The 202,045-nt window shown below is 70.6% G+C and carries 179 protein-coding genes, 1 tRNA gene and 4 pseudogenes; 110 read left to right on the top strand and 74 right to left on the bottom strand.

What is annotated here, in order from left to right; all coding sequences use genetic code 11:
- On the top strand, window positions 1-850 hold an 850-nt coding region (gene ccsB, locus CXR44_RS14030), incomplete at its 5' end, for a c-type cytochrome biogenesis protein CcsB (protein WP_101786613.1).
- Window positions 851-873: 23 nt separating this feature from the next.
- On the opposite strand, the gene CXR44_RS14025 is transcribed toward ccsB, so the two are convergent.
- On the bottom strand, window positions 874-1,176 hold the full coding sequence (locus CXR44_RS14025; protein WP_101786377.1) for a PLD nuclease N-terminal domain-containing protein: 303 nt from the start codon (window positions 1,174-1,176) through the stop codon (window positions 874-876).
- A gap of 396 nt (window positions 1,177-1,572) precedes the next feature.
- On the opposite strand from CXR44_RS14025, the gene CXR44_RS14020 reads away from it, so the two are divergent.
- Window positions 1,573-2,439 carry a hypothetical protein gene (locus CXR44_RS14020; protein ID WP_245899132.1) on the top strand — a complete coding sequence of 289 codons (867 nt, stop codon included), beginning with the start codon at window positions 1,573-1,575 and terminating at the stop codon, window positions 2,437-2,439.
- A gap of 10 nt (window positions 2,440-2,449) precedes the next feature.
- The gene (locus tag CXR44_RS14015) at window positions 2,450-2,713 is read left to right on the top strand and encodes a hypothetical protein (protein ID WP_101786373.1); all 264 of its coding nucleotides are present in this window, start codon (window positions 2,450-2,452) and stop codon (window positions 2,711-2,713) included.
- A 145-nt stretch (window positions 2,714-2,858) separates the two neighbouring features.
- On the opposite strand, the gene CXR44_RS14010 is transcribed toward CXR44_RS14015, so the two are convergent.
- Window positions 2,859-3,080 (bottom strand): BldC family transcriptional regulator, encoded by a 222-nt coding sequence (locus tag CXR44_RS14010; RefSeq protein ID WP_026214226.1) that lies wholly within the window; start codon window positions 3,078-3,080, stop codon window positions 2,859-2,861.
- Between the two features lie 256 nt (window positions 3,081-3,336).
- On the opposite strand from CXR44_RS14010, the gene CXR44_RS14005 reads away from it, so the two are divergent.
- Window positions 3,337-3,555, top strand: coding sequence for a DUF4229 domain-containing protein (locus tag CXR44_RS14005; protein WP_101786371.1), 219 nt, complete (start codon window positions 3,337-3,339; stop codon window positions 3,553-3,555).
- On the opposite strand, the gene CXR44_RS14000 is transcribed toward CXR44_RS14005, so the two are convergent.
- Window positions 3,552-4,763 (bottom strand): hypothetical protein, encoded by a 1,212-nt coding sequence (locus CXR44_RS14000; RefSeq protein WP_101786369.1) that lies wholly within the window; start codon window positions 4,761-4,763, stop codon window positions 3,552-3,554. The genes CXR44_RS14005 and CXR44_RS14000 overlap by 4 nt on opposite strands.
- Before the next feature lie 77 nt (window positions 4,764-4,840).
- On the opposite strand from CXR44_RS14000, the gene CXR44_RS13995 reads away from it, so the two are divergent.
- The 17 genes from CXR44_RS13995 to CXR44_RS13915 all read left to right on the top strand — a co-directional run bounded on the left by CXR44_RS13995 (window position 4,841) and on the right by CXR44_RS13915 (window position 23,272).
- Window positions 4,841-5,557, top strand: a complete 717-nt coding sequence (locus CXR44_RS13995) for a demethylmenaquinone methyltransferase (RefSeq protein WP_101786367.1) — start codon at window positions 4,841-4,843, stop codon at window positions 5,555-5,557.
- 150 nt (window positions 5,558-5,707) lie between these two features.
- Window positions 5,708-6,964 carry a geranylgeranyl reductase family protein gene (locus CXR44_RS13990; protein ID WP_101786365.1) on the top strand — a complete coding sequence of 419 codons (1,257 nt, stop codon included), beginning with the start codon at window positions 5,708-5,710 and terminating at the stop codon, window positions 6,962-6,964.
- Between the two features lie 73 nt (window positions 6,965-7,037).
- A complete protein-coding gene (locus CXR44_RS13985) occupies window positions 7,038-7,433 on the top strand; it encodes an NADH-quinone oxidoreductase subunit A (protein WP_101786362.1) in 396 nt (131 codons plus the stop codon).
- Window positions 7,434-7,435: 2 nt separating this feature from the next.
- A complete protein-coding gene (locus tag CXR44_RS13980; RefSeq protein ID WP_101786360.1) occupies window positions 7,436-7,987 on the top strand; it encodes a NuoB/complex I 20 kDa subunit family protein in 552 nt (183 codons plus the stop codon).
- The gene (locus CXR44_RS13975) at window positions 7,984-8,664 is read left to right on the top strand and encodes an NADH-quinone oxidoreductase subunit C (protein WP_101786358.1); all 681 of its coding nucleotides are present in this window, start codon (window positions 7,984-7,986) and stop codon (window positions 8,662-8,664) included. The genes CXR44_RS13980 and CXR44_RS13975 overlap by 4 nt, the downstream gene beginning before the upstream one ends.
- Complete coding sequence (locus CXR44_RS13970; RefSeq protein ID WP_101786356.1) at window positions 8,661-9,986, top strand: NADH-quinone oxidoreductase subunit D; 1,326 nt, start codon at window positions 8,661-8,663, stop codon at window positions 9,984-9,986. Before CXR44_RS13975 ends, CXR44_RS13970 begins: the two co-directional genes overlap by 4 nt.
- Window positions 9,983-10,639, top strand: a complete 657-nt coding sequence (gene nuoE / locus CXR44_RS13965; RefSeq protein WP_101786354.1) for an NADH-quinone oxidoreductase subunit NuoE — start codon at window positions 9,983-9,985, stop codon at window positions 10,637-10,639. The genes CXR44_RS13970 and nuoE overlap by 4 nt, the downstream gene beginning before the upstream one ends.
- Window positions 10,636-11,925: an NADH-quinone oxidoreductase subunit NuoF gene (gene nuoF, locus CXR44_RS13960; RefSeq protein ID WP_101786352.1), complete on the top strand. Its 1,290-nt coding sequence runs from the start codon at window positions 10,636-10,638 to the stop codon at window positions 11,923-11,925. Before nuoE ends, nuoF begins: the two co-directional genes overlap by 4 nt.
- On the top strand, window positions 11,922-14,309 hold the full coding sequence (locus CXR44_RS13955; protein ID WP_101786350.1) for an NADH-quinone oxidoreductase subunit G: 2,388 nt from the start codon (window positions 11,922-11,924) through the stop codon (window positions 14,307-14,309). Before nuoF ends, CXR44_RS13955 begins: the two co-directional genes overlap by 4 nt.
- A complete protein-coding gene (gene nuoH, locus CXR44_RS13950) occupies window positions 14,306-15,655 on the top strand; it encodes an NADH-quinone oxidoreductase subunit NuoH (RefSeq protein ID WP_101786348.1) in 1,350 nt (449 codons plus the stop codon). The genes CXR44_RS13955 and nuoH (CXR44_RS13950) overlap by 4 nt, the downstream gene beginning before the upstream one ends.
- Window positions 15,642-16,157: an NADH-quinone oxidoreductase subunit NuoI gene (nuoI, locus tag CXR44_RS13945; RefSeq protein WP_101786346.1), complete on the top strand. Its 516-nt coding sequence runs from the start codon at window positions 15,642-15,644 to the stop codon at window positions 16,155-16,157. Before nuoH (CXR44_RS13950) ends, nuoI begins: the two co-directional genes overlap by 14 nt.
- Window positions 16,150-16,908: an NADH-quinone oxidoreductase subunit J gene (locus CXR44_RS13940; protein WP_101786344.1), complete on the top strand. Its 759-nt coding sequence runs from the start codon at window positions 16,150-16,152 to the stop codon at window positions 16,906-16,908. Before nuoI ends, CXR44_RS13940 begins: the two co-directional genes overlap by 8 nt.
- Window positions 16,905-17,201 carry an NADH-quinone oxidoreductase subunit NuoK gene (nuoK, locus tag CXR44_RS13935; RefSeq protein WP_101786342.1) on the top strand — a complete coding sequence of 99 codons (297 nt, stop codon included), beginning with the start codon at window positions 16,905-16,907 and terminating at the stop codon, window positions 17,199-17,201. The genes CXR44_RS13940 and nuoK (CXR44_RS13935) overlap by 4 nt, the downstream gene beginning before the upstream one ends.
- A 73-nt stretch (window positions 17,202-17,274) precedes the next feature.
- Window positions 17,275-19,125, top strand: a complete 1,851-nt coding sequence (gene nuoL, locus CXR44_RS13930) for an NADH-quinone oxidoreductase subunit L (protein ID WP_180903413.1) — start codon at window positions 17,275-17,277, stop codon at window positions 19,123-19,125.
- A complete protein-coding gene (locus CXR44_RS13925; protein WP_101786335.1) occupies window positions 19,125-20,690 on the top strand; it encodes an NADH-quinone oxidoreductase subunit M in 1,566 nt (521 codons plus the stop codon). The genes nuoL and CXR44_RS13925 overlap by 1 nt, the downstream gene beginning before the upstream one ends.
- Window positions 20,687-22,273, top strand: a complete 1,587-nt coding sequence (nuoN, locus tag CXR44_RS13920) for an NADH-quinone oxidoreductase subunit NuoN (protein WP_101786334.1) — start codon at window positions 20,687-20,689, stop codon at window positions 22,271-22,273. Before CXR44_RS13925 ends, nuoN begins: the two co-directional genes overlap by 4 nt.
- Window positions 22,274-22,282: 9 nt before the next feature.
- Window positions 22,283-23,272, top strand: coding sequence for a polyprenyl synthetase family protein (locus CXR44_RS13915; protein ID WP_101786332.1), 990 nt, complete (start codon window positions 22,283-22,285; stop codon window positions 23,270-23,272).
- Here CXR44_RS13915 and rarD read toward each other — a convergent pair.
- Window positions 23,248-24,186 (bottom strand): EamA family transporter RarD, encoded by a 939-nt coding sequence (gene rarD / locus CXR44_RS13910; protein WP_101786330.1) that lies wholly within the window; start codon window positions 24,184-24,186, stop codon window positions 23,248-23,250. The two genes, CXR44_RS13915 and rarD, sit on opposite strands and share 25 nt — an antisense overlap.
- 121 nt (window positions 24,187-24,307) lie before the next feature.
- On the opposite strand from rarD, the gene msrA reads away from it, so the two are divergent.
- A complete protein-coding gene (gene msrA, locus CXR44_RS13905; protein ID WP_101786328.1) occupies window positions 24,308-24,979 on the top strand; it encodes a peptide-methionine (S)-S-oxide reductase MsrA in 672 nt (223 codons plus the stop codon).
- A 381-nt stretch (window positions 24,980-25,360) separates the two neighbouring features.
- Here msrA and CXR44_RS38890 read toward each other — a convergent pair whose 3' ends face one another.
- Window positions 25,361-25,897: a hypothetical protein gene (locus CXR44_RS38890; RefSeq protein WP_144069959.1), complete on the bottom strand. Its 537-nt coding sequence runs from the start codon at window positions 25,895-25,897 to the stop codon at window positions 25,361-25,363.
- A gap of 172 nt (window positions 25,898-26,069) precedes the next feature.
- On the opposite strand from CXR44_RS38890, the gene CXR44_RS13895 reads away from it, so the two are divergent.
- On the top strand, window positions 26,070-27,497 hold the full coding sequence (locus CXR44_RS13895) for an AAA family ATPase (protein WP_101786324.1): 1,428 nt from the start codon (window positions 26,070-26,072) through the stop codon (window positions 27,495-27,497).
- An 802-nt stretch (window positions 27,498-28,299) separates the two neighbouring features.
- On the opposite strand, the gene CXR44_RS41680 is transcribed toward CXR44_RS13895, so the two are convergent.
- Entirely contained in the window at window positions 28,300-28,431 is a 132-nt protein-coding gene (locus CXR44_RS41680) for a hypothetical protein (protein ID WP_281260272.1), read from the bottom strand.
- 134 nt (window positions 28,432-28,565) lie between these two features.
- Here CXR44_RS41680 and CXR44_RS13885 point away from each other — a divergent pair, with 134 nt between their 5' ends.
- Window positions 28,566-28,751 (top strand): hypothetical protein, encoded by a 186-nt coding sequence (locus CXR44_RS13885; protein WP_101786320.1) that lies wholly within the window; start codon window positions 28,566-28,568, stop codon window positions 28,749-28,751.
- A gap of 347 nt (window positions 28,752-29,098) precedes the next feature.
- On the opposite strand, the gene CXR44_RS13880 is transcribed toward CXR44_RS13885, so the two are convergent.
- Complete coding sequence (locus tag CXR44_RS13880) at window positions 29,099-30,073, bottom strand: ArsR/SmtB family transcription factor (protein WP_101786318.1); 975 nt, start codon at window positions 30,071-30,073, stop codon at window positions 29,099-29,101.
- 185 nt (window positions 30,074-30,258) lie between these two features.
- Between CXR44_RS13880 and CXR44_RS13875 the strand changes: the two genes are divergently transcribed.
- Window positions 30,259-30,831 (top strand): fascin domain-containing protein, encoded by a 573-nt coding sequence (locus tag CXR44_RS13875; protein ID WP_144069958.1) that lies wholly within the window; start codon window positions 30,259-30,261, stop codon window positions 30,829-30,831.
- Between the two features lie 375 nt (window positions 30,832-31,206).
- On the opposite strand, the gene CXR44_RS13870 is transcribed toward CXR44_RS13875, so the two are convergent.
- The gene (locus CXR44_RS13870; protein ID WP_245899130.1) at window positions 31,207-32,673 is read right to left on the bottom strand and encodes an MDR family MFS transporter; all 1,467 of its coding nucleotides are present in this window, start codon (window positions 32,671-32,673) and stop codon (window positions 31,207-31,209) included.
- 301 nt (window positions 32,674-32,974) lie between these two features.
- Window positions 32,975-33,568: a hypothetical protein gene (locus CXR44_RS13865; protein ID WP_144069957.1), complete on the bottom strand. Its 594-nt coding sequence runs from the start codon at window positions 33,566-33,568 to the stop codon at window positions 32,975-32,977.
- A 195-nt stretch (window positions 33,569-33,763) separates the two neighbouring features.
- Here CXR44_RS13865 and CXR44_RS13855 point away from each other — a divergent pair, with 195 nt between their 5' ends.
- The 7 genes from CXR44_RS13855 (at window position 33,764) to CXR44_RS13825 (ending at window position 45,093) form a co-directional block, all read left to right on the top strand.
- Window positions 33,764-34,159 (top strand): hypothetical protein, encoded by a 396-nt coding sequence (locus tag CXR44_RS13855; RefSeq protein WP_101786308.1) that lies wholly within the window; start codon window positions 33,764-33,766, stop codon window positions 34,157-34,159.
- A 53-nt stretch (window positions 34,160-34,212) separates the two neighbouring features.
- Window positions 34,213-34,698, top strand: a complete 486-nt coding sequence (locus CXR44_RS13850) for a SigE family RNA polymerase sigma factor (RefSeq protein WP_101786306.1) — start codon at window positions 34,213-34,215, stop codon at window positions 34,696-34,698.
- A complete protein-coding gene (locus CXR44_RS13845) occupies window positions 34,695-35,870 on the top strand; it encodes a hypothetical protein (RefSeq protein ID WP_101786304.1) in 1,176 nt (391 codons plus the stop codon). Before CXR44_RS13850 ends, CXR44_RS13845 begins: the two co-directional genes overlap by 4 nt.
- A gap of 197 nt (window positions 35,871-36,067) precedes the next feature.
- Window positions 36,068-37,000 (top strand): sulfotransferase domain-containing protein, encoded by a 933-nt coding sequence (locus CXR44_RS13840; RefSeq protein WP_219601788.1) that lies wholly within the window; start codon window positions 36,068-36,070, stop codon window positions 36,998-37,000.
- Between the two features lie 21 nt (window positions 37,001-37,021).
- Entirely contained in the window at window positions 37,022-38,227 is a 1,206-nt protein-coding gene (locus tag CXR44_RS13835) for a peptidogalycan biosysnthesis protein (RefSeq protein ID WP_101786300.1), read from the top strand.
- 48 nt (window positions 38,228-38,275) lie between these two features.
- Entirely contained in the window at window positions 38,276-40,000 is a 1,725-nt protein-coding gene (locus tag CXR44_RS13830) for an AMP-binding protein (RefSeq protein WP_101786298.1), read from the top strand.
- 32 nt (window positions 40,001-40,032) lie between these two features.
- Window positions 40,033-45,093, top strand: coding sequence for a type I polyketide synthase (locus CXR44_RS13825; protein WP_180903393.1), 5,061 nt, complete (start codon window positions 40,033-40,035; stop codon window positions 45,091-45,093).
- Window positions 45,094-45,106: 13 nt separating this feature from the next.
- Here the strand turns inward: CXR44_RS13825 and CXR44_RS13820 are convergent, their stop codons facing one another.
- Window positions 45,107-45,805: a thioesterase II family protein gene (locus CXR44_RS13820; RefSeq protein ID WP_101786294.1), complete on the bottom strand. Its 699-nt coding sequence runs from the start codon at window positions 45,803-45,805 to the stop codon at window positions 45,107-45,109.
- Between the two features lie 182 nt (window positions 45,806-45,987).
- Between CXR44_RS13820 and CXR44_RS13815 the strand changes: the two genes are divergently transcribed.
- Window positions 45,988-46,710 carry a sulfite exporter TauE/SafE family protein gene (locus CXR44_RS13815; protein WP_180903391.1) on the top strand — a complete coding sequence of 241 codons (723 nt, stop codon included), beginning with the start codon at window positions 45,988-45,990 and terminating at the stop codon, window positions 46,708-46,710.
- Window positions 46,711-46,852: 142 nt separating this feature from the next.
- Window positions 46,853-47,383 (top strand): hypothetical protein, encoded by a 531-nt coding sequence (locus CXR44_RS13810; protein WP_101786288.1) that lies wholly within the window; start codon window positions 46,853-46,855, stop codon window positions 47,381-47,383.
- 37 nt (window positions 47,384-47,420) lie between these two features.
- Here the strand turns inward: CXR44_RS13810 and CXR44_RS13805 are convergent, their stop codons facing one another.
- Window positions 47,421-48,611, bottom strand: a complete 1,191-nt coding sequence (locus CXR44_RS13805; protein ID WP_342748543.1) for a DUF418 domain-containing protein — start codon at window positions 48,609-48,611, stop codon at window positions 47,421-47,423.
- A gap of 320 nt (window positions 48,612-48,931) precedes the next feature.
- Here CXR44_RS13805 and CXR44_RS13800 point away from each other — a divergent pair, with 320 nt between their 5' ends.
- Window positions 48,932-49,279 (top strand): hypothetical protein, encoded by a 348-nt coding sequence (locus CXR44_RS13800; RefSeq protein ID WP_101786284.1) that lies wholly within the window; start codon window positions 48,932-48,934, stop codon window positions 49,277-49,279.
- 233 nt (window positions 49,280-49,512) lie between these two features.
- The gene (locus CXR44_RS13795) at window positions 49,513-49,767 is read left to right on the top strand and encodes a hypothetical protein (RefSeq protein WP_144069956.1); all 255 of its coding nucleotides are present in this window, start codon (window positions 49,513-49,515) and stop codon (window positions 49,765-49,767) included.
- Here CXR44_RS13795 and CXR44_RS13790 read toward each other — a convergent pair.
- Genes CXR44_RS13790 through CXR44_RS13770 form a run of 5 tightly spaced genes read right to left on the bottom strand, consistent with a single transcriptional unit; the run spans window position 49,761 to window position 53,535 of the window.
- Window positions 49,761-50,750, bottom strand: coding sequence for an NAD(P)-dependent alcohol dehydrogenase (locus CXR44_RS13790; protein ID WP_101786280.1), 990 nt, complete (start codon window positions 50,748-50,750; stop codon window positions 49,761-49,763). The genes CXR44_RS13795 and CXR44_RS13790 overlap by 7 nt on opposite strands.
- A 56-nt stretch (window positions 50,751-50,806) precedes the next feature.
- Window positions 50,807-51,496, bottom strand: coding sequence for a response regulator (locus tag CXR44_RS13785; protein WP_101786279.1), 690 nt, complete (start codon window positions 51,494-51,496; stop codon window positions 50,807-50,809).
- Complete coding sequence (locus tag CXR44_RS13780) at window positions 51,493-52,641, bottom strand: sensor histidine kinase (RefSeq protein WP_101786277.1); 1,149 nt, start codon at window positions 52,639-52,641, stop codon at window positions 51,493-51,495. The genes CXR44_RS13785 and CXR44_RS13780 overlap by 4 nt, the downstream gene beginning before the upstream one ends.
- 28 nt (window positions 52,642-52,669) lie before the next feature.
- Window positions 52,670-53,167: an SRPBCC family protein gene (locus tag CXR44_RS13775; RefSeq protein WP_101786274.1), complete on the bottom strand. Its 498-nt coding sequence runs from the start codon at window positions 53,165-53,167 to the stop codon at window positions 52,670-52,672.
- The gene (locus CXR44_RS13770) at window positions 53,164-53,535 is read right to left on the bottom strand and encodes a metalloregulator ArsR/SmtB family transcription factor (protein ID WP_101786272.1); all 372 of its coding nucleotides are present in this window, start codon (window positions 53,533-53,535) and stop codon (window positions 53,164-53,166) included. Before CXR44_RS13770 ends, CXR44_RS13775 begins: the two co-directional genes overlap by 4 nt.
- Window positions 53,536-53,620: 85 nt before the next feature.
- Between CXR44_RS13770 and CXR44_RS13765 the strand changes: the two genes are divergently transcribed.
- Complete coding sequence (locus CXR44_RS13765) at window positions 53,621-54,409, top strand: neutral zinc metallopeptidase (protein WP_101786270.1); 789 nt, start codon at window positions 53,621-53,623, stop codon at window positions 54,407-54,409.
- A 36-nt stretch (window positions 54,410-54,445) separates the two neighbouring features.
- On the opposite strand, the gene CXR44_RS13760 is transcribed toward CXR44_RS13765, so the two are convergent.
- A complete protein-coding gene (locus CXR44_RS13760; RefSeq protein ID WP_144069955.1) occupies window positions 54,446-55,675 on the bottom strand; it encodes a hypothetical protein in 1,230 nt (409 codons plus the stop codon).
- A 107-nt stretch (window positions 55,676-55,782) separates the two neighbouring features.
- Here CXR44_RS13760 and CXR44_RS13755 point away from each other — a divergent pair, with 107 nt between their 5' ends.
- From CXR44_RS13755 to CXR44_RS13745, 3 genes are read left to right on the top strand one after another with little or no spacing between them, the layout of a single operon-like run.
- The gene (locus CXR44_RS13755; protein WP_101786266.1) at window positions 55,783-56,502 is read left to right on the top strand and encodes a TetR/AcrR family transcriptional regulator; all 720 of its coding nucleotides are present in this window, start codon (window positions 55,783-55,785) and stop codon (window positions 56,500-56,502) included.
- A 32-nt stretch (window positions 56,503-56,534) separates the two neighbouring features.
- Window positions 56,535-57,317: a DNA-formamidopyrimidine glycosylase family protein gene (locus CXR44_RS13750; RefSeq protein WP_101786264.1), complete on the top strand. Its 783-nt coding sequence runs from the start codon at window positions 56,535-56,537 to the stop codon at window positions 57,315-57,317.
- Between the two features lies 1 nt (window position 57,318).
- Window positions 57,319-58,392: a spore photoproduct lyase family protein gene (locus CXR44_RS13745; protein ID WP_219601787.1), complete on the top strand. Its 1,074-nt coding sequence runs from the start codon at window positions 57,319-57,321 to the stop codon at window positions 58,390-58,392.
- 62 nt (window positions 58,393-58,454) lie between these two features.
- Here the strand turns inward: CXR44_RS13745 and CXR44_RS13740 are convergent, their stop codons facing one another.
- The 3 genes from CXR44_RS13740 to CXR44_RS13730 form a co-directional block, all read right to left on the bottom strand.
- The gene (locus CXR44_RS13740; protein ID WP_144069954.1) at window positions 58,455-60,233 is read right to left on the bottom strand and encodes a PA14 domain-containing protein; all 1,779 of its coding nucleotides are present in this window, start codon (window positions 60,231-60,233) and stop codon (window positions 58,455-58,457) included.
- 254 nt (window positions 60,234-60,487) lie between these two features.
- Window positions 60,488-61,513: an NAD-binding protein gene (locus CXR44_RS13735; RefSeq protein ID WP_101786260.1), complete on the bottom strand. Its 1,026-nt coding sequence runs from the start codon at window positions 61,511-61,513 to the stop codon at window positions 60,488-60,490.
- A gap of 37 nt (window positions 61,514-61,550) precedes the next feature.
- Window positions 61,551-62,114 (bottom strand): ArsR/SmtB family transcription factor, encoded by a 564-nt coding sequence (locus CXR44_RS13730; protein ID WP_101786258.1) that lies wholly within the window; start codon window positions 62,112-62,114, stop codon window positions 61,551-61,553.
- A 79-nt stretch (window positions 62,115-62,193) separates the two neighbouring features.
- Here CXR44_RS13730 and CXR44_RS13725 point away from each other — a divergent pair, with 79 nt between their 5' ends.
- The gene (locus tag CXR44_RS13725) at window positions 62,194-63,630 is read left to right on the top strand and encodes an alpha/beta hydrolase family protein (RefSeq protein ID WP_219601786.1); all 1,437 of its coding nucleotides are present in this window, start codon (window positions 62,194-62,196) and stop codon (window positions 63,628-63,630) included.
- On the opposite strand, the gene CXR44_RS39415 is transcribed toward CXR44_RS13725, so the two are convergent.
- Window positions 63,606-63,767, bottom strand: coding sequence for a hypothetical protein (locus CXR44_RS39415; protein WP_180903389.1), 162 nt, complete (start codon window positions 63,765-63,767; stop codon window positions 63,606-63,608). The genes CXR44_RS13725 and CXR44_RS39415 overlap by 25 nt on opposite strands.
- 157 nt (window positions 63,768-63,924) lie before the next feature.
- Between CXR44_RS39415 and CXR44_RS13720 the strand changes: the two genes are divergently transcribed.
- From CXR44_RS13720 to CXR44_RS13695, 6 genes are read left to right on the top strand one after another with little or no spacing between them, the layout of a single operon-like run.
- On the top strand, window positions 63,925-64,287 hold the full coding sequence (locus CXR44_RS13720; RefSeq protein WP_101786254.1) for an MmcQ/YjbR family DNA-binding protein: 363 nt from the start codon (window positions 63,925-63,927) through the stop codon (window positions 64,285-64,287).
- A gap of 5 nt (window positions 64,288-64,292) precedes the next feature.
- Entirely contained in the window at window positions 64,293-64,886 is a 594-nt protein-coding gene (locus tag CXR44_RS13715) for a GNAT family N-acetyltransferase (RefSeq protein WP_101786252.1), read from the top strand.
- A gap of 15 nt (window positions 64,887-64,901) precedes the next feature.
- Window positions 64,902-65,279 carry a hypothetical protein gene (locus CXR44_RS13710; RefSeq protein ID WP_101786250.1) on the top strand — a complete coding sequence of 126 codons (378 nt, stop codon included), beginning with the start codon at window positions 64,902-64,904 and terminating at the stop codon, window positions 65,277-65,279.
- 18 nt (window positions 65,280-65,297) lie between these two features.
- Window positions 65,298-66,224, top strand: coding sequence for a DMT family transporter (locus CXR44_RS13705; RefSeq protein ID WP_101786248.1), 927 nt, complete (start codon window positions 65,298-65,300; stop codon window positions 66,222-66,224).
- A gap of 10 nt (window positions 66,225-66,234) precedes the next feature.
- The gene (locus tag CXR44_RS13700; protein ID WP_101786611.1) at window positions 66,235-66,858 is read left to right on the top strand and encodes a GntR family transcriptional regulator; all 624 of its coding nucleotides are present in this window, start codon (window positions 66,235-66,237) and stop codon (window positions 66,856-66,858) included.
- Window positions 66,859-66,915: 57 nt separating this feature from the next.
- Window positions 66,916-67,278 carry a hypothetical protein gene (locus CXR44_RS13695; protein WP_101786246.1) on the top strand — a complete coding sequence of 121 codons (363 nt, stop codon included), beginning with the start codon at window positions 66,916-66,918 and terminating at the stop codon, window positions 67,276-67,278.
- Between the two features lie 164 nt (window positions 67,279-67,442).
- On the opposite strand, the gene CXR44_RS13690 is transcribed toward CXR44_RS13695, so the two are convergent.
- Window positions 67,443-68,150, bottom strand: coding sequence for an MBL fold metallo-hydrolase (locus CXR44_RS13690; RefSeq protein ID WP_101786244.1), 708 nt, complete (start codon window positions 68,148-68,150; stop codon window positions 67,443-67,445).
- A gap of 91 nt (window positions 68,151-68,241) precedes the next feature.
- Between CXR44_RS13690 and CXR44_RS13685 the strand changes: the two genes are divergently transcribed.
- Window positions 68,242-68,841, top strand: coding sequence for a TetR/AcrR family transcriptional regulator (locus CXR44_RS13685; protein ID WP_101786242.1), 600 nt, complete (start codon window positions 68,242-68,244; stop codon window positions 68,839-68,841).
- A gap of 91 nt (window positions 68,842-68,932) precedes the next feature.
- Here CXR44_RS13685 and CXR44_RS13680 read toward each other — a convergent pair whose 3' ends face one another.
- From CXR44_RS13680 to CXR44_RS13670, 4 genes are all read right to left on the bottom strand, one after another.
- On the bottom strand, window positions 68,933-69,979 hold the full coding sequence (locus CXR44_RS13680) for a 2-oxoacid:ferredoxin oxidoreductase subunit beta (protein ID WP_101786240.1): 1,047 nt from the start codon (window positions 69,977-69,979) through the stop codon (window positions 68,933-68,935).
- Window positions 69,972-71,816, bottom strand: a complete 1,845-nt coding sequence (locus CXR44_RS13675) for a 2-oxoacid:acceptor oxidoreductase subunit alpha (protein WP_101786238.1) — start codon at window positions 71,814-71,816, stop codon at window positions 69,972-69,974. The genes CXR44_RS13680 and CXR44_RS13675 overlap by 8 nt, the downstream gene beginning before the upstream one ends.
- Window positions 71,817-71,959: 143 nt before the next feature.
- A complete protein-coding gene (locus CXR44_RS42160) occupies window positions 71,960-72,034 on the bottom strand; it encodes a putative leader peptide (RefSeq protein WP_357911006.1) in 75 nt (24 codons plus the stop codon).
- A gap of 38 nt (window positions 72,035-72,072) precedes the next feature.
- Window positions 72,073-73,968, bottom strand: a complete 1,896-nt coding sequence (locus CXR44_RS13670; protein ID WP_144069953.1) for a polysaccharide deacetylase family protein — start codon at window positions 73,966-73,968, stop codon at window positions 72,073-72,075.
- A gap of 85 nt (window positions 73,969-74,053) precedes the next feature.
- On the opposite strand from CXR44_RS13670, the gene CXR44_RS13665 reads away from it, so the two are divergent.
- The 5 genes from CXR44_RS13665 (at window position 74,054) to CXR44_RS13645 (ending at window position 77,762) form a co-directional block, all read left to right on the top strand.
- On the top strand, window positions 74,054-74,425 hold the full coding sequence (locus CXR44_RS13665) for an NADH-quinone oxidoreductase subunit A (protein WP_101786234.1): 372 nt from the start codon (window positions 74,054-74,056) through the stop codon (window positions 74,423-74,425).
- Between the two features lie 78 nt (window positions 74,426-74,503).
- Complete coding sequence (locus CXR44_RS13660; protein ID WP_101786232.1) at window positions 74,504-75,031, top strand: NADH-quinone oxidoreductase subunit B; 528 nt, start codon at window positions 74,504-74,506, stop codon at window positions 75,029-75,031.
- The gene (locus CXR44_RS13655) at window positions 75,028-75,573 is read left to right on the top strand and encodes an NADH-quinone oxidoreductase subunit C (RefSeq protein WP_101786230.1); all 546 of its coding nucleotides are present in this window, start codon (window positions 75,028-75,030) and stop codon (window positions 75,571-75,573) included. The genes CXR44_RS13660 and CXR44_RS13655 overlap by 4 nt, the downstream gene beginning before the upstream one ends.
- Complete coding sequence (gene nuoH, locus CXR44_RS13650) at window positions 75,566-76,507, top strand: NADH-quinone oxidoreductase subunit NuoH (RefSeq protein WP_101786228.1); 942 nt, start codon at window positions 75,566-75,568, stop codon at window positions 76,505-76,507. Before CXR44_RS13655 ends, nuoH (CXR44_RS13650) begins: the two co-directional genes overlap by 8 nt.
- 382 nt (window positions 76,508-76,889) lie before the next feature.
- Window positions 76,890-77,762: a hypothetical protein gene (locus tag CXR44_RS13645; RefSeq protein WP_144069952.1), complete on the top strand. Its 873-nt coding sequence runs from the start codon at window positions 76,890-76,892 to the stop codon at window positions 77,760-77,762.
- A 133-nt stretch (window positions 77,763-77,895) separates the two neighbouring features.
- Here CXR44_RS13645 and CXR44_RS13640 read toward each other — a convergent pair whose 3' ends face one another.
- Window positions 77,896-79,161, bottom strand: a complete 1,266-nt coding sequence (locus CXR44_RS13640; RefSeq protein WP_101786224.1) for a serine/threonine-protein kinase — start codon at window positions 79,159-79,161, stop codon at window positions 77,896-77,898.
- Between the two features lie 208 nt (window positions 79,162-79,369).
- Between CXR44_RS13640 and CXR44_RS40890 the strand changes: the two genes are divergently transcribed.
- The 14 genes and pseudogenes from CXR44_RS40890 to htpX all read left to right on the top strand — a co-directional run bounded on the left by CXR44_RS40890 (window position 79,370) and on the right by htpX (window position 96,405).
- Window positions 79,370-80,773 (top strand): NuoI/complex I 23 kDa subunit family protein, encoded by a 1,404-nt coding sequence (locus tag CXR44_RS40890; RefSeq protein WP_245899129.1) that lies wholly within the window; start codon window positions 79,370-79,372, stop codon window positions 80,771-80,773.
- Window positions 80,770-81,705, top strand: a complete 936-nt coding sequence (locus CXR44_RS40885; RefSeq protein ID WP_245899128.1) for an NADH-quinone oxidoreductase subunit J family protein — start codon at window positions 80,770-80,772, stop codon at window positions 81,703-81,705. Before CXR44_RS40890 ends, CXR44_RS40885 begins: the two co-directional genes overlap by 4 nt.
- Window positions 81,705-81,986: pseudogene (gene nuoK / locus CXR44_RS41675) on the top strand (NADH-quinone oxidoreductase subunit NuoK); the annotation flags it as partial. The gene CXR44_RS40885 and the pseudogene nuoK (CXR44_RS41675), both read left to right, overlap by 1 nt.
- A 170-nt stretch (window positions 81,987-82,156) precedes the next feature.
- A complete protein-coding gene (locus CXR44_RS13620; protein WP_101786222.1) occupies window positions 82,157-84,028 on the top strand; it encodes an NADH-quinone oxidoreductase subunit 5 family protein in 1,872 nt (623 codons plus the stop codon).
- Entirely contained in the window at window positions 84,028-85,845 is a 1,818-nt protein-coding gene (locus tag CXR44_RS13615; RefSeq protein ID WP_245899158.1) for a complex I subunit 4 family protein, read from the top strand. The genes CXR44_RS13620 and CXR44_RS13615 overlap by 1 nt, the downstream gene beginning before the upstream one ends.
- Window positions 85,842-87,578, top strand: a complete 1,737-nt coding sequence (locus CXR44_RS13610; protein ID WP_101786220.1) for an NADH-quinone oxidoreductase subunit N — start codon at window positions 85,842-85,844, stop codon at window positions 87,576-87,578. Before CXR44_RS13615 ends, CXR44_RS13610 begins: the two co-directional genes overlap by 4 nt.
- A gap of 246 nt (window positions 87,579-87,824) precedes the next feature.
- Entirely contained in the window at window positions 87,825-89,183 is a 1,359-nt protein-coding gene (wecB, locus tag CXR44_RS13605; RefSeq protein ID WP_144069951.1) for a non-hydrolyzing UDP-N-acetylglucosamine 2-epimerase, read from the top strand.
- Window positions 89,180-90,982: a polysaccharide deacetylase family protein gene (locus CXR44_RS13600; RefSeq protein WP_144069950.1), complete on the top strand. Its 1,803-nt coding sequence runs from the start codon at window positions 89,180-89,182 to the stop codon at window positions 90,980-90,982. The genes wecB and CXR44_RS13600 overlap by 4 nt, the downstream gene beginning before the upstream one ends.
- Window positions 90,983-91,050: 68 nt before the next feature.
- Window positions 91,051-91,212 (top strand): hypothetical protein, encoded by a 162-nt coding sequence (locus tag CXR44_RS39410; protein ID WP_180903387.1) that lies wholly within the window; start codon window positions 91,051-91,053, stop codon window positions 91,210-91,212.
- Window positions 91,209-92,453, top strand: coding sequence for a glycosyltransferase (locus CXR44_RS13595; RefSeq protein ID WP_101786214.1), 1,245 nt, complete (start codon window positions 91,209-91,211; stop codon window positions 92,451-92,453). The genes CXR44_RS39410 and CXR44_RS13595 overlap by 4 nt, the downstream gene beginning before the upstream one ends.
- Window positions 92,450-93,127 (top strand): calcium-binding protein, encoded by a 678-nt coding sequence (locus CXR44_RS13590; RefSeq protein ID WP_144069949.1) that lies wholly within the window; start codon window positions 92,450-92,452, stop codon window positions 93,125-93,127. Before CXR44_RS13595 ends, CXR44_RS13590 begins: the two co-directional genes overlap by 4 nt.
- Before the next feature lie 112 nt (window positions 93,128-93,239).
- On the top strand, window positions 93,240-93,941 hold the full coding sequence (locus tag CXR44_RS13585) for a response regulator transcription factor (protein WP_219601784.1): 702 nt from the start codon (window positions 93,240-93,242) through the stop codon (window positions 93,939-93,941).
- 5 nt (window positions 93,942-93,946) lie between these two features.
- A complete protein-coding gene (locus CXR44_RS13580; RefSeq protein WP_101786210.1) occupies window positions 93,947-95,446 on the top strand; it encodes a hybrid sensor histidine kinase/response regulator in 1,500 nt (499 codons plus the stop codon).
- A 107-nt stretch (window positions 95,447-95,553) separates the two neighbouring features.
- On the top strand, window positions 95,554-96,405 hold the full coding sequence (htpX, locus tag CXR44_RS13575; RefSeq protein ID WP_101786208.1) for a zinc metalloprotease HtpX: 852 nt from the start codon (window positions 95,554-95,556) through the stop codon (window positions 96,403-96,405).
- Window positions 96,406-96,440: 35 nt separating this feature from the next.
- Here htpX and CXR44_RS13570 read toward each other — a convergent pair whose 3' ends face one another.
- A complete protein-coding gene (locus CXR44_RS13570; protein ID WP_101786206.1) occupies window positions 96,441-97,790 on the bottom strand; it encodes a M14 family zinc carboxypeptidase in 1,350 nt (449 codons plus the stop codon).
- 180 nt (window positions 97,791-97,970) lie between these two features.
- On the opposite strand from CXR44_RS13570, the gene CXR44_RS13565 reads away from it, so the two are divergent.
- Window positions 97,971-99,458 (top strand): hypothetical protein, encoded by a 1,488-nt coding sequence (locus CXR44_RS13565; RefSeq protein ID WP_101786204.1) that lies wholly within the window; start codon window positions 97,971-97,973, stop codon window positions 99,456-99,458.
- 243 nt (window positions 99,459-99,701) lie between these two features.
- Window positions 99,702-100,694, top strand: coding sequence for a hypothetical protein (locus CXR44_RS13555; protein WP_101786201.1), 993 nt, complete (start codon window positions 99,702-99,704; stop codon window positions 100,692-100,694).
- Window positions 100,695-100,928: 234 nt separating this feature from the next.
- Here the strand turns inward: CXR44_RS13555 and CXR44_RS13550 are convergent, their stop codons facing one another.
- The gene (locus tag CXR44_RS13550; protein WP_101786199.1) at window positions 100,929-101,423 is read right to left on the bottom strand and encodes a YajQ family cyclic di-GMP-binding protein; all 495 of its coding nucleotides are present in this window, start codon (window positions 101,421-101,423) and stop codon (window positions 100,929-100,931) included.
- 245 nt (window positions 101,424-101,668) lie between these two features.
- Between CXR44_RS13550 and CXR44_RS13545 the strand changes: the two genes are divergently transcribed.
- A tRNA-Tyr gene (locus CXR44_RS13545) sits at window positions 101,669-101,750 on the top strand.
- 329 nt (window positions 101,751-102,079) lie between these two features.
- Here the strand turns inward: CXR44_RS13545 and CXR44_RS40880 are convergent.
- The 3 genes and pseudogenes from CXR44_RS40880 to CXR44_RS40875 form a co-directional block, all read right to left on the bottom strand.
- Window positions 102,080-102,323, bottom strand: a pseudogene (locus CXR44_RS40880) (transposase); the annotation flags it as partial.
- A 220-nt stretch (window positions 102,324-102,543) separates the two neighbouring features.
- Entirely contained in the window at window positions 102,544-104,193 is a 1,650-nt protein-coding gene (locus CXR44_RS13540; protein WP_101786197.1) for a hypothetical protein, read from the bottom strand.
- Window positions 104,194-104,931: 738 nt separating this feature from the next.
- A pseudogene (locus tag CXR44_RS40875) lies at window positions 104,932-105,179 on the bottom strand (IS701 family transposase); the annotation flags it as partial.
- A 248-nt stretch (window positions 105,180-105,427) separates the two neighbouring features.
- Here CXR44_RS40875 and CXR44_RS13530 point away from each other — a divergent pair.
- A complete protein-coding gene (locus CXR44_RS13530; protein WP_101786192.1) occupies window positions 105,428-105,727 on the top strand; it encodes a hypothetical protein in 300 nt (99 codons plus the stop codon).
- Window positions 105,728-105,765: 38 nt separating this feature from the next.
- Here CXR44_RS13530 and CXR44_RS13525 read toward each other — a convergent pair whose 3' ends face one another.
- Window positions 105,766-106,437 carry a tyrosine-type recombinase/integrase gene (locus tag CXR44_RS13525; RefSeq protein ID WP_101786609.1) on the bottom strand — a complete coding sequence of 224 codons (672 nt, stop codon included), beginning with the start codon at window positions 106,435-106,437 and terminating at the stop codon, window positions 105,766-105,768.
- 456 nt (window positions 106,438-106,893) lie between these two features.
- Between CXR44_RS13525 and CXR44_RS42155 the strand changes: the two genes are divergently transcribed.
- On the top strand, window positions 106,894-107,367 hold the full coding sequence (locus CXR44_RS42155; protein ID WP_425437417.1) for a M48 family metalloprotease: 474 nt from the start codon (window positions 106,894-106,896) through the stop codon (window positions 107,365-107,367).
- The gene (locus tag CXR44_RS42150) at window positions 107,297-107,575 is read left to right on the top strand and encodes a M48 family metalloprotease (RefSeq protein WP_425437414.1); all 279 of its coding nucleotides are present in this window, start codon (window positions 107,297-107,299) and stop codon (window positions 107,573-107,575) included. The genes CXR44_RS42155 and CXR44_RS42150 overlap by 71 nt, the downstream gene beginning before the upstream one ends.
- A 309-nt stretch (window positions 107,576-107,884) precedes the next feature.
- On the opposite strand, the gene CXR44_RS13515 is transcribed toward CXR44_RS42150, so the two are convergent.
- Entirely contained in the window at window positions 107,885-108,994 is a 1,110-nt protein-coding gene (locus tag CXR44_RS13515; protein WP_101786190.1) for a DUF2267 domain-containing protein, read from the bottom strand.
- A gap of 422 nt (window positions 108,995-109,416) precedes the next feature.
- On the opposite strand from CXR44_RS13515, the gene CXR44_RS13510 reads away from it, so the two are divergent.
- From CXR44_RS13510 to CXR44_RS13500, 3 genes are all read left to right on the top strand, one after another.
- The gene (locus tag CXR44_RS13510; RefSeq protein WP_101786188.1) at window positions 109,417-110,310 is read left to right on the top strand and encodes an SRPBCC family protein; all 894 of its coding nucleotides are present in this window, start codon (window positions 109,417-109,419) and stop codon (window positions 110,308-110,310) included.
- Window positions 110,307-111,476: a zinc-dependent alcohol dehydrogenase gene (locus CXR44_RS13505; RefSeq protein WP_101786186.1), complete on the top strand. Its 1,170-nt coding sequence runs from the start codon at window positions 110,307-110,309 to the stop codon at window positions 111,474-111,476. The genes CXR44_RS13510 and CXR44_RS13505 overlap by 4 nt, the downstream gene beginning before the upstream one ends.
- Before the next feature lie 107 nt (window positions 111,477-111,583).
- Window positions 111,584-111,979 (top strand): hypothetical protein, encoded by a 396-nt coding sequence (locus tag CXR44_RS13500; protein ID WP_101786184.1) that lies wholly within the window; start codon window positions 111,584-111,586, stop codon window positions 111,977-111,979.
- A gap of 879 nt (window positions 111,980-112,858) precedes the next feature.
- On the opposite strand, the gene CXR44_RS13490 is transcribed toward CXR44_RS13500, so the two are convergent.
- The 4 genes from CXR44_RS13490 to CXR44_RS40125 form a co-directional block, all read right to left on the bottom strand.
- A complete protein-coding gene (locus CXR44_RS13490; protein ID WP_180903383.1) occupies window positions 112,859-113,410 on the bottom strand; it encodes a CPBP family intramembrane glutamic endopeptidase in 552 nt (183 codons plus the stop codon).
- 210 nt (window positions 113,411-113,620) lie between these two features.
- Entirely contained in the window at window positions 113,621-114,061 is a 441-nt protein-coding gene (locus CXR44_RS13485; protein WP_101786178.1) for a DUF1877 family protein, read from the bottom strand.
- A 24-nt stretch (window positions 114,062-114,085) separates the two neighbouring features.
- Window positions 114,086-114,940 (bottom strand): hypothetical protein, encoded by an 855-nt coding sequence (locus CXR44_RS13480; RefSeq protein WP_101786176.1) that lies wholly within the window; start codon window positions 114,938-114,940, stop codon window positions 114,086-114,088.
- Window positions 114,941-115,067: 127 nt separating this feature from the next.
- Window positions 115,068-116,066 carry an RHS repeat-associated core domain-containing protein gene (locus tag CXR44_RS40125; protein WP_245899156.1) on the bottom strand — a complete coding sequence of 333 codons (999 nt, stop codon included), beginning with the start codon at window positions 116,064-116,066 and terminating at the stop codon, window positions 115,068-115,070.
- A gap of 307 nt (window positions 116,067-116,373) precedes the next feature.
- Between CXR44_RS40125 and CXR44_RS13470 the strand changes: the two genes are divergently transcribed.
- On the top strand, window positions 116,374-117,144 hold the full coding sequence (locus tag CXR44_RS13470; RefSeq protein ID WP_101786174.1) for a transposase family protein: 771 nt from the start codon (window positions 116,374-116,376) through the stop codon (window positions 117,142-117,144).
- Here CXR44_RS13470 and CXR44_RS13465 read toward each other — a convergent pair.
- Together CXR44_RS13465 and CXR44_RS13460 are read right to left on the bottom strand one after the other, a co-directional pair.
- On the bottom strand, window positions 117,123-117,659 hold the full coding sequence (locus tag CXR44_RS13465) for a S1 RNA-binding domain-containing protein (RefSeq protein ID WP_101786173.1): 537 nt from the start codon (window positions 117,657-117,659) through the stop codon (window positions 117,123-117,125). The two genes, CXR44_RS13470 and CXR44_RS13465, sit on opposite strands and share 22 nt — an antisense overlap.
- Window positions 117,660-117,822: 163 nt before the next feature.
- Window positions 117,823-121,821, bottom strand: a complete 3,999-nt coding sequence (locus CXR44_RS13460) for a golvesin C-terminal-like domain-containing protein (RefSeq protein ID WP_101786172.1) — start codon at window positions 121,819-121,821, stop codon at window positions 117,823-117,825.
- Between the two features lie 1,556 nt (window positions 121,822-123,377).
- On the opposite strand from CXR44_RS13460, the gene CXR44_RS13450 reads away from it, so the two are divergent.
- Window positions 123,378-124,910, top strand: coding sequence for an ISL3 family transposase (locus tag CXR44_RS13450; protein ID WP_101786168.1), 1,533 nt, complete (start codon window positions 123,378-123,380; stop codon window positions 124,908-124,910).
- Window positions 124,911-125,038: 128 nt separating this feature from the next.
- On the opposite strand, the gene CXR44_RS13445 is transcribed toward CXR44_RS13450, so the two are convergent.
- Both CXR44_RS13445 and CXR44_RS13440 read right to left on the bottom strand, forming a co-directional pair.
- Entirely contained in the window at window positions 125,039-127,183 is a 2,145-nt protein-coding gene (locus tag CXR44_RS13445) for an alpha-galactosidase (protein WP_180903381.1), read from the bottom strand.
- A gap of 37 nt (window positions 127,184-127,220) precedes the next feature.
- A complete protein-coding gene (locus CXR44_RS13440; RefSeq protein ID WP_144069948.1) occupies window positions 127,221-129,518 on the bottom strand; it encodes a discoidin domain-containing protein in 2,298 nt (765 codons plus the stop codon).
- Window positions 129,519-129,815: 297 nt separating this feature from the next.
- On the opposite strand from CXR44_RS13440, the gene CXR44_RS13435 reads away from it, so the two are divergent.
- The 6 genes from CXR44_RS13435 to CXR44_RS13410 all read left to right on the top strand — a co-directional run bounded on the left by CXR44_RS13435 (window position 129,816) and on the right by CXR44_RS13410 (window position 137,172).
- On the top strand, window positions 129,816-130,967 hold the full coding sequence (locus CXR44_RS13435; RefSeq protein ID WP_101786164.1) for an ROK family transcriptional regulator: 1,152 nt from the start codon (window positions 129,816-129,818) through the stop codon (window positions 130,965-130,967).
- A 171-nt stretch (window positions 130,968-131,138) separates the two neighbouring features.
- Window positions 131,139-132,299, top strand: a complete 1,161-nt coding sequence (locus tag CXR44_RS13430) for an ABC transporter substrate-binding protein (RefSeq protein WP_180903379.1) — start codon at window positions 131,139-131,141, stop codon at window positions 132,297-132,299.
- A 25-nt stretch (window positions 132,300-132,324) separates the two neighbouring features.
- Window positions 132,325-133,260 (top strand): carbohydrate ABC transporter permease, encoded by a 936-nt coding sequence (locus tag CXR44_RS13425; RefSeq protein ID WP_101786160.1) that lies wholly within the window; start codon window positions 132,325-132,327, stop codon window positions 133,258-133,260.
- Complete coding sequence (locus tag CXR44_RS13420; protein ID WP_101786159.1) at window positions 133,257-134,102, top strand: carbohydrate ABC transporter permease; 846 nt, start codon at window positions 133,257-133,259, stop codon at window positions 134,100-134,102. The genes CXR44_RS13425 and CXR44_RS13420 overlap by 4 nt, the downstream gene beginning before the upstream one ends.
- Window positions 134,099-135,418, top strand: a complete 1,320-nt coding sequence (locus CXR44_RS13415; RefSeq protein WP_101786157.1) for an alpha-L-fucosidase — start codon at window positions 134,099-134,101, stop codon at window positions 135,416-135,418. The genes CXR44_RS13420 and CXR44_RS13415 overlap by 4 nt, the downstream gene beginning before the upstream one ends.
- A gap of 1,013 nt (window positions 135,419-136,431) precedes the next feature.
- Window positions 136,432-137,172, top strand: a complete 741-nt coding sequence (locus CXR44_RS13410) for a DUF6193 family natural product biosynthesis protein (RefSeq protein ID WP_144069947.1) — start codon at window positions 136,432-136,434, stop codon at window positions 137,170-137,172.
- 846 nt (window positions 137,173-138,018) lie between these two features.
- On the opposite strand, the gene CXR44_RS40120 is transcribed toward CXR44_RS13410, so the two are convergent.
- Together CXR44_RS40120 and CXR44_RS40115 are read right to left on the bottom strand one after the other, a co-directional pair.
- Window positions 138,019-138,570 carry a YncE family protein gene (locus CXR44_RS40120; RefSeq protein WP_219601783.1) on the bottom strand — a complete coding sequence of 184 codons (552 nt, stop codon included), beginning with the start codon at window positions 138,568-138,570 and terminating at the stop codon, window positions 138,019-138,021.
- Complete coding sequence (locus CXR44_RS40115) at window positions 138,488-139,072, bottom strand: YncE family protein (RefSeq protein ID WP_219601782.1); 585 nt, start codon at window positions 139,070-139,072, stop codon at window positions 138,488-138,490. Before CXR44_RS40115 ends, CXR44_RS40120 begins: the two co-directional genes overlap by 83 nt.
- Window positions 139,073-139,188: 116 nt before the next feature.
- Between CXR44_RS40115 and CXR44_RS13400 the strand changes: the two genes are divergently transcribed.
- Window positions 139,189-140,082, top strand: coding sequence for a LysR family transcriptional regulator (locus CXR44_RS13400; protein WP_101786153.1), 894 nt, complete (start codon window positions 139,189-139,191; stop codon window positions 140,080-140,082).
- A gap of 545 nt (window positions 140,083-140,627) precedes the next feature.
- A complete protein-coding gene (locus tag CXR44_RS13395) occupies window positions 140,628-141,170 on the top strand; it encodes a hypothetical protein (RefSeq protein ID WP_101786151.1) in 543 nt (180 codons plus the stop codon).
- A gap of 17 nt (window positions 141,171-141,187) precedes the next feature.
- Here CXR44_RS13395 and CXR44_RS13390 read toward each other — a convergent pair whose 3' ends face one another.
- On the bottom strand, window positions 141,188-141,712 hold the full coding sequence (locus tag CXR44_RS13390) for a hypothetical protein (RefSeq protein ID WP_144069946.1): 525 nt from the start codon (window positions 141,710-141,712) through the stop codon (window positions 141,188-141,190).
- Window positions 141,713-142,032: 320 nt separating this feature from the next.
- Here CXR44_RS13390 and CXR44_RS13380 point away from each other — a divergent pair, with 320 nt between their 5' ends.
- Window positions 142,033-142,401, top strand: coding sequence for a hypothetical protein (locus CXR44_RS13380; RefSeq protein ID WP_144069945.1), 369 nt, complete (start codon window positions 142,033-142,035; stop codon window positions 142,399-142,401).
- Between the two features lie 105 nt (window positions 142,402-142,506).
- Here the strand turns inward: CXR44_RS13380 and CXR44_RS13375 are convergent.
- The 3 genes and pseudogenes from CXR44_RS13375 to CXR44_RS40865 form a co-directional block, all read right to left on the bottom strand.
- Window positions 142,507-142,987, bottom strand: a pseudogene (locus CXR44_RS13375) (VOC family protein).
- Window positions 142,988-142,994: 7 nt separating this feature from the next.
- Window positions 142,995-144,524: an FAD-dependent monooxygenase gene (locus tag CXR44_RS13370; RefSeq protein WP_101786145.1), complete on the bottom strand. Its 1,530-nt coding sequence runs from the start codon at window positions 144,522-144,524 to the stop codon at window positions 142,995-142,997.
- A 33-nt stretch (window positions 144,525-144,557) separates the two neighbouring features.
- Window positions 144,558-146,030: an SDR family NAD(P)-dependent oxidoreductase gene (locus CXR44_RS40865; RefSeq protein WP_245899127.1), complete on the bottom strand. Its 1,473-nt coding sequence runs from the start codon at window positions 146,028-146,030 to the stop codon at window positions 144,558-144,560.
- Between the two features lie 237 nt (window positions 146,031-146,267).
- Between CXR44_RS40865 and CXR44_RS13355 the strand changes: the two genes are divergently transcribed.
- Window positions 146,268-147,173 carry a LysR family transcriptional regulator gene (locus CXR44_RS13355; protein ID WP_101786142.1) on the top strand — a complete coding sequence of 302 codons (906 nt, stop codon included), beginning with the start codon at window positions 146,268-146,270 and terminating at the stop codon, window positions 147,171-147,173.
- Between the two features lie 215 nt (window positions 147,174-147,388).
- Here the strand turns inward: CXR44_RS13355 and CXR44_RS13350 are convergent, their stop codons facing one another.
- Complete coding sequence (locus tag CXR44_RS13350) at window positions 147,389-148,288, bottom strand: hypothetical protein (RefSeq protein WP_101786140.1); 900 nt, start codon at window positions 148,286-148,288, stop codon at window positions 147,389-147,391.
- Between the two features lie 744 nt (window positions 148,289-149,032).
- Window positions 149,033-149,542 carry an IS5 family transposase gene (locus tag CXR44_RS13340; RefSeq protein WP_101786138.1) on the bottom strand — a complete coding sequence of 170 codons (510 nt, stop codon included), beginning with the start codon at window positions 149,540-149,542 and terminating at the stop codon, window positions 149,033-149,035.
- A gap of 361 nt (window positions 149,543-149,903) precedes the next feature.
- Between CXR44_RS13340 and CXR44_RS13335 the strand changes: the two genes are divergently transcribed.
- Complete coding sequence (locus CXR44_RS13335; RefSeq protein ID WP_101786136.1) at window positions 149,904-150,299, top strand: WD40 repeat domain-containing protein; 396 nt, start codon at window positions 149,904-149,906, stop codon at window positions 150,297-150,299.
- A gap of 285 nt (window positions 150,300-150,584) precedes the next feature.
- On the opposite strand, the gene CXR44_RS13330 is transcribed toward CXR44_RS13335, so the two are convergent.
- On the bottom strand, window positions 150,585-151,184 hold the full coding sequence (locus CXR44_RS13330) for a hypothetical protein (protein WP_101786135.1): 600 nt from the start codon (window positions 151,182-151,184) through the stop codon (window positions 150,585-150,587).
- 311 nt (window positions 151,185-151,495) lie between these two features.
- On the opposite strand from CXR44_RS13330, the gene CXR44_RS13325 reads away from it, so the two are divergent.
- Window positions 151,496-152,362, top strand: a complete 867-nt coding sequence (locus CXR44_RS13325; protein ID WP_101786133.1) for a helix-turn-helix domain-containing protein — start codon at window positions 151,496-151,498, stop codon at window positions 152,360-152,362.
- Window positions 152,363-152,376: 14 nt separating this feature from the next.
- On the opposite strand, the gene CXR44_RS13320 is transcribed toward CXR44_RS13325, so the two are convergent.
- Window positions 152,377-153,468 (bottom strand): hypothetical protein, encoded by a 1,092-nt coding sequence (locus CXR44_RS13320; protein WP_101786131.1) that lies wholly within the window; start codon window positions 153,466-153,468, stop codon window positions 152,377-152,379.
- Between the two features lie 304 nt (window positions 153,469-153,772).
- On the opposite strand from CXR44_RS13320, the gene CXR44_RS13315 reads away from it, so the two are divergent.
- A complete protein-coding gene (locus CXR44_RS13315) occupies window positions 153,773-154,741 on the top strand; it encodes a GntR family transcriptional regulator (protein WP_101786129.1) in 969 nt (322 codons plus the stop codon).
- Between the two features lie 66 nt (window positions 154,742-154,807).
- On the opposite strand, the gene CXR44_RS13310 is transcribed toward CXR44_RS13315, so the two are convergent.
- Window positions 154,808-155,017 carry a hypothetical protein gene (locus CXR44_RS13310; RefSeq protein ID WP_101786127.1) on the bottom strand — a complete coding sequence of 70 codons (210 nt, stop codon included), beginning with the start codon at window positions 155,015-155,017 and terminating at the stop codon, window positions 154,808-154,810.
- 99 nt (window positions 155,018-155,116) lie between these two features.
- Here CXR44_RS13310 and CXR44_RS13305 point away from each other — a divergent pair, with 99 nt between their 5' ends.
- Window positions 155,117-155,836, top strand: a complete 720-nt coding sequence (locus CXR44_RS13305) for a FadR/GntR family transcriptional regulator (RefSeq protein ID WP_101786125.1) — start codon at window positions 155,117-155,119, stop codon at window positions 155,834-155,836.
- Between the two features lie 249 nt (window positions 155,837-156,085).
- Here CXR44_RS13305 and CXR44_RS40110 read toward each other — a convergent pair whose 3' ends face one another.
- The 4 genes from CXR44_RS40110 to CXR44_RS13285 all read right to left on the bottom strand — a co-directional run bounded on the left by CXR44_RS40110 (window position 156,086) and on the right by CXR44_RS13285 (window position 161,087).
- Window positions 156,086-156,361, bottom strand: a complete 276-nt coding sequence (locus CXR44_RS40110) for a beta/alpha barrel domain-containing protein (protein ID WP_219601781.1) — start codon at window positions 156,359-156,361, stop codon at window positions 156,086-156,088.
- Window positions 156,358-158,709: a beta-galactosidase gene (locus CXR44_RS13295; protein ID WP_245899126.1), complete on the bottom strand. Its 2,352-nt coding sequence runs from the start codon at window positions 158,707-158,709 to the stop codon at window positions 156,358-156,360. The genes CXR44_RS40110 and CXR44_RS13295 overlap by 4 nt, the downstream gene beginning before the upstream one ends.
- A gap of 204 nt (window positions 158,710-158,913) precedes the next feature.
- Complete coding sequence (locus CXR44_RS13290; RefSeq protein ID WP_101786121.1) at window positions 158,914-160,059, bottom strand: FAD-dependent oxidoreductase; 1,146 nt, start codon at window positions 160,057-160,059, stop codon at window positions 158,914-158,916.
- Between the two features lie 29 nt (window positions 160,060-160,088).
- A complete protein-coding gene (locus CXR44_RS13285; protein ID WP_101786119.1) occupies window positions 160,089-161,087 on the bottom strand; it encodes an NAD-dependent epimerase/dehydratase family protein in 999 nt (332 codons plus the stop codon).
- A 201-nt stretch (window positions 161,088-161,288) separates the two neighbouring features.
- On the opposite strand from CXR44_RS13285, the gene CXR44_RS13280 reads away from it, so the two are divergent.
- The 4 genes from CXR44_RS13280 (at window position 161,289) to CXR44_RS13265 (ending at window position 164,543) form a co-directional block, all read left to right on the top strand.
- Window positions 161,289-161,762, top strand: coding sequence for a GbsR/MarR family transcriptional regulator (locus tag CXR44_RS13280; protein WP_101786117.1), 474 nt, complete (start codon window positions 161,289-161,291; stop codon window positions 161,760-161,762).
- A 121-nt stretch (window positions 161,763-161,883) separates the two neighbouring features.
- Window positions 161,884-162,327: a CBS domain-containing protein gene (locus CXR44_RS13275; protein WP_180903377.1), complete on the top strand. Its 444-nt coding sequence runs from the start codon at window positions 161,884-161,886 to the stop codon at window positions 162,325-162,327.
- Window positions 162,324-163,613, top strand: a complete 1,290-nt coding sequence (locus CXR44_RS13270; protein ID WP_101786115.1) for an ArsB/NhaD family transporter — start codon at window positions 162,324-162,326, stop codon at window positions 163,611-163,613. Before CXR44_RS13275 ends, CXR44_RS13270 begins: the two co-directional genes overlap by 4 nt.
- 81 nt (window positions 163,614-163,694) lie before the next feature.
- Complete coding sequence (locus tag CXR44_RS13265) at window positions 163,695-164,543, top strand: SDR family NAD(P)-dependent oxidoreductase (protein WP_101786113.1); 849 nt, start codon at window positions 163,695-163,697, stop codon at window positions 164,541-164,543.
- An 18-nt stretch (window positions 164,544-164,561) separates the two neighbouring features.
- Here CXR44_RS13265 and CXR44_RS13260 read toward each other — a convergent pair whose 3' ends face one another.
- The 3 genes from CXR44_RS13260 to CXR44_RS13250 form a co-directional block, all read right to left on the bottom strand.
- Window positions 164,562-165,833 (bottom strand): cation:proton antiporter, encoded by a 1,272-nt coding sequence (locus CXR44_RS13260; RefSeq protein WP_101786111.1) that lies wholly within the window; start codon window positions 165,831-165,833, stop codon window positions 164,562-164,564.
- A gap of 323 nt (window positions 165,834-166,156) precedes the next feature.
- The gene (locus CXR44_RS13255) at window positions 166,157-167,416 is read right to left on the bottom strand and encodes a hypothetical protein (protein ID WP_144069944.1); all 1,260 of its coding nucleotides are present in this window, start codon (window positions 167,414-167,416) and stop codon (window positions 166,157-166,159) included.
- Window positions 167,413-168,507, bottom strand: a complete 1,095-nt coding sequence (locus CXR44_RS13250; RefSeq protein ID WP_101786107.1) for a PqqD family peptide modification chaperone — start codon at window positions 168,505-168,507, stop codon at window positions 167,413-167,415. Before CXR44_RS13250 ends, CXR44_RS13255 begins: the two co-directional genes overlap by 4 nt.
- Before the next feature lie 376 nt (window positions 168,508-168,883).
- On the opposite strand from CXR44_RS13250, the gene CXR44_RS13245 reads away from it, so the two are divergent.
- A complete protein-coding gene (locus CXR44_RS13245) occupies window positions 168,884-169,225 on the top strand; it encodes a hypothetical protein (RefSeq protein WP_144069943.1) in 342 nt (113 codons plus the stop codon).
- Between the two features lie 6 nt (window positions 169,226-169,231).
- Here CXR44_RS13245 and CXR44_RS13240 read toward each other — a convergent pair whose 3' ends face one another.
- On the bottom strand, window positions 169,232-170,005 hold the full coding sequence (locus tag CXR44_RS13240; RefSeq protein ID WP_101786103.1) for a hypothetical protein: 774 nt from the start codon (window positions 170,003-170,005) through the stop codon (window positions 169,232-169,234).
- Window positions 170,006-170,143: 138 nt separating this feature from the next.
- Between CXR44_RS13240 and CXR44_RS13235 the strand changes: the two genes are divergently transcribed.
- Window positions 170,144-173,311: an AfsR/SARP family transcriptional regulator gene (locus tag CXR44_RS13235; RefSeq protein WP_101786101.1), complete on the top strand. Its 3,168-nt coding sequence runs from the start codon at window positions 170,144-170,146 to the stop codon at window positions 173,309-173,311.
- 70 nt (window positions 173,312-173,381) lie between these two features.
- On the opposite strand, the gene CXR44_RS13230 is transcribed toward CXR44_RS13235, so the two are convergent.
- On the bottom strand, window positions 173,382-173,990 hold the full coding sequence (locus tag CXR44_RS13230) for a TetR-like C-terminal domain-containing protein (protein WP_101786099.1): 609 nt from the start codon (window positions 173,988-173,990) through the stop codon (window positions 173,382-173,384).
- 83 nt (window positions 173,991-174,073) lie between these two features.
- On the opposite strand from CXR44_RS13230, the gene CXR44_RS13225 reads away from it, so the two are divergent.
- Entirely contained in the window at window positions 174,074-175,246 is a 1,173-nt protein-coding gene (locus CXR44_RS13225; protein ID WP_101786097.1) for a DUF418 domain-containing protein, read from the top strand.
- Window positions 175,247-175,273: 27 nt separating this feature from the next.
- On the opposite strand, the gene CXR44_RS13220 is transcribed toward CXR44_RS13225, so the two are convergent.
- Both CXR44_RS13220 and CXR44_RS13215 read right to left on the bottom strand, forming a co-directional pair.
- Complete coding sequence (locus CXR44_RS13220) at window positions 175,274-175,870, bottom strand: pyridoxamine 5'-phosphate oxidase family protein (RefSeq protein ID WP_245899125.1); 597 nt, start codon at window positions 175,868-175,870, stop codon at window positions 175,274-175,276.
- Between the two features lie 286 nt (window positions 175,871-176,156).
- Window positions 176,157-176,999, bottom strand: a complete 843-nt coding sequence (locus CXR44_RS13215) for an SDR family NAD(P)-dependent oxidoreductase (RefSeq protein WP_101786095.1) — start codon at window positions 176,997-176,999, stop codon at window positions 176,157-176,159.
- Between the two features lie 238 nt (window positions 177,000-177,237).
- Here CXR44_RS13215 and CXR44_RS13210 point away from each other — a divergent pair, with 238 nt between their 5' ends.
- Window positions 177,238-178,179, top strand: coding sequence for an RNA polymerase sigma-70 factor (locus tag CXR44_RS13210; protein WP_101786093.1), 942 nt, complete (start codon window positions 177,238-177,240; stop codon window positions 178,177-178,179).
- 63 nt (window positions 178,180-178,242) lie between these two features.
- Here CXR44_RS13210 and CXR44_RS13205 read toward each other — a convergent pair whose 3' ends face one another.
- Window positions 178,243-178,671: a hypothetical protein gene (locus CXR44_RS13205; protein WP_101786091.1), complete on the bottom strand. Its 429-nt coding sequence runs from the start codon at window positions 178,669-178,671 to the stop codon at window positions 178,243-178,245.
- Window positions 178,672-178,871: 200 nt separating this feature from the next.
- Here CXR44_RS13205 and CXR44_RS13200 point away from each other — a divergent pair, with 200 nt between their 5' ends.
- Window positions 178,872-179,417 (top strand): DoxX family membrane protein, encoded by a 546-nt coding sequence (locus CXR44_RS13200; protein ID WP_101786089.1) that lies wholly within the window; start codon window positions 178,872-178,874, stop codon window positions 179,415-179,417.
- Window positions 179,418-179,545: 128 nt separating this feature from the next.
- On the opposite strand, the gene CXR44_RS13195 is transcribed toward CXR44_RS13200, so the two are convergent.
- Both CXR44_RS13195 and CXR44_RS13190 read right to left on the bottom strand, forming a co-directional pair.
- Window positions 179,546-182,389, bottom strand: coding sequence for an outer membrane protein assembly factor BamB family protein (locus tag CXR44_RS13195; RefSeq protein ID WP_144069942.1), 2,844 nt, complete (start codon window positions 182,387-182,389; stop codon window positions 179,546-179,548).
- Between the two features lie 2 nt (window positions 182,390-182,391).
- A complete protein-coding gene (locus CXR44_RS13190) occupies window positions 182,392-183,252 on the bottom strand; it encodes a hypothetical protein (RefSeq protein ID WP_101786085.1) in 861 nt (286 codons plus the stop codon).
- Window positions 183,253-183,595: 343 nt separating this feature from the next.
- On the opposite strand from CXR44_RS13190, the gene CXR44_RS13185 reads away from it, so the two are divergent.
- A complete protein-coding gene (locus CXR44_RS13185) occupies window positions 183,596-184,252 on the top strand; it encodes an ArsR/SmtB family transcription factor (protein ID WP_101786604.1) in 657 nt (218 codons plus the stop codon).
- Complete coding sequence (locus CXR44_RS13180) at window positions 184,249-184,599, top strand: sulfurtransferase TusA family protein (RefSeq protein WP_101786083.1); 351 nt, start codon at window positions 184,249-184,251, stop codon at window positions 184,597-184,599. The genes CXR44_RS13185 and CXR44_RS13180 overlap by 4 nt, the downstream gene beginning before the upstream one ends.
- Window positions 184,600-184,682: 83 nt before the next feature.
- Here CXR44_RS13180 and CXR44_RS13175 read toward each other — a convergent pair whose 3' ends face one another.
- From CXR44_RS13175 to CXR44_RS13155, 5 genes are all read right to left on the bottom strand, one after another.
- Window positions 184,683-186,176 carry a bifunctional aminoglycoside phosphotransferase/ATP-binding protein gene (locus tag CXR44_RS13175; protein WP_245899124.1) on the bottom strand — a complete coding sequence of 498 codons (1,494 nt, stop codon included), beginning with the start codon at window positions 186,174-186,176 and terminating at the stop codon, window positions 184,683-184,685.
- A 120-nt stretch (window positions 186,177-186,296) separates the two neighbouring features.
- On the bottom strand, window positions 186,297-186,590 hold the full coding sequence (locus CXR44_RS13170) for a hypothetical protein (RefSeq protein ID WP_101786079.1): 294 nt from the start codon (window positions 186,588-186,590) through the stop codon (window positions 186,297-186,299).
- A gap of 62 nt (window positions 186,591-186,652) precedes the next feature.
- Entirely contained in the window at window positions 186,653-186,856 is a 204-nt protein-coding gene (locus tag CXR44_RS13165) for a DUF1918 domain-containing protein (protein WP_101786077.1), read from the bottom strand.
- Window positions 186,857-187,158: 302 nt separating this feature from the next.
- Window positions 187,159-188,022, bottom strand: coding sequence for a universal stress protein (locus CXR44_RS13160; RefSeq protein WP_101786075.1), 864 nt, complete (start codon window positions 188,020-188,022; stop codon window positions 187,159-187,161).
- A gap of 123 nt (window positions 188,023-188,145) precedes the next feature.
- Window positions 188,146-188,559 carry an Hsp20/alpha crystallin family protein gene (locus CXR44_RS13155; protein ID WP_101786603.1) on the bottom strand — a complete coding sequence of 138 codons (414 nt, stop codon included), beginning with the start codon at window positions 188,557-188,559 and terminating at the stop codon, window positions 188,146-188,148.
- Window positions 188,560-188,823: 264 nt separating this feature from the next.
- Between CXR44_RS13155 and CXR44_RS13150 the strand changes: the two genes are divergently transcribed.
- The 6 genes from CXR44_RS13150 (at window position 188,824) to arfA (ending at window position 198,929) form a co-directional block, all read left to right on the top strand.
- Entirely contained in the window at window positions 188,824-189,285 is a 462-nt protein-coding gene (locus CXR44_RS13150) for an ATP-binding protein (RefSeq protein ID WP_101786073.1), read from the top strand.
- A 44-nt stretch (window positions 189,286-189,329) separates the two neighbouring features.
- Window positions 189,330-190,232 carry a universal stress protein gene (locus tag CXR44_RS13145; RefSeq protein WP_101786072.1) on the top strand — a complete coding sequence of 301 codons (903 nt, stop codon included), beginning with the start codon at window positions 189,330-189,332 and terminating at the stop codon, window positions 190,230-190,232.
- Entirely contained in the window at window positions 190,229-192,778 is a 2,550-nt protein-coding gene (locus CXR44_RS13140) for a cation-translocating P-type ATPase (RefSeq protein WP_101786070.1), read from the top strand. Before CXR44_RS13145 ends, CXR44_RS13140 begins: the two co-directional genes overlap by 4 nt.
- 67 nt (window positions 192,779-192,845) lie before the next feature.
- On the top strand, window positions 192,846-194,627 hold the full coding sequence (locus CXR44_RS13135; RefSeq protein ID WP_245899123.1) for an NAD(P)H-dependent oxidoreductase subunit E: 1,782 nt from the start codon (window positions 192,846-192,848) through the stop codon (window positions 194,625-194,627).
- Window positions 194,624-197,374 (top strand): formate dehydrogenase subunit alpha, encoded by a 2,751-nt coding sequence (fdhF, locus tag CXR44_RS13130; RefSeq protein WP_245899122.1) that lies wholly within the window; start codon window positions 194,624-194,626, stop codon window positions 197,372-197,374. Before CXR44_RS13135 ends, fdhF begins: the two co-directional genes overlap by 4 nt.
- A 64-nt stretch (window positions 197,375-197,438) precedes the next feature.
- The gene (gene arfA / locus CXR44_RS13125) at window positions 197,439-198,929 is read left to right on the top strand and encodes an arabinosylfuranosidase ArfA (RefSeq protein WP_101786068.1); all 1,491 of its coding nucleotides are present in this window, start codon (window positions 197,439-197,441) and stop codon (window positions 198,927-198,929) included.
- Window positions 198,930-198,981: 52 nt separating this feature from the next.
- Here the strand turns inward: arfA and bla are convergent, their stop codons facing one another.
- Window positions 198,982-199,926: a class A beta-lactamase gene (gene bla, locus CXR44_RS13120; protein ID WP_101786066.1), complete on the bottom strand. Its 945-nt coding sequence runs from the start codon at window positions 199,924-199,926 to the stop codon at window positions 198,982-198,984.
- A 150-nt stretch (window positions 199,927-200,076) separates the two neighbouring features.
- The gene (locus tag CXR44_RS13115) at window positions 200,077-201,204 is read right to left on the bottom strand and encodes an MFS transporter (protein WP_180903375.1); all 1,128 of its coding nucleotides are present in this window, start codon (window positions 201,202-201,204) and stop codon (window positions 200,077-200,079) included.
- Window positions 201,205-201,418: 214 nt separating this feature from the next.
- On the opposite strand from CXR44_RS13115, the gene CXR44_RS13110 reads away from it, so the two are divergent.
- The gene (locus CXR44_RS13110; RefSeq protein WP_101786062.1) at window positions 201,419-201,916 is read left to right on the top strand and encodes a hypothetical protein; all 498 of its coding nucleotides are present in this window, start codon (window positions 201,419-201,421) and stop codon (window positions 201,914-201,916) included.
- Window positions 201,917-202,045 lie beyond the last annotated feature (129 nt).

Genomic DNA, 202,045 nt, shown 5'->3' with positions numbered 1-202,045 from the left:
GGCCCGCGCGGGCACGGTCGCCCCCCGGGCCAGGCAGCCCGTCGCCGTGGGCGCCGGTGGCGGCGACGAGCCGCCGGTCCGGGCCGGCGCCGACGTCCCCGCCGACGCCGGGAGCGCGGCGCCGCGGTGGGCGTCCAAGGCGGCTCTGGTGGCGCTGCTGCTGGGCTGGGGGGCGTGGGCGGCCAACCTGACCGCCATCGTCACGCGCGGCCTGGCCGTGGAGCGCTGGCCGTGGGCCAACATGTACGAGTTCGTGGTGGCGATCTGCTTCGCCGCCGCGACGGCGTTCCTCGGCACCCACCTGAGGTACAACGTCCGCTTCCTCGGCCCGTTCGTGATGCTCGCGGCCGCGCTGGGGCTCGGCTTCGCCGTCAAGTTCCTCTACACCGCCGCCGGGCCGGTGGTGCCCGCGCTCAACTCCTACTGGATCGCCATCCACGTCTCGGCGGCCATCCTGGCCAGCGGCCTGTTCGTGCTGGCCGGCGTCACGGGCATCCTCTACCTCGTGCGCGGCGACGGACTGTCGCGCCTGCCGTCGCGGGAGTACCTGGAGCGGGTGGCGCACCGCGCGATCGTGCTCGCCTTCCCGGTGTGGACGTTCGCCGTCATCGCGGGGGCGCTGTGGGCCGACAAGGCGTGGGGCCGCTACTGGGGCTGGGACCCCAAGGAGGTCTGGTCGTTCATCACCTGGGTGGCCTACGCCGCCTACCTGCACGCCCGCGTCACGGCGGGCTGGCGGGGCCGCAAGGCGACGATCGTCCAGCTCATCGCCCTGGCCTGCCTGCTGTTCAACCTGGTCGGCGTCAACATCTTCATCTCGGGGCTCCACAGCTACGCCGACGTCGGCTAGGAGCCCCGCCCGTCACCGAGGGGTCAGTCGTCGCTGCCGCCGCGCATGCGGCGGTCCAGCTCGCGGAGGAACTCGGGGTCGTCATCGGGGCCCTTTGGCGCCGGCGGCCGGGGCCCGCCGGGCTGCCGCCGCGCCCGCGCCGCGGCGGTCAGCGGCCTGCCGCGCGCCAGCCAGAACAGGCCGCCCACCAGGGGTACGAGGGCCACGATGAGCAGCCACAGCGCCTTGGGGGCGTTTCGGACGTCCTCCTCGGGGGTGGTGATCACGTCGAACAGCGAATAGAGCCAGAAGGCCAACAGAGCCAGGCCCAACAGGACACCTGCCATGCCCGAACTGTAAGCCATTCGCGACGTGATCGTGTCACCTACATGCACCATTTCGGGTGACTCGGGGAGGTACGCGTCGTACCGTGGAACCCGATTCAGCGGAGCCCTCGCCGGGCGGTCCCGATCGTCCGGCGGATCGCGCGGGCGCCACGGGCGTGGAGAGGTGCGATGGCCTTTTCGACCGACAAGGGCCGCCATCGGCGGGGTCGATGGTGGCGACGCGGGTCGTACCTCTTCTCCAGGCGCGGTGACGCGCCGCCCGACGCCGACCGCTCCTTCTGGGCCTACGACGGGGCCCTCCGCCCAACAGCCGGCAGAGACGGCCTGAGCGGCTCCGAGACCGGGCGCGGAGGCGACGGCGGCCGCCGCGGGAGCCTGTGGCCCGGGGGTGGCCGCGTGGACCGTGACAGGTCGGTGCGCGACTGGCTGGGCCGCGACCGGTCGCGCCGGCAGCGGCCCGAGCCGGAGCGGCCGGGCGGCGACCGGCACCGCGTCCTTCCCGACCTCGGCGAGGGCGCGCGCTCGCGGGACCGTCGCCGGCCGGACGGCGCCGAACGGCTGCCGGCCGCGGTGGTGGACCGGCCCGCCTACACCTGGCGCGACTTCGAGCTGGACGACACGCCCCTGAGAGCCCGGCCGCACCGCCCCGAGGCGCCCTCGCTGGGTGACGGGCTGCGGCACTGCGGCCGGCTGGAGACGATCCTGCACCGCCAGTGGGACGCCCGCCTGGGCCCGCCGCCGGCCGAGATCGTCCGTGCCGTGGAGAGCCTCGCCCGGCTGCCCGAGCGGCTGAAGGAGCTGCTCGCCGACGGGCTCGAAGGCATCTACGTCGGCCCCGGCGGCGTGCCCGACCTCGACGACATGGGATACCTGCGCGGCGCCCCGCTGCCGTCGGGCCGGGCCACCTGGGACATCTGCGCCGGCGCGTACGGCGACCGCAAGATCGTCGTCGGTGACAGGCCGTCGCCGACACCCGACGTGATGATGCACGAGGTGGGGCACGCCATCGACGACATCGACTCCGGTTACGGCGACTGGGTGTCGGACTCGCCGGAGTTCGTGGCACTGTACGAGCAGGTGCTGCCCCTGCTGGCCTCGTCCTTCCACCGCCAGGGGGGCGGGCTGGGCCGCAAGGAGTTCTTCGCCGACGCCTTCGCCGCCATCGCCTCGCGCCAGCGGCCCGCCCTCGTCGACATGCTGAACGGAGATACGCGGATGGCGCTCGACGTCATGCTGTTCTTCAACCGGCGCTACGGAATCTAGGTGATCGGGCATGTACGTCATCCGGCTCGCTGACGGGACCCTGCGCGTGCCGCGAAGCCTGACCAGCGAGGACGGCCGGCTGATCGGCAACGCCTACGTGGACGTCGAGCCCGGCGACCCCGACTACGACCGCTGGCTGACGGAGTCGCTGACGGAGGAGGAGCTGGCCGAGCGGCGTGACCGCTGGCAGGAGGACGACGAGAAGCTGGAGCGGGAGTTCCTGGCCTTCAGGGCGGAGCAGTCCCAGGGGGAGCAGGAGCCGGAGCGCGGCTAGCGCGGGGCCGGCGGGCCGGGGACGCGGGGGAGGTCTGGACAGGCGCCAGCCACGGTCGGCGGTTGGCGCCCTGGAGTGCCGTACGTGATCCAGATCGGCATCCCGTCGCGGTGACCCTGGCGCGCAGGATCACCATGACGGAACGTCACACGCGCGGGGACTCGCCTGCCGGCCGGTCGGCCGTCAGAACATCCTCGCCACGCAGAAGGGCGTGCACTTCCGACTCGCGGAACCGCCGGTGCCCTCCGGGGGTGCGGATACTGCTGATGCGGCCTGCCGCAGCCCAGCGCGTAACCGTCTTTGGGTCTACTCGGAAGAGGGCGGCAACCTCTCCCGGGGTCAGCAGACGCTCGCTGCTACTCTCCACCAATCTCTCCCCCTCGCATCCCGCTTCCTGCCAGCGGGCGGACAGGTAACCAGTGTGTCGAGCGAAGCCTGATTTATCCGTGGTTTTCGACAAAGATCACGGGTTGTTATCAGCTGACTGCCCGATTGTTATATGATAGAGCCTCTTTGGGGCTCTCATGGGTGTTTCTTTACGAAACTCCCTGACTGTGAACACTAGCAGCGCTCGTGCCGGATGCGAAGAGCGACCGCACTGTCCGCCGAGTAACCTCGACGTTGTGCGTCCCGTTCTCGTTTACACCCTGTTGCGCGTCCTTCTGTTCGTCGTGGCCTTCGGCGTGCTCTACCTGCTCGGCCTGCAAAACCTGTTCGTGCTGACCGTGGTGGCGTTCCTGGTGAGCGGCGTCGTGAGTTATGTGCTGCTGTCGAAGCAACGCGACGCGATGAGCGCACGGCTCAGCGGCAGACTCAACCGCTCGAAGCGGCACGACGACTAGGGCAGGGGGAACATGCCAATCCGGGCATGGTACTCCCGTCCAAGTCTTGTGGTGTCGCTACCGACCAGTAGGCCCCCCGGGTGAGGCAGGAACGCCTTCACCCCGATCCCGCGCTCGCGTCCCGGATTCCACGCGAGCGCCTTGCCCGTGCCGGGATGAATGGCCCCGATCCCCTCGCGCGCCACCGCGCCGGGCCCCGCCGAGTCGCGGCCACGGGGATTGTTCAGCCACCGCAGGTGGCCGCCGACGTAGACCGCCGCCCCCGTCACCGCCACCGCGTAGAGCGAGTCGCCGCCGGTGTGGTTGACCCACGTGGGCCGCACGTCCGCCGCCGTCGCGTGGGTCTCGAACCGCGCCGCGGTGTCGCACAGCCTGGTCGCGGTGCCCGCCCCGCCCGTGGTGACGACGACGAAGTAGCGCCCGTCGGGGGAGAAGTCGAGGCCCCGCACGTACGAGGGGAAGACCCGCCTGCACGCCGGCGCGTACGCCGAGGTCCGCCAGGCGGCGACCGTGGCCGTCGGGCGGCTGACGTCGATCAGCCCGAGCTGCGGCCGTGACCGGCCGCCGAGCGTGGTGAAGCTGCCGTCCACCGCGAGCCTGCCGCCCGCCACCGCGAGCGCGTGCACCTTCACGCGCGGGGTCAGCGGCGCCCCCGGCGTGATCGCGAACCTCGGGTCGGCCGCGCCGGTCGTCGCGTCGAGCCTGGCCAGGGCCGTGCGCGGCCGGGTGAAATCGCCTCCCGCGTACAGGTGGCGGCCCTGCCGGGCCAGCGTGGCGACCATGCCGCCGGCGACGCGCGGGGCGAAACCGGTCACCAGGGAGCCGTCGCGCAGCCGGAGCCGGGCCAGCGACCTGGCGGTCGCGCCGTTGACCGAGGGGAAGTCACCGCCCACGTAGACCGTGCCCGCCTCGCCGGCGGCCAGGCCGTGCACGGGTCCGTCCACCTCCGGCGCGAAGCCGGGCAGGATGCGGCCCGTGACCAGGTCGTAGGCGAACAGGTTGTCGCGGGCCAGCGTCGTCGTGCGCCCGGAGTCGCGCACCTCGCTGAACGACCCCCCGACCACGACGGTGCCGCCGACCAGCGCGATCGCGTTGACGATGCCGTCGAGCACGTGCGGAGTCGTGTCGGCCGGGTCGGCCGACACGACGCGGGAGTGGGCGGTGGGTGAGGCGGCCAGCAGGGCCGCGAGGGTGACTCGGGCAAGCATTCGCCAAGTTCTAGCAGGCTGTCCGTAGCGGTGTGGATACTTTCCGTCAATCGCCGGTATGGTCATAGGCTTGGGTCATGACGCGCGCTCAGTTGGACAAGAAGCCGGGCGAGGTCGCCGCGATGTTCGACCGCACCGCCCGGCGCTACGACCTGGTCAACGACGTGATCTCGATGGGCCAGGTGCGGCTGTGGCGCAAGGCCGTGGCCGCGGCCGTCGACGCGGGGCCCGGCGAGCTGGTGCTCGACCTCGGCGCCGGCACCGGCACCTCCACCGACACGTTCACGACGCTGGGCGCCCGCGCGATCGCCTCCGACTTCTCCCTCGGCATGCTGCGCACGGGCGTGCGCAGGCACGGCGGCAACGCGCTCAGCGGGCCGGGCGTGCCGTTCGTCGCCGGAGACGCGATGCGGCTGCCGTTCGCCGACGAGAGCTTCGACGCCGTGACCATCTCGGTGGCGCTGCGCAACGTGCACGACACCGGGCAGGCGCTGCGCGAGATGCTCCGAGTGACCAAGCCGGGCGGGCGGCTCGTGGTGCTGGAGTTCTCGCACGTGACGCTGCCGGCCTTCGACCTGGTCTACCGCGAATACCTGATGCGGCTGCTGCCCAAGATGGCCAAGGTGTTCGGCTCCAACGACGACTCCTACGAATATCTGGCCGAGTCGATCCGTGACTGGCCCGACCAGGCGGAGCTGGCGGGCCTCATCCGCGAGTCGGGGTGGGAGCGGGTCGCCTGGCGCAACCTGACGATGGGTATCGTGGCCATGCACCGCGCGTTCAAGCCCGCGTGACGGACGGGTTGGGTCAAAGGGTGTGCCCCCGCTGCCACTGTTCGGACGAAAAGCAGTAGACTGCGGGCCGAACAAGTTTGTGAAGGGGTTCACAAAGGAACGAAGGCGACACAACCCGAGGCCTTCAAGCGTGTAGGACAGGACAGTCCCGTGACCGTGCCCACAGCCACACAGGCTGACGCCGACGTCATCGTCGTCGGCGCCGGTCCCGCCGGTTCCGCAACCGCCTTTTACCTCGCCCGGGCCGGGCTCGACGTGCTGCTCATCGAGAAGACCACCTTCCCCCGGGAGAAGGTCTGCGGCGACGGGCTGACCCCCCGCGCGGTCAAGCAGCTCCTCAACATGGGCGTCGACGTCGACGCGCCCGGCTGGGTCAGGAACAAGGGCCTGCGGGTCGTCGGCGGCGGCCTCCGTTTCGAGCTCGACTGGCCGCGACTGGAGCGGTTCCCCGACTTCGGCCTGGTGCGCACCCGCCAGGACTTCGACCAGATCGTCGCCGAGCACGCCGTCCGGGCGGGGGCGCGGCTCATGCAGGGCGTCACCGTCACCGGCCCGGTCCTCGACGACCGCAGCGGTCACGTCGTCGGCGTGACGACCAAGGACGGCGCGACCTACCGCAGCCGCCTGGTGGTCGCCGCCGACGGCAACAGCACCCGGCTCGCCCTCGGCATGGGGCTGCACAAGCGCGAGGACCGCCCGATGGGCGTGGCCGTGCGCACCTACTTCACCAGCCCCCGCCACGACGACGACTACCTGGAGACCTGGCTCGAGCTCTGGGACGGCGACACGCTGCTGCCCGGCTACGGCTGGGTGTTCGGCGTCGGCGACGGCACCGCCAACGTCGGCCTCGGCCTGCTCAACACCAGCTCCCACTTCGGCAACATCGACTACCGCGTCCTGCTGAAGCGCTGGTGCAAGGCCATGCCGGCCGAATGGGGCTTCACCGAGGAGAACATGACGGCCCCGATCCGCGGCGCCGCCCTCCCGATGGCGTTCAACCGCCAGCCCCACTACACGCGCGGGCTCGTGCTCGTCGGCGACTCCGGCGGCTCGATCAACCCGTTCAACGGTGAGGGCATCGCCTACGCCATGGAGACCGGGGAGATCGCGGCCGAGGTCATCACCCGGGCGCTGCGCAAGGACACCACCCCCGCGCACCGCGAACGCACCCTGCGTACCTATCCTCAGGTACTGAAGGACGCCTACGGCGGATACTTCACGCTCGGCAGGTGGTTCGTCGAGGCGATCGGGAAGCCGGGGGTCATGAGCTTCGGCACCCGCCACGGTCTGCCCCACCCGAGGCTGATGCGCTTCGCGCTCAAACTCCTTGGTAATCTCACCGACCGGCGGGGCGATGCGTCAGACAAGATCATCAACGCACTCTCGAAGGTCGCGCCGCCAGCATGAATCCCACACACACCCGGCACATCCATAGATCAGGCTGCGCGTTCGCCCGCGTGGCTCCGGAGGAGGCGTAGCGATGGACCTTTACGTGCCCATCCTGGTGCTCGCCGTTCTCGCGGGGGGCTTCGCGATCTTCTCGGTCGCCATCGCTCCCTTCACCGGCCCCAAGCGCTGGAACCGCGCCAAGCTTGACGCCTACGAATGCGGCATCGAGCCGACGCCCCAGCCCGTCGGTGGCGGACGGTTCCCGCTGAAGTACATGGTCACCGCGATGCTCTTCATCGTGTTCGACATCGAGATCATCTTCCTTTACCCCTGGGCTGTGTCCTTCGCGCCGCTGAAGAACGACGTGGGCTCGGTGCTCTCCTCGGGCCTCGGAGTGTTCGCGCTTGTCGAGATGCTGCTGTTCATCGTCACCGTGCTCGTCGCCTACGCGTACGTGTGGCGCCGCAAGGGTCTGGACTGGGACTGAAAATGGGACTTGAAGAGAAACTCCCCAGCGGCTTCATCCTCAGCACGGTCGAGCAGGCCGCCGGATGGGCCCGCAAGAACTCCGTGTGGCCTGCCACGTTCGGGCTCGCCTGTTGCGCCATCGAGCTGATGGCCACCGGTGGCCCCCACTACGACCTGGCGCGCTTCGGCATGGAGCGCGCTTCGGCGTCTCCCCGGCAGGCCGACCTCATGATCGTCGCGGGCCGCGTGTCGCAGAAGATGGCGCCCGTCCTGCGGCAGATCTACGACCAGATGGCCGAGCCGAAGTGGGTCATCGCGATGGGCGTGTGCGCCTCCAGCGGCGGCATGTTCAACAACTACGCCATCGTGCAGGGCGTCGACCACATCGTGCCCGTCGACATCTACCTGCCCGGCTGCCCGCCGCGGCCGGAGATGCTCATCGACGCGATCGTCAAGCTGCACGACAAGATCCAGAACACGAAGTTCGGCGCGCACCGGGCCAAGCAGATCGACGAGCTCGAACGCCAGAAGCTGCGCGCCCTGCCGCTGATCGACCAGGGGGCTGCCAAGTGACCTCCCCAGACAACCTTCCCGAGGTGCCCGGGGTTCCCGAGGTCCCGGAGTCGCCGGTCGCCCGGCGCGGGATGTTCGGGGCGAGCGACTCCGGCGACACCTCCGGCTACGGCGGGCTCGTCGTCCGGCGGGCGCCGCAGCTGTCCACCCCCCGCCCGTACGGGAGCTACTTCGACGAGGTCGTCGACAGTCTCGGCCTCGACGACGCGATCGAGCGCGTCGTCGTGGACCGCGGTGAGCTGACGCTGCACGTCAAGCGCGAACGCCTCGTCGAGGTCTGCGGCAAGCTGCGCGACGACGCGGCCCTGCGCTTCGAGCTGTCGCTCGGCGTGTCCGGCGTCCACTACCCGCACCTGACGGGCGAGGAGCTGCACGCCGTCTACCACCTGTGCTCCATCACGCACAACCGGCGCATCCGGCTCGAGGTGAGCTGCCCCGACGCCGACCCGCACATCCCGTCCACCGTCGGCGTCTACCCGGGCAACGACTGGCACGAGCGCGAGACGTACGACTTCTTCGGCATCGTCTTCGACGGCCACCCCGCGCTGACCCGGATCATGATGCCGGACGACTGGGACGGCCACCCGCAGCGCAAGGACTACCCGCTCGGCGGCATCCCCGTCGAGTACCGCGGCGCCACCATCCCGTCGCCCGACCAGAGGAGGTCCTACCAGTGAGCACCGGCTACGACGAGGCCACCGAGGGCAAGGTCTACTCGGTCACCGGCGCCGACTGGGACGAGGTCGTCACCGGCGTGCGCGACTCCGAGGAGGAGCGCCTGGTCGTCAACATGGGCCCGCAGCACCCGTCGACCCACGGTGTGCTCCGGCTCGTGCTGACCCTCGACGGTGAGACGGTCACCGAGGCGCGCGGCGTCATCGGCTACCTGCACACCGGTATCGAGAAGAACATGGAATACCGGACGTGGACCCAGGGCACCACGTTCGTCACCCGGATGGACTACCTGTCGCCGATCTTCAACGAGACGGCCTACTGCCTGGGCGTCGAGAGGCTGCTCGGCATCGAGGACCGGGTCCCCGACCGGGCCCAGGCCATCCGCGTGATGATGATGGAGCTCAACCGGATCTCCTCGCACCTGGTCGCGATGGGCACGTTCGGCATGGAGCTGGGCGCCACCACGCCGTTCCTGTTCGGCTACCGCGACCGCGAGCTGATCATGGACCTGTTCGAGTACATCACCGGCCTGCGGATGAACCACGCCTACGTCCGGCCGGGCGGCGTGAGCGTCGACCTGCCCGCCGGCGCGGTCGACAAGGTCGGCGAGTTCCTCAAGGAGATGCCCAAGCGGATCAAGGACATCCGCAAGCTCCTCGACGAGAACCCCGTCTACCTGCGCCGCACCCAGGACGTGGCCTACCTCGACCTGACCGGCTGCATGGCGCTGGGCATCACCGGCCCCATCCTGCGCGCCGCCGGGCTGCCGTGGGACCTGCGCAAGTCGCAGCCCTACTGCGGCTACGAGACCTACGAGTTCGACGTGCCGACCGAGCGCAGCTGCGACGTGTTCGGCCGCTACCTCGTGCGCATGAAGGAGATGGAGGAGTCCCTCAAGATCATCGAGCAGGCTCTGGACCGCCTCGCCGGCCCGCTCAAGGGCGACCCGGTGATGATCGAGGACAAGAAGATCGGCTGGCCCGCGCAGCTCGCGCTCGGCCCCGACGGCTTCGGCAACTCCCCCGACCACATCGCGCACATCATGGGCAGCTCCATGGAGGCCCTCATCCACCACTTCAAGCTGGTGACCGAGGGCTTCAGGGTGCCGGCCGGGCAGGCGTACGCCAGCATCGAGTCGCCCAAGGGCGAGCTCGGCGCGCACGTGGTCAGCGACGGCGGCACCCGCCCCTACCGCGTCCACTTCCGCGAGCCCTCCTTCTGCAACCTGCAGGGCTTCCCCGCCATGGCGGAGGGCGGCCAGGTCGCCGACGTGATCGCCGCGGTGGCATCTATCGACCCCGTCATGGGAGGTGTGGACCGGTGAGCTACGCACCAGAGGTCCGCGAGCGTCTCGAACAGGACGCCAAGGAGATCATCGGCCGCTACCCGAAGGCGCGGTCGGCCCTGCTGCCGCTGCTCCACCTCGTGCAGTCCGAGGACGGCTACGTCTCCGACGACGGCCACGAGTTCTGCGCGGAGATGCTCGGCCTCAGCAAGGCCGAGGTCGTCGGCGTCTCGACCTTCTACACCATGTACAAGCGCAGGCCCGCCGGCGACTACCACGTCGGCGTGTGCATCAACGCGCTGTGCGCGGTCATGGGCGGCGACGAGATCTGGGAGGAGCTGTCGGAGCACGTCGGCGTCGGTCACGAGGAGACCACGTCCGACGGCAAGGTCTCGCTGGAGCGCCTGGAGTGCAACGCGGCCTGCGACTTCGCCCCCGTCATGATGGTCAACTGGGAGTTCTTCGACAACCAGACGCCTGAGTCGGCCAAGCAGCTCGTCGACGACCTGCGCGACGGCAAGGACGTGCGGCCGACCCGCGGTCCCAAGAAGCTGTGCACCTTCAAGGAGGCCTCGCGCGTGCTCGCGGGCCTGCCCGACGACCTGGCGGGCGAGGGCCCGTCGGCCGCCGGCCCCTCGCTGGAGGGCCTCAAGGTCGCCAAGGCCAACGGATGGAAGGCCCCCGAGGCATGAGTACCACCTTGACTCCGGTCCTGACCGCCAACTGGGACCGGCCCGACTCCTTCACCCTCGACGGCTACGGCCCGTACGACGCCGCCAAGAAGGCGCTCGGCATGGACCCCGACGCCGTCATCCAGGCCGTGAAGGACTCGGGCCTGCGCGGCCGCGGCGGCGCGGGATTCCCGACCGGCATGAAGTGGGGCTTCATCCCGCAGGGCGACGGCAAGCCGCACTACCTCGTCGTCAACGCCGACGAGTCGGAGCCGGGCACCTGCAAGGACATCCCGCTGATGATGGCCAACCCGCACTCGCTCATCGAGGGCGTCATCATCACCTCCTACGCCATCCGCGCCAACCACGCCTTCATCTACGTGCGCGGCGAGGTGCTGCACGTCATCCGCAGGCTGCACGCGGCCGTGCGCGAGGCGTACGCCAAGGGCTACCTCGGCACCGACATCCTCGGCTCCGGCTACGACCTGGAGCTCGTCGTGCACAGCGGGGCCGGCGCCTACATCTGCGGCGAGGAGACGGCGCTGCTCGACTCGCTGGAGGGCCACAGAGGTCAACCGCGTCTCAAGCCTCCGTTCCCGGCCGTGGCGGGCCTGTACGCCTCGCCGACTGTTGTGAACAACGTGGAGTCCGTGGCCAGTGTTCCCTCGATCATCGCCAACGGGGCCGACTGGTTCGCCGGGATGGGCACCGAGAAGTCGAAGGGCTTCGGCATCTTCTCGCTGAGCGGCCACGTCACCCGGCCCGGCCAGTACGAGGCGCCGCTCGGCATCACGCTGCGCGAGCTCCTCGACATGGCGGGCGGCATCCGCCAGGGCCACCGGATCAAGTTCTGGACCCCGGGCGGCTCCTCGACGCCGATCTTCACCGACGAGCACCTGGACGTTCCGCTCGACTTCGAGGCGGTCGGCGCCAAGGGCTCCATGCTCGGCACCCGCGCCCTGCAGATCTTCGACGAGACCACCTGCGTGGTCCGCACCGTGCTGCGCTGGACCGAGTTCTACGCACACGAGTCGTGCGGCAAGTGCACCCCCTGCCGTGAGGGCACCTACTGGCTCAAGCAGGTGCTCAAGCGGCTGGAGAAGGGGCAGGGCACCGAGGAGGACCTGGCGACCATCACCGACATCGCCGACAACATCCTGGGCCGCTCCTTCTGCGCCCTCGGCGACGGTGCGACCAGCCCGATCCACTCCTCGGTGAAGTACTTCCGCGACGAGTACCTCAAGCACTTCGAGATCGGCGGCTGCCCGTTCGACGCGAAGAAGTCCACTCTCTGGGGTGACCAGTGACAACGACCGCTGTAGAGACGACCCTGGTGACCTGCACGATCGACGGGTTCCAGGTCAGCGTCCCCAAGGGCACCCTGATCATCAGGGCGGCAGAGCTGCTGGGCATCCAGATCCCGCGCTTCTGCGACCACCCGCTGCTCGACCCGGCGGCCAACTGCCGCCAGTGCCTCGTCGACATCCCCGACGCCGGCAACGGCCGCGGCTTCCCCAAGCCGCAGCCGTCCTGCGCGATCGAGGTCGCCGAGGGCATGGTCGTGCAGACCCAGCTCACCTCCCCGGTCGCCGAGAAGGCGCAGCGCGCGGCGATGGAGTTCCTGCTCCTCAACCACCCGCTCGACTGCCCCGTTTGCGACAAGGGCGGCGAGTGCCCTCTGCAGAACCAGGCCATGAGCAACGGCCAGGGCGAGTCGCGCTTCCAGGAGCAGAAGCGGACCTTCCCCAAGCCGCTGCCGCTGTCCACGCAGGTGCTGCTCGACCGGGAGCGCTGCGTGCAGTGCGCCCGCTGCATCCGCTTCTCCGACCAGATCGCCGGCGACCCGTTCATCGAGTTCTTCGAGCGCGGCGCCAAGGAGCAGGTGGGCGTCGCCGACGGCGAGCCGTTCCAGTCCTACTTCTCCGGCAACACCGTGCAGATCTGCCCGGTCGGCGCGCTGACCGGCGCCGCCTACCGGTTCCGGGCGCGGCCGTTCGACCTGGTCTCCACGCCGAGCGCGTGCGAGCACTGCGCGTCGGGCTGCGCGATGCGCACCGACCACCGGCGCGGCCGGGTCACCCGCCGCCTGGCCGGCAACGACCCGCTCGTCAACGAGGAGTGGAACTGCGACAAGGGCCGCTGGGCGTTCACCTACGCCACGCAGCCCGACCGCCTGCAGCAGCCGCTCGTCCGCAACGAGGAGGGCGTACTCGTCCCGGCCTCCTGGCCGGAGGCGCTCAGCGTCGCCGCCGCGGGCCTCGCCGCCGCCCGCGGCAAGGCCGGCGTGCTGGTCGGCGGCCGGGTGACGGTCGAGGAGGCGTACGGCTACGCCAAGTTCGCCCGTGTCGCCCTCGGCACCAACGACGTCGACTTCCGCGCCCGCCCGCACTCCGCGGAGGAGGCGCAGTTCCTCGCGCACGCGGTGGCCGGCAAGGGCATCGAGATCTCCTACGCCGACCTGGAGAGCGCGCCCGCGGTGCTGCTCGTCGGGTTCGAGCCGGAGGAGGAGTCGCCCATCGTCTTCCTGCGCCTGCGCAAGGCGTGGAAGAAGCACGGCCTGAAGATCAGCGCCATCGCGCCGTTCGCCTCCCCGAGCCTGGCCAGGATGGGCGCCACGCTCATCCGCACCGCGCCCGGCGGCGAGGCCGACGCCATCGGCGACCTGGTCGGCTCCCTCGCCGAGGGCACCGTGGTGCTCGCCGGCGAGCGCCTGGCCACCGTCCCCGGCGCCCTGTCGGCCCTGGTGCGGCTCAGCGCCGCCTCCGGCGCCCGGCTGGCCTGGATCCCGCGGCGGGCCGGCGAGCGCGGCGCCCTGGAGGCCGGCGCGCTGCCCAACCTGCTGCCGATCGGCCGCCCGGTCGCCGACGAGAGCGCCCGCGCCGAGGTGGCCAAGGCGTGGAACGTCGCCTCGCTGCCCGCCACGCCGGGCCGCGACACCGGCGGCATCCTCGCCGCCGCGGCCGCAGGGGAGATCGACGCGCTGGTCGTGGCCGGTGTCGACCCCTACGACCTGGCCGACCCGGCCGCCGCGCTCGCGGCGCTGGAGAACACCCCGTTCATCGTCAGCCTGGAGATCCGCGCCAGCGCCGTCACCGACCGGGCCGACGTGGTCCTGCCGGTCGCCGCGGTGCAGGAGAAGAGCGGCACGTTCGTCAACTGGGAGGGCCGCGGCCGCTCGTTCGAGGCGCCGCTGAAGAAGCCCGGCCTGCAGAGCGAGCTGGCCGTGCTCGGCAGCCTGGCCGACCGGATGGACATCCACCTGGGCCTGCCCGACGCCAAGGCCGCCCGCCGCGAGCTGAGCGCCATCGGCGCCTGGCGCGGCAGCCGCGTCGCCGCTCCCAACGCCGCCACCCGGCCGGAGCCCGCCCCCGCGGCGGGCGAGGCGCTGCTCGCCACCTGGCACCGGCTCCTCGACGACGGCCGGCTGCAGGACGGCGAGCCCTACCTCGCGGGCACCGCCCGCCCCGCCGAGGCCCTGCTCTCGCCGGACACGGCCGCGGAGATCGGCGTCACCGACGGCGACAAGCTCGTCATCGGCGGCCCCGGGCCCAACCCGGTCACGCTGCCGGTCCGGGTCGCGGACCTGCCCGACAGGGTGGTCTGGGTCCCGGCGAACTCCGGCGGCTGCTCGGTCACCCGTGACCTGAGCGTGGTGGCCGGCGACATCGTCACCATCGGGAGCGCCTCATGACCCACGTTCTCGCGGCCGATCCGACCCTCGCCGACTTCGGCAAGGACCCGCTCTGGATCACCATCATCAAGGCCGTGATGCTCTTCGCCTTCCTGATGCTGGGCATCCTGTTCGGCGTCTGGTACGAGCGCAAGCTGATCTCGCGGATGCAGAACCGCTTCGGCCCCAACCGGGCCGGCAAGTTCGGCCTCCTGCAGTCGGTGGCCGACGGGATCAAGATGGGCCTGAAGGAGGACATCTTCCCGCGGACCGTGGACAAGGTGCTCTACCTGCTGGCCCCGGTCATCATGGTCATCCCGGCCTTCCTGGCCTTCTCGATCGTGCCGTTCGGGCCGATGGTCAACCTGTTCGGCGTGCAGACGCCGCTGCAGCTCGTCGACCTGCCGGTGGCGGTGCTCTTCATGCTGGCCATGGGCGCCATCTCGGTCTACGGGGTGGTGCTCGCCGGATGGTCGTCGCGCTCGCCGTACGCGCTGCTGGGCGGACTGCGGTCGGCGGCCCAGGTGGTCTCGTACGAGATCGCGATGGGGCTGTCGTTCGTGGGCGTCTTCCTCTTCGCGGGGACGCTGTCCACGTCCGAGATCGTCAAGGCGCAGGCGGGCGGAGGCGAGTTCCTCGGCGTCTCGATGCCGTCGTGGTTCGCCATCCTGCTGCTGCCGTCGTTCCTCATCTACGTGGTCTGCATGTTCGGCGAGGCGGCCCGCATCCCGTTCGACCTGCCCGAGGGCGAGGGCGAGCTGGTCGGCGGCTTCCAGACCGAGTACTCCTCGTCGCTGAAGTTCGCTCTGATCATGATGGGCGAGTACCTGCACACCTTCACCGCCTCCGGCATCGCCGTGACGCTGTTCCTCGGCGGCTGGCGGGCCCCGTGGCCGATCTCGCTGTGGGACGGCGCCAACCAGGGCTGGTGGCCGGTGCTGTGGTTCTTCATCAAGTTCGCGCTGACCTTCAGCTTCATCATCTGGGTGCGGGCCTCGCTGCCGCGCGTCCGCTACGACCAGCTCATGTCGCTCGGCTGGAAGGTCCTCATCCCGCTCAACCTGGCGTGGATCATGCTGGTCGCCTCCGTCCGGGCCGTCATGTACGTCCGCGACGGCACGTTCACCGACGCCAGCCTGGTTCCGGTGCTGGTGCTCGCGGCGATCGTGGTCATCGGCGCGCTGGCCATCTGGGCCCGCTTCGACACGGTCAACCAGCGCCGCAAGGAGGCCAGGAAGGCCGAGGTCGAGGCGGAGTTCGAGGAGCTGTCCAACGAGCCGGCGGCAGGTGGCTTCCCGGTGCCGCCGCTTGATCTGCCGCACTACCACGGGGTGCAGCACAAGGAGATTCCCAGTGGGACTAACTGATTGGCTGAACCCCGTCAAGGGCTTCGGGGTCACCTTCCACACGATGTTCAAGAAGCCCGTCACGACCAACTACCCGGAGGTCAAGCGCCCGACGGCGCCGCGCTTCCACGGTCGCCACCAGCTCAACCGCTGGCCCGACGGGCTGGAGAAGTGCGTCGGCTGCGAGCTGTGCGCCTGGGCGTGTCCCGCCGACGCGATCTACGTGGAGGGCGCGGACAACACCGAGGAGGAGCGCTTCTCGCCCGGTGAGCGCTACGGCCGCACCTACCAGATCAACTATCTGCGGTGCATCCTGTGCGGCCTGTGCATCGAGGCCTGTCCCACGCGGGCGCTCACCATGACCAACGAGTACGAGTTGGCCGACGGCGACCGCGAGGCGCTCATCTACACCAAGGAGATGCTCCTCGCGCCGCTGACGCAGGGCATGGAGCAGCCTCCGCACCCGATGCGCCTCGGCGACACCGAAGAGGACTACTACCGGCTGGGACGGACCAATGGGTGAGACCATCACGTTCTGGGTGCTCGCCGTGGTGTCCGTCGGTGCGGCGCTCGGCATGGTCTTCAACCGGAAGGCCGTCTACTCCGCCCTGATGCTCGGCTCCGTGATGCTCTGCCTGGCCGTCCTGTACGCCGTGCAGGACGCGCCGTTCCTGGCCGCGGTGCAGATCATCGTCTACACCGGCGCCGTCATGATGCTCTTCCTGTTCACGCTCATGCTGGTCGGCGTCGACTCGTCCGACTCGCTGGTGGAGACGCTGAGAGGCCAGCGCTTCTGGGCCGCGATCGCCGGCATCGGCTTCGCCACCCTCATCGTGCTGGCCATCGGCAACGCCGTCTTCGCCGGGCAGACCGGGCTGGCCGCCGCCACGGCGCAGGGCGGCAACGTCCGTTCGGTGGCGCTGCTGCTGTTCACCAAGTACGTGTTCGCGTTCGAGGTCACCTCGGCGCTGCTCATCACGGCGGCGCTCGCCGCGATGGTGCTGGCGCACCGCGAGCGGCTCACCGAGAAGGCCACGCAGAAGGACCTGTCGCGGGCCCGCTTCCGCGGCGACCGGCCCTCCCCGCTGCCGGGCCCCGGCACGTACGCCCGCAACAACGCCATCGACATGCCGGCACTGCTGCCCGACGGCTCCGTCGCGGAGGACTCGGTCAACCGCTACATCGCGCGCTACGACGTGGAGCACGACCACCTGCCCGAGGACCCCAAGCTGGCCGAGGCCATCCAGCACAAGGCCGAGGAGGAGTCCAAGTGACCGCGCACTACCTGGTCCTGTCGGGCCTGCTGTTCGCCATCGGCGCCCTGGGGGTGCTGATCCGGCGCAACGCGATCGTGGTGTTCATGTGCGTCGAGCTCATGCTCAACGCCTGCAACCTCGCGTTCGTCACCTTCGCCCGGCAGCACGGCAACCTCGAAGGCCAGATCATCGCGTTCTTCGTGATGGTGGTGGCCGCGGCCGAGGTCGTGGTCGGCCTGGCCATCATCGTGACGATCTTCCGAACCCGCAGGTCCGCGTCGGTCGACGACGCCAACCTGCTGAAGTACTAAGAGGTGACTGGTGGAATCTCCTGTTGAGATCGTCCAGCACACCGCCGGCGGAGTGATCGGCGTCTCGTGGCTCATGATCGCTCTCCCGTTGCTGGGGGCGGCGATCCTGCTGATCCTCGGGCGGGTCACCAACCGGTGGGGGCACCTGCTGGGCGTGGCCATGTCCCTCGCCTCGTTCGTCGTGGCGGTGCTGGCTTTCTTCGAGCTGATCGGCCTGCCCGAGGCGCAGCGCCGTCAGGCCGTGCACCTGTGGGAGTTCATTCCCGGCATGGTGGACATGGGGCTGCTGATCGACCCGTTGTCGATCAGCTTCGCCCTGCTGATCACCGGTGTCGGGTCGCTGATCCACATCTACTCGATCGGCTACATGGCGCACGACTCCGACCGGCGCCGCTTCTTCGCCTACCTCAACCTGTTCGTCGCCGCGATGCTCCTGCTGGTGCTGGCCGACAACTACGTCGGGCTGTTCATCGGCTGGGAGGGCGTCGGCCTGGCCTCCTACCTGCTCATCGGGTTCTGGCAGTTCAAGCCGTCGGCCGCGGTCGCCGCGAAGAAGGCGTTCGTCGTCAACCGCGTCGGTGACTTCGGGCTGCTGGTCGGCATGTTCATCATCTGGACGTCGTTCGGCACGTTCGCCTTCGCCGACCTCGGCGCCCAGGTGGGCACCGCCTCCCAGGGCACCGTCACCGCGATCGGCCTGCTGCTGCTCCTCGGCGCGTGCGGCAAGTCGGCCCAGCTCCCGCTGCAGTCCTGGCTGCTCGACGCGATGGAGGGCCCGACCCCGGTCTCGGCCCTCATCCACGCGGCGACCATGGTCACCGCCGGCGTCTACCTGGTGGTCCGTTCCGGCGCGTTCTTCTTCGAGCCGGGCTCGCCGCAGGCGCTGGCCGTCGCGATCGTCGGCGCGGCCACGCTGCTCGCCGGTGCGATCATCGGTTGCGCGAAGGACGACATCAAGAAGGGCCTGGCCGGCTCGACGATGTCGCAGATCGGCTACATGATGCTGGGCGCGGGCCTCGGCCCGGCCGGCTACGCCTTCGCGATCGGTCACCTGATCACGCACGGCTTCTTCAAGGCCGACATGTTCCTCGGCGCCGGCTCGGTCATGCACGGCATGAACGACGAGGTGGACATGCGCAAGTACGGCGGCCTGCGCAAGTACATGCCGCTGACCTTCGCCACGTTCATGGTCGGCTACCTGGCGATCATCGGCTTCCCGCTGCTGTCCGGTTACTTCACCAAGGACGGCATCATCGAGACCGCGGTCCACGAGCAGCCCGTGCTGGGCTGGCTGGCCGTGCTGGGCGCGGGCATCACCGGCTTCTACATGTCGCGGATGGTCTTCATGACCTTCTTCGGCGAGAAGCGGTGGGCGGAGGACGCGCACCCGCACGAGTCGCCGAAGGTCATGACGATCCCGCTGATCGTGCTGTCGATCGGCTCGGTCTTCCTGGGCGGCTACCTCATCCTGAGCAACCGGCTGATGGTGTTCCTCGGCCCGGCGACCGGTCGTCCCTCGGACGCGAACCTGCCGGAGTTCCACTTCGCGAGCACGCCCGGCCTCACCACGCTGGCGCTGGTCGCGGTCGGCGCGGGGTTCGCCTGGATGAGGTACGGCAAGGCCACGGTGCCCGTCGTGGCGCCGCGCGGCTCGTTCCTCACCACGTTCGCCCGGCGTGACCTGTACGGCGACGCGCTCAACGAGTCGCTGTTCATGCGCCCCGGCCAGTGGCTGACCCGCATCGCGGTGTTCTTCGACAACCGCGGCATCGACGGGGTGGTCAACGGCCTGGCCGCGGGCATCGGCGGGACCTCCGGCCGCCTGCGGCGGATCCAGACGGGCTTCGCCAGAACGTACGCGCTGTCCATCCTGATCGGTGCCGCCCTGCTGACCGGCGCCCTGCTCCTCGTTGGGAACATCTGATGTCGTCACTCTGGCTCCCAATACTCATGGCGGTGCCCGTGCTGGGCGCCATCGTGGTGGCGCTGCTGCCCAAGGGCAGCGACAAGGCGGCCAAGCAGCTCACGCTGGCGGTCTCGCTGGTCGTGCTGGTGCTGACGCTGGTCATGGCGTTCCAGTTCCCGTCGGCGAGCGGCGAGCGGTTCAAGTTCGAGGCCGTCTACGACTGGATCCCGAGCTTCGGCGTGCACTTCGGCGTCGGCGTCGACGGCATCGCGCTGGTGCTCATCGCCCTGTCCGCGGTGCTGGTGCCGATCGTGGTGCTGGCCTCGTGGCACGACGCCGACGGCGTCCGCACCGCCGACGGCACGCTCATCACGCCGAAGCGGTCGGTCAAGACGTACTTCTCGCTGCTGCTCGTGCTGGAAGCGATGATGATCGGCGTCTTCGCGGCGACCGACATCTTCCTGTTCTACGTGTTCTTCGAAGCCATGCTGATCCCGATGTACTTCATGATCGGGTCGTACGGCGGCGCGCAGCGGTCCTACGCGGCCGTCAAGTTCCTGCTGTACTCCCTGTTCGGCGGCCTGCTCATGCTGGTCGCGGTCATCGGGCTGTACGTGGTCGCGGGCAAGGGCACGTTCATGTTCCCCGAGCTCGTCGGGGTCATCCAGGACCCGGCCACGCAGAAGTGGCTGTTCGCCGGCTTCTTCATCGCGTTCGCCATCAAGGCGCCGCTGTGGCCGGTGCACACCTGGCTGCCCGACGCCGCCGCGCAGGCCCCGGCAGGCGCCGCGGTGCTGCTCGTCGGCGTGCTCGACAAGGTGGGCACGTTCGGGATGCTGCGCTTCTGCCTGGAGCTGTTCCCGGAGGCCGCCAAGGCGTTCACGATGCCGATCGTGGTGCTCGCGGTCATCAGCATCATCTACGGCGCGATCGTGGCCATCGGCCAGACCGACATGAAGCGCCTGATCGCCTACACGTCGATCTCGCACTTCGGGTTCATCGTGATGGGCGTGTTCGCCATGTCGCAGGTCTCCCAGGCCGGCGCGACGCTGTACATGGTCAACCACGGCTTCGCGACCGGCGCGCTGTTCCTGGCCGCCGGGTTCCTCATCGCCCGGCGCGGCTCGCCGCACATCGCCGACTACGGCGGCGTGCAGAAGGTCGCCCCGCTGCTGGCGGGCTACTTCCTGATCGCCGGTCTCGCCGGCCTGTCGCTGCCGGGGCTGTCGTCGTTCGTCAGCGAGTTCATGGTCATGGTCGGGACGTACTCCAGCCCGGCGTTCGGCTCCGGCGCGCTGACCGTCGCCGCGATCGTGTCGGCGGTGGCCGTGATCCTGGCCGCCGTCTACATCCTGTGGATGGTGCAGCGGGCGCTGAACGGGCCGACGGCCGAGCCGGTCAAGGCCTTCAAGGACCTGAACGTGCGCGAGGTGGCCGTGCTCGCGCCGCTGGTCGCCCTGATCATCGGCTTCGGGTTCTTCCCCAAGCCGCTGCTCGACGTGATCAACCCCGCGGTGACCCAGACGCTGGTCAACGTGAAAGTGGACAACCCGGCTATCGCTGAGAAGGGGGCCGGCCAGTGAACGGTGTCATAGAGGCGCCGACGATCGAGTACGGTGCGCTGGCGCCGCTGCTGCTGGTGTTCGGCGCGGCCGTGCTCGGCGTGCTGGTGGAGGCGTTCGCCCCGCGCTACCTGCGCAGGGCGATCCACATGCCGCTCACGCTGCTGTCGCTGCTGGGCGCGTTCGCGCTGGTGATCGTCACGGTGGTCAAGGGCGACCTGGCCGAGACGGCCGCGGCCATGGGCGCGGTCGCGATCGACGGGCCCGCCCTGTTCATCTGGGGCGTCGTGCTCATCCTGTCGGCCGTGTGCGTGCTGATGATCAATGACGAGGGCCACTTCGTCGCCTCGGCCGCCGCCGTCCCCGGCAGCTCCGAGGAGGAGGAGGCCGAGGCGGCGGGCAGCGAGCACACCGAGATCTACCCGCTGGTCCTGTTCGCGGTGGGCGGCATGATGCTGTTCCCCGCCTCCAACGACCTGCTGACGATGTTCGTCGCGCTCGAGGTCATGTCGCTGCCGCTGTACCTGCTGTGCGGCCTGGCCCGGCGTCGCCGCCTGCTGTCGCAGGAGGCGTCGATGAAGTACTTCCTGCTCGGCGCGTTCTCCTCGGCGTTCTTCCTGTACGGCGCGGCGATGATCTACGGCTTCGCCGGCACCGTCTCCCTGACGGGCATCAGCAAGGCGCTGGGGACCAGCGGCCTGCTGGACCCGCTGCTGATGATCGGTCTGGCGCTGCTCGGCGTCGGCCTGCTGTTCAAGATCGGCGCGGCGCCGTTCCAGGCGTGGAAGCCGGACGTCTACCAGGGCGCTCCGACGCCCATCACCGCGCTCATGGCCTCCGGCACGCTGGTCGCGGCCGTGGGCGCCGTGCTGCGGGTGTTCTGGGTGGGCCTCGGGAACCTCGACTGGAACTGGCGTCCGGTCATGTGGGCCGTCGCGGCCCTCACCATGATCATCGGCTCGGTGCTGGCCATCACGCAGACCGACATCAAGCGGATGCTCGCCTACTCGTCCATCGCGCACGCGGGCTTCCTGCTCATCGGCGTCATGGCCACGTACGACAAGGCCGGGCAGAACTCCGGCTCGCTGTCGGCCATCCTGTTCTACCTGCTGGTCTACAGCCTGACGACCGTGGGCGCGTTCGCGGTGGTGACGCTGGTGCGCGACCCCGGAGGCGAGGCCTGGCACCTGTCCCGCTGGGCCGGGCTGGGCAAGCGGTCGCCGGTTCTGGCCGGGGTCTTCGCGTTCTTCCTGCTCGCCTTCGCCGGCATCCCGCTGACGAGCGGCTTCTTCGGCAAGTACGCCGTCTTCACGGCGGCGCTGGGCAGCGGCATGGAGTCCGGCGACTCGCTGGGCGGCTGGATGACCGGGCTGGTCGTGCTGGGCGTCGTCGCCTCGGCCGTCGCCGCGTTCTTCTACGTCCGCGTCATCGTGCTGATGTTCTTCAGCGAGCCCGCTGCCGACGGGCCGACGATCGCCGTGCCGAGTATGGGCACCGTGGCCGTCATCACCGTCGCCCTGCTGGTTACGGTAGGGGTGGGGTTGTTCCCGCAGCCCGTACTCGACCTGGCCAACCAGGCCGCCTCCGGCCTGTTCATCCGATAGGGGACCCGAATGTCTGCGCCTCCCGTTGTTGACCTTCCGATCGAGGACGAGCGGTTGGCGCAGGACGTGTCCACCGGGCTGGCCGCGGTCGAGAAGCTGCTGCGCTCGTCGGTGGAGAGCGAGGACGCCTTCGTCACGGAGGCGTCCAAGCACCTCATCGAGGCGGGCGGCAAGCGGTTCCGCACGCTGATGGTGCTGCTGGCCGCCCAGTTCGGCGACCCGTCGGCGCCGGGCGTCGTGCCCGGCGCGGTGGTCATCGAGCTGACCCACCTCGGGTCGCTCTACCACGACGACGTCATGGACGAGGCCCGCGTGCGCCGCGGGTCGCCGTCCGCCAACGCGCGGTGGGACAACACCGTGGCCATCCTCACCGGCGACTACCTGTTCGCCCAGGCCTCCGACATCCTGGCCGACCTCGGGCCGGAGCTGATCCGCATCCAGGCGCAGACGTTCTCGCGGCTGGTGCAGGGGCAGATCCGCGAGACGGTGGGGCCGAAGGGCGACGACGACCCGGTCGCCCACTACATCAGCGTGCTGGCCGACAAGACCGGCTCCCTGATCGCCGCCTCCGGGCGGTTCGGCGCGCTGCTCTCGGGCGCTCCGGCGGACGTCGAGGAGCGGCTCAGCAGGGCGTGCGAGGCCATCGGCGTGGCGTGGCAGCTCGGTGACGACCTGCTCGACGTGGCGTCCGACTCCACCGAGTCGGGCAAGACGCCCGGCACCGACCTGCGTGAGGGCATCCGCACGCTGCCCGTGCTGTACGCGCTGGCCGCAGACGGTTCCTCCCGGCTCGTGGAGCTGCTGTCGGGCCCGGTGCCCGACGAGGACGTCGAGGAGGCTCTGCGGCTGCTCAGGGCGCATCCGGCGATGGACCAGGCGCGGGCCGAGCTCACCGCCTGGGTCGACCGGGCCCGGGCCGACCTCGCCGGCCTGCCCGACATCCCGGCCAAGGACGCCTTCCTGGCGCTGTGCGACTACGTGGTCGAGCGCTCCGGCTGAGCCCGCACCGCCGCCAGGGCCTCCCTGCGGCCCCGGGCGGTCGCCCGCGCCGCGCGGATGCTGTCGTAGGTGAAGATCGCCAGGGCCAGCCACACGATCGAGAAGCCGATCCACCGGCTGGTCGGCATGGTCTCCTTCGCGACGAGCACCCCGCACATGAACTGCAGGACCGGCGCGATGTACTGCAGCAGCCCGATCGTGCTCAGCGGCACCCTGATGGCGGCCGCGGTGAAGCACAGCAGCGGCACCGCTGTGATCACTCCCGCGCCGACCAGGAGCAGCGCGTGCCCCGTCGTCGTGTGCCCGAAGGTCGCCTCGCCCGCCGCCTCCAGGTAGACGAGGTAGGCGGCGGCCGGGGCCATCAGCACCAGCGTCTCCACGGTGAGGCTCTCGGCCGCGCCCACGTTCGCCTGCTTCTTCACGAGCCCGTACACGCCGAACGAGACCGCGAGCGTCAGCGCGATCCACGGCAGCCTGCCGTAGTCGAGGGTGAGCACCAGCACCGCCAGGGTGCCGAACCCGACCGCCGTCCACTGCAGCGGCCGCAGCCGCTCCCGTAGCAGCACCACCCCGAACAGCACGCTCACGAGCGGGTTGATGAAGTAGCCCAGGGCGCTCTCGACGACGTGGTTGCTGTTGACGGCGTAGATGTAGACGCCCCAGTTGACCGTGATGATCGCCGCGGCCAGTGCCAGGAGTCCCAGCTTCCGCGGCTGCCGGAGCAGGTCCTTGATCCACGACCAGTGCCTGCGCACGGCGAGCACGACGACGACGGCCAGGAGCGACCACACGATCCGGTGGGCGAGGATCTCGACGGCTCCGGACGGCTTGAGCAGCGGCCAGTAGAGGGGGAACAGTCCCCACATCGTGTAGGCGGCCACGCCGAACAGCACACCGCGGCGAAGGTCAGGCATACCCTCCATCTAAGGCGATCCACACCTTTAAATACAAATGCGGACCACTATATGGAAATATGAAGGACTTCTAAACGGTTGAGCGTTTTGTACAGTGGACGCAGACTGTGGAGGTGGCACCATGAGCTGGCTGTTCGGCAGCGGTTTCGGCGACAGGGCGACGATGGTCCGGCCCGAGGAGGCCCTTCCCGGCCGCGACGAGACCATGCCCGTGCCCGCCCGGCACGCCGTCCTCGACGCCCCCCTCGCCCCGCCGTACCCCGCCGGCACCGAGATCGCCGACTTCGGCCTGGGCTGTTTCTGGGGCGCCGAGCGCACGTTCTGGCAGACCCCCGGAGTCGTCAGCACCGCGGTCGGCTACCAGGGCGGCTACACGCCCAACCCCACGTACGAGGAGGTCTGCAGCGGCCGCACCGGCCACACCGAGGCCGTCAGGGTCGTCTACGACCCGGCCAGGATCTCCTACGAGGAGCTCCTGAAGGTCTTCTGGGAGGCCCACGACCCCACCCAGGGCATGCGCCAGGGCAACGACGTCGGCACCCAGTACCGCTCGGCCGTCTACTACCACTCCCCGGAGCAGCAGAAGGCGGCAGAGGCGTCCCGCGACGCCTACCAGCGGGTCCTCACGGCGGCCGGCCACGGCGCCATCACCACCGAACTCGCCCCGGCGGGCCCCTTCCACTACGCGGAGGAGTACCACCAGCAGTACCTGTTCAAGAACCCGAACGGCTACTGCGGCATCGGCGGCACCGGGGTCGCCTGCCCGGTGGGCCTGACGCCCGGGGAGGCGTAGGCGTAGACCTTGGGGAGGCCGTAGCTGGGCAGCCTAGAGTCGGCTAGCCGCCGCCATATTCATTGACGCGGGTTGCAGCTAAACATGTGGCATCTGACCGAGCATGCGAAGCTACAGTTGCGCTGGCCTCGTCTCAGGCTCAGGGTGAAGCGTTCTCAGCTGGTGAACCCGAGTAGCTGAAGGCCGTCCTCAGGATGGCTGCGTAGTGGTCGGTGGCGGCGCCGATGTTGGTCCAGCCGATCAGGCGGGCCAGGCCGATGGCGAGGTTGCGGAGGCCGGCAATGATGCGGGGTGCGGTGCCGGTGCGAATGTGTGAGGTGTCCTCGCGGTAGGTGACGTCGCGGATGTGGTGCAGGGCTTCGATGCTCCGGTGGCCGCGTATCAGTGCGGCGAGCTGGGCGTGGGTGATCCGGCCTGGTGGGAGGCTGGTGATGGCGTAGATCGTGATGATGGTGGTCTTGCCGGTGCGGTAGTCGGTGCGGCGGCGTTTGCCTGGATCGCCTGGGTGGCATGCGGGAAGGGCAGGTGCGACGGACGGTGCAGATCTTCATGCGGCGGATCTCGCGTCGGCCGTGCCGTTGCTCGTCGGTACGGTCGTTGAGGATCGCTTCTCGCCAAGGGCAGGGCCTTGAGACGGCGCAGGAGCGTGGGCTGGTTGCCTTTGACGATGAACAGGTAGTGGCCATCGGCGGCGGCGATCTGGTGGGCGTGGGCATGCTGAGTGCGCAGGGCGTCAGCCGTGATCACCAGGTCCGACAGGTCCAGACCGCGTCCAGGGCCCTGGCCAGGGGTCGGCAGGTCGAGCAGGTCGGCGGGCAGGCTGACAGCGGTGACGTGCTCCGGGTGGCGGGCGAGCACGTCGATCGGGGATGATGGCACGCGAATGCGGCCCTGCTCTTGATCGACTGGCGTAGACATCGGGGGTCGCGATTGTCATTCGCATCCCGGGGTGCCCTCAATCACGCAGCCGCGTCATGCCCGCAGGCGCTCACCAGTCGAGAACGCTTCGGCCCTGGTCTCAGGCTATAGGGCATGAGGGCAGTTTAGCTTCATGCTTCGCTTTTTTCGGGAAGCCCGCTAGTCTGATGACATGCTGACACGGTTGGAAGTGCAGGGCTTCAAGAACTTGCTAGACGTCCAAGTAGACTTTGGCCCTTTCACGTGTATAGCAGGCGCCAATGGTATTGGTAAGTCGAACGTCTTTGATGTCATCGAGTTTCTTTCAGCGCTGGCGAGCGAGCCGTTGATGGAGTCCGCCCAGCGAGTTAGGGGAGCGTCCGGCCTTCGTGGCGGTGACCCGCGTGATCTGTTCTGGGATGGCTACCGAGAGCACCCTCGCGAGATGCATCTTGCAGCAGAAATGATTGTCCCTCCAGTTGTGGAAGACGATCTAGGGGCAGTTGCAGATGCGACGACGACGTTCCTCCGGTACGAAATAAGTATTCGCTACGCACCTCCTAGCGGTGAAAGTAGTATCGGTCGTCTGGTACTAACGCGCGAGGAGTTGCGCCATATTACACGGGGCGATGCACCGAAACATCTGAAGTTTCCTCTCAGTGCTAAGCGCTTTCGTAGTGCAGTTATAACCGGCCAGAGACGTGGTGGTGCCTTCCTTTCTACAGAGGAACGTGAAAGTGGGACGGTCATAAATGTGCATGGAGATGGCGGTAGTTTCGGCAAGCCGCAACCGCGCGCGGCGGCAAGGGCTGGGCGAACAGTGCTCAGTACGGTCACCACGAATGACTATCCAACAATTCTCGCAGCGCGCCGCGAAATGCAAAGTTGGAGACGTCTGGCTCTTGAGCCATCATCCCTGAGAGCACCAGATGACTTCTCGGCTCCCCGAGTAATGTCTGCGAATGGCCGGCATCTGGCAGCCACGCTCTTTCGCATAGCGAGTGAAAGTGTTAGCGAAGAGCTCGCCGCCGACCCGGCCGCGGTATATGCGCGAGTTTCGAGTCGGTTGGCGGACCTTGCCGGGCTGGGCGTGGAAAGTGTAACTGTAGAACCTGACCCTGTTCGGGAGGTCTTCACGCTGTTTCTGCAGGAAAAGGGCGGCCTGCGGTTGCCTGCACGGGCTCTGTCGGAAGGAACTTTGCGGTTTCTAGCGCTATGCGTTTTGCTGGAGGACCCTACGGTTTCGGGCGTGATATGCATGGAGGAGCCGGAGAATGGAATCCACCCGGCGAATCTTCCTGCAATAGTTGAACTAGTGCGAGATCTCGCTGTCGACCCTCAAGAGAGCCCGGGAGTGGAAAATCCGTTCCGGCAAGTTATAGTGAACACGCACTCTCCTGGTGTCGTCCAACTGTGCGATCCTGACGATCTCCTGCTAGCTGCGGTAGTGCCGCAAAAGACGGCAGATGGAACTGTCGCCTCGTCTCTATCCCTCTTGCCGTTCAGGGGGTCATGGCGTGCTATGGCTGATCAGCCTGTCTTCTCGGAGGCCGATCTTATAGAGTTTTTGACGCCACCGCCAGGACGACACATTCAGCTACCTCTAGATTTGGCGATTTAGCGTGGGTGTATTTTCGGGAGTCTTTATTGCCGAGGGCAGCTCGGATGCGCCCTTGGCCGGGATTGTTGAGTCCCTCTTTGCGGCTCGAGGAATCGCCCTGAGGCTGAGTGCTCCGGATTTTGATCGCCTGGGAAAAGTGAGTAAGGATGTCAATTCTCGCGTCGAGGCAGCGATTAAACTCATGGGCGGTGCGGAGCCAGACGTTTTTGTAGTGCATAGAGATGCAGACAATGCCGGCATGGGTGCGCGCCGTGCTGAGATAGACGATGCTATTCGACGGTCTGGCTTCTCTAGTACATGCGTTCCGATTATTCCTATACGAATGACCGAGGCTTGGCTTCTCCTTGACGAGCAGGCGATTAGACATGTCGCAGGGAATCCTCGTGGGCGTGTGAAGCTTGGGCTCCCGAAAACGCATGAAGTTGAGACGCTAGCTGACCCTAAGTCATGCCTACGCGAGTGCATTCTGAGAGCGGCTGACGTGAACGGTCGTCGTCGTGAGAGTGTTGCGAAAAGATTCCCGCAGCACAGAAGGCAGTTGCTTGACCGCTTGGATTGCAATGGGGACGTAACCAAGCTGAACGGATGGATTGCCCTGTTAGCGAGCGTAGACGAAGCGGCTGCCCAGCTTGGTGGCTGAATCCGAGCTTCATGGACCGTGCGTGGGCTATCACCGCCGGGCTCGACATGATTGTGTAGGTCTGTTGCGGTGTCCGCTTGCCAGCATGAAGGTGAAGGAGTGGTTGGCATGTGGGCTGTCAACCTTCAGTTGATGCTTGACGGTTTGGCATCGGCTGATGCTTTACACCGTGCCTAGACCTCGTAGTCGATATGGCCGCTGGCTCGACAGCCGGTTGACCTCCTTGACGAAGGCGCGCGGGTGCACCGACAACAGCTCGCCCTTGAACAGCACCCGCAGCTGGGTCTCTTCCACCCTATGGATCAACGCAGGTGGGTCCCGCACCACCGGCGTCGGGAGGCGGCCAAGCTGCGCTGACGAGACGTACCTGTGGCCTGACTGCTGAAAAGCAGCCAGGCGCGCCGAGGGAGGCGGACCAGTAGGAGCTGGTGGAGGTCTTCCCTGACCGCGCCAGCGTGCCCCGCGAGCTGTGGCTGCGGCTTCTCAGTGACCCTCAGGACAACTTGGACGTGCTGGTCTTCTCAGACACGTTCTTCGCCCGCATGCAGTACAAGATCGTGCGCTTGCCGATGGAGACGCGCAACGCGGTGGGGCGATCAGGCTGTGTTCGGTGATTCCAACGCCTCAGTCCGTCGAGACCCGCGACCGTGAAGAAGGGCCGGCGGATCGCTGGCCGAGAAGATCCGCTGTTCCCTCGCCTGCCACCGGATGCTGTCCAAGCTGGACGGCTGTGAGATGAACCCGAACGGCTACTGCGGCATCCGCGGCACCGGCCTGGCCCGTCTCGTGGGCACCGCTGTCACCGGGTGACGGGCTTCGCAGTGATCTGCCTGCTGGCAAGGACGGGCCGGATACGCGGTATGTCTCAGAATGATTGCTCGAGTGGCATCGTGGCCGGCCCCCTGAACGCCTTGATGATCGGTTGCCGGAAGCCGCGGCGGTCGCGGTCGCGGGCCATGGGTCACCGGCGGAGGCTCGGGCCGCTGTGCAGGAGGGCCTGGCCAAGGGGGGTCAGGGTGTGGCGGACGGCGCCGCCGATCCGGGTGGTCGCGACAAGTCCGGCGTTGCGCAGGACCGTGGTGTGCTGGCTGGCGGAGCCGAGGGAGATGCCGACCCGTTCGGCCACGGCCGTGGTGGTGGCCGGGTCGCGCAACGTGGACAGCACGGCCGCGCGGGTACGGCCGAGCAGGGGTCCGAGTACGTTGCCCGGTTCGGTGGACCGGTCCGTGGCGACGATCGGATGGACCAGCACGGTGGCCGCGTCGGGCCGGTACATCACCATCGGGCGGGGCGCGAAGTAGGACGGGATCAGCAGCAGCCCGTGTCCGCGCAGGGGGATGTCGTGGTCGCCGTCGACGGGGATGCGCAGGGTCGGCGGCTGCCAGCGGCAGTCGGGATGGAGGGTGGCCAGCAGGGCGTCGATCCCGCCGCGCAGCAGGGTCTCGGTGCGCAGGCTGCGGTCGGCGGCGGCCTCGGCCTGGATCCGCGGCCACAGCGGCTCCACGGACGAGGTGAAGTAGCGGTGCAGGTCACCGGCAAGGGTCCGGCGCGCCCCGGGGGCGCCTTCGGCCAGCTCCCGCGCCCACCGTCCGGCCCGCTGGCCGGGCGACAACAGGCTCAGATCGGCGGCCAGATACGAGCTGGGCGTCTGACTGGCCAGCTCGACACCGGCGGCGAAGTCGCCGGCATCCGGCTGGACCAGGAACGCGGGCACGAAGCTCTTCGGGGCGACCAGGGGTGCGAGCACCCCGGCCCGCTGGGCCAGGCTTCCCCTCATCTGCCGGTGCAGCCGGCGGACTCCCGGCCGCGACCAGACCCCACCGGTCGGCGCGCCATGCAGCAGGCGCACGCTCAGCACCGTCTCCAACAGGGCGTTCGGAGCCGGGGCGAACGTGATCTGGCGAAGGTCGGCGTCGGAGAAGTGCATGCTGATCATGCGGATGATTCTCACTCCGCCGGTCCCGCTCAGCCAGGGCCGGCTCCACCCTTTCAGGCAGAACCGAAAGGCATTGTGGCCGCTGTTCGGCTGGGGCAGCCTCATCGTTACGAGCTCGCGTCACCGCCCTCCGCCGGCTGACCGCACGGTGCGATCAGCCGGAGAACCAGACGGGAGAGATCAGCGTGATCAGAAAACTCGGTACGATGCGTGGCCGGCGGGGGAACACCCCCGTTCGCAGGCGCCTCAACGCATTCGGCGCTGTCCTCGTCGCGCTCTCCGCGAGCATGGTCGGGGTGGCCCAGCCCGCCTCGGCCGACGTCGCCTGCCTGAAGATGTACATCGTCAACGGCTACACCGGGCACGTGGTGTCGGCCGAGCTGGGGGACACCCGATTTCCCGGCATGCTCCGGGCCCGCGCCGGCAGCGTAGGCCCGTGGGAGAAGTTCGAGAGGTGCATCGACCAGAACACCGACACGTTCACCCTCAGGTCTCTGGCCAACAACCGCTATGTCAGCGTCGAGATGAACTACACCGGCAGCTACAAGTACATGCTGAGGGCCCGGGCGACGACGGTGGGGCCATGGGAGAGATTCAAGCTGTATCCCACCACCTCGTACTATATGGACGCGTTCAAGGGTTCCTCGAACTTGTTCGTCTCGACCGAGATGAGTTACAGCGGAAGCGACAAGTACATGCTGCGGGCCCGAGCCGCGAGCATGGGGGAATGGGAGATCTACCGTTTCGGCGTCCTGTGACATCTGCCGTCCCGGTCGCCGGCGGCACCTTGTTGCACAATCGGCAGGCGGAGCGCGGGCATGACCGGCGCGCTGCCGCGGCGCCTCTCCGGTGCGGTGGGACCAGGGTCCCGCGACGGCTGAGCGGGGGCCCTCACGGACGCCCCGGGAGCACCTGGAGGGCATCAGGCGGCGCCCCGGGGCGTACGGCCTGGACGGCTCGTACCGGTTGTTCACGACGTACATCGCCGGGTTTCACGCGGGCAGCGGTCACACCGTCGTGGAAGGCTTCCGGGAGTGGCTGATCGTCCGGGTGCGGGGCGGCGACAACCTCGTCTGGGAGGCGCTGGTGCTCATGCCGGCGTTTCCGGCCGGTCTCGGCTCCCTCCGGTGCCGTCACGCCGGTGTCGGCCGGAGCTCCTCGATCTCGCCGGTGCTGCCGGCTCGGGCGGGGAGCAGCAGGGCGGTGACGATCACGACCACGGACAGCACCGCGCCGATGATGAAGGCGAGCCGCATGCCGTCGAGAACGGCGACCGCCTCCGTGGCGCCCGCGGATCGCAGGGCGTCGGCTCGCGCGCTCATCACGGTGATCACGAGCGCGGTGCCGATGGCCGCGGAGACCTGCTGCAGCGTGCTCAGGATCGAGCTGGCGTGGGAGTAGAGCGGCGCCGGAACAGCTCCGAGGCCGAGGGTGAAGACCGGGGTGAAGGTCGCCGCCAGGCTCACCATCAGCAGCGCGTGCAGGCCGAGGAGCAGCCAGAACGGCATGGTCATCGTCACCTGGGTGAAGCCGGTGAGCGCGACCGCGATCCCGATCGCGCCGGGGATGACCAGAACCCGGCCGCCGTACGAGTCGAACAGCCGGCCGACCGTCGGACCGAGCAGCCCCATCGCGAGGCCGCCCGGCATCACGAGAAGACCGGTCTGCAGGGCGCTCAGCTCGCGGACGTTCTGCAGGTACAGCGGAAGCAGGATCATCGAGCCGAGCATCGCCATGAAGGCCACCGACATCATGATCAGCGCCACCGTGTAGGTGCGGTGGCGCAGGGTGCGCAGGTCGAGCAGCGGCACGCCGCGCTTCTGCAGCGACAGCTGGCGGACGACGAAGACGGCGATGGCGACCAGGCCCGCGGCCACGATCGCGGCGGCGACGCGGACGTCACCGCCCTCGAACCGGCTCAGCCCGTAGACCAGACCGCCGAAGCCGAGGGCCGCGGTCACCACGCTCAACCAGTCGATGGTGCTGAACTGCGGCTCCCCGACGTTCTTGAGCTGCTTCAGGCCGCCCCAGGTGATCAGGGCGGCGATGGGCAGCACCACGGCAAACAGCAGCCGCCAGGACCCGAACTGCAGGATCACTCCCGAGACCGCCGGGCCCATGGCGGGCGCGACCGAGATGGCCAGGGTGACGTTGCCCATCACCCTGCCCCGGTCGGACTCCGGCACCACCTGCATCAACGTGGTCATCAGCAGCGGCATCATCACGGCCGTCCCGGACGCCTGAATGATGCGGGCGCCCAGCAGCACCTCGAACGACGGCGCGACAGCGGCCAGCGCCGTGCCGAGCAGGAACAGGCCCATCGCGGTGGTGTAGGCGGCGCGGGTGGACACCCGCTGCAGGAACCACCCGGTGATCGGGATGACGGCCGCCATGGTCAGCATGAAGGCGGTCGAGAGCCACTGGGCGGTCTGCTCGGTGATGCTCAGCGCGCCCATCAACCGTGGGATCGCGTTGATCATGATCGTCTCGTTGAGGATGACCACGAATGTGGCGAGCACCAGCAGCCGGATCACGGCCGGGGTGCGACCTGGGGCGCCGGTCGCGGACTTGGCGGGTGAGTCGAGCTGTGGGCTGGGCACGGTACCTCGATCGGGGTTGTCGGACATGACGGGGGCACGGCTCACGTCGCCGGCCTGGATCCCACACGATGTTGGGGTCATGCACAGCATGACCGGCACGACCGACAAAACTCATCGCCGCACCCAGCATTCCGGCACGGGTCTGGAATGTCACCCCGTTTTTCGCCCGCGGACGGTACGGAGCCGACGGATACGTCGGTGCGTCCCCCGGCCCCCTCTGAGCGGCGGTCACGCGCCGCTCGAAGACATGTGGCGATCGTGAACGGCGCTCCGCGGACCTCTTCCTCGCCCTGCGGCCGAGCTAGCAGACGCCGGGCAGCGCGCACACCTTGGCGGCCAGCTTCCTGGCGTTCTTGGTCAGCCGGCCGGGGTCGTAGGCTCCCTCGTCGGTCGTGTAGATCATCAGTGCGCTGCCCCTGCGCGCGACGATGCCGGTGACCAGCTGGTTGACGCTGCCGTCCTGCCGGGCCTGGTAACCCATGCCGATGGCCTCGTCTCCCGCCTTGGCCGGGCTCGTCCGCCACCGGATCTCCAGTTCGGGCGCCGACGGGTCGCTCTTGCGCGCGCACCGCTTGACCTCGACCCGGAGGCGGCTGAGCGCCGCACGGGCGGCCCGGGGGCTCTTGTAGATGACGAGCTGCTCGGAGGAGCCGCTGGGCGCGCTGGTCCAGCGCGTGATCGTGCGTGCCGCCGTCCGGCCGCGGTCGACGGCGCGCTGGTGCAGGCACGGGTTCAGTTGCAACGGCCTGGTGAGCTTGTCGCTGATCTCGTAGCCCTGCTCGTCCGCCTCGTGCTGGCTCAGGTGCCTGCGCGCGTCGCGTTCGGTGAGCAGGAAGTTCTTCGGAATGTCCGTCACGGTGGCCGGCGACAGGGCCAGCACCAAGGAGAGTGTCACGCTGATCATGAGGAGTTGGACGCCGGCGGGGACGACTTGGTTCTCGGCCCCTCACCGGACCGCCGGCGTCGCCACCAGATCCGCATGGCCACTCAACGCCCGGACCCGCGTCTCGCCGCGCAGGGCCCAAACCGGCTGCCTCGTCGCCTTCGGCGCGTACGCCTCCCAGCCGCCTTCACGCGGCAGAATGACCATGTGACGGAGGACAGCACCGAGCGGATGCCGGGCACCGTACGAGTCGCCGGGTTCCTCGTGATCGTCCAACTGGCCTTCGGCCTTTTCGGGGTCGCGATCATCATGCCGGGCATCGTGGCAGCCCTGGGCGATCCCGGGCTTCTCGTGTTGCTGCTCCAGCCCGTCCTGGTCGTGGCGCTCCTGGCGTTACTGGTCTTCCGCTGGTCGTCCCGCAGGAAGTGGGTGCGCTGGTGCGCTGTCGCCTTCGAGGCGGTCGCGCTCGGCCTGCACCTCACCACGGCCGCCGTCGAGGGTGAGTTCGGGTGGAGGACGCTGATCCACCTGGGCGCCGTCCTGCCGTTGGCGATCGTCGTCGGGTTGTGCGTGCCGGCGGCGGCCCGTTGGTTCGGGCGCTGACGCGGAACGTCGAACCGCCCAACCATTCGCCCCCTCCCGGGCGTCTTATCTATATGACGGATTCCGAGGCGTTCGAGGCCTTCGTCGCCGCCTGGCACCCGCGGCTGCTGCGTGCCGCCATCCTCATCAGCGGTGACAGGCATCTGGCCGAGGACGTGCTCCAGGACGCCCTGATCAAGCTGGCGCGCCGCTGGCCGGACGTGCACACCGACCCGGCCGGCTACGTGCGTACCACCCTGTACAGGGACGTGGCGTCCAGGTGGCGGAGGCGACGGGAGTTCGTCTACGAGGAGCCGCCCGACCAGGCGGACGACGACACCTCGGGAGCGTCGGACCTGAAGGTGGTGTTCGCCCGCGCGCTGGCCCGGCTGCCGGTGAAGCAGCGGGCGGTGCTGGTGCTGCGCTTCTACGAGGACCTGCCCGTCGGGGAGGTCGCCGCGATTCTCCGGGTCTCGCCCGGGACGGTGAAGAGCCAGACGCACGCGGCGCTGAAGCGGCTGCGCGAGGTCGCTCCCGAGCTTGAAGAGGTGTTGATATGACGGACCAGAGGCTGCGGGAGCTCTTCGACGATCTCGCCGAGACCCTGTCCGAGGGGTCCCCTCGGGCGGGGGAGCTGTGGCGGCAGGGCACGCGGAGCCGCGCCCGCCGCAGGTGGACGGTTGCCGCGGCGGCCGCGACCGTCACCGTGCTCGTCGTGGTGGGGATCGTCGTGTCCCCGGAGCCGGTCGAGCGCGGCGTCGTCCTGCATCCCAGCGTCACGCCCACGACGTCCACGGTCCCGGCGACCCCCGCCATGGACACCGCGCCGCCGCCGAGCGGTGAGGCGGCGCTGCCCACGCTGGCGACCGCGCTGCCGCGGAGCTGGGCCGACATCCCCGTCGTGACGGCGGTGTCCGGACCCGTCCTGGCGCTGGCCGAGTTCGCCGACGGGCGGATCTACATGATGAAAGCCGGTGGCCGCGTCCCTCTCGACGTGAAGCTGCGCGACGCCGTGGACCCGTCCGGCAACGGCGGGACGCCGCTGAAGCCCAACTCGCTCGCCCCCGACGGGACGATGGCCGCCTTCCCGCAGAAGGACGAGGTGGTGGTCGTCGACCTGGTGCTCGGCCAGACCAGGCGCTACCCGGTGCGGGGGTACAACGAGATGGTGCTGTGGCGCGGCGAGCAGCTCCTCGTCGAGCAGGCGAAGGCGAACTACCTGCTCGACCTGGCGACGGGGAAGGCGTGGCGGCAGCCGTCCAAGGGGTTCTCGGGTGTCGCGGGCTACCCCGGCCTCAGGATCGTCCCGTCCGAGAGGGGCGGCTGGACGGTCATCAGGGAGGACGGGTCGGAGGTGGTGCTCGACCTGCGGGACGTCACCGGCGAGGGCGGCACGCCCGTGGGCATCGGGGGCGACCACGGATGGCAGCGCGGCGGCCTCGTCGCCCGGTCCGTGTCCGGCCATGACGGCCAGGCGGAGAGGGCCGACGTGGTCGTCGTGGCCGACACCGCCACGGGACGGCTGGTCAGGACGCTGCTCATGCCCTGGGGCGACGCTCCGGACCCGAGGTGCGGGAAGGGCGGCTGCCCCGTGCGCGGCTGGATCAACCAGGACACGGTCCTCATCGAGAGCGAGGACAGGCTGCTCGGCTGGAACATCGACACCGGCGCGCTGTCGCGCGTCGCCGACCTGCCGGAGAGTGTGACCGCCTACTCCCTGCGCGGTTGGTGAGCCGCCGCTGCCGGGCGACCGGGGGAGGCATGTCGGCGCGCGTCTCGCCGGTCACACGGTCCTGGCTGGGATTTCCTTGTGCGCGCAGTCTCTCCCCGTCACACGGGCAAGGTAATCAACTGGCGATTCACATACGGAATGCGCGCATACCATCACATGTCTTCCTAAAAACCTGTTGAGTGATTAAACTCACGTCGGTGACGACGCATCTGGCTCGTTATCTCACGCCGATGGAGGACAGCTCCCGGTGGGACGGATTCGAATTTCGTCCTGGCGACATCGTCATCAATTCGCCGGCGAAGTGCGGCACCACCTGGACTCAGATGATCTGCGCGCTCCTGGTCTTCCAGACGCCGCAGCTCCCCGCGCCCCTGTCAAGCCTCTCCCCGTGGATCGACATGCTCGTGCGCCCCAAGCAGGAGGTCTGGGACCACCTGGCCGCACAGCAGCACCGCCGTTTCATCAAGACCCACATTCCGCTCGACGGCATCCCGGCCGACCCCGACGTCACCTTCATCACGGTGGGGCGGGACCCGCGCGATGTCGCCATCTCCCTGCGCAGCCACGGCAAGAACCTCAAACGTGACGTGATCCGCCGGCTGATCCACCAGGCCGCCAACCCCGCCGGCGGGGCGGCCGAGGCGCAGGTCGACGGCCATGACGAGAGGGACCTTCTCGACGAGCGGACGTACTTCCTGCGTTGGGTGGACAACGACGACCCGCCTCATGCCAACCTCGACTCGCTGCGCGCGCTGATCTGGACGCAGAGCCGCGCGTGGGTCCGCCGAGCGGAGCCGAACGTCGTCCTGCTGCACTACGCCGACCTCTCCGCCGACCTCGCCGGCCAGATGCGTCGGCTCGCCGAACGGCTCGACATCGAGATCGACGAGGACAGGTGGCCGGAGCTGGTCGAGGCCGCCACGTTCCAGCAGATGCGCAATCGCGCCGCCGAACTCGCACCCGACGAGCAACTCGGCTTCATCCGCGACCGCGGACGTTTTTTCCGCAGCGGTAAGTCCGGTCAATGGCAGCAGTTCCTCACCGCCGAGGACCGTGCACACTACGATCGCCGGGCAGCCGAACTCGCGGAGCCGGATTTACTCGAATGGCTCCATCACGGGGCCGGGTGAGCGCATGGCTGCCGTATTTCGATGACACATCAGACAATCACGGAGCCGGAAGTGCCCGGGCTCGTGACCGTGGAGCCCGTCTCCTCGTTGAGCGACATCCCGGAGCATTCTTGGGATGACGTCGCCGACCCGCGGGACATGTTCCAGAGCCGCGCCTGGCTGCGAACTCTCGAACGATCCGGCGACGCGCCCGTCACGTACCTGATCGCCCGGCAACCGGGCCACCCCCGCATCCTCGGCGCCCTTCCCCTCTACGACTCGCTCCCCAGCCGCGGCGACTACCTCTACTGGCCGGAGCTCCACTTCCAGGACCTCCTGCACGCCGCGGGCGCCGACGGCCGGCTGGGGCTGCTGGCCGGTTCGCGCGCGGGATTCGGCACGCGGCTCATCGTGGACCGCACCCTGCCGGGCCCGGCCAGGGCGGCGGTCCTGGACGCGCTCCGGGACGCCGCCCGCGCCGTCGCGGCCGACCGCGGGCTCCCGTACACCTTCTTCCTGTTCCTCGACGCCTCCGCGTGGAGGGACCTCGCCCCGGTCGTCCGCGACGGGGATCACCACCGGCTGGCGAGCGTCGCGCAGACCGAGCTGGAACTGCCCGGCGACGACTTCGAGGACTACGTGGCGACGCTGCCCCGGAACACCCGGACCAGTGTCCGCAGGGAGGTCGGGGTCTTCGCCAGGGACTGCGCGACCGAGACCGTCCCCCTCCGCGAGGCCATCGCGACCGTCGCTCCGATGATCGTGAACGTACGGGCCAGGCACGGGATGGCGTACGGCGTGGACACGGTCGCGCGACGCCTCTCGGCGTACGCGTCCGCGCTCGGCGACGCCTCGGCCATGGCCGTGCTGTGCCGGGTGCGGGGTCGTACCGCCGGGGCCGGCGTCATGTGCCGCTGGCACGACCGGCTGTACGTGACGGACTTCGGCCGCCTGGACGACGAGGCGCCGGACCCGTTCGTGTACTTCAACGCGGCGATCTACGAACCCGTCAGGCACGCCTACGCGACGGGGTTGTCGAGCGTCGTCACCGGCGCCGGGGCGGAGCTGGGCAAGGCCCGGCGCGGGTCGGCCGTGCTCCCGCTGGTGCACCTGGCGTGGGCGACGGCCGGCGGCCACCCGGAGCGCCGGGCCGACACCGCGCCGGCCGAGAACCGCAAGGAGCACTGGCGCCGGCTGCGCGGCGCTCATCCCAGGTACTTCCACCCGGTGTGGGACGAGCTGTTGTGACGCGACCCCGATCGATGGACTGGACGCCATGCCGCAAGGGAGGCCGGTGTGAGCCGAGAAGATGACCCGACTGGCCCCGTCCGTGACACGACCGGCACCGCCGCGCCCGGACTTCTCGGGCGGGTGCCTCGCGACCCGAGCGGGGTCGCCCTGGTCCACCAGGACCGCGACATCACCTTCGGCGACATCGCCGCGCTCGGCGAGGAGGTCGGCGGCGTCCTGCGGGATCACCGCCTGGAGGGCCGCGTGGTCGGCGTGCCGGCGGACCGGAGCCCGGAGTTCGTCGCGCGGATCATGGGGGCCTGGAGCGCGGGCGCCGTCCCGGCGATCCTGGGCGACTGGGGTCCCGAGCGGGTGCGCGGCGCGCTGACGGCCGCCGGCGCCGTGGCGGCCTTCGGGCCGTCGTCCACACCCGCCGGTCTGGAACCGCTGGACACCGCCGGGAACGACGGCGTGCCGCCACCCTCGCGCCTGGCGGGCGCGGACTGGGCCGACGCCAGCCACATCCTCTTCACGTCCGGCACGACGGGCAGGCCCAAGGGAATCGTCGTCGGACGAGCCGCCTTCGAGGCGGCCGGCACGGCGTTCTTCAAGGCGCTGCCCATGGACGAATCCGACCGGGTCGCCTTTCTCAGCAGACCCGGCCACGACCCGAGCCTGCGTGAGCTGATCGCGCCCTGGCTCACCGGTGCGAGGCTGTTCATCCCCGACAGCCGCACGGCCGCCGATGCCCGGCTGATGGCGGACTGGCTCGCGAAGCAGTCCATCACCGTGCTCCAGGGCTCGCCGGTCCTCCTCCAGCTCATGGCGGGCGCGTCGCGGGTTCCCGTCGACAGCCTGCGGCTGGTCTGCTCGGTCGGGGCACGACTCACGGCCGCGGCGCTGCGGGCGACGGCGCGGTTCGCCCCCCGTGCCACGATCGCCAACTGCTACGGGGCGTCGGAGACCCCGCAGGTGGTGTGCATGCACCTGGTGCCGCCCGGTGCCGGGGCCGCGGGCGAGGACCCGGTTCCCATCGGACGCCCACTGGACCACGTCGAGGTCAGGATCGTCCCCGCCGACGGTCCTGAGGGCCGGCTGCACGTGGAAGCCGATGCCTGCGCACTCGGCTACACGGACGGAACCCCGCTGCCGGCTCCCGGCCATGACGGCCGACGCTGGTACGACACCGGCGACATCGTCCGGCGGCTGCCCGACGGCTCGATGTGCTTCCTCGGACGGGCGGACCGGCAGGTCCAGGTCAACGGCACGCGTGTCGAGCTGGACGAGATCGAGAGCACGGCCGCCCGGATCGCCGGCGTCGTCGACTCGGTGGCGACGTTCGTCGAGGACAGCCGGGGAGTCGGCTCCGTCCGCCTGACCGTCGTACGGAGCCCCGCGGCGGCGGTGGACGGCGACACGCTTCACGCGGTGCTCAGCGAGCATCTGGACCCCGCGGTCGTGCCGTCGAGCATCGAGGTGCGTGACGCGTCGCCGGAGCGCGACGGGTGGAAGCAGGGCCCGCCGGCCGCGGGGGACGCGCGGCGCGAGGACCGGGCGGCGACGCTGCGGGACGTGCTGGCCGAGAGCGCGCGGTCCGCTCTCGGCCGGGGCGACATCGACCCCGACGGCGGCTTCTTCGACGCCGGCTTCACCTCGATGTCCCTCATGCGTTTCGTGTCGGAGGTCTCCGTCCGTCTCGGAACGGAGATCTCTCCCGTGCTGGTCTACCGGTATCCCACCCTGAACGCCTTCGCCGAGCACCTGCGGGCGAACCTGGACGAATGGGCCTGACCTTGCTGCCGGCGAATCGGAAGGCGGACGACATGGGCAACCTCGTTGAGCCGATCGCGATCATCGGAATGGCCGGTCGTTTCCCGGCGGCGGCCGACACCCGGCAGCTGTGGGGGAACCTCGTGGCCGGGCGGGAGGCGGTGCGCTTCCCGTCCGAGGACGAGCTCCGGTCGAACGGCGTCTCGCGTGAGGCGCTGGACGACCCCGCCTACGTGCGGGCCGTGGCCGAACCCGAGGGCGTCGACCTGTTCGACGCCGAGTTCTTCGGCCTGACCCGGCGCGAGGCCGAGGCGTGCGACCCGCAGCTGCGGATGTTCCTGGAGGCGTCGCACGCCGCCGTCGAGAACGCCGGCCATGACGCCCCGAGACTCGGCAGGGCGGGCGTCTTCTCCTCCGTCGCCGCGAACCGCTACGGGATCGGCCGCGTCCTCGGCAGCCTGGAGGCGCTCCGGAGCGCCACCGGCATGGCGGTCGGCATGTGGAACAACCCCGACAGCGCGTCGACGCTCGTCTCGTACAAGCTGAACCTGCACGGCCCGAGCATGACCGTGCAGACGGCGTGTTCCAGCTCGCTCGTGGCCGTGCATCTCGCCGTGAACGCGCTTCGGCTGCACGAGTGCGACGTCGCCCTCGCCGGCGGCGCCGACGTCGAGTTCCCCGTCGGTCACGGGTACTGGTGGGCCCAGGACGGCCCGCTGAGCCGGGACGGCCACTGCCGCCCCTTCGACGCGGCGGCCGGCGGCACGGTCTTCGGCAGCGGCGTCGGCGTCGTGGTGCTCAAGCGGCTCGCCGACGCGGTGGCCGACGGCGACCGGATCTCCGCCGTGATCCGGTCCGTGGCCGTCAACAACGACGGCGCGAACAAGGTCGGCTTCACCGCGCCCAGCGCCGATCGGCAGGCGGAGGTCGTGCTGAGAGCCATGGAGCTCGCCGGCGTGAGGGCCGACGAGATCGGGTACGTGGAGGCGCACGCCACCGCGACCCGGCTGGGCGACGCCATCGAGATCGCCGCGCTGAGGAAGGCGTTCGGCGCTCGGGCGACGCCGGGCGTCGCGCCCGGGCGGTGCCCCATCGGATCGATCAAGGGGAACGTGGGCCACCTGGGCCACGCGGCGGGGATCACCTCGCTGATCAAGGCCGCGCTGTCGCTGTGCCACGAGCAGATCCCCGCGAGCGTCAACTTCGCGGAGCCGAACCCGTTCCTGGAGCTTGAGCGCTCACCGTTCTTCGTCAACGACACGCTGCGTCCGTGGCCTCGGTCGGCCGGCGGGCGACGCCTGGCGGGGGTCAGCTCGTTCGGGATCGGCGGCACGAACGCGCACGCGATCCTCGAAGAGGCGCCGGCCCGCGCGGTCGGCCCCGCTCCGGAATCCACGCAGCTGATCGTGTGGTCAGGCCGGACGGCGTCCGCGGCCGAGGCCTACCCGGAGCGGCTCGCGCGCTCCTTCGAGGAGTGCGCGGACCCGCTCTCCAGCGTCGCCTTCACGCTGCGGCAGGGCCGTACGCCGCATCCGGTCCGAGGCGCTGTGGTGGTCGAGAGCATGTCCGACGCGGCCACAGCGGTGCTCGACCACGGGAGACGGGTCGTCACCCCGGCGGAACGGGCGGACCGGAGCACCGTGTTCCTGTTCCCCGGCGAAGGGGCGCAGCACGCCCGCATGGCGGCGGAGCTCCAGCGCACCGAACCGGTGTTCGGCGCGGCACTCGACGAGTGCCTCGACCTCTTCCAGGCGCACGGCCTGCCACGACGGCGGAGCTGGGAGGAGGCGTCGGAGGGCGTGGCGGACCCGGCCGTCGCGCAGCCGCTGCTCTTCAGCGTCGAGTACGCGCTGGGGCGGCTGTGGCTGGCGCTGGGCATCGAGCCCGACGCGCTGCTCGGCCACGGCGTCGGTGAGCTCGCCGCCGCCGCGCTCGCCGAGGTGTTCACCCTCCCGGAGGCGGTACGGCTGGTGAGCGCGCGGGCCCGAACGACGGACGGGTCACCCGCAGGCGCGCCGGCGCCGGTCACGGCCGGCATCGAACCGCGCGCTCCCCGCTGGACGATCTACTCGGCGTCCACGGGCGGCCCGGTGGAGGCGGCGCAGGCCGGCAGCGTGGACTTCTGGATCCGGCGGCCCGCCCGGCCCGCCCTGTTCGGGCAGGCGCTCGACGCCGTGCTGTCCGACGGTGACCGGGTGCTGGTGGAGGTGGGCCCCGGGCGGACGCTCAGCACCCTGGCACGCGCACATCCCCAGGTGCGCGCCAAGCGGCACCTGACGGTGCCGACGCTCCCGAGCGGGCCGTCGAAGGGCGCCACCGAACGCGCCTCGTTCCTCCAGGCGCTGGCCCGGATGTGGACCCTCGGCGCGCAGGTCGACTGGTCGTCGCTGGGGGCGACGGGTCCTCGGGAGCGCGTCCCGCTGCCGGGCTACCCGTATCAGCGTGAGCGCCACTGGATCGAGCCGGCCTCCCCGGGCGGCCCCGTCACCGACGCGCCCGCCCGCGAGCAGGACGAACCCGCCGGCCGTGCGGTGTTCCGGCTGCCCACGTGGGTGGAAGCGGCACCCGCCGGGCACCGCGACACCGGCGCGCGGGACGGCTCACGCCCGCTGGTGTTCCTGCCCGACGATCCCCGGCGGGCCGACGAGCTGTCCGCACTGCTCGACAGGGCCGGGTGGGACGCGGTACGGGTGCGGCACGGTTCCGCGTACTCGGAGGCGGCGGACGGGTTCGTGATCCGCCCCCGGCACCCGGCGGACGTCGGCCGGCTGCTGGACGAGCTGAGGGACTCGCGGCGGTACCCGGAGCTGATCGTCGACGCGACGCAGCTCGGCGAGCTTGCCGAACCTGACCTGAGCAGCGTCGACGACCAGCTCGAAGCCGGTTTCCACCGGATCGTCGAGCTCCTGCGGGAGGCGGCGCGGCGGGCGCCCGACAAGCGCGGCCGCGACCTCCTGGTCGTCACCGAGCTGGCCGCGGACGTGACGGGCGGCGAGATCGTGCACCCGGTACGGGCCATGCTGCTCGGACTCCTGCGCAGCTACATGCTCGAGAACCCCCGCGCCGTGTGCAAGCTCGTCGACGTCCAGGGCGGTGCCGGCGACGATCGGCTGCTCGCGGAGCTGCGGGCCCTCGACCGGTCGGAGATCGTGGCGCTTCGGGGGGATCGGCGTTGGGTTCCCGGCGAGCGGGAGCTCGTCCCCGACGGTGCGGGGCCCGCCGGCCTGCGTCGCGGAGGTGCCTACGTCATCACCGGCGGGCTCGGCGGCCTCGGCCTGGCCGTGGCGCGCGGCCTGGCGGACACCGGCCTGCGACCGCGGCTGCTGCTGCTGGGCCGCCGTACGACAGGCGGGCACGACGTCGAGCTCGCCGAGATCCGGGCTCTCGGAGCCGACTGCCGCGTCGAGGCGTGCGACGTGACCGACGCGGACGCGCTGCGGCGCGTGATCGACTCCTTCGGAGCCGTCAACGGGGTGTTCCACCTCGCCGGAGTGGCAGGGGACGGCATGCTCCGGTTCCGGACGCGGGAGGAGGTGTCGGCGGTCCTCGCGCCGAAGGTCCACGGGACGTTGGCGCTGCTGGAGGTCCTGCGGGGCCGTACGGACCTCGACTTCTTCGTGGCCTTCTCCAGCCGTGCCGCGCTCAGGGGTCTGGTGGGCGGCGCCGACTACGCCGCGGCGAACGCCTTCCTCGACGCGGTGGTGCGCCGGCAACCCCTGGCGGGCTGCGTCTCCACGACGATCAACTGGCCGTCGTGGGCCGAGGTCGGCATGGCCGCCCGCCAGGGGCGGCAACCGCGGACCGGGCGCACCGGATCGGAGCCGGGCGCGCGCCGGTGGTCGACCCGGCTGTCGGCCGAGGACTATCCGATTCTCGACGAACACCGCATGGACGGCGTGCCGGTGCTGCCCGGCACGGCCCAGGTCGACTTCGTCCTGCGCGCCTTCCACGAGGCGGTCGGCCACGCGGACGGGCGGCCCGCGCAGCTGCGCGACATGGTCTTCCGCCGGCCGATCATCACCCGGGAGCCCGTGTCGCTGGAGGTCGCCTTCGAACCGCAGGAGGACCTCTGGCGATTCACCGTTCGCACCGCTCCGCTCTCGCCGTCGCCCGGCTCGCCCGACGACCACCGCCTCCACACGACAGGGGAGATCGGGCTCGTGGACGCGGGGGCCGACAAGGTGGACCTCGACGGGCTGCGGGCGTCGCTGCCCGAGCGGCGGACACCCGCGAACGCCCCCGAGAACCGGCTGTTCACCATCGGTCCACGATGGCCCGGCGAGGAGATCTGGATCTCCGGGGAGGACGCCGGCACGAAGCTCGCCGTGCTCACCTTCCCCGAGGCGTTCGACCATGAGCTCGGCGAGCACGTCCTGCATCCCACCCTGCTGGACGCGGCGGTGTCACTGGCGCGCGATCCCGACCTCGAGCCTCCGCACGCACCCTTCGCGTACCAGTCGATCGTGGTGCACCGGCCGATACCGGGACTCGCCTACAGCCACATCCGCCGGCGCCCGAGCGGTTCGGGCACGATCGTGGCGGACATCGACGTGCTGACGGCCGGCGGGGACGTCGCGGTCGAGGTCAGGGGCTTCACCATGCGCCGCGTCGACGAGACCATGGTCGCCCCCGAGGCCGCGCGTGGCGAGCGGGGCGCCGACGCGGGGCAGGACCCGTCGCCCGACGGCGGGATCGCGCCCGAGACCGGGGTCGGCATGCTGCTGCGCCTCCTGGGCCGGCCCGGCCACAGGCAGGTGGCGATCACCATGTCCGGGGAGGACGCGGTCCTGAGGAACCAGGGGCGCGTGCCGGACGACGCCGGCGACGGCCGGCCAGGAGCGCCGGCCACGGCGCCAGCGCGGCCCTCGGAGGGGACGCCGTCGGACGACGCGTCGATCGAGGCCCGGCTGGGGGAGATGTGGTGCGCCGAATTCGGCGTGGAGTCCGTCGGCCCCGACGAGAACTTCTTCGATCTGGGCGGGGACTCCTTCACCGCGGTGGGTCTGGTCGAGAAGATCCGCAGGGGGTTCGGCGTGGAGATCGGCATCGCCGCGATCTTCGATCACCCGACGGTGGGCGAGCTGGTCGCCGAGCTGCGACGCCTGACCACATGACGCGAAGCGGTATTCAGCCACGCACCTTTCCGGCCCATTCGCGAATGGTCTCGGACGGCAGGTCCTCGACGATCTGGTGACCGCCGTCGACCATGTGGACCGACAGCCATTCCGTCGTGTATTCGCTCCAGTCATGGAGGATTTCGGTGTTCCAGGAGCTCGCGTCGTCCCTGGCGCCGACCGCGATGACGGGCGCGTTCAGCACCGGGCGTGGATCGGATTCCAGATAGCGGTTGAGCAGCCGGTATTCGGACCGCCACCGGCGCGCGTATTCAGGGAGGGCCACCGTGTCCATGATGTGCGGCGGCGCCTCGATCTCCTCGGCCAACGCCCGGTCCGGCAGGTCGGCGAGAGGCGACAGGGGCGTGCGATGCGGCGGGTACTGGCACATGACGACGAGACCGCGAAGCCGGTGGCCCAGGTGCCTGGCCGCCTCCAGGCAGACCAGCCCGCCCATGCTGTGACCGACGAGCACCACCTCCGTGGCGCCGGAGTGCGCGACGAGGGACGCGAGCGCCGTGCCCCGCTCCTCGACGGGCGGCACCCTCATCGGCTCGCTCCAGTCGGCCCGGCGGATGACGGGCTCCCGGCCCGGCGCGTTCCAGCCGTCCACGAACCTCGTCCGCCCGCCCAGTCCTGGCACGAAGATCACCGCCGGGTCGCCGTCGAGCGCGGGACTGACGACGTAACTCGCCGGTTGCTGACCACCCACGTCATTCGCTCCTGTCAACGCCCATTGTCGTGGACCCCCATTGACGAAGTACGAGAACGCGCCATTCGCCGAAGCCTCACTCCGGCCCCGGACGGTCGCCAATATCGCAACATCCGCCACCAGTGATCGATTTTTCTAAGAATACTGGTTAATTTCCGGAGATCTATGGCAAAGTGGGGCAGGTGTCCACGCTGCTTACCGCCGCCGTGATCATCCTGATCGCTTCAACGGTGCACGCGGTGACCGGATTCGGGTACGCCCTCGTCGCGACTCCTTTGCTGGCGCTGACGGTCGACCCTCATACCGCGGTGGTCGCCACCACGATGTCGGCGCTGGCCATGACCATCACCATCGCCGTGCGCCAGCGCCACCACGCCGAATGGAAGGTCGCCATGGTCGCCATGGCCGGCATCGTGCTCGGCATGCCGCTCGGCCTCTGGGTGTACGGAGTGACGTCCGAGCAGGTGCTCACGGCGCTCATCGGGGTCGGGGTCCTGGGCTGCACGGTGATGGTGTGGCGGCGCGTGAAGGTGCCCGGCAACACGCCCGTACTGGTGGGCGTCGGCCTCGTCTCCGGCGCGCTCTCCACCTCCACCGGCACGAACGGGCCGCCGATGGTGGCGGCCTTCCAGGGCATGGGCTATGACCCCCACAGGTTCCGCGCCACCCTCTCGGCGGTGTTCGCCGGCACCAGCGTGTTCAGCCTGATCGGGTTCGCCCTGGCCGGCAAGGTGAACGCCCAGTCGCTCTGGATCGGGTTGGTGGGCCTGCCGGTCGTGCAGGTGGGATGGTTCGCCGGCAACGCGATCTTCAGCCGTATCGACGCGGAGCGGTTCCGCAAGGTGGTGCTGGCGGCCCTCCTCGTCAGCGCGGTGGTCACCCTCTCCAGCGCCCTCAACGGCTGAAAGCCGGCACCACGGGCGCTGCGGCCGAGAGGCGTCGAACGAGAAGAGCTACCTGGCATGAACCCCAAAATCGGGGCCATTCAGGTTATAGGCGTATCGATTGCTCCCCCTTGGCTGGTTCGGCATGAGTCAGACTTGCGGGGTGTCCGTTCGTGTCGCGTTCGCGTTCATCGCCCTGGTCCTGGTGTCGGCCTGCGGGTCGGACTCCCCGCTCAGCAGGTCGGTGATCGATCGGGCCGTGCGGCAGGGGGCGGCGCCCGACCTGATGTACGTGGTGCGGCTGCCCGGGTACGAGCTGGCCGAGCAGTCGGTAGGGGTGGTGGGCGAGGAGGGGTTCGGGGCGTTCTACACCTCTCCCGATGGCCGGCAGGTGGAGATGCGGATCGAGCGCGGGGCGTACCCGTGCGCCGGTACGTGCGAGCGTGACGGGAACGGCTGGTACACCGTGAAGGACGGCCGTCAGGAGTACGTGGCCGTCCGGGCCGGTTTCCATCTGCGGCTGGCCTCCGAGGTCGGGCAGGTGGACAGGGGCGTGCTGAAGGAGGCGGCGGAAGGCGCCCGTCCGGTGGCCGCCACGGGCTCGCCGTCTCCGCCGCCGGGTCCGGTGGAACGCGGAGACCTGCCCACGAGCGGCGACGGCGCGCCGGACAACCCGGTCGGCCCCGGAGGATGAGCTCCTAGTCGCGGCGGGAACGCGGCCAAGCCCGCGATCATCCCGAACCGGTGACCGGCCGCGGGTCGCGATAGGCGAGGCGGCGGAGCAGGACCTCGGCCGGGCCGCGGTGGCCGGTCCGGCGCATGAGGTCGGCGATGGCCAGCGAGACGAGCCAGGTCGCCGCGGCCACGCCGGTGGCCCCCGCCAGCCCCAGATCGTCCTGCAGGCCGAGCCCGAAGGGTGAGAACGCCGCGACGAACACGACGGACTGGAAGAGGTACATGCTCATCGAGCGCCGGCCGAGCGCCTGGACGGCGGTGGTCAGCCGGCCCCGCCGGCGTACGGCGAGGGGCGCGAGCAGCGCGACGACGCCGGCCATCGCGATGCCGCCGAAGTAGCCGGTGAGCGGCTGGGCGAGCACCGCCGGCCACGACGCGGCGCCGGACGGGTCGGTCCACAGGCCGGCCCGGATGAGCCCGGTGGGAACGGAGCCGGCGACGGAGACTGCCGTGGCGATCACCGTGAAGCGGACCAGGAACCGCCGGTGCCGCTCCGGCTCCTCCAGCAGGCGCCGCCGGGCCGCCCAGATCCCGAGGAGAACGGCGGGCACGACCAGGACGACGCCGATCAGCAGGCCGAAGGGCCAGCCGGTGAGCCGGGCGACGAACAACTCGCCCAGCCCTTTCGTGCCGGCCGCGACGCTGCCCGCGGTGAAGGTGGAGCGGCCCTGGGCGAGCGGGAACCACATCGACGCGCCGACCAGAGCCGTCGCGGGCACCAGGCTGATCGCCGCCGTCCACAGGATCGTCGAGTCCTGCCGCCGCAGCATCCCGGCCACCAGGACGGCGGTCAGACCGTACGGCGCCAGGATGTCGATGGGCACCAGCAGCGCCACGTGCACGAACCCGATCGCCACCAGCCACCATCCGCGGCGGCGGAGCAGCTTGCGCGCCGTCACCCAGTCGGCTCCGCGCCGCGTCCGGCTGTTCAGCAGCTGAACCAGCGAGTAGCCGAACAGGAACGCGAACATCGGCCGCGCGTGATTGTTGACGAAGAGGAGATGGAAGAACTCGACGACCTTGTTGGCCACCTCGGAGCCGTGCCCGACGGCGGTCACGAACAGCGGCGCGTGCGCGAAGGCGATCGCCAGCAGCATGAAACCGCGCGCCAGATCCGGGGCGGGGGCGCGCGACGCGGCCCCCGCCTGGCCGTGTTCCTGTGTCCGCGCCTGGATGGGTGCTCCCAAGATCTGCTCACCTCGCGCCCGTTCGGGAAGATCTCGTCCTTCCCGACGCTACGGACGTGACCACGACGCCGGTATACGGCCAGCCACACAGGTGGGTGCACCTAGGTGCAGTGTCCGGGGATGATCGTGCGAGCCGCACCGCGGCGCGTCAACAGACTTCCATCCCGAGCCCTGGACTCCGGCGATAATTGAAGGTCCTACGGGGTGCCTGGCGTCCGGCTTGAATGTCGTCGCGACGCCTCTCGCCTGGTCAGTGCCCTGGCCAGGGCGACGACAAAAGCCGCAATTCGATAGCCGTCGAACCGACCGAGCATGATCCGGTGGAGTCGCTGATCGACGACGTCATTCGCGACATCCTCAACGAGGCCAGCCAGTCCACCAAGGTTCTTGCCCGCGGCGGGGACTCCATGGCCACCCTGATCGAAACCGCCCTCACAGCGGCGCCGCGCGCGATGCTGAAGTCCTCGACCATCGAACGGCTCCTGCTCGCGCAGGTCCTGGCCTCCGCTCTGGCCGATGCCCTCGCGCCGGCACTGGCGGAGGCGCTGACGCCTGAGATCATGAAGGTCCTGGAGCAGTACACCACGAACGCCAAGGCGGGTGACTCCAAGGCCGCGAGGAGCACGACCACGCCACCCAGGGGAGGTGGCAGCCGAAAGAAGACGTGAGACCTCGGTGGCGCGTCACTCCGGTCATGGGCACCAGACCTCTGGTGCCCATGACCGCCCGCGTGTCCCCGTCCGGGTGTCATCACGTCCGCACGCAGGTAGGAGCGGCGGTTGAGGGTGGTCGGCGGTCCGCGTCCCGTGGGTGGCCCGGGCGGAAGGGCGCGGTGGTGGGGGCGGGTTGCGGGGTCGCGGAGGGGCAGCGGTTCGAGCGGTCCGCCGCGAGCATGGAACAGGTGGCCCGGTCGGTCCGCGAGGACGACGACCCGGCGAAGCGGCCGCGGAAGATCGGGTCGCTGGCGTTCGCGGACGTCCGTCGCGACGGCGCCCGGGTGTACTTCGAGCTGGGCGAGGTCATCGAGGGGGTGGACCCGTACGGCTACGTCTACAGCCCGGACGAGCGGCCGGTCGATGACGACCTCTCCGACTCGGTCGACTCGGCCTTCGAGCACATCCGGGGCCCCTGGTACCACTGGAGCGACACCTACTGAGGCGGGCCCTCGATGACGACCTTGCCCGTGGCGTGGCCTGCCTCCTGGTAGGCGATGGCCGCCGGGATCTCCTCGAACGGGTAGGTGCGGTCGATGACCGGCGTGACCCGGCCGTCCTCGATGAGTTCGGTCAGCGTCATCAGGTTGCGCCTGGTCGTGGTGCAGCGGACGACGTCCGTCAGGACCGTGCGCTGCGCGGCGAACACCGATGCGGCGAGCGTCGCGAACACGTGCCCGGCGGGTTGCAGCCACCGGCTGCTCGGTCCGCCGACGAGGACGTGCGTTCCGCTCCGGGTCAGCGCCCGGCGGCAGGCGGTCCCGGAGCGGCTGCCCGCGATGTCGATCAGGAGGTCGTGGCGCCGGCCGGTCCGGGTGAAGTCCTCCTTGGCGTAGTCGATGACCTCGTCCGCGCCGATCGACCGGACCAGGTCCACGTTGCGGGCGCCGCAGACGCCGGTGACCTCCGCGCCGAACGCCTTGGCGAGCTGCACGGCGAACGTGCCGACCCCGCCCGAGGCGCCGTTGACCAGCACCCTCTGCCCCGGCTGGACCCGGCCCTGGTCGCGCAGCGCCAGCAGGGCGGTGCCGGCCGCCAGCGGCACCGCCGCCGCCTGCTCGAACGTCAGGTTCTTCGGCTTGGGCGCCGCCTCCGCCGCCGCGACGAGCGCGTACTCGGCGAAGCCGCCCTGCTTGGGCATGGCGAACACCTCGTCGCCGGGGCGGAACTCCGTCACGTTCCGGCCGACCGCCTCCACGTGACCGGCGACGTCGGCGCCGAGGACGGCGAACGCGGGTTCGCGCAGCCCGAGTCCGCCGCCCATCAGGCGGGCGATGTACGGCTGCCCTCTCATGAAGTGCCAGTCGTACGGCTGGACGGACGTGGCGCGCACCCGGACGAGCACCTCGTCGTCACCGGGCACGGGCTTGTCGATCTCGGCCATCCGGAGGGGGGAACCGTACGAGCGCAGAACGAACGCCTTCATCACCGTCTCCTGTCCACTGCGGAGCCTCAGCGTAGAAAGGCCGGCCGCAGGGCTCATCAGCCGAAAGTACGCCGGTTCGGCGGCCGATCGGCCGGCTGGACGCGGTCGGTCTCGTACGCCCACATGGCGAGCTCGACGCGGTTGCGGGCGCCGAGCTTGGCCATCAGGCTCGCGACGTGCGACTTGACGGTGCTGAGCGTGATGCGCAGCTCGTCGGCGATCTCGCTGTTCGTGCGGCCCCGCGCGAGGGTGGCGAGCACCTGCTCCTCCCGGTAGGTGAGCTCCTCGACCGGGCGGACCGGTGGCGTGGCGGGCCCGGTGCGGGCGAAGGCGCCGAGCAGCCGCGCGGTGATGCTCGGCGCGATGAGCGCGTCGCCGCTCGCCGCGGCGTGGACGGCCTGGGAGAGCAGGGCGGCTCCGGCGTTCTTCAGCAGGAAACCGCGGGCGCCGGCCCGCAGCGCGGCGTAGACGTACTCGTCGAGGTCGAACGTGGTGATGACGACGACGGCGAGGGGATCGGCGACGGCCGGCCCGGCGAGGGACCGGGTGGCCTCGATGCCGTCGAGTCCGGGCATGCGGATGTCGAACAGGCACACGTCGGGGCGCAGGCGGCGGGCGAGCTCGACGGCCCGCCGCCCGTCGGCGGCCTCGCCGACGACCTCGATGTCCGGCTGGGCGGCGAGGATCATCGAGAGGCCGGTGCGGACGATCTCCTGGTCGTCGGCGACGATCACCCGGATGGTCATGTCGCCGTCGCGGCGCGGGGCAGCACGGCGGTCACCGTCCAGCCCCGGCCGGGGCCGGGGCCGGCCACGCAGGTGCCGCCGAGCAGGCCGGCGCGTTCGGTCATGCCGACGAGTCCGTGACCGGGCGACGCGCTCGGACGGCCGGCGTCCTCGCCGTCGTCGCTCACGCGCAGGCGCACGGACGTGGCGTCGGCGGCGACGCGCACCTCGACGCGGGTGGCGTGCCGCGCGTGCCGCCGGGCGTTGGTGACCGACTCCTGGGCGACCCGGTAGATCGCGGCGGCGACCGCCGGGGGGAGGTCGTCGAGGTCGCCGGAGAGCGCCACGTCGACGGTCAGGCCGGACGGGTCACGGCCGGCGAGCCGCTGGAGGTCGCCGATGTCCCGGCCGGGCGCGAGGTCCACCGGGCGGGGCGTCGGGTCGGTCCGGCGCAGGACGCGGACCATGGCGTTCATCTCGGCGAGGGCGCGCGCCGCCTCGGCCTCGATGACGCGCAGCGCCTCGGTCGCGGAGTCGGGCCGTGACGCCGCGGTGGCCAGGCCCGCCTGGGCACGGATCGCCATGGCCGAGACGTGATGGGCGACGGTGTCGTGCAGTTCGCGGGCGAGTTGCTCGCGTTCGAGCAGCTTGACCTGGTCGAGCTCGCGCTGCCGTGCCCTGGACCGGTAGCGGAACGCCGTGCCCAGGGCGATGGCGGCGACCAGGACGGCGCCCGCCGCGACCGCGTCGGCGGGGCCGACCCGGCCGACGGCGATCGACAGGCCGAGCGAGACGAGCATGAGGGCCAGCCCGGTCACGGCCGCGCGCCCGGATCCCCACCGGAACAGCGCGTACACCAGCAGCAGCAGGTACGCCTGCGTGTACGTCTCCAGGGGCGCGCCGCCGGTCAGCAGGGGGACGAGGCTCGTGACGCCGAAGACGGTCGCGAGCATCGGCAGCGGCCGGGTCCGGCGCCACAGCAGGGTGGGCACCAGCGCGACGGTGACGGTCACCGCGAGGACCCGCCAGGGCAGGTCGGGCCGGAGAAACCCTTCGAGCACCGCGACGGGCACGAGCACGCCCACGAGCGCCCAGTCGCGTCCCACCCGCGCCGGCGGGCCGGGGGGAGGCGGCTCCTTCCACACGGAGCGCATGAGGCCGTGCACGTCCTCATGGTACGGGAGCGGCCGCCGCTCAGCCGGTGGCCAGGTCGTCGAAGTACGGCTTCATGGCGGGGTAGTAGTCGCCGAAGCCGGGCTGTGGGGAGCCTTCGTGGGCGGCCACGAGCATGTCGAGGTAGTACTCCCAGCCGGGGCCGACCTCGCCGATGCCGTCCTCGGTGCTGAGGTGCTGCACGAGCCGCAGCTCGGTGTCGCCGTCCGCTTCGGACAGCAGGAACTCCATCCGCCAGGACCCGGAGGCGTCGGTCATGGACACGGCCAGTCGCCGTGGGGGTTCGCACGCGTCGATGCGCAGGTCGCACCAGGGCGTCTGCTCCTCGTACGCCATCTGGATCTTGATGGTCCGGCCGGGCGCCGCGTCGCCCTCCCACGGGCCGAACCAGCGGGCCGTGCGCTCGGGTTCGGTGAGGCCGGCCCACACGGCCTCGGCGGGCGCGCGGAACGTGCGGCTGAGGACGAGGTCGCTGCCGGAGCCGGTGCGGAACAGGCGGCCGGTCGGGACGGGGCTCATGCGGTGTCTTCCCTTCGTCGGGGGGAGGGGGCGGCCGGGGCGCGGTCGCGGTGGTCGCGGCGGGCCCGGTACACCTCGGTCTCCAGGGCGTCGAGGCGGTGCTCCCAGCCGGCGGGCCGGGTGAGCCCGGCGATCCAGTCGGTGAGGTCGGTGAGCGGCTCGGCGCGCAGGACGTAGAACCGTCGCCTGCCGACGAGCTCGTCGCGCACCAGCCCGCTGTCCCTGAGCACGCGCAGATGGCGGCTCACGGCGGGCCGGCTGATGACGAACCGTTCGGCGATCTGTCCGGCCGAGAGCTGCTCGTCGCGCAGCATCATCAGAATCTCCCGCCGTACGGGGTCGGCGATCGCGCCCGCTACCTGGTCCACACCGGAAGCGTAACCTGTTGGTTACGCGTCGGGCAATGCCCGGAGCCGTCAGAAAAGTCGAGTTGTTTGAAGGTCTTTGACCACTATGATGCGCCTCATGCGTTTAACCCCTCTTCTCGCGGCCTGCATGTTTTTCTTCCTCTTACTCTCGGGAACGGCGCACGCCACCGCCTATCCCATCAAGGATTCCGCCCTCACCAGGAACAAGCTGTACCGCACCGGCGAACTCCGGCCGAGCTCCTGCCCCGAGCGGGACATCGAGGCGAACGACGTCGCCTCCGCCAAGCGCTATCTGAGCGCGGTGTTCAACTGCCTGAACACGTCGTGGGGCGCCCATCTGAAGCGTGCCGGGATGCCGTTCGTCAAGGCGCGGATCGGATTCATCACCAAGCCGCGGCGATTCTGCGGGGACAGCTGGGGAAAGCACACCGCAGGCGTCTATTGCCCCGAAGAGCGACGCTTTCTCATCATCCTCGATGACGACACGATCGGCGAGCCGGAGGACCTGTTCCTCTTTATGCTGGTCGCCCACGAATACGCGCACCACGTCCAGAACGTCACGGGCATGGACCGCGCCTTCGAGCGTCACCCGTACCGGAACAAGAAGGAGCTGAACGAGCAGCTCCGGCGCAACGAGCTCCAGGCCCAGTGCCTGGCCGGCGTGTTCATGGGCAGCGTCTGGACGTCCCTGGACCGCACGAGCGACGACTGGGAGGAGCTCCTGGACATCAACCGCGAGAGCGGCGACGAGTGGACCAAGGCCGGTGACCACGGCAAGGGCCGCAACATCGCCGCCTGGCTCGACAAGGGCTTCCGGACCAAGTCGCCGGCCTCGTGCAACACGTGGACGGCCCCCACGACCAGGGTGTCCTGACCGCCCACCTCGACGACCCGCCCGCTGAGGCGACGGTCAGCTCGTCCGCAGGGCGAAGTTCTCCCGCACCTCCGCGGGCACGGGGCCGATCTCCACGGGGCCGGCCGGGGTGGCCAGGTCGGCGCGGTAGAGCTTCGCCGAGCTGTCGTCGCCGGCCGCGATGATCAGTGAGCGGCGGTCGCGGGAGACGGCGACCGAGATGATCGGCGTCTCGGTCGCGGGGGCGATCTCCGCCTTCACCTTCACCTTCGTCGACTGGACGTGGTCGAGGTCGCCGCGGGCGAGAGCCGGATCGACCGCCACGGTGTAGAAGTCGTTGCCGCCGCCCGCGCAGAGCAGGTCCGTGACGTCGATCCAGGTCACGGGGGTGCAGTCCCGCCACTCGCCGTCGTCGCGCACGGCCACCTGCATGGCGAACGGCCTGAAGTCGGGGGCGTCGGAGTACCGGTCGACCTTCTTCGCGAGGAGGTCGAGCTGGAACCCCTGCACCGTGCTCAACCACTGGGCGACGCCTCGCGGCGCGGCGGCGAACCGCCCGGAGGGGTGGATGGTGCCGGGGCACAGCACGGCGACCGACTTCACGACGTGGTGGTAGGTGTCGTCGCCCCTTCTGCCGAAGCACGCCAGGCTGAGCTCCCGCGGGGTCAGCCGGCCGGTGGGGTCGGCCGAGACGTACTCCTGGTGGTCGCGCAGGAACCACAACGACCCGTCGGCCGCGAAGCCGGGTCGCTCGTCGCTGAACGTCTCGGAGACGTATCCCTTCTTGTTCGACGCGGCGGTGAGGTCCGTGAACTCCCCGGTGCCGAGGTCGAGCCAGCCGACGTGCGTGTCGGTGCTGTCCGCCAGCCCCACCTCGACGGCGACGCGCCGGCCGTCGGGCGAGACCGGGCTGACGCCGTCCTCGCACAGGCTCCGGACGGACGCCTCGTCGCCGCCCACCTTCGCGGCGGCCGCCGTGAGGTGCGGCTGGATCGTGGCGCTGGAGAAGCTCGCGGTACGGGTGCGGAAGGCGTCGTCGTAGGCCGCGGCCTGCCAGTGGTCGCCGGTGCGCGAACAGGCGACCGGGCCGGGCGCGGCCATCAGGGCGGCCAGGCTCTTCGCCGCCTCGGCCAGCGCGGCCTTCCCGGCGTCCGGAGTGGCCGGAGTGGCCGGGGTGCCGGGCGCCCGCTGCGGCGCGGCGGCGGGATCGGCGAACCTCGCGCAGGCCGCTGCCAGCAGGAGGATGGCGGCCACCGTCGCCACTCGGCCGCCTTCGCGCACACGCATGCAAAGTCTCCTTCAGTGATTATCCGTTAAATCGCGAATACCATTAACCATGTGTTGACCCTTCACCGCAAGTGGCCGTAACGGTCCGGAGTCGAGAGGATGGGGGGATGACAGCCTTGACGCGACGGGAACGACTGCGGGCCGAGCTCGAACGTGACGCCCGGGCCGTCGCCCGCCGGATCACCGAGGAGGAGGGCGTCGAGGGCCTCACCGTGGCCGCCGTGGCCAGGGCCGTCGGGGTGACCCCGCCGGCCCTCTACCGCTACTTCGACGGCCGGGCGGGTCTCGTCCGCGCCGTCTACGACGACGTCACGGCCGACTTCGTCGAGACCGTCGCCCGGGCCGTGGCCCGCCAGGACCCCGACGACGTCAGCGCCCAGCTGCACGCCGCCACCCGCGCCGTGCTGGACTGGTCGATGGCCCACAGGGCCGGCTTCGACCTGCTCATGGGCGCCGGCTTCCCCAAGGTCGCGGGGGAGGACGGCATCCCGACGGTCATCCTGCGCGAGCTGGGCCGCCTGTTCGGAGAGCTGTTCGCCCGGCTGCTGCGCGAAGGGCGCCTGCCCCACCCCGCGGAGGAGGACATCGCTCCCGACCTCGTGCCGCAGATCCGCGTCTATCGCGACATCATCGGCCTGGACCTGCCGGTCGGAGTGGCGCTGCTCATGATGACCTGCTGGCGGCAGATCTACGGCCTGCTCTGCCTGGCCGTCTACGGCCACCTCCGGGCCGCCTTCGGCGACCACCTGCCGCTGTTCGAGCACATGATGGACGACCTCCTCGGCCTTCTCGGCCTCACCCGGAGCCCCCACCTGCGCGTGGGCTGAATGCCGGGCCGGGCGTGGGGTAGGCCGACGGCATGCCGGAAGGCCACCTGCTCCACCGCTACGCGCGGCAGCAGCACGAGGCGCTGGCCGGGCGGGTGGTGCGCGCGTCCAGCCCGCAGGGCCGGTTCGACGCGCGGGCCTACGACGGGCGGCTCGTCACCGCGGTGGAGGCCGTGGGCAAGCACCTGTTCTACCGGATGGACGGCGCCGCCACCCTCCACGTGCACCTGGGCATGCGCGGAGTGTTCCTGGCCCACGACGACCCGGCGGCGGAGCCCCGTGCCGGCACCCGGCTCCGGCTGGCCACCGAGGAGGCGGCGTTCGACCTCATCGCCCCGGCCCGGTGCGAGGCGCTGAGCCCGGCGCGGGAGGCGGAGCTGCGCGGCCGGCTGGGCCCGGATCCGCTGCGGGCCGACGCCGACCGCGAGGAGGCGGTGCGGCGGCTGGCGGCCGCCCGGTCGCCCGTCGGCGCCGCCGTGCTGGACCAGGCCGTCTGGGCGGGGATCGGCAACGCCTGGCGGGCCGAGCTGCTGTTCCTGGCCGGACTCGACCCTGACGAGCGCGGTGTCGGCGCCGAGCGGGCGGGCCTGCTCTGGGACGCCGCCGTGCGGTTCCTGGCGCTGGGCCGCGACGCCGGGCAGGTGGTGAGCGACCCGGAGGCGCCCGACGAGCGGTGGGTCTACAAGCGCGAGCACTGCCGCCGCTGCGGAGCCGTGGTGCGGGCGTGGCCGCTCGCCTCGCGGACGGCGTACGCCTGCCCGGTCGAGCAGCGACCCGGAGACGGAAGCCGGGACCGGGCTGGAACGTTCCACTAGGGTGAGTGCCATCGAACGTCACCCGTTGCTCGACATCCGGCGCATCTACGTCGAGCCCGCCGCCGCCGAGCTGCCGCGCGGCCGCGAGGTGCTCGACCGCTTCCCGGGGGCCGAGCTGGTCGAGATCGCCGGCCACCACCGCATCCCCGAGCTGTACGGCGACGAGGCCAACGTCGCCCGCTGGGTGCGGATCAAGACCGAGGCGCTGGTGCTCGGCGTGAAGAAGTCGCTGACGGCCCGGCCGAACGGCCGCTCGGCCGACTTCATCGCCCCCTCCACGGCCAACGGCTGCGCGATGGCCTGCGCCTACTGCTACGTCCCGCGCCGCAAGGGATACAGCAACCCGATCACCGTCTTCGCCAACATCGAGCAGATCACCGGCTACCTTCGCCGGCACGCCGGCAGGCAGGGCGGCAAGCCGGCGCCCAACCAGGTGGACCCGCTGGCCTGGGTCTACGACATCGGCGAGAACTCCGACTGCTCGGTCGACGCGACCATCTCCGCCAACGTCCGGGACCTCGTCGAGCTGTTCCGCGACCTGCCGAACGCCAAGGCCAGCTTCGCCACCAAGCACGTCAACCGCGACCTGCTCGGCTGGGACCCCCGGGGCCGGACCCGGGTGCGCTTCAGCCTGATGCCCGCCGCGGACGCCAAGCTGCTCGACATCCGCACCTCCTCCATCGCCGAGCGGCTCGCCGCCATCGACGACTTCGTCGCGGCGGGCTACGAGGTGCACGTCAACCTCAGCCCGGTCGTGGTGCGCGACGGCTGGCTGGACGACTGGGCCGAGCTGCTCGGCCTGCTCGACGACGCCATCGGCCCGGCCGCCAGGCGGCAGCTCGCCGCCGAGGTGATCTTCCTGACCCACAACGACCGGCTGCACGAGGTCAACCTCGGCTGGCACCCCAAGGCCGAGGAGGTGCTCTGGCGGCCCGACCTGCAGCAGGCCAAGCGCTCGGAGACCGGCGGGCGCAACGTCCGCTACCGCACCGGGTCCAAGGGCCGCTACGTCGCGGCGCTCACCGCGCTCATCGAGGATCGGCTGCCGTACTGCCGCATTCGCTACGCCTTCTGAGCGCGGGACCGGCGCCGCGCCTGCCGGTCGTGGCTGACCGGCGCCGGGCCTGCCGGTGGTGGCTAACCGGCGACGAGACGCTCCGCCGGGATGACCTGCCGCGGGATGGTGGGGCTCGACCAGCGCAGCTCGGCGATGGCGTCGTAGCCGCTGTCGTAGAACTCCATCCTGACGTCGTGGCGGCCGGGGGTGAGCGCGATCTCGGCGGTGTCGTCGCGCTTGGAGTGGTCCGTCCAGGCGTCGATGAGCAGCCGCCCGTCCACCCACAGCCGCACGCCGTCGTCGCTCGTCGTAATGAAGGTGTACGTCTCCGCCCTGTCGACCACGACCTTGCCCGTCCAGCGCGCGCTGAACGTGTCCGGGCCGATGGCCGGGTCGGGGGAGCCGGAGCCCCAGTCGAAGTTCACGGTGGGGTCGACGCGGGTGACGCTCTTGCCCGTGAGGTCGGCGTTGTCGAAGTACGTCGCGGTCAGGCCCTGCTCGCCGATCACCAGGGTGGTGGCCGAGCCGGCGGGGAGCGTCACCGTGGCCCGGCCGCCGGAGATGGCCGCGGTGCCGGTCTGGCGCGGGGTCCAGGCGCCGGCCGTGCTCTGCCAGACGGCCGCGGTGCCGCTCGCCAGCCCGGTGAGGGTGAGGGAGGTCTCCAGCGGCTCGTCGCCGACGTTGACCAGGACGACGTTCTTGGCGTTGTCGGAGGCGAAGACGTGCAGCTCGTCGTTGTCGGCGCTCGCCGCCACGACGGTCCTGCCGAACGGCCTGAACAGGCCCTCTCCGGTGTACATGCCGATGCCGTGGTAGATGGGCAGCGGCTCGCTGCGGGCGATGCCGCCCTCGCCGTTGGTGCTCGTCAGGCCGAGCCGGCCGTTCTTGTCGCCGTACTGGAAGGCGCTCGCGCCGGCGTGCAGCATCTGGCCGAGGGCCGCCGCGCCCCACAGGGTGTTGAAGTGGGTCAGCGTCCGGTGGCCGTCCGGGTCGTCGAAGTCGGAGTTGAACTCGCCGATCTGCAGGTCCAGGTCGCGGCCCAGCTCCGAGCGGATGAGGGAGCGCACGGCCGCGATGTCGGTCCCGTACGAGCGGATCACGTCGCCGAGCAGCGCCTCGTCGGTGATCGGCTCGGAGCCGTTGCCGTAGTCGTGGTAGTCGACGAAGTCCACCCGGTCGCCGGAGCCCCGCAGGAACGCGCGGATGTAGTCGTGGTCGTTCCACGCCGTGGCGGGCCCGCCGACCTTGACGGCGGGGTCCACGGCGCGCAGCGCGTCGGCGATGAGGTTGAAGCGCCTGCTGTACTCGGTGGCCGGCATCTCCGGCTTGTCCGGGGTGCACGCGCAGTTGAGCTCGTTGCCGAGGATGAAGCGCTGCACCGGCTTGCCGGAGGCGGCGAAGTGCCGGTAGAGGGCGACGGCGTCGTCCCGGTTGACCTCGGCGCTCTGGCGGCCGTCCACCTGGAGGATGACGACCGGTTCGGCGCCGAGGTCGCGGATGGCGGTGATCCAGGCGTCGCCGGAGACCTCGGTGGCGCACTTGTAGCCGCCGCAGACGATGGGGCTGTCGTGGTCGCCCGGCGTCTGGTAGTGCAGCTCGATCCGCATCCGGCCGACGCCGAGCCGGCGCAGGTGGTCGCGGTGCCTGGTGTCGTTGGTGATGTACGAGCCCTCGCCGTACCCGGTGATCCCGACGCCGTAGTCGACGGCGGAGATCGTGCGGATCGGCTTGGTGAAGTCCACCGAGACGGCGGCGGCCGCGGCCGCCTCCGCCGGTGCGCCCGCCGGCCAGACCAGCGTGGCGGCCGCCAGGCCGCCCGCGAGCACGGCACGTAACGTACGGCGCGCGAAAGTCGTCATCCCGCTCCTGTCAGAGATCCTCGAAATCCAGAGGATCATGACATGGGCGGATGACCGGTGGGTTACGCGGTGGGATCTTGCTGTCAGCGCTCGCCGGGTGGCCTGACGAGCACGAGGTCATCGAGGTAGCAGTCGCAGTTGCCGCAGCCTGGAGTCACCGGCCGCCCCTCTCTGGTAGTCCGGGTGTCGGATCTGCTCCGACCGTACGTCAGGTCGCCGCGCGCGGGCCCTGCCCGGGGAGGCCAGAAAAGCGTTCAGCGCAGGGCCGCGGCCAGATCGTCGGTGGTGAGACGGCGCGAGCCGATGTAGTAGAGCACCGCGCCGGCCGGAAGCTCGCTCCGCCAGCCGGGGTTGACGAGCAGCGCGTCGCCGGAGCGGGCGGCCAGCATCGTGGCGCCGTAGTCGCGGCCGAGCGTGGTCTGGCAGCGCTCGACCGACACCGGGCCCAGCGAGGCCGGCAGGCGCACGGAGTGGGTGCCCGCGCCGCCGTGGGTCGTCAGCTCCGCGTAGATCTCGGTGATACCCGGGTCCCGCAGCTCCTCGGTGATCATGTATGGGCTGTGCCACTGGACGCAGCTCAGCGACTCGGCGACGTAGCGCAGGTGGCGGATCCGGCGCAGGTCGCGCAGGGCGACCACCAGGTGCGCGCCCTCGGCGACGTGGTCGGCCGTCAGGGCGACGGCCAGCGCCTCGTTGTCGTCACGGGCGTCGACCAGGACGCTGTGCGCCCGGTGCACGCCGGCCCGGCGCAGCACGCTCTCGTCGGTCAGGTCGCCGCGGACGAACTCCACGCCGTGCTCGGGCATCGGGTGCGTCGTCACATCGTCCCAGGCGCACACCACGACCCGCGTCGTGCCGTCGGCCATCAGCTCGTCCGTCATCTGCTCCGTGCGGCCGGGCGTGTAGCCCAGCAGCACGATGTGACCGGAGTCGTCCACGGTGGCGGCACCTCGCATCCTGCGTCCCCTGCCGCGTTCCAGCGCGGCGGCGATCCTGGTGAAGACGGTGGTCAGGGTGGCGATGCCGCCCACGATGACGTACGCGCCGACGACGTGCCCGCCGGTCGTCTCGGGCGTGAGGTCGCCGTAGCCGACGGTCGCGGCGGTCACCACGAAGTACCACCAGTAGTTGCCCGGCGCGACGAGCGCGCTGCCGGCGGGCTCGGCCAGCGCCATCAACGGCCAGCTCGTCGCGAACACGGCCCCGAACACGAGCACCGGCGTCCACCACGTGCCGAGCAACGTCAGCCGGAGGAGCAGGCGGGTTATGAAGATTGTCACCCAAGCTCCCCAGTTGTGCGTTTCCGGTGCGGGTACCTTAGCGCTCGTCGGCGGGGAAGGCCCAGAGGCGGATGTGGATCGGCCGGGCCCCGGGCTCCGATTCCCCGTCCCGCAGGGCGTGCTTGGTCAGCAGCGCCATGTACGCCTCGAAGAACTCCTCGAACGCGGCCTCGGTCATCCTGCCCAGGCCGCGTGACGCCTTGACCCAGCGCGGGTCGCGCTCGTAGACGGCCGGCAGGCGTTCGAGCATCCGCAGGTCCTCCTCCAGCCCGATGCGGTGGAACTCGGTCAGCAGCGGGCGGTCGCCGGGGGAGAGCTGATCGGGGGTGGGCAGGCGCAGGTCGCGCGGGCCGGGGGCCTTGCGCCACCAGCGCTCGCGCCCCGCCGAGCGCTCGGGGATCTCCTCGATGAAGCCGTACTTCTCGAGTTGGCGCAGGTGGTAGCTGGTGGTGCCGGTCTTGGCGCCGAGCAGCTCGCCCAGGGTGGTGGAGGTCGCCGGCCCATGGACCTGCAGGTGGCTCAGCATGCGGCGGCGCATGGGGTGGGCCAGTGCCTTGAGCCGGGCCGGGTCGTCGAGGAGGAACGGCTCGTCGTCCTTCATGACGAGCAGCCTAGTCCCTGAGAGGGATATCTGCAGAGAAATGTTTGCCGAGAACTCTCTGCAGACTATTGTCGGCGGCATGAGACCACCACGCATGCTGGCGGCGGTCATCGCCGTCGCGTTCACGCTCCTCACCACCGGGCCCGCGGCCGCGGTGACGGCGGGCGACGAGCCGCCCGCCGTTCCCTCCGACCTCGCCACGACCGAGGTGAGCTTCCGCGGCGACGGCGGGCTCACCCTCCGGGGCACGGTCCTCGCCCCGAAGGGGACCGGGACGCGGCGACCGGGCGTGGTGCTCGTGCACGGCGCGGGCACCGGCACACCCCGCACCAAGCTCCTGGGCGAGGCCGTGGAGTTCGCCCGGCGCGGGCTGGCGGTGCTCGTCTACGACAAGAGGTCCGAGGGCTACTCCCTCTTCGAGCGCTCCTACGGACAGCTCGCCGGCGACGCCCTCGGCGCGGTGGCGGCGCTGCGGTCGCAGCCCGGCGTCGACCCGGCGAAGGTCGGCCTCTGGGGGCTCAGCGAGGGCGGCTGGGTGGCGCCGATGGCGGCGTCCCGCTCCGCGGACGTGGCCTTCGTCGTGCTCGTGGGGGCCAACAGCCTCCAGCCGCTGCGCCAGCAGGCGTGGGCCGTGGCGGCCGGGCTGCGCAAGGCCGGCGTGTCCGGGCCGCTGGTCGAGCGGACCGAGCCCACCCTCTACCGGGTGCTGGCCGACGGCGGCATGTTCCCCGAGCCCTACTACGACCCCGCGCCCACCCTGGAGCGGGTCCAGCAGCCGGTGCTCGGCATCTGGGGCGTGCACGACCTGCTCACCCCGCCCCGGGAGAGCCCGCCGCTGTTCGCCGAGGCGTTCGAGCGGGGCGGCAACCGGCACTACACGTTCCGCTTCTTCGCCGGGGCGGACCACGCCGCGCACCTGACGCCCGACGGCGGCGTCACGCGGCTGCCCGAGCTCGCGCCCGGCTACGCGGACCTGGTCGGTTCCTGGGTGCGCGCGGTCACCTCGGGGCGGCCGCCGGCGGCGGGCACGTCGGGGCCCGCGCCCGTGCAGGAGACGCCGACCTTCGCGGTGCCGCCCACCGCCTGGTGGGAATCGGCGTGGGCACAGCTCGCCGCGCTCGTGCTGTTCGTCGTGGCGTTCGCGGGCTACCCGGTGGTCGCCCTGGTCCGCCGGCTGCGCGGGACGGGGCGGGCGCCGGTGAGCCGGGCGGCGCGGCTGCTCAGCGGCGGCGGCCTCGCCGTGGTGCTGGGTTCGTTCGGCTACGTGATGTACGCGGTGATGACCGGTGGCAAGCTCGCCTCGCCGGGGCCGTTGCTGGCGGGCCGGCCGGTGGCCTGGCTGGCGCTCCAGGTGCTCGCCGTGGCGAGCCTGGTGGCCGCCGCGCTGACGGCACGAGCCTGGCGGCGGGAGCGCGGCCCGCTGCCGCGCGGGGAGCGGGCCCGGCTCGGGCTGCTGCTCGCGGGCGGGCTGGTGCTGCTCCCCTGGGGTCTCTACTGGGGCCTGCTGCTGCCGTGAGAGGCGAACCACCGACCGGCGGCGGGGGTGAGCAGCATGCCCACGACCAGCACCGGCCCGGCCACGTTGACGCTCACCAGGTCGCCGGCGGTGAGGCCCGGGTCGAGCCCGCGCAGCACCAGCTCCGCCGCGCACACGGTCACCTCGGCGCCGACCGCGTGGTGAAGGCCGACATGGGATCATCATCGCCCCTCCGGTCCCGGCGCGGAAGCCGCTGCGCGGTTCACGAAATCGTCGCAGAACACCATTGACCGGACACCCGGTTTGTCGGTCGGCTCTGGTACACAGGGCCCCATGGGTGTGAGCGTCGAGGAGTTCCTCAAGCTGGTGGGCGAGCTGCCGGAGGTCAGGACGGGCCGGGGCGGCGACTGGGTGAGCTTCAAGGTGCGAGGCAAGGGCTTCGGCTACCTGTGGGAGGAGACCGAGACCGTCGGGGTCAAGGCGACGATCGAGGAGCAGATCGCGCTGGTGGCCGAGCGGCCCGAGGTGTTCGAGAAGCAGTTCACCGCCGGGCGCTACGGCTGGGTGGTGATCCACCTCGACCGGATCGACCACGACGAGCTGTTCGAGCTGGTCGCCGAGGCGTGGTGCCTGACGGCCCCCAAGCAGCTCGTCACGGCCTTCGAGGAGACCCACCAGATCGGGCGGATAGTCTGACAGGGATGCAGCACCCCACGATCCAGCTCCGCGCGTGGCACGAGGACGACGCGCCCGCGGTGCTCGCCGCGTTCCGGGCGCCCGACCTGGGCCGCCAGGCGCCCTGGCCGATCGTGACCTTGAAGGACGCGACGGGCTGGATCGCCGCCTGGGAGGGGGTGGGCCACGCCTTCGCGGTGACGCTCGGCGGCCGGGTGGTGGGCAACGTGGCGGTGACGGGCATCGACGACCACGACAACGGCTGGGTCTCCTACTGGACCGTCCCCGAGGCGCGGGGGCTCGGCGTCGCCTCCGCCGCCGCCGACCTGCTGGCACGCTGGGCGTTCGGCGAGCGCGGCCTCTACCGGCTGGAGCTCGGCCATCGGCTCGACAACCCGGCCTCGTGCCGGGTGGCGAGCAAGGCGGGATTCCGCCCCGAGGGGATCGAGCGGGGCAGGCTCTGCTACGAAGGCGTCCGCCACGACGTCGAACGTCATGCCCGCCTGGCCATCGACCCTCCGCCCGTGGCCGTCGCCGGCCGGCTCCCGGTCGTCGCCGGGGCGCCGGCCGGCAGGCCCGTCCTCGACCGGCTCGCGCCTGGTCAGGCGGCGCAGGGCTGATCTAGGCTCAGGAGCGTGGACAGCGAGAGCCTGGCCGCGGCCGGGCTGCTGGCCGGGCTGACCCGGGCGGCGGAGCTGCTGGCGCGGTTACGCCATCCCTTCGTCCGCAGCGCCCCCTACACCTACCCGCTGCCGCCCGCCGGTGTCCGCACCGGCATCGCCTTCACCCTCCCCGACGGCCGTGAGCTGCGCTTCGAGGTCTCCCTCAGCGCGGACGGCGACGCCTTCCACGTGACGGGCGCGGCCGACGCCGAGGGCGACGTCCTGCTCGGCCTGCCCCGCCGCACGGTTCCCGGCATCCTCGACGCCCTGGCGGTCCTCGACGACTACGCGACCGAGCTGGTGGGGGAGGCGGGCCGCCTGCTGGATGGTCAACTGGACGAAATTGTCTGATTGTCTGACAATGGGTCCATGAAGAACGGACCTCTGGCCGTCGTGGCCGCCGCCGTGCTCTGGGGCACGGCCGGGACCGCCGGGCTGCTCGTCTCCGCCGACTCGATCGCCCTGGCCGCCGCCAGGCTCGTCATCGGCGGTGCCGCCCTGGTCCTGTTCGCCGGGCGCGGCGTGCTGCGGGTGGTCAGGCCGGGGCTGCTGCTCGCCGCCGTGGCCGTCGCGGCGTACCAGCTCTGCTTCTTCGCGGCGGTCGACCGCGCCGGCGTCGCCATCGGCACGGTCGTGGCGATCGGCAGCGGCCCGGTGTTCACCGGCCTGCTGTCGTGGGCGCTGCACGGCCGGCGGCCGAGCGGCCGCTGGGCGCTCGCGACCATGGCGGCCGTCTGCGGCTGCGCGGCCCTGCTCGCCGGCGGCGTCCTCGGCGACAGCGGCGGCGGCGCTGCTCAGGCGTCCGGCCGGCTCGTGCCCGGCGTGCTGCTCGCCCTGCTCGGCGGCCTCATCTACGCCTTTTATGCAGTCACCGCCGCCCGCGCCATCTCCGCGGGAGCGCCGTCCGGCGCCGTGATGGGCGTGCTGTTCGGCGGCGCCGCGGTGATCATGCTGCCGATCCTGGCCTGGCGCGGGGTGACCTGGCTCGCCGAGCCGCGCGGCCTGCTCGCCGCCCTCTACCTGGGCCTGGCCGCCACCGCCCTGGCCTACTTCCTGTACGGCCGGGGCCTGCGCACCACCCCGGTGGCCACGGCCGCCACGCTCGCCCTCGCCGAACCGGCCGTCGCCGCGCTGCTCGGCCTGGTCGTGCTCGGCGAGCACCTGCCCCCGCTCTCCGTCGCGGGCCTCGCCCTGCTCGCCGTCAGCCTGGTGGCGGTGGCCGTACCCGAGCGCAGGACCGTGCCGGAGCCCCAGCGGGAGGCAGCCGCGGCAGCCCGTGGCGGTGCGGGGCGTTAGAGTCGCGGGCGTGACGTTGCCGCTCAGACCCGTCTCCGCCGTAGTCGCGCTCGCCGACGCGCTGCGCCGCAGGGTGCTCTCCGGCGAGATCGCACCCGGCACCCCGCTGCCCGAGCAGGAGGTCGCCGCCGCGTACGGCGTGGCCCGGCCGACGGTCCGCGAGGCGCTGGCCACGCTCGTCCACGAGGGCCTGCTCAGGCGCGAGCGCAACCGCAGCGCCTACGTCCCGGAGGTCACCCTCGCCGACCTGGACGACCTCATGTACGTGCGCCGGCCGCTGGAGGACCTGATGGCCCGGGCGGTGGCCGGGCGGCGGGTGCCCGCGGCCGATGAGGCGCTCGCCCGGATGGACGCGCTGCCGGCCGACGCCGCCTGGGCGGAGACGGTGGCCGAGCACATGGCGCTGCACGAGGCGCTGATCGAGGCGGTGGGCAGCCCGCGGCTGGAACGCCTCTACGGCACGCTCGCCGCCGAGACCCGGCTCGGGCTGGTCCGCCTGCGGGAGGTCTACACCGACCGCGACGTGCTCGTGCGCGAGCACCGGGAACTCCTCGACGTCATCGCCGGCGGCCCCGTCGAGGCCGCGCGGGCGGCGGTGGCGGCCCACCTGAGCCACGCGTGGGGCGGCGACTGAGGGCCCGAGCCGGCCGACCCTTGCGGTACGCCCCCATGAGTCGCGAGAATCGCGGCCATGCACGGCAACCCGATGCCGGACTCCTACGTGTATGTCACGGAAGAGGGCGTGACCCGTCACTACGCCGACGGCAGCGTCGAGGCTCTCGCGTGGGAGGACGTGGTCGAGGTCCGTGTCGCCGCCGAGCCGGGGACGCCCCCTGGCTCCGAGGTGCTCTACGTCCTGCTCGACCGCGACGGCCAGGGTTGCGTGGTGCCGCGGTCGGCGACCGACGCGACGTTCCTGGCCCGCCTGCGTTACCTGCCGGACTTCGACGAGGACCGGCTGCACCTGGCCGCCGCGTGCGCCGACGACGCCGCCGTGGTCGTCTGGCGCAGCCCCGACCCGCCGTCCGCGCTGCCGGGCTTCGACTACGACTGAGGCGGACCGACCCGCCCTCCGCGCTCCCGGGCTGACCGAGCCGCCCGGACTGCCAGCCGTGCAGGTCGCTGAGAGCTCCCGGATACCGCGCTGAACCCGACGGATACGACCGGCTCCCGGGTGCGGGCCTGACGTTCCCGGACGGCTGACCCGGCCCAGGGGCGTCAGTCCTTCCTGACCGCCTCGCTCACCTGGTCCGGTGAGGTGCGCCAGGGGGCGCCGTGGCCGGGGAGCACCCAGGATGCCGACAGTTCGGCGATCCGGTCGAGGGAGGAGAGTGCTTCGGCCGGGTCGTCGGTGAAGGGGGCGGGCTGCGGGCCTTCGCGCCCGGTGAGGACGTGCCGCGTGGTCAGGGCGTCGCCGACGAAGACCGCGTCGGCGAGCGGGACGTGCACCGCCACGCTTCCCGGAGAGTGCCCCGGCATGCCCACGATCACCGGATTTCCGGGTAGGTCCAGGACGTCTCCGTCACCGATCTCGATGACTTCACTGACATGGCGGGTGCGCAGGCCGTTCTTCCGGATGGAGTAGCCGAGGAATCCGAGTGTCGGGCCGAGACGCATGGGGCCAGACGCGACCTTGGGCTTCTCTCCCGTGCGGGCGCGGACGGCGTCGGCGGCATGCACGAACACCGGTACGCCATGGGCGCTTCGTAGGCGTTCGGCGAAACCGATGTGGTCGGAGTCGCCGTGGGTCAGTACGAGTCCGCGGATGTCGTCGACGGACTTGCCCAGGGAGCGGAGTTCGCGCTGAAGATCCCGCCAGTGACCGGGCAGTCCCGCGTCGATGAGCGTGATGCCCTCGGCGGTGTCGACGAGGTAGCACGCCACGAGATCGTTACCGAGGCGGTGCAGATGAGGTGCGAGTTTCATGGGGCATCTTTCGGCGGCCGGGATCGTCGAAAGCTAAGATAATTAGCTATGATGGCTAACGTCAATAGCTTTCGTTCTGGGGAGATGAACGATGCCGACCCCTGAGAAGACCTCGTTGAACAGGATCGTCGCTGCGGGACGCGATTTGCTGGAGGCGGACGGCCCGCAGGGACTGACGATGCAGAACGTCGCCGAAAGAGTGGGAGTACGCGCCCCGTCCCTGTACAAGCACGTGCGCAACCGCGCGGCCCTGCTGGCCGCTGTCGCCGAGGCCACCATCGACGACCTGGCCGCCCGGCTGGAGTCGACCGACGGGTCGATCGAGGGGTTGGTGCGCGGCTACCGGCAGTTCGCCCAGGCCTGGCCGGAGGGATTCCGGCTGATGCTCTCCCCGGACGCACCACCCGAGGCCCTCGCCCGTGCGGCCGCCCCGATGCTGCACGCCTCAGGGCAACTCGTGGGCGAACGGGACGCGCTTGAAGCCGCGCGCCTGGTGACGGCCTGGGCCACCGGCTTCATCGAGATGGAACTCATCGGCGCCTTCCGGCTCGGGGGCGATGTCGACCGTGCCTTCGAGTACGGCCTGGCCGGCATACGTCGAGCACTGGCGGACGGCCCGGCCGGGAAGCCGCGTGGCAGGCATCCTGCTGAGGGCGGACCAGTCCGCCCTCAGCAGGATGCCCCGCGGTGAGCAGCTCTCCATCCTGACTGCCGCAGGCAACTGATCGCCTGTGTCGCGACGCCCCTTGGACCTCGCCCGGGGCACCGCTGCGCCGGCGTGGTCAGCCGATGCGCCAGGTGTCGCCGCCCATGAGCAGGTCGGAGAGGTCGCCGGGGCCCTGCTGCGCCACGGACTCCTCCAGCTGCTCGGCCATCAGCACGTCGTAGGCCGGCCGCTCGACCTGCCGGAAGACGCCGATCGGCACGTGCTCGAACGCCGGCTCGTCCAGCCGCGACAGCGCGAACGCCACCGACGGGTCGGGGTTGTGCGCGTCGTGCACGAGGATGCGCTCCTCGCCCACCTCGGCCCGCGGCACCACCGCCAGCGCGCCGTCGTCACCGCGGACCACCGCCTTGGTCGCCGACACGATCGGCTGCCCGTGCTCCAGCCGCAGCGTGATGTCGTCGCGGACCTCGGGGTCCTTGAGCGGCTCGAAGGCGTTGTCGTTGAAGATGTTGCAGTTCTGGTAGATCTCCACCAGCGACGTGCCGCGGTGGGCGGTCGCCTCGCGCAGCACCGACTGCAGGTGCTTGCGGTCGGAGTCGATCGTCCGGGCCACGAACGACGCCTCGGCGCCGATCGCCAGCGAGATCGGGTTGAACGGCTTGTCCAGCGACCCCATCGGCGTCGACTTGGTGATCTTGCCGACCTCGGAGGTGGGGGAGTACTGGCCCTTGGTCAGCCCGTAGATCCTGTTGTTGAACAGCAGGATGTTGAGGTTGACGTTGCGGCGCAGCGCGTGGATCAGGTGGTTGCCGCCGATCGACAGCGCGTCGCCGTCACCGGTGATCACCCACACGCTCAGGTCGGGCCGGCTCGCCGCGAGCCCCGTGGCGATCGCCGGCGCGCGGCCGTGGATGGAGTGGAAGCCGTAGGTGTTGAGGTAGTACGGGAAACGCGAGGAGCAGCCGATGCCCGAGACGAACACGATGTTCTCGCGCCGCAGCCCCAGCTCCGGCAGGAAGCTCTGCACCGCGGCCAGGATCGCGTAGTCACCGCAGCCGGGGCACCAGCGGACCTCCTGGTCGGACTTGAAGTCCTTCAGGCTCTGCTTGGCGTCGGTCTTGGGAACGAGCGACAAACCCTTCCCGTTGAGCAGCTCAGTCACTGTCGATCACGTCCTGGATCACGCCGGCCAGCTCCTCGGCCTTGAACGGCAGGCCGCGCACCCGGTTGTAGCTGATGATGTCGACGAGGAAGCGGGCGCGCAGCAGCAGGGCGAGCTGGCCGAGGTTGATCTCGGGCAGCAGCACCTTGTCGTAGCGCTTGAGGATCTCGCCGGTGTTGGCGGGCAGCGGGTTGAGGTGGCGCAGGTGGGCCTGCGCGACCTTGCCGCCGTCCTTCCTGATGCGCCGCACGGCCGCCGCGATCGGCCCGTACGTCGAGCCCCAGCCGATGACCAGCACCTTGGCGTCACCGTCGGGGTCGTCGACCGCCAGGTCGGGCACGTCGATGCCGTCGATCTTGGCCGCGCGCAGCCTGACCATCCGGTCGTGGTTGCCCGGGTCGTAGGAGATGTTGCCCGTGCCGTCGGCCTTCTCGATGCCGCCGATCCGGTGCTCCAGCCCGGCCGTGCCGGGGATCGCCCACGGCCTGGCCAGCGTGTCGGCGTCGCGCCGGTAGGGCAGGAACGCGCCGTCCTCGCCGTTGGGCTCGGTGGTGAACTCCTGCGAGATGTCGGGCAGGTCGGCGACCTCCGGCAGCCGCCACGGCTCGGAGCCGTTGGCGAGGTAGCCGTCGGACAGCAGCATGACCGGCGTGCGGTACTTGACCGCGATCCGCGCCGCCTCGATGGCCGCGTCGAAGCAGTCGCTCGGCGACATCGGCGCCACGATGGGCACCGGCGACTCGCCGTTGCGGCCGAACATGGCCATCAGCAGGTCGGTCTGCTCGGTCTTGGTCGGCATGCCGGTGCTCGGGCCGGCCCGCTGCACGTCCACGATGATCAGCGGCAGCTCGGTGGTGACCGCCAGGCCGACCGTCTCCGCCTTCAGCGCCACGCCCGGACCGGACGTCGTCGTCACGCCGAGCGCGCCGCCGAACGCCGCGCCCAGCGCCGCGCCGACCCCGGCGATCTCGTCCTCGGCCTGGAACGTGCGGATGCCGAACCGCTTGTGCCTGGACAGCTCGTGCAGGATGTCGCTGGCCGGGGTGATCGGGTAGGAGCCGAGGAACAGCGGCAGCTTCGCCTGCACCGAGGCCGCGATCAGCCCGTAGGCGAGGGCCTGGTTGCCGGAGATGTTGCGGTAGACGCCCGGTGCCAGCTTGGCCGGCTTGACCTCGTACGACACCGAGAACGACTCGGTCGTCTCACCGTAGTTCCAGCCCGCCTGGAACGCCGCGATGTTGGCCTTGGCGATCTCGGGCTTCTTGGCGAACTTCTGCTGCAGGAACGAGATCGTGTGCTCGGTCGGCCGGTGGTACAGCCACGACAGCAGGCCGAGGGCGAACATGTTCTTCGACCGCTCGGCGTCCTTCTTCGACAGGTCGAAGCCCTCCAGGGCCTTGACCGTCAGCGACGTCAGCGCCACCGCGTGGACCCGCCACTCGGCCAGCGAGTCGTCCTCCAGCGGGTTGGTCTCGTAGCCGACCTTCTGCAGGTTGCGCTTGGTGAACTCGTCGGTGTTGACGATGATGTCGGCGCCGCGGGGCAGGTCGCCGAGGTTGGCCTTCAGCGCGGCAGGGTTCATCGCGACGAGGACGTTGGGGGCGTCGCCGGGCGTGAGGATGTCGTGGTCGGCGAAGTGCAGCTGGAAGCTCGACACGCCCGGCAGGGTGCCTGCGGGGGCGCGGATCTCGGCGGGGAAGTTGGGCAGGGTCGACAGGTCGTTGCCGAACTCCGCCGTCCCCGCGGTGAAGCGGTCACCGGTGAGCTGCATGCCGTCACCGGAGTCACCGGCGAAGCGAATGATCACCCGGTCGAGTTGCTGGACCTGCTTCGTCACAGCTCAGTCCTCCTCGACGCGCCCATGCGCGGTCGCTCGTGGCGCGTTCTCTTTTCCATGCTAGATCCTCGCGGGGGTCAACACGTTTCCTCAGCGCATAATGCGGGTAAACGCGGTCGCAGTCAGGGCGGGCGTCGAAACCGTTAGAGGTGACACAGGCCGGAGGCGAGCCTGCACAGGTCCACGTGGAGGCGAGCGAAGAGGACGGTTCGGGTCACGAGGGCCAACTATACGTCCCCCTCGCCAGTGGCCCGTGTCAGGGTCGGCCGGGCGCAGCCGCCTTCGCGGACCCCTCTCCGGGCTCCGGGCGCGAGCCGGAATCCCCGTACAACTCGGCGACGGTGACCAGGGCGTAACCCTTCCCGCGCAGCGCTCCGACGATCGCCGGCGTCGCGTCCACGGCGGCTCCGCTGGTGTCGTGCAGCTGGATGACGGCGCCGTCGCGCGCCCCCGCGACGGCCCGCCTGGCGATCGTCTCCGCCGTGGGCCGGCCGGTCGCCGAGACGCCCGTGGTCTCCGTCGGCGTGACCGTGTTCACGTCCCAGCCGACCAGCGTCAGCCCCAGCCGGTGGGCGGCGTCGCGGACCTCCTCGCTCACGGCCCCGTACGGCGCCCGCGCCAGCACGGGTTTCCGCCCGGCGTGCACGGCGATCAGGTCCTGGGTACGGCCGAGCGAGTCGAGAACCTTGCTGGCGCTGAGCTGGGACAGGTCACGGTGCGTCCAGCTGTGGTTGCCAATCTCGTGCCCTTCGCCGGCCATGCGGCCGAGCAGCCACGGGTCGGCGGTCGCGTTGGCGCCGACGACGAAGAACGTGGCGCGGGCCCCCAGGTCGCGCAGCATGTCGAGCAGGCGCGGGGTCTCCGGGCCCGGACCGTCGTTGAAGGTCAGCGCCACGCACTTGGCCACGGCGCAGTCCACCCGTTCGGACCGCCCGGCCGAGCCGGGGGCGGTCGCGCCGGGAACCCGCGCCGAGGACCCGCCGGAGCCGGGGCGACGCGCCTGGGCCTGCGGAGCGGCCGGGTCGGAAGCGCCCGCCCGGGGAGCGGCCGGGTCGGAAGCGCCCGCCCGGGGAGCGGCCGGGTGGGGGGCGCCCGCCCGGGGAGCGGCCGGGTCCGGGGCGTCCGCCCGGGGGGCGGTCACCGTGCTGCCGAATCCCGCCGGCACGCCGAGCCCGCCGAACGGCGCGCCCCCCTCGAACGGGTCGCCGACAGGGCCTGGGGTGAGGCTCCTGCCCGCCGCCCGGGGGCTGAGCTGGGCCCGGCGTCCCGTCGCCGACAGCCAGGACACCACCCGCTCGGCGGGTACGGCCACCGCGACTCTGCCCAGCGCGCACGACCCGATCTGGCAGTCGTCGAACTCCACCACCAGGTCGCCGTTCCGGTTGAACGCCATCGAGTCGAACAGCTCGGGGTCGGCGGTCACCCTGCCCCGGTCCACCGCCGCGCCCCGGCCCGCCAGTCCCTCCCTGACCATCCGGGTGAGGTGGTCCAGCGTGACCTGCCCGGACAGCAACCCGGCCGACCCGGTGACCACGTCGCGCCTGCGGTCGTACCAGAGGGTGCGGGTGGACCTGCCGCAGTCGACCCCGACGTGCTGCCCGGTGCGCAGCCGTACCCCGATGACGTCGGGGGACGCGGCGACGAGCTGCCAGTCCACGTTCAGTTCGGGCCGGGCCGCGCCGTCCTCGCCGGCGATCCGGTCCGCGCCCGCCGCCGTGTCCGTGTCCGCTGTCCGGTTGCCGTCGGCCGCCGTGTCCGTGTCCGTTCTCCGGTTGCCGTCGGCCGCCGTGCCCGCGCTCACTGACCCGTCGGCACCGCCCTGGTCCGGCCGGCCCGTGGTCGTGGGGCGCCAGGCTGCCGCGGTGGCGCGGAAGGCGAGGAGTTGCCGCTGCGCCTCCTGGCGCAGGGCCTCGTTCAGCGTCGGCGCGCCCTCCAGCTGGGGGTACCTGATGTGCACGCGCCTGGCGGCGTCCTCCCCTTCGGTCATCGTCATGGTGACCAGACCGTCGATCGCGGAGGGGTCCACGTAGCCGATCATCGTGGGGTTCGCCGGTACCACGACGTCGCGCTCGGAGGAGGCCGGGAAAAGGCCGCAACCCGAAGCGGCCAGCACCAGGGCGGCAACTCCTCCCACGGTTCGGGTTTTGGGCATGCATGTCAGGTTATGTGGCCGATCTTGCGGTTTACCCCAATTTGGGGTGATAGGTCCGGAGCTTTGACTGGGTTACGATCAGAACATGGACGGCTACTTCGGGTCCTACGTGCTCGTCGCCGCGCTCCTGGCGATCGGCGTCGCCATCGTCGCCGGAGCCCTCCTGGCCAACCGTCTCCTCCGCCCCAGCAGGCCGACCCCCGACAAGCTGACCAGCTACGAATGCGGCGTCGACCCGGTGGGCGAGGGCTGGGCCCAGTCACAGATCCGCTACTACGTCTTCACGTACCTGTACGTGGTCTTCGCCGTGGACGCCGTCTTCCTGTTCCCCTGGGCGACGGTGTTCGACGCGCCTGGCTACGGGCTGACGACGCTCGTGGAGATGTTCGTCTTCCTCGGCTTCATCGCGCTCGGCATCCTCTACGCCTGGCGCAAGCGCGTCCTCACCTGGACCTGAGCCTCGACCCGGCCTCCCGTGCCGGCTCGGCCCGCGCGGCCCCTACTCCTGACGGCCGTCACGCGGGACAATGGTCACATGGCAGCGACGGATCTCCCGATGCCCACCGTGGGGCCGGTCTCCCGGCTGGCGCCCAAGCCGATGCGTTTCGTGCTCAACTGGGGGCGGCGCTACTCCTTGTGGGTGTTCAACTTCGGGCTGGCGTGCTGCGCCATCGAGTTCATCGCGACGTCGATGAGCAGGCACGACTTCATCAGGTTCGGGGTGATCCCGTTCGCCAACGGCCCGCGGCAGGCCGACCTCATGATCGTCTCGGGGACCGTCACCGACAAGATGGCCCCGGCCGTCAAGCGCCTCTACGAGCAGATGCCCGACCCCAAGTACGTCATCTCGTTCGGCGCCTGCTCCAACTCGGGCGGCCCGTACTGGGACTCCTACTGCGTGACCAACGGCGTCGACCAGATCATCCCCGTGGACGTCTACGTGCCCGGTTGCCCGCCGCGTCCCGAGGCGCTGCTGCACGGGATCATGAAACTCCAGGAGAAGATCGCCGCCGAGCAGCTCACCGACCGCTTCACCTCCAGGCGGGGCGGGGAGGAGGCGTGAGCCGGTCGGCGAGCCTGTCCGAGCGGTTCGGCGAACGGGCGCAGGTCTCCGAGTCGTTCGGCGAGATCACGCTCGACGTGACCGCCGGTGACTGGATCGAGGTGCTGACCGCGCTCCGCGACTCCGGCTACGCGTTCTTCGACTGGCTGACCGGCGTGGACGACCCGCCCGAGGGATTCCTCGTCGTCGCCAACGTCTACGACCCGCTGGAGCGCCATCGGCTGCTCGTGCGCACCCGCGTGCCCCGTGCCGACCCCCGCCTGGCGTCCGCCGTCGGCGTCTACCGCGGCGCCGACTGGCACGAGCGCGAGACGTGCGAGATGTTCGGCGTGATCTTCGAGGGCCATCCCAACCTGGTGCCACTGCTGCTGCCCGACGGGTTCGAGGGGCATCCGCTCCGCAAGGACTTCATCCTCGCCGCCCGGGTCGCCAAACAGTGGCCGGGCGCCAAGGAACCCGGCGAGTCGGGGCACGGCGCGCCGAGCCGCCGCAAGACCCTTCCGCCCGGAGTCCCGGCCGACTGGGGGACGCCCGATGCCTGACGTGGTGATCAGCTTCGCCGTCATCCTGGTCGTGTTCCTGGTGCTGCCGCTGATCGTCGGGCAGACCGAGCACAAGGTCATGGCGCACATGCAGTCGCGGCTCGGGCCGATGTACGCGGGCGGTTTCCACGGGTGGGCCCAGCTGATCGCCGACGGGGTGAAGTTCGCGCAGAAGGAGGACGTCATCCCCGCCGCCGCCGACCGGCGCGTATTCATGATCGCTCCCGGGGTGGCGCTGGTTCCCTACCTCGTGGTCCTGATCGTCATCCCGCTCGACCGTGACCTCGTCGCCGTGCGCCTCGACGCGGGGCTGTTCTTCGTGCTCGCGGTGATGGGCGTGGGCGTGCTCGGCTCGATCATGGCCGGGTGGGCGTCGGGCAACAAGTACTCCGTGCTCGGCGGCATGCGCTCGGCCGCCCAGCTCATGTCGTACGAGCTGCCGCTCGTGCTGGCCGCCTCCTCGGTGGCGATGGCAGCCGGCACGCTCTCGCTGCCCGGCATCGTCGAGGCGTGGCAGTGGTGGTGGCTTCCGTGGCAGGCGATCGGCGGGGTGGTGTTCTTCCTGGCGGGCCTCGCCGAGCTGCGCCGCCCGCCGTTCGACATGCCGATCGCCGAGTCCGAGATCATCATGGGGCCGATGACCGAGTACACCGGCATGCGGTTTGCCCTGTTCATGCTGTCGGAGTACGTCGGCATCGTGGTGCTGTCCTTCCTCACCACCGTGCTCTTCCTCGGCGGTTGGCACGGCCCGCTGCTGCCGGGCTGGCTGTGGACCCTGGTCAAGGTGTTCGTGCTGGCGTTCGTGGTGATCTGGCTGCGGGTCAGCTTCCCGCGGCTGCGCGAGGACCAGTTGCAGAAGCTGGCCTGGGCCGGGCTCGTCCCCCTGGCCCTCGTCCAGCTCGCCCTCACCGGCGTGGTCCAGGTCCTTCTCTGACCCTTCGCCGGCCTCCGACGGCCCCGAGAGCGGTGAGCACGTGACCGTGGCCCGGGTCCCGTTCGGGAGCGTGAGCGCACGGCCGCACGTTCACCCGGGTGACGGATAACCGCCCGACGAGTCCCAGGAGGGCGGCGCAGGCAGATGGCCGCACGTTCTTGGGGCGGTGAACCCATGACCGCGCGATCAGTCCGGACAGGGGCGTGAAAACGGATGACCGCAGAACCAGTCCCGTACGGGGCGGTGAGTGGATGACGGCGCGATCAGTCCCGTGCGGGGCGGTGAGCGGATGACGGCGCGATTAGTCCCGTGCGGGGGCGCGACTTCGAGCGCGGGCTGCCCCGGGACCTCCCTGTCGTGGCGCGACGGGACGGTCACGGCCGTGGACGAGGCGGCTGGTGGGTCGGTGTCGCTGAGGCCCGCCGCCCTCTATCACTACCGCTACGGGCAGGAGGTGTCGGGCCCCTACGGCAAGGTGGACGCGCGATCGGTAACCGGCCTCGCCCTGCTCGACACAGACGGTCTCGTGCTGCTCGACCTGCCCGGCGCCTGGGACGTCCGGGCCGTGCGCGGCTTCGCCGAGGCGGCGGGGTTGCCGGTCGTGGCCGGCCCGCCGACTCCATCCGGCCAGGTGCGGGCACTCCTCTCGGGACGTGCGCCGGGCTGGCGCCGCATGTCCGGATTGCCGCGGCCCCGGGCGTCGAGGTGGCGGCTGCCACTCGCCGTCTGCGCCGGCGTCACCGGGCTGGCGGTGATGACGTACCTCGCCCTGTCGGGGGCGTGGCAGGCCTGGCGCGGCCTGGCCTCCCTGGGCAGGCTGGCCCTGGACCTGCTCGACGCCAAATGGCTCGCGGTCGCCTTCAGCCCCTTGCTCCTGATCGCTCGCCCGCTCGCCGGCCGCCTGCACCACTGGCGGAACAGCCGCGGCACCGTCCTCGGGCCGCCCGGCGGGCCGTACCTCCAGGTGAAGAAAGACCTGCTGCACCTCACCCGGGGCCGGGATCACATCCGCACGCTGCTGCTGGCCAGGGCTCGCGGCTCCGTCGCCGGGCTCCTGCTCTACCGCCACGCCGCCAACACCGGGCTGGTCATCACGACCCGGGCCGGTCGACCGCTTCACCACCTGCCAGGACCGTGGCCACCCGAGGACGTGCACCGGTTCGCGGCGAGGCACGGGCTGGAGCTGCGGGTGTGCACGCTGTCGCGCGAGGAGTACGTCACCCTGCTCAGGTCATGCCCGGACGCCTGCCCCTGACCGGCCGAGCCGCGCCCTCGTGCCGGGAGGACTGCCTACGTGGACCCGGCCTCCGCGCGTTCGGGCCCGGCCGGCCCGTGTCCTCGGGCTCGGGCCCGCCGGGTCCACGGACCGGTGCGCGGGCGTGTCCGGGTCAGTGGACGATGGCCAGCATCACGTCCGAGGCGGAGGGACGGTCATCGGGCTGCTTGTGCAGGCAGGCCCCCACGACGCCCCGGAGCGCGGGCGGCAGCGGGGATAAGTCGGGATGGACGGTGAGCACCCGGTTGAACACGGCCGGCACCGTGTCCTCCCCGAACGCCGGACGCCCGGTGGCCGCGAACACCATCGTCACCCCCCAGCTGAACACGTCGGACGGTGGCCCCACCGGAGCGCCCGAGAGCTGCTCGGGCGACATGTAAGGCGGTGTGCCGACCATCTTGCCGGAGGTCATCGTCATCTGGTCGAGGGCCCGCGCGATGCCGAAGTCGATCACCCGGGGGCCGTCGTGGCCGATCAGGACGTTGCTCGGTTTGAAGTCGCGGTGCACGATCCCCGCCTTGTGGATGGCCGCGAGCGCGCCGGAGGTGGACAGCGCCAGGCGCGTCAGGCTGTCCTCGTCACGCGGGCCGTGCCGGCGGACCAGCTGTTCCAGTGAGGGGCCGTCGACGTACTCGCTGACGATGTAGGCGTGCTGGCCCGTGATGTTGACGTCGAGCAGCCGGGCCGTGGAGAAGGTGGCCACCCTGCGCGCCGCGTCCACCTCCCGCGCGAACCGGGCGCGCGCTGTCTCGTCCACCAGGTCGTGCAGCACCTTGACCGCGACCTGCGCGCCGTTGGGAGCGGTCGCCAGATAGACCGCCCCCTGACCGCCACGCCCGAGGGATCGGAGCACCCGATAGGGACCGATCCATTCGGGCTCGCCCGGCCGGAGCCGGGACGACGGCGGGGCCGGCTGCCGGCGCGGATCCGTAGGGTGGCGGTGCGAGGGGTTGGTGGGGTGGCTCTGGTGCGACCTGGGCTGAGGATGCCCGCCTGCGTGCAGCCAGGCGGGGGGACGGGTGTCGGCGAGCGGTGGGCCGAGCCTGCCGGGGCGGGCCCTGGCCATCGCCGGGACGAGGATGCCCGAGTGGATCGCACCGCCCAGCCAGCTCACCACCAGCGCCAGCGAGATGAGCGTGGACATCGGCTCGGGAATGTCGTCGAACTCGTTGTAGCTCCCGGCCACGATGACGAACGAGCCGACGCACACCGTGTAGACCGCCGCGCCCACCACCTGCCACACGCTGCGCAGCCAGTACGCCGCGAACCCGATCGTGAACGGTGTCGCCAGCCCGCATGTCACCAGCGGCAGGACCGCCCAGCCCACGGAGGCGGCCCACGCGAGCCCGCTGGGGCGGCCTGGCCGGCTGTTCGACATGCCGGAAGGTTATCGCCCTGAAGCGGCGCATAGCGGCTGTGGACGAATGTTGTGGATAACCTCCCGCCATCCTGTGGATAGCTGTGGAAAAACTGGGGATAACGTGTCCGGCTCATTCACGTGTGCCGCCAAGTGCGCAATGATGATGACCATGGCGCGGATACCGGGAGTGGGGTTGGCGAAGGGGCTCTCCGTCACCCTCCGCCACATGCTGCGCAGATCCGTGACGCAGCAGTATCCCGAGGTCAAGCCCGATCTGCCGCCCCGCAGCCGCGGTGTGATCGCCCTGGTCGAGGAAAACTGCACCTCCTGCATGCTGTGCGCCCGGGAGTGCCCCGACTGGTGCATCTACATCGATTCCCACAAGGAGACGCTGCCCGCCCCCGAGGGTGGCCGGCCGCGCCAGCGCAACGTCCTCGACCGGTTCGCCATCGACTTCTCCCTATGCATGTACTGCGGCATCTGCATCGAGGTGTGCCCGTTCGACGCGCTGTTCTGGTCGCCGGAGTTCGAGTACGCGGAGGGCGACATCCGCAATCTCCTGCACGAGAAGGACCAGCTCGCGGCGTGGCGCTCCACGGTCCCGCCGCCGCCCGCCCACGACCCGGGCGCCGAACCTCCGAAGGAGCTCACGGCCGCCCCTCGACGTCCGGCCCGCCCCGGCGCCGGCGAGCCCGCCGCCCGCACCTCGTCCACCGGCGCGCCTTCCACCGGCGCGCCTTCCACCGGCACGTCTCCCTCGGGCACGTCTTCCACCGGCACGTCGCCTTCCCCCCGCACGCCGCAGGACCGTCCTTCCCGTACGACTCCCGAACGTCCCGGTCCCGTCGGCACCGGCACCTCGCCCGCCCCCGAAGCGGAGCGGCCGGCGGCGACGGCCGGGGAAGCACGGCTGGTCGCCCCCGCGGGCGACCAGCCGCCGGGCGCGGCGGAGGGGCAGGAGCCGCCCGCCCCGGCAGCCCGTCCGGCGGGCACCGGCGCGGAAGCCGGCGCTGACACCGACCTGGGGACGGACTCCGGTACGGGGACGGACTCCGGTACGGGGGCTAACGCCGGCGCGGGAGCCGGTGCCGGCACCGGCACGGGGGCGCACTCGGGCGACGCGGGGGCGAAACCGTCGGCGGCGTCAGGTGCTGAGGAGCGGTCCTCCAGCCGTCCGGGCGAGCAGGGCCAGGGCCGCGCACCGGGCGCGCGGGTCCCGCGCGAGGGGCGCATGGCCAACGTACGGAGCATCCGGCCACCCGGCGCTCTCCCACAGCCACCCGCCGCGGACGAAGGTGGCACTCCGCCTTCTGGAGGTGCGCGGACCGACTCGCCCTCCGGGGACTCGGCGACGGGAGCGTCCACGCCCTCTGTGGACAACGAGCTCGAAGCGCCGGGGTCGTCCGCATCGCCCACCGCCTCGCCGACCGCGGAAGAGGCTTCGTCCACAGGCGAGGCGTCGTCCGAAAAGTTGTCCACAGCCCAGGGCGCGCCGCGCCCGGCGTCCGGCTCGGAGGGGCAAACTGCTGCTTCGAGCCCGCGCAGGCGGCGGATGTCCGATCCCCGATCCATCCGCCCGCCCGGGCGGCTCACCCCTGATGAGACGAGGGAGTCCGAGGAGGAGTCGTGACCGAGGCGGTGCCCTCCTACCTGTCGCCAACCGGCCAGGAGATCGTGTTCCTGCTGCTGGGCGCGGTGGCGGTCGGATCGGCGCTGCTCGTCGTCACGACCCGGCAGCTCGTGCACGCGGCCTTGTGGCTGGTGCTCTGTTTCGGCGCGCTGGCCGGGTGTTATCTCGTCCTCACCGCCGAGTTCGTCGCCTGGGTGCAGGTGCTCATCTACGTGGGCGCGGTGGTGGTGCTGATGCTGTTCGGGATCATGCTCACCCGCGCGCCGATCGGCCGCTCCGCCGACCTCGACAGCGGCAACCGCGTCGTCGCGGCGGTGGTGGCCGTGGCGACGGCCGCCGTCCTCGTCACGGTCGTCGTCGACGCCTTCCGCATGGCATACGTGTCGCTCACTCCGGGCCAGGGGTCGGCGAAGGAGCTGGGGGGCAGCGTGTTCAGCACGTGGGTGCTGCCGTTCGAGGCACTGTCGGTCCTTCTGCTGGCCGCCCTCATCGGTGCCATCGTCCTGTCCCGTACGGACATCCCAGGAGGCCCGTCACCGGAAGTCCCGCCACGGCCAGGTCCTTCCTCAGAAGGTTCCGTCCCGGCAGGTCTTTCCACGGCAGGTCCTTCACCGGCAGGCATGTCTCCGGCAGACGCGTCCGGCTCCGACCATCCTCTGCCAGACCAGCACCCGACAGGCGCCCCCATCCCCGAAAGGCCTCCGTCGGACCCGCCCCCGGCAGGCACCTCTCACCCAGGACCGCCCCTGGCAGGCGCCCCACACCCAGGACCGCGCCAAGGCGCCTCTCACCCCGACACGCACCCGGCAGGTCCGCCTGAGACGCGTGCTTCGGGCGGCGGCGCGCCCGGCGGTCCCACGGAAGGCCCGCCGTCCACCGGCTCCGCCCGCCGGGACGCGGGGCCGCCGCCCGACCAGGTCGGGGGGCATTAGTGCACGTCGTCTACCCGGCGGTCGTCTCCGCCCTGCTCTTCTCCGTCGGCGTGTACGGCGTGCTCGCGCGCCGCAACACGATCCTGGTGCTCATGTCGGTCGAGCTGATGCTCAACGCCGTCAACCTCAACCTGGTGGCGTTCGACGTGTGGTTGCGTGACCGCTTGCACAGCGGTCAGGTACTGACGCTGTTCGTCATCGTCATCGCGGCGGCCGAGGTGGGATTGGGCCTCGCGATCGTGCTCGCCCTCTACCGCAACCGCCGGACCGTCGACCTCGACCACCTCCGCGACCTGGCCGAGCCCGCCGGGCCGTCCGGTGCCGCGGACCCGCCTGCCCCCACGACCACCGGCATGCCTTCGGAGCCGTCGGCGGACACTCCGGGCGCCGGGGCCGGCGAGGCGCCATCTCCCGCCGAGACCAACCGAGCGGCCAAGCGAGGGGGCGAGCTGTGACGCACTTCCCGTTGCTGGCCGTGCTTCTGCCCTTCCTCGCCGCCTTCGCCGGGCTGCTCCTGCCCCGTCGGCCGCGCCCGCGCGTCCGGGCCGCCTGGATCGCGGTCGTCCCGACGGCCGCGTCCGCCGTGCTGGCCCTGGCGCTGGCCTGGGCGCCGGGGTTCGCCTACCTTCAGGGAGCCGCTCCGGGTGAGCCCGTGGGCCACGGCTACGGGGTGATCGTCACCGGCGGCATCCCCATCTCGTTGACGCTCCAGGCCGGCGACCTGTCCGCCATCATGGGCGTGCTGGTGACGTTCGTGGCGCTGGCCGTGCAGGTCTACTCCGTCGGCTATCTCCACGACGACCCGCGCTATCCGTCCTACAGCGCCTTCGTCAGCCTGTTCACCAGCGCGATGCTGCTCGTCGTCTACGCCGGCGACCTCCTCGTCCTGTACGTGGGCTGGGAGATCATGGGGTTGTGCTCCTACCTGCTCATCGGGCACTGGTGGGAGGATCGGGGCAACTCGAGGGCCGCGGTCAAGGCGTTCCTGGTCACGCGGCTCGGTGACGTGGGCTTCCTGTTCGGGATCTTCGTGCTCGGGTTCGCCGCGGGAAGCTTCCGGATCGCCGACGTGCTCGCCGCGGTGCCCCGGATGTCCACCGGCACCCTGGTGGCCGCCACGATGCTGCTGCTCGCCGGAGTCGCGGGCAAGAGCGCCCAGGTGCCGCTGCACACCTGGCTGCCCGACGCCATGGCCGGTCCGACGCCGATCAGCGCGCTCATCCACGCCGCGACCATGGTCGCCGCCGGGATCTTCATCGTGGCCAGGCTCTTCCCGGCGTTCCAGGCCTCAGGGCCGACGCTGGACGTCCTGGCCGTCGTCGCGGCCCTCGGCATGCTCGGCGCCGCGCTGGCGGCCCTGGCCCAGGACGACCTGAAACGGGTGCTCGCCTACTCCACGATCAGCCAGCTCGCGTACATGGCCGGAGGGCTCGCCGCGGGCTCCGACAGGGCCGCGATCTTCCACCTGGTGACGCACGGCGCTTTCAAGGCGCTGCTGTTCCTGTGCGCGGGCGTGGTGATCCACCATGTGGGGGCCAACTTCATGAGCCGGATGGGAGGGCTGCGACGGCAGCTGCCGGTGACGTTCGCGGCGATGACCGTGGGGTTCGCGGCGCTCATGGGCATCCCGCCGGCCAGCGGCTTCTTCAGCAAGGACGCGGTGCTGCTCGCCATGGAGCGGGCCTCGGCGGGCGGCGGCCTGACGGACGCGGCAGCGCTGCTGCTGTACGGCTGCGCGCTCGCCACGGTCGCCGTCACCGGCGCGTACGCCGCCCGCGCCTGGCTGCGCACCTTCTTCGGCGAGGCGAGAGTCGTCGCGGCCCTGCCCGAGCCGCCGCCGGGCACGGCCCACGTCGTGGACGTGCGCGAAGCGCCGCGCAGCATGCTGGTGCCCGTCGCGCTGCTGGCGGTCCCCGCGCTGCTGCTCGGTTTCGCCGGCGGGGCGCACCTCGACCTGGCGGTGGCGTCCGTCAGCGTCGCGCTGGCGGTGCTCGGGGCGGGCGTGGTCTACGCGTTCTGGCGGAGTGACCCGGTGGCGGATCCGGCGCGGCTGCTCGGGCCGCTGCGGGGGCCGTGCGAGCGGGCGTTCTCCGTCGACGCCCTCTACGCGGCCGTGTTCGCGCGGCCGGTGCTGGCGCTCGCCAGGTTCGTCGTCAGGACCGACGACGTGGTCGTGGACGGGGCCGTGCGGGGGTCGGGCGGCGCGGCGCGCGGCCTGTCCGGAGTCCTGCGGTTCGCCCAGAACGGCAACGTCCAGCTGTACGTGAGCGGGGTGCTCGCCGGAATCCTGCTGATCGCGGTGGGGGCGGTGGTGTTCGCATGATGGGCTGGCTTCCCGTCGCGCTGCTCGCCGTGCCGCTGCTCGGCGCCCTGGTGCTCGTCGCGGTGCCCGGCCCGCTGACACGCGGGGTGCGCTGGTACGGCACGGCCGTGTCCGGGGTCGTGTTGGCGCTGGCCGTCGTCCTGGTGGCGGTCTTCGACCACGGGCAGGCGGCGCGGACGCAGTTCGCCGTCGACCGGCCGTGGATCCCCGGCCTGGGGCTCAGGTTCCACCTCGGCGTCGACGGGATCTCGCTTCCGCTGATCGTGCTGACGGCGCTGCTCACGTTCCTGTGCTTCGCCTATCTGGGGTGGGGCGACGGACGAGGCCTCGGCCAGTTGCTCGGGGCGCGTGACGGGGACACCCGGCCGAGGGCGCTGGTGTTCACCCTGCTGGTGCTCGAAGTCGGGATGATCGGCACGTTCCTCGCTCTCGACCTGCTGCTGTTCTTCGTGTTCTTCGAGATCGTGCTGATCCCCATGTACTTCCTGATCGCCGTCTGGGGCGGCAAGGGGCGGCGGGGCGCGGCGATCAAGTTCATCCTCTACACGCTGCTCGGCTCCGTCGTGATGCTCCTCGGCCTGCTGCTCGTCTGGGCGCAGACCGGGACGCTCGACATCGTCGCCCTCGGCCAGGCTCACGGCTCCGGCATGTCGCGGACCGTACAGATCGTCGCGTTCGCGGCGGTCGGCCTCGGGCTGGCGGTCAAGACCCCGATGTGGCCCCTCCACACGTGGCTCCCGGACGCGCACACCGAGGCGCCGACGGTGGGGTCCGTCCTGCTGGCCGGTGTGCTGCTGAAGATGGGCACGTACGGCTTCGCCAGGATCGCCATCCCCGTCCTGCCCGAAGGGGCGGTGGCCGTGGCGCCCTGGCTGGGGGCGCTGGCCGTGGTCGGGATCGTCTACGGAGCGCTGGCCTGCCTGGCCCAGCGTGACCTGAAACGCATGATCGCCTACTCGTCGGTCGGCCACATGGGGTTCGTGCTGCTCGGGTTCGCCACGCTGACGACTGTGGGCGTCAACGGCGCCCTGTTCGCGAACGTCGCCCACGGGCTGATCACCGGGCTGCTGTTCTTCGTGGCAGGCGCCGTCAAGGACCGGTACGGCACGGCCGACATGCCGTCACTGGGCGGCGGCATGCTGGCCACGCTGCCGCGCCTGGGCTCCGTCCTGACGTTCGCGGCGATCGCGTCGCTGGGGCTGCCGGGGCTGGCCGGGTTCTGGGGGGAGATGCTGGCGCTGCTGGGCGCGTTCGATCCGGGTGCCGGGCTGCCCCGGGGGCTCTTCCTGACGTTCATGGTGATCGGCGGGCTGGGGGCGGTGCTGACGGCGGCGTACTTCCTGGTCATGCTGTCCCGCGTCACCCACGGCCTTCCCGGGCGGCGCGCCCTCGTGCCCGCGGGCGCGGGAGCCCCGGGGCCGGGGCTGGTGGCGGTGGACGAACGCCCGGTGTCGCCGGCACCTGAGGATCGGCCCGTCAGGGGTGACACGGCGGTCCATGAGGTGGACGCGCCGCCGGACGATCCGGCGCTCCGGGAGGGAGCCGGAGCCGGTGGTGCGGCCGTCCAAGACGTCCGGGACGTCCGAGGCCACCTCCCAGACGTCCCGGACGCCCGCGACGTCCGGGGCCACCTCCCAGACGTCCGAGATGTCCGAGACGTCCGGGACCACCTCCCAGACGTCCGAGACATCCGGGGTCACGAGCTGGTCGCGTGGGTGCCGTTGATCGTGCTGATCCTGCTGTTCGGGCTCTGGCCCGGTCTGCTGCTGTCCCTCACCACCCCGGCCGTGCAGGCGCTGCTGGAAGGGCTGACATGATCCAGCAGATCGACTACTTCGCGATCGCGGCGCCGCTGACGCTGGCGGTCGTGGCCGGGCTCGTGCTGCTGCTCGACGCCTTCCTGCCGGCGCGCCCGCGGCTGCGGACCGGGCTGGGGCTGGTCACGCTCGGCGGGATCCTGGTCTCCCTGGCGTTCGTGGTGGCGCAGGCGGGCCGCGGTGGCCGGCCGCCGGCCACGTTCTGCGTCCCCGAGGCCCTGACGGGCGGGGCCGGCGCTCCGGGTGCGGGGGCGGGGGCGCGTCTCGACGAGGTGGCCGGTGCCGGGCAGGTCGACGGCGGGTTGTGCTCGTTCGTCGCGGACCGGTTCACGGTGGTGTTCGCGGGGCTGGTGCTGGTGGCGGCGGTCGTGGTCGTGCTGCTGTCGATGACCGAGCTGGCCGGCGGCGGGATCCCGGTCGGGGAGTGGTACTTCCTCCTCCTGTGCACGCTCGTCGGCGCCGTGACGCTGCCCGCCGCGCGGGACCTGATCATGCTGGTCGTGGCGCTGGAGCTGGTGTCGCTGCCGGTGTTCGCCCTGACCGCGCTGAAACGCTACGACGGGCGCGGCTCGGAGGCCGCGGTCAAGCTGTTCGTCGTCTCGGTGGTGTCGACGGCGGTCATGCTGTTCGGGGTGTCGCTGCTGTACGGGGTGGGGGGCACGGTCTTCCTTTCCCGGCTCGGAGGTGTCCTCGGCGGCGGCGCGCCCGCGCCCGGACTGGTGGGCGGGGGGCAGGAACTGCCGGCGGTGGTCACGGTCGGTGTCGTTCTGGTCCTGGCGGGGTTCGCCTTCAAGATCGCTGCCGTGCCGTTCCACTCGTGGGCGCCGGACGTCTACCAGGGTGCCCCGCTTCCGGTCGCCGCGCTGCTGTCGGTCATCTCCAAGGCGGCGGGGTTCGCGGGGCTGATCCTGCTGCTGGTCACGGCGCTGGCCGCACAGGTCACCACCTGGGGCCCGGTGATCGCGGTCGTCGCGGCGCTCACCATGACGGTGGGCAACCTGCTGGCGATGCGTCAGCGTTCGGCCGTACGGCTGCTCGCGTGGTCCTCGGTGGCCCAGTCCGGCTACATCCTCGCCCCCATCGCCATGGCGTCGCAGGTGACGGGGGGTACTGCCGCGCAGGCCCCGGCGGCGGGCTCGGGGACGGCAGATGCGGGACTGTCGGGCTCGGGGTTGGTGGGTGCGGATCTGTCGGGCTCGGCGGTGGCGTCCGGGGATCTGTCGGGTGCAGGGGTGGTGGGTGTCGATCTGTTGGGGTCGGGGGCGGTGGGGGCCTCGGTGGCCTATCTCCTCATCTACGCCGCGATGAACCTGGGCGCGTTCGCCGTGGTCATGCTCATGTCGAGGACGGCCGCGCGCAACGAGCTCGACGACTACAGGGGGCTCGCGCTGCGGAGTCCGGCGGCCGGGCTGGCGCTGGCGTTCTGCCTGATCTGCCTGGCGGGGCTGCCTCCGGGTCTGGCGGGGCTGTTCGCCAAGGTCGTCGTCTTCCGCGAGATCGTGGGTGGCGGGGCGGGCTGGCTGGCCGTGGTCATGGCGGTCAACACGGTGATCGGCCTCTACTACTACGTGGTGTGGACGGCGCGGCTCTTCGCTCCGGGGCCTGCCGTGGTGGAGCGACGGCCGTCCGCCGCCACCTGGGTGGCCGTCGCGCTGGCGGTGGGGGTGGCGGTGGCGTTCTCGATCGCGCCCCAGCTGGTGTTCGACCTGAGCGGGCTGACGGCTTCCGGCTGACGGGTGCCCGCCGCGGGGGTTCCTGTCCCCTGGACGCCCAGGTGCCCGTGCGGCGGCGTGCGGATCTGCGCCTCCTCGCACGCACTGCGCCGAGCCGGGCGGCGAATGCTGAGGCAGTGCTGAGGGCCTGTTGAGGATTGCTGAACAATTCGGTGCGAAATCTCGTCTTATGCGGTCTTCCATCATCTTTGCGGGGACGGGCGTACTGCGGACATGGGCGACGGTATCGGGCGTACGGGGGTAGGCGTGCGTCGCGTCATGGTGGTCTACGGCACCCGGCCGGAGGCGATCAAGGTGGCGCCTCTGGTGACCGGGCTCGCGGAGGCGGCGGCCTTCGAGCCGGTCGTGGTCGTCACGGGGCAGCACCGCGAGCTGCTCGACCAGGTCCACGAGATGTTCGGCGTCAAGCCCGACGCCGACCTGGAACTCATGCGGCCCGGGCAGACACTCGCCGAGCTGACGAGCCGGGCGGTCGCAGGGCTCGACACCGTGCTGGCCGAGTGCCGTCCCGACGTGGTCGTCGTGCAGGGGGACACGACGACCACGCTGGCGGGCGCGCTCGCGGCCTTCTACCGGCGGGTGCCGGTCGTGCATCTGGAGGCGGGGCTGCGCAGCGGTGACCTGTTCTCGCCGTTCCCCGAGGAGGCGAACCGCAGCCTCACCAGCCGGATCACCACCCTGCACCTGGCGCCGACCCCCGGCAGCGCGGGCAATCTCGTCCGCGAGGGGGTGCCCGGCGACGCGATCGTCGTCACCGGCAACACGGTGATCGACGCCCTGCTGTGGAGCAGCCGGACGGCCCGGGGCTACCGCGATCCGCGGCTGGCCTCGCTCGAACGGGACGGCCGGCGCGTGATCGTGGTCACCGCGCACCGCAGGGAGTCCTGGGGGCGTGGGATGGAGAGCATCGGGCGGGCGCTGTCCCGGCTGGCGGCTCAGGAACGGGACGTGCACATCGTGGTCCCCGTGCATCCCAACCCGCTGGTCCGGCGGACGTTGCTCCCGCAGTTCGCCAGGCACCCGAACATCACGGTCACCGAGCCGCTGCACTACGGCGACTTCGCCCGCCTGCTGCGCCGCTCGTACCTCGTCCTGACCGACAGCGGCGGCATCCAGGAGGAGGCGCCGAGCCTCGGCAAACCCGTGCTCGTGATGCGCGACACCACAGAACGGCCCGAGGCGGTGCGCGCCGGCGCCGCGCGGCTGGTGGGCACCGACGAGGACGGCATCGTCGCGGAAGTGAGCGGCCTGCTGCGCTCCCCGGAGGCGTACCGGCGGATGGCAGGGGCCCGTAATCCGTACGGCGACGGGCGGGCCACCGAGCGGGTGCTGGCGGCGCTGGCGCATCTCTTCGGACTCGGGCCGCGCCCTGCGCCGTTCCGTCCGCTGTCCGGGGAGGACGCCGTTCGCGGTGAGCGGGTGGGTCTCCGCGACGAGGGCGGCGCGCTCCCTCGGCGGGAGGAGTCCTCCGGCCGGGACAGGTTGGTGCCCGAGCAGGGTCGCGTGCGTCTCCGGCAGGACGGGAAGATCACCGTTCCGGCCGTGTGGGACGAGGCTTCCCGCGGGGGCGACGACGGGCGGCCGCCGGGAGGCGCGAGGCGGTGACGAGCGACGGGCGGGGGCGCGGGATCCGGCAGCACGCCGGGTTGAGGTGGTTGCTGGCTCTGCTGCTGAGCGCCCTCGTCGTCTCGGGGGCGAGCCTGGGGATCTTCTCCCGTAAGGAGCCGGCGACGTTGCCCGCGCCGCGCTCCTGGCCGGAGTGCAGTACGAGCGGCCCCAGGACGCCCGCCGGGCACACGACGGGTCTGGAGACCGCATACGACGACAGTGCCGGTCAGAACGGCCAGAACGTGCAGGGCGGTCAGGACGGGCGGGACCGCTCTGAGGACCAGGATGGTTCCGGTGACACGACGCTGGTCGCCGTCGACGACGCGGACGGCCGGGCCGCCTTCCAGGTGCACGCGACCCGTGCCGCCAACCTGGTGTCGCACTTCGGCCCGGTCCACGTCATCCGGACGAGCGCCTACCGGTCCGGCCTGCTGGACCGCCACCGGGCCCTGGTGTACCTGGGTACCTCGGCCGCGCAGCGGCTCCCCGCCGGCCTGCGCGGCGACGTGCTGGCCGGCCGGCGCCCCGTCCTGTGGATGGGCGGCAACATCGGCACGCTGACCACGGCGGACGACTTCGCGCACCGGTACGGCTGGCGCTGGGACGGCGCGGGCCTGGCCCCCCGCCAGACCCTGGGGCAGCCACCCGTGAACCAGGCCCGCGTGACAGGCCAGGGGCTGGACGGCGTCACCGGCATCCGCTACAAGGGGGCCCTGCTGAGCCGCACCTCCGCCCAGGGCCCGGTCGCCACGTTCACGATCCTCGACCCCCGGCGCGCCCGGGCGCTGGCCACGGCGGTCACGGACGACGGCCGGACACGCGCGTGGGCCGTCAGGTCCGCGAACCTGACCTACCTCGCCGAGGTCGCGGTCAACGCCGACACTGACGACGACCGCTTCCTGGCGACGGCCGACCTGCTGTTCGACCTGCTCGCCCCCGGCACGCCGGTCCGCCACCGGGCGCTGGTCCGCCTGGAGGACATCGGCCCCCAGTCGGACCCCGACGCCGTCCGCGCGGCGGGCGACACGCTGGCCGGGCTCGGCGTCCCGTTCAGCTTCGGAGTCATCCCCGTCTACCGCGGCCCGCTCCCCGACGGCCCGGAGCGCGCCACGATCCGCCTGCGGGACCGGCCGGAGCTGGTCCGGGCGCTGGTCCACCTGCTGGACCGCGGCGGCACGATGATCCTGCACGGCTACACCCACCAGTCGGACGGCCCGCCCAACCCCACCAACGGGGAGACGGGTCACGACTTCGAGTTCTTCCGCACGCATTTCGACGCGCGGCGGCGGCTCGTCTACGACGGGCCCGTCCCCGGCGACTCGGCCTCCTGGATGGAACGCCGCCTCGACGCCGCGGTCGCCGAGATCCGGGCGGCCCGCCTGCCCGTGCCGCGCGTCTTCGAGACGCCGCACTACGCGGCCTCGCCCACCGACTACCGCGTCATCGCCCGGCGGTTCGCCGCCCGCTACGACCGCGGCTCGTACTTCATGCCCGGCTGGGAGGGCCGCTCGCCCGTCTCGCCGTACATGGACGAGCATCTCGCCCCGTACGTGATCCGCGACGTCTACGGCAGCGTCGTGATCCCGGAGACCCTCGGCATGGTCGAGCTGCGGCCGGCCGGCCCCGACGAGGGCACGACGGAGGCGATCCTGGCACATGCCCGCTCGCAGCTCGTCGTGCGCGACAACGTCGCGAGCTTCTTCTACCACCCCTTCCTCGGCACCGAGCAACTGGAGACTGTCGTGAACCGGATGCGGGCGATGGGCTACCGCTTCGTGGCCCCCTGCGAGCTGTGAGGCGCCGGTGAGAGCCGTGTGACAGGCCGAGGAGAGCCCGCAAGGAGCAAGGAGGAGGCCGAAGCACCATGACCCCAGGCACGATCCCGCTCGTCACGCAGGCCGTGGACGCCGGTGGCCTGGCGTTCGGCGTGGCCAGGCTCGCGCTCGCCGTCGCCGGCCTGCTGTGGGTGCTGTACGTCCTCGCCGTCGTCGTGCTCCTGTTCGCCGCCCACCGGAGGCCCCGATGACCACCGTTCTGATCGTGTGCGCCGTGTCGGCCGTCCTGATGGTCTTCACCTACACGCTCGGGATGTACCTGGAGTCGGCGGGCAGCACGGAACACCCCACGGGCGGCGGGGACGGCTTCACCGTCGTCTTCGTGGTGCCCTGCCTGAACGAGGAGCGGGTCATCGCCGCCACGCTGCGCCACCTGCCGGACGGCCCGGTCCTGGTCGTCGACGACGGGTCCGACGACGGCACCGCCGACGCGGTCCGCCGGCTCGCCGATCCGCGCGTGCGCCTCCTCAGGCGCGAGCCGCCGGACGCCCGCCAGGGCAAGGGCCACGCGCTCAACCACGCCATGCGCCACCTGCTGGAGAGCCGGCCCGCGTTCCGCCGCTCGGCCGACCGGGTCCTGGTGTGTCTCATGGACGCCGACGGCCGTCTCGACGCGGGCAGCCTCGACAAGGTGCTGCCGTACTTCGCCGATCCCCGGGTCGGCGCCGTGCAGATGGGCGTGCGCATCGGCAACCGGACGCAGAGCCTGCTCACGCGGATGCAGGACATGGAGTTCGTTGTCTACACGCGGGTCTTCCAGCGCACCCGCAGCCGCATCGGGTCGGCGGGACTCGGCGGCAACGGCCAGGTGATGCGGCTCAGCGCGCTGCTCGACCTGGGCGACGCCCCGTGGTCGCGGAGCCTGACCGAGGACCTCGACCTGGGCGTGCGGATGGTGCTGTCCGGCTGGCGCACCGCCTGCGTCCCCGACGCGACCGTCCACCAGCAGGGGCTCGTCGGCCTGCGCGCGCTGGTGCGGCAGCGCTCACGCTGGTTCCAGGGGCACCTGCAGGCGCTGCGGCTGGTGCCGCCGGTGGTCGGCCGGGCGTCCGGCCGGGTCGCGGTCGACCTGCTGAACGTCCTCCTCAGCCCGTTGCTCATCTTCGTCGGCTCGTTCATGACCCTTTCCCTGGTCGCGTCGCTGGTGGGGGTGACGTTCTCGTCCGTGGCGCGCGAGCAGCTCTTCCAGCCGGTGCCGATCGTGTCGTGGTACGTGCTGACGTTCGGCGCGGCCTTCCTGCTCGGCCCGCTCTACGCGCGGGCCGGCGGCGACATGGGCTGGGTGCGCGGGCTCGGGTACGGCCACCTGTTCATCGTCTACAACCTGGTGTGGCTGGTGGCGGCCTGGCGGGGGCTGTGGCGCGCGGCGCGCGGCCGGCGGGCCTGGCTGAAGACCGAACGGCTCGCCGACCCGTCGCCGGGGCCGGCATGAGAGCGGCCTTGCCCCGCGCGCTCGCCGCCGCCGCGCTGCTCGCCCTCCCGGACGCGCCGGTCCGGGCCGCCCCGTGCGCCCCATGGACGGAGGGCACGGTCAGGGCGGGCCTGTTCCTCGAGTACGACGGGTACGGCAGGGCGTGCACGTACCAGGACGGCGGCCGATGGGTGTGGCGGCTGTCGCCGAGGCAGGCCCGCGCCCCGGCCGAGACGCACGCGGCGCTGGCCCTGACCACCGGCCGCTACGCGGACGTCCGGATCCGCGTCCGGGCCAGGACCCTGCAGCAGCTCCGGCGCCCCGCGCCGAACCCGTGGGAGGTCGCCTGGGTCGTGTGGCACTACACCGACGACAACCACTTCTACTACCTGGTGCCCAAACCGAACGGCTGGGAGCTCGGCAAGGTGACTCCCGGTTACCCGGGCAACCAGCGTTATCTCGCCACGGGGGAGGGGTCCTTCGACATCGGCGCGTGGCATGCGATCGAGGTCCACCAGGTGGGCGACGTGATCACGGCGGGAGTGGACGGCCGTCATCTGGTCCGGTTCCGGGACCGGGAACGGCCCTACCGGGGCGGCCACGCCGGGCTCTACAACGAGGACGCGACGACCGACTTCACGGATCTGCACGTCACGGGGGCCATCCAGCGGTTTCGCGGCACCGTGCGGCGGTAGGTGACGCCTGGAACGGGGAGACATCGCCAGCGTCACGGTCGTGTGACCGCGCCGCTGTCCGGGCTGTTGATGATGGGGCGCTGACGATCGGGGGTCGACGTGAGGTGATGGCGTGGTGGAACGGCCGCGGGCGCTGGTCATCGAGGACGCCGCGGAGGTGCGCCGGCTGCTGTGCGAGGTCCTGCGGATGGCGGGATTCGACGTCGCGGAGGCGGCCACCGGCGCCGGGGGGCTCGACATGGTGGCCGAGAGCCGTCCCGACCTGGTCACGCTCGACCTCATGCTGCCCGACATGGACGGCATCGAGGTGTGCCGCCGGTTGCGCGGCATGACGAGCGCGTACGTGATCATGCTGTCGGGCCGTACGGAGGAGGCCGACCGCCTCATCGGCCTGGAAGTGGGCGCCGACGACTACATGACCAAGCCGTTCTCGCCGCGCGAGCTGCGGGCACGGGTCGCCGCCATGTTCCGGCGACCCCGCCGTTTCGAGCTGAGGGGGACCGGCGACCGGCCGCGGCTCCTGACGTTCGGTGACCTGGTCGTGGACGAGGAGAGCCGCGAGGTGCACCTGGCGGGCCGGCCCGTGCCGCTGACCCGGATCGAGTTCGACCTGCTCGTGCTGCTCGCCTCCAACCCCAGGCGGGTGTGGGCGCGCGAGACGCTGACCCGGATGATCTGGCACACCGACTGGCCCGGCAACGCGCACGTGATCGACGTCCATGTCGCCAACCTGCGGCGCAAGCTGGGCGACGACGCCCGCTCCGGCCACTGGGTGCGCACGGTGCACGGCGTGGGCTACCGGTTCGGAGGCTGACCGACATGATCGTGCCGATTCACATCCTGCTGTGCGAGGCGGACGACGACGACGCGCTGCGGATCGTCGCCCGCCTGCTGCGCGACGGGGTGGCGGCGACCCACGAGCGGGTGGAGGACGCCGAGTCGGTGGCGGCGGCGTTGCGGCAGCGCCCGCCGGACATCGTCTTCTCCGACTACCGGATGCCGTCCCTCACCGCGCACGACGTGCTCCGGCTGCTCCACGACACGGCGCCCGACATCCCGTTCATCCTGGTCTCCGGGCAGGTCGGCGACGAGCGCGCGGCGGCGCTCATGCGGGCCGGCGCCCGCGACTTCGTCAGCAAGAACCGGCTCTCCCGGCTGGCCCCCGTCGTGCGGCGGGAACTGCACGAGGCGGAGTGCCGCCACCAGCGGCGGCAGGCGCAGGACGCGCTGCGGGAGAGCGAGCAGCGGCTGCGGCTCTACGCCGAGAACGCCCCCGACATCATCTTCCGCCTCCGGCTGGCGCCGCGGACGCGGGTGGAACATGTCAGCCCGGCCGCCGCCGCGATCCTCGGGTACGCGCCGGAGGACCTGAGCGGCGACCCCCGCCGCCTGCTCGGCCTGGTGCATCCCGCCGACCGCGACAGGCTCGAACGGTCGTGGCGCTCGCCCCGCGGCGAGCCGCTCCTGCTCCGCTGGCGCGGGCCGGACGGCGCGACCGTCTGGACGGAGCAGCGGGCGACGGGCATCCGCGACGACGACGGCCGGCTGCTCGCGGTCGAGGGCGTGCTGCGCGACGTCACCGCCCAGGTGCGGGCCCAGCGCGAGCGCGAGCGGCTCGAACGGCGGCTGCGCCAGGCCGAACGGCTGGAGTCCCTCGGCCGGCTGGCCGGCGGCCTGGCGCACGACGTCAACAACCTTCTCGGCGTGATCCTCGGCAACGCCGAGCTGGCCCTCGACGCGCTGCCGGAGGACGCTCCCGGCCGCGCCGGTGTCGAACGGATCCAGCAGGCGGCCGAGCGAGGCGAAGCTCTCGCGCGCCGCCTGCTGGCCTCCGGGGACGCGCACCCGCCGGGGGCGGCCGGCGCCGGACCCGCCCCCGAGACCGACCTGAACGCGGTCGTGGAGGAGACGATCGACCTGCTGCGCCCCACCCTCGCCGGCGATGTCGAGGTCGTCACCCGGCTGGCCGGGGGCCTGCCCGCCGTCGGCATCGACCGGACCGGGCTGGAGCACGTCCTCATCAACGTCCTGGTCAACGCGCTCGCCGCGATGCCGGACGGCGGCCGGCTGACCGTCGAGACGGCCCGCGGCGACGGCGGGGCCCGGCTCACCGTCTCCGACACCGGCCACGGCATGCCCGCCGAGGTGGCCGAACGCGCCTTCGATCCGTTCTTCACCACCAGGGAACGCGGCACCGGCCTCGGCCTGTGCACCGCCCGCGGCACGGTCGAGGGGGCCGGCGGCCGGGCCACGCTCGACTCCCGGCCCGGCTCCGGCACCACGGTCCACATCCGTCTGCCCGCTGCCGAAGCCCGCTGACCTGCGACGTTCGTCGCCCGGCGGCGACGGACGCCACCGCCGGGGAACGATGGACCGGGCGACAGTCGTTGGACGAGGTGACCCCGCTTCACGAAAGGGGGTGCACCATGCACCACAACGGTCTGCGCACCGCCGCCCTGCTGGGCGGAATGTCGGCGTTGATCGTCACGGCGGGCGCGTGGCTGGGCGGCGGCACCGGCCTGGCGATCGCGCTGGTGCTCGCCGTGGTGGGCAACGGCGCCGCCTACTTCCTCTCCGACCGGATCGCGCTGTCGGCCATGCGGGCCCGGCCGGTGAGCGAGGTCGAGCACCCCGTCCTCTACAAGATCGTCCGTGAGCTGTCCACGCAGGCCCGGCAGCCGATGCCGAGGCTCTACGTGTCGCCGACCGCGCAGCCCAACGCGTTCGCCACCGGCCGCAGCCCGCGCAGGGCCGCCGTCTGCGTCACCTACGGGCTGACCAGGCTGCTCGACGAGCGGGAGCTGCGCGGCGTGATCGGCCACGAGCTGTCGCACGTCCACAACCGCGACATCCTCATCTCCTCCGTCGCCGGCGCGCTCGCCACGATGATCACCTGGCTCAGCTACGTGGCGGTGTTCTTCGGCGGCTCCGACGACGACGAGGGGCCCGGCTTCCTGGGCGCGCTGCTCATGATGGTGCTCGGCCCGGTCGCGGCCGGCGTGATCCAGCTGGCCGTCTCCCGGGCGCGCGAACACCAGGCCGACGAGTCGGGGGCCCGGCTGACCGGCGACCCCCTCGCGCTGGCCTCGGCCCTCCGCAAGATCGAGATGGGTGCCCGGCAGCTGCCCCTCCCGGAGAACAGCCGGCTCACCTCCGCCTCCCACATGATGATCGCCAACCCGTTCAGCGGCTCCGGCTTCGGCCGGCTGTTCTCGACGCACCCGCCCACCTCCGAGCGGGTGGCCCGGCTGGAGCGGATGGCCGGCTACCGCCGCTGAACCCGATGGCCGGCCTCCTGAGCCGAGCCGCCGGCTCAGGCGTGCGCGGCGCCCGCCAGGATGGCGCCGTACTGGATGGACACCAGGTGACGGATCGGGATCGGCTCCTCCTCCGCGCCCGACTCCGCCTCCGCGCACCACCTGGCGTACGTCTCCGCCAGCGTCCGCGCCCGCGCCCGGATCACCGGCGTGCCGTTGCCCACGGCCAGCTCGCCCTCCAGCGCCCGCAGCAGCATCCCGCCGAACCGCAGCCGCATGCTGTGCAGCAGGTCGCGGCTGGAGGACACCTCGGCCACCGTGGCCGGCCGCTCGTTCTCCGGCGCGCCGGCGCGGCCCTCGTCGGTGGCCGCCATCCCGGCGAGCATCGGCACGAAGCTCCGGCTGGCCCGCAGGAACGGCGACCGGGTCACCAGGTCACCGGCCACCGCCGTCAGCGTCTCGTCCAGCACCTCGAACGCGGCCCGCAGGCCGGCCGCCTGGTCGCGCACCAGGTCACGGTAGAGCCGGCCGGTCGGCGACGTGTCGTCCGCCGAGGCGCTGGTCCAGTAGGGCACCTCGGCGGTCAGGCCGAGAGTGCCGTACCTGGCGATGTAGGAGTCGCTGGCGGCGCCGCCGATGTGCTCGGTGGGGTCCTGCCCGAGCGCCTCCAGGTAGTCGTAGGCGTCCTGCATCCGGGGCGCCAGGTAGACGGCCCGCTCCAGCCGGCGGACCGACGGATGTTCCGGCTCGCCCGCGTGCAGCGGCACGCCGTACCTGCCGGGCAGGGCCTTGAGCACGGCCTGCAGCTCGGGCTCGGGCCGGTTCAGGTAGTAGAAGACGCCGCCCGTCTCGCCGTTGTGCAGGGTGGTCATGAACGCCGGCCGGGTGTCGTCGATCAGCCGCATCAGCGCCAGCGTCTCCGGCAGCACCCGGTCGAAGTAGGCCCGCTTGTAGGCGAACGGGAAGGTCCACTCGACCTGCTCGTCGCCCGCCGGCCGGTAGAAGTGCCTGGCGTAGTGGGTCCTGGTGAACGGCCCGGCGAACCAGCCCTCGTTCAGCCGGGTGCCGTCGGGGTCGAGGCAGCCCACGATGTGCCAGGTGCGGCCGGTGGCGCGGCGCAGGCCCGCGTCCTCGCACAGCCGCATGGCCAGGTGCGAGACGGTCAGGCCGCCGATGGGCTCGTTGGGGTGCGGCCCGGCCGCGACGATCGCGTGGCGCGGCCCGTCGCCCACGGTCAGGCAGAGCAGCGGGTCGCCGAGCCGGGAGGTGCCGATGCGGCGCAGCGACGCCACGCCGGGATGGTCGGCCGCCAGCCGGGTGAGGACGGCGTGGACCTCGTCCACGGTGGCGAACCGGTCGAAGCCGGGGACGGTGTCGAGTTCGGAGAGGAGAGTCGCGTCGAGCACGTCCCCAGTCTCACCCGGGGCCGGGGCACCGCGTCCCACCCAGCCCGGAACGCGACGCGCCACCCGAGCCACCCCCCCGTGACCACCCCCGCCACCCCCGCCACCCTCGTGACCACCCCCGCAACCCCCCTGCCACCCGCGCCATCTGGCGGCCTGCCGTCTGCGGACATAATCGACGTCATGGCCCGATCTCCACGCCTCACCGAGGCCGAGCGCACGCTGTGGAACGCCTTCCCCGCCGGCGAGACCGTGGAGCTCGGTCCCGTCCCGTCCGGGCCGGACGCCGCGGCGGGCCACAACGCGCCCAAGGACGGCGACACCTGGGGCCCCGAGCGGACCGTCCGCGCCGAGGTGATCACCTCGTTGCTGCTGGGTGCCCGTGAGGCCGCGCCCGGCTCCGTCGCCGCCGTCCGGTTACGCGGGGCCCGGATCACCGGGTCCCTCGCCATCATCGGCGGCGCCGTCGGCCACGAACTCGACCTCAAGGGCTGCCACCTCGACGAACCCGTCCTGCTCACGGGCACCACCACCCGCTCCGTGCGGCTGACCGACTGCGCGCTGCCCGGCCTCAACGGCGGCGGCATGCGCGTCGCCGGACACCTCAGCCTGTCCGGCTCCACCGTCACCGGCACCGTTCGCCTCGCCCGCGCCCAGTTCGAGAGCGGGCTGTGGCTGGCCGGCACCCGCATCACCGCCGACGACGTCTGGGCGCTGTCCGCCGGCTCCATGGTGGTGGAAAGCGGTGCGACCCTGCGCAACGCCGACATCACCGGCGGAGTCCGCCTCGCCGGCAGCCGCGTCAACGGCGACCTCAACCTCGAAGGGGCCGTCCTGCGCAACCCCGGCGGGCGCGCCCTCAGCGCCGACGACATGGTCGTCGAGGGCGCCGTGCACTGCACCCGCGGCTTCACCGCGCTCGGCTGCCTCCGGCTGCGCGGCGCCCGCGTCAACGGCACCTTCTCCTTCCGCGGCATCGTACGCAGCCCCGACACCCCGTACGCGCTGCACGCCAGCCACATGGAGGTGCGCGAGTTCCTGCTCAAGCCCGCCGAACCCGTCGACGGCGTCGTCAGCCTCGCCTACTCCCGCATCGGCACCCTCGAGGATGACCCCGACACCTGGCCCGGCAGGCTGCGGCTCAACGGCCTCACCTACGACCGGCTGCGCGGCAGCGGCGTCGCCCGCCGCATCGACTGGGCCGGGCGCGACCCGGAGGGCTTCCGGCCCCAGCCGTACGAGCAGCTCGCCGCCTGGTACCTGCGCGACGGCAACGACGTGCTCGCCCGCCGCGCCCAGCTCGCCAAGCTCCGGGCCCGCCGCCGCACCCAGGGCCGCGGTCTGCGGGTGTGGGGCCGGCTGCTCGACATCACCGTCGGCTACGGCTACCGGCCGTGGCTGGCCGGGGTGTGGTTCGCCGTGCTGCTGCTGGCCGGCACCGTCTCCTTCGCCCTGAACCCCCCACGCCCCCTCAAACCGGACGAGGCCCCCGTCTTCGACCCGTTCGCCTACAGCTTCGACCTGCTCCTGCCGCTGCCGGCCTTCGGGCAACGCGAGATGTTCGACCCGGCGGGATGGACGCAGGGCCTCGCCTACGGGCTCGTCATCGCCGGCTGGATCCTCGCCACCGCCCTCATCGCCGGCGCCGCCCGCGTCCTCCGCCCCCAGTGACCATCGTCAGCACACCCTGGCACACCCGGTGGGCCTGTGTGGGACAGACCCGGCGCGTGTGAGTGGGGGGCAGGCCCGGTACGCCTGAGTGGGGCGGGCCCGGCACGCCTGGGCCGGGCGGGCCCGGCGCACCTGGCACGACCGACGCGCCTGAGTGGGGCAGGCCCGGCAGCCGCGTGCCCGCTTCCGGCGTGGCGGACACCCGCCTTGCGCAGCCGCAGCGGCTCGCGCTATTGATCGTCGATGGTCCTGGTGAATGTGGTGCGCGCTGTCGTGTTCGTCCTCGAGAAGGCCTCCCGCATGCGGATCGGCCAGGCATGGGACGACCCAGCGCTGGACGCGGCGCTCCCCGGCGTCCGGGCCGGGCGGCTCGACCAGGGGCTCGAACTCATCAGAGCCTCCCGCGGCGACAACGACCTGCGAGCGCTCCGGGTCCAGGAACTCGCGCGCGCCGCCAGATCGCACACCGACGCGCTGGCGCGGTTACCGGAGACCGACCCCGACGCCCTGCTCTGGCTCGGCGCGGCGCGCGTCAAGCACGCCTGGGACATCCGTGGCGCCTCTCTCGCGCGCTACGTGGGTCACGACCGTTTCGCCCGGTTCCACGAGACCCTGGAGACGGCCGAACCCCCGTTGCGCCGGGCGGCCGAGGCGCTGCCGGAGGATCCCGTGCCCTGGGCGCACCTCCAGTGGCAGGCGATCGGCGACCAGGCGGGCCGCCCGGCACTGGACAGCATCTGGAGAGAACTACACACCCGGGACCCGGCGCTCTACGCCGGACACCACGGCCGTGCCCAGGCGCTCTGCACGAAGTGGTACGGATCGGATGACGAGCTTCTGACGTTCGCGCGCGAAACCGTGGCCGCGTCCAGGCCAGGTGACCCGGTGACCGCCATCCTGCCCCTGGCCCACTTCGAGATCGCCTGGCAGGAGAACGACTACACCGGCCACGACGCCGACGAGGCCCTCCGTGCCCGCTTCCGGCGCCCGGACGTGTCCGGCGAGCTCATCGAGGCGGCGGACAGCTGGCGCACCGGCTCCCGGCCGCATCCCTTCGCCCCCGAGGCCATGCACCTGTTCGGAGCCGCCTTCTACTACAGCGGGCACCACAGCCGGGCGCAGACGCTGCTGACGAGCGCGGGCAGGCGCGTGCCGGAGACCCTGCCGTGGGCCGCCGCCTCCCTCACCCCCGGCCGCCGCTACGCCAGGGCCCGCCGCGAACTCGTCCTCCCCTGACCGGGCCACGGCAACACCACCGGCCCCCTGAACCCGCTGCTCGACCTTGGAAGCCGAGCTCGCGGTAGAGCAGCACCTTCAGCCGCTCCACACAGCACGTACGTGGGGAGCGGCCCGGAGCACAGGAGACGACGCGCGCCCTGGAGAGCAGCGCGCTCGGCCATGTGCCCCGGATGCGCCCTCCGCCGTCCGCATGGGGTCGAAACACCGATCAGCGCCCCGAAGAAGCCCAGGTCAGCGGTAGTTCACGAACTGCAGCGCGATGTCTAGGTCCTTGCCCTTGAGCAACGAGATGACCTCCTGCAGGTCGTCCTTCTTCTTGGAACTGACCCGCAGCTCCTCGCCCTGGATCTGCGCCTTGACGCCCTTCGGCCCCTCGTCGCGGATCAGCTTCGAGATCTTCTTGGCGTGCTCCTGGTCGATGCCCTCCTTCAGGCTGACCAGCATGCGGTACTCCTTGCCCGACAACTTGGGCTCACCCGCGTCCAGGATCTTCAGGGACAGCCCCCGCTTGATCACCTTCTCCTTGAACACGTCCAGCGCGGCGGAAGCCCGCTCCTCGCTGTTCGCCTTGATCTCGATGTTGTCCTGACCAGACCAGGCGATGCTCGCCCCCGTGCCCTTGAAGTCGAACCGGTGCCCGATCTCCTTGACCGTCTGGTTCAGTGCGTTGTCGACCTCCTGCCGGTCGATCTTGCTGACGATGTCGAAAGATGAATCGGCCAACACACACATCCTCTCAGCTGCCAACGCATGTCATCGGTGCCCGGCCCCGGGCCTCGCCGACCGCCCAGCGCATCCCACGAACACGGACCCAGCGAACGAGCCTAGCCAGCATCCAGTCCCCATGCAGCGCACCGGCCCGGCCCGCCCCCGACCGTCCCCGAGAAAGATCCCCTTCGGGACGAACCGGTGTCACGTCCACCCCGGAAGTCCGCTATTCTTCTGTCTGTCGCCGCGAGAGCGGATGGCACGGCAGGTTGCCCGAGTGGCCAAAGGGAGCGGTCTGTAAAACCGTCGGCTCAGCCTACGCAAGTTCGAACCTTGCACCTGCCACACCAGCAGAAAGAGGCCCTTCACCAGCGGAAACGCGGTGAGGGGCCTCTTTGTTCTGTCCGGCTGTCTACGACTGTCAGCGGACGTCCACGGCTGATCGTTCCCATTACGTTCCCATGGGATCAAGGAGCCATCACACGCACTCGGCTCCGGCTTGGCTCGAGGACAGAAGAGTGGTGGATGATCGCCCACGCGCATCCACCTCCCCGGTGAACACAGTCCGTAGATGCCTTCTGGATGCTCAGCGACGCCACCTGGCTGCGGCATGTCAACGGCCAGGTGGTGTCGCCGTTGGTGTCCAAGTTGAGGTCCCCGCTGCACCCCGGCCGAATCAGCACCCCGTCGGGGCCGAGTTGCTCGATCACATAGCCGCGCACGTCGTCACGTACGGCGTCGGCGTCCCAGCACGCGGTGCGCAGCAGCCGTTGCATCGTCTGGGGGACACTCAGCCCGGCGTATTCGGCAAGGTTCCAGCAGTTCTTGCGTTCCAGATCCGACAGCAGCCCGCGGACGTAGGCGGTGGGCGGTGCGACGCGGCTCGATGCGGCCGAAACGGTTCGCGATCCGGCCCATCAGGTCGTTGCAGGTGACCCTCCAGCCGTCAGGGTCTACAGTGTCGGCCACGGCCATCACGCGATCTTCAGATGTCTTCACAGACTCCGATTGATCGCGCGGTGGCCGCGAGCCACAGCGTAGACCCTGATGGGTCCTGGAACACGTCGGCGGGGCCTGGTGAGTCACCACCGGATCCCGGCCGAGGTGCCCGGCCCGGCGGCCGGGCCCGGTCGTCGGGTCACTTGACGGTGATCTGATGGGTGGCCTGGGCCGGTCCGGTCCCGCCATCCCCCGCATAGCTCGCGAGGTAGCTGTAGCTGCCGGCGTTGGCGGGCGTGTCGGTGAACGTGTACGTGCCGTCGGCGTTCACCCTCACCGGCGGGAGCTTGACGGTCTTACCACTGGTGCCCTTGACGTACAGGGTGCGCTGCACGGTGAGCGTGGACCCCGGAGAGGGCGGCCTGTCGCCCGCCGTCAGGACGCCGCTCAGCTCCACGGCCGTGCCGGCGACGCCGGCCTGCGGCCCTGTCAGGGTGAGCGTGGCTTCGCGCTTGACCGTCACGGTGACGGAGGCGCTGCTGCGGCGGTGGCCGTCGTCGCCGTCCCAGAACACCCAGTAGATCACCTCGCCGATGTACGGCGGCAGCTCGAAGACGGGCGTGTCCTGGAAGGTGAACGTGCCGTCCTGCCGCGTCGTCACGCCGGTGATCGGCAGTTTCGTCCAGCCGGGCAGGTACTGGATCACCGTGAGCGGCTTGAGCCCGAGCGCCTCGCCGTCGGCGCGGGTGAGCCGCCCCTCGACGGTGATCGGCGAGCCGGCGTACGCGTCCGCGGGGGCCGTCACCGTGAGCTTGGTGGCCGGTAGCGCGACGCCCGTCACCCGCCACAGCAGCAGCCGGTCCGTGGAGCTGCGCAGCAGTGCGAAGACGTCCGTGCCGGAGAACGCGACGCCGTCTGGGAGCAGTTCGGCGTCCGGCTGGTCGGCTGCGAACAGCTCCGCGCCCGTCGCCGCGTCGTAGAGGGTGAGGTCGGTGCTGCCCCACTGGCGTCCCGCGGCGAGGTAAGCGCCGCCCGAGCCGAGCGCCACGGCCGACGGATACCCGTCCCAGCCGTCGCCGTAGGTGCCGGTCGCCGCCAGGGTCCTGGTGTCGTACCTGGTGAAGTGACCGGGGGTGCCGGCCGCGCTGAACAGGGTGCCGCCGTCGGAGCTCAGGGTGAGGTCGCGCAGGTAGTCCATGCGCCACTCATCTCCGTCGATCGTGCCGCGCAGCGCGGGGGCGCCGTCACCGATGTCGTAGACCAGCATGTCGGCGTGGTGCAGGGCGGTCCGGCCGACCACGAGCGTGTCGCCGGCGGCCGCGAGCACGGGAGGTCGCAGGTGCTCGCCCCCGACCGCCACGGGCGCCGGGGCGCTCGCGCTGAGATCCAGGCCGACGACGCCGCCGGGGCCGTTGTCGCATCCGTGCCCCACCCACAGCCGCTCGCCCAGCAACGCCAGGGTGGACGGGCAGGGGTGGGCCGACAGGTCGATCCGGCGGGTGACGGCGAGGCTCGCGGTGTCGATCTCGGCGACCTCGTTCGAGCCGGTGAGAGCCGCGTACAGGCGGGTACCGTCCGCGTTCACGGCCAACTCTTGGACGCCGGGCAGGCCGGTGACGACACCGCCGGTGAGGTTTCCGTCAGTGCCGGCCACGATGATGCGGTCGCCGGAGGGAACGAACACCCGGCCGCCGCCGACGGCCAGGTCGGCGGTGTAGGCGTCGGTGACCCCGAGGTCGGTGGTGGTGCCGGCCGCCGAGGCGGCGGGGGCCGTGACGGTGAGCAGGCCGGTGATCAGGCCGGCGGCGCCGCAGTAAGCGGCTAATCGGCGAACCAGGGATGGGGACACGAGAGCCTCCTGCCGGGATGGGAAAATATGTTCTAATAACGTCTCATGGGTGCTCCCACGTCAAGATCATTCAGTCGCGCGACACCAAACCGTGATCAAGCACCCTCCGGGGTTAGAGACCGGGACGATTGTCGGTGCCCGCCGACATAGTCGTCGCCATGACGATTCCCCTCATGTGAGTCCGCACCGTCCGCGGCCACGAGCCGGCGCTGGACGGGATGACCCTGCGCTGCAGGAAGACCGGCGGCCAGCTGCTGGCGTCCGTGCCCAGGGCCGTGGTCCAGCCCGGTCAGTGAGCAGTTCGCGGCGCTGCTTGAGCACCTGGACGGTCACGAAAAGGGGTGCCGCCCCACCGTGGAGTCATGGATGCTGAACGGGCTGCCGGTGCCTGCCGGACTCCTCGCCGGGGTGTGGCCCGACCCCTGGTGGCGGGCCTGCCTGCGGCACCTGGTGGTTCCGCGTGGAGGGGCGGGCCGGGCTGCTGGAGGAGGTGCCCGAGGACGGGCGGGTGAGCGTCAGGACGGCGGACGGTCGGCGGTTCAGGGGGCACCAGGCCCTCGGCCCCGGCGAGCGGCGGGTTGGCCCGAACGGCCACAGGTTCCACGACGGCCGGGACTTCTGGTGGCACACCGGCACAACGACTGGGAGCCGCAGGGGCACCGCGTCGATCTAGCGACGGGGGAGCTCGCCGAGGAAGGGCTGCCGGAGTTCTTCGACCCCTCTCTGCTAGGCCAGGGCCGCCAGGAATACCCTGACCTGGCAGTTCTCGACCCGGCCGCACGTCCTCGCGCATGGCGTCGGCGTCCCACCGGGCGGTACGCAGCAACCGCTGCGGCCCGGCCAGCCCGGCATGCTCGGCCAGGGTCCAGCGGTTCTTACGGTCGAGGTCGGCCAGCAGACCGCATGTACGCGGTCGCGGCCCGGCGGGGCTCGACGCGGCCGAACCGGCCGCCGATCCGGGTCATCAGCTCGTTGAAGGCGACCATCCAGCCATCAGGATCTACGCTGTGGCTCGCGGCCACCGCACGATCTTTTGTTGTCTTCACCAACCACGAATGATCACGCGGTGGCTGTCGCCATGTGACCTCGACCCCTCAAGATCCCGAAGTGTCACTGGAGTATTAGGAGTTCGGACCTTGATCGGAAGGTGGGCAGCGTGGGGGCAGTTTGGGCAACTTACGACTGCGAGCATGAGGGATGGGCAGCGGCCGAGTTTTCGGACGGCAGGGTCTCAGTGGGCTCGGAAGCCGGCGGCACCGTGGTGGTGGGCTGGGACCCGGAGGGCGAGTCGGAACCGGCCGGCCTGCTGGATGGCCGTGATGCGGTCGGCTGGCGCGCGGTGTGCGAGTGTGGCTGGCGCGGCCCGATGTGGGCCCGAGTCGCCACCTCCGCCGAGCACGACATCGGGCGCCGCCGTGTCCACGCCGACCCCGGCCTGTATGGTGACGCCCCCGACGACGTCGAGAGTGCGCTCCGCCGCGAGTGGGCGGACCACGTGGGGCCAGCCGCGTTGGAGGGCTGGCCGGAGGCGTGATCAGCGAGCGTATAGCAGTGCCGCTCCACGACACCAGATCAAGACCGGGTCGCATCCCAGATGCGACGCATGGCCTCCTTGTCTTGGCCATGGACGCATTTTGCGTACACGCGGTGGAGCACTGCAACGCTGTGGCCTGCCCATTCAGCCACTTGGGGGGCGGGAACTCCTGCGTTGAGCCAGGTGGAGACGGCGGCATGGCGTAGGGCGTACGGCACTGCCATCAGCGGTGAGTTGGCCTCTGCTTCAGTGAAGGCCTTGGCTCTTGCCTCGTGGAAGACCTTCAGGTATGCGCGGTCGGTCATGAGCCCGCCGCGAGGGCCGATGAAGATACATCCACCGGGGCCGGTGCCGAACTGTCGGATGTGCTCCCGTAGGAGCGAGCCCAGTTCTGGGTGAACCGGCACACTGCGAGTTTCTCCGTGGGCACGATGCTTCAGTTCGCGGCGTTCGCGGACCTTGCCGCTGTTGGTCCATCGGCTCCCGGCGCGGGGTTCGGCATTGGTGAGCCGCATCTCACCCCAGTCATCCTCCGGGAGGCTGATGAGGTGGCATTCGCGCAGGTCCACCACCTCCTCGGGCCGCAGGGCGGCGAAGTACATGCAGGCGAAGAACGCCTTCATCCGCCTTCCACGCTCGCTGTGGGCCTCCACGGCGGCCAGAAAGCGGCGCGCCTGGTTGATGTTGATGACCACGCGTGGGTCGACCATGGCGAGAGTGCGAGGCTTGGTCCACTTCACCGTCTTGAGGGGGTTGAGCGGGAGCACGCCGATCTCTATGGCGTACTCCATGGCGTTGTTCAGCACCATCCGCTTGCGGTTGGCAGTGTTCGCGGCGGCCGGCTTTCCGTCCTTGGTCTGGCTGATTCTCGCGAGCACGCCGCGCATGAGGAGCGCGCCCTTTCCCGATTGGGTGAGAGCGGACATCGGCGTCGTGTGGGACTCCAGCCAGTCCATGATTTCGGACAGCTCAGCCGGTGGTCGGCCGCAGTCCCGGATGCGGCTGACGGTTTGCGTACCGCGGCACTGCTCGGCGCCCTGTCTGCTCTGATCATCCTGGTGGGTTGGTGGCTCGGCGGCAGAACTGGAATACAGATCGCCGTCCTGGTCGCGCTCGTCAGCAACGGCGTCGCCTACTTCTTCTCCGACAAGATCGCACTGTCGGCGATGCATGCACAGCCTGTCGGCCCCGGTGACTGGCCCGCGCTGCACCAGATGGTCCGCGAACTGTCGGAGGAGGCGCGCCAGCCCATGCCCCGGCTGTACGTTTCGCCGATCCTGCAGCCGAACGCGTTCGCCACCGGACGCAATCCGCGTCATGCCGCAGTCTGTGTGACCCGTGGGATCGCCCAGTTGCTGAACGAACGCGAGCTGCGCGCGGTCCTCGGGCACGAACTGTCGCACGTCTACAACCGCGACATCCTGATCTCTTCCGTGGCTGGGGCCCTGGCCACAATGGTCACTTACCTGGCCTACATGGCCGGGTTCTTTGGCGGGGGCGACGATGACGAGGGTCCCGGCTTCCTCGGTACCCATCCTGATGATGGTCCTCGGGCCGGTGGCGGCCGCCATGATCCAGATGGCCATCTCCCGGGCGCGGGAGTACCAGGCCGACGAGTCCGGCGCCCGGCTGACCCGTGACCCGATCGGGCTGGCCAGTGCGCTACGGAAGATCGATGCGGGCACCCGGCAACTGCCGCTGCCGGAGACCGGTCGGCTCTCCTCGACCTCGCACCTTATGATCGCCAACCCATTCCGTGGCGGAGGCATCGGGAGGCTCTTCTCCACTCACCCACCGATCGCCGACCGGATCGCACGGTTGGAGGCCATGGCCGGTTACCGCCGCTGATCTTGCTGTGCTCGAAGCCGGCGGGTAGTTCCCATCACCCGCATCGTCAAAAGCGTGGTGGCGTACAAGCTCGCCGCTCCCCTTCTCAACGGGCTCACCTAGGCAGAGGCACGCGGTACGGCGGGCGCAAGGCCATCGCGAGCGCGGCGGCCGGTAAGGTGATCGCGGGCGTCACCGGCGGACCAGGCGGGCACTCTGGCCACCACCGCCATCACGGCCGCATCCGCTTCCTCGACCATCGCGCGGCCGATCAAGCACGCTCCCTTGCCCGCCCGGCAGTGTGGATGGGTCCTGGCCCCGGGGCGGGAACTACGGGTCCTTCTCGTCCCGCCAGCCGCCGGGTTCGGGATGGTAGCCGTAAGCGGCGGCCCGCACCGTGTGCTCGTCCTCCAGCCCGGAGCCGATCGCGCCGCCGACGGTGGCCAGCGAGCTGATGATCCAGGCCAGGATCAGGGAGTCGGTGAAGTCGACCGGCCGCTGCAGGGTCTGTTCCAGCACGGACGTGTCGATCAGCAGCGCCGCGGCGAGTATCGTTCCGGCGAACAGCACCAGATAGGACACCGCGGCGGCCAGGGTGAGGGTGAGAATCGTGCCCAGGTTGAACAGCCGGGCCAGCTCAGCCGGTGTCTCCCGGTCCGGTTTCTCCCATAGGTCGTGCGCAATGATCAGCCAGGCCACCAGCGCGGTCAGCCCGAGAAGCATGATCACGGTGAGGCGGAGTCCGCCGAGCGTATCGCCCATCCGCCAGATGGTGTTGGTGGTGAGCGCGAACGCGGCCGTGCCAAAGGCGCCGACCAGCAGTTTGGACAGGCCCAGCAGGGCGCGCCCCGGGCGGTTGGCCCGGACCATTCCGGTCAGCAGCCGCACCCGGCCGATCAGCCGCGAAGCGACGTAGCGCAGTTCCCCGGCATCAACCTCGCCGACCACCCGGTGAACGGCGGCAAGCCGGCCGGCCAGCTCAGCCGGTGCCCCGCCGGACGGCGGCACCCGCTCCTCGGAAGCGTCAGCGAGTAGCCGGCCCACGAGATCCGGAACGGCTGCACGGACCGCTCGCAGCTGGCGCAGCCCGAGCGCGGGCAGGGACACCGTCGCGACTCGCCGCCGGGTGGACGCCTGCGCGACCAGCGGCACCCGCTCGGTGTGCAGCGGCAGGTCGGTCAGGCAGATCGCGACGTCCCACCCGGCGTCGGCACGCCGGTGGGCAAGATCGTCGAGCAGCGCCTCAACGCCGCCGTCGCGGCGGGGAGCCACGTCACCCCAGCCTTCCCGGACGGTCCACCGCACGTCCGGGCCCACCCGCTCGGCGAGCCGGTCGGCAAGCTCGGCGGTGAGTCGCGCAACCAGCTGCGCCGGGTAGTCGGGTGGGGTCGCCACGAGCCCGACGACGATCTCCGGCCGATGCTGTTCACTGGTGGCCATGGGGTGCTCCTCGCCGGTAGCCGGGCGGAGTCCCAGGGATTACTACCCGCGGTCGCACGCCACATGCGCCCTTGTATCGGGTCATGCTCGTACGGCCGTCAAGCAGGCGGCCATGCGCCTCGACGTTACTGCCGAGCCGCGACCGCTTCGACGTAGACGGGCCGCTGAGCGCGACGGCTGGTGGAAGATCTTAGGCGCCATGGCGCCGCCCCGGTGATGATGCGGCCTTTGCGGAAGGCGGGGCCGGGCGCGGGATGTGCAGCCCGTCGTGGATGGTAATCCAGGCGACGTGCACTTTCGTGCCTGGATTCGCTGGTGTCATCGGTTTTGTCAGGGGCAAGGGGCTGAGGACGCGGGGGCGTCAGCAGATCGGGGGCCGCCTGCGGCGTACGCAGATACCACCGCAATCTTTGTTAGGACGCATGATGACCGACAGATTCGCCCGTGCGCTCGGGTGGACCAGCCTCGTGCTGGGCACGGCGCAAGTGGCAGCGCCCAGGGCCGTGACCCGCCTGTGCGGCGTCGACGACGCGCCCGGGGCCACGACCGTCGCCAGGCTCGTCGGCGGGCGCGAGCTCCTGCACGCCGCGCTGCTGCTCGGCACCAAGAACCCCGCCCAGTGGGCGTGGACCAGGGTCGCCGGCGACACGATGGACCTCGGCATCCTCGGGAGGGCCGCCGCCAACCGCACGGGCACTCGCCGCGCCCGCGCCCTGGCTGCTCTCGGCGCGGTCGCCGGGATCGCCGCCCTCGACGCCGCCTGCGCCCGGCGCGGCACCGCCAAGGCCAAGGGCCCGCTGCAGGTGCGCGCCTGCATCACCATCAACAAGCCGCGTGAAGAGGTCTACCGCTTCTGGCGGGACCTGGAGAACCTGCCCTCCTTCATGATCCACCTGGACTCGGTGCGCACCCTCGACCAGCGCCGCTCCCACTGGAAGGCCAAAGGCCCGGTCGTCAAGCTGGAGTGGGAGGCCGAGATCATCGACGAGCGGGCCGGCGACCTCATCGCCTGGCGGTCCGTGCCAGGCACCGGAATCTCCACCGCCGGCCTGGTCAGCTTCACCGACGGGCCCGGCGGGCGCGGCACCGTCGTGGACGTCTCACTCGAGTACGGCGCGCCCGGCCGCAAGCTCGCCGCCGCCGTCGCCCGGATGTTCGGCGAGCACCCCGAGCAGCAGGTCCGCGACGACCTGCGCCGCTTTAAACAGGTCATGGAGACCGGCGAGGTGGTCCGCTCCGAGGGCAGCCCCGAGGGCCACCGCGCCCTGCGCCAGCTCCGCCAGCGTCCCGCACAACCGATCGGAGGACGGGCATGAAGGCCAACGTGTGGACGGGCCGCAACCACCTGGAGATCCAAGACGTCCCAGACCCGCGGATCCTCAACGCGCGTGACGCGATCGTCCGCGTCACCTCCACCGCGATCTGTGGCTCCGACCTGCACCTCGTGGACGGCTACATCCCGACCGTCAAGAAGGGCGACGTGCTCGGCCACGAGTTCATGGGCGAGGTCGTCGAGGTCGGCCCCGGCGTGCGCAACCTGCGCGCCGGCGACCGCGTCGTGGTGCCGTTCCCGATCGCCTGCGGTGCCTGCTTCGCCTGCGAGGCCGAGCTGTACTCGCTGTGCGAGAACTCCAACCCCAACGCCGGGATGGCTGAGAAGCTGATGGGCCACTCGCCCGCCGGTATCTTCGGCTACTCCCACATGCTGGGCGGCTTCCCCGGCGGGCAGGCCGAGTACGTGCGCGTCCCGTTCGCCGACGTCGGCCCCATCAAGATCGAGGACGACCTGCCGGACGAGAAGGTGCTGTTCCTGTCGGACATCTTCCCCACCGGCTTCATGGGCGCGGAGATGTGCGACATCAAGCCGGGCCAGACGATCGCGATCTGGGGCGCGGGGCCTGTCGGGCAGTTCGCCGCGGCCAGCGCGTTCCTGCTCGGCGCCGACCGGGTCATCGTCATCGACCGGTTCTCGTACCGGCTGCGGCGGGTCCAGCGGACCGGCGCCGAGGTCCTCAACTACGAGGAGGTGAACGTGCTGGACGCGCTGCGCGACATGACCGGCGGGCGCGGCCCGGACGCCTGCATCGACGCCGTCGGCATGGAGGCCCACCACCCGACCCCGGTCATGTACGCCTACGACCGCACCAAGCAGGCCGCCCGGCTGGAGACCGAGCGCCCCTACGTGCTGCGCGAGGCCATCATGGCCTGCCGCAACGGCGGCGTGGTGTCCGTCATCGGTGTCTACGGCGGTTTCGTGGACAAGTTCCCGATGGGCACCGTCATGAACCGGTCCCTGACCATCCGCACCGGCCAGTGCCACGTGCAGCGCTACACGGGGCCGCTGCTGGACCGGATCCGCGCGGGCGAGATCGACCCGAGCTTCGTCATCTCGCACCGGATGCCGCTCAGCGAGGCACCGCGCGCGTTCGAGCTGTTCAAGAACAAGCAGGACGAGTGCAACAAGGTGGTCCTCACTCCGTAGCGCCGGCCTTCGCGGCCCAGAACCAGTTCCACTCGATCTCCGCGGTGCCCGCTGCTCCGCCAGGTAGGCGGCGAAGGGGGCACGCCCGGCGGCGTCACCAAAGGGCGGTGTGCTGCTGGAACGTCACGAGGAGAAGGACGCCGCATGACCACCCCGGGCCGCTCGACTACTGCGGGCTCTTCCTACGCGGCGCCAGCCACGAGGCCGCGATCGAGCTGACTGCCCGTGCCACCGGCGCGACACGCGATGGTTGCCTGCTGCGCGTCGGCACCATAGAGATCGAGATCCGGCGCAACGACAACTGCACTCAGGATGGAGGCGACTTCCCCACTTGGCCGATCAAGATGGATATCGAAAGAGGGCACGCTACTGGCCACCATGTCGTCGAGACGGTGTCGAAGATTCTCACCTCCGTCTGGCAGGCAGGTCATGACGCAGTCGCTGCCTGCGATTACGAAGACGAACTTCCCGAACTCGGCGGATACCGCCGCTACCGAGACTGACCACCCACCCGATCCACAGGTATTGACACTTGCTCATCTCTTTTCTGGCCGTGCAAACCTCGATCGTTCCCAATGCGTCCCCATCAGGCCCCACCTCGCAGAAGAACAGCAGGTCAGGCCCTGGTTGCGCCGGGACTGTAAAACCGTCGGCTCAGCCTACGCAAGTTCGAACCTTGCACCTGCCACACCAGCAGAGAGAGGCCCTTCACCAGCGGAAACGCGGTGAAGGGCCTCTCTCGTTGTGTCCGACTGTCCATGGTCATCAACGGCGGGCTACGACCATCCGCGGCCAATACGCGGCCAAGTTCTGCAGCGTTGTTTGCCCTTGTCTCGGTGGCGCGGTAACTGACGGCGTGGTGCCACGTCCGATGGTGGGCGCATGACGTGACGGGCCACGCGCGGAACCGTCCCCGCGTGCACGGGGAGCACTCCGGGATAGACCACGGCAGGTACGGCCAGGCGGGACCATCCCCGCGTGCGCGGGGAGCACTCGCGCTCCACCTCGGCCAGGACGTGCTGGGCGGGACCATCCCCGCGTGCGCGGGGAGCACAGGGGCGGCCAGCGGGGCGACCACACCGTGACGGGACCATCCCCGAAGCCGCGTCGGCGTCCGACGTAGCCTTGTTACCGCCCTCGGCTCAGGCGGGCTGCGCGATTGTCACATCCCGCCACACTCTCGGCCTGCTCGCCGCGCCCCGTACACACCTGAAGGCCATGGACGAGGTGGACGGCGCACTGCTGCTGCTGCGGGCGCCAGCCACGCTGAGCCCTGACAACGCCTGGTGCGAGCACGATTCCGCAGGAGCAATCCGCGTCGTGGGCTCAGGTGCCGCCACACCTGTGGATATCCACGGGCCCGCCACGCGAGCCCGGATTCCTCACGTTGCCGGCCGCGATGACTGGGAAACGAGCCAAGGAACCACCACCAGCGCCATCAGGTCGAGCCAAAGATGCAGCGCGATCGGAAGGAACAGATTCCCACTCGACAGATAGACAGTCGCCAGTAGAAAGCCAATCAATCCGGTTCGAAGTATGCCACGGAGCCCCTGATATGCATGGGCGAACCCGAAGGCGGCCGACGACACGACCACGGCCATCCATGTCGGCACGGCGAAGGAGCCCACCAGCAAAGCGGTGAGAAACCCGCGGTAGAACAGCTCCTCCGCCACCGCCGACACCACGACCAAAGAAAGGACTGCGTACAGGTCCTCGCTCGACTGCAGCATCAGCGGCCGGTCAGGACGCGTGGCGATGATTGCCGAACCTCGCCGACGCGCTACTACCACGGCGATGGGAATACTGGCCACTGCACCCATCGTGATGGACGTCAGGAGAAACGCTGAGGCGGACGGCGTTCTGAAGCCGAGGTCGTTCAGCGTGAAGCGCGGATCGAGGAACAGCCACCCGCCGACGGTCAGGCAAATAAGCAACCAGCGTAGGTTTCGACGGTGAATGTACCGGGCTCGTGTGCGGTGGGAGGGGTTGGACAAGGCTAGAAGTCGCTGGAAATTTCTAAGTCCATATATGGGTAGTATTATCACGACGTATATAAGTAAGCCGAGCGCGAGCGCGGCGGCCGCCACCCCACGGTACAGATCCATCTCAGACCTCTCTGTGTTTACACGCGCCCGACTCGGCAGCTATCCACTGATCCTTTTCACCACCGCATTCCGAGCCCCGGCCGCTACCCGATAGAAATCGCGAAGTTCGTTGAGTCGAGGACGGAGGTCCTCATCCAGGATTCGTGCAGGATCGCCACCGCAGGCGGACTCCACGGCTCGATAGTGGCTGCTGACGAGGTCGGCGAACGAGACCCGCGCGAGGTAGGCGGCAACCCGGCACACCCGGGCGGCATCAATCGAGATCAGCATGCCGCCTGCGGTGGTCTGACTCGTTAGGCCACCCACGATCGCCAGCTCGGCGTCGCCGTGTCCGGACCATCCGTTTCGATCGCCTGCCAGCAAAGTCTGCAGCAGATCCCAGGACTGCCCAAGGTCCAATGGGTCACCCACGGCCGCGGCGGCCGGGTTCGGTTGCGCGGCATCCGCTTCAACCCGGTAGAGGGTAAGTACAGCGCTCATGGCTTCCTGCTCGGCATCGGCGCACTAGTTGCTGTAGACGAGGCGGCGGTGGGCGAGATTGGGGTCGAACCTCGGTTTCCCCCAAGGCAGCACTGGTGCGAGGGCCGTGTGGACCCGCTCCACAGCCGCGTCGGTGTACTCCTGCAACGTTGCCGTCGCCCGCAGAAAGACCCTTCCTTCGGAAAGGGTCTCAACAGCGGTGAATGCACCGCTGTTGGTCAAGTGCGCCAGCCCGCCTGCGGCTTCCAGAACGCACGGATTGATCACCATGACCCATGAGTAGCCTCTCAGGGAGCTGTCGCTCCGCGGACGAGTGTCCTCCTCGAAAAGGCCCAGCGACCTTTCCAGGGCGCTCGCCGGAGGCTGTGCATCGTCGGCGACGAAGCCGAATTGCACCGAGTGCCGCTCGGCATGCTGGCGGAGCACTGCGGCGAGATTTTCCGGCAACGGAGCGTCATCTGTGACGACCGACTCCGTCAACCAGGCCTCGGCCGTCAGGGTCATCCATTCGGGTGCGTCCGCGAACCGGTGGGCGGCTATTTCCAGCCTTGGAAATCCCACGCTTCCGTCAGCCTGCCTGCCCGCCAGCACGAGTGACATCTCTTCCGGCCGCTCTAGCCCTGCCTGCAGAAAGGTGCGATAGTGTTCCGGCACCCCGTCATACTCTTTCACGGCTCTGCGCCCTCGGCGCAGCGAAACAATGCGCAGCATTGAGTACAGATCAACGTTCGCCCGACGAATCTGATCCGACGTCGATCCGAAGAGATCGTCGGTTACATAGGCGAGAACAGTTTCCGTCCAGTCGGACACGAGTTCCCGGAATTCCGCGCCCTGGGCAGGTGTTCGGTGATCGACGAGCACCGCCAAACCGGCATCCATGTCATCCTCCTCCGCACGCGAAGGTCCATGGAGGACCCGCGCAGGTTCAGGCCTCGGAAGCCTCGGCTCGGCGATTACGGCTTCCGAGGTCTGAACAGTCGTCTATATATTTTGCCGGAATACTATCCTATTGCACTGCCGCACCTCCGGATAATGCGCCTCCAAGGAAGGCTAGCCCTGCAAGCAGTCCCGCTACGGCACCTTGACCGACCGCGCCCCAGTCAACACTCGGAGCCTGCCATTGTGGCGCGCTGAATGGAGCGGGGCCTGGCGCCGCAGTAGGCACCGGAACCGGCCCTGGCACTGGCACGGGATGCGGGCCGGCTGGCCTCGGCGGATTTATCTTGCTGATCCGATAGACCTCGACGCCATTACCTCGCGAACTGACGGATATGAACTCGCGTGGGTTAGATCTGTTCACGCCGCCCCGTGGAGACAGGCTGAACCCAAGCTCGACTATCCGGTTGTCCCCCTTCTCGCGTAACTGCTTCTGTAGGTACTTGATGTAGTTTCGTAGTTGCGCCGACGCTTGCTGCTCGGCGGGGCTCCCCGCGTGCTTGACCTCCCAGATGTAAACTTTGTCTTCCGTCCCGTAGAGCACATCGGCGTAACCGGGCTTCTTCTCCGGATTGTCGTAGGAGCCTCCGCGGATGTAATTGTCCGTACGTGAGGTGGTGACCTTGCCCCGGCCGCCATTGGTCATGAGGTCGTGCAGGCGCAGATACATCGCGGTAAGGTCGAAGGCTGTCTCGTGCGGCTCTATATATATGTCCCACCACTTGCGCTCTTCATCTTCTTTGGCTGCCTTTGCCGCCGCCGCGGACACCTGCTTGCCGTACTCTTCGGGCGACATGTCGATGGGGATGTGCCCGTCGAGTTCGACGTTGCTAATCGGATTGCCGTCTGTAAAGGCGTAGCGGTTGGCGGTCCAGGGGTCGAGGCCGAGGCTCAGGTCGTCGAGGGCGCCGTTGTAGGTGTCGCGGAGGAGGAAGCGGTTGAGGCCGGGGTTGTAGTCGCGGAACCCCATGTCGTACATGCCGGTGGAGTTGTCCCAGCGCTTGCTGTTGAAGCGGTAGGGGTTGTACTCCTCCTTGGCGGTGGGGTCGACGGGGTCGGGTTTGTCGATGCCGGTGAAGAGTTTGTCGTCGTTCTTGCCGTAGGCGGTGTAGCCGTAGGTGGCGCGGGTGTCGCCCGTTTCCGAGGTGATCTGTTCGACGTCGGTGTGGGGGTTGTAGCCGTAGTAGGAGGACTCTTCGCCTGAACCCAGGATTATTATGTCATCAGGTTTAGTTCAATGAGGCTTTTTCATCCCCCTGACGGCAGGGCGCTGGTCACAGCCTGATCGCGAGCTTGGCGATCGCCTGACGACGTAAGAAACCCCTGGTAGATGGATTGATCACCACAACCAGATCCGTCACAACCAGGGGCCTCGGATGCTGTTTTATCGTGCTGCCGTCGATTTGTCGCGTTCAACGTTGAACTACGTTGCCGGGGTGATCCGCCGGCATCGTAAGGCGATCAAGTCGGCCTGGCGGCTGCTCAACCCGGGACAGCAGGCCCTGCTGGTGCTGGTTCACCTGCGCAAGGGCGAGACGTTCACCGAGCTGGGGGCCGGGTTCGGTGTCTCCACCGCGACCGCTTGGCGGTATGTGGAGGAGGCCGTGATGCTGCTGTCGGCGCGTTCGCCCAAGATCGGGCAGGCGTTGCGCAAGGCCTGCCGGGATGGAGTGCACTACCTGGTGCTGGACGGCACTCTGATCCGCACCGACCGGGTCGCCGCCGACCGGCCGTACTTCTCCGGAAAGCACCGCGTGCACGGGATGAACATCCAGGTGATCGCCGCACCGGACGGGGCGATCCTGTGGACCTCGGGGGCGCTGCCGGGCAGGACGCACGATCTCAGCGCTGCCCGGATCTGGGGCATCCTGAGGGAACTGGAACGGGCCGGGATCGTTGTCTTGGCGGATAAGGGCTACCAGGGTGCCGGTGGTCCGGTCATCACGCCCTACAAGGGCAGAGATAAGCCCGCCTCTCAGAAGCGGGCCAACCGATCACACGCCCGCCTTCGCGGTCCAGGCGAACGCGCCAACGCCCAGCTCAAGACCTGGCGCATCCTGCGGAAGCTCCGCTGCTGCCCACTCAAGGCTGGGCACCTCTGCAAGGCCATCGCTCTTCTGCAGAACTACGAAGTCGCCCGAGGATGAAAAGAGGTCAATGAAGGATTGAGAGATAGCTGTACGCGCCGCAGATTAAGATTGATACTTTCGACTCTAACGGTTATTTCGGTCCCAACGTCGGGCATTCGACCTGCATGGTCTTCTTCGAACTCGGATACAGGAACCAACCCCACGACGTCCTCGTCGACCTTGACGAAAGCGCCAATAGGAACCACTTTCACAACAGGCCCTGTCAAAATAGTCCCGAGCATCGTGAGCGCAAAATGTTGCAAGGGATCTACGCTCAGGGCTTTCATCGAAAGCCGGACCTGTCTGTGCTCAAAATCCACCTGAAGCACCACTGCGACCACCTCTTGCCCTACCCGCACCACATCGGATGGGTCATCAAACTGTTTCCATGACAGGTTCGGGACACTGATATACCCTTCAATACCACCGAGATCGACAAACACGCCCGACCTGGATATTGATGTGACCACAGCTTTCACAACTTGGCCATCCAGCAGGGAGTCGAGCGACGCGTGCGATCCACCATTACTCATGAATTCTCCATTTCGCTGAATTATCCAAGGCCTCGGTGTGCAACATATCCGACGCGAGCCGCGTCGGATATGTTGCACACCTCCTATCGTGACCAAGTCTCATGCACAATGAGCTAGGTAAAGGAATAGCTCATCGCAGTGTACGCCTCTGACGCCGCTCGCGCTAGTCCGTCCAGGCATACCCCCCATAGTAATTGATCCATTGCGATTTCGCGATATAAGAATTGAAGCGAGGAATCTCGGCCCTTGGAATAATCCATTGATATTCGCCAGGCTTATTGTCGTGCGTCCTGCGATAAATCTCAGGAGGGAACGCCTTGAGGAATCCCGGCTTCATTTCATATTCATAGTATCCATCCTCATAATCAGCAGTTCCTGCGTACTGCTTAGCTACGCTCGCGGAGTCGCCCAGGTATGCGGTTCCAGGGTGACGTCCAGTGTCTGGATGATTATTTGGATTTAGGCCGAACGCCTCCGTTGCCTTGTTGCCTTTATGCGGTGAGCGATAAAGGTAATACGGGTCATCTTCGTCTTGATTTACGGAAGTCTTCTGGCTGCCCTCGCAGCCAGCCGCACCCGGGGAATCGCCACAGGTCAACGTCAGAATGGTGAGCAGCGATCCAGCCAAGCCAAGAATCGAGCCGAAGATGCGCCCGGCAGTACCCACTGGTTTCACCGGCCCGGTTTCTGGTGCCGTTACCGGCAACCTCGGGGCTGTAACCGGAGGAACGCCGAGGCTGGAGTCTGGTTTGCTCGCGTGCGAAGCCACCGGCTTCCGCGGGAGATTCACATTGTGACTTCTACTGCAAGTGCCGGGATTCCTCTCACACTGCCAGTACCGGTCGTAATTGAACGTCTCCGGGTCGAACTTAGGGTTGTGCCACGGACGTGGTTCATGGCCGTCGAGTTCGATGTTGGTGATGGGGTTGCCGCCGGTGAAGGCGTAGCGGTTGCTGGTCCAGGGGTCGAGGCCGAGGCTCAGGTCGTCGAGGGCGCCGTTGTAGGTGTCGCGGAGGAGGAAGCGGTTGAGGCCCGGGTTGTAGTCGCGGAACCCCATGTCGTACATGCCGGTGGAGTTGTCCCAGCGCTTGCTGTTGAACCGGTAGGGGTTGTACTCCTCTTTGGCGGTGGGGTCGACGGGGTCGGGTTTGTCGATGCCGGTGAAGAGTTTGTCGTCGTTCTTGCCGTAGGCGGTGTAGCCGTAGGTGGCGCGGGTGTCGCCGGTTTCCGAGGTGATCTGTTCGACGTCGGTGTGCGGGTTGTAGCCGTAGTAGGAGGACTCTTCGCGGTTGTCCTCGGTGAACTTCACCTGTGACAGGCGTTCGCCCCAGGGCGAGTACTGGAAGGATTTGACGAGTTTGCCGGCCACCTCTTCGTCCAGGACTTCGGCGGACAGGCCGAGGTAGGAGTAGGTGGTTTTGGCGGAGGCGGTGCCTTCCTTCTCGGTCTTCGTGGTGGTGCGGTCGAGGGGGTCGTAGGTGTACTTGGTGACCGTGGAGGTGGCGCCGTCGCCGCCGAGCTTCTCGTGCCGGGTGACGTGGTCGAAGCCGTCGTAGGTGTACTTCTCCCAGATCTTGCCGCCGCCCTGGATGGTGCGGAGCCGGCCGTACGGGTCGTAGGTGTAGGTGCTGGTGGCTCCGTCGGTGACGGAGGTCATGAGGCGGTTGCGGTCGTAGGTGAAGGTGGTCTTCTTGCCGAGGACCGTCTCTTCGTGGACGTTGCTGTTGGCGTCGTGCCAGTACGTCTCGGTTTCGGCCGCTCCGCCGGCGACCGGGGTCTTGACTGTTTTGGCGATGCGGTCGCGGGGGTCGTAGGTGTAGGTGTACTCGTGTTCCAGGTACGAGCCGGGTGAGTCCGCGTTCTGGATTTTGGCGTGGTCGCGGGCGCGGTGCAGGTTGCCCTGGTAGCCGAGGGTGTGTTCGGCGACCACGGTGGCGTTGGGCTTCTTTTCGAGGGAGTGGCGTAGGACGCCGGACAGGAAGTAGTCGTAGTCGACGGTGTTGCCGTTGGCCTTGGTCTCCTTCAGGCGTTCGGCGCGGGGGGTGTAGGTGTAGCTGGTGGTCTTGGGCTGGGTGTCGGTGGCCGACTTCTTGTTGACGACCTGCTCGATCAGATCGCGGATGTCGTAGCCGTAGGTGGCCAGCGTCTTGTCGTGGGTGCGCTCCACCACCGCGCTGTTCTCGTTGTAGCGGTAGGCGGTGGTGTTCTTCAGGACGCTGTTGAGCTTCTCCTGGATCTGGTCGATCTGGTTGAGGTTGGTGTAGGTGATGCCCCACAGGTCGATCTTGGCTGTGGGGGACCTGTCCTCGATCTTGGTGAGGTTGGCGTTGGAGTCGTAGGTGTAGGTGAAGTCCTTGGTCTCGGTGTCGGTGTCGCCGGCGTTGTCGCGGACGAGTTTGACGGCGTCGGCGACGACGGTGCCGTTGGCGTCGTCGGTCAGTTTGACCGAGCCGGTGTTGCCGGCGGTGAAGGTGTAGGCGCCGAGCTCGACCCAGGTGCCGGGGTTCTTGGTCTGGTCGATCGTGACGTCGGCGGTGCCGCCGTCGTGGGTGACGGTGTATTTGGCGTTGGTGGCGGTGGCGCCGGCGGGGTACTGGGCGTAGAGCTTGTAGCTGCCCGCGCTCGGGGTGGTCAGGCTCCAGGTGAAGCTGCCGGCGCCGGTGCCGGCGGGGGCGACGGCGTAGTCGTAGCCGACGAAGCCCGAGGTCGCGGCGACTGTCGGGCCGACGATGTTGGACGAGGAAGTGCCGCCGCCGGTGGTGGTCCAGGAGCCGACCGCGGCGACCTGGCCGGTGTCGGAGTTGTCGCCGAGCACGACGTCGAGACCGAGGGGGACGCCGTCGTCGGAGTGGGTCTTGAGCTTGCCGTCGGGGTAGTACGACCAGTCCAGGGCGCGCTGGGAGGAGCCGCCTGCCGAGGTGACGGTGCGGTTGGTCTGCAGGCCCAGGTCGTTGTAGTCGTAGGTGGTCTTGATGTCCCACGGGTCGGTGGTGGTCTTGGACCAGCCGTTGTCCCAGTACGACATGGTGGAGACGTTGCGGACGGTCTGCCCGTGCGAGGGCGGGTGGGAGATCTCCTTCAGCCGGGAGACCGCGTCGTAGGCGTACAACACGCTGTCGGGCTTGTTGTAGACCGGGTCGTCCGGGTCGAAGGGGTAGATCTCCTCGGCCGGCCGGTTGAGCTTGTCGTACTTCGTCTCGTGGATGAAGTCGGCCGGGTCTTCGGGGGTCTCCACGCCGCGCGGGGTGATGGTCTTGGTCTTGTTGCCGACCTGGTCGTAGGTGAACTGGGTGGTGACGTATTTGACGACGCCGTCGGTCTCGGAGTGCGGGACCCGCGTTTCGGTGACGTCGCCGCGCTTGTTGTAGACCGTGATGGTCTTGTTGTTCTCCTGGTCGGTCTGGCCGACGACTAACCCGTCGAGGTCGTAGTCGGTGGCCGTCAGGTAGCCGGCGGCGTCCTTGGCGGTCTTGACACGGTGGTTGCGGTCGTAGGTGTAGATCGCGGTGTAGTCGCCGGTGTCGGTGGTGGCGTTCTTGCGCGGGTCGATGACCTTGGTGACGTTGCCGACGTTGTCGTAGACGTAGGTGAGCTTGTGCTGGTCGGCGTTGATGACGTCGGTCAGCTGGTAGATCGGGTCGTAGACGTAGGTGGTGGTGAAGTCGGCCGCGGTGGCGCCGGACAGGTTGCCCTTGGGCTCTGTCTGGGTCTTCAGGTTGCCGGCCAGGTCCCAGGTGAAGGTGGCCTTGCGCTCTGGTCGGTCGGCGGTGTCCTTGGGCAGGTTCGACTCGAGGAGCTGGTCGGCCTCGTCGTAGACCGCGGTGGAGACGGCGCCGTTCGGCGCGGTCATCTTCGTGACGTTGTCGTTGCGGTCGTATTCGGGCGCGGGGGTGACGATGAACTTCGGCGTGGCCGCGTCCTGGTCCTTCGGGACCTTCGACTCGAGCGGGCGTTTGAAGATGTCGTACGTCTGCGTCGTGGTCTTGCCGAGAGCGTCGGTGACCGACCGCACGTTGCCCCGAGCGTCGTAGGCGGTCGTGGTGGTGTTGGTGTAGGCGTCGGTGATCTTCTCCGGGTAGCCGGAGGGGTGGTAGTCGCTGAAGACGGTGGGGTTGCCGTTGGCGTCCGCACTCCCAGCGAATTCACAGCAAACCGCAGCCATACAACTTCTTGGGTAAAACGGCCCCTACCAGCAACGCAGCAGGCCGCAGGCGATCATGCCTTGACTCCGGTCGGCTGCCATGTCTAGATCAATCTGGTCAACACACTGGAGGTGGCACACGTGACCATCACGCGGCAGCCGCGGTCGTGACACAGCAGCCTTCAACACCGACGGCCCGTACTCATCAGGCCCGCACGATGAAGACAGCGGCGGTTGTGGCAGGCATTCTCCAATTGGTGCTCGCGGTCGCCCTGATCGGCATCCCAGGCATCTCGACGACACTCCACCCCGTCCATGAACCGGGCGAGACCACCGTCACCCCGCCCCAAGCCGCGGTCGTCCGTCAGTCCATGGCCTCCTTCTCCGGGCCGACACCGCACCCCTCCGCGTCCTCCTCGCCCAATCCGCCATCAGTCACTCCCCGACAGATGGGCTCGACCTCGCACCGCCCCGTGCCGACCACGCCATCACCGGCCTCCAGCGTGGCGGGAACACACAACCGCAGTGACCGGCCGGTCTCCGGGGCCCCTTCGCGCCGCGCCCGGCCGCTGCCCACTCCACAGGCGACCAACAAGCGCGTGCCCCAAGTACGCAGCATTCGCCCATCCCCGAACCAGCACAAGCGGGGCCCAGACTTCCACCAACATCCTGGCCCAGCGATCCGCCCTGAACCCAGACACACAACATCGGCGGTGCCCCTGCATCCGACTCCAGCGCATGGGCACCGGGTAACTGCGAACCCGGATCCTGGCCCTCAGTTCATCCACCAGAACCAGAGTGCGCATGCGCGAGGAGGGCGGCCGCCCTGACAGTGACGAACCGATCAGCCCCAACCCGGGCCGCTTGTCGATTCGCCTCCTCAGGGGAAACCGTCAACCTCTTCGCAGCCAACGTGGTCACAACCGCATGCCGGGATGGTCCCCGCACAGCGGAGCGTCGTCATCGCCACCTTGTGCCTTGCGGCCTGGGCGCTGGGACAAGCCCGGGCATGCGGAGATGGTTCAAAGGACCGGCGAACGCGTAGTCGTCGCCACCGCAATGCTCCGGGGCCTATGGGACGCTCTCAGGCAACCCGTGGATGGCAAGCCGCATGGCGTCTGAGGCCTGTTACGGCGAAACGCGGCCAAGGAATGGTCGGTCGAGGAGTTTCTGCAGGTCAGGGCGCTATCGCGACGGGTCTGTAAAACCGTCGGCTCAGCCTACGCAAGTTCGAACCTTGCACCTGCCACCAGCAGTAGCTGCAGGTCAGAGGCCCTGCGGGGCCTCTTCTGCGTTTCAGGGGTGTGCAGCCGTGGGCAGCCCTGAGCGGCTGTTTGTCGCTGGCCCCGGGATATACGCGGAATGGATCATGAGCCTTTCCCCTGGTCGACGCGCATGATCCGGAACGGCCACGGCTAATACGCGGCCAAGAAGAAGGGCCCCGGAGGTGATTCGGAGCCCTGTGCTTCTTCCAGTGGAGCGGGTTGGAGGGACTGCAAGAACAACGGCTCTGTCTCTCTTTCGGCTCTGTCTCAGATTCGGTGGTGACGGAAGGTGCCGTAACGTCACGCTGAGTTGTGATCGGTGTCGACGAGCTTGTGCATGCGGTCTTCTCGGGGTTATCGCCGCTGGTGGTGGAAGACATAACGGACGAGGGCGGGCAGATCCGGGTCCGGGCGCGAACCCCGAACGGGTCGATCGCCTGCCCGTCCTGCGGAGCCGAGACAGCGCGCGTGCACGGCTATCACGAGCGCAGTCTGGCCGATGTCCCGGTCGACGCACGCCGGGTGCTGGTGGTGGTGCGGATCCGTCGTCTGGTCTGCCCGACCCGTGGCTGCCGCCAGACCTTCCGCGAACAGCTTCCCGGTGTGCTGGAGCGCTATCAGCGGCGCACACCCCGCTTGGCTTCCCAGATCGGCTCGGTGGTCCGCGAATTGGCCGGACGCGCCGGCATACGAGTCTTGTCCGCGCTGGCGGTGCGCCTGTCCCGGCACACCGCACTGCGCCTCCTGCTGCGTCTGCCCCTGCCCCAGCCGCGCGTCCCCCGGGTGCTGGGAGTGGACGACTTCGCGCTGCGCCGGCGCCACCGTTACGCCACCGTGCTGATCGACGCCGAGACCCGCGAGCGCATCGACGTCCTGCCCGGCCGCACCGCCGACACTCTGGACGCCTGGCTGCGCGCCCACCCCGGCGTGCAGATCGTGTGCCGAGACGGCTCAGGCGCCTATGCCGAAGCGATCCGCCGCGCCCTGCCGCACGCCATCCAGGTCGCCGACCGCTGGCACCTGTGGCACAACTTCGGCGAGGCCGTCCTGAAAGAAGTCGCCGCACATAGTGCCTGCTGGGCCAAGGCCGGACCGCCCCTGCAGGACGGCAAGCGCGCCCAGACCACCCGCGAACGCTGGCACCAGATCCACGACCTGCTCGGCAAAGGCGTCGGCCTGCTGGAATGCGCCCGCCGGCTCAACCTGGCTCTCAACACCGTCAAACGCTACGCGCGTGTGCCCGAACCGATGCGTCTGCAACGCGCCCCGCAATACCGGCCCACCCTCGTCGACCCCTACCGCGACCACCTTCGGCGCCGCCGAGCCGAAGACCCCGCCGTTCCCGTCCCGCACCTGTTCAACGAGATCAAAGCCCTCGGCTACCCGGGCAGCTTCAACCTCCTCTACCGCTACATCACCCAAGGACGGGTCGAAGCCGACCGCCTGCCCACCTCCCCACGCCGCCTTGCCCGACTCCTGCTCACCCGGCCCGACAACCTCGAAGACGAGCACCGCCGCTTGCTGAACGACCTCACCGCCGCCTGCCCGGAGATGATCGACCTCGCAGGGCTCGTCCGCGGCTTCGCCCACGTGCTTCGGCCACACGAGGGCAACGCCGACCACCTCGACGCCTGGATCACCACCGCCCGTGCCGCCGATCTGCCTCACCTGCACGCCTTCATCCGCGGCGTCGATCAGGACCGCGAGGCCGTCTACGCGGCTTTCACCCTGCCCTTCCACAACGGCGGGGCCGAAGGCGTGAACACCAAGACCAAGCGCATCATGCGCCAGATGCACGGCCGGGCCGGCTTCACGCTGCTCCGCCACCGCATCCTTCTGGCCTAACGCTCCGTCACCACCGAAAGAGAGACAGAGCCGTTAACTGGACAGACCCGGTGCTTGGCCGCGTGTCGACGCGCCCCCGACCGGTGCCGCGCGGCGAGGATCTTGGCATGCTCCTGACCGGCCAAGCGCTACTCGGCCAGGATTTCCAGCACGAGGCATTGCGCCGGGTCGAGTAGTGGCGCAGCCAGGCCGACTGTGCTGAGCATCGATCCGGTGGCGCGGACTGTTCCCCGGGTGACCCAGGGGACCGCCGTGCTGAGGTGTGCCTGGGTGGGCCGGATCTCGGGACATACGGTCACCGTGTAGGGGAGATCTGGGTCGAGTCCGGGGAGCCGGAGCCGGGCCGGTACGGAATCTGTCGGGGCGGTGAGCTGGGCCAAGCAGAACACCGCGTGGTGGCGATCGTCGGAGACGACGCCGTGGAGCCATGCCGCGGGGTCGGGGTGGTCGATGCGTACGGTGGTCCCGCCGTGCAGCAGGGGGCGCAGCCGCTTGTGCAGCCGTACCCATGCGGCCAGTTCGGCCAGTTCGTCGTCGGGGCACCGGGTCAGGTCCCACTCGATGCCGGCGTGACCGAAGAGGGCGGTGGCCAGGCGAGTGGAGAGCGCGGTGGCGCGGCCGGTGGTGTGGGCTGTGGCCTCCCCGACGTGGCAACCCACAAGCTCGGGGGGCACGAACAGGCTGGTCCAGCGCTGGATGCGTTGGCGCTCCACCGGGTCGTTGGTGTCGGAGGCCCAGACGCGGTCAGTGCGCTTCAGGATGCCGTAGTCGATCCGGGCGCCGCCCGAGGAGCAGGACTCGATCTCCAGTCCGGGGTGCCGATGGCGGAGTTCGTCGAGCAGCCGGTAGACGGCCGCTGTCTGGGCGTGGACGCCGAAGCTTCCGTCGTGGATCGCCTCCAGCAGGTCGCGGTTGTGATCCCACTTCAGGTAGTCGACGCCGTACTCGTCGATCAGCGCGTGCAGTCGTTCTGCGATGTGCTCGTACGCCTCGGGGCGGGCCAGGTCGAGAACCTGCTGGTGCCGGGCCGCTGGGGCGAGCCGTCCGGGTGCCGTGAGGAGCCAGTCAGGGTGGGCCCGAGCGAGGTCGGAGTCGGGATTGACCATCTCCGGCTCGACCCAGAGCCCGAACTGCATGCCGAGTGCCCTGACCCGGTCGACCAGCGGGTGCAACCCGCTCGGCCAGAGTCGCAGGTCGACGGTCCAGTCGCCCAGGCCCGTGCTGTCGTCGCGGCGTCCGGTGAACCAGCCGTCGTCGAGCACGAAGCGTTCGACGCCGACGCCGGCGGCTCGTTCGGCCAGGTCGGTGAGCTTGTCGAGGCGGTGGTCGAAGTAGACCGCCTCCCACGTGTTGAGCGTCACTGGCCGGGGTGCGCGCGGGTGGCCGGGGCGGGCTCGCAGGTGCCGGTGCAGGCGTTCGGAGAGGCCGTCGAGCCCGGTAGCGGACCAGGCGAAGTAGGTCCAGGGGGTTCGGTGGGAGTTTCCCGGAGCCAGACGGATCTCGCCTGGCCCGAGTAGCTCGCCGCCGCCGAGGATCGGGCCATGCTCGGGTACACGTTCCGCGTAGTGGAGGTGGTTGCCGCTCCAACCGGTGTGTACGGCCCAGACCTGGCCGTGCCGGAATCCGAAGCCGGCCTGTCCGACGGCGAGGACGCCGGTGGCGTCATGGCCTGTGCGGCCCCGCCTGGACTCGCGCAGGGTCAGACCGTGGAGGAGGGGCCGGCGCTGGGGTTGGCGCTCGTTGGCCCAGCGGCCGGTGAAGTCGAGGACTTCTGTCGCCTGGTCGCCGGCCGGGAGGAGGCAGACGGCGCTGTCGAGGGTGTAGAGGCCGGGGCCGTCGTTGGTGATGTCGTGCCGGATCCTGATGACGCCGAAGCGGTCCATCTCGATGTCCGTGTGGACCGTCAGCCCGGCGACGGGGTCGGAGCTGTGGATTCGCAGGTGTCCGCCGCCCGCGTCCGAGTCGGCGGCGGGCACGGATTCGGACAGTTCCAGGCGGAGGTGAGGATGGGCCCCGTCGCGGTGGCCGGTGATCCCCGGCCGTCCGGTCCAGCCGTCGGCCTGCTGCGGGACGAGCCGCAGCGGCACCGGCTGGTCAACCGAAGCCACGGGCCGTCCTGGCGCCAGGGCGAGGAGCAGGTCGTACGGGTCGCCTAGGCCGCCGGGATCAGCTCCCCAGTGCAGGACGGCAGGGAGGCCGGGGCCCGAAAGGTCGAGGATAAGGGCGGACCCGGCCGCGGCGAGCACGGCCAGGTCCCGGTGGTGCACGGTCATGCGTTCGTGAACTCCGGTGGGATCGTCGGCGTGTGCATCACAAACCGATGACGGTCAGGTCGGCGCAGGACGCCCATGGGTTGCTGTTGGCCTCTGACAGTGCGCGGAATCGCACGTACCGGCCGGTGACAGCGGGGAACCTGACGGTCTTCAAGGTGGCATCGATGGCGAACATTCCGGTGGCCACTGGGCTGCCCCAGTTCGTACCATCGGTCGAGACGTAGAACTCGTAGTCGCGGACCCAGCCGTTCGTGCTTCCGTCCTGCCGAGGCAGGTAGGTAAATCCGGAGACGGAGCGGGCCGCCTGCATGTCGAGCTGGATTTCGTGCGGGTAGACCGGGATCGGGGTAGCGCCGGTCCACCGGGTGTGCCACAAGGTGGACATGTTGCCGTCCAGGACGTTGGTTCCCGGGTCGTTCTCGCCCGTGAGCTCCTCGCTGGAGACGTACTTCACTGTCCAGCCGGTGCGCGGCAGGACGTGCGGGCCGCCGCCGTCGATCTGGACGTTGAAGTGGCTGGTGCCGTTCAAGGTAAGGGCGAGGACCAGAGTCTTGGTGGTGGCGTCCCAGGTCTGCGTGTTGGTGTAGGGACGGCTCATGCCGGGGTAGTCGTCGAAGACCACGCGCGGTCGCCCGCCGTTCCAGGTTCCGACGATGGTGAGCGTGACATTGCGGAGGTCGCATGGGGTCTGGTCCGGGAGCGTGCGGTTTCCGACGGTGGTGATCGAGCCGTCGGCGTTGACGATCGGGTTACCGGCGCTGTCCAGCTTCGGCGCCATGTAGTTCTGGCCGAATGTGACGGTGGTCGCCTGGTCGGTGACCTGGGATATGGCGTCGGTGAGGTTGAGGCGGTAGTTGAAGATGTGGACGCCCAGGTTGGCCGGGTTCTCCTGGATGATCACGCTGGTGTGCTCGTCGGAGCTGATGGTCACCTGCGCGCCGGGCACGTTCGTCAGCGGGATGACCGAGGCGGTCTTACGCTGCTCCCACATGACGGGGTTGGTGTAGTACCACTGTTTGCTCGTGCCGTCGGAGCGCACCACCCAGCCGTTGCCTGTGCTGGCGAAGCCGGGGAACAGGCCGTCGTAGTAGCTGGTGGGCTGCTTGGAGGTGACAGTGGTGAAGCCGGACAGATCTGCGGCGGGCATCGTGGCAGGCACCAGTGAGATCATGCCGTAGCGTCCGTCGACCGCCATGGCGTTGTTGACCGAGTTCCTCCAGCCCGGCGTCGAGAAGCTGTCGATTCCCTTGGCCAGGGCCTGCTGCTGGGCGGCAACCTGGGCCCGGGTGGGGATCTTGATCCAGCCCTTCGCGACGCCCTGCAGCAGAGGGTAGATGCCGAACTGGGCGCCGGCATAGCGGTTTCCGAGCGCACCGTTGGTGAAGAACGAGGCTTCCAGAAGGAAGCAGGTCGCGCCCTGGGAGAGATCACGGACGATCGACTGGACTTGCAGGGCATGCGGGTACTGCAGGATGTACTTCCAGTCTTGTTCTCCGCTGCCGCCGGGGAAGACGCCCTTGCCGTCGAGGCCCCACTTCCACCAGTCGCTCGACGAGCCCCAGTTGCCGATGTAGCCGGTCAGCCAGAGACCCTTCAGCAGCGCGTCGGTGCTGCCGGTGGCGTACGATTCCTTGTTCAGGAAGGCCAGATTCTGGGCATTCGCCTTCATCGTCGGCAGGAACTGGGCGTTGCGCTCCATGTAGTCCAGCATCATGCCGTGGGTGCCGAAGATGTTGGTGTCGGTCCAGAAGAAGAACATGCCCTGCTCACCGACGAGGTTGAACAGGCTGATCAGGTAGTTGCTCTGGTCGATGCCGTTGTACAGCTCGGCCGCGTTGAGGCCGACGAATGTCTTCGGATGGGTCTGCGCCCAGGTACGCCACTTGCTCACCGGGATGGCTTGGGCGCCGGTGGCCCCCTGGGCGACCTGCACGGTCACGGGGATGCAGGCGGCCTCGGCCTCATCAAGCTTGGCCTGGATCCAGTCGGTCGCGGCCGGGACGTCATGGATCTCGCTGCCGGGGATGAGGTTGATGTAGCAGTAGGGCTTGAGGCTCGCGGGGACCGTCTTCCACAGCTGCGCGAGCGTGCCCTGGTACGGCTCGTCGCTCTGCCCCAGATTGATCAGGTGGGCCGGGTGGGTCGCGTCGATCGTTGCACGCAGGGCGGCGGCGGTCGTCGCGGCTGCGGCCGTACCGCCGCCGATCCCGCCGAAGAGGCCGGAAGCGGCCATTCCCGCTCCGATCGCCGCGATCGCGCCGAGAAGCTGCCGCCGTCCAAGGCCGTCGGCCGTACCCGCGTCGGATCTCGCTTTGAGGTGTTCCCAGTCTGCCACCGCTGCCTCCTGCGGTTCACCGGCCCGCGAGGGGCCGCATGGGGTGAGGTAGCGGAAACGTAGGCGACATAGGTCCGTCTCATGAAGAGTTTGGAAACGTCCTTCGGCAAGGCTCCATATCCGTAGGACCCATCAGGACATGTCACTTCATGGACGGCGGCTCGGCAGGTTATGAAAGTGAGCGACCCGCTACTTTCAGAAGTGTTGCCTGCCTAGCGCAGGGTCCCCTACAGTCCTCCCACCCGGTTACGAAAGCCGGATTCGAAACACGCTTGAAATACCCGAAGAGAGTGCGCTATGTCCACGTTCGCAGCCAGCGGTCGAGCCTCCGGGCGAACGACCACGGTGGCCTGCGCCGCGGCACTGCACGCTCTTGGCGAAGCAACACTCAGCGAATTGGCGTCCGCGACCGGGCTGTCCAGACCCACGGTCAAGGAGCGCCTCGCCGAACTCCCGCACTTGGTCGAAATCACGTCGGGCGCCGAGCACGGGGAGTCGCCGACTCCCTGCGGCGGCCGGCCGGCCGCCCGGTTCCGGTTCCGAGGCCGACACGGGTTCGTGATCGGCGCCGAGATCGGCAAGCACGACCAGCGGATCCTGGTCTGCGACATCAGCGGCCGTATCCTGCACGTCGGCCGGTACCACGACACGGGTGCCCGATCGGGGCGGGACCGGATCAGCGCATTGCGGGGGCGTCTGGACCGTGTGGTGACCGATTTGCAGGCCAACCACGGTAGCTGGATCGGCCTGGGTATCTCGCTCACCGGAGGCATCGGGCCGGACGGGCGAGTCAGCTACGCGCCGCACTACCCCGACCTTGAGGGGCTGTCCCCGGCCGAAGCCGGTCTAGCGTTCGGGAAGGTCCCCCTGATCGTGGAACACGACCTGAACGCCGCAGCGCTCGCCGAGCACGCCTACGGCGCGGCGCGCGGTGCCGACACCTTCGCCCTGGCCCTGGCCTGGCATGAACTGGCGGCCGGTATCGTCCTCGACGGCCGGATCTACCGAGGCAGCAGGAACCTCGCCGGTGAACTCAACCTGATAGACGACGGCCTGTCGGCACCGGCGCATTGGGGCGACGTGGAGTCGTTCCTGCCGATCCTGGAGGCCGCCCATCGCGGCGACCCGCGCAGGCAGGAGGAAGTGGAGGCGTTCGCCGCACGCGCCGCGCGCCATATCGCCTATCTGACTCTGGCCATCGACCCGGAACTGGTCGTCCTCGGCGGGCCGCTCGCGCACCACAGGACCCTGATCGAGCTCATCACGGCGCGTTTACACGCCATGATGAGCAAGGCATACCCGGTGAAGCTGGCTGTCACCGAGCATCCGGCCTTCGGCCCCGCACTCGGCGCGCTGCAACTGGCACTGACCCACGCCTTCGGCAACCTGCTCGGCGATCCCTCTTTCCCTGCGCGGATCGACGTCCAGTCCCTGCACTCCGCCGTGTAGGGCCCCACGCTCTTCACTCCACGCCCCCAGCAAGAAGAGGAAACTGTCATGCCCAGAATTCGGAGAACCGCCGTGATCGGTGCGGCAGCGCTCGCCATGACGGCGGTCGCCGCCGGCTGCTCCAGTTCCGAAGACGGTACCGGCCCCGCCGGTCACATCACGATCACCTACATGCTTCCCAGTTCCTGGGCAAACGTCCCCGGCTTCCAGGACAACGTGCACGCCTGGGAGAAGCAGACTGGCCACACCGTGACCCTCACACCGGTGCCGGACGCGAACTACGACTCACTGGTGCAGGCCCGGCTCGCCGCCAGGAATGGCGTCGACATCTTCGCGGGCCAGGACACCGCCAAGGACAAAGCCGCGATCATGCACCCGGCCACCGGCCCCTGGCTGGAGCGGCTGGAGCCTGGTGTCCGCAAGGCGATCACCTCGCACGACGGCAAGGTCTGGGGTACCCCCAGCGCCGACGGTCTCCACGCCAGCGGCGTCATCTACAATAAGGACGTCTTCGCCAAAGCCGGCATAACCACGCCGCCGGCCACGCTCACCGACTTCCAGTCCGCCCTCCAGAAAGTCAAGAACGCCGGGGTCACCCCGCTGTATCTGAGCGGCAAGGACGGCTGGACACTGCTACAGCACCGCAACTCCGTCAACGCCTCCTTCGTCGGCGCCGACCAGCAACTGGTCTCCAAGCTCGACGCCAACCAGATCAAGTGGGCCGACGTGCCCGGTTTCAACCAGCAGTACCAGGCGCTGGCCGACTGGGTGGGCAAGGGCCTGACCAACGACGACGCCCTCACCGCCACGTACGAGTCGGCCACCTCGGCACTCGCCAACGGCAAGGCCGGTGCGATCATCAACGGCACCTGGGCCCTCGCGGAGATCACCAAGGCCAACCCGTCCGCGAACCTCGGCTTCTTCCTCCTGCCCGCGGCGGACGGCCCCAGCACCCTGGGCCTCGGGAAGCCCAACCTGCTCAAGATCGCCACCTTCTCCAAGGCAGCCACCCAGGCCCAGGACTTCCTCAACTTCATGATCGCCCAGCCGCAGGCACAGAAGTTCATGCACGCCAATCCCGGCGTCTCCGCCTTCACCGACGTCAAGGCCCCCAGCCCGTCCCGTGCCGTCGCCGACCTGCAGCAGCTGGTCGACCAAGGCGGATTCGTGGTGCCCTTCGACCAGCAGTCGGTCATCCCGCAACCGCAGGACGACATCGTCGCCGCCTACCAGGAGCTCATTGGCAAGCGGGTCGACGTCCCCGCGTTCGGCGAGCTCGTCCAGAAGGCATGGCAGAGCGCAGGCGCCAAGGCCACCGCCACCGGGTTCTGACCCGGAGCCCGAGATCGGAGACAGTATGAGCCTCGCCGCCATCAGGCGCAGGGAAGGGCAGCGGAGATCGCCAGCGGGCACGGTAGGCGCCACCAGATCAGGTGTCATCCACACCTACCGGTACGCGTTCCTGGCCCCGGCAGTCGCGATCTTCACCGTCTTCTTCCTCCTTCCCGCCTTCTTCGGCATGTATCTGTCGCTCACCGACGCCTCGACGTACAACCGTGAGACACATTTCGTGGGCCTGGCGAACTACCGCCTGATGATCGGCGACGGCTCAGTACTGTGGAACGCCACCAAGAACCAGTTCCTCTACGCCGCCTGCGTCACCGTCGGCAAGACCGGGCTTGGCGTGGCGATCGCCTTCCTGCTCAACCGCGCCTTCACCGGCGTCAAGGTCCTGCGGGTCGTGGTCTACCTGCCGATCATGTTCTCCACGATCGTGGTCGGCCTGCTTTTCGGCTACATCCTCAAGGCCGATGGGCCGGTCAACGCGCTTCTGGAACCCTTCGGCCTGGCCCAGAACTGGCTCGGCAGCTTCGACCTCGCCCTCTACACCGTCACCGCGGTGGACACCTGGATGGGCGTCGGCTGGACGGTCGTCCTAGTCCTCGCCGCCCTCCAGTCGGTGCCCCGAGAACTGATCGAAAGCGCGCAGCTCGACGGAGCCGGAGCCTGGCAAACGGTCCGCCACATCAAGATCCCCTGTATCCGGCACGCCATCAACCTGGCCGCGCTGCTCACCTTCATCACCGGCATGAAGGCCTTCGACATGATCTACGCCACCACCGGCGGCGGCCCCGGCACCGCGACCGAGGTCCTGACCTCCTATGTCTACAAGCAGCTGAACACCGGTGCCCTCGGCTATGCCTCCGCCGTCAACGTCGTCCAGTTCCTCCTGATCACCGCCGTCGCCCTGGTGATCAACCGTTTCGTCCGCAGGATGGAGGCGACGGCATGAGCTTCGCACCGGCAAGGCACCGTGCCCGGAAGAACCTCACCGCTCTTGCCACTTATGGCATGGCGACCCTGATCGCCGTGGTGTTCCTGGCCCCCCTATACCTGGTGGTGATCACCAGCCTCAAGGGGACTACGGAAGCCGGGTCGATGAGCTTCGCCCTGCCAAAGAGCTGGCATTTCGACAACTACCTGACGGTGATTACCACCGGCAATGCGCTAAGGGCTCTGGGCAACAGCATCCTGATCACGACCATGGTCACCGCAGGCACCATCCTGGCGTGCTCGCTGGCCGCGTTCGTGATCGCCCGCCGCCCCGGGCGAATCTCCGGCGGTGTCTACAGCTACCTGCTGTCCGGGCTGATCGCACCCTTCGCGTTCATCCCGGCGATCCGACTGCTGCAGGAGATCGGTCTGGGCGGCTCTTACCTTGGCCTGATCCTCACCGACATCGCCGTGCAGATCCCGTTCATCACCCTGACCTACGTCGGGTTCATCCGTCAGCTGCCCCGCGAGATCGACGAAGCCGCCCTACTCGACGGCGCGGGCTCCCTGCGGCTGTTCTTCACCATTGTCTTCCCGCTCTTGCGGCCGGTCACCTTCACGGCGCTGGTCCTGATCTTCACCTATGCCTGGAATGAGTTTCAGAACGTGCTCTTCTTGATTCCCGACGCCGATCGGTGGACCCTGCCGATGACGGTATTCACCTTCCAGACCACGCACAGCTTCGACTACGGGCTGGTGTGCGCCAACCTCGTCCTGACGATGCTCCCGGTGGTCGCCGTGTACCTCGCAGCGCAGAAGTACATCGTCAGCGGGATGGTCGCCGGGGCGGTCAAGGCATGAGCGACGAACGCTTCGAACGATCTGCCTGGTTCCAGCACGACCGCTTCGGGATGTTCATCCACTGGGGACCGTACGCCGTCCCCGCCCGAGGAGAGTGGATCCGCTCCCACGAACGTATCCCGCTCGCCGACTACCAGTTCGCCATCAACGGCTTCGGCGCGGAGGACTTCGACCCACACGGCTGGGCCGAGCTCGCCGAGCAGGCCGGTATGAAGTACGCGGTGCTGACGGCCAAGCACCACGATGGATTCTGCCTGTTCGACACGGCATACACCGATTACGGCAGCATGCACAACGGTATCGGCCGGGACCTGGTCGCCGAGTTCCTGGAGGCTTTTCGCGCCCGCGGCATCAAGGTCGGCCTGTACTTCTCGCTACTGGACTGGAGCCGCCCTGACTACCCCCACTACGGCGACTGGGCGCACCCCGAGCGTGACAACCCCGCCTTCGCTTCCCACCGGCCCGACCTCGACTCCTACCGGGCCTTTCTGCACGGGCAGGTGAGGGAGCTGTGCATCAACTACGGGAAGCTGGACATTCTTTGGTTCGACTTCTCCTACAAGGGGATGGGACCCGAGGAGTGGGGCGCCACCGAACTCGTCCGGATGGTCCGCGAACTCCAGCCGAACGTCATCATGGACAATCGTCTGGAGACCAGTGGCGAAGCTACGGGCTCCATCGTCACCGACGAGCCCACCCCGTACTGTGGGGACTTCGTCTCCCCTGAGCAGGTGATCCCGGTCGAGGGCTTCCGCACCCCTGACGGCACACCGGTGCCCTGGGAGGCGTGCGTCACACTCAACAACAGCTGGGGACACGTCGCCGGTGACGACCTGTGGAAATCGTCGGAGCAGCTGATCACCAAGCTGGTCGAGTGCGTCGCCAAGGGCGGAAATCTGCTGCTCAACGTGGGTCCGGACCGGCATGGCGTTATCCAGCCCGAGGCCGTCGAACGGCTTCGGCGGATCGGCGGCTGGCTAGCCGCCAACGGCGAGTCCATCTACGGCGCCGGCCCCGCGGAGTTCGGCACCCCCGAATGGGGCTACTACACGCGCAGCGGCTCGGCGGTGTACGCCCACGTCCTGCGTGCCCCGATTGGGCCGCTGCCGCTGACGGGTCTGCCGAAGGACGCCATCGAGCGCATCACTCTGCTCGCCGATGGACGCGAGCTCAAGCTCTGCGACGAGTGGGTCGTAGCCCCTTACCCTGACATCCCCTTCGTCCAATTCGGCGAGGTCGGGCACTTCACCTACCCACTGCCGGACCCGGTCGACACCGTCCTGAAGATCGAACTCACACCCGCTGGCGGGCGCTGACCACAGCGGCGGCAGAGCCCCGGCCTTGCGCCTGCCGGAAAACTCCGTCCACGCAGGTCAAGCGGCATATGAGTAATCCGTTTTCAGGACGATCATCATGGGTCAAGTGCTTGATCAAACCCTTCTGCGGGCTGAGACCATCCCAGAACGTCAGTTCGCGAACCGAATATAAAATGGGAACGGTCAAGGGATGCCACCCGCCCATTGGTTGCCCGCTGAATACTCGTCGGCACCTGATACGGCATAGCGCCGGGCGGCATTCTTGGACGTTTTTGACACCGACCTTCGCGGCCCGAATGGTACATTAAGATACGTTGCGACATGGCCCAGCATAATGCCTATCGACTTTTGATCCGTAGGTTCCGGGTTCGAGCCCCGGGCGCCCTACCAGCTCGAACGCCTCTCCTCGATCTTGTTCGGTGAGGTCGTACAGCCAGCTTTCACAGCCATGAGGGCCGGAATCCCGTTGCGGGGAGTCCGGCCCTTTTCGCTGCGTCGTGTCATCCGAAGAGCTGTTCGGCGACCGCGTCGACGGCCGCGCGTTCGATGTCAGGGAGCACGTGGGCGTACGTGTTCATGGTCGGCGCGATCTGGCTGTGGCGAGCGTCTTCATGACCGTTCGCGGCGAGGCACCGCACGCCAGGAGGTACGACGCGCAGGCGTGGCGGAGATCGTGCAGCCGCAGCCAGTCAAGCGGCGGCGCGGCGCGCCACCGTACCCCCGGCCCTCCGCCCGCCGACCGGGCGTGCGGCCTGGGGGCCGGTCACGGACGGCCGCGGGACACCGGGCCGGGCACCGCGCGCCCGCCTCGCCGTACCGACCGAACGCACCGGCCGAGGTTGCCGCGCCGCCGCACAGGTACAGCTCTTACGATCGCCACGGCATGGCCGGTCGCCGTTCGTGGTCAGGGGCGATCGACGATCCAGGGCTTCGTCCCTCAGCCCCGGCCTGCCGGATTGTGCGGATCTCTCTGCGCCGCCCAGGCGCGGGCGATCGCTGGCAGACTCGGAATCGTGACGACCCCAGACCCGGCCGATCTCTATCCCGATGTGGCGGCCATCGGGAGTCTGGCAGCGGCCCTGCAGAAGGCGGCTATAGAGCATGGATTCGAGCTCGGCGCTGTGGCGGCCAACGAGAGGGAGCCGCTGCTCTATGCCAGAGTCCCAAGCACGACACCGCTTCGTGACGCCCTTGAGGTCCACGCCGGACACATCGAGCGCTATTGGTCGATTAGCGGCTGGGGTCGAGGCATTGAGTTGGTCTCCGGCACGGCGCAAGAACTGTCCGAGGTCGCCAAGGCCGCGAGGGAATGGCGGGACGGGACACCGCTACGAGGGATCCAACGTTCTACGCCCTTCGTCGAACTGTGCCGGTTGGCCGAGGCCGCCGAGCAGGGCCCGACACAGACGGTGTCGGAGCAGTGGCTGTGGATGCGGCAGGACGCGGAAGAAGCGCCATGGCCCGAATACCGCGCATTGATCGAAGCCGCCAACGCCGAGCCCCAACTCCGGCAGCTCTTTCCCTACACAAGTCACTGGTCGTTGCGGCTCTCAGCGATCGCTGGCTTCCGATTCTCGGCCGACGTGTTGTGCTTGGAAGCCCATCGGGGCAGTGGTTACGTCGTGAAAGCCTCGTGGCAAGGAGCAGTGCTGGGCGAGACCACGACAGCACAGGAGGCAGTGTCGCTGGCCGTTGGCCACCTGCCAACGGACATCGGGCCAGCTGTGGCCGGCACACGTGAGGACTACCGGTAGAGTCCGCCGTTCTTCATGATCCGGAACATGCGCGGAACGATCTTCGAAGCCAGCGATTCGCCATTCGACTGCACCGCAGGTCGGAAGCTGTGTGTAGCCAGGCCCGGCGACGCCCTGTTAAATCGTCGGCTCATCCTACGCAGGTTCGAACCTTGCACCTGCCACACCAGCATAGAGAGGCCCCTCACCAGTGAAAACGCGGTGATGGGCCTCTCTCGTTGTGTCCGACTGTCCATGGTCATCAACAGCAAGCTACGGCCATACGCGGCCAAGTTTTTGCGGCGCTGTTGTGCCGCTGTCTCCCGTTGGCACCGGGCGCTGACAGCGTGGTGCCGCACCTAGCAGTGGGCCGCATTCTGAGAGAAGACCGGACCGGATGCGTATGCCGTGTACGGAAGCACGCCCGCTCGCTGGACCAGCCTGGCAGGCTCCCCGGGATTACCCCGCTCCACGGGGAGCACCCGACAGGTTGTTCAGGCCGGACGCGGCTTGAGGACGCGACCACCGCGTATACGAGGAACACACCTGCACCCATTTGGCTGGTCGAGCCTCCCGAACAGGCTGAGCGCCACCGTCCGTGTGCCGCCCGCAGGACCATCCCCGCGTGCGCGGGGAGCACCCGAGCGCTCCCGGTAGTCGATCCCCTGTCCGGGCGCTGCACGGCGTAGCCGGTGGCGAGGTCGAGACCGCTCATCCGGTCGGAGAACGGGTTGAGCGCGCGGCGGGCCTCGGTGGCCGAGGCCATGTCGTCGATCGCCTGCTGCCGCTGCCCCGTCGCGGGGCCGGCGGTCAGGTCGGCCCGGTGAGCGGATTCCTCAGGCACAGGGTGCCGTCGCCCGTCGGTGCTCACGGCCTCTGCCGGGGGATGTAGGCCAGGCCGTGCGCACCCGGCTCGCCGCGCTTGGGGATCTCCAGGCGCTTCAGCCGGCGCATCTCCTCCAGGTCCACGACGTCCACGGTGGAGGAGGACACGCATGAGACGTAGCCGAGCCGGCCGTCGGGAGAGGAAGTGATCGTCAGCGGGAAGCGGCCGACCTCGACGTCGCCAAGCGGCCGGTGGTCGTGGGCGTCGAACACGGTGAGCCGGCCGGGGGCCTGGCGGCCGAGCTTGGAGTCGGTGGCGACTTCCATGCGCAGCTCGCCGGTGAGCAGCCGTCCGGTGGCGGTGACGTGGACGGGGAACACCACCGCGCCGGTGGGCATGACCTTAGTGATCGACGCCGTGGTGGTGTCGATGACGCGGATGCCGGGCGCCGCCTGCGTCCTTGGAGCGGCGAAGGAGCCGTAGGGAGCCGCGACGAAGACCTCGCCGCCGTCACCGGAGACGGCCAGTCCCTCGCTGCCGGGCACCTCCACCTTGGCCGTCATCGTGCCGGTGCGCAGGTCCACCACCGACACGTACGGCGCCTCCTTGTTGCTGGCATAGCCGACGTTGCCGTCCGGGCTGATGACGAACCAGTGCGGCCCCTTGGCCCCCGGTGTCGATACGGCCGATGGGCTTGCGCGTGGCGAGGTCGACGACCACGACGCCGCCCGGACGGTCCTGGGCGCCCTCCACACTCACGTAGAGCAGGTCGCGGGTGGAGTCGAGGGCGAGGCCGTGCGGGGCGTGCTCGGGTGCCAGGTCGATCACGTCCACGATGCGGCGCTCGTCCGGATCGATGAGAGTGATCTCGCTGCGCCGGCCGTTGTTGGCGTGGTAGTAGCCCCCGTGGTAGCTGTGCGTGCACCACAGCAGGCGCCGCGCCGGGTCAAGGCAGAGTTCGTGCGGCTCGGCCAGCACTTCGAGCACATCCAGCAGCCGGTGGCTGGCCGCGTCAAAGAACGACACCGTGGGTCCGCTCTGGCTCACCACGGCCAGGACGTCGCCCTCTCGCCCGGCCAGTGCGTCGTACGTCACCCGTTTCTCCTTGTTGTCGGGGATGCGTCAGGCCAGTCTCGAAGAGACTTCTACCGTCGGGCAATGCAAAGATTGGCACGCAATCTTTCCGCTGAGCGCAATGACTGGGACTGCTCATGGATCTGAACCTGCTGGCAGCACTCGACGCCCTCCTGCACGAGGCCAGCGTGACCCGGGCGGCGGAACGGCTGGGCACCTCACCCGCGGCGGCCAGCCGAAAACTGGCAACCCTGCGCCGCCTCCTGGGCGATCCCCTGCTCGTCCGGGCCGGGCAGCGCCTGGTCCCCACCCCGCGGGCGCTGCAACTGCGTGAGGAGGCACGCGTGCTCCTTGAGCGATCCGAGGCCCTGTTCGCCCCCGCGCCCGCGCTGGACCTCGCCCATCTGCGCAGAACGTTCACCATCCAGGCCAGCGACTTGCTGCTGACCGGTCTTGGCGCACCGCTGATGGAACGGGTCAACGCCCAGGCTCCGCAGGTTGATGTGGTGTTCGCACCCGAGGCTCTGGAGGGAGGCCCCGCGCTGCGGCAGGGCGAGGTGGACATCGAAGTCGGCGTGCTGGGCGACCTTGACCCCGAGATCCGCACCGAGCCGCTGGCCGAGGCCGCCATGGTGGCCGTGGCCAGGAAAGACCACCCCCTGTTCGCCGAGCCCATCACCCCGCCCCGCTTCGCGCGGGTGCCGCACATCGGGATCTCACGTCGCGGGAGACTGCGCGGCCCCATCGACGTCGCGCTGGCCCAGCACGGCCTGAGCCGCCGGGTGGCCGCCGTTGTCCCCAGCCACACCGCCGCCATGATCTTGGCCTCCACCAGCGACCTCGTCTGCCTGGCGATCAACGGGTGGCTCGACCCCGTCCTTGCCGCCCTGAACCTGCGAGCCTTTCCCGTTCCGCTGGACGTGCCCCCGATGGCGATAGGTATGGCCTGGCATCCCCGTCATGCGGCCGATCAGGGGCATGCCTGGCTCCGCCGCCAGGTCCGTGCGGTCATCGACCCCCTTGTCGGATGAGCGACGGTTGTCGGCCCTGCGTTCCTCCTGCTTCGCGGCGCCGGCCTGTGGGCCGCACACATGCACGTGCCGGGTCCCGTCAGGGGAGCGGGCCAAGGGCTGGAGGTGAAGGTGGAGTTCCCCACCGGAAGAATGACCTTCGCCTCCAGTCCTTGGTCTGCTCGGCTTGTCCTGGGCAACGGTGTCGGGAAGAGCCGGCCCACCTCAGCCACTGACTATGTTCGGCTTGTAGGGATCATCCCGGAGCCGGGGTGCCCCCGCCGGAGGCACCCCGGCTCAGCTCAACTCCGGCGAGGCGGCCCGTTCAGCCCTGATCTGTGTCGTACGACTGTCACCCATCGGTACCCGGAGAAGGACAACGTCCGTGCTGATGGCGGGCCGCTTCTGGCCGAGCGTTGCTGGACAAGCACCTTCGAACGCATTGTTGCTGGCGGGCACCGCTTATGGCTGTTCGCCAGTACCGACCCCGTAACTAGCTCGCGCGGGGGAGGCGTTCACCCTCACAGGGGATCACTTGCCCTCAGGTGCCGCGGGAGAGTACAGCTATGGCAATCAAACTGCTGCATGCGGCCCCTGCCACCAGCGACACCGAACAGCCCGTCCCACGCTGGGCGCTCCGTGCCGCCTACGCGCTTCCCTGGCTGCTGCTCCCCTCGTGTCTGTGGAGATTGCCCTTTGCCTTCCACTTCGAAATGGGCCAGCTCGACACCGCGCCTGTCTCACCGTTGTGGATCACCATTCCCTATGTCTTCGGGCTCAGTGTGCTCACGGAGTTGGCGGCGCTGCTCAGTATCGGTCTGGTGCGTGGCTGGGGCGAGGTGGTCCCGGGCTGGATCCCGGTCATCGGCGGCAGACGTGTGCCCCCGATGGTGGCGGTAGTCCCTGCCGTGGTCGGTGGGCTGCTTCTGACCGCGGTCTCGGTCTGGATGGCGCTCACCTGGATCGGCGTCTCCGGCCGCATGGCGTACGAGAACGGCTGGTGGCAGGCGCTGGCCATGGTGTGCATCACCCCGCTTGCGCTGTGGGGCCCGATAGTGCTCGCCCTGGCCTACGCCTACCACGTGCGCCGCCGCCCCGCCCGCGGTTAGTCCGTCACCTTGTGAAGTCAGCACGTTGTGCTGGATGAGTGGAACGGTGACCAGTCGCCGCGCGGGTCGTTGCCGAACGGGATGCCCTTGAACACGTCGTGCGAGCTGGCCCGCTTGAGCGGAGACCGCACGATGGTCTTGGACAGGTCCTTGTCGCCCACCCACAGGATCAGCCGTCCCTCGTGGACGGACAGGTCGCCCTCCGGCCAGATGCAGCCGAGCGGGCGGCGAAGCGCACCGGACAGCTGCTTGCGCCTGTCCAGCACGTCGGCCACGGTCACGCCGTATGGCAGGTCGATGTCGGCGCGCCAGCCTGGGCCGTCGCGGGTGATCGGGGCGACGAACCGGATGGCGTCCTTCGGGTTCTTGGACAGGGCCTGGGTGATGCCGGCGATGCCGAGCACGCTCAGCGCGCGGACCACGATGTCACTGGTGAGCTTCTCCACCTCGGACGCTGTGACGGCCCGGTTGATCAGCGGCCGGTCGGCAGGCTTGCTCAGGATGCCGAGCGCGGCCATGGCCACGGCGAGCATTCCCCACATGGGCGGCGGTTGGGCGAGGTCTCCAGCCGGACGTATCCGACGCCGGCCCCGAGTTCGGGGACGGGTGAGATGTGGTCGGCCAGTGCGCCCCCGTCGCGGGCGCCGTCGCCGAGGACCATGTCCACCTGTTCCGACTCGTCCAGCCGGAGGTGCGACGCCGACGTTACTGCTCTCTTGGAAGACCCGGCACTGGTAGTGGGTTCTTGCCCTCGGCCCGTGTATCAAGATCCCCAGATGCCCGCTGCTGTCCGTGACATTGTCAGGGATCAATCAAGCCGGTGCAGATCCGTCAGATGGGGACACGGGGTGGGAGCGTGACAATGACTGATGCGTATGCCGGGCGCAAAGGGGGGGCAAGGAGCGACCTGTGGGGTCCGGCTCTGGCGAACCTCGGACTTGGTGTGCCCGCCATGGTGCCGTTCTATCTGGCGTGGTGGCTGCTGACCGAGTACATGCCGATGGACTGCGCCCTTGCCAGGCCCACCAACTGCAACTACGACACCCTCGAGAACGAGTTCTTCTTCACCGTTGCACTGATGGTAACCGGTCCACTCACCTTGACACAGGTGATCGTGATTGACGTAGCGCTCCCGCTCTGGCATAGACGGCGGCTGGCCGCGTGGCTTGGCGCTGCCGCGCTCATCCCCGTCCCGTTCGTGGTGTGCCTGGCGCTGGCCTCGCTGGTCTGACGACCGGGGTCGGCGAGTAAGTTCACGTGAGTGGAGAACTGAAAGCAGGCGTCCAGCAGCGCGTTGAGCGGACCCGCGCTGTCCGGGGGTCGACGGTCATGGCGTTCAGCGTGGCCGGGCTCGCGCACGCGCGTGGGGGTGTCCCGAAACTCCCTCTCGGTCCGTCACATCGCAGCAGGGACAGCGACGCTGACTGGGACGCGTCGCCGCCAGGGTGCGCAGGACACAGAACTCGTTGCCCTCGGGGTCGGCCATGACTACCCAGCTTCGGTCCGGGCCCTGGCCCACATCTCTCTTGACGGCGCCGAGGCCGAGCAACCTGGTCACCTCGTCGTCGGTGCTGCCGTCAATCGGGCTGACGTCGAGGTGAATTTTTCACGCTCTTCCCCTCGGGCACCCGGATGAACACCAGGGTGGGCGGCATCTGGCGGGCCAGCACCTGCTCGCCGGTCGGTTCCCAGGAGCCGATCTCGACCTTGCCCTCCTGCCGCTCGATCACTTCGAAGTCGAGGGCCTCGCACCAGAAGGCCGCGAGTCTCTCCGGATCGTGGCAGTCGATGGTCAACTCGGTGAATCTACTCGTCATCTCTCTCTCAGGGCGTTCCGAACCATACGGAGAGTGCCTCACGCAGCGGGGGCCGGGCGCTGTCCGCGGACTCGTCGAGGCCGGCCGCCCAGGCGACGTGCGCGTCCGGGCGGATCAGCAGGGCGTCGGCAGGCCGAACGTCGGTCTTGGCGGTCATGATGTCGACACGATGGCCCCAGTTCCGTGCGGCCTCGCGGAGGTCCGGGCGGTCGGCGAGGTCGAGCAGGACGGGCCGCGCGGTGTGCATGAGCTCGGCGACGCTGGTGATGCCCTGGTCGGTGTGCAGGGTGAGGTCGGGTGCGAAGGCGCCGGTCAACGGGTGCCCGTGGGAGCCGGGCATCGGGTAGCGGATGTCGCTGCCGGAGAGCAGCGCTCCCATCCGGCGCAGCGGCTGCTCGTCGGCGAGCAGTTCCTGGAACAGCTCGCGCAGCGCTTCGGCGGCCGGGTCGTGCCCGCGCCGCAGGGCCACCTGCGCCCGGGTGTGCAGCATGGTGCGGGCGCCGGCGAGATGGCGTTCGTCGTGGTAGGTGTCCAGCAGGCCGGGCCGCGCCCAGCCCTGGACGTCGGCGGCCAGCTTCCAAGCCAGGTTGACCGCGTCCAGCATGCCGGCGTTGATCGCCACCCCCGTGGCGGGGAACAGGTGCGCCGCGTCACCGGCCAGCAGGACCCGCCCGTCACGGTATCGCTCGGCCTGCCGCGCCTTGAAGGTGAACCGCGACAGCCGGAGCGGCTCCCCCACCGGCACACGCCCGCCGAGCACCCGGTGGAGGCTCTCCTGGAGTTCGGTCACGGTCATGGGAATGTCGTCGTCGTATTCAGTGGACTCGTCCTCGACGGTGTAGAGCGACACGATATTGGAGGAGGGTGACGCGGCGACCCCGAGCAGACCGCGATCCGTCCGGGTGAACCCTGCGCGGATCGTGCCGAAGCCGGGGACGTCGAGATCGCCGCTGTCGAGCACGGTCACCGTTTCGGGCAAGGTGACCTGGGCCAGCCGGTTGACCTCCGGATAGGTGACACCGGGAAAGCCGATGCCGGCCCAGTCGCGGACCCGGCTGCGCGCGCCGTCGCACCCCACCACGTGCCGGGCGCGCATCCGGTACGTCCCGTCCGGGCCGCGCACCTCCAGGGTCACCGCGGCATCGTCCTGTGTCATTCCGATGACCTGGTGTCCGCGGCGGATGTCGGCATCGAGCTCGCCGGCGCGTTCGTCGAGCAGCCGTTCGAGCAGCTGCTGCGGGAGCGATAGGGCGTGCATCGGAGGATCGGCCAGCCGGGTGAAGTCCAGGTGCACACCGCCGAACGGGAAGCGGGGCGCCGGTACAGGGTCGGTGCAGGCTGCTTGGAACCGTTCCAGCAAGCCCCGGTAGCGCAGCAGCTCCAGGATCTGCCCGCCGAGGCCACCGGCCTTCGGGGTGTCCCGGCGCCGCGGCTGCTTCTCCAGCACCACCGGGCGCACCCCGGCCAGCCGCAGTTCGCTCGCCAGCATAAGGCCGGTCGGGCCGGCGCCCACAATGATCACATCGGCATCCGTCATCGGATGTTCCTCTCCTGAATCTCGGTGGTCCAGTCAGGGGAGCCGGCTCGTCAACCGGCGCTCCCGGGGGCGGGTACGGCCTGCTCGGCAGCACGGCTGATCTGCTCCCAGGCGGCCCAGGTCGCCATCCGCCGCCGGGAGATGTCGAAGGCCAGGTCGTAGACCATGCTGCCGAGCAGCAGCCGCAGGGGCGGGTCGTCGCTGTCGACCAGCTTGAGCAGCGCTTCGGCGGCCAGGTGCGGCTCGCTGTCGATCGAGCCTTCGGCCCACTGCTTCTCCAACTCGGTGCGCAAGGGGGCGTACTCCTCCTTGGGCGTGGCCGTGATCATGCTGGTGTAGAGGTCGGTCCAGTAGCCGCCGGGCTGGGACGATGCTGAGCTTGACGCCGAATGCGGCGGCCTCCAGGGCCAGCGCCTCGCTCATGCCCTCCAGAGCGAACTTGCTCGCGCTGTACATGCCGGTGCTGGGGAAGCCGCCGAGCGCGGCGATGCTGGAGACCTGGACGATGTGGCCGGATCGCTGGGCGCGCAGGTGCGGCAGGACGGCCTGGCAGACCCACATCGCGCCGAAGAGGTTGACCTCGAGCTGGGCGCGGGCCTCAGCCTCGGTGAACTCCTCGATCATGCCCGAGGACATGGTCCCGGCGTTGTTGACCACGATGTCGAGCTGGCCGAAGTGCTCGGCGGCGGTGTCCACGGCGGCGAACACGGCGGCTCGGTCGGTCACGTCCAGGGGCAGGACGAGCAGGCGGTCGGCGTACCGGCTGGGGAAGTCCTCCCGGGTGACGGTGCGGGCGGCGGCGGCCACCCGGTCGCCGCGCTCCAGCGCGGCCAGGGCGAACGCGCGGCCGAGACCGCGACCGGCACCGGTGATGAACCACGTTCGGCAGGCGGTGGCGGGGATGGGCATATGCGAAAATTCCGATCTGTCATTCAGGGCAAGCGGGCCCCGGGCAGGATGCCCGGGCCCTCGACTTCGCGGGTGGCGTCGGCCGTCGGCGGCGGGATGGTGGTCAGGGTGCCGCGTCCCAGTGGCCGAGGCCGGCCGGCCAGGTGTGGAGGTCGGTGAAACGCCCCACTGGCGCGCGGTGAGCACCTGCCTGATCAGCGGAAACGCCCCGTCCTCCTCATGCTTGAGATGTCCGGTCAGGCCGGTGACCAGCGAGTCGGTAAGGTCACGGAGCCCGCCGATGCCGGCGTCGATGCCGGGGTTGGCGTGCAGTTCGTCAATGACGTCGATGACCTCCTCCAGGGCGGCGTGCTCGGCCTCCAGCGCCTCCAGTAGCGTCAGCCGGTCCGGCCGGTGGGCCAGGCGTCGGCGCAACGGCGGCCACAGCGCCCGATCCTCGGCCGCGAAGTGCAGACGGAGCGACTGTTTGAACAGCCGCCAGCGCAGGACGCGGCGAGGATCACGGCCGGGCCGGAAGGTGGAACGGGTCAGCCCTATCGTCTCGCGGCGCAACACGTCGTGCATGCCGTGCAGCGTCGTCAGGTCGAGCTCGCTCATCGCGGCGGTCAGGCCCAGCCGGTGCCGGTGGGCGCCTTGACGACGAAGGCGGGGCCGGTCGTACGAACTCGCACGGGATGCTCCAATAACCAACGAGTGAAGGGTCCGGCGTCTACATGCGCGCGTCGATCCGGCCGGTTGCGGACGGATCCAGGCTGCCCTGCCCCGTGATCTGGATCAACGCCGACTTCGTGTGCCGATCGATAACATGCGGGTTATCGGAGGAAAGGGCTACAAATGGAGCTACGGGACATCGAGATCTTTCTGGTGCTCGCCGAGGAGCTCCACTTCGGCCGGACCGCTGCGCGGCTGCACGTCTCCCAAGCCCGGGTCAGCCAGGCGATCAAAGCGCAGGAGCGCCGCATCGGTGCTCCGCTGTTCGACCGCACCAGCCGCCGGGTGCGGCTCACCTCGCTCGGCCGTCAGCTCCGCGAAGACCTGCGGCCCGTCTACGCCGGTCTGCGTGACAGTCTCGAACGCGCCCGCCTGGCCGCCCGGGGCATCACCGCCGTGCTCCACATCGGCATGCTGCCCATCAACGTCCACGAGCTGCGCCCCTACTGGGACACCTTCCGCTCCCGCCACCCCACCTGGGACCTGCGCATCAGCCATCCCGGCTTTGCCGACCTGTTCGGCGGTCTGCGCCGCGGTGAGATCGACGTCCTGGTCGCGTGGCTGCCCGTCGAGGAGCCCGACCTCACCGTCGGTCCGACTCTCTTCGCCGAGTCGCGGGTGCTGGCCATCGCCGCCGGGCACGAGCTCGCCGGGCGCACGTCCGTCTCGCTGGAGACGGTGAGCGACTTTCAGCATGTCGACATCGAATCCAAACCGGACTACTGGTTCGAAAGCTATGTCCCGTCTCACACGCGCAGGGGCCGCGCCATCGAGCGCGGCCCGCTCGTGCGGAACCCCGCCGAGATCCTCACCTGGGCCGGCATGGGCGAGGCCGTGGCGCTCTTCCCCAGCCACATGACGCGGTACTGGGTACGGCAGGACATCGTCTACCTACCGGTCCATGACGTGGAGCCCCTGCCGTACGCGCTGGTATGGCGGTCAGACACCGAGAACGACCTCATCCGCGCGCTTGCCCGGACCGTCCGCGATCTCGGCTCCCACCTCACCACCCCTGCCCCGGCACCATGAGCCGCGGATGCACGTGCCGCGCGCAGGGACAGGTCCGGGCAAACCGGGCGGCCATGACGCGGCGTGCGGAGCGGCGGCGAGTGCGCTCGCCGCATTCGGGCCCAGGTGATCTGTGCGGCCGACGACGATAGATGGCTCCGCAGGCGTCGCTGTCGTCGGGGTGCGGATCTCAGCATTTCCGACTCGCGCCACCATGGATTGTCTGGCGGGGCTGGTCACTCAGTGAGAAGCCCTACGGCGTCCGAGGTGAGACGGCTGAGGGTTCCACCGGGGCGCAATAGGTTGTGGCAGCCGTCGAGCTCGACGTATGCCTCGTGGAAGCCGGGGTCCAGTACCGCGAAGCGGGTGTGCTGGCTGTGGCAGTCGCTTGCTGGTGCGGTGTCCAGGGCGGCGAGCAGGGCGCGCAAGCTGCTGCCTTTGAGGATGCGCGAGGACTCGAGTCTTCCCATTGGCAGGTCCATCGGGTTGAGCCTGTCCGCAGTCTTGTTCTCGATCCGGAAGGCGCACACCCGCAGGCCCTTCGGCGGAGGGTTCCATGTCTGCCGGCGCTCCCATGTCTGCGGAGCCACGTCCGGTCGTCCAACGTGTTCGAGTACGTCCAGATTTTTGTCGTGGCACCCGGCCCGGAAGGACTTTTCGCTCTCGAGGCTCCGGATGGGTATCTGTCCATCTACCTGGTACGGCAGGCTGCGAAGGGCGTCCAGAGCAGAAGGAAACGGTTTTCCACATATCCCGGTCGGTGTCTCGGGCAGCACCGCCCTGCCGGAGGGACCTACCAGGACAAAGTAGTCGACGAAGACCGCTTCCAGCGTGCACATCGGGGGAAACAGCGAACTCTCGGAGGGGCGGCGTAGCTCCGTCATCAGTTCGTCGGCGGGCCCGTCGGCGCGTTCTTCGATCACCACCTCCCAGCGCCCCTTGCCCGGTATGTAACGGGACTCCCAGCGGCAGCGTATGACCTGGGCCGTGACGAAGTCGGAGGGGAGCCGTTGGCGGGGCATGGAGAACAAGTCAGGACTGGACCGTTTCGGGCACGAAGCCGTGACAACGTGATCCAGTTGTGGGGTCTTGTCTTCCGAGCTGTCGCGTTCGATCAGAACAAGGGCGGCGAACATGGCGAGGACTACCCGAAGAGATCGCACCCCATTGGGACGTCTCACCGGTTCTCTTTGGTTCACCGTGGAGGAGATCGAGTAATATCCCGCCGAGCATCCCGTCTACGGTCGAACCCGTCAGAAGACAGAGCCGTGCGTGCGGGCCTGTACGGGCGCCAAGCCTGTGCGGGACATGTGCGGGATGATCTTCCACACCGACCGCGGCAGTGAATACACCGCCGCCCGCTTCCAGGACGCTTGGCGGCACCGGGGCGTCGTCCAGTCGATGGGCCGGGTCGGCTGCGCCTGGACCATGCCGCCGCCGAATCGTTCAGCTCCATCCTCGAAGTCGAATACGTCCACCGGCACCGCTCGCGACGCGGGCCGATGCCCGCCTGAGGATCGCCACCTGGATCGCCGACTTCTACAACACCCGCCGCCGACACAGCGCCGCTGACGGGCTACCCCCGACCGTCTACGAGCGGCAGATCACGACCGCCCGCACAGCCACCAAGGGAAGTCTCAGGAGAACATCGCTGCATAACCGTCGGCGACCTCGTTGATCGCAGACGCACCGCGCCTGGCCGGGTACGCGGACGTCCCACGCGCAGGCGGACCTTGATACCCGACAACGCAGCGCGAAACTGCGGACTGTCGCCGGCCTGGCCCGGCATCAGGACGAGGGACGACGGACGGCAGCGCCGGTCGGCGGGCACAGGCACCTTGCTGGTCAGCCGCCTCGTGAGCGGCCCGGCTTGGCCGCTGTCAGCCGGATCCTGCGCTGCAGTCGTAACCGCCGGCGTCCGGCACGCTCTCCGCCGTCGCCGTCGCTGCCGGGCCTGCCGTCGCCGGGCCCGGTGTCGTGGGGGATCTGCCCCTTAGGTGCAGCCCCCTTTCCTCTTCGGCGGCCTTCTCCAGCACCGTCATCAGCTCACTGTTCACCACCATCCCCGCGGCGTGGTGATGCGCACGGGCCGTGGTGGAGTCCACGCTGACCAGATCGAGGTCGACCTCACCACGAGCTGCGGCCTCAGCCATCACGGCCTGCATCAACTGCTCGAAGACGCCCGTCGTTGCCCACAACCGGAACCTGGCATAGACCGTCGACCACGGCCCGTACTCCGCGGGCAGATCCCGCCACGGGCTGCCGGTCCGAAACCGCCACATCACCGCGTTGAACTGCTGTCGCAGGTCGGGGATCGGACCTCGCTCACCCAGTGGCAAGTGAGGCTCGATCAAGGACCACTCGTCATCGGTGAGGTCTCCACGCGCCATAGCGATGGCCTATCAGGACCGGAAACCGAAGCGCAGGCGATCCCACTGATCTCAACTCCATACACGCCCTAGCGGCATCCCATTGCTCCCGGGTCCTGCTGGTTCGGCGTAGGGAAGCCACGGCAGAAACGGGCTGCGGGGTGGCACAGCTGCTGGTCGGCGTTGTGCGAATGCTGCGTAAGGCAGTGGAGTCGGCCCCGGACTCGGGAACGTGCGATGGGTGGCGAAGGCGCTGGACGTAATGCCTCCGAGAGGTTACGTACCGAGACACGAATGGTCCGCGAGGAGAATCAGCCCGGGTTTTGGCCGTTGCGCGCGGGATTGTTCTCATGATGGTCGATAGGGGCGTCGGTGAACCCGCGTGGGTGTCAGGAGTCGGCGCCGGCTCAGCTTCGTTGAGCGGCTCATCCACTCGGCGTACTGGTTCGCTCCGGTCTGGAGCACGGGCAGGGGGTTGGCGCAGCCAACGGCACTCGTAGTCGCGGCAGCGGCCGAGGCCCGGCGCTCCGGGCCCGGCCGGCCCCTCGTCGGCCACCAAGGCGTTGCCTACTCGGTGGCGTTCAGCCCGGACGGCAAGATCTTGGCCACCGGCAGCAGCGATCACACCGTGCGGTTGTGGGACGTGGCCACCCGCACCGCCATCGGCCGCCCCCTCACTGGCCACACCGACTGGGTCTTGTCGGTGGCGTTCAGTCCGGACGGCAAGCTCCTGGCTACCAGCAGCACGGACGGCACCGTGCGGTTGTGGCACCTGTGAAGTGATCCAGAGGCGACCGGGGTGGGAGAGGCCTTCGCCGACACGGCGGTCACCGCCTTCTCCTTCGCCTCCTGTTCAGTCGTGGTGGCAGCCGGCCTGGCCAGGCCGAGGTGGTCCCACCTGTCCCGATCCCCCGGGTGGGGCCGAAGAGGGACTTGGCCACCTGGTACTTTCCAGCTCTTGCCCGCATGTGGTCGATGCAGCCCACGGGCCTTCGCTGTTCTCGGTCGGGCTGTTCCGTGAGGCTCGTTCTTCGAGCCCCACGGAACTATGGCGTCACATCGGCTACAACGCCCACGCGTTGGCGAAGCCGTACTGCGGGAGCGTGTCCCGGAAGTAGATACGGGGGGCTTTGCCGCTGGCGGAGGGGAGGCTGCGCAGTTCGGGGGTGTAGGTGCGGAAGACGGCCACGCTGGAGGTCAGACAGTTGCTGCTGTAGGGGTTGTAGCGCGAGTAGTTCTTCCACACCTGCGTCGCCGCAGCGGACCGCATCTGGTGGGTGTCCTTGCAGCGGAAGCTGTAGTACCCGGCTCGCTTGAAGTAGGCCCGGGTGGCGGCCCAGGTCCAGCTGGACTTCCAGGTCTTGCCCCGAGACGAGTAGGAACCCCAGGTCCACCGGTCCGGGCCGGTCTTGAACGCCCAGCCGACATGCCCGGCCAGCCCGGTGACGACGTTGTTGGGGTCGGAGAACATGCATACCCGTCCGGGAGCGACGCCGGAGGACTGCGCGGCGGAGGCGGGGGCTTGGGCGAGGGCGCCGGCCAGGGTCACCCCCACGGCCGCGGTGACGGCGCGGCGGAGGAAGCGGCCCGGCTTCCCGCAGGAGGAGCCCGCTTCGGTGGACGGCGGGACGGTCGGGATGGTGGGGGGAGTGGTTCGGGACATGGACAGCTCCGCTTCTGCTGAAGTCGATGGGATGCGCGGCCGCCCGGCTCAGACGGGCGGTGGCTTGCGGTGCTCCCAGCAGAACGCACCGGTGGGGTGTCCAGGCAGGTCAATGGACGAAGCCGGACAGAGTCGGCCCACATCGGGACGGCCTGCGAGGCCGTGAAGAGCGCGGGCAGGAGACAGCGCCGGGCGAGATCCCGTAGCCACGCACGCCTGCCGGCGGCCACTATGATCACCCCGCTTGGGAGGTTCCCGGCGGCGTGTCCAGGCGATGCCGCACCCCAGGGGGTGCTTCTGGAAAGGGCTTCATGGACGTCAGCGATCTGAACCCGGAGCAGATTGTCACAGTGCAGCAATTCGCCCATGCGCTCAGGGCGATCCAGTCACGGGCGGGCCTGTCGTTGCGGCAACTGGACAAGGAGGCTGACGTCTCCAAGTCCACGCTTTCGCTGATGCTGCGAGGAGAACGTCTGCCGACCAAGCGCACCGTGGAGGTCTTCCTGCGGGCCTGTGGCCTGAGCGAGGAGCAAGCCGAGCCGTGGCTGCGAACCCGAGGGCGTCTTGAGAGCGGGTGGCCGGCACAAGGGCCTGCCCCCGCCCCTGCTGACGAGGCCGTCGACGACCAAGGGCCGGGCGCATCGGGCGACACCCAGCCCATCGAGATCCCCATCGATCCGCGTCCGCGTCGCCTGCGGCTGGGCGTCGCCGTTGCCGCCGCCGCTGTGCTGCCGGTGGCTGCCGGGGTCTGGGGGGTTGCGCAGCTTTGGGGATCTCCGGCCTCGCCGATCACCGGGGAGGCGTGCCGAGGAGGTTATCAACCGCTCGCACGGGCGGGGGTGGCGATCAAGCCCTGCATCGAGTCGAGCGAGGGCCGGGTGCGGATGAACGTCTACATCAAAGCCATGCGGCCTTCCGGGACGAGCGGGAACATCACCACCTACGTGTGGCTGACCAACCGAGACACCAAAGACAAGTACCGCGAGAGCCTGCACACCTGCCCGGTGTCCCTGGCGGACGACCAGAAGGTCATCACCTGCGCGTATGCCTTCACCCCGCCGGCGGCCGGCACCTACTACACCGCCGCCAGTGCGCAGACCGGCACGGATCCGTTGCCGCCGGAGTGGTCCCCGCACTACACCGGCACCCAGAGCCCTACGCTGAACTGGCAACCCTGAGCGAGCAAGGGGGTTCATCGCCTCGGTGTCGAGCCAGGAGAACGGGCCGGGGTGCCCGCCGCGCTGTGGTGCGGGTGCGGGACGGTTCCCAGGGTGCCGGCGGGTGCCGTCGTCTCGCCGGGCGTGAGCCCATGGCGGTGCGCCGCCCTGCTGCGGCGGACCAGCTCGCTTCGGCTGACCGCCGCGGCGCGGAGGGCCAGTTCGTTGCGGTGAGCCGTCGTGACGGCCAGGGCCGCCGGCAGCGCGGTCATGACGGCCGTCGCAGCGAGCGCGGTCCAGGTGGCCGCGTCGGGGTGGATCAGCGACTGGCCGCGCAGCGCCTGCCAGGCGGTGATGGTGAACAGCGCGCTGTACCCCAGGATGACGACCCCGGTGAGCTGGGCGCGTACGCGTTCGTGGCGTAGCAGGCCGATCCGGGGGGCGAGGGCGGCGAGAACCAGCACCGTCAGCACGAACACCTGGATGGAGTGCAGGCTGATGAAGTGTGGGACGCGCAGGTCGCCGCCTGTGGTGCTCCAGTTCGTGAGCGGCATGCCGCCGCCGTCCGGTGCTCCGACCCCGTGTCCGCCCACCAGCGGGACCGGGCGGCCGTAGGCGTCCTCGACCGTGCGGGGTCCGGCCGACGAGGTCCACCCGGTGATGAAGGACGCCAGCGCCATGCCGAGGACGGCCAACCCGAGCCCGGCACGCAGGGCCCAGGTGAGTGCCGCGTCACCGATGCGCTGGAACAGCAGCATGATGGCGACGACCAGGCTCGCCCCGAACAGCCCGAACACGCCGGTGGAGAAGATCTGCTGCCCGATCCGGTTGAACGGGTCGGTGCCGGCGTTGAAGTGGCTGAAGGTGCCGCGGGCGGCCTGCACCACGATGAAACCGACGTCGATCAGCCCGGCGACGGCGAAGACCGTGCCGACGATCCACATCGTGCGCCGCGCCCGGCGCAGTTTCGGTATCAGCCAGGCGAGCGTCGCGCCGTACAGGACGAACGACACTCCGAACTTCAGCGGCTTGGCCCAGACCGACTGTTGCAGGAGCTCGCGACCGTCGGCGAAGAGGGCGACGCTCGCGACGACGACCAGCGCGGACATGGCCGCCACCATGATCATGAGCGGCCGATGCCACGACCGTACTTCGGCATACGAGAGGGACAAGCGGCTCCCCGACTGGTTCATGCGGCCTCCGTCCACCATGCCGAGGCCCCTGCGCAACGTCCTCGCCAGGCGGTCGCCTTCGCCTGTCGCGTGTGTGCGTACGGCGTATCAGATTTCATGCGTACATCGTACGAGCGCACCGCGGGAGAATCGTGAACTTCGCGTTTGTCGGACGTATGTAGTGCACTAGTGTGCTAGCTAGTGAACTAGTACATTGAAGTCGGCGCGCGACGTCTGTCAAGGAATGGGAAGGGCACTCATGACCTCGGCCACGCAACCTCCGGATCCGCCCTACCGGCGCATCGCCGCGGAGTTCCGTACCCGGATTCTGGCCGGCGACCTGCGGCCAGGCGATCGCGTGCCCTCCATCCGGCAGATCGCCCAGCGATGGGGTGTCGCGGTCGCGACCGCGACCAAGGTCGTGGCGGCCCTGCGTGACGAAGGGCTGGTCGAGGCGAAGGTCGGCGCCGGTACGGTGGTCAGCGCACGCGCGGGCCGAAAGGACCGGTCGTCCGGTCCGGCTGTCCCGGCGGCGGCGCGGCAGGCCGGCGTCCCCAAGGGCTCGCTGAACCGCAAGCACGTCCTGCGCACCGCCATCGCGATCGCCGACGCCGAAGGGCTCGGCGCGGTGTCCATGCGGCGGCTCGCGGCCGAGCTCGGCGCGGGCCCGATGTCGCTGTACCGGCACGTGACGGGCAAGGACGAACTGGTGACGCAGATGGCCGACGAGGTCTTCGGCGAAGCGGAGCTGCCCGTCCCGGGGCCGGAGGGGTGGCGGGCCAAGCTCGAACTGGTCGCCCGCCGGCAATGGGAGCTGTCCCGGCGACACCTCTGGCTGCCCAGGGCCGTCTCGTTCACCCGCCCCCTGCTGGTGCCCAACATGATGGCCCACACCGAGTGGACCCTGCGTGCACTCGACGAGCTCGAGTTGCCCATGGAGACCCGGATCCGCGAGGCGCTCACGCTGCCCGCGCTGGTCCACACCGTGGCGCTGTCCATGGCGGAGGAGGCCGAAGCCGAGCAGGAGACCGGCGTGACGCTTGACGGGTGGTGGCTGCTCCAGCGCAAGCGGGCCGGCGAACTCCTCAGCACTGGACATTTCCCGCTCCTGGCCATGCTCCCCGAGGAGACGGTGTCGGACCTGGACGGGATGTTCGACTACATCCTGGCACGCCATCTCGACGGGTTCGCCGTCATGCTGAGCAGGGGTGCAGCTCGTCCTCGGTGATCGGCCGGCCCGGGGCTCGCGGCACGGGCTCTCGCCAGCCTGACAGGCTTCCGGGCCTGGTGACCGTCACCACTCGGCGAGGGCCGGTTGCAGGCTGGACCCCGGCGAGACGGGGCCGAGCGGGCGGTGCGGGGCCATGGTCACGTCGTAGGTCTCGGCCATCGCGGCGATACCCGCCGCGTCACGTCGCTCGTCGTCGACCCCTTCGTTGGGGGTTCGAGGTGCCCGGATGCGGGACTCGACGAGCAGGGTGCCGCCCCACCTTGCCGAAGTCAATAATAAGTACGATTATATTTTGTATTAGTATGATTTAGAAGTGACGTGAGCGATCTATGGGAACGGTGGCCGACAGTGCGGGCGTGGCATGATTCCGCCATGACGGAGATCGGGAGAGCCGGTGCGCACGACCGGGTGGTCAACAGCCTGGGCGTGGCCATCGTCAATGGCGACATCCCCCCTGACGACGACCTCGACATGGCGGCGCTGCAGGAGCGTTTCTCCGTGAGCAGGACCGCCGTGCGTGAGGCGCTGCGCGTGCTGGCCGCCAAGGGCCTGGTGGGAGCCCGGCCCAGGCGAGGCACCTTCGTCGCGCCGCGTGAGCACTGGGCGCTCCTGGATGCCGACGTGCTGCGCTGGCGCTTCGCCGACCGAGTGGACGAGACGTTCCTGGACGAACTGGGCGACGTACGGCTGACCGTCGAACCGGCCGTTGCGCGCATGGCGGCGCAACGCCGCACCGATCGCGACTTGGCCGATCTGGAAGACGCCCTGGCCGCCATGCGGTCGGCGGTGGGCAGACCGGCCGTCGATCACGTGGAGGCCGATCTGGTCTTCCACCACGCCCTGCTGCGTGCCGCGCACAATGAGCTGATGGCGCAGATGGCCACCGCCATCGAGGCGGGGCTGCGGCTGCGTGACCAGTTCGTGCACGCGACGCTCACCAGCGAATCCACCGACAAGCACGCCGAGGTGCTGCTCGCCGTGCGCAGGCAGCGGCCGAAGGCGGCCGAGGCGGCGATGCGGGCGCTCATCGAGCGCTCCATCGCGGACGTCGACCTGGCCAAGAAGGTGCACGGCGAACACATCGGACGCTGAGCGGAGAACACGCCACCTCGCCCAAGGTGACCGGCTCACCCACCCGAGCCTCTTCGCCCGGCGATCTCGACCAGCCGCCCGGCTCGGGCGGCCAGCGCCGCCGTGTCGCCATCCGCGCACGCGTCACCCAGCAGCGGCGAGCCCATGCCCACGGCCTGGGCCCCGGCCTGCAGGCAGCCGCCCCCGATAGGACGGGGACACCGAGCCGCCACCCTTCCTCGATCACCTCGGGCAGCACGGCCGGTGTGATCAGGTAGCCGGCGCCGGCGTCCACGGCCCGGCGCGCCGAGACCGCGTCGAGACCGCGTCGAGCACGGTGCCCGCTCCGACCGCCACTCCCCGGAGCCCGCCCCCGGCAGCCCATCGGATGGCCTCGGCCGCGCCGGGCGTCGTCATGGTGATCTCCATCGCGCGGACGCCGATGGCGGCGAGGGTCTCCAGCACGGAGTTGAGGTGGCGGGAGCCGGCGGCTCTGATGACGGCGATGACGGGCAGAGCGGCCAGCGCCTCGTCCAGGGTCGTCATCGCTCGTCCTCGACGACCACCGTGCGGGGCACCGGGACGAGGGCGACCGAGCGCAGTTCCAGGATGGAGCCGCCAGGGTAGGCGGTGGGCCGCGCCTCGGGGGAGACGAACACGGGGGCGTCCTCGCTCAGCGGCAGCAGCCGCACCTCGATCCCGTGCTCCAGGACCTCCTCCCGGAAGCGGCGCAGCCCGATCTCCCAGGCCGGGCCGTACCAGAACTGGTCGGCCACCAGCCGGCCGGCGATGGAGGCGCGGCCCACGTCGCCGATCCAGTCCAGCCGCAGCAGCACCTCCTCCTCGCCCGTGAAAGCCTCCCGGGGGACGGTGACGTGGTAGACGGCGGCCTGCTCGAAGTCCGCGTCGGTGGGCGCGGAGGCCCGTCCGGAGGCGGCGTCGATCACCGGTCGCCGTGCCGGGCCCGCCTGCTCGACCTCCTCCACCTTCGCCTCGGGCACCTGCTCGGCATCGGCAGTCGCCGGCAGCAGGCCGAACACGCCCTCGGTCCGCGTCGCCGATGCTGGAGCGGGGAAGACCCGCACGTCGGAGGAGCCCTGGCCGTGGACCACCAGGCGGTCTTCGTCGATCACCACGGGCCGCTCGCTCAGCACCAGCCGGTGAGCGCCCCAGAGCCGTCCCGCGGCTGCGGTCAAAGCACGGGCGGCGTCCAGGACCAGGACGGCCGCGCGGGCACCGGAGGCGTCGCGTATCCGCACCAGGCAGCCGGGGCCCGGCACGAGATCGGTGATCACGAGGCGGTCGCCGTCATGTTCCACGGTCGCGGGACCCTCGACCTCGGCGACGGTGGCGGCGTCGAGGACGAGCTCCACCGGGATGCCGGCGGTCTGGCAGAAGACGTGTACCGGCTCGTCGGCGTCCAGCACCCCCATCGGTTGCGCGGTGGCGCTCAGCAGCACGCTGCCGCCGACCGGGCGGGCGAGCGGCCAGGCGAAGTACGCCCCGGACGGCACCGTCACCGGCTCACGCGGTACGACGAGTTCGCGGCCGTCCAGCTCGATCGCGAACCGCACGTCCTCGTGGGCGGGCAGGGTCTCGACCGGTTGGTGGTTGTTGACGAACAGGAACCCGGAGCGACCGTCGGAGCGTACGCACCAGCGCAGCGTCTCCCGGTCGGCGGTGTCGCCGGGGGCGTCCGGTGGCATGACCAGCGTCATGGTGGCCAGGTCCGGTCCGTCGCTCGCCAGCCACAGATGCTGCAGCCGCAGATGGTGGAAGGAGTCACGGAACTGGCCGTACTCGCCGAGTGGAGCCTGGAAGTCGTAGCTGATCACCGGGCAGTCGTTGGGATAGCCGGTGGCGTGCGACTCCTGCAGCGTGGACAGCGCGCCGATCTTCTGGGACGCCCCGTGGTACATGTAGTAGCCCTGCCACACCGACCCGCTGCCCAGCTTCACCAGCCCCAGCGCGGCGATGTCGGGGGCCTCGATGATCGGCCGGCGGTGGTAGGAGGTGTACATCCCGCTGCCCAGCTCGCAGGTGGCGAACGGATAGCGGGCCAGATGGCTCTCGTCCGAGCCGGTCACCTCCGTGGTGCGCAGGTCCGACCCGATGGAGTCGTCGTCGCGGCCAGGACCGAAGAAGTAGTGGGCCCGGCTCTGCTGCGGCCAGCCGTCATGGGCGGTGTCCCACGCGGCCTCGGGGTAGCCGCCGAACAACGGGATCACATCGTCCGGCGGCAGTTGCGCGTGCCCCCATCCGGTCGCCGTCCACAGTGGCGCGTCGATGCCGGCCGCCTGGGCGAGGCGCTTGAGCGTGACGAGATGGCCCGGCTGGTCGTACAGCTCGTTCTCCACCTGCACCGCCACCACCGGACCGCCGTGCCCGCGGGTCAGACCGGCAAGCTGGGCGCCGATCTGCTCGAACAGCGGCCGGACCAGCTCGACGTAGCGGGGGTCGTCGGTGCGTGGCACGCAGTCGGCCTCCAGCACCCAGTCGGGGAAGCCGCCGTTGCGCGACTCCCCGTGCCCCCAAGGCCCGATCCGCACCACCACATCGAGCCCGACCTCGGCGCAGGTGGTCACGAAACGGCGCAGGTCACGGTCGCCGCTCCAGTCGAAAACGCCGCGCCGCTCCTCGTGCAGGTTCCAGAAGACGTACGTGGCGGCGACCGTCACCCCGCCCGCCCGCACCTTCAGCAGCTCTTCCCGCCACTCGGCCGCCGGGTAGCGGCCGTAGTGGAACTCACCCATGATCGGGAACCACGGCCTGCCCCTCCGGCTCAGGTACCGGGAGTTCACGGTGATCGCATCGGGCTGGTGGGGGAGATCGCCCATCCGCAGATGGCCTTCCGCCGGCGGGGGGATCTGGCTGGGGATGTCGAGTCGTCGCACAGCTGCACCTTTCCTTCAGGCCATACAACGGCCGCACAGTACTATGACTGCGGAAAAAAATACTACTAGTTCAGATAGGTCGATAGCCGGTGCAGGGGTGACACGCAGAGTCCGGCCACAGAGGTCCGGTGCACGGCGCTGCGGCGCGAGCCGCGACGTCACCGCGCCGCACGCCGGCCGCGGCTTCGGCGGGTCAGGCTCGGGTCAGCCCTTGATGAAGCGCCGGGTCATGTAGCGGCGGACCGGCGGCAGGGCGGCCAGGCGCAGCGGGAGCTGGGTCAGCCACAGCAGCAGCGGGTTGGCGGGTGCGTAGACGCCCTTGACCCGGCGGCCGAGCTTCTGCTTCTTGTCGACCTCGGGCCGCAGGGCGGCCTCCCAGGCGGCGAGGGCGGCGCCGACGTCGCCCGGGTGGCGTTCCAGTTCGGTGCCGAGCCGGTCGGCGCCGCCGACGGCGAGGGCGGAGCCGTACCCGGCGAACAGCGTGACGCACCAGGCGGCGTCGCCGAGCAGGACCACGCGGCCCCGGCTCCAGGTGGGGGCCACGACCTGGCTGATGGTGTCGAAGTAGACGGAGTCGGCCCTGGCCAGGCCGTCCAGTGCTTCCGGGATGACCCAGCCGAGGTCCCCGTAGACGCGGCGCAGCTGCGTGGCCGCGTCCTCGCCGGGGGCGGCGTGGCCGGTGCGGTAGCCGAAGAAGGCGACGTTGCGGCCGTCGCCGACGCTGATCACCGCGGCGGTGCGGCCGCCGGACGACAGGGTGCCGGTGGTGCCGGGGGCGATGGCGGCCGGGCGCTTGTCGAGCATGTAGACGGCGACCTTGTGGTCCAGGTCGAGCAGGAAGTCGCGCTCGGGGCCGAAGAGCAGGGCGCGGGTGGCCGAGTGCAGGCCGTCGGCGCCGACGAGCAGGTCCGCCTGTTCCACGGTGCCGTCGCTCAGGGTCACGTGGACGGCGTGCGCGTCCTGGTCGACGGCGGTGACGGTGGTGCCGAAGCGGATCTCGGCGCTGTCGTGGACCCGCTCGTACAGGACGGTCTCGATGTCGCCGCGCAGGATGGTCATGGACCGGGGGCCCGTGGTGGCGGCGATGGTCTCGCGGGTCAGCGAGAAGCGACGCCGGCCGTCGGGCCTGTGGTAGACGAGCTCCTCGGTGACGAAGGCCTTCCGCTCCAGGGCGGGCAGGATGCCCATCCGCTCGGCCGCGTCGTAGCCGATGCCGCCGAAGGTGACGGCGTAGCCGCCGCTGCGGCGCTGCGGGGCGCGTTCGATGACGAGGCTGTCCCAGCCGATCTGGGACAGCCGGAGGGCGGCGGCCAGGCCGGCGATGCCGGCTCCGATGATGACGGCGCGCATGAGAGTTCCTTGCTGAAGCTGGTGGGGGTTCAGAGCTGGCCGAGGACGCGCCGCTCGGCGGCGAGGTCGAGCCAGGTGTCGGGTGAAGGCGCGTCGGGGCGCGGGGCGGGGTCGCCCTCGGCCCGCAGCCAGGCCCAGGTGTCGGCGATCGTGTCCCGGAGCGGGCGGGTGGTCAGCCCGGCGGCGAACGCGGCGCTGACGTCGGCGTCGTTCATGCCGGTCGGGGCCGGGTCGTGCGGGAAGCGCAGGCCGAACTCCATGCCCAGCCACACGCCCTCCTGCCGCAGCAGCTCGGCGGGCGCCCACACCAGCTCGGCGTCGAAGCCGGTGACCTCCAGCGCCGTCTCCAGCAACCGCCCGATCGTGATCTCGCCGGGGCGGCCGGTCACCGTGTAGGCGCCGCCGATGCCCCGGTCGGCGCAGCGCAGCATCCAGGCGGCCATGTCGCGGGCGTCGATGTACTGCAGGGGCGCGTCGGCCGGGCCGGGGGCGAGCACCCGGCCGCCCTTTTCCAGGCGGCGCAGCCACCAGGGGATGCGGCCGACGTCCTCGTACGGGCCGAGGATCATCCCGGCTCTGGCCAGGAGAGCCTGCTCGCCGTGGGTCTCGGTCACAGCCAGCTCGCCGCCGCGTTTGGCGGCGGCGTAGTCCTCGCTGTCGTCGCTCGCCGGGTCGCCGTCGACGAGCGGGGCGCTCTCGTCGGCCACCGCCGGCCAGGGCCAGCGGTGCACGCCGCGGCTGGAGACGTAGCCGTAGTGTCCGGTACGGCCGGCCAGCAGGCGGGCGCTGTCCCGCACGACGCGCGGGGCCCAGGCCCAGGTGTCGATGACGGCGTCCCATTCCTGGTCGCCGAGAGCGGCGGCGACCGCGCGGGTGTCGGTCCGGTCGGCGGTCAGCGCCCGGACGCCGGGCGCCGGTGGGCGGCTGAGGCCGCGGTTGAGCGTGGTCACCTCGTCGCCCCGCTCCAGCGCGGTTTCGACGACGGCGCGGCCGACATGGTGAGTGCCGCCGAGAACGAGCAGTTTCATGGCAGTCCAGGGTGAGAGGCAGCCGGACGGGCGGCTGGGCGGTCATCGGGGGCGTCTCCTCGTCGACGCATCTGTGATCTCGCTCGCCGACCAGGCTTCCCGGCACACCATCGAGCCCCGTGCACGCGGAGCCGATAACCATCACTATACCGAAGTTTCAGAAATTTCTGAAGTGTCGTGTCGTTCGTTATCCTGAGGGCCATGAACGACAGGCAGGAGCAGTGGCAGGCGGCTGAACGGCTGGCCCTGACCTTGGCCGAAGGCGGGCTGCAGCGCATGGCGGCACGCACGCTGGCGGTCTTCCTCTTCACCGACCAGGACAGCGTCACCGCGGGCGAGATCGCCGAAAGGCTCGACGCCAGCGCGGGCGCGGTCTCGGGCGCGGTCAAGTCGCTGCTGTCGGTCGGCCTCATCGAACGTCTGCCCGCCCCCGGCAGCCGCCGCGAGCACTACCGGCTGCGCGACGACGCCTGGGCCAGGCTGTTCACCAGTCAGAACACCGCGTTCCAGGCCATGCTGCAGGCCGCGCGGACCGGAGTCGAGACCACCGCCGAACACGACCCGGCACACCGGCGGCTGACACAGATGCGCGACTTCTACGAGTTCATGCTGGACGAGATCCCGGCCATGCTGGACCGCTGGCGCCGGCACCGGCAGCCTGACCGCCGGATGTGACCCCCCGGGTGCGGGTGGACGGCCGGCTGTTGCGGGAATCCGTACACCGATAAGGTGTTCGTAGGTGAGCCGGGAAGTCTGGTCGGCATGTCCCATTCCTTCGTGGAGCCAAGGATGTGCTGTGCGCGCCCGAGATCTGCTTGCCGACTTTCCCACCGTAGGGCTCGATTCGCCCGTGATCGAGGCGGCCAGGATGCTGGCCGACCAGGATCTGCCCGGCCTCATCGTCGTCGGTGATGACGGGGCGCCGTTCACGATCCTGCCCGGCACCCAGGTGCTGCGGCTGGCCGTGCCCGGCTACTGCCAGGACGACCCCGCGCTGGCGCGGGTGGTGGACGAGGCGCACGCCGACGCCTTCCTGGCGGGGCTGCGCGACCGTACGGTGCGTGAGGCGCTGCCGCGGCAGCGGCGGGAGCTGCCGGTCACCGATCCCGGGGCCACCGTGCTGGAGCTGGCCGCGCTGATGGCGCGCACGCACAGCCCGCTGGTCGCCGTCGTCGACGGCGGGCGGCTGGTCGGAGCGGTGACGCTGCAGGCCCTGCTGGACCGGGTGCTCGCGGCGTGAGCGCGCTCGCCTGGGTGAGCGTGGCGGTGTTCCTGGCCGCGTACGCGTTGATCGCCTCCGAGAAGGTGCACCGGGTCGCGGCGGCGCTCGGCGGCGCCGGGATCATGCTGCTGATCCATGCCACCGACGCCGGGGCGGCGTTCTTCTCCGAGCACTCCGGCATCGACTGGAACGTCGTCTTCCTGCTGCTCGGCATGATGGTCATCGTCGGGGTGCTGAAGCAGACCGGCGTCTTCGAGTACCTCGCGATCTGGGCGGCCAAGCGGGCGCGGGGGCGGCCGTTCCGGCTGATGGTGCTGCTGGTGGTCATCACGGCGGTCGCCTCGGCGCTGCTGGACAACGTGACCACGGTGCTGCTGATCGCGCCGGTGACGTTCCTGGTGTGCGAGCGGCTGGCGGTCTCGCCGGTGCCGTTCCTCATCGCCGAGGCGATGGCGTCCAACATCGGCGGCGCCGCCACGCTGGTGGGCGACCCGCCGAACATCATCATCGCCAGCCGGGGCGGTCTGACGTTCAACGACTTCCTCGTGCACATGGCGCCGATGGTGATCGTGCTTATGGTGGTCTTCGTCGGCCTGTGCTGGCTCATGTTCGGCCGGGGGTTCCACCACGACCACGAACGCGCGGCGGCGGTGATGGCGCTGGACGAGCGGGAGGCCATCGCCGACCGGCGGCTGCTGTGGCAGGCGCTGGCCGTGCTGGGCCTGGTGATGGCGGCGTTCGTGCTGCACCCGGTGCTGCACTACGAGCCGTCGGTCGTGGCCCTGCTCGGCGCGGGCGTGCTCGTGGCGGCCACCAGGGTCACCACGGAGGAGGCCATCTCGGAGGTGGAGTGGCCGACCCTGGTGTTCTTCGCCGGGCTGTTCGTCATGGTCGGCGCCCTGGTCGAGACGGGCGTCATCGAGCAGATCTCGCAGGCGGCGGTGGAGGCGACGGCCGGACGCCTCGAACTGGCCTCGATGGTCCTCCTCGGCGCCTCGGCGGTGCTGTCGGCGATCGTGGACAACATCCCGTACGTCGCGACCATGAGCCCGATCGTGGCCGAGCTGGTGCAGGCCGGTGGCGACGGGCCGGCGCAGGTGCTGTGGTGGGCGCTGGCCTTCGGCGCCGACCTGGGCGGCAACGCCACCGCGGTCGGCGCGGCGGCCAACGTCGTGGTGCTCGGCATCGCCGCGCGCAACGGCACCCCGATCAGCTTCTGGCAGTTCACCAAGTACGGCCTGGTCGTCGCCACGGTGACCGTCGCCCTGACCGCCCCGTACCTGTGGCTGCGCTACCTCCTGTGAGACGGCTCAACCCGTCGCCGGTCCACCCGCGGTCATGACGGCCCCGCTGCCGCCACGTGGGGAACGATACGAAAGGTCGCCATGGGGAAGCTCACCATCGCCATCACGGGAGCCAACTCCGGCATCGGGCTACGCGCCGCGCGGATGATGGCCGCCGACGGGCATCGCGTGCTCGCCCTGTGCCGGGATCCGCGCCGGGGAGCGGAGGCCGTCGCCACGATCGAGCGGGGTGAGCTGGTCGCCGTCGATCTCGCCGACCCCGCGTCGGTGGACGCGGCCGCGGCGGCCGTCGCGGCCCGGGCGGAGCGGCTCGACGTGCTGATCAACAACGCCGCCGTGTTCGACCAGACGGTGCGCGAGGCGGTCATCACCCCCGCCGGGCACGAGCTGTTCTGGGCGACGAACCATCTCGGGCCGTTCCAGCTGACCGCGCTGCTCAGCCCGCTGCTGGCAGCCTCGCCGCACCCCAGGGTCGTCAACGTGGCGAGCAAGGGCCTGCTCACCATGCCGCGCATCAGGATCCGCTTCGACGAGCTGGACCGGCCGGACTGGTACACCCCGACCCGGGCGTACTACCACGCCAAGCTCGCGCAGATCATGTTCACCTTCACCCTGGCCGAGCGCGGCGAGGGCCGCCTCGACGCCACCTGCGTGCGCGTCCCGTCCGTCCGCCTCGACCCCGGGCGGGTGCGCGCGCTGCCTCCACTGCTTCGAGCCCTGTACGCGCCGAAGAACCGCCTGGCGATGCCCGCGGAGCGGCTCGGCGAGACCTACGCTCGGCTGGCCCGCGGGGAAGGGCCTGCGGGCGGCTACCTGGACGAGAACCTTCACCGGGTCGAAGCGCCCGCCCACGCCCGCGACCCTGCGGCGCGTGAGCGGCTCTGGGACCTGTCCCAGCAGGCCGTGGGCGACCCGTGCTGGGCGTGGTGAACAGCGCGCCGCCGCGGCTCAGCGACCAGGCTCGCCGGGGCGTGAGGTGGGAGCGGCGGGATCGGTCCCGGACGGCCTGCGGGCGCGGTCGCGCAGCCGGCGGGCGGCTCCGTACCAGGTGGGCACCTCGCGTTCGTCGTCGAACCAGCGGGCCACGACGATGTCGGTGGAGGAGTGCAGCAGGATCGACAGCACGATGGTGACCGCGACGAGCTGGAAGACGCCCTGCGCGTGGGTGATCCCCGAGGCCAGCACGATCAGGCCGTACACGACGGAGGCGAACCCCTTCGGCCCGAACCACGCCACCGCCGCCTGTTCGCGCACGGTCAGCCCGGCGCCCAGGAAGGAGATCCAGATGGCGACCGGCCGGGCGAGGATCAGCGCCAGCACGGCGAACAGCCATCCGCGCCAGCCCACCGAGCCGAGCAGCGGCAGGCTGATGAGCGCCCCGAACACCAGCAGGGCGGCCAGCTTCAACAGCTCGGCGATGAGCTCGCCGAAGTGCTCGAACGACTCGCGCTGCCGCTGCCCGAAGGTGGCGACCGTGATGCCCGCCGCGAAGGCGGCCAGGAACAGGTTGCCGTGCGTGGCCTTGCCCAGGGCGAGGACCAGCAGGCCGATCGCCAGTGCGTTGAGCGGCTCGTACTGGGTGGAGGCGGAGAACCACCGGGTCTGCTCCACCTTGATCGCCAGCCACGGCACCGCGACCCCGATGAGGACGCCGAGTCCGAGTTCGAGGCCGAGGTCGCCGAGGTGGAGGTTGTCCGATCCGGCGGCGATGGCGAGGAACACCATCACGAACGGCAGCGCCAGGCCGTCGTTCACGCCGGACTCGACGTTCAGGAGCTGCCGCAGCCGGGGCGGCACCTTCTCGTTGCCGACCAGGGCGGCGGCGAACACCGGGTCGGTGGGCGCCAGGATCGCGCCGACCAGCAGCGACTCGATCCAGCCCAGGCCCACCACGTAGTGCGCGCCCAGCGCGGTGACGACCAGGGTGAGCGGCAGTCCCCAGCCCAGCGCCCGGCCGGGCAGCCGCCAGGCGGTGCGCAGATCCTGCCAGCCGACCCGCATGCCGTCGGTGAACAGCACCGCGAACAGCGCCAGCTCGGCCAGGGTCGAGACGAGCTCGTCGTCGGGCGCCAGCGACACCACGCCCAGCGCGCCGTCGCCCAGCACGAATCCGGCCACGAGGAACAGCGCCGCGGTCGAGAGAATGGTGCGGTGGGCCAGGCTCGACAGCAACACGGCGAGCAGCAGGACGCCGGCGAACGCCGTCAGCAGGGAGCCCATCAGCAGGACCGGCGAGCAGGGGGAGCGGACATCGGAACCTCCGTCTGAGCCAACGCCATCAGGACATCGCCGACCAGACTTCCCGGCACACCGAGCCCCACCGTAACAGTGGTGCGAAGGGTGCGGGCAGGGCGGTCCGCCGCGGAACTCCTGGCGCAGGTGTGCGCCGGCGCTCGGCGGAGCTCCGGAGGCCCACCGGATCGCCCCGTTCCGAGAGGGTTCAGATCACGCAGCCGCCCCCTGTCGAGGTGGTGGAGGCCGGCCGAGCTCTCCGCCATCCGGCGGTGGGTCGCGCGGAACCGCGGGCGCTGCCGCGGATCCGGTCATGGGGTTCCGGCGGAGCGGCGGCGCCTGAACCAGTGCCGGTGCGTCCGGACGAAGGTCACCACGAACAGCACCTGGATGGCGCCCTCGATGAGGATGAGCAGCCCGGAGTCCAGTGCCGGCAGCACCGAGCCGCCGTTCAGGCCGTCGGCGACGGCGCCGACCGCGCGGATCAGTGCCACGATCGCGATCGGGGCGGCGAACAGCGCGAACATCGCGAGTGAGATCGTGGCTCCGACGATGAGGAAGAAGGAGTAGACGCGGGTGGCCCGCCGTTCGTGCGGCGCGAGCTCCCCGGTCGGGTCCTCGACGGGGCAGGGTCGGCGGCGCAGCCTCGCGACGGCTCTCGCCCGCAGGTAGCGAGCGAAGGCGAGCCCGTCGTCGAAGAGGTTGCGGGTACGCAGCAGATCGCGCAGGACGTAGTACAGGTCCGTGCGCATGTAGACCTGAAGCTGGAACGGGATGGTCATGAGCACCGCCACGACAAGTGCCTGGAACAGCGCCTTCGTCAGCGACGGCAGAGCCGCGTGGGCGACCAGCAGGGTGAGCGCCGCCATGAGGAAGAAGTCCCATGCCATCCCCGCCAGGTAGACGCGGTATCGCGACCGTCTGGGCACGCCCCACACCGCGGTGACGTCGGTCTGCACGACGAGGTTGTGCAGACGGGTGCCGAAGCCGATCCGCCCGGGCACGCCCAGCGACCGGGCCGCCATCAGGTGCATCATCTCGTGCGTGCTGAGCGTCAGCGACACCATCACGGTGTTGACCAGCACCGTCAGCCCGACGTACTCGCCCCAGAAGAAGTCCTCGTAGTGCGGCAGCAGGTCGGGCCTGGTCGCCAGCGTGATCAGGGCCGCCGCCACGACCAGCAGCCAGCCGAGCTTCATCGGCCGGCTGAAGATCCAGCTCACGTGCCGGGCCGTCAGCCGCCGGAAGTGGCCACGCGGGGCGTCCGCCGCGGGGTCGGGCAGCCGCTGCCCGTCCATCGAGTCGACGAAGCCCAGCTCCGTCAGGGCCTCCACGAGCTCGGCGACGTCGATCTCCACGTCCTGCTCGGCCGCCAGCCGCCGCTCGACGGCGCCGACCGGAAGCCCCTCACGCAGAAGCTCGATCGCCTGGCCGTACACGGCGGGCAGTTCGACGAACTCGCCGATCTCCGCCCTGCCCACCACCACGACATCGGGGTCGTCGTCGTCCGGGCGGGAGATCAACCGGTGGAGGCCGACACGGCTCTCCGCGGAGACCGCCACGGCCGTCATGACGGCGTGGTCCCGCACGCCGGACAGTCGTCGTAGTGCGGGATGTCGACGTAGTAGGAGTGCTCCCACAGCGCGTAGTTCCAGTGGAAGACGCGGCCGCGTGCCTGCGGGGACAGCCCACCGAGGTGGTACAGCACCTCCAGGGCGCACAGGTGCCCGCTGATGTTGGCGCTGGCCGCGATCACGGCGTTGGGCCGTTCCTCGGTGAGCGAGCGGCCGTGGGCCTTGAACTCGTGCTGGTCCTCCTGGCGCCGTAGGCACACCCAGCACCCGGTCCGGTGCGGGACGAGGGACCCGACGACGGCCATCGGCCCGGTGTAGAAGCTGACGAACCACGGTGTGCCCGTGCGCAGCGCCGCTTCGTTGGTCCAGAACATGATGTCGGGGTGGGGCTCGTCGGCGCACAGGACGAACACGTCGCAGTCGTCCATCAGCCGGGCGATGTCGTCGGCTCCGCTGGCTTTGAGCGTGCTCGCGCTGATCTCGACCAGGCTGTTCATCTGGCGCAGCCGCGCGACGGCAGTGTCGACCTTGGGACGGCCGATGTCCGCCTCGGTGTAGAGCAGCTGGCGGGTGAGGTTGGCTTCCTCGATGGTGTCGAAGTCGGCCAGGTGCAGGGCTCCGATGCCGCTGGAGACCAGCCCCGCCGCCACCGCCGAGCCCGTGCCGCCGATGCCGAGCAGGCAGACCCTGGCGCCCTTGATCCGGGACTGGATCTCGTACGGCGAGCTGCGCGGGACCGGGTCGATCCAGGCGAAGAAGTTTCGGGCCGGCTCGTAGCGCGTGGCCTCGCGTTCGGTGAGACCGGCCGGCAGCGGCGCTCCGGCGTCCTCGACGAAACCGTTGTCGATCAGCCCCTGGATGACCTCCCGCACGTCCTGCTCGTCGACGTCGGGATGGGTCTCGGCGAAGGCGGCGCAGACCTCGTCGACTGTACGGGTGCCGTCCATGAGGACGATCAGGCGGGCTATCGATCCGTCCTCGTCATCCTGGATCTCGGAGGAGATGCCCTGCTGCATGAGACCGATCATGATGCGGTCGCCGGGCAGGGTCATCGGCTGGTGAACGCGCTTGATGCGGGGAACGCGCACGAGAACCTTCCAGGTCGCAAGACATAGGAGGCCGGTCAGGTTGACCCTGACCGGCCGGCGTTTCTATCGGGGAAGATCAGCCACCCTCGCGAAGCGCGGTGGTCTCCACCTTCTCAAGCCGCTTGATCTCGAGCTTGACCTTCTTGGTGGCCTTCTTGTCGTCGGTTCCGTGATCGAGCCGGTCCATGCTGCCTCCCACAAGGGTCGGGGCCGTTGATCGGTGATCTTATAGGCGGGTTGACGCGGGTGAAAGCCCACATTTGACGCCATGGTGTGGGCGTATAGCACGGGTGTCGGGATCGCAGCCGGCAGGAGGGCGAGGTGGCGCAACGCCGGCTGATCGACTTCGGGGGTCGAGGCGGTGATGATGTCACCCATGAGGCCAGGAGACTTCGACGACCTTGGAAGCACGGTGACCCATTCGAGCCTCGCGCGATCGGGGACCGAGCTCTCCGACGTGGCTCGCACGGTGGTGGGGGAGGCCGCCCTGCTTCAGGTGGATCTCGCCGCCCTCGGCGACCGGTGGGGCGGCGGTGAGGTGGGCGCCACGATCGGCCGGCTCGACGGAGTCGTGCTGCGGCTGCTGCTCGACCGGTGCACCGACCTGGCCGAGCTGTTGCAGGCCGACTCCGGCAAGGTCATGGCCAGGTCGGCCATCCATCGCGAAGCCGAGCGTGAGACGGTGACGGTCGTGGAGCGGGGCGCGCTGGACGTCTGACCGTTCTCATGTGTCGTCCGGGCGCCACGTGGGCCGCTTCGCCTTCTGCCAGGCCTCGACCTGCCTGGCGGTCTCCGAGGCCTCGTCCGCCGCCGCCTTGGCGCGCCCCGCCGCTCCCGGGTCGGGCGAGAAGTGCCGGGCGATCTCTTCGGCGCGGGACTGCGGCTGCGCCGGGGCGCCGGGTGCGGTCGGCGGGGTCGGCGTGCCCTTCGCGGGGGTGGCCGTACCGGGTGGCTGGACGGCGCGGGCCGCCCGCCGTCTCGCCAGGAGGGCGGCCGCCCGTTCGAACAGCCATCGGCAGATCCCGCTCAGCAGCCTCAACGTCGTGCGCAGGAGGAAGCCGATGAGCGCTCTGGTGCCCTGGACGGCGGCCTGGGAGATGGCGGCTCCCGCCAGTCCGAAGAAGCCCGCGGCCCTCAGCTTCATGATCAGGGCAACGGCGGCTGCGACGAGCGCCACCTTGAGCGCCGCCCAGAGGAAGCTCGCCGAGACGTGGCCGCCGGCGGTGGCCAGCGCGGCCCTGACGATGTCGCGGGTCTGTGCCCGGGCGCCCTCGTCACCCTCCACGCTGGCCTGCATGGCGGCCATGCTGGGGCCGGAGTTGCCGGCCCCGGCTCGTCCGACCGCTCCGTCCGCTCGTTCGCTCTCCCACCGCAGGGTGTCGGCGAAGGTGACCAGCCGCCGGCCGGACGCCAGCAGCTGCTCGGAGTCGAGGTCGGGCACGGACAGGCCCGTCAAGGCCAGGGCCAGCTGGACCTGGCCCGGTAACTGAAGTCCCACGAGACACTCCAAGATCCACGTAGACGTGATCCTACCGACGCTCCCGGTATCCGGGCGGACGGACTCCAGACGGCCTGGTGGGTGGGACGAACAGGTTGACGGGCTCCGTTAACGCCACAGTCCGGCACAATTGCTGATGTGCGAGTCGAACTGCTCGGACCGTTCGAGGTCCGGAACCGTGATGGCGCCGTGGTCGAGGTTCCTGGGGTTCGGCTCCGCGCACTGCTGGCCGCGCTCGCCCTCGAACCTGGCCGGATCGTCTCGCGTACGAGGCTGGTGGACTGGATCTGGGGGCGGCAGCCGCCCGCCGACGAGGTGAACGCCCTGCAGGCGTTGGTGTCCAGGCTGCGCAGGGTGTTGCCGGACGGTGTGATCGAGGCGGACTCCGGCGGCTACCGGCTGGCCGTGGCCCCTGACGCCGTGGACGTGTGCCGGTTCGAGCAGCTGGTCGGTCAGGCCCGTGCCGCCGAGCCCGCGGCGCGGGCGGATCTGCTGCGCTCGGCCCTGGCACTGTGGCGGGGCACGGCCATGGCGGACATCGCGCTGCGCGACAGCGACGCGTTCGACGCCGTGGTCGCGCGGCTGGACGAACTCCACGTCGCCGCCCTCGGGGATCGGGTGGACGCGGACATCCGTCTCGGCCGTGGCTCCGAGATGGTCTCCGAGCTGACCGAGCTGGTCGCCGCGCATCCGCTGCGGGAGGGGTTCGTGGCGGCCCTGATGCGCGCGCTCGCCGAGGCGGGACGCGGGCCCGAGGCGTTGACCCTGTACCAGCGGACGCGCGAGCGGCTCGCCGAGGAGCTGGGGGCCGATCCGTCGGCCGAGCTGTCCGCGCTGCACACCGCGTTGCTGCGCGGCGAGCTGGGCGAGCGGGCGGAGAACCACAGGACGAACCTGCGCGCCGAGCTGACGAGTTTCGTCGGCAAGGACGATGACGTCTCCGTGGTCGCCGCTCTGGCCCTCAAACACCGGCTGGTCACCCTGACGGGGCCGGGCGGCTCCGGCAAGACGAGGCTGGCCACGGAGACCGGGCGGACGATGCTCGCCGAGCTGCCGGACGGGGCCTGGCTCGTCGAGCTGGCCTCGGTACGGGCGGACGGTGAGCTGGCGCAGGCCGCCCTCACCGCGATCGGCCTGCGTGACCAGGGCCTGCTCGGGGGTCCGCGGGCCGGTGAGCCGATGGACCGGCTCATCGCCGCGCTCAGGGAGCGCGCGATCCTGCTGATCCTGGACAACTGCGAGCACCTGATCGAGGCGGCCGCGGCTTTCGCCGATCGGCTCCTGGGGGAGTGCCGGAGGCTGCGGATCCTGGCGACGAGCAGGGAACCGCTCGGCATCACCGGGGAGGTGCTGTGGCAGGTGGAGCCGCTCGCGCTGCCCGCGGAGGGAGCGGACCCCTCCGAGGTCGGGTCCTCGCCCGCGGTGCGGCTGTTGCGGGACCGCGCGGTCCTGGTGCGCAAGGACATCGGCTCCGACGCGCGTACGTTGTCGGAGATGGCGCGGATCTGCCGGGCGCTCGACGGGATGCCGCTGGCGATCGAGCTGGCCGCGGCACGGCTGCGGACCATGTCCGTCGACCAGCTGGCACGTCGGCTCGACGACCGGTTCCGGCTGCTGACCAGCGGCAGCCGTACGGCGCTCTCCCGGCACAAGACGCTGCGCGCGGTCGTGGACTGGAGCTGGGATCTGCTGACCGAGGCCGAACGCGGCGTGCTGCGGCGGCTGTCGGTGTTCTCCGGCGGGGCGAGCCTGGAAGCGGCCGAACGGGTGTGCGGGGGCGAGACGTTCGCCGGGGAGCAGGTGCTCGACCTGCTGACCGCGTTGATCGAGAAGTCGCTGCTGCTCGCCGAGGGCGGGGGCACGCCGCGCTACCGGATGCTCGGCACCATCAGGGAGTACGCGGCGCACCGGCTCGCCGAGGCCGGGGAGACGGAGGCCGCGCGCCGGGCGCACCTCGCCCACTTCACCGAGCTGGCCGAGACGGCCGATCCGCACCTGCGCCGGGCCGAGCAGCTGGAATGGCTGGCCGCGCTGGAGGCCGAGCACGACAACATCGGCGCGGCCCTGCGCTGGGCGATCGACGAGGGACTGGCGCAGGAGGCGATGCGGCTGGTCGGGGCCGTGGGCTGGTACTGGTTCCTCAGCGGGCACCGGGCCGAGGGCACCGAGTTGAGCATCGCGGCGGCCGCGCTGCCCGGTGAGGTGTCCGACGAGGTGCGGGCGATCGCGTACACGGTCGTGACCGTGTTCGTCACGTCCGGGGTCGGCCGCGACCAGTACCAGGCGCGGGAGTGGATCCAGGAGGCGAACCGGCTGGCCCGGCGGACCAGGTCCCGCCACCCCATGGTCGGGTTCGTCGCGCCGCTGGAGCGGATGCTGCGGGAGCCGACGGAGTTCCTGCCCGCGTTCGAGCCGCTCATCGCCGACGACGACCCCTGGGTCCGCGCGCAGGCCAGGCTCGCCCGTGGCCGGCTGCGGCTCACGCTCGGCGGCGACGAGACCGACGTGGACATCGACGCCGAGACCGCCCTCGGCGAGTTCCGCCTGCTGGGTGACCGGTGGGGGATCTCGTTGGCGCTGACCTTCCTGGCCGATCGGCTCGCCATGCGCGGCGAGTTCGCCCGCGCGTGTGAGCACTACGAGGAGGCGGCCGCGGCGCTGACGGAGGTGGGCGACGACGAGGACGTGGTCGGCCTGCGGGCGCGGCTGGCCCAGCTGTACTGGCTGCTCGGCGATGAGCGGTCCAGCACGTCGGCCATGGCGGAGGCGCAGCGGTCCGCGGGCGGGATCACCTGGCCGGACGCGCTCGCCGACCTGGCGCTTTCCAGGGCGCAGCTGGCGCGGTGGAGCGGCGAACCGGACCAGGCGCACGAGCGGCTGGCCGCGGTGCGGGCGATGCTGGGCAACGAGGAGCCCAGCGACCTGACCCGCGCCAAGGCCATGGACCTGCACGGCTACCTCACCGAGGACCTCGGGGAGGCCCGCTCGCACCGGAGGGAGGCGTTCCGCGCGGCTGTGAGGACGACGTATCCGCCGCTGATCGCCCAGGTGCTGATCGGGGTCGCGGATCTCGCGCTGCGGCAGGGAGAGTACGAGCAGGCCGTGCGACTGCTCGCGGCGAGCGACGGCGTGCGCGGCACGCCGGATCGCTCGCAGCCGGACGCCTCCAGGATCGCCGAGGAGACACGGGCCCACCTCGACGAAGCGGTGTTCGCCGAGGCGACCCGTGACGGCCGCCGGCGGGATTGGCGTGAGCTGGCGGAGACCACCCTCGCCTGGGAACCGGCGGAGACCACCCTCGCCTAGGAACCGGCGGAGACCGCCTCTCGCCCCGGCAGACGTCTCCGCCGGACGGCCGAGCGCTGTTCGGCCGGGCTCATGCTCCTGACGCTCGGGGCCCGAGCCCGATCGCGGGCAGGATCGCCTGGTCGACGATCGCCACGAGGTCCTCGTCGGTGGGCGGGGCCCCGGTGTCGATCAGGCGCTTGGTGACGAGCGCCTCGCCGATGTCGGCGACGACCGGGGTGAGCAGTTCGGCCGGGAAGCCGCCCCGCTCGGCGTAGTGTTCCAGCACGGTCCTGGTGAACGTGCCGCCCCGATGGGCGAAGACCTTCTCGAAGAGCGCGTCGGACATGAGCGCGGCGCTCTTGGGATCGGTGAGGATGGCCGCGACCGCCCGGCCGGCGGGGCTGAAGGCCCACTCCACCATGAGCCGCAGGGCGCGGACGAGGTCGCCGCGCAGGTCGCCGGCGCCGGGGGTCGGCTCCTCGACCGGGTGCTGGTGGTAGAGCGCGTCGAGGAGCACCTCGACGGGGCCGGACCAGCGCCGGTACAGGGTGGTGCGCGGGGTCGCCGCGCGCCGGGCGACGCCGTCCATGGTGAGCCGCCCCACCCCGACCTCCAGCACCTCTTCCAGCACGGCGTCGTGGATGGCCTTGATCAGCTCCTGGCCGCGCCGGCGCGTCCTGGAGTCGTCGTCGCCCATCGCCACCCCCTTGTTTAGCTACATGCCCGTATCCTATCGTGTGTCTTAGCTACAGTCGTGTATCTAATTTCGAGGGGACAGCCATGTCCATCGCCCCACCGGCTCCCGTTCAGGGGGCCACTCCCATCACCCGGCGCGCCCTGGCGCCCGATCTCGCGCGCGGTCTGATGCTGCTGCTCATCGCATTGGCGCACGCGCACATGTACCTGTCCGGCCATGAGACGGGCTTCCGCGGCTACGCCCTCGACGGCGGCGCCCTCGACCGGCTGGTCGCCGGGGCGCAGATCCTCCTGGTGGACGGGCGCGCGCTGCCCATGTTCGCCGCCCTGTTCGGCTACGGCCTGGTGCAACTGGCCAACCGGCAGTTCGCCGCGGGCGCGAGCTGGCCCCAGGCGCGCAAGGTGCTGCGCCGGCGGAGCCTGTGGCTGCTGGCCTTCGGCTTCTGCCACGCGCTGCTGCTGTTCTTCGGCGACATCCTCGGCGCGTACGGGCTGGTCGGGCTGGTGCTCGCCGGCTTCATCCGGCGGGAGGACCGGGCCGTGTTGTCGGCCGCCGTCGCCGGGCTGGTGCTGCACGTCGTGGTGCTGTTCGGCTTCGGCCTGCTCACCATCTCCGCGCCCAAGGGTGACACGCCCGCCGCCATGGCCGACCCCGTCGAGGCGACCGTGATGCGGCTCATCGGATGGTCCGGGATGACGCCCACCTACTTCGCCGCCAGTGTGGTGCCGGCTTTCCTGTTCGGGATCTGGGCGGCCCGGCGCCGCCTGCTGGAGGACTCCGCCTCTCATCGGGACCTGCTCGGCCGGGTCGCCGTCGTGGGCGCCGGTCTGGCCGTCGTCGGCGGGGCGCCGCTGATGCTGATCGACACCGGGGTCTGGGTCCCGGCCGACCTCGTGGCCGTGTCGGCGTACGCGCTGCACAGCGTGACCGGGATCGCCGGCGGGCTCGCGTACGCGGCGATCGTCGCGCTCGTCGCCGGACGGAGCCGGCGCAGCCGTCCCGGCCCGGTCGTCAAGGCCCTCGCCGCCTGCGGCCAGTGGTCGCTGACCTGCTATCTCCTCCAGTCGGTGATCTTCGTGGCGGTGTTCGCGCCGTACGCCGGAGGGCTGGGCACCCGGGTCGGGGACGCCGCGGCGTCCGGCATCGCCGTACTGACCTGGCTGGCCACCGTGGTCCTCGCCGCGCTGTCGGCGCCGCGCGGGCGAAGGGGGCCGGCCGAGGCCGTGCTGCGGCGGCTCACCTACGGGCGCCGGTGACCGTGGGGGCCCGGACCGCGGTGGCGCTCAGGAGAGGGCTCCGCGCAACCGGGCGTTCTCCCGCTCGAGTTCGGCCACCCGTTCCCGCAGGTGGCCCAGAGCGTGTTCGACGGCGTCGCGGGGGAACAGCTGGGGGATGTGCCGGGGGCAGTTCCAGTCGAACCCCTCGACCTCGATGACGACGGCGCGCTCCACCTTGGCGGGGTAGCCCGCGGCCGCCAGCGACTGATCGTCCTCCACGACCCGGGCGCGGCCGAACAGCTTGAGCCGCGCCTGGTGGGCGTAGTCCATGAGGAACAGCGAGACGCGATCGTCGTGGTCGAGATTGCCGCGGGTGATGTACTGCCGGTTGCCGCGGAAGTCGGCGAAGCCGAGCGTGCGGTCGTCCAGCACCCTGAGGAAGCCGGGTGGGCCGCCGCGGTGCTGGATGTACGGCCAGCCGGTCTCGCTGACGCTGGCCAGGTAGAAGCTGTCGCGCTCGGCGATGAAGGCGCGCTCGTCGGGCCCCAGCCGATCGGTCTCGGCGGGTCCGTCGAGCATGCGGCGGTAGGCGCGGTCGCTGCCGTGCGCCTTCTGGTGGGCGAGGACGCCGTCGGTGAAGGCGAGCTGGGCGTACCTGCTCATGATCGTGGTCCGGAGGCGGCTAGGCTCCCCGCGCCGATCGGAGCGTCGGCGGCGCTCCGGGCGGTGCGCTCGGAGGTGGGGAGGGTGCGCGGTGGTCGGGACATGGCGATGCTCCTTGCGCGGGTGAGGCGCCGGAACGGACCTCGGCGAGGGCCGGCGCACTTCTAATGCTACCTAAGTTAGTGAACCGTTAGAAGTGCGCGTGGATTCCCCGGCCCCGCGGCAGACCTCGTCCCCGCCACCCGCCGCCCGTCCGGGCGGGCGGCGGGCGGCGGGGTGACCGGTGTCAGCGATCGAGCCGGCCGTGAGCCTCCGCCGCAAGGTCCTGCCAGTCGGCCCAGGTCTTCAGCCGGTCGGCGTAGGCCTGCTCGATCATCGGGTAGAAGCCCTGCCCGAACAGCACGCGCAGGGGCGGGTTGTCGGAGTCGGCGAGCTTGAGGAGCGCCTGCGCCGCGGCGACCGGGTCGCCGGCGGGCTGCTTGCCCGAGACCTCGGCGAGGTGCCGGCGCAGGGCGTCGTAGGCGGGGTTGAGCTCGGCCATGTGGCCGTTGGCGAGCGGGTCGGGGTTCCTGCCGGACCTGGTGGCGAAGCCGCCGGGCTCGATGATGGTCACCTTGACGCCGAAGCCGGCGACCTCGCGGGCGAGGGCCTCGTTCAGGCCCTCCAGCGCCCACTTGGAGGCGTGGTAGGCGCCGCCGAGCGGCATCGCGATGAGCCCGGCGGCCGAGGACAGCTGGATGATGTGCCCCGCGCCCTGCTCGCGCAGCTGGGGCAGCGCGGCCTGGATCACCCACACCGCGCCGAACAGGTTGGTCTCCATCTGGTCGCGCAGCTCCTGCTCGGTCAGCTCCTCGATCGCGCCGATCTGGGCGTAGCCGGCGTTGTTCACGACGACGTCGAGCCGGCCGAAGTGCTCCCTGGCCCGCTCGACGCTCTCGAAGGCGGCGGCCCTGTCGGTCACGTCTAGCGTGAGCGGGAGCACCGCCTCGCCGTGGGCGGCGACCAGCTCGTCGAGGCTGTCGGCGTTCCGGGCGGTCGCGGCCACCTTGTCGCCGCGGGACAGGGCGGCCTCGACGAAGTTGCGGCCGAGACCGCGGGAGGAGCCGGTGACGAACCAGACCTTGCTCATGACGTTCTTCCGTTCTTTCTGCGGTGGCGGTGGCGCGGCGTCGGCCACGCAGCGGGGCGATCACCCGTGCCGCGCCGGCCGTCGCGCCGTGTCCTGACGAACATGAGGCGCCGGCGGCCCGATCGCTGTGACCGCGCGGGCGTGTGACGTGCGCCACTGGTCACGGGTGTCACACCCCGTCGCGGGCCGGCGTCTCCTGTATGGAGCACAGTGGAGCGTGGACAGGCGGGAGCCGGCGATGAACGAGCACAGCGAGCCGAGGACGGGCACGGCCGAGCCGCTCGCCGGCGACGGCCGGCCGGATGCCGTCACCGAGGTGTTCGTCGCCCACCGCAACCTGCTCTTCACCGTGGCCTACGAGATGCTCGGCTCGGCGGCCGACGCCGAGGACGTGCTGCAGGAGACGTGGCTGCGCTGGATGAAGGTCGACATGGGGCAGGTGCGCGACCAGCGGGCCTACCTGGTCCGGATCGCGACCCGGCGCTCACTCGACCGGCTGCGCGCCATGAGTCGCCGCAAGGAGGACTACGTCGGCTCCTGGCTGCCCGAGCCGCTGCTCACCACGCCGGACGTGGCCGAGGACGTGGAGCTCGCCGAGAGCGTGTCGATGGCGCTCATGATCGTCCTTGAGACGCTCTCGCCGACCGAGCGCGCCGTCTTCGTGCTGCGTGAGGCGTTCGGCTTCAGTCACGACGAGATCGCGGCGGCCGTCGGCAAGAGCCCTGTGGCCGTGCGCCAGATCGCGCGCCGCGCCCGGCAGCACGTCGATGCCCGCCGCCCTCGCGCGGAGGTCGCCCCGGCCCAGGCCCGGGCGGTGCTGGAGTCGTTCCAGCGCGCGTTCGAGACCAGGGACCTGCAGAGTCTCCTCGACGTGCTCGCCCCGCAGGTCGTCCTGATCAGCGACGGCGGCGGCGTCAAGCGGGCCGCACCCCGGCCGATCAGCGGCGCCGACAAGGTGGCCCGCTTCATCGTCGGCGGCCTCGGCAAGGCCCGGGTCGCGCTCACCAGCGACCACACGACGGTGAACGGCAACCCGGCACTCGTCGTCCGCGTGGACGGGGAGCTCGACGGCGTCATAGCCATCCGGGTCGAGCAGGCCGGCATCACCGGTCTCTACTACGTCCGCAACCCGCACAAGCTGACCCGTGTCGGGACCGAGACCCCGCTCACGCTGACGTAGTCCTTCACCGCCGTCGAGCCGTGACCACGGCCGCGCAGCGCCGTGAGCCGGGAGGACCGCCGACTACACCGCCCGCCGCACCAGAGCCGTGAGGTGGACGGCCACCGCGATGGCCGTGACGACGGCGGCCACGATCACCACCGTGCGCACGACGAGCGCCCAGTCGACGGAAGGATCGTCGAACGCGAACGGGAAGACCCGCAGGGTCTGGACCAGCATGCCGAGGCCGATCGCCGTGGTCACCAGGTCACCGGCCGATCGCACCCATGGCGGGTCGTAGGCGATGTAGATCATGTTGGCGAGCAGGCCGGCGATCAGCGAGAGGTTGAAGATCCACAGCACCCGCGGGGCGTCCTGGGTGAGGAACGGCACGGCCTGCCAGCCCGGATGGACGTTGACGGCATACAGCAGGGCCGAGTCGACGACCGCGGCGACGGTGTAGCCGGTACGCCGGGCGGCGAGCGGCCGGCGCGCCGGTGCGAGGGTGTTCACCTGACCTCCAGCGACCTTCGGGAGGATCTGTGGTCGAGATCCACGCTACGGCCTCCCCCGGCGGCGGGGAGGGGCCGAAGGTCCGCCCGGCGCGGGCCGGAAGGTCCCATGACGAGAGGTCATCCGGCTCTGCTTCCGGCCGGGCGAATGAGATGTCATTGAAGTGTCAAGGACAGCTCACCCCCCGCAAAGGAAGCATCATGGCCGCCACCTCCGCCAGGTCCCCCCTGCACGCCGCCGCCCCCGTCCCCGCCTCTGTCCCCGCCGCCGGTCGCCGACCCGTGGACTACGTCTGGGCCGCCGCCCGGATCTCGCTCGGCTGGGTCTTCCTGTGGGCGTTCCTCGACAAGACCTTCGGCTGGGGATTCGCCACCCCCGCGGCGAAGGCCTGGATCAACGGTGGCAGCCCCACCACCGGCTTCCTCAAGGGCACGGGCGAGAACGCGCTCGGCGGCTTCTTCAGCTCACTGGCCGGTCAGGTCTGGGTGGACTGGATGTTCATGGCCGGCCTGCTCGGTGTCGGCCTCGCGCTGACGCTCGGCGTCGGCACCCGGATCGCCGCGGTCGCGGGCACCGCCATGCTGACCCTGATGTGGGCGGCCGAGCTGCCCCTGACCACGAACCCGTTCATGGACGACCACATCGTCTACTCGATCGTGCTCGTCGGCCTGGCCCTGGGCAACGCCGGCGCCACCCTCGGCCTCGGCAACCTGCCCATCGTGCGGCGCACCCCCTGGCTCCGGTGACCGACACCCAGGTTATGCCCGGCCCCGTGAAGGGGCCGGGCATCACGCATTCCCGGGCCCCGCACGGCCGCCGGGCACTGCTGAGCGATCGTCGCGTCCCCCTCGGGCAATGGTGATCGTCCGCAGCTTCAGGATGTCGTCCCGGCGGCGGGGATCGCCGACACCTCGCCGGTCGTGCTCCCGACGTACACCATGCCGCCCGCCCACACCGGGGTCGTCCTGACCTCGCCGCTGGTCCGGAAGGTCCACCGGGTCCTGCCGGTGGCGGCGTCGAGCGCGTGCACCCGGCCCTCGACGTTCCCCACGTACACGACGCCGCGTGCCACCGCCGGGCGGGACATGACGCCCTCGCCGGCCGGGAAGCTCCACCGCCGCCCGCCCGAGGCGGCGTCCAGCGCGTACAGCGTGCCGTTGACGTGGTGCAGGTAGACGGTGCCGCGGGCCACGACGAGGCCGCCGTGCACGCCGTCGCCGCCGCCCGGCGCGAACGTCCACGACGTCCGGCCGGTGGCGGCGTCCAGCCGGTGCAGGGTCCCGTCGCCGCCGCCGACGTACACCGCCCCGCCGCGCACCACCGGGCCGGCGGTGATCCGGGCTCCGGCGCGGAAGCTCCACCGTGGCTCGCCGGTGGCGCGGTCCAGCGCGTGGACGTGGCCGGTCCTGGTCGGGACGTACACGGTCGCGCCGCTGGTCACCACCGGGAGGAAGTCGGTTCCGCCGGCCGCCCGGAAGCGCCAGCGCCGCCTGCCCGAGGCGGCGTCCAGCGCGTGCAGCGTGCCGTCGGCGCTGCCGACATGGACGGTGCCCCCCGTCACCACCGGCGTGGCGAGGCGGACGTCCCCGGCGAGTGCGGCGCGCCAGCGTGGCCGCCCTGTGGCCGCGTCCAGGGCGACGACCGCGGAGTCGTCGCCGCACGCGTACACCATGCCCGCCGCCAGGGCGACGCCGCTCGACAAGGAGACGCCGTCCGACCCGGCGAGGCGGCGGCTCCACCGCGGCCTGCCGGAGGCGGAGTCGAGGGACACGATCCGGCCGGCGCCGTTGCGGGCGTACACGGCGCCGCCGGACACCACCGGCGCGGTGGGCACGTCGCCGCCCGTCTGGTGGCTCCACCGCGTCGCGCCCGTCGCGGCGTCCAGCGCGTACACCTTGCCGTCGGCGCTGCCGGCGTACACGGTGCCGCCCGCGAGCACGAGGTCCCGGCCGATGCCGCCGTCGGCGGGGAAGCTCCACCGGGCCTGGTGGGGGCGGCGGCCGGGGACCGGGGTCCCCGGCTCGTGGCGGGCCAGCAGGTTGCGCTGGAGCCGCGGGGTGAGCAGCCGGACGGCCTGCCGCGACGTGGATCTCAGCCGGACGAGGACCGGCCCCGCGACGACGAGGGACTCCTCCAGCGACCCCGTCGGCGTGTGGAGCGTCTGCGTCATGGCGTGGGAGGTCTGGTGGGCGGGATCGTAGACGCCGGTCCGCTCCATCCGGGCGACTTCGGTGGCGAACTCCTTCCGCGCGGCGGCAGGGGAGCGGAACACCCACTCCACCGTGAGCGAGACGACGGCCCCGTCGTCGGCCGGCGGTACCCAGTCGCAGGCCAGGGGTTTCGGCGACCTCACTCCCGCCAGGGTCGTTCTGCCGGGGTTGGGGCGGTGTCCGGCGCCGGCGAGGCTCAGGTCGCGGCCGGTCAGGAGGCCGCAGGCGTCCGGCCAGTCGTGCGGCGGGACGCCGCCGAACGGAGCCGACGCGGTGGACGGCCCGTAGGTCGCCCTGTACGCGATGATCCGGCCCGTCTTGTCATAGACGAAGGCGAGGCCCGGGGCCGAGCCGATGAGGAACGAGCGGGAGAGCGGGGTGTCGACGGGCAACCCGCCGAGGCGGCCGGTGGCGGTCTCCAAGGAGAGGAGGAAGGCCGGCAGGGGCCAGTCGTCGGAGATGTTCAGGAACCCGCTGTCCGAGATCCGGGGAGGGCTGCCGAGCAGGAAGGGCTCGCTCCAGCGCTCCGGCGCCGTGACCAGGGCGGGCGGACGTCGCTCGACGGCCTCGCGGGCGGTGGACAGCCGCTGGCCCCGCGGGGAGTAGAACGCCTGCACGTCACCGGCCTCGACGTACACGTGCCCGTCCGCGCTGATGGTGAGCTCAAGGTGCGGCGGGGTGTCCGCCTGGTCCCGCGGGAACGGCGAGACGGAGCGCGGCAGCGAGCGTGTCCAGTGCGGCCGCAGCGTGCGCGGGTCCACCGAGGCGAGCTCGACCCGATCCCCCTCGCAGGAACTGATGAGCATGATCGTCCGAGAGGCGGCGGCGCCGTGCAGGTGGCAGCGCGGCGGGCGGGTCGTCCGCGCCGTCCGCCTGCCGGTACGGAGGTCGAACGTGGCGAGGGCGGCGGGGCTGGCCGGCCGGTCGAGGACCGTGACTCCGCCGTCGGTCACCATGACGCTCGGACCGGTCGCGGGGCCGTCGGGGGAGGAGGCGACGGTGACCGCACGCCGCCACAGCGGGGCGCCCGTGGCGAGATCGTAGCCGGAGACGAGCGGGCCGGCGGCGCCGGGCGCCGCCCTCGACACGACGACCGTCCCGGACGCGACCCCTACGCCGGTGACGACGGCGGAGCCGCCGGGGTCGGCCGGGATGGTGTGGGTCGTCCTCCCGGTGAGCGGGTCGTGGACCGTGACGGTGCCCCGCGACGTCGACACGGCGAGGGCTTCCCCGGACACCCCGTAGCGGAGGTCCCCGGGATGCTCCGGGTCCTCGACGTCGACGGGCATCGACCACAGGGCCTGCCATCCGGCCGGGCCCCAGGGGAGGCGCGGCGCGTCCGCCACCACGGCGGAGCCGGTCACCAGCGCGGCGGCCATCAGGAGCGCGAGCCGGCGCACGGGCAGCAGGGGGGCGGGCCGGCGCACGGGCAGCGCGGGGGCGAGCCGGCGCACGGGCAGCAGGGGGGCGAGCCGGCGCACGGTCAGTGGGAGCGCGGGCCTGCGCACGGTCAGCACCCCGCGGTCTTCGGGAACATGACGCACACCGTGGCGGCGGGCACCGGGGCCCACGCGCCCCCCGGCGCCTCGGTGTAGACGGAGCGGAAGGACGTGGCCTCGCCGGTCAGGCGGAACGGGGACCCGCCAGGCCCGTTGATCACGATCTGCTCGGTCCGGTCCCCCGCCAGCACCGTGGCCAGGAGGTCGAACTCGTAGTACGCCTTCCTGCCCCTGATCTCCAGGCTCAGCGTCACCCGCTCGTCCCGCTTGAGGTCGATCTGCTTCTTCGAGAAGTACCGGACGTCCGGGTCGTCGGAGGTCGTGAAGCGGGGAGCCTGCTGGTCGAGGTCGGCGCCCAGCTCGACCGTCTCGGCCTCTCCGGCGGTTCCCTTCTGCAGGAAGGCGCCGTCGGACCGCGCCTTGCGGACGAGGACGCGTGGCTTGATGTCGACGATGCGCAGGCTGGTGCGGTTGCCCACGAGGACGACCGTGACGTTCATCCGATCGGTCAGGGAGGCGTGGTGACGGTTCAACAGCGCGGCGCGTTCCTCGGCGGTCGCCCTGCCCAGCAGGATGCCGCGTTCCTTCGGGTCGGTCACCGGCTCACGCAGGACGATGTTCCGCTCCTCCTCGTCCACGGCCACATGGCCGATCGTGACGGGGGGAGTGCCGCTGATCCGGTCGATCGCGTCGGTCCCGCGGGAGGTGAACCAGTTGGTGAAGACCACGCCGACGGCCGCGACGAGCACCGCGCTGAGGACGCCCGCGATCCAGGTCCGCGTCGCTTTCCAGCCGCCGCCGTCGGCCGGCTCCTCCGGGGGCGGCTGTCGGGTGCCGCCTTTTCCGGTCTTGCTCTTACGGCCTTTTCCCATAGGCGATATATCCCTCGGGCGGATATGCGAACAGGGCGGGAGCAGGCGACGATAATAACGCCGTGTTCGCTGGTGGGCGCCCTTTTCCGGCTGATGCCCGGCTGTTTGGCAGAGGACACGTGCATCATCACATCGAATCGTTCGGCAGGCGGCGGGCGAAACATCCCGCGACCAGCACCGGCTTGCGGCCGTAGCGGTCGGGCGCGAGGGGCCGACCGCAGGCGCCCGGCCGTCTCCCAGGCCCACGAGGCGGGGCGGGTCGCCGGGCCCCTCGTCCACGATCGTCGTCACCCTGACGGCCCCCTCATGAGCTACATTATTCCAAGGATTTATGGAGGAGTTCATGGGGGACCACGCGGCCAAGGCGGCGCTGTTCGAGGCGTTCGCCTCGGTGGGCAAGGCGCTCGCCAGCGGCAAACGGCTGGAGCTCGTCGACCTCCTCGCGCAGGGGGAGCGCTCCGTGGAGGCGCTCGCGCGGGCCGCCGGGCTCGGCCTGACCACCGCGTCCAACCATCTGCAGGTGCTCAGGCAGGCCGGGCTGGTGGTCACCCGCAGGCAGGGCACCAAGGTCTTCTACCGGCTGGCCGGCACCGACGTGGCCGCGCTGTGGGCGCTGCTGCGGCAGGTCGGCTCGGCGCATTCGGCCGAGGTCGAGCGTGCCCGCGCCGCATACCTGGGGCCCGGCGACACCGAGGCGCTCACCCGCGAGCAGCTGCGGGCCCGCCTCGCCGCCGGCGAGGTGACGCTCATCGACGTGCGCCCCGAGCAGGAGTACGCCGCCGGGCACATCCCCGGCGCCCTGTCCGTCCCGCTGGACGAGCTCGCCGACCGCCTTGCCGAGCTGCCCGCCGACGGCACCGTCGTGGCCTACTGCCGCGGCGCCTCCTGCGTGCTGGCCCACGAGGCGGTCCGGGCGCTGGCCGCCCACGGCCGCCACGCCGCCCGGCTGGCCGACGGCATGCTCGAATGGCGGCTGGCCGACCTTCCGGTCGCGGTATGAAGCCCACCTCCGCCAACGACGGCTCCCGGCCCGGCGGAGCCGACGCCCGCGCCGTCCCGGTCGTGCTGGACGGCGGGGATCGCCGCTGCGTGCAGTTGCTGATCGAGCTGAGCCGCCTGGTGGCGGACCTGCCGCCGGGCAGCGTCGTGCACCTGATCGCCACCGACCCGGCCGCGCCGCTCGACCTGCCCGCATGGTGCCACCTGACCGGCCAGCACTACCTCGGGCCGCTGCCCGGCACCGACCGGCCCACCTACGCCCTCCGCGTGCGCGCCGACGCCGCCCCCACCCACCCTCAGGCACCCTGGCGCCTGACCGGCCCTGACCCGGGCGGATCAGGCGCCTGACCGGCCCCTGATCCGCCCGGGAAACGCGCAGCTCGTCCCAGCAGGTCAGCCGGGTTCCAGTAAGTCAGCCGGGTTCCAGTAGGTCAGCCGGGTTCCATCTGGGAGCGACGGAAGCGACGGGGCGCGGTCGCCCAGCGGGCGTGGATCGCGGCGAGCGCCTGGTCGAGCGCCTGGTCCGGGCCGCCGCTCGTGTCGATCTCGACCGCCTCCGGCCACGGCGCCGTCCTCGCCGCCATCGCGTCGGCGATCGCCTGGTCGGCGTCCGAGACGCCGCCGGTGCGGCGAGCCAGACGTTCCGCGCTCACCTGTGACGGAGCGGCGCAACGCAGTTCCACGACGTCGCTGGACGTACGCCGGGCGACCTCCCTGGCATCCGCCCGAGAGGCGGCGTCCGTCCAGGAGGCGTCGAGCACGACCGGTTCGCCGTGGCGGAGCAGCGTCTCGGCTCGGGCCAGCAGTTCGTGGTACGTGCGCCGGGTCCAGTCCTGGCTGTAGAGGCCTTCGCCGAAGGGCGCGGCGGCGGGCTGTTCGGGGGCGAGGCAGGCGAGTTCCTTGCGGATGCGGTCGCTGTTCAGGACCGGGTAGCCGAGACGGTCGCCGACGGCGGCGGCGACGGTCGACTTGCCCGTCCCCGGCAACCCGCCGACGAGGACGAGGGTGACGGCGCCTGCCTGGAGGTGGCGCAGCGTGAGCCCGGCCAGGTCGCGCGCCTCCCACGCCGAGGCCGGGCTTCCCTGCCAGTGCCGCAAGCAGGCCACCTTGGCCCGGACGAAGGCCCGGTAGGCGACGTAGTGGTGCCACAGCGAGGGCGGCGAGGGGTCGCCGGAGAACTCGGCGTACCGGTGCAGGAACGACTCCGCCGGCCGGGGCGCGCCCAGCCGTTCCAGGTCCATGGCGAGAAAGGCCGCGTCGTCCAGCCCGTCGAGCGAGCGGAGCCGCTCGTCGAACTCCAGGCAGTCCAGGATGCGCGGCCCGTCGTCCAGGCAGAAGATGTCCTCGGCCATCAGGTCCCCGTGCCCCTCCACGACCCGCCCCTCGGCGATCCGGGTGGCGAACAGGCGCTCGCGGCCGTCGAGGAAACGCAGCGTGAGACGTTCGATCGCGCCGACCGTGTCGGCGTCGACGGCCGGGTCGGGCAACGCGCGGACCTGCTCGAAGCCGGCCGTCCAGCGGGCGCGCAGCGCCTCCCGCGCCCCCTGCCTGTCGATCTCCGGGCCGCGGCGGGCGCTGCCGTGCATGGCCGCGAGCATCCGGGCGATCTGCCGTACGCACTCCTCCACCGGCTGTCCCAGGCGCACCATCGTGGCCAGGCGGCGCTCCTCGGGCATGCGCCGCATGACGACGAGATGCTCGCAGGGCCGGCCGTCAGGCCCGAGCACGTCGGCGACACCCTGGTAGACGTCGGGGGCGAGGCGCCGGTTGAGCTCCACCTCGTCGTGGCAGATCCGCCGGCGGGCCTCCCTGGTGGTGAAGTCGAGGAAGCCCAGGTTCACCGGCTTCTTGACCTTGTACACGCGATCGCCGAAAAAGATCACGAGGGAGGAGTGCGTCTCCCTGATCTCTGCCCACGGTCCCATCTGCGTCGCCTCCGCGCCTCGGCCGCCGCCGAGGCCTCGTGTCCCGGATCGGGTCCACGGTCCCGGGGCATGCCTCCCCATGCCAGGGTTTCCCCAGGTCAGCGCCGCCAACCCGGCACGTCACGTGCTCTCGTCCAGCTGGGCCGCCGTCTCACGCAGCCTCTCCATCGCCGCGATGACGGCCGCGTCCGCGTTCTCCAGCCCGGACCGGTCATAGATGTCGATCACGGCCAGGGCCGCGTTCTCCAGATGGTCGGCCTCGGCGTCCGCGTCCACCAGGTCCGCCAGGTGGCGGACGGATTCGTGCAGCGACTCGGGGCCGGCTCGCGGATTCATCCCGGGTGGGTGATGACGCAGCACCTGAGCCAGGCGGGCCGCGGCCGTCCTGAACTCGATCTCGCTCTCCGACGTCACGCCGACCTCCCCTTCCGGAGCTACCCGCGAAACGGGCAGGCCGCCTCCATGTCCCTGGTCGGTCACAGTCGTGGTTCGGTGTCACGGTGCTCGATGTGGGCGTCCGGCCCCGGATAGACGAGGGTCTCGTGCTTCTCCTCGAGCCAGCGGACGACATAGGGCGGCGTGCCGTCGTCGTGGTGCAGGCCGATGATGACGCCGACGCGGCGTGGTTCGCCCTGGTGGGCGCCCTCCACCACGAGCCGGTCCCCTATCGCTGCCTTCATGGTCGCTCCCTTTCTCTCAGCTCCGGTCTCCCGGCCGAGGCTCGCGTGCGCGCACGTCGCGAGGAGTTCTCGTACGGGTCGGAGGTGCAGTGGAAAGAGCCCGGCGGCCGACGAACCCTCCGGGTGCCGGCCTTGACGACACTCAGAGTGATCATGTCGATCCCCCGGTTGGATCCTTTTCCACAGTCTTCGCCCCGGCTTCTCCTCCTCATAGGGAACTTGGTCCCTCCGGTCGCGGGACTTCCGTACTCCCGACCAACTCGCCCCTGGCCGGGCACGCCGGACGGTCGGGCCGCAGGCGGTCAGGGGCGGACCACGACGACGGGCGCCAGGGTGTGATGGAGAAGGGCGTGAGCGGTGCCGCCCAGGCCGAGAAGAGCCTGTGCCGCGCCGTGCGAGGCGCCCACGACGACGAGGTCGGCTTCCGCCGACGCGTCGGCCAGCGCCTTGGCCGGGTGGGCGTGCACCACGTGCTGGACCAGCTCCACGTCGGGGAACTTCGCGCGCCATCCGGCGAGGATCTGCGACAGCAGCAGAGCCTCTTCCTGCCCGACGGTCTCGATGTCGTGGACCGCTGGGTCCACACTCCAGGGTGTCACGGTGGCGGGGTGCGTCCAGGCGTGCACGGCCCGCAGGACGGCACGGCGCAGCGCCGCCTCCTGGAAGGCGAACTCCAGCAGAGCCTCCTGGCCGGGCCGCCCGGTCACGCCCACGACGACCACACCGGTGTCACCGGCCTGCGACTGCCGGACGACGGCCACCGGGCACGGCGCCCTGGCGGCGACCTGGCGGCTCACCGAGCCGAGCAGCAACTCGGCGAACCCGCCGCGACCCCGGTCGCCGACCACGAGGAGTTGAGCCTCCTCGGCGGTCCGCAGGAGCGCTTCCGCCGCCCCGCCGGAGACGATCTCCGTGGTGACCGCCAGCCTCGGCCTGCCGGCTCGCGCGTGGATCACCGCCTGCCTGAGCTGCTCGCGGGCGGTGGCCTCCGCCTCGGTCTCCCAGCCGGCCGGCTCGGGCGCGAGCAGGACGTCAGGCGTCCACCGTGCCGTGGCATGCACCATGCGCAGCGGGGCGTCACGGATCGCGGCCTCCTGCCCGGCCCAGCTCACGGCCCGCAAGGAGGGCGCTGAACCGTCGAACCCGACGACGATCGGCTGTTTCATGGTCACACTCTCCGCATTCTCGTGGCGCCCGCGACCGGCGCTCCCCACGGCGCCCGGATCGCCCCTGCCTGCCTCGCAGCGGTGACGGGGCCCGCTCGCCGTGGAGCGGGCCCCGTCAGGTGATCATTGCTGGGTCTGGATCTGGATCCGCCTGGCCTCCTGCTTCTCCTCCGGCAGCTTCACGCTGATCTCCAGGATCCCCTTGTCGTAGACCGCCTTCACGTCCTGGTCGTCCGCACCCGGCGGCAGCGTGATGGACCGGGTGAAACTTCCGTACCTGAACTCCGTCCGATGATGTTCCTTGACCTCCTCACGCCGCTCGGCGTGGAGGGTCAGGACACCGTTCCGCAGAGTGATCTCCACGTCCTTCTCCGGATCGATGCCCGGCAGCTCGGCCCGTACGACGTAGCGACCTTCCTTGACGTAGTCCTCGAACCTGATCGGCTGCTGGTGGGGGCGGATGACCGGCGGCCAGTCCAGCCAGTCGAACAGCTCCGGGAAGAGACCCCTGTGCTCCCTACGCGCTGGCGTGCCCATGTGCACCTCCGCGGGTTTCCCTTCGGGTGTTTCCCTGCTCTCATCACAGCTCTCGGCTGTGCGACGACGCAGGGGCGGAGGTCCTCCGCGCGCAGGGACTTTGGACCCGTCGTGGCGTGGGCGGCAACCGGGTGTCCGGGGACGGGCCGGGCGAACCACTCCAACAACTGCTTTTGTCGCATCCTGTCAGCCGCTTCCCGGCTGCTCCGCGGGTACCGTAGGCCCTATGTGTCATCACGCCCGTACGTCCCGCCCGATGGGGGGATGAACGTGGAGCAGGCTTCGTGGCCCATCACCGAGGATCTGAGTCTCGTACGCCGGCGGGTGCACGCCTTCGCCGCGGACGCGGGGTTGTGCGGGCAACGCCTGGACGACCTGGTTCTCGCCGTCAACGAAGCGGTGGGCAACGTGCTCGAACACGGCGGCGGCACCGGCACCGTCACCGTGCGCGCCGACGAGCGGGGCGTGTGGGTGGACGTCCTCGACACGGCCGCCGACCTGCGGGCGGGCCATCTCCGCCGGCGCGTGGACGGGCCCCCGCCGCTGGGCGGCCGGGGCTTCGGCCTCTGGCTGGTCCAGCACGTGTGCGACGAGGTCGACATCGATCATCCCGGGGGCAATGCCCGGCTGCGGGTGCTCATGCGTCACCGGCCCGCCACGGACTCGGAGCGGGTGCGGGAGGGGCACGAGCGCCACCGCGCCCGTACGGGGGACTTTCTGCTCTAGTGGTGCACGACGGGTCTTTCGATGATGGGCCCGAGGTGAGAAGCATGGCTGGTTCACGAGGCATCATCGTCGGCTACGACGGTTCCGACTTCTCCATGCAGGCGATGGACTGGGCGCTCGACGAGTGCGAGCTGCGCAAGCTGCCGCTGACCGTCACGCACGCGTGGCGCTGGCCCTACGGCGAGGCCCCCGAGGAGGCCAGGGCGCACCTGCGCAAGGCCGCCGAGCACGTGCTCCACCACGGCGCCGACTGCGCCCGCGCCTCCAGCGCGATCGCCGACGTGACCGCCGACCTGTACGAGGGCTCCCCCGCCGAGCGTCTGGTCGAGCTGTCGGACGGCGCCGACCTGGTCGTGGTGGGCAGTCGCGGTCTGGGGACCCTGGCCAGGTCCGTGGTCGGCTCCGTGACCGTCCACGTGGCCGCCCACGCACGGGCTCCGGTGATCATCGTGCGCGGTCCCGGCCCGATCCCCGCGTCCGCCGAACCCGGACCGGTGCTGCTCGGCCTGAGCCCGGCCACCTCGGACGAGGCGGTGGAGTTCGCCTTCGCCGAGGCCGCCCTGCGACAGCTCGGGCTGGTCGCCGTCCACGCCGTCCACCCGCCGGTCATGGCGTGGGGACTGGCCATGGGACCCGTGCCCGACTTCGAGGCCGTCACCCGCGCCGGGCGGGAGCAGATGGAGGAGCGCCTGGCGCCCTGGCGCCAGGCGTACCCGGACGTGCGCGTCGAGACCCGCGCCGCGGTCGCGTCGGCCAGGGACGTGCTGCTGACGGCGTCGGAGACGGCGAGCCTGCTCGTCGTCGGGGCGGACCGCACCCGGCACCACGGCCGCCTCGGCACGATCGTGCGGGCGATGGTCGAACGCGCCTCCTGCCCCGTCGCCACCGTGCCGTCCCCGGGCGGACACGCCACAGGAGGGCGCCGGGACACGGAAGCACTGACATGACGACCGGCCACCCCTCCGGCGAGGTCCTGACGGCGAGAGCCGGCCTCAGCTCAGCGGAAGCGGCCCGCCGCCTGGCCGCGGAGGGCCCCAACCGGCTCCCTGCGGACAGGCGCAGCCCCGTGGCGCTGCTGTTGCTGCGGGAGATGGTGCACTTCTTCGCGCTGCTGCTGTGGGTCGCGGCCGGGCTGGCGCTGCTGGCCGGGATGCCGCAGCTGTCCGTCGCGATCGTCGTGGTGGTGCTGTTCAACGGCGCCTTCGCCTTCGCGCAGGAGTACCGGGCCGACCAGGCGAGCAGGCGGCTGCGGGAGCTGATCCCCGCCGACGTCACGGTGCGCCGCGACGGCCGCCGCACGGTGGTACGGGCCGCCGAGCTGGTCAGGGGAGACGTCGTCCTGCTGGAGGCCGGCGACCGCGTCAGCGCCGACCTGGAGCTGGCCGAGGTCCACGCCCTGGCGGTCAACGAGTCCACGCTGACCGGGGAGAGCGTCCCGGTCCGGCACCGCGAGCGGGACACGGTCTTCGCCGGCACCTTCGTCGTCGAGGGGCAGGCGGAGGCCGTCGTGACGGCCACCGGTGCCCGGACCCGGCTGGCCGCCATCGCCACCCTCACCCGGACCGCGACGCGCCCGCCCAGCCCGCTCGCCCGCCGGCTGAACCGGGTGACCAAAGTCATCGCGGTCATGGCGCTCGGCGTGGGCGGGGTGTTCTTCGTCCTGACCCAGCTGCTCGGCATGGCCCCCGCCGACGGCTTCCTGCTCGCGCTCGGCGTCACCGTCGCCCTGGTGCCGGAAGGGCTGCTGCCCACGGTCACCCTGTCGCTGGCCCGTTCCGCCCGGCTGATGGCGAGCCGCAAGGCCCTGGTGCGCCACCTGGAAGCGGTGGAGACCCTGGGGGCGGCCACGTTCATCTGCACGGACAAGACCGGCACCCTCACCCGCAACGAGATGACGGTCGTGGAGATCTGGACGCCGGCGGGCCCGCTCGATCTCGGCTCTCCCGCCGGCGCCGCGGAGATCATGCGATCGGCGGTCCTGTGCTCGACCGGGCGGCTGGTCCCGGCCGACGGCGGCCACACGGGCGTCGGCGATCCGATGGAGGTGGCGCTGCACGCGCTGGCCCTGCGCGCGGGAGCCCGCGAGGACGCGGCGGTGACCCGGCGCCACCCGTTCGACCCCGTCCGCCGCCGCTCCTCGGCGGTGGCCGGCGGCCGGTTGCACCTCAAGGGAGCTCCGGACGCGGTCCTTCCGCTGTGCGACGAGGTTCCGGGCGCGGACGCGGCGCTGGCGGAGATGAGCGCGCGCGGCCTGCGCGTGCTGGCCGTCGCCTGCCGCGACGATCCGCCCGAGGGCCCCGCGGAGGAGGTCGAACGCGGCCTCACCCTGCTCGGGCTGGTCGGCCTGGAGGATCCGCCCCGCGAGGACGTCGCCGAGGCGATCGCCACCTGCCGGCGCGCGGGGATCAAGCTGGCCATGGTCACCGGCGACCACCCCGGCACCGCCCGCGCGATAGCCGCGCAGGTGGGGCTGCTGGGCCCCGACCCGCTCGTGCTCACCGGCCGCGACCTCCCCGCCGACGACGAATCCCTGGGCGCGCTGCTCGACCGCGACGGCGCGGTGATCGCCCGGGTGACCCCAGAGGACAAGCTCCGCATCGCCCGCGCGCTGCGCTCGCGCGGTCACGTGGTCGCGATGACGGGGGACGGCGTCAACGACGGCCCGGCGCTGCGCGAGGCCGACATCGGCATCGCCATGGGCGCCTCCGGCACCGACGTCGCGCGGGAGGCGGCCGACCTGGTGCTGCTCGACGACCATTTCGCCACCATCGTCACCGCCGTCGAGCTGGGCCGGGCCACCTACGCCAACATCCGCCGCTTCCTGACCTACCACCTGACCGACAACGTGGCCGAGCTCACCCCGTTCCTGGTGTGGGCGCTCAGCGGCGGCACCGTCCCGCTGGCCCTGAGCGTGCTCCAGGTGCTCGCCCTCGACATCGGCACCGACCTGCTTCCCGCCCTCGCCCTGGGCGCCGAGCCCGCCAACCCGCGCACCATGCGGGGCCCGGCGCGCACCGGAGCGCTGCTCGACCGGCGGCTGCTCCTCCGCGTGCTCGGCGTGCTCGGCCTGGTCGAGGCCGTCGTGGTGATGGCCGCCTTCGCCACCGTGCTGCTGCTGGGCGGCTGGACGCCCGGCGTGACGCCGGCCCCGGCGCTGCTCGCCGCCGCCTCGGGGACCGCCTTCGCGGCCGTGGTCCTCGGGCAGCTCGCCAACGCCTTCGCCTGCCGCAGCGAGACCCGCTGGGCCGGACGGCTGCCGTGGCGGGGCAACCCGCTCCTGCTCTGGGCGGTGGCCACCGAAGCCGTCATGCTCCTGGTCTTCCTGGGCGTCCCGCCGCTGGCCGCCCTGCTCGGCGGGGCCCTTCCCCCGCCGGTGGGCTGGGCGCTGGCCGCCCTGGCGATCCCCGCGGTCATCGGCGCGGACGCCGCGTACAAGGCCCTGCGCGCCCTTCTTCCCGCCCGAGACGCTCAGCAGTCGCAAAAAGGGATTTGACCGGATCATTCCCCTGCGTTGCTGCAGGGGGCGCGGCACGGGGCAACCGGTGGGAAGGTATGCGGGCGTGGATCCAGCCGACCGCTTCGACGCGTTCCGTGCGCTGGCCGACCGGCGGGGGCGGGCCGGCGCCGGCCTGATCGAGTCGCTGGCCGAGGCGGCGGGCGACGCTGCCGGCGGACCGGCCGAGGCAGCGGGCGGTGTTGCGGGCGGACCGGCCGAGGCAGCGGGCGGTGTTGCCGGCGGGCCGGTCGAGGTGGCGGGCGGTGTTGCCGGCGGGCCGGCGGCCTGGGCGCCCGGAGTCGCCGTCCGGCTGGGCCTGCCCGCGGCGGCCGGCCTGGGGCCCGCGACGTTCTACGCCGACCTGGCCGCCCCACGTGGCCGCCGCCACGTGCGGGTCTGCGCGGCCGCGGCGTGCTTCGCCGCGCGCCAGGGCCGGCACCTTCCCGATGTCGAACGGGCGCTGGGCGTCGTCGCCGGTGCCACGAGTGCGGACGGAGCGGTGTCCCTGCAGGCCGTCCGCTGCCTCGGCTACTGCTACGCCGGTCCTGCCTGTCTCGACGGCGACACGCCCCGCGTCGGTCCGGACCTCGCCGGCCTGCTGACCGGCCGTTGCCGTCCGTGGGACCCGCCGATTCCGGTGGCCGACGCCACCGGCGACCCGGTCGTGCTGGCCGGCATCGCCGGCGGGCAGCGTCCGTGGCGGGTATGGCCCGAGACCGTGAGCGCGCGCACGCCCGAGCAGGTCCACGCCGAGGTGGCGGCCTCGGGCCTGCGCGGGCGCGGAGGGGCGGGGTTCCCGGTGGCCGCCAAGTGGGCCGCCGCCGGCCGCGCGCCGGACACCGTGGTGATCGCCAACGGCGACGAGGGCGACCCCGGCTCCTACGCCGACCGGTTGCTGATGGAGGCCGCTCCGGCCCGCGTGCTGGAGGGGCTCGCCCTGGCCTGCTTCGCCTGCGGGGCCCGCCGAGCCGTGGTCCTGGTGCGTTCGGAGTACCCGCGGGCCCTGGCGAGGATGCGCGCGGCCCTGGAGCACGCGTACGCCGGCGGGCACCTCGGCCGGGCGGTGCACGGCAGCGGCGTGGACCTCGACATCCACGTCGTCGAGGGGGCCGGCTCCTACGTCGCGGGGGAGGAGACGGCTCTCATCGCCTCGCTGGAGGGCGGGCGCGGATGCGCGAGACCCCGCCCGCCCTACCCGACGCGGCGAGGTCTGTGGGACGCCCCGACCGTCGTCCACAATGTCGAGACGCTGGCGGCGGTGCCGTGGATCGTCCGGCGCGGCGGGCAGGCCTACGCCCGCCGGGGCGCGGGCACGGAGACGGGGACGAAGCTCGTCTGCCTGTCGGAGCGGTTCGCCCGGCCCGGATGCTACGAGGTGGAGCTGGGCACGCCGATCTCGTGGATCGTCACCGAGCTCGGCGGCGGCCTGAAGGAGGGCGCGCGCCTCCAGGTCCTCCAGGTGGGCGGGCCGCTCGGCGGCTTCCTGGCCCCGGAGCAGCTGGACGTGCCGCTGACCGAGGCGGCGCTGGCGAGCCGCGGCGCCGCCCTGGGGCACGCCGGTCTCGTGGCCTTCGACGAGCGGGTACGGCCTGGTGAGATCCTGCGGCACGTGTGGAAGTTCGCCGCCGAGGAGAGCTGCGGAGCCTGTTCGCCGTGCCGGGTGGGCGCCAGGCGCGGCCTCGAACTCGCGTGCGGAGCCGTGGACGTGCCGCCCGGCGAGGAGTACGCGCGCCTGCTCCGGGTGATGAGCGAGGCGAGCCTGTGCGCGTTCGGGCGGCGCGTGCCCGCGGCGGTGCGCAGCCTGGTCCGCGCCTGCGGCGGCCGGCTCGCGGGGTGGGACCTGTGACCGCCGATCCGGGCACCCCTCGCCACGAGGCGCCCGAGGTGATGGCCGAGGTGGACGGCGTCGCGGTCCGGGTGCCGGAGGGGGCGACGCTCCTGGACGTGGTCCGTGCGGCCGGCGTGGCCGTGCCCGCCCTCTGCCACGACGACCGTTTCGCGCCCGCGGGCTCCTGCCGGACCTGCCTGGTCAGGGCGGACGGGCACGTCCGGGCGGCGTGCGTCGCCCCGGCCGCTCCTGGCACGCGGATCGAGGCCGACACCGGTGAACTCCGGGCGCTGCGCCGCGACGCCGTCGAAGTGATCGTCTCCGTTCTGCCGCCACGCGCCCTGGACGGTGGCGCGGACGGCAGCGAGCTGGCCCGGGTCTGCCACGAGCTGGGCGTCACGCCGGAGGCCGCGCACGGTCAGGGCGGCCGGGGCCGCGACGACAGTCACCCGTACGTCCACCTGGACCGGGACCTGTGCATCGCCTGCGGCAGGTGCGTCCGGATGTGCGCGGACGTCCAGGGGACCTTCGCCCTCACCCTGACGGGACGGGGAGGGGACACCGTGGTGGCACCCGGCACCGGCGGGCTGTGGGCCGACTCCGACTGCGTGGCGTGCGGCGGCTGCGTCGACACGTGCCCCACGGGCGCGATCAGCGAGCCGGGCCTGCTCAGTGGCGCCCGCCCGGCCGAGCTCGCCCGGACCCGCACCACCTGCGGCTACTGCGGGGTCGGCTGCGCCCTGGACGTGCTCACCCGGGGCGAGGAGGTCGTGGCGGTCGTCCCCGCCCATGACGGGCCGGTCAACCGGGGGCACGCCTGCGTCAAAGGCCGCTTCGCCCACGGCTTCCGCACCTCGCCCGAACGGCTCAGCCGTCCGCTGCTGCGCCGCGGCGGCGTTCTGGAGCCGGTGACCTGGGCCGAAGCCCTCGGCCACGTCGCGCGCGGCATCCGGTCGGCCGTGGCCGCGGGAGGGCCCGACGCGGTGGCGGCGATCTCCTCGGCCAGGGCCACCAACGAGGAGAACTACCTGCTCCAGAAGTTCCTGCGCACCGTGGTCGGCACGAACAACGTCGACAACTGCTCCAGGCTCTGCCATGCGCCCTCCGCGGCGGGGCTGACGGCCGCGTTCGGCCTGTCCGGAGGCACCGACTCCTTCGACGACGTCGAGCAGGCCGACTGCCTGCTGGTGGTCGGCGCCAATCCCGTCGAGGCCCATCCGGTGGTCGGCGCCCGCCTCCTCCAGCGCGTGCTGCGCGGAGCGCGGCTGGTCGTCGCCGACCCGCGGGCGATCGGGCTGGCCCACCACGCCGACGTGCACCTGCGGCCCCGCCCCGGCACCAACGTCGCCCTGTTCCACGGCCTGGCCCACGTGCTGCTCGCGGAGGGGCTGGCCGACGGGGAGTTCCTGCGACGGCGCGCCACCGGCCTGCCCGAGCTGGCCGCGCTGCTGACCGACTACCCGCCGGACCGGGTGGCCGCCATCACGGGAGTGCCGGCCGGCGACGTGGTGGCCGCCGCCCGGCTGTACGGGCAGGCCGGACGGCCGGCGATCGTGTACGGCCTGGGCGTCACCGAGCACCTGCACGGCACCGACGGCGTGCGGGCCCTGGCCAACCTGGCGATTCTGCGCGGCGCGGTCGGCACCGGCCGCGGCTTCGGCGTCAACCCGCTCCGTGGCCAGAACAACGTGCAGGGGGCCTCCGATATGGGCGCCCTTCCCGACCTGCTCCCCGGCTACCAGAGGGTGACCGACCGGGCGGCGCGGGAGCGGGCCGCCCGGTTGTGGCAGGCCGAGATCCCCGCGGAGCCGGGACTGCGCATCCCTCAGATGTTCGCCGCGGCGCGCGCGGGTGACCTGCGGGTCCTGTGGATCGTCGGTGAGGACGTGTGCGCCACCGACCCCGACTCCACCCGGGTCGCCGAGGCGCTGGAGACCTGCCCGCTGGTCGTCTGCAACGAGGTGTTCCTGTCGGAGACCGCCCGCCGGGCCGACGTCGTGCTGCCCGCCGCGTCCTGGCTGGAGAAGGACGGCACGTTCGTCAACTTCGACCGCCGTTTCCAGCGGGTACGGCCCGCGCTCGACCCGCCGGGCCGGGCCCGTGCCGACTTCGCGATCATCCATGGCGTGGCGGACGCGCTCGGTGCCGCCCTCGGCTGCCCGACCCCGGCCGCGGCGCTGGCCGAATGCGCCGCGCTCGTCCCTCTCTTCGCCGGGATCTCCCACGAACGGCTCGACCGGGAGGGCGCGGTCTGCTGGCCCGCGCCGCATCGGGACCGGCCGGGCGAGGCCCGGCTCTACCGGGAGCGGTTCGCCACCCCGGACGGGCTCGCCCACCTGGCCGCCTGCCCCTACCTCCCACCGGGTGAGTCGCCGGACGACCATTACCCGCTGGTCATGGTGACCGGGCGGCGGTGGGCGCACTACAACTCCGGCAGCATGACCCGTCGCACCCGCAACCTGCGGCTCGACGCCGACGACCGGCTCGACCTCCACCCCGACGACGCCGCCCGCCACGGCCTGCTGGACGGCGACCCGGTCATCGTCGAGAGCCGGCACGGCCGGGCGCGGCTCACCGCCCGCACCAGCCGGGAGGTGGCGCCCGGACAGGTCTTCTGCGCGTTCCACTTCCCCGCCAGCGGTGTCAACACGCTGACCTCCGACCTCGGCGACACCGTGACCTCCTGCCCCGAGTACAAGGTCACCGCGGTTCGGCTGCGGCCGGCGGGCCGGCGGGCCAGCGGGCCGGCGGCGTCCGGGCGTTGACGCCCTGATTTGGTAACGCTAACAATTGCCTGATCGCGTCCGCCGGAACCCCTGGAGCCCAGCAGTGCACACGGCACACCTCACGCTCGATCCCGCCTTCCGCGTGGCCCCGGTCCGGCGCCGCACGTTCGGCACGTTCGTCGAACACCTGGGCCGCTGCGTGTACACCGGCATCTACGAGCCGGGTCACCCGCAGGCCGACGAGGACGGTTTCCGGCGTGACGTGCTCGACCTGACCAGGGAGCTCGGCGTGTCCACGGTCCGCTACCCGGGCGGGAACTTCGTCTCCGGCTACCGCTGGGAGGACGGCGTCGGACCGCGCGAGCGGCGTCCGCGGCGGCTGGACCTGGCCTGGCACAGCACGGAGACCAACGAGGTCGGCGTGGACGAGTTCATGCGCTGGTGCGCCAAGGCCGGGGTGGAGCCGATGATGGCGGTCAACCTCGGCACCCGGGGCATCGAGGCGGCGCTGGACCTGCTGGAGTACTGCAACCACCCCTCCGGCACCACCCTGTCGGACCAGCGGATCGCGAACGGCGCCAAGGAGCCGTACGGCGTCCGGATGTGGTGCCTCGGCAACGAGATGGACGGACCCTGGCAGACCGGCCACAAGACCGCCCGCGAGTACGGCCGGCTGGCCGCCGAGACCGCCCGCGCCATGCGCATGCTCGATCCCCGCCTGGAGCTCGTGGCCTGCGGCAGCTCCGGCTCGTCCATGCCGACCTTCGGCGCCTGGGAGTCCACCGTGCTGGAGGAGACCTACGACGTGGTCGACTACATCTCCTGCCACGCCTACTACGAGGAGAAGGACGGCGACCTGGGCAGCTTCCTGGCCTGCGCGACCGACATGGAGTACTTCATCTCCTCGGTGGTGGCCACCGCCGACCACGTCGGCGCGAGGCTGAAGTCCCGCAAGAAGATCGACATCTCGTTCGACGAGTGGAACGTCTGGTACCTGTCGCGGTTCCAGAACGCCGCGCCGCCCACCGACTGGCCGGTCGCGCCGCCGCTGCTGGAGGACCACTACCACCTGGCCGACGCGGTGGCCTTCGGCGGCCTGCTCATCACGCTGCTGCGCAACAGCGACCGGGTCACGGCCGCCTCGCTGGCCCAGCTCGTCAACGTGATCGCCCCCATCATGACCGAGCCCGGCGGCCGGGCCTGGCGGCAGACCACCTTCCACCCGTTCGCGCAGGCCTCGGCCCTGGCGGCCGGCGACGTGCTGCGCGTCGAGCCGGTCTCGCCCACCTACGAGACGGCCGAGTACGGCGAGGTGCCGCTGCTGCACGCCGTCGCCACGCACTTCGAGGAGGGCACCACGGTGTTCGCGGTCAACCGCTCGACCGGCCGGCCGCTGTCGCTGCGGATCGACGCCCGGGCGCTCGGCGGCGCCCGCGTCGTCGAGGCCACCACCCTGACCGACCACGACGTCTACGCCCGCAACACCGCCGACGACCCCGGCCGGGTCGCGCCCCGCCCGAACCTCGACGTCCAGCACGACCCGATGACGGTCCTGCTGCCCCCGGTCTCCTGGAACGTGATCAGGCTGGCCTGACCCCTCGCGCTCCGCTCGCCGCCGCCGGGCGGGACCCGTGCCCGCCCGGAGGTCAGAGCCTGCCCAGCCCGTCCGCCAGGATCGTGGCGGTCCTGGCGATCGTCTTCTCGTCGATGGGGAGACCGGGGGTGCGGTTGGTGTAGATGGCCATGACGAGGGGCGCGGCGCCCTTGTCCGGCCAGATGACGGCGATGGCGTTGCCGCCGCCGAAGCCGTCGGAGTTGGTGCCGGTCCTGTCGCCGATCGTCCACGTCCTGGGCAGACCGGCCCGGATGCGGTTGGCGCCGGTCCTGTTCGCCAGCAGCCAGGCGACGAACTGCTCGCGGTCCTCGGGGTGCAGGGCGTTCCCGAGCGCGAGCAGGCGCAGGTCGCGCGCGATGGCCGCGGGGGTGGTGGTGTCGCGCCGGTCCTTGGGGGTCCAGTCGTTGAGCGCGGGATGGAAGCGGTCCATGCGGGAGATCGGGTCCTTCAGCGTACGGAAGTACCTCGTCAGGCCGGCGGGCCCGCCGATCTCCCTGAGCAGCAGGTTGGACGCGGTGCCGTCGCTGACGCTGGTGGCCGCCGCGCACAGCTGGGCGACGGTCAGACCGGTCGCGACGTGCTTCTCGGTGACCGGCGAGCCGGGCGTCAGGTCGTCGGCGGTCCACGTGACGTGCTTGCCCATCAGGCCGGGCGCGGAGGTGCGGGCCTTGTGCAGCACGGCGGCGCAGAGCGGCGCCTTGAACGTGGACAGCAGCGGGAAACGCTCACCCGCCCGGTACGTGATCGTCTTCCCCGTGGCCGTGTCCAGCGCGTACGCGCCGATGCGGCCCTGGAAGGACGCCTCCAGCGCGCGCAGCTCCTTCCTGGCCTGGGCTTCCCCCGGAAGCAGGTGGGCGGTGGCCGGCACGGCGGCGGAGGCCGGGGCCGTGCCGAGCGTCCCGCCCGCCAGGAGGGAGATCGCCAGGGCGGCCGCAGGCAGCGCCGCGGCGACGCGGCGGGCGCGGAGGTATCGCATGTCACATCCTCTGTCGTGATCTGTCAGAGAGCCGAGCAAAACAGATGTGATCAGGAGCTGTCCAATAGCGATACCGGACATCCCGGGATGACGGATTCCCTATCGATGCTGGTCAACGATGTTCCATCGGGCGACCGGCGAGGTGTCGTCTCACGGCGCCGGACGCCGGTAGGCCACGGCGGACACCGTCCCGAGCGCGGCGAGACCGGCCAGGGCGGCGGTCTCGGCGCCCGCGTCGAAGAGCCGCCCGACCACCAGCCCGCCCGCGAGCGCGACCGCGCCCGCCACGAAGTTGGCCACGCCGATGGCGGAGCCGACCCGGCCCTCCGGGGCGCAGCGGACGATCGTGTGGAAGGAACCGGTCTGGATCAGCCCGGTGCCGACGCCGTTGACGAGGGCCGCCGCCACCAGCACGGCCATCCGCCAGTCCGCCGCGCCCGGCAACGCGGCCACCAGCAGGTAGCCGGAACCCGCGCAGAGCAACCCGGCCCGCAGCACCCAGGACCGTCCTCCTCGCCCGCGCCGGGCGACGAACGGCTGGATCCCGGCGGCTCCCACGGCCCCCGCGCAGAAGAACAGCGTGGCCTCGCCGGCCCCGGTGGCGCCGAGCGGGACCACGGTCACGACCTGGGTGGCGAGCAGGGTGCCGGGCGCGGTGACCACGGCGAAGCGCAGGAACGCCCGATCACGGACGACGTCCGCGACCCCGCGCAGGAGCGGGCGGGCGCCGGCCCCGCCGCCGGACGCGACCGTCCGGGGCAGGAGAGCGAACATCAGGGCCATGACCACCCACGCCGCCGCGCCCACGGCGGCCAGGAGCTCGAACCCGCCCACCAGCAACGCCAGACCGGCAGGCGGACCCGCCACCGCGGCGATCTGGCCGGTGACCACGTAGATCCCGAAACCCCGTGACCGGCTCCCCGGCGGCAGCCCGGCCAGCACCGACTGGACGGACGGGTGCAGCAACGCCCCGCCCACGGCGAGCGCCAGGGCGGCGGCGAGCAGCGTCCCCAGATCGCCGGCGACTCCGAGCAGGCCGAAGGCGACCGCCCTCAGCCCGCAGGCCAGCATCCCGGCCCGCCGCGGCGCGATCCGGTCCACCAGGGAGCCGAACGGGAGGAACAGCGCGTACTGCGCCGCGACCCGCAGGCCGAGCACCAGCGCGATCGTCCCGGCGAGCAGGCCCACGTCGTCACGCAGATGGGCCACGAGGTGAGCCATCACCGCGTAGTAGCCGAGGGCGGTGGCCCCCTGCATGCACGCCACGACCGTGACCACGCGACGCCCCGACTCGGCCCGCGCGTCAGGGGCCGCGGATGTACGGAGCAAGGTCACCAGCCGGGGAGAGGGATCACCCCATGGTAGCCCCGCCCACGCGGGCCCCCTGCGCCTGTCGGATACGTCTTCCACGTGGGACAATGAGGGGTCGACACCGCCGTCCCCCGCACACCACCGACCTTCCCCCGCACACCACCGACGGAAGGGGGCGGCCATGGCGACCATCGCACACCGCGCCGCCACAGGCGCGGAGTCCGGCGCACTGCGGCTCGGCGCGTCGCTCATGGCACTGGCCGGCCTGGCGTTCATCGGATACGCCGTCATCTTCTTCGTCCGCAACTTCACGGGCGGGTTCCTGGAACTCGGCATCGGCCCGGCGGAGGTGGACGTGGCCAGGGCCGAGATCCGCGCGTTCAGTCCCGACCTGTACGAGTACATCTCGCACCTCCACCTCGCGGTGTCCGGATTCCTGGCGTCCACCGGGCTGGCCACCGCGGCTCTGGCCTGGTTCGGGGTCAGGCACGGCCTGTGGTGGGCGTACGTGACGGCGGTCGCCGTGCCCGTGCTGGCCCTGGCGGTCGCGCTGCCCGCGCACTACCCGTACGGCCTGGCCACGGTGGGGCACCTGGGGCTCATCTACCTGGCCACGGCCGTGTTCGTCGCGGGTGTCCTGGTGGCTCTCAAGCCGATGCTGCGGGCGCGAGGCACCTGATCAGCCGCTGCGGCGCGGGACGCTTCCGCCCCGGCTCGGCGGCTCGTCCGGCGGCGCCGGCCGAGCGGGGTTGACGGTCGCCTCCCGCGCAGGTCAGGGGCAGGCCCGCCGGTACGGCAGGGCGGGCAC

It is taken from the genome of Nonomuraea indica, from assembly GCF_002850745.1.
Taxonomy (GTDB): Bacteria; Actinomycetota; Actinomycetes; order Streptosporangiales; family Streptosporangiaceae; genus Nonomuraea; species Nonomuraea indica.
Note: the sequence above shows the minus strand (reverse complement) of the source record. Positions and strands in the feature narration are given on the sequence as shown.

Bases quoted from the DNA above. Each gene is read 5' to 3' on its own strand.
- CXR44_RS13190 (WP_101786085.1), bottom strand. From the start codon at position 183,252: ATGGGAAAAGGCCGTAAGAGCAAGACCGGAAAAGGCGGCACCCGACAG.
- CXR44_RS13185 (WP_101786604.1), top strand. From the start codon at position 183,596: ATGGGGGACCACGCGGCCAAGGCGGCGCTGTTCGAGGCGTTCGCCTCG.
- rarD (WP_101786330.1), bottom strand. From the start codon at position 24,186: ATGCCTGACCTTCGCCGCGGTGTGCTGTTCGGCGTGGCCGCCTACACG.
- CXR44_RS14015 (WP_101786373.1), top strand. From the start codon at position 2,450: ATGTACGTCATCCGGCTCGCTGACGGGACCCTGCGCGTGCCGCGAAGC.
- CXR44_RS13160 (WP_101786075.1), bottom strand. From the start codon at position 188,022: ATGAAACAGCCGATCGTCGTCGGGTTCGACGGTTCAGCGCCCTCCTTG.
- CXR44_RS13280 (WP_101786117.1), top strand. From the start codon at position 161,289: ATGAACGACAGGCAGGAGCAGTGGCAGGCGGCTGAACGGCTGGCCCTG.
- CXR44_RS13290 (WP_101786121.1), bottom strand. From the start codon at position 160,059: ATGCGCGCCGTCATCATCGGAGCCGGCATCGCCGGCCTGGCCGCCGCC.
- CXR44_RS13245 (WP_144069943.1), top strand. From the start codon at position 168,884: ATGAGGCCAGGAGACTTCGACGACCTTGGAAGCACGGTGACCCATTCG.
- CXR44_RS13145 (WP_101786072.1), top strand. From the start codon at position 189,330: ATGGCTGGTTCACGAGGCATCATCGTCGGCTACGACGGTTCCGACTTC.
- CXR44_RS13285 (WP_101786119.1), bottom strand. From the start codon at position 161,087: ATGAAACTGCTCGTTCTCGGCGGCACTCACCATGTCGGCCGCGCCGTC.
- CXR44_RS13370 (WP_101786145.1), bottom strand. From the start codon at position 144,524: ATGACGGATGCCGATGTGATCATTGTGGGCGCCGGCCCGACCGGCCTT.
- CXR44_RS13175 (WP_245899124.1), bottom strand. From the start codon at position 186,176: ATGGGACCGTGGGCAGAGATCAGGGAGACGCACTCCTCCCTCGTGATC.
- CXR44_RS13825 (WP_180903393.1), top strand. From the start codon at position 40,033: ATGGGCAACCTCGTTGAGCCGATCGCGATCATCGGAATGGCCGGTCGT.
- CXR44_RS13400 (WP_101786153.1), top strand. From the start codon at position 139,189: ATGGATCTGAACCTGCTGGCAGCACTCGACGCCCTCCTGCACGAGGCC.
- CXR44_RS13445 (WP_180903381.1), bottom strand. From the start codon at position 127,183: ATGACCGTGCACCACCGGGACCTGGCCGTGCTCGCCGCGGCCGGGTCC.
- CXR44_RS13255 (WP_144069944.1), bottom strand. From the start codon at position 167,416: ATGACGGCCGTGGCGGTCTCCGCGGAGAGCCGTGTCGGCCTCCACCGG.
- CXR44_RS13380 (WP_144069945.1), top strand. From the start codon at position 142,033: ATGACTGATGCGTATGCCGGGCGCAAAGGGGGGGCAAGGAGCGACCTG.
- CXR44_RS13330 (WP_101786135.1), bottom strand. From the start codon at position 151,184: ATGTCCCGAACCACTCCCCCCACCATCCCGACCGTCCCGCCGTCCACC.
- CXR44_RS13755 (WP_101786266.1), top strand. From the start codon at position 55,783: ATGACAGCCTTGACGCGACGGGAACGACTGCGGGCCGAGCTCGAACGT.
- CXR44_RS13640 (WP_101786224.1), bottom strand. From the start codon at position 79,161: ATGTCGAACAGCCGGCCAGGCCGCCCCAGCGGGCTCGCGTGGGCCGCC.
- CXR44_RS13230 (WP_101786099.1), bottom strand. From the start codon at position 173,990: ATGGGCGACGACGACTCCAGGACGCGCCGGCGCGGCCAGGAGCTGATC.
- CXR44_RS13685 (WP_101786242.1), top strand. From the start codon at position 68,242: ATGCCGACCCCTGAGAAGACCTCGTTGAACAGGATCGTCGCTGCGGGA.
- nuoL (WP_180903413.1), top strand. From the start codon at position 17,275: ATGATCGCTCTCCCGTTGCTGGGGGCGGCGATCCTGCTGATCCTCGGG.
- CXR44_RS13580 (WP_101786210.1), top strand. From the start codon at position 93,947: ATGATCGTGCCGATTCACATCCTGCTGTGCGAGGCGGACGACGACGAC.
- CXR44_RS13425 (WP_101786160.1), top strand. From the start codon at position 132,325: ATGAGCCTCGCCGCCATCAGGCGCAGGGAAGGGCAGCGGAGATCGCCA.
- CXR44_RS40865 (WP_245899127.1), bottom strand. From the start codon at position 146,030: ATGAGCGAGCTCGACCTGACGACGCTGCACGGCATGCACGACGTGTTG.
- CXR44_RS13845 (WP_101786304.1), top strand. From the start codon at position 34,695: ATGACGGACCAGAGGCTGCGGGAGCTCTTCGACGATCTCGCCGAGACC.
- CXR44_RS13740 (WP_144069954.1), bottom strand. From the start codon at position 60,233: ATGACGACTTTCGCGCGCCGTACGTTACGTGCCGTGCTCGCGGGCGGC.
- nuoH (WP_101786348.1), top strand. From the start codon at position 14,306: ATGACCCACGTTCTCGCGGCCGATCCGACCCTCGCCGACTTCGGCAAG.
- CXR44_RS13505 (WP_101786186.1), top strand. From the start codon at position 110,307: ATGAAGGCCAACGTGTGGACGGGCCGCAACCACCTGGAGATCCAAGAC.
- CXR44_RS13880 (WP_101786318.1), bottom strand. From the start codon at position 30,073: ATGATCAGCATGCACTTCTCCGACGCCGACCTTCGCCAGATCACGTTC.
- CXR44_RS40110 (WP_219601781.1), bottom strand. From the start codon at position 156,361: ATGACGACCCTGGACGAGGCGCTGGCCGCTCTGCCCGTCATCGCCGTC.
- CXR44_RS13750 (WP_101786264.1), top strand. From the start codon at position 56,535: ATGCCGGAAGGCCACCTGCTCCACCGCTACGCGCGGCAGCAGCACGAG.
- CXR44_RS13565 (WP_101786204.1), top strand. From the start codon at position 97,971: ATGGCCCGATCTCCACGCCTCACCGAGGCCGAGCGCACGCTGTGGAAC.
- CXR44_RS13940 (WP_101786344.1), top strand. From the start codon at position 16,150: ATGGGTGAGACCATCACGTTCTGGGTGCTCGCCGTGGTGTCCGTCGGT.
- CXR44_RS13325 (WP_101786133.1), top strand. From the start codon at position 151,496: ATGGACGTCAGCGATCTGAACCCGGAGCAGATTGTCACAGTGCAGCAA.
- CXR44_RS13355 (WP_101786142.1), top strand. From the start codon at position 146,268: ATGGAGCTACGGGACATCGAGATCTTTCTGGTGCTCGCCGAGGAGCTC.
- CXR44_RS42155 (WP_425437417.1), top strand. From the start codon at position 106,894: ATGCATGCACAGCCTGTCGGCCCCGGTGACTGGCCCGCGCTGCACCAG.
- CXR44_RS13665 (WP_101786234.1), top strand. From the start codon at position 74,054: ATGGACGGCTACTTCGGGTCCTACGTGCTCGTCGCCGCGCTCCTGGCG.
- CXR44_RS13555 (WP_101786201.1), top strand. From the start codon at position 99,702: ATGGTCCTGGTGAATGTGGTGCGCGCTGTCGTGTTCGTCCTCGAGAAG.
- CXR44_RS13430 (WP_180903379.1), top strand. From the start codon at position 131,139: ATGCTTCCCAGTTCCTGGGCAAACGTCCCCGGCTTCCAGGACAACGTG.
- CXR44_RS13265 (WP_101786113.1), top strand. From the start codon at position 163,695: ATGGGGAAGCTCACCATCGCCATCACGGGAGCCAACTCCGGCATCGGG.
- CXR44_RS40890 (WP_245899129.1), top strand. From the start codon at position 79,370: ATGCTGCGCAGATCCGTGACGCAGCAGTATCCCGAGGTCAAGCCCGAT.
- CXR44_RS13110 (WP_101786062.1), top strand. From the start codon at position 201,419: ATGGCGACCATCGCACACCGCGCCGCCACAGGCGCGGAGTCCGGCGCA.
- CXR44_RS13715 (WP_101786252.1), top strand. From the start codon at position 64,293: ATGCAGCACCCCACGATCCAGCTCCGCGCGTGGCACGAGGACGACGCG.
- CXR44_RS13525 (WP_101786609.1), bottom strand. From the start codon at position 106,437: ATGGTCGACCCACGCGTGGTCATCAACATCAACCAGGCGCGCCGCTTT.
- CXR44_RS13615 (WP_245899158.1), top strand. From the start codon at position 84,028: ATGGGCTGGCTTCCCGTCGCGCTGCTCGCCGTGCCGCTGCTCGGCGCC.
- CXR44_RS13165 (WP_101786077.1), bottom strand. From the start codon at position 186,856: ATGAAGGCAGCGATAGGGGACCGGCTCGTGGTGGAGGGCGCCCACCAG.
- CXR44_RS13155 (WP_101786603.1), bottom strand. From the start codon at position 188,559: ATGGGCACGCCAGCGCGTAGGGAGCACAGGGGTCTCTTCCCGGAGCTG.
- CXR44_RS13760 (WP_144069955.1), bottom strand. From the start codon at position 55,675: ATGCGTGTGCGCGAAGGCGGCCGAGTGGCGACGGTGGCCGCCATCCTC.
- CXR44_RS13720 (WP_101786254.1), top strand. From the start codon at position 63,925: ATGGGTGTGAGCGTCGAGGAGTTCCTCAAGCTGGTGGGCGAGCTGCCG.
- CXR44_RS13415 (WP_101786157.1), top strand. From the start codon at position 134,099: ATGAGCGACGAACGCTTCGAACGATCTGCCTGGTTCCAGCACGACCGC.
- CXR44_RS13465 (WP_101786173.1), bottom strand. From the start codon at position 117,659: ATGAGTAATGGTGGATCGCACGCGTCGCTCGACTCCCTGCTGGATGGC.
- CXR44_RS13220 (WP_245899125.1), bottom strand. From the start codon at position 175,870: ATGAGCAGGTACGCCCAGCTCGCCTTCACCGACGGCGTCCTCGCCCAC.
- CXR44_RS13140 (WP_101786070.1), top strand. From the start codon at position 190,229: ATGACGACCGGCCACCCCTCCGGCGAGGTCCTGACGGCGAGAGCCGGC.
- CXR44_RS13420 (WP_101786159.1), top strand. From the start codon at position 133,257: ATGAGCTTCGCACCGGCAAGGCACCGTGCCCGGAAGAACCTCACCGCT.
- CXR44_RS13480 (WP_101786176.1), bottom strand. From the start codon at position 114,940: ATGGATGCCGGTTTGGCGGTGCTCGTCGATCACCGAACACCTGCCCAG.
- CXR44_RS13215 (WP_101786095.1), bottom strand. From the start codon at position 176,999: ATGAGCAAGGTCTGGTTCGTCACCGGCTCCTCCCGCGGTCTCGGCCGC.
- nuoH (WP_101786228.1), top strand. From the start codon at position 75,566: ATGCCTGACGTGGTGATCAGCTTCGCCGTCATCCTGGTCGTGTTCCTG.
- CXR44_RS13730 (WP_101786258.1), bottom strand. From the start codon at position 62,114: ATGAAGGACGACGAGCCGTTCCTCCTCGACGACCCGGCCCGGCTCAAG.
- CXR44_RS13660 (WP_101786232.1), top strand. From the start codon at position 74,504: ATGGCAGCGACGGATCTCCCGATGCCCACCGTGGGGCCGGTCTCCCGG.
- CXR44_RS42150 (WP_425437414.1), top strand. From the start codon at position 107,297: ATGATCCAGATGGCCATCTCCCGGGCGCGGGAGTACCAGGCCGACGAG.
- CXR44_RS13985 (WP_101786362.1), top strand. From the start codon at position 7,038: ATGGACCTTTACGTGCCCATCCTGGTGCTCGCCGTTCTCGCGGGGGGC.
- CXR44_RS13790 (WP_101786280.1), bottom strand. From the start codon at position 50,750: ATGAAGGCGTTCGTTCTGCGCTCGTACGGTTCCCCCCTCCGGATGGCC.
- CXR44_RS13595 (WP_101786214.1), top strand. From the start codon at position 91,209: ATGACCACCGTTCTGATCGTGTGCGCCGTGTCGGCCGTCCTGATGGTC.
- CXR44_RS13515 (WP_101786190.1), bottom strand. From the start codon at position 108,994: ATGGCCACCAGTGAACAGCATCGGCCGGAGATCGTCGTCGGGCTCGTG.
- CXR44_RS13180 (WP_101786083.1), top strand. From the start codon at position 184,249: ATGAAGCCCACCTCCGCCAACGACGGCTCCCGGCCCGGCGGAGCCGAC.
- CXR44_RS13775 (WP_101786274.1), bottom strand. From the start codon at position 53,167: ATGAGCCCCGTCCCGACCGGCCGCCTGTTCCGCACCGGCTCCGGCAGC.
- CXR44_RS13435 (WP_101786164.1), top strand. From the start codon at position 129,816: ATGTCCACGTTCGCAGCCAGCGGTCGAGCCTCCGGGCGAACGACCACG.
- CXR44_RS13895 (WP_101786324.1), top strand. From the start codon at position 26,070: ATGCTGACACGGTTGGAAGTGCAGGGCTTCAAGAACTTGCTAGACGTC.
- CXR44_RS13340 (WP_101786138.1), bottom strand. From the start codon at position 149,542: ATGGCGCGTGGAGACCTCACCGATGACGAGTGGTCCTTGATCGAGCCT.
- CXR44_RS13785 (WP_101786279.1), bottom strand. From the start codon at position 51,496: ATGACCATCCGGGTGATCGTCGCCGACGACCAGGAGATCGTCCGCACC.
- CXR44_RS13725 (WP_219601786.1), top strand. From the start codon at position 62,194: ATGAGACCACCACGCATGCTGGCGGCGGTCATCGCCGTCGCGTTCACG.
- msrA (WP_101786328.1), top strand. From the start codon at position 24,308: ATGAGCTGGCTGTTCGGCAGCGGTTTCGGCGACAGGGCGACGATGGTC.
- CXR44_RS13765 (WP_101786270.1), top strand. From the start codon at position 53,621: ATGATGCGCCTCATGCGTTTAACCCCTCTTCTCGCGGCCTGCATGTTT.
- bla (WP_101786066.1), bottom strand. From the start codon at position 199,926: ATGCGATACCTCCGCGCCCGCCGCGTCGCCGCGGCGCTGCCTGCGGCC.
- CXR44_RS13835 (WP_101786300.1), top strand. From the start codon at position 37,022: ATGACACATCAGACAATCACGGAGCCGGAAGTGCCCGGGCTCGTGACC.
- CXR44_RS13670 (WP_144069953.1), bottom strand. From the start codon at position 73,968: ATGCCCAAAACCCGAACCGTGGGAGGAGTTGCCGCCCTGGTGCTGGCC.
- CXR44_RS39410 (WP_180903387.1), top strand. From the start codon at position 91,051: ATGACCCCAGGCACGATCCCGCTCGTCACGCAGGCCGTGGACGCCGGT.
- CXR44_RS13915 (WP_101786332.1), top strand. From the start codon at position 22,283: ATGTCTGCGCCTCCCGTTGTTGACCTTCCGATCGAGGACGAGCGGTTG.
- CXR44_RS13980 (WP_101786360.1), top strand. From the start codon at position 7,436: ATGGGACTTGAAGAGAAACTCCCCAGCGGCTTCATCCTCAGCACGGTC.
- CXR44_RS13695 (WP_101786246.1), top strand. From the start codon at position 66,916: ATGCACGGCAACCCGATGCCGGACTCCTACGTGTATGTCACGGAAGAG.
- htpX (WP_101786208.1), top strand. From the start codon at position 95,554: ATGCACCACAACGGTCTGCGCACCGCCGCCCTGCTGGGCGGAATGTCG.
- CXR44_RS13305 (WP_101786125.1), top strand. From the start codon at position 155,117: ATGACGGAGATCGGGAGAGCCGGTGCGCACGACCGGGTGGTCAACAGC.
- CXR44_RS13320 (WP_101786131.1), bottom strand. From the start codon at position 153,468: ATGATCATGGTGGCGGCCATGTCCGCGCTGGTCGTCGTCGCGAGCGTC.
- CXR44_RS38890 (WP_144069959.1), bottom strand. From the start codon at position 25,897: ATGTCTACGCCAGTCGATCAAGAGCAGGGCCGCATTCGCGTGCCATCA.
- CXR44_RS13395 (WP_101786151.1), top strand. From the start codon at position 140,628: ATGGCAATCAAACTGCTGCATGCGGCCCCTGCCACCAGCGACACCGAA.
- CXR44_RS13260 (WP_101786111.1), bottom strand. From the start codon at position 165,833: ATGGGCTCCCTGCTGACGGCGTTCGCCGGCGTCCTGCTGCTCGCCGTG.
- CXR44_RS13510 (WP_101786188.1), top strand. From the start codon at position 109,417: ATGATGACCGACAGATTCGCCCGTGCGCTCGGGTGGACCAGCCTCGTG.
- CXR44_RS13315 (WP_101786129.1), top strand. From the start codon at position 153,773: ATGACCTCGGCCACGCAACCTCCGGATCCGCCCTACCGGCGCATCGCC.
- CXR44_RS13225 (WP_101786097.1), top strand. From the start codon at position 174,074: ATGTCCATCGCCCCACCGGCTCCCGTTCAGGGGGCCACTCCCATCACC.
- CXR44_RS13350 (WP_101786140.1), bottom strand. From the start codon at position 148,288: ATGTTCGCCGCCCTTGTTCTGATCGAACGCGACAGCTCGGAAGACAAG.
- CXR44_RS13690 (WP_101786244.1), bottom strand. From the start codon at position 68,150: ATGAAACTCGCACCTCATCTGCACCGCCTCGGTAACGATCTCGTGGCG.
- CXR44_RS13210 (WP_101786093.1), top strand. From the start codon at position 177,238: ATGAACGAGCACAGCGAGCCGAGGACGGGCACGGCCGAGCCGCTCGCC.
- CXR44_RS13390 (WP_144069946.1), bottom strand. From the start codon at position 141,712: ATGTGGGGAATGCTCGCCGTGGCCATGGCCGCGCTCGGCATCCTGAGC.
- CXR44_RS13850 (WP_101786306.1), top strand. From the start codon at position 34,213: ATGACGGATTCCGAGGCGTTCGAGGCCTTCGTCGCCGCCTGGCACCCG.
- CXR44_RS13470 (WP_101786174.1), top strand. From the start codon at position 116,374: ATGCTGTTTTATCGTGCTGCCGTCGATTTGTCGCGTTCAACGTTGAAC.
- CXR44_RS13705 (WP_101786248.1), top strand. From the start codon at position 65,298: ATGAAGAACGGACCTCTGGCCGTCGTGGCCGCCGCCGTGCTCTGGGGC.
- CXR44_RS13460 (WP_101786172.1), bottom strand. From the start codon at position 121,821: ATGGCTGCGGTTTGCTGTGAATTCGCTGGGAGTGCGGACGCCAACGGC.
- CXR44_RS14025 (WP_101786377.1), bottom strand. From the start codon at position 1,176: ATGGCAGGTGTCCTGTTGGGCCTGGCTCTGTTGGCCTTCTGGCTCTAT.
- CXR44_RS13925 (WP_101786335.1), top strand. From the start codon at position 19,125: ATGTCGTCACTCTGGCTCCCAATACTCATGGCGGTGCCCGTGCTGGGC.
- nuoF (WP_101786352.1), top strand. From the start codon at position 10,636: ATGAGTACCACCTTGACTCCGGTCCTGACCGCCAACTGGGACCGGCCC.
- CXR44_RS14000 (WP_101786369.1), bottom strand. From the start codon at position 4,763: ATGCTTGCCCGAGTCACCCTCGCGGCCCTGCTGGCCGCCTCACCCACC.
- CXR44_RS13590 (WP_144069949.1), top strand. From the start codon at position 92,450: ATGAGAGCGGCCTTGCCCCGCGCGCTCGCCGCCGCCGCGCTGCTCGCC.
- CXR44_RS13485 (WP_101786178.1), bottom strand. From the start codon at position 114,061: ATGAGCGCTGTACTTACCCTCTACCGGGTTGAAGCGGATGCCGCGCAA.
- CXR44_RS13995 (WP_101786367.1), top strand. From the start codon at position 4,841: ATGACGCGCGCTCAGTTGGACAAGAAGCCGGGCGAGGTCGCCGCGATG.
- CXR44_RS13150 (WP_101786073.1), top strand. From the start codon at position 188,824: ATGAACGTGGAGCAGGCTTCGTGGCCCATCACCGAGGATCTGAGTCTC.
- CXR44_RS13200 (WP_101786089.1), top strand. From the start codon at position 178,872: ATGGCCGCCACCTCCGCCAGGTCCCCCCTGCACGCCGCCGCCCCCGTC.
- CXR44_RS13610 (WP_101786220.1), top strand. From the start codon at position 85,842: ATGATCCAGCAGATCGACTACTTCGCGATCGCGGCGCCGCTGACGCTG.